The sequence below is a fragment of the Streptomyces sp. NPDC031554 genome (genome assembly GCF_055580685.1).
In genome coordinates this window covers 230,687-430,983 of the sequence record NZ_JBVIKX010000002.1, presented here as the reverse complement: position 1 = coordinate 430,983, position 200,297 = coordinate 230,687, and the positions used below count along the sequence as shown (strand labels likewise).

At 73.6% G+C, this 200,297-nt stretch carries 174 protein-coding genes, 7 pseudogenes and 1 riboswitch (1 of these 182 cut by a window edge); of the genes and pseudogenes, 86 read left to right on the top strand and 95 right to left on the bottom strand.

The annotated features are described in order from the left end of the window. Positions 1-385 precede the first annotated feature (385 nt). Positions 386-544, bottom strand: a complete 159-nt coding sequence (locus tag ACZ5FU_RS07355; protein WP_468645170.1) for a hypothetical protein — start codon at positions 542-544, stop codon at positions 386-388. A gap of 182 nt (positions 545-726) precedes the next feature. Beyond that, positions 727-1,374: a superoxide dismutase gene (locus tag ACZ5FU_RS07350; protein WP_189923363.1), complete on the bottom strand. Its 648-nt coding sequence runs from the start codon at positions 1,372-1,374 to the stop codon at positions 727-729. A gap of 175 nt (positions 1,375-1,549) precedes the next feature. On the opposite strand from ACZ5FU_RS07350, the gene ACZ5FU_RS07345 reads away from it, so the two are divergent. Then, entirely contained in the window at positions 1,550-1,996 is a 447-nt protein-coding gene (locus tag ACZ5FU_RS07345; protein ID WP_468645179.1) for a Fur family transcriptional regulator, read from the top strand. A 167-nt stretch (positions 1,997-2,163) separates the two neighbouring features. Here the strand turns inward: ACZ5FU_RS07345 and cobN are convergent, their stop codons facing one another. Further along, positions 2,164-5,793 carry a cobaltochelatase subunit CobN gene (gene cobN / locus ACZ5FU_RS07340; RefSeq protein ID WP_451529246.1) on the bottom strand — a complete coding sequence of 1,210 codons (3,630 nt, stop codon included), beginning with the start codon at positions 5,791-5,793 and terminating at the stop codon, positions 2,164-2,166. An 85-nt stretch (positions 5,794-5,878) separates the two neighbouring features. Then, a riboswitch (cobalamin riboswitch) is annotated at positions 5,879-5,954 on the bottom strand. 90 nt (positions 5,955-6,044) lie between these two features. Between cobN and cobG the strand changes: the two genes are divergently transcribed. From cobG to ACZ5FU_RS07325, 3 genes are read left to right on the top strand one after another with little or no spacing between them, the layout of a single operon-like run. Beyond that, positions 6,045-7,340 carry a precorrin-3B synthase gene (cobG, locus tag ACZ5FU_RS07335; protein ID WP_451529247.1) on the top strand — a complete coding sequence of 432 codons (1,296 nt, stop codon included), beginning with the start codon at positions 6,045-6,047 and terminating at the stop codon, positions 7,338-7,340. Beyond that, a complete protein-coding gene (locus ACZ5FU_RS07330; protein ID WP_451776830.1) occupies positions 7,337-8,008 on the top strand; it encodes a precorrin-8X methylmutase in 672 nt (223 codons plus the stop codon). Before cobG ends, ACZ5FU_RS07330 begins: the two co-directional genes overlap by 4 nt. Continuing rightward, positions 8,005-9,492, top strand: coding sequence for a precorrin-2 C(20)-methyltransferase (locus ACZ5FU_RS07325; RefSeq protein ID WP_451529249.1), 1,488 nt, complete (start codon positions 8,005-8,007; stop codon positions 9,490-9,492). The genes ACZ5FU_RS07330 and ACZ5FU_RS07325 overlap by 4 nt, the downstream gene beginning before the upstream one ends. A gap of 40 nt (positions 9,493-9,532) precedes the next feature. Here ACZ5FU_RS07325 and nicT read toward each other — a convergent pair whose 3' ends face one another. Together nicT and ACZ5FU_RS07315 are read right to left on the bottom strand one after the other, a co-directional pair. Further along, positions 9,533-10,702 (bottom strand): Nickel transporter NicT, encoded by a 1,170-nt coding sequence (gene nicT, locus ACZ5FU_RS07320; protein WP_469045060.1) that lies wholly within the window; start codon positions 10,700-10,702, stop codon positions 9,533-9,535. 112 nt (positions 10,703-10,814) lie between these two features. Then, positions 10,815-11,576 carry a cobalt-precorrin-6A reductase gene (locus tag ACZ5FU_RS07315; protein ID WP_451529251.1) on the bottom strand — a complete coding sequence of 254 codons (762 nt, stop codon included), beginning with the start codon at positions 11,574-11,576 and terminating at the stop codon, positions 10,815-10,817. Positions 11,577-11,594: 18 nt separating this feature from the next. Here ACZ5FU_RS07315 and ACZ5FU_RS07310 point away from each other — a divergent pair, with 18 nt between their 5' ends. Further along, the gene (locus ACZ5FU_RS07310) at positions 11,595-12,767 is read left to right on the top strand and encodes a cobalt-precorrin-5B (C(1))-methyltransferase (protein WP_469045059.1); all 1,173 of its coding nucleotides are present in this window, start codon (positions 11,595-11,597) and stop codon (positions 12,765-12,767) included. Positions 12,768-12,774: 7 nt separating this feature from the next. Here the strand turns inward: ACZ5FU_RS07310 and ACZ5FU_RS07305 are convergent, their stop codons facing one another. The 5 genes from ACZ5FU_RS07305 to cbiE all read right to left on the bottom strand — a co-directional run bounded on the left by ACZ5FU_RS07305 (position 12,775) and on the right by cbiE (position 17,878). Then, positions 12,775-13,779 (bottom strand): ABC transporter substrate-binding protein, encoded by a 1,005-nt coding sequence (locus ACZ5FU_RS07305; RefSeq protein WP_451529253.1) that lies wholly within the window; start codon positions 13,777-13,779, stop codon positions 12,775-12,777. A gap of 9 nt (positions 13,780-13,788) precedes the next feature. Beyond that, positions 13,789-14,556 carry an ABC transporter ATP-binding protein gene (locus tag ACZ5FU_RS07300; protein ID WP_469045058.1) on the bottom strand — a complete coding sequence of 256 codons (768 nt, stop codon included), beginning with the start codon at positions 14,554-14,556 and terminating at the stop codon, positions 13,789-13,791. 2 nt (positions 14,557-14,558) lie between these two features. Next, positions 14,559-15,614 carry a FecCD family ABC transporter permease gene (locus ACZ5FU_RS07295; protein ID WP_468645163.1) on the bottom strand — a complete coding sequence of 352 codons (1,056 nt, stop codon included), beginning with the start codon at positions 15,612-15,614 and terminating at the stop codon, positions 14,559-14,561. 255 nt (positions 15,615-15,869) lie between these two features. Then, entirely contained in the window at positions 15,870-16,619 is a 750-nt protein-coding gene (cobM, locus tag ACZ5FU_RS07290) for a precorrin-4 C(11)-methyltransferase (protein WP_451529256.1), read from the bottom strand. Beyond that, positions 16,616-17,878 (bottom strand): precorrin-6y C5,15-methyltransferase (decarboxylating) subunit CbiE, encoded by a 1,263-nt coding sequence (gene cbiE / locus ACZ5FU_RS07285; protein WP_469045056.1) that lies wholly within the window; start codon positions 17,876-17,878, stop codon positions 16,616-16,618. Before cbiE ends, cobM begins: the two co-directional genes overlap by 4 nt. Positions 17,879-18,020: 142 nt before the next feature. On the opposite strand from cbiE, the gene tsaD reads away from it, so the two are divergent. The 4 genes from tsaD to ACZ5FU_RS07265 all read left to right on the top strand — a co-directional run bounded on the left by tsaD (position 18,021) and on the right by ACZ5FU_RS07265 (position 22,718). Further along, entirely contained in the window at positions 18,021-19,070 is a 1,050-nt protein-coding gene (tsaD, locus tag ACZ5FU_RS07280; protein ID WP_451529258.1) for a tRNA (adenosine(37)-N6)-threonylcarbamoyltransferase complex transferase subunit TsaD, read from the top strand. Continuing rightward, positions 19,070-19,636, top strand: coding sequence for a GNAT family N-acetyltransferase (locus tag ACZ5FU_RS07275; protein WP_451529259.1), 567 nt, complete (start codon positions 19,070-19,072; stop codon positions 19,634-19,636). Before tsaD ends, ACZ5FU_RS07275 begins: the two co-directional genes overlap by 1 nt. A 16-nt stretch (positions 19,637-19,652) precedes the next feature. Further along, positions 19,653-22,304 carry an alanine--tRNA ligase gene (alaS, locus tag ACZ5FU_RS07270; RefSeq protein WP_468834472.1) on the top strand — a complete coding sequence of 884 codons (2,652 nt, stop codon included), beginning with the start codon at positions 19,653-19,655 and terminating at the stop codon, positions 22,302-22,304. An 81-nt stretch (positions 22,305-22,385) separates the two neighbouring features. Then, positions 22,386-22,718, top strand: coding sequence for an antibiotic biosynthesis monooxygenase family protein (locus ACZ5FU_RS07265; RefSeq protein WP_451776843.1), 333 nt, complete (start codon positions 22,386-22,388; stop codon positions 22,716-22,718). 47 nt (positions 22,719-22,765) lie between these two features. Here ACZ5FU_RS07265 and ACZ5FU_RS07260 read toward each other — a convergent pair whose 3' ends face one another. Both ACZ5FU_RS07260 and ACZ5FU_RS07255 read right to left on the bottom strand, forming a co-directional pair. After that, positions 22,766-23,782 (bottom strand): hypothetical protein, encoded by a 1,017-nt coding sequence (locus tag ACZ5FU_RS07260; RefSeq protein ID WP_451776846.1) that lies wholly within the window; start codon positions 23,780-23,782, stop codon positions 22,766-22,768. Positions 23,783-24,367: 585 nt separating this feature from the next. Next, positions 24,368-24,502: pseudogene (locus ACZ5FU_RS07255) on the bottom strand (bifunctional 3-oxoadipate enol-lactonase/4-carboxymuconolactone decarboxylase PcaDC); the annotation flags it as partial. A 377-nt stretch (positions 24,503-24,879) separates the two neighbouring features. Between ACZ5FU_RS07255 and ACZ5FU_RS07250 the strand changes: the two are divergent. Continuing rightward, a complete protein-coding gene (locus ACZ5FU_RS07250) occupies positions 24,880-26,565 on the top strand; it encodes a ribonuclease J (protein ID WP_451529263.1) in 1,686 nt (561 codons plus the stop codon). Positions 26,566-26,917: 352 nt separating this feature from the next. On the opposite strand, the gene ACZ5FU_RS07245 is transcribed toward ACZ5FU_RS07250, so the two are convergent. Both ACZ5FU_RS07245 and ACZ5FU_RS07240 read right to left on the bottom strand, forming a co-directional pair. Continuing rightward, positions 26,918-27,151: a hemolysin III family protein gene (locus ACZ5FU_RS07245; protein WP_468834577.1), complete on the bottom strand. Its 234-nt coding sequence runs from the start codon at positions 27,149-27,151 to the stop codon at positions 26,918-26,920. Between the two features lie 183 nt (positions 27,152-27,334). Further along, a complete protein-coding gene (locus tag ACZ5FU_RS07240; RefSeq protein ID WP_351906378.1) occupies positions 27,335-27,538 on the bottom strand; it encodes a cold-shock protein in 204 nt (67 codons plus the stop codon). On the opposite strand from ACZ5FU_RS07240, the gene ACZ5FU_RS07235 reads away from it, so the two are divergent. Then, positions 27,537-27,677, top strand: a complete 141-nt coding sequence (locus tag ACZ5FU_RS07235; protein WP_451529265.1) for a hypothetical protein — start codon at positions 27,537-27,539, stop codon at positions 27,675-27,677. The two genes, ACZ5FU_RS07240 and ACZ5FU_RS07235, sit on opposite strands and share 2 nt — an antisense overlap. A 105-nt stretch (positions 27,678-27,782) precedes the next feature. On the opposite strand, the gene ACZ5FU_RS07230 is transcribed toward ACZ5FU_RS07235, so the two are convergent. Continuing rightward, complete coding sequence (locus ACZ5FU_RS07230) at positions 27,783-28,121, bottom strand: MerR family transcriptional regulator (RefSeq protein ID WP_451529266.1); 339 nt, start codon at positions 28,119-28,121, stop codon at positions 27,783-27,785. A gap of 1,277 nt (positions 28,122-29,398) precedes the next feature. On the opposite strand from ACZ5FU_RS07230, the pseudogene ACZ5FU_RS07225 reads away from it, so the two are divergent. Then, positions 29,399-29,694 (top strand): annotated as a pseudogene (locus tag ACZ5FU_RS07225) (ATP-binding protein); the annotation flags it as partial. 407 nt (positions 29,695-30,101) lie between these two features. Here the strand turns inward: ACZ5FU_RS07225 and ACZ5FU_RS07220 are convergent. The 5 genes from ACZ5FU_RS07220 to ACZ5FU_RS07200 form a co-directional block, all read right to left on the bottom strand. Next, entirely contained in the window at positions 30,102-30,410 is a 309-nt protein-coding gene (locus ACZ5FU_RS07220; RefSeq protein WP_451529267.1) for an SCO5918 family protein, read from the bottom strand. A 50-nt stretch (positions 30,411-30,460) separates the two neighbouring features. Then, the gene (locus ACZ5FU_RS07215; protein WP_469045055.1) at positions 30,461-30,865 is read right to left on the bottom strand and encodes a CBS domain-containing protein; all 405 of its coding nucleotides are present in this window, start codon (positions 30,863-30,865) and stop codon (positions 30,461-30,463) included. 46 nt (positions 30,866-30,911) lie between these two features. Next, positions 30,912-32,405 carry a DEAD/DEAH box helicase gene (locus ACZ5FU_RS07210; RefSeq protein WP_469045053.1) on the bottom strand — a complete coding sequence of 498 codons (1,494 nt, stop codon included), beginning with the start codon at positions 32,403-32,405 and terminating at the stop codon, positions 30,912-30,914. Positions 32,406-32,749: 344 nt separating this feature from the next. Beyond that, positions 32,750-32,953: a cold-shock protein gene (locus ACZ5FU_RS07205; RefSeq protein ID WP_023586116.1), complete on the bottom strand. Its 204-nt coding sequence runs from the start codon at positions 32,951-32,953 to the stop codon at positions 32,750-32,752. A 280-nt stretch (positions 32,954-33,233) separates the two neighbouring features. Further along, positions 33,234-33,806 (bottom strand): DUF5994 family protein, encoded by a 573-nt coding sequence (locus ACZ5FU_RS07200; RefSeq protein WP_469045103.1) that lies wholly within the window; start codon positions 33,804-33,806, stop codon positions 33,234-33,236. Positions 33,807-34,028: 222 nt separating this feature from the next. On the opposite strand from ACZ5FU_RS07200, the gene ACZ5FU_RS07195 reads away from it, so the two are divergent. Next, the gene (locus tag ACZ5FU_RS07195; protein ID WP_451529318.1) at positions 34,029-34,280 is read left to right on the top strand and encodes a hypothetical protein; all 252 of its coding nucleotides are present in this window, start codon (positions 34,029-34,031) and stop codon (positions 34,278-34,280) included. Between the two features lie 979 nt (positions 34,281-35,259). Here the strand turns inward: ACZ5FU_RS07195 and ACZ5FU_RS07190 are convergent. From ACZ5FU_RS07190 to ACZ5FU_RS07150, 9 genes are all read right to left on the bottom strand, one after another. Beyond that, complete coding sequence (locus ACZ5FU_RS07190; protein WP_451529270.1) at positions 35,260-36,840, bottom strand: hypothetical protein; 1,581 nt, start codon at positions 36,838-36,840, stop codon at positions 35,260-35,262. 221 nt (positions 36,841-37,061) lie between these two features. Then, a complete protein-coding gene (locus ACZ5FU_RS07185) occupies positions 37,062-39,410 on the bottom strand; it encodes an SWIM zinc finger family protein (RefSeq protein WP_469045052.1) in 2,349 nt (782 codons plus the stop codon). Continuing rightward, positions 39,410-42,247: an SNF2-related protein gene (locus ACZ5FU_RS07180; protein ID WP_468645144.1), complete on the bottom strand. Its 2,838-nt coding sequence runs from the start codon at positions 42,245-42,247 to the stop codon at positions 39,410-39,412. The genes ACZ5FU_RS07185 and ACZ5FU_RS07180 overlap by 1 nt, the downstream gene beginning before the upstream one ends. Before the next feature lie 115 nt (positions 42,248-42,362). Further along, positions 42,363-42,956, bottom strand: a complete 594-nt coding sequence (locus ACZ5FU_RS07175; RefSeq protein ID WP_451529272.1) for a sugar kinase — start codon at positions 42,954-42,956, stop codon at positions 42,363-42,365. Continuing rightward, complete coding sequence (locus ACZ5FU_RS07170; RefSeq protein WP_451529273.1) at positions 42,953-44,104, bottom strand: ROK family glucokinase; 1,152 nt, start codon at positions 44,102-44,104, stop codon at positions 42,953-42,955. Before ACZ5FU_RS07170 ends, ACZ5FU_RS07175 begins: the two co-directional genes overlap by 4 nt. Before the next feature lie 132 nt (positions 44,105-44,236). Next, positions 44,237-45,046, bottom strand: a complete 810-nt coding sequence (locus ACZ5FU_RS07165) for an ATP-binding cassette domain-containing protein (protein ID WP_468645141.1) — start codon at positions 45,044-45,046, stop codon at positions 44,237-44,239. Next, positions 45,043-46,074, bottom strand: a complete 1,032-nt coding sequence (locus ACZ5FU_RS07160) for an ABC transporter permease (protein ID WP_451529275.1) — start codon at positions 46,072-46,074, stop codon at positions 45,043-45,045. Before ACZ5FU_RS07160 ends, ACZ5FU_RS07165 begins: the two co-directional genes overlap by 4 nt. Then, entirely contained in the window at positions 46,071-47,075 is a 1,005-nt protein-coding gene (locus ACZ5FU_RS07155; RefSeq protein ID WP_451529276.1) for a sugar ABC transporter substrate-binding protein, read from the bottom strand. The genes ACZ5FU_RS07160 and ACZ5FU_RS07155 overlap by 4 nt, the downstream gene beginning before the upstream one ends. Positions 47,076-47,294: 219 nt before the next feature. Continuing rightward, entirely contained in the window at positions 47,295-48,032 is a 738-nt protein-coding gene (locus tag ACZ5FU_RS07150; protein WP_451529320.1) for a GntR family transcriptional regulator, read from the bottom strand. A gap of 130 nt (positions 48,033-48,162) precedes the next feature. Here ACZ5FU_RS07150 and ACZ5FU_RS07145 point away from each other — a divergent pair, with 130 nt between their 5' ends. After that, complete coding sequence (locus ACZ5FU_RS07145; protein ID WP_451529277.1) at positions 48,163-49,185, top strand: Gfo/Idh/MocA family protein; 1,023 nt, start codon at positions 48,163-48,165, stop codon at positions 49,183-49,185. Between the two features lie 130 nt (positions 49,186-49,315). Here ACZ5FU_RS07145 and ACZ5FU_RS07140 read toward each other — a convergent pair. Then, positions 49,316-49,453: pseudogene (locus tag ACZ5FU_RS07140) on the bottom strand (DNA-binding response regulator); the annotation flags it as partial. Between the two features lie 162 nt (positions 49,454-49,615). Here ACZ5FU_RS07140 and ACZ5FU_RS07135 point away from each other — a divergent pair. After that, on the top strand, positions 49,616-50,362 hold the full coding sequence (locus ACZ5FU_RS07135; protein WP_451776858.1) for an SDR family oxidoreductase: 747 nt from the start codon (positions 49,616-49,618) through the stop codon (positions 50,360-50,362). 192 nt (positions 50,363-50,554) lie between these two features. Here ACZ5FU_RS07135 and alc read toward each other — a convergent pair whose 3' ends face one another. Beyond that, complete coding sequence (alc, locus tag ACZ5FU_RS07130; protein WP_469045050.1) at positions 50,555-51,670, bottom strand: allantoicase; 1,116 nt, start codon at positions 51,668-51,670, stop codon at positions 50,555-50,557. A 55-nt stretch (positions 51,671-51,725) separates the two neighbouring features. Beyond that, positions 51,726-53,063: an allantoinase AllB gene (gene allB / locus ACZ5FU_RS07125; protein WP_468645135.1), complete on the bottom strand. Its 1,338-nt coding sequence runs from the start codon at positions 53,061-53,063 to the stop codon at positions 51,726-51,728. 321 nt (positions 53,064-53,384) lie between these two features. Between allB and ACZ5FU_RS07120 the strand changes: the two genes are divergently transcribed. Continuing rightward, on the top strand, positions 53,385-54,185 hold the full coding sequence (locus ACZ5FU_RS07120) for an IclR family transcriptional regulator (protein WP_451529281.1): 801 nt from the start codon (positions 53,385-53,387) through the stop codon (positions 54,183-54,185). Between the two features lie 606 nt (positions 54,186-54,791). After that, the gene (locus ACZ5FU_RS07115; RefSeq protein ID WP_469045048.1) at positions 54,792-55,334 is read left to right on the top strand and encodes a hypothetical protein; all 543 of its coding nucleotides are present in this window, start codon (positions 54,792-54,794) and stop codon (positions 55,332-55,334) included. A gap of 190 nt (positions 55,335-55,524) precedes the next feature. On the opposite strand, the gene ACZ5FU_RS07110 is transcribed toward ACZ5FU_RS07115, so the two are convergent. Then, positions 55,525-55,815 (bottom strand): DUF5955 family protein, encoded by a 291-nt coding sequence (locus tag ACZ5FU_RS07110; protein ID WP_451529288.1) that lies wholly within the window; start codon positions 55,813-55,815, stop codon positions 55,525-55,527. A 202-nt stretch (positions 55,816-56,017) separates the two neighbouring features. On the opposite strand from ACZ5FU_RS07110, the gene ACZ5FU_RS07105 reads away from it, so the two are divergent. Together ACZ5FU_RS07105 and aceB are read left to right on the top strand one after the other, a co-directional pair. Beyond that, the gene (locus ACZ5FU_RS07105) at positions 56,018-56,617 is read left to right on the top strand and encodes a nucleotidyltransferase family protein (RefSeq protein ID WP_451529289.1); all 600 of its coding nucleotides are present in this window, start codon (positions 56,018-56,020) and stop codon (positions 56,615-56,617) included. A gap of 188 nt (positions 56,618-56,805) precedes the next feature. Continuing rightward, complete coding sequence (gene aceB, locus ACZ5FU_RS07100; protein WP_469045047.1) at positions 56,806-58,437, top strand: malate synthase A; 1,632 nt, start codon at positions 56,806-56,808, stop codon at positions 58,435-58,437. 36 nt (positions 58,438-58,473) lie between these two features. On the opposite strand, the pseudogene ACZ5FU_RS07095 reads toward aceB, so the two are convergent. The 4 genes and pseudogenes from ACZ5FU_RS07095 to ACZ5FU_RS07080 form a co-directional block, all read right to left on the bottom strand. Next, positions 58,474-58,693, bottom strand: a pseudogene (locus ACZ5FU_RS07095) (Rdx family protein); the annotation flags it as partial. A gap of 155 nt (positions 58,694-58,848) precedes the next feature. Continuing rightward, positions 58,849-59,763 (bottom strand): HipA family kinase, encoded by a 915-nt coding sequence (locus ACZ5FU_RS07090; protein WP_468645117.1) that lies wholly within the window; start codon positions 59,761-59,763, stop codon positions 58,849-58,851. Positions 59,764-59,959: 196 nt separating this feature from the next. Continuing rightward, a complete protein-coding gene (locus tag ACZ5FU_RS07085; protein WP_451776872.1) occupies positions 59,960-60,226 on the bottom strand; it encodes a hypothetical protein in 267 nt (88 codons plus the stop codon). Positions 60,227-60,305: 79 nt separating this feature from the next. Then, a complete protein-coding gene (locus ACZ5FU_RS07080; RefSeq protein ID WP_451529293.1) occupies positions 60,306-61,829 on the bottom strand; it encodes an IucA/IucC family protein in 1,524 nt (507 codons plus the stop codon). Positions 61,830-61,984: 155 nt separating this feature from the next. On the opposite strand from ACZ5FU_RS07080, the gene ACZ5FU_RS07075 reads away from it, so the two are divergent. Genes ACZ5FU_RS07075 through ACZ5FU_RS07065 form a run of 3 tightly spaced genes read left to right on the top strand, consistent with a single transcriptional unit; the run spans position 61,985 to position 65,778 of the window. Continuing rightward, positions 61,985-63,592 carry an IucA/IucC family protein gene (locus tag ACZ5FU_RS07075; protein ID WP_451776875.1) on the top strand — a complete coding sequence of 536 codons (1,608 nt, stop codon included), beginning with the start codon at positions 61,985-61,987 and terminating at the stop codon, positions 63,590-63,592. A gap of 57 nt (positions 63,593-63,649) precedes the next feature. Beyond that, complete coding sequence (locus ACZ5FU_RS07070; RefSeq protein ID WP_451529295.1) at positions 63,650-64,912, top strand: VWA domain-containing protein; 1,263 nt, start codon at positions 63,650-63,652, stop codon at positions 64,910-64,912. Then, positions 64,912-65,778, top strand: a complete 867-nt coding sequence (locus ACZ5FU_RS07065) for a hypothetical protein (protein ID WP_451529296.1) — start codon at positions 64,912-64,914, stop codon at positions 65,776-65,778. The genes ACZ5FU_RS07070 and ACZ5FU_RS07065 overlap by 1 nt, the downstream gene beginning before the upstream one ends. A 157-nt stretch (positions 65,779-65,935) precedes the next feature. Here the strand turns inward: ACZ5FU_RS07065 and ACZ5FU_RS07060 are convergent, their stop codons facing one another. Further along, on the bottom strand, positions 65,936-66,562 hold the full coding sequence (locus tag ACZ5FU_RS07060) for a winged helix-turn-helix transcriptional regulator (RefSeq protein WP_451529297.1): 627 nt from the start codon (positions 66,560-66,562) through the stop codon (positions 65,936-65,938). Positions 66,563-66,643: 81 nt separating this feature from the next. On the opposite strand from ACZ5FU_RS07060, the gene ACZ5FU_RS07055 reads away from it, so the two are divergent. The 5 genes from ACZ5FU_RS07055 (at position 66,644) to ACZ5FU_RS07035 (ending at position 70,692) form a co-directional block, all read left to right on the top strand. After that, entirely contained in the window at positions 66,644-67,852 is a 1,209-nt protein-coding gene (locus ACZ5FU_RS07055; protein ID WP_451529298.1) for a pyridoxal phosphate-dependent aminotransferase, read from the top strand. A 123-nt stretch (positions 67,853-67,975) separates the two neighbouring features. After that, positions 67,976-68,575 (top strand): histidine phosphatase family protein, encoded by a 600-nt coding sequence (locus ACZ5FU_RS07050; protein ID WP_451529299.1) that lies wholly within the window; start codon positions 67,976-67,978, stop codon positions 68,573-68,575. Positions 68,576-68,840: 265 nt separating this feature from the next. Next, positions 68,841-69,494, top strand: coding sequence for a hypothetical protein (locus tag ACZ5FU_RS07045; protein ID WP_469045044.1), 654 nt, complete (start codon positions 68,841-68,843; stop codon positions 69,492-69,494). 61 nt (positions 69,495-69,555) lie between these two features. Then, positions 69,556-69,978 (top strand): acyl-CoA thioesterase, encoded by a 423-nt coding sequence (locus ACZ5FU_RS07040; RefSeq protein WP_451529301.1) that lies wholly within the window; start codon positions 69,556-69,558, stop codon positions 69,976-69,978. Positions 69,979-70,089: 111 nt separating this feature from the next. Continuing rightward, positions 70,090-70,692 carry a 3'-5' exonuclease gene (locus ACZ5FU_RS07035; protein ID WP_451529302.1) on the top strand — a complete coding sequence of 201 codons (603 nt, stop codon included), beginning with the start codon at positions 70,090-70,092 and terminating at the stop codon, positions 70,690-70,692. Between the two features lie 187 nt (positions 70,693-70,879). Here the strand turns inward: ACZ5FU_RS07035 and ACZ5FU_RS07030 are convergent, their stop codons facing one another. From ACZ5FU_RS07030 to ACZ5FU_RS07005, 6 genes are all read right to left on the bottom strand, one after another. After that, complete coding sequence (locus ACZ5FU_RS07030; protein ID WP_451529303.1) at positions 70,880-72,259, bottom strand: 8-oxoguanine deaminase; 1,380 nt, start codon at positions 72,257-72,259, stop codon at positions 70,880-70,882. Between the two features lie 195 nt (positions 72,260-72,454). Further along, positions 72,455-73,357 (bottom strand): factor-independent urate hydroxylase, encoded by a 903-nt coding sequence (gene pucL, locus ACZ5FU_RS07025; RefSeq protein ID WP_451529304.1) that lies wholly within the window; start codon positions 73,355-73,357, stop codon positions 72,455-72,457. 4 nt (positions 73,358-73,361) lie between these two features. Continuing rightward, the gene (gene uraH / locus ACZ5FU_RS07020; RefSeq protein ID WP_468834507.1) at positions 73,362-73,790 is read right to left on the bottom strand and encodes a hydroxyisourate hydrolase; all 429 of its coding nucleotides are present in this window, start codon (positions 73,788-73,790) and stop codon (positions 73,362-73,364) included. Further along, positions 73,787-74,335: a 2-oxo-4-hydroxy-4-carboxy-5-ureidoimidazoline decarboxylase gene (gene uraD / locus ACZ5FU_RS07015; protein ID WP_468645106.1), complete on the bottom strand. Its 549-nt coding sequence runs from the start codon at positions 74,333-74,335 to the stop codon at positions 73,787-73,789. The genes uraH and uraD overlap by 4 nt, the downstream gene beginning before the upstream one ends. A 141-nt stretch (positions 74,336-74,476) precedes the next feature. Next, the gene (locus tag ACZ5FU_RS07010; protein ID WP_451529307.1) at positions 74,477-74,845 is read right to left on the bottom strand and encodes a helix-turn-helix domain-containing protein; all 369 of its coding nucleotides are present in this window, start codon (positions 74,843-74,845) and stop codon (positions 74,477-74,479) included. Further along, positions 74,842-75,090, bottom strand: coding sequence for a YkoF family thiamine-binding protein (locus ACZ5FU_RS07005; RefSeq protein WP_451529308.1), 249 nt, complete (start codon positions 75,088-75,090; stop codon positions 74,842-74,844). Before ACZ5FU_RS07005 ends, ACZ5FU_RS07010 begins: the two co-directional genes overlap by 4 nt. Before the next feature lie 274 nt (positions 75,091-75,364). On the opposite strand from ACZ5FU_RS07005, the gene ACZ5FU_RS07000 reads away from it, so the two are divergent. Beyond that, a complete protein-coding gene (locus tag ACZ5FU_RS07000; RefSeq protein WP_451529309.1) occupies positions 75,365-75,610 on the top strand; it encodes a hypothetical protein in 246 nt (81 codons plus the stop codon). Positions 75,611-76,027: 417 nt separating this feature from the next. On the opposite strand, the gene ACZ5FU_RS06995 is transcribed toward ACZ5FU_RS07000, so the two are convergent. Further along, entirely contained in the window at positions 76,028-77,638 is a 1,611-nt protein-coding gene (locus tag ACZ5FU_RS06995) for an AMP-binding protein (RefSeq protein ID WP_451529310.1), read from the bottom strand. Beyond that, positions 77,635-79,305, bottom strand: coding sequence for an AMP-binding protein (locus ACZ5FU_RS06990; RefSeq protein ID WP_468645101.1), 1,671 nt, complete (start codon positions 79,303-79,305; stop codon positions 77,635-77,637). Before ACZ5FU_RS06990 ends, ACZ5FU_RS06995 begins: the two co-directional genes overlap by 4 nt. A gap of 156 nt (positions 79,306-79,461) precedes the next feature. Between ACZ5FU_RS06990 and ACZ5FU_RS06985 the strand changes: the two genes are divergently transcribed. The 3 genes and pseudogenes from ACZ5FU_RS06985 to ACZ5FU_RS06975 form a co-directional block, all read left to right on the top strand. Next, positions 79,462-80,259, top strand: a complete 798-nt coding sequence (locus tag ACZ5FU_RS06985; RefSeq protein WP_468645174.1) for a helix-turn-helix transcriptional regulator — start codon at positions 79,462-79,464, stop codon at positions 80,257-80,259. Between the two features lie 209 nt (positions 80,260-80,468). Then, entirely contained in the window at positions 80,469-83,282 is a 2,814-nt protein-coding gene (locus ACZ5FU_RS06980; protein ID WP_469045042.1) for an ATP-binding protein, read from the top strand. 353 nt (positions 83,283-83,635) lie between these two features. Beyond that, positions 83,636-84,016, top strand: a pseudogene (locus tag ACZ5FU_RS06975) (trypsin-like serine protease); the annotation flags it as partial. Between the two features lie 157 nt (positions 84,017-84,173). Here the strand turns inward: ACZ5FU_RS06975 and ACZ5FU_RS06970 are convergent. After that, positions 84,174-85,286: a winged helix DNA-binding domain-containing protein gene (locus ACZ5FU_RS06970; RefSeq protein WP_469045041.1), complete on the bottom strand. Its 1,113-nt coding sequence runs from the start codon at positions 85,284-85,286 to the stop codon at positions 84,174-84,176. Positions 85,287-85,455: 169 nt separating this feature from the next. Between ACZ5FU_RS06970 and ACZ5FU_RS06965 the strand changes: the two genes are divergently transcribed. Next, positions 85,456-86,619 (top strand): magnesium and cobalt transport protein CorA, encoded by a 1,164-nt coding sequence (locus tag ACZ5FU_RS06965; RefSeq protein ID WP_451529314.1) that lies wholly within the window; start codon positions 85,456-85,458, stop codon positions 86,617-86,619. Positions 86,620-86,665: 46 nt separating this feature from the next. Here the strand turns inward: ACZ5FU_RS06965 and ACZ5FU_RS06960 are convergent, their stop codons facing one another. Beyond that, positions 86,666-86,872 carry a hypothetical protein gene (locus ACZ5FU_RS06960; protein ID WP_468645096.1) on the bottom strand — a complete coding sequence of 69 codons (207 nt, stop codon included), beginning with the start codon at positions 86,870-86,872 and terminating at the stop codon, positions 86,666-86,668. A gap of 333 nt (positions 86,873-87,205) precedes the next feature. Here ACZ5FU_RS06960 and ACZ5FU_RS06955 point away from each other — a divergent pair, with 333 nt between their 5' ends. Together ACZ5FU_RS06955 and ACZ5FU_RS06950 are read left to right on the top strand one after the other, a co-directional pair. Then, positions 87,206-88,669 carry a family 43 glycosylhydrolase gene (locus tag ACZ5FU_RS06955; protein WP_451529316.1) on the top strand — a complete coding sequence of 488 codons (1,464 nt, stop codon included), beginning with the start codon at positions 87,206-87,208 and terminating at the stop codon, positions 88,667-88,669. Between the two features lie 256 nt (positions 88,670-88,925). After that, positions 88,926-89,156, top strand: a complete 231-nt coding sequence (locus ACZ5FU_RS06950; protein ID WP_469045039.1) for a hypothetical protein — start codon at positions 88,926-88,928, stop codon at positions 89,154-89,156. Here ACZ5FU_RS06950 and ACZ5FU_RS06945 read toward each other — a convergent pair. The 5 genes from ACZ5FU_RS06945 to ACZ5FU_RS06925 form a co-directional block, all read right to left on the bottom strand. After that, on the bottom strand, positions 89,131-89,466 hold the full coding sequence (locus tag ACZ5FU_RS06945) for a YnfA family protein (protein WP_451529874.1): 336 nt from the start codon (positions 89,464-89,466) through the stop codon (positions 89,131-89,133). The two genes, ACZ5FU_RS06950 and ACZ5FU_RS06945, sit on opposite strands and share 26 nt — an antisense overlap. Before the next feature lie 11 nt (positions 89,467-89,477). Next, on the bottom strand, positions 89,478-89,792 hold the full coding sequence (locus tag ACZ5FU_RS06940) for a hypothetical protein (protein WP_469045037.1): 315 nt from the start codon (positions 89,790-89,792) through the stop codon (positions 89,478-89,480). Beyond that, positions 89,773-90,219, bottom strand: coding sequence for a MerR family transcriptional regulator (locus tag ACZ5FU_RS06935; RefSeq protein WP_451776898.1), 447 nt, complete (start codon positions 90,217-90,219; stop codon positions 89,773-89,775). Before ACZ5FU_RS06935 ends, ACZ5FU_RS06940 begins: the two co-directional genes overlap by 20 nt. Further along, complete coding sequence (locus ACZ5FU_RS06930) at positions 90,216-90,551, bottom strand: hypothetical protein (protein WP_451529871.1); 336 nt, start codon at positions 90,549-90,551, stop codon at positions 90,216-90,218. The genes ACZ5FU_RS06935 and ACZ5FU_RS06930 overlap by 4 nt, the downstream gene beginning before the upstream one ends. A 143-nt stretch (positions 90,552-90,694) precedes the next feature. After that, positions 90,695-91,213, bottom strand: coding sequence for an ArsI/CadI family heavy metal resistance metalloenzyme (locus tag ACZ5FU_RS06925; protein WP_451529870.1), 519 nt, complete (start codon positions 91,211-91,213; stop codon positions 90,695-90,697). Between the two features lie 86 nt (positions 91,214-91,299). Between ACZ5FU_RS06925 and ACZ5FU_RS06920 the strand changes: the two genes are divergently transcribed. The 7 genes from ACZ5FU_RS06920 (at position 91,300) to ACZ5FU_RS06890 (ending at position 96,618) form a co-directional block, all read left to right on the top strand. Next, complete coding sequence (locus ACZ5FU_RS06920) at positions 91,300-91,680, top strand: ArsR/SmtB family transcription factor (protein ID WP_451529869.1); 381 nt, start codon at positions 91,300-91,302, stop codon at positions 91,678-91,680. After that, a complete protein-coding gene (locus tag ACZ5FU_RS06915) occupies positions 91,677-92,450 on the top strand; it encodes an aquaporin (protein ID WP_451529868.1) in 774 nt (257 codons plus the stop codon). Before ACZ5FU_RS06920 ends, ACZ5FU_RS06915 begins: the two co-directional genes overlap by 4 nt. Further along, positions 92,447-92,866, top strand: coding sequence for an arsenate reductase ArsC (locus tag ACZ5FU_RS06910; protein WP_451529867.1), 420 nt, complete (start codon positions 92,447-92,449; stop codon positions 92,864-92,866). The genes ACZ5FU_RS06915 and ACZ5FU_RS06910 overlap by 4 nt, the downstream gene beginning before the upstream one ends. Further along, positions 92,863-93,363 (top strand): GNAT family N-acetyltransferase, encoded by a 501-nt coding sequence (locus ACZ5FU_RS06905; protein WP_451529866.1) that lies wholly within the window; start codon positions 92,863-92,865, stop codon positions 93,361-93,363. Before ACZ5FU_RS06910 ends, ACZ5FU_RS06905 begins: the two co-directional genes overlap by 4 nt. Positions 93,364-93,578: 215 nt before the next feature. Continuing rightward, positions 93,579-94,379: a polysaccharide deacetylase family protein gene (locus ACZ5FU_RS06900; protein ID WP_469044965.1), complete on the top strand. Its 801-nt coding sequence runs from the start codon at positions 93,579-93,581 to the stop codon at positions 94,377-94,379. A 176-nt stretch (positions 94,380-94,555) separates the two neighbouring features. Further along, entirely contained in the window at positions 94,556-94,996 is a 441-nt protein-coding gene (locus ACZ5FU_RS06895; RefSeq protein ID WP_468645087.1) for an SRPBCC family protein, read from the top strand. Between the two features lie 218 nt (positions 94,997-95,214). Further along, the gene (locus ACZ5FU_RS06890) at positions 95,215-96,618 is read left to right on the top strand and encodes a lanthionine synthetase LanC family protein (RefSeq protein WP_468645085.1); all 1,404 of its coding nucleotides are present in this window, start codon (positions 95,215-95,217) and stop codon (positions 96,616-96,618) included. Here the strand turns inward: ACZ5FU_RS06890 and ACZ5FU_RS06885 are convergent. The 4 genes from ACZ5FU_RS06885 to ACZ5FU_RS06870 all read right to left on the bottom strand — a co-directional run bounded on the left by ACZ5FU_RS06885 (position 96,570) and on the right by ACZ5FU_RS06870 (position 101,862). Beyond that, complete coding sequence (locus tag ACZ5FU_RS06885; protein ID WP_451529862.1) at positions 96,570-97,721, bottom strand: XdhC family protein; 1,152 nt, start codon at positions 97,719-97,721, stop codon at positions 96,570-96,572. The two genes, ACZ5FU_RS06890 and ACZ5FU_RS06885, sit on opposite strands and share 49 nt — an antisense overlap. 216 nt (positions 97,722-97,937) lie before the next feature. Then, complete coding sequence (locus ACZ5FU_RS06880) at positions 97,938-100,361, bottom strand: xanthine dehydrogenase family protein molybdopterin-binding subunit (protein WP_469044931.1); 2,424 nt, start codon at positions 100,359-100,361, stop codon at positions 97,938-97,940. A 2-nt stretch (positions 100,362-100,363) separates the two neighbouring features. Continuing rightward, positions 100,364-100,963: a (2Fe-2S)-binding protein gene (locus ACZ5FU_RS06875; RefSeq protein WP_469044929.1), complete on the bottom strand. Its 600-nt coding sequence runs from the start codon at positions 100,961-100,963 to the stop codon at positions 100,364-100,366. Further along, the gene (locus ACZ5FU_RS06870; protein ID WP_451529859.1) at positions 100,963-101,862 is read right to left on the bottom strand and encodes an FAD binding domain-containing protein; all 900 of its coding nucleotides are present in this window, start codon (positions 101,860-101,862) and stop codon (positions 100,963-100,965) included. Before ACZ5FU_RS06870 ends, ACZ5FU_RS06875 begins: the two co-directional genes overlap by 1 nt. A 396-nt stretch (positions 101,863-102,258) precedes the next feature. On the opposite strand from ACZ5FU_RS06870, the gene ACZ5FU_RS06865 reads away from it, so the two are divergent. Both ACZ5FU_RS06865 and ACZ5FU_RS06860 read left to right on the top strand, forming a co-directional pair. After that, positions 102,259-103,929, top strand: coding sequence for a PucR family transcriptional regulator (locus ACZ5FU_RS06865; protein WP_451529858.1), 1,671 nt, complete (start codon positions 102,259-102,261; stop codon positions 103,927-103,929). A gap of 257 nt (positions 103,930-104,186) precedes the next feature. After that, positions 104,187-104,945, top strand: a complete 759-nt coding sequence (locus tag ACZ5FU_RS06860) for a hypothetical protein (RefSeq protein WP_451776919.1) — start codon at positions 104,187-104,189, stop codon at positions 104,943-104,945. A gap of 596 nt (positions 104,946-105,541) precedes the next feature. Here the strand turns inward: ACZ5FU_RS06860 and ACZ5FU_RS06855 are convergent. Beyond that, complete coding sequence (locus ACZ5FU_RS06855; protein WP_468834534.1) at positions 105,542-106,384, bottom strand: GntR family transcriptional regulator; 843 nt, start codon at positions 106,382-106,384, stop codon at positions 105,542-105,544. Between the two features lie 158 nt (positions 106,385-106,542). On the opposite strand from ACZ5FU_RS06855, the gene ACZ5FU_RS06850 reads away from it, so the two are divergent. Together ACZ5FU_RS06850 and ACZ5FU_RS06845 are read left to right on the top strand one after the other, a co-directional pair. Then, positions 106,543-107,391: a (2Fe-2S)-binding protein gene (locus ACZ5FU_RS06850; RefSeq protein ID WP_469044927.1), complete on the top strand. Its 849-nt coding sequence runs from the start codon at positions 106,543-106,545 to the stop codon at positions 107,389-107,391. 302 nt (positions 107,392-107,693) lie between these two features. After that, entirely contained in the window at positions 107,694-108,740 is a 1,047-nt protein-coding gene (locus ACZ5FU_RS06845; protein WP_451529854.1) for a DUF2637 domain-containing protein, read from the top strand. 152 nt (positions 108,741-108,892) lie between these two features. On the opposite strand, the gene ACZ5FU_RS06840 is transcribed toward ACZ5FU_RS06845, so the two are convergent. From ACZ5FU_RS06840 to ACZ5FU_RS06830, 3 genes are all read right to left on the bottom strand, one after another. Continuing rightward, entirely contained in the window at positions 108,893-109,381 is a 489-nt protein-coding gene (locus ACZ5FU_RS06840) for an ATP-binding protein (protein WP_469044925.1), read from the bottom strand. A 280-nt stretch (positions 109,382-109,661) separates the two neighbouring features. Beyond that, positions 109,662-111,404 carry a pyruvate dehydrogenase gene (locus ACZ5FU_RS06835; protein ID WP_451776924.1) on the bottom strand — a complete coding sequence of 581 codons (1,743 nt, stop codon included), beginning with the start codon at positions 111,402-111,404 and terminating at the stop codon, positions 109,662-109,664. A 74-nt stretch (positions 111,405-111,478) separates the two neighbouring features. After that, complete coding sequence (locus ACZ5FU_RS06830) at positions 111,479-113,098, bottom strand: protein phosphatase 2C domain-containing protein (protein ID WP_469044923.1); 1,620 nt, start codon at positions 113,096-113,098, stop codon at positions 111,479-111,481. A 291-nt stretch (positions 113,099-113,389) separates the two neighbouring features. Between ACZ5FU_RS06830 and ACZ5FU_RS06825 the strand changes: the two genes are divergently transcribed. Beyond that, positions 113,390-113,872 carry a DUF456 domain-containing protein gene (locus ACZ5FU_RS06825; protein ID WP_451529850.1) on the top strand — a complete coding sequence of 161 codons (483 nt, stop codon included), beginning with the start codon at positions 113,390-113,392 and terminating at the stop codon, positions 113,870-113,872. Between the two features lie 75 nt (positions 113,873-113,947). On the opposite strand, the gene ACZ5FU_RS06820 is transcribed toward ACZ5FU_RS06825, so the two are convergent. The 3 genes from ACZ5FU_RS06820 to rsgA form a co-directional block, all read right to left on the bottom strand. Continuing rightward, the gene (locus ACZ5FU_RS06820) at positions 113,948-114,487 is read right to left on the bottom strand and encodes a methylated-DNA--[protein]-cysteine S-methyltransferase (RefSeq protein ID WP_451529849.1); all 540 of its coding nucleotides are present in this window, start codon (positions 114,485-114,487) and stop codon (positions 113,948-113,950) included. Continuing rightward, positions 114,474-115,859, bottom strand: a complete 1,386-nt coding sequence (locus ACZ5FU_RS06815; RefSeq protein ID WP_469045102.1) for a DNA-3-methyladenine glycosylase 2 family protein — start codon at positions 115,857-115,859, stop codon at positions 114,474-114,476. The genes ACZ5FU_RS06820 and ACZ5FU_RS06815 overlap by 14 nt, the downstream gene beginning before the upstream one ends. A gap of 298 nt (positions 115,860-116,157) precedes the next feature. Then, the gene (rsgA, locus tag ACZ5FU_RS06810; RefSeq protein WP_451776929.1) at positions 116,158-117,258 is read right to left on the bottom strand and encodes a ribosome small subunit-dependent GTPase A; all 1,101 of its coding nucleotides are present in this window, start codon (positions 117,256-117,258) and stop codon (positions 116,158-116,160) included. A gap of 480 nt (positions 117,259-117,738) precedes the next feature. Here rsgA and ACZ5FU_RS06805 point away from each other — a divergent pair, with 480 nt between their 5' ends. The 4 genes from ACZ5FU_RS06805 (at position 117,739) to ACZ5FU_RS06790 (ending at position 121,337) form a co-directional block, all read left to right on the top strand. Further along, positions 117,739-117,957 carry a DUF4287 domain-containing protein gene (locus ACZ5FU_RS06805; RefSeq protein WP_451529847.1) on the top strand — a complete coding sequence of 73 codons (219 nt, stop codon included), beginning with the start codon at positions 117,739-117,741 and terminating at the stop codon, positions 117,955-117,957. Between the two features lie 213 nt (positions 117,958-118,170). After that, complete coding sequence (locus tag ACZ5FU_RS06800) at positions 118,171-118,524, top strand: STAS domain-containing protein (protein WP_451529846.1); 354 nt, start codon at positions 118,171-118,173, stop codon at positions 118,522-118,524. Next, on the top strand, positions 118,521-119,447 hold the full coding sequence (locus ACZ5FU_RS06795; RefSeq protein ID WP_451529845.1) for an anti-sigma factor RsbA family regulatory protein: 927 nt from the start codon (positions 118,521-118,523) through the stop codon (positions 119,445-119,447). The genes ACZ5FU_RS06800 and ACZ5FU_RS06795 overlap by 4 nt, the downstream gene beginning before the upstream one ends. A gap of 210 nt (positions 119,448-119,657) precedes the next feature. After that, positions 119,658-121,337 (top strand): alkaline phosphatase D family protein, encoded by a 1,680-nt coding sequence (locus ACZ5FU_RS06790; RefSeq protein ID WP_468834542.1) that lies wholly within the window; start codon positions 119,658-119,660, stop codon positions 121,335-121,337. Positions 121,338-121,394: 57 nt separating this feature from the next. Here ACZ5FU_RS06790 and ACZ5FU_RS06785 read toward each other — a convergent pair whose 3' ends face one another. Beyond that, complete coding sequence (locus ACZ5FU_RS06785) at positions 121,395-122,873, bottom strand: cellulose binding domain-containing protein (RefSeq protein ID WP_451529843.1); 1,479 nt, start codon at positions 122,871-122,873, stop codon at positions 121,395-121,397. 267 nt (positions 122,874-123,140) lie between these two features. Further along, a complete protein-coding gene (locus ACZ5FU_RS06780) occupies positions 123,141-124,481 on the bottom strand; it encodes a radical SAM protein (protein WP_451529842.1) in 1,341 nt (446 codons plus the stop codon). Positions 124,482-124,626: 145 nt separating this feature from the next. Between ACZ5FU_RS06780 and ACZ5FU_RS06775 the strand changes: the two genes are divergently transcribed. From ACZ5FU_RS06775 to ACZ5FU_RS06765, 3 genes are all read left to right on the top strand, one after another. Next, positions 124,627-125,871 carry an FAD-binding protein gene (locus ACZ5FU_RS06775; RefSeq protein ID WP_451529841.1) on the top strand — a complete coding sequence of 415 codons (1,245 nt, stop codon included), beginning with the start codon at positions 124,627-124,629 and terminating at the stop codon, positions 125,869-125,871. A 195-nt stretch (positions 125,872-126,066) separates the two neighbouring features. Further along, on the top strand, positions 126,067-127,371 hold the full coding sequence (locus ACZ5FU_RS06770) for an ROK family protein (RefSeq protein WP_468834546.1): 1,305 nt from the start codon (positions 126,067-126,069) through the stop codon (positions 127,369-127,371). Between the two features lie 319 nt (positions 127,372-127,690). Continuing rightward, positions 127,691-128,182 (top strand): hypothetical protein, encoded by a 492-nt coding sequence (locus ACZ5FU_RS06765; protein WP_451529839.1) that lies wholly within the window; start codon positions 127,691-127,693, stop codon positions 128,180-128,182. 2 nt (positions 128,183-128,184) lie between these two features. Here ACZ5FU_RS06765 and ACZ5FU_RS06760 read toward each other — a convergent pair whose 3' ends face one another. Then, positions 128,185-128,727, bottom strand: coding sequence for a hypothetical protein (locus ACZ5FU_RS06760; protein ID WP_468834552.1), 543 nt, complete (start codon positions 128,725-128,727; stop codon positions 128,185-128,187). After that, entirely contained in the window at positions 128,724-130,448 is a 1,725-nt protein-coding gene (locus ACZ5FU_RS06755) for a PHP domain-containing protein (RefSeq protein ID WP_468834555.1), read from the bottom strand. The genes ACZ5FU_RS06760 and ACZ5FU_RS06755 overlap by 4 nt, the downstream gene beginning before the upstream one ends. Positions 130,449-130,698: 250 nt before the next feature. Here ACZ5FU_RS06755 and ACZ5FU_RS06750 point away from each other — a divergent pair, with 250 nt between their 5' ends. Next, positions 130,699-132,081, top strand: a complete 1,383-nt coding sequence (locus ACZ5FU_RS06750; RefSeq protein WP_468834557.1) for a jacalin-like lectin — start codon at positions 130,699-130,701, stop codon at positions 132,079-132,081. Between the two features lie 114 nt (positions 132,082-132,195). After that, on the top strand, positions 132,196-132,768 hold the full coding sequence (locus ACZ5FU_RS06745) for a TetR-like C-terminal domain-containing protein (protein WP_451529835.1): 573 nt from the start codon (positions 132,196-132,198) through the stop codon (positions 132,766-132,768). Between the two features lie 122 nt (positions 132,769-132,890). Here the strand turns inward: ACZ5FU_RS06745 and ACZ5FU_RS06740 are convergent, their stop codons facing one another. Together ACZ5FU_RS06740 and ACZ5FU_RS06735 are read right to left on the bottom strand one after the other, a co-directional pair. Continuing rightward, the gene (locus ACZ5FU_RS06740) at positions 132,891-133,259 is read right to left on the bottom strand and encodes a VOC family protein (protein WP_451529834.1); all 369 of its coding nucleotides are present in this window, start codon (positions 133,257-133,259) and stop codon (positions 132,891-132,893) included. A 367-nt stretch (positions 133,260-133,626) separates the two neighbouring features. Continuing rightward, positions 133,627-134,676 (bottom strand): rhamnogalacturonan acetylesterase, encoded by a 1,050-nt coding sequence (locus ACZ5FU_RS06735; protein ID WP_451529833.1) that lies wholly within the window; start codon positions 134,674-134,676, stop codon positions 133,627-133,629. Positions 134,677-134,867: 191 nt separating this feature from the next. Here ACZ5FU_RS06735 and ACZ5FU_RS06730 point away from each other — a divergent pair, with 191 nt between their 5' ends. Next, a complete protein-coding gene (locus ACZ5FU_RS06730) occupies positions 134,868-136,550 on the top strand; it encodes a rhamnogalacturonan lyase B N-terminal domain-containing protein (protein ID WP_451529832.1) in 1,683 nt (560 codons plus the stop codon). Positions 136,551-136,565: 15 nt separating this feature from the next. On the opposite strand, the gene ACZ5FU_RS06725 is transcribed toward ACZ5FU_RS06730, so the two are convergent. Continuing rightward, positions 136,566-137,978 carry an RICIN domain-containing protein gene (locus ACZ5FU_RS06725; RefSeq protein ID WP_468834560.1) on the bottom strand — a complete coding sequence of 471 codons (1,413 nt, stop codon included), beginning with the start codon at positions 137,976-137,978 and terminating at the stop codon, positions 136,566-136,568. Positions 137,979-138,640: 662 nt separating this feature from the next. Here ACZ5FU_RS06725 and mmuM point away from each other — a divergent pair. Next, positions 138,641-139,639 carry a homocysteine S-methyltransferase gene (mmuM, locus tag ACZ5FU_RS06720; protein ID WP_451529830.1) on the top strand — a complete coding sequence of 333 codons (999 nt, stop codon included), beginning with the start codon at positions 138,641-138,643 and terminating at the stop codon, positions 139,637-139,639. A 163-nt stretch (positions 139,640-139,802) separates the two neighbouring features. Here mmuM and ACZ5FU_RS06715 read toward each other — a convergent pair whose 3' ends face one another. Beyond that, positions 139,803-141,554: a carboxylesterase/lipase family protein gene (locus ACZ5FU_RS06715; RefSeq protein WP_468834561.1), complete on the bottom strand. Its 1,752-nt coding sequence runs from the start codon at positions 141,552-141,554 to the stop codon at positions 139,803-139,805. 539 nt (positions 141,555-142,093) lie between these two features. On the opposite strand from ACZ5FU_RS06715, the gene ACZ5FU_RS06710 reads away from it, so the two are divergent. Next, positions 142,094-143,140 (top strand): LacI family DNA-binding transcriptional regulator, encoded by a 1,047-nt coding sequence (locus ACZ5FU_RS06710; protein WP_451529828.1) that lies wholly within the window; start codon positions 142,094-142,096, stop codon positions 143,138-143,140. Positions 143,141-143,327: 187 nt separating this feature from the next. On the opposite strand, the gene ACZ5FU_RS06705 is transcribed toward ACZ5FU_RS06710, so the two are convergent. After that, a complete protein-coding gene (locus ACZ5FU_RS06705; RefSeq protein WP_468645048.1) occupies positions 143,328-144,008 on the bottom strand; it encodes a ThuA domain-containing protein in 681 nt (226 codons plus the stop codon). 158 nt (positions 144,009-144,166) lie between these two features. Beyond that, entirely contained in the window at positions 144,167-144,781 is a 615-nt protein-coding gene (locus ACZ5FU_RS06700; RefSeq protein WP_451529826.1) for a hypothetical protein, read from the bottom strand. 72 nt (positions 144,782-144,853) lie between these two features. Here ACZ5FU_RS06700 and ACZ5FU_RS06695 point away from each other — a divergent pair, with 72 nt between their 5' ends. Further along, entirely contained in the window at positions 144,854-145,486 is a 633-nt protein-coding gene (locus ACZ5FU_RS06695) for a VOC family protein (protein ID WP_451529825.1), read from the top strand. A 113-nt stretch (positions 145,487-145,599) separates the two neighbouring features. Then, positions 145,600-146,001, top strand: coding sequence for a VOC family protein (locus ACZ5FU_RS06690; protein WP_451529824.1), 402 nt, complete (start codon positions 145,600-145,602; stop codon positions 145,999-146,001). A 34-nt stretch (positions 146,002-146,035) separates the two neighbouring features. On the opposite strand, the gene ACZ5FU_RS06685 is transcribed toward ACZ5FU_RS06690, so the two are convergent. Continuing rightward, on the bottom strand, positions 146,036-146,710 hold the full coding sequence (locus ACZ5FU_RS06685) for a helix-turn-helix transcriptional regulator (protein WP_451529823.1): 675 nt from the start codon (positions 146,708-146,710) through the stop codon (positions 146,036-146,038). A 42-nt stretch (positions 146,711-146,752) separates the two neighbouring features. Further along, positions 146,753-147,919: a YihY/virulence factor BrkB family protein gene (locus tag ACZ5FU_RS06680; RefSeq protein WP_451529822.1), complete on the bottom strand. Its 1,167-nt coding sequence runs from the start codon at positions 147,917-147,919 to the stop codon at positions 146,753-146,755. 166 nt (positions 147,920-148,085) lie between these two features. On the opposite strand from ACZ5FU_RS06680, the gene ACZ5FU_RS06675 reads away from it, so the two are divergent. The 14 genes from ACZ5FU_RS06675 (at position 148,086) to ACZ5FU_RS06610 (ending at position 161,726) form a co-directional block, all read left to right on the top strand. Next, entirely contained in the window at positions 148,086-149,720 is a 1,635-nt protein-coding gene (locus ACZ5FU_RS06675) for an acyl-CoA dehydrogenase family protein (RefSeq protein ID WP_451529821.1), read from the top strand. 421 nt (positions 149,721-150,141) lie between these two features. Beyond that, positions 150,142-151,431, top strand: coding sequence for a hypothetical protein (locus ACZ5FU_RS06670; protein WP_451529820.1), 1,290 nt, complete (start codon positions 150,142-150,144; stop codon positions 151,429-151,431). Between the two features lie 17 nt (positions 151,432-151,448). Next, positions 151,449-152,021, top strand: coding sequence for a GNAT family N-acetyltransferase (locus ACZ5FU_RS06665; RefSeq protein WP_469044920.1), 573 nt, complete (start codon positions 151,449-151,451; stop codon positions 152,019-152,021). Positions 152,022-152,148: 127 nt separating this feature from the next. Then, complete coding sequence (locus ACZ5FU_RS06660; RefSeq protein WP_309486338.1) at positions 152,149-152,232, top strand: putative leader peptide; 84 nt, start codon at positions 152,149-152,151, stop codon at positions 152,230-152,232. A 184-nt stretch (positions 152,233-152,416) separates the two neighbouring features. Next, positions 152,417-154,114, top strand: coding sequence for a nitrite/sulfite reductase (locus ACZ5FU_RS06655; RefSeq protein ID WP_451529818.1), 1,698 nt, complete (start codon positions 152,417-152,419; stop codon positions 154,112-154,114). Beyond that, complete coding sequence (locus ACZ5FU_RS06650; RefSeq protein WP_451529817.1) at positions 154,111-154,290, top strand: hypothetical protein; 180 nt, start codon at positions 154,111-154,113, stop codon at positions 154,288-154,290. Before ACZ5FU_RS06655 ends, ACZ5FU_RS06650 begins: the two co-directional genes overlap by 4 nt. After that, positions 154,287-154,997: a phosphoadenylyl-sulfate reductase gene (locus ACZ5FU_RS06645; RefSeq protein ID WP_451529816.1), complete on the top strand. Its 711-nt coding sequence runs from the start codon at positions 154,287-154,289 to the stop codon at positions 154,995-154,997. The genes ACZ5FU_RS06650 and ACZ5FU_RS06645 overlap by 4 nt, the downstream gene beginning before the upstream one ends. Before the next feature lie 86 nt (positions 154,998-155,083). Further along, positions 155,084-155,620 (top strand): adenylyl-sulfate kinase, encoded by a 537-nt coding sequence (gene cysC / locus ACZ5FU_RS06640; protein ID WP_451529815.1) that lies wholly within the window; start codon positions 155,084-155,086, stop codon positions 155,618-155,620. Beyond that, positions 155,617-156,552 (top strand): sulfate adenylyltransferase subunit CysD, encoded by a 936-nt coding sequence (cysD, locus tag ACZ5FU_RS06635; RefSeq protein ID WP_468645035.1) that lies wholly within the window; start codon positions 155,617-155,619, stop codon positions 156,550-156,552. Before cysC ends, cysD begins: the two co-directional genes overlap by 4 nt. Before the next feature lie 2 nt (positions 156,553-156,554). Next, the gene (locus ACZ5FU_RS06630; protein ID WP_468645033.1) at positions 156,555-157,889 is read left to right on the top strand and encodes a sulfate adenylyltransferase subunit 1; all 1,335 of its coding nucleotides are present in this window, start codon (positions 156,555-156,557) and stop codon (positions 157,887-157,889) included. Positions 157,890-158,111: 222 nt separating this feature from the next. Beyond that, on the top strand, positions 158,112-159,260 hold the full coding sequence (locus tag ACZ5FU_RS06625) for an aliphatic sulfonate ABC transporter substrate-binding protein (RefSeq protein WP_469044918.1): 1,149 nt from the start codon (positions 158,112-158,114) through the stop codon (positions 159,258-159,260). A 36-nt stretch (positions 159,261-159,296) separates the two neighbouring features. Next, the gene (locus tag ACZ5FU_RS06620; protein WP_468647095.1) at positions 159,297-160,085 is read left to right on the top strand and encodes an ABC transporter ATP-binding protein; all 789 of its coding nucleotides are present in this window, start codon (positions 159,297-159,299) and stop codon (positions 160,083-160,085) included. Next, entirely contained in the window at positions 160,072-160,980 is a 909-nt protein-coding gene (locus ACZ5FU_RS06615; protein WP_469044916.1) for an ABC transporter permease, read from the top strand. Before ACZ5FU_RS06620 ends, ACZ5FU_RS06615 begins: the two co-directional genes overlap by 14 nt. Before the next feature lie 5 nt (positions 160,981-160,985). Then, positions 160,986-161,726: a sirohydrochlorin chelatase gene (locus ACZ5FU_RS06610; RefSeq protein ID WP_451781799.1), complete on the top strand. Its 741-nt coding sequence runs from the start codon at positions 160,986-160,988 to the stop codon at positions 161,724-161,726. Positions 161,727-161,864: 138 nt separating this feature from the next. Here ACZ5FU_RS06610 and ACZ5FU_RS06605 read toward each other — a convergent pair whose 3' ends face one another. From ACZ5FU_RS06605 to ACZ5FU_RS06595, 3 genes are read right to left on the bottom strand one after another with little or no spacing between them, the layout of a single operon-like run. Then, entirely contained in the window at positions 161,865-162,491 is a 627-nt protein-coding gene (locus ACZ5FU_RS06605) for a mycothiol-dependent nitroreductase Rv2466c family protein (protein ID WP_451526938.1), read from the bottom strand. A gap of 55 nt (positions 162,492-162,546) precedes the next feature. Further along, positions 162,547-163,143, bottom strand: coding sequence for a TIGR03086 family metal-binding protein (locus tag ACZ5FU_RS06600; protein WP_451526937.1), 597 nt, complete (start codon positions 163,141-163,143; stop codon positions 162,547-162,549). Positions 163,144-163,197: 54 nt separating this feature from the next. Next, entirely contained in the window at positions 163,198-163,746 is a 549-nt protein-coding gene (locus ACZ5FU_RS06595; RefSeq protein ID WP_451526936.1) for a DUF1697 domain-containing protein, read from the bottom strand. A 574-nt stretch (positions 163,747-164,320) separates the two neighbouring features. On the opposite strand from ACZ5FU_RS06595, the gene ACZ5FU_RS06590 reads away from it, so the two are divergent. Next, positions 164,321-166,582, top strand: coding sequence for an MMPL family transporter (locus ACZ5FU_RS06590; RefSeq protein ID WP_468646541.1), 2,262 nt, complete (start codon positions 164,321-164,323; stop codon positions 166,580-166,582). Positions 166,583-166,762: 180 nt separating this feature from the next. Here ACZ5FU_RS06590 and mgt read toward each other — a convergent pair. Continuing rightward, positions 166,763-168,002 (bottom strand): annotated as a pseudogene (mgt, locus tag ACZ5FU_RS06585) (macrolide-inactivating glycosyltransferase). A gap of 644 nt (positions 168,003-168,646) precedes the next feature. On the opposite strand from mgt, the gene ACZ5FU_RS06580 reads away from it, so the two are divergent. Then, positions 168,647-169,501, top strand: coding sequence for a phosphotransferase enzyme family protein (locus ACZ5FU_RS06580; protein WP_451526934.1), 855 nt, complete (start codon positions 168,647-168,649; stop codon positions 169,499-169,501). A 147-nt stretch (positions 169,502-169,648) separates the two neighbouring features. On the opposite strand, the gene ACZ5FU_RS06575 is transcribed toward ACZ5FU_RS06580, so the two are convergent. From ACZ5FU_RS06575 to ACZ5FU_RS06560, 4 genes are all read right to left on the bottom strand, one after another. Then, positions 169,649-170,374 (bottom strand): exonuclease domain-containing protein, encoded by a 726-nt coding sequence (locus ACZ5FU_RS06575; RefSeq protein ID WP_468646540.1) that lies wholly within the window; start codon positions 170,372-170,374, stop codon positions 169,649-169,651. Positions 170,375-170,538: 164 nt separating this feature from the next. Beyond that, complete coding sequence (locus ACZ5FU_RS06570) at positions 170,539-171,804, bottom strand: SAV2148 family HEPN domain-containing protein (protein ID WP_451526943.1); 1,266 nt, start codon at positions 171,802-171,804, stop codon at positions 170,539-170,541. Positions 171,805-171,876: 72 nt separating this feature from the next. Continuing rightward, the gene (locus ACZ5FU_RS06565) at positions 171,877-173,220 is read right to left on the bottom strand and encodes a copper amine oxidase (protein WP_451526932.1); all 1,344 of its coding nucleotides are present in this window, start codon (positions 173,218-173,220) and stop codon (positions 171,877-171,879) included. 90 nt (positions 173,221-173,310) lie between these two features. Further along, the gene (locus ACZ5FU_RS06560) at positions 173,311-174,165 is read right to left on the bottom strand and encodes a Tat pathway signal sequence domain protein (protein ID WP_451526931.1); all 855 of its coding nucleotides are present in this window, start codon (positions 174,163-174,165) and stop codon (positions 173,311-173,313) included. A 190-nt stretch (positions 174,166-174,355) separates the two neighbouring features. On the opposite strand from ACZ5FU_RS06560, the gene glgX reads away from it, so the two are divergent. The 3 genes from glgX to ACZ5FU_RS06545 all read left to right on the top strand — a co-directional run bounded on the left by glgX (position 174,356) and on the right by ACZ5FU_RS06545 (position 180,454). Continuing rightward, positions 174,356-176,473, top strand: a complete 2,118-nt coding sequence (glgX, locus tag ACZ5FU_RS06555) for a glycogen debranching protein GlgX (RefSeq protein ID WP_451526930.1) — start codon at positions 174,356-174,358, stop codon at positions 176,471-176,473. A gap of 105 nt (positions 176,474-176,578) precedes the next feature. Then, a complete protein-coding gene (gene treY / locus ACZ5FU_RS06550; protein ID WP_468646539.1) occupies positions 176,579-178,969 on the top strand; it encodes a malto-oligosyltrehalose synthase in 2,391 nt (796 codons plus the stop codon). 225 nt (positions 178,970-179,194) lie between these two features. Beyond that, the gene (locus tag ACZ5FU_RS06545; RefSeq protein ID WP_451526928.1) at positions 179,195-180,454 is read left to right on the top strand and encodes a M14 family zinc carboxypeptidase; all 1,260 of its coding nucleotides are present in this window, start codon (positions 179,195-179,197) and stop codon (positions 180,452-180,454) included. Positions 180,455-180,640: 186 nt separating this feature from the next. Here the strand turns inward: ACZ5FU_RS06545 and ACZ5FU_RS06540 are convergent, their stop codons facing one another. The 3 genes and pseudogenes from ACZ5FU_RS06540 to ACZ5FU_RS06530 all read right to left on the bottom strand — a co-directional run bounded on the left by ACZ5FU_RS06540 (position 180,641) and on the right by ACZ5FU_RS06530 (position 183,859). Continuing rightward, on the bottom strand, positions 180,641-181,222 hold the full coding sequence (locus ACZ5FU_RS06540) for an SSI family serine proteinase inhibitor (RefSeq protein WP_451781787.1): 582 nt from the start codon (positions 181,220-181,222) through the stop codon (positions 180,641-180,643). Then, positions 181,219-182,568, bottom strand: a pseudogene (locus ACZ5FU_RS06535) (M14 family zinc carboxypeptidase). The gene ACZ5FU_RS06540 and the pseudogene ACZ5FU_RS06535 overlap by 4 nt, the downstream one beginning before the upstream one ends. A gap of 412 nt (positions 182,569-182,980) precedes the next feature. Continuing rightward, a complete protein-coding gene (locus ACZ5FU_RS06530; protein WP_451526925.1) occupies positions 182,981-183,859 on the bottom strand; it encodes a helix-turn-helix transcriptional regulator in 879 nt (292 codons plus the stop codon). A gap of 102 nt (positions 183,860-183,961) precedes the next feature. Here ACZ5FU_RS06530 and ACZ5FU_RS06525 point away from each other — a divergent pair, with 102 nt between their 5' ends. Further along, positions 183,962-184,657 (top strand): SDR family NAD(P)-dependent oxidoreductase, encoded by a 696-nt coding sequence (locus ACZ5FU_RS06525; RefSeq protein WP_451526924.1) that lies wholly within the window; start codon positions 183,962-183,964, stop codon positions 184,655-184,657. A 383-nt stretch (positions 184,658-185,040) separates the two neighbouring features. On the opposite strand, the gene ACZ5FU_RS06520 is transcribed toward ACZ5FU_RS06525, so the two are convergent. After that, positions 185,041-185,592: an FHA domain-containing protein gene (locus tag ACZ5FU_RS06520; RefSeq protein WP_451526923.1), complete on the bottom strand. Its 552-nt coding sequence runs from the start codon at positions 185,590-185,592 to the stop codon at positions 185,041-185,043. 185 nt (positions 185,593-185,777) lie between these two features. On the opposite strand from ACZ5FU_RS06520, the gene treZ reads away from it, so the two are divergent. Further along, positions 185,778-187,523, top strand: a complete 1,746-nt coding sequence (treZ, locus tag ACZ5FU_RS06515; RefSeq protein WP_468833085.1) for a malto-oligosyltrehalose trehalohydrolase — start codon at positions 185,778-185,780, stop codon at positions 187,521-187,523. A gap of 100 nt (positions 187,524-187,623) precedes the next feature. On the opposite strand, the gene ACZ5FU_RS06510 is transcribed toward treZ, so the two are convergent. Both ACZ5FU_RS06510 and ACZ5FU_RS06505 read right to left on the bottom strand, forming a co-directional pair. Further along, positions 187,624-188,613 (bottom strand): aminoglycoside phosphotransferase family protein, encoded by a 990-nt coding sequence (locus tag ACZ5FU_RS06510; RefSeq protein ID WP_469044914.1) that lies wholly within the window; start codon positions 188,611-188,613, stop codon positions 187,624-187,626. A 48-nt stretch (positions 188,614-188,661) separates the two neighbouring features. After that, positions 188,662-189,789: an aminopeptidase P family protein gene (locus ACZ5FU_RS06505; RefSeq protein ID WP_451526920.1), complete on the bottom strand. Its 1,128-nt coding sequence runs from the start codon at positions 189,787-189,789 to the stop codon at positions 188,662-188,664. A gap of 191 nt (positions 189,790-189,980) precedes the next feature. Between ACZ5FU_RS06505 and ACZ5FU_RS06500 the strand changes: the two genes are divergently transcribed. Next, positions 189,981-190,736, top strand: a complete 756-nt coding sequence (locus tag ACZ5FU_RS06500; RefSeq protein ID WP_451526919.1) for a phosphodiesterase — start codon at positions 189,981-189,983, stop codon at positions 190,734-190,736. Positions 190,737-190,833: 97 nt separating this feature from the next. On the opposite strand, the gene cyc2 is transcribed toward ACZ5FU_RS06500, so the two are convergent. The 4 genes from cyc2 to ACZ5FU_RS06480 form a co-directional block, all read right to left on the bottom strand. Continuing rightward, a complete protein-coding gene (cyc2, locus tag ACZ5FU_RS06495) occupies positions 190,834-192,996 on the bottom strand; it encodes a germacradienol/geosmin synthase Cyc2 (protein ID WP_451526918.1) in 2,163 nt (720 codons plus the stop codon). Between the two features lie 134 nt (positions 192,997-193,130). After that, entirely contained in the window at positions 193,131-194,315 is a 1,185-nt protein-coding gene (locus ACZ5FU_RS06490; RefSeq protein ID WP_451781778.1) for a damage-control phosphatase ARMT1 family protein, read from the bottom strand. Between the two features lie 198 nt (positions 194,316-194,513). Continuing rightward, positions 194,514-195,167, bottom strand: a complete 654-nt coding sequence (locus tag ACZ5FU_RS06485; RefSeq protein ID WP_451526916.1) for a ScbR family autoregulator-binding transcription factor — start codon at positions 195,165-195,167, stop codon at positions 194,514-194,516. Positions 195,168-195,235: 68 nt separating this feature from the next. After that, a complete protein-coding gene (locus ACZ5FU_RS06480; protein ID WP_451526915.1) occupies positions 195,236-196,144 on the bottom strand; it encodes a ScbA/BarX family gamma-butyrolactone biosynthesis protein in 909 nt (302 codons plus the stop codon). Positions 196,145-196,325: 181 nt separating this feature from the next. On the opposite strand from ACZ5FU_RS06480, the gene ACZ5FU_RS06475 reads away from it, so the two are divergent. Both ACZ5FU_RS06475 and ACZ5FU_RS06470 read left to right on the top strand, forming a co-directional pair. After that, on the top strand, positions 196,326-196,976 hold the full coding sequence (locus ACZ5FU_RS06475) for a ScbR family autoregulator-binding transcription factor (protein ID WP_451526914.1): 651 nt from the start codon (positions 196,326-196,328) through the stop codon (positions 196,974-196,976). A gap of 249 nt (positions 196,977-197,225) precedes the next feature. Beyond that, complete coding sequence (locus ACZ5FU_RS06470) at positions 197,226-198,188, top strand: lytic polysaccharide monooxygenase auxiliary activity family 9 protein (RefSeq protein ID WP_451526913.1); 963 nt, start codon at positions 197,226-197,228, stop codon at positions 198,186-198,188. 99 nt (positions 198,189-198,287) lie between these two features. Here ACZ5FU_RS06470 and ACZ5FU_RS06465 read toward each other — a convergent pair whose 3' ends face one another. After that, positions 198,288-198,926, bottom strand: a complete 639-nt coding sequence (locus ACZ5FU_RS06465) for a Tat pathway signal sequence domain protein (RefSeq protein WP_451526912.1) — start codon at positions 198,924-198,926, stop codon at positions 198,288-198,290. Positions 198,927-199,598: 672 nt separating this feature from the next. Between ACZ5FU_RS06465 and ACZ5FU_RS06460 the strand changes: the two genes are divergently transcribed. Both ACZ5FU_RS06460 and ACZ5FU_RS06455 read left to right on the top strand, forming a co-directional pair. After that, positions 199,599-200,267 carry a DUF6230 family protein gene (locus ACZ5FU_RS06460; protein WP_451526911.1) on the top strand — a complete coding sequence of 223 codons (669 nt, stop codon included), beginning with the start codon at positions 199,599-199,601 and terminating at the stop codon, positions 200,265-200,267. Continuing rightward, on the top strand, positions 200,264-200,297 hold the beginning of the coding sequence (locus ACZ5FU_RS06455) for a DUF6114 domain-containing protein (protein ID WP_468646536.1). It continues 386 nt past the right edge of the window; the window shows 34 of its 420 coding nt (coding positions 1-34); it begins with the start codon at positions 200,264-200,266; its stop codon lies beyond the right edge, outside the window. Before ACZ5FU_RS06460 ends, ACZ5FU_RS06455 begins: the two co-directional genes overlap by 4 nt.

Genomic DNA, 200,297 nt, shown 5'->3' with positions numbered 1-200,297 from the left:
GCGGCACGCCAGAGGGGTTGGGGGGGGGACGCGGCCTTGCACCCCGCCGGCTGGGGGGGGGGGGGGGGGGGCGGCGGGGGGGGCGGGGGGGCGCGGGGGGGGGGGGCCCCCCCCCCCCCCCGACCGAGTACGTGAGCGCGGTACGCACACGCGTCGATGCCATGCCACCGGGCCAGGCCAGGCCAGGACCGAAGTCGAAGCATGGGTGAGCTGGGCAGCAGCCACCGTGAAGCGCCTCGACCCGTTGAGTACACCGCCCGGCTGCCCGACATGCCCAACCTGCGGGCCGACACCCTGAAACCCTTCCTCGGGCACTGGAGCGTTCACGGACCCACCTGCTGAACGCCCGCCCCACAAGGGCGTCCGGGCTGCCGGGGCCAGAGCGTCAGATGAGCGTCACGCCGTACAGCGCCGGCGCAGCGCGGTTGCGGATCACCTTTTGCCGCTCGTTCCCCCGGAGGATCGACGCCTGCACGACCCACCCGACCCGCGTGACGGTGTCACCGGCTGGATCGCCGACCCGGACCTGGACGACGTCGGCCACGTCGTCGTCAGCCTTGCGTCGTGCAAGCGATCTTTCCCCCGGCGGCCGACACGCAACTGTGCGCCGACGACAGGAAGGCTCCCGCGAGTCACGTCCTCGCGGGAGCCTTCCGTTGTGCCGCCTGCCGACGTGAAGGGTGAGAAGACGATCACGAGGCAGGACGTCTGGGGTGTGTCACGGCGTCACGGCTTGAGCAGCAGGCTGTCGCCGCGCTCCTTGGCGGCGGCGTAGCGCTTGGCCACGTCCTGCCAGTTGACGACGGCCCACATGGCGTCGATGAAGTCGACCTTCTGGTTCTTGTACTGGAGGTAGAAGGCGTGCTCCCAGGCGTCGAAGACGAGGATCGGGGTGGAGCCCTGGCCGACGTTGCCCTGGTGGTCGTAGACCTGCTCGACGATGAGGCGGCCGCTCAGCGGCTCGTAGGCGAGCACACCCCAGCCGGAGCCCTGGGTGGTGGCGGCGGCCTTGGTCAGCTGGGCCTTGAAGCCGGCGAAGGAGCCGAAGGACTCGGTGATCGCATCGGCCAGGTCACCGACGCCGTCCTGGGCGAGGGGCTCGCCGCCGCCGTCCTTCGGGCCGGTCATGTTCTGCCAGTAGATCGAGTGCAGGATGTGGCCGGAGAGGTGGAAGGCCAGGTTCTTCTCCAGGCCGTTGATCGAGCCCCACGACTCCTTGTCCCGCGCCTCGGCCAGCTGCTCCAGCGTGTCGTTCGCACCCTTCACGTACGCCGCGTGGTGCTTGTCGTGGTGCAGCTCGATGATCTCCGGGCTGATGACCGGGGCGAGCGCCGAGTAGTCGTACGGAAGTTCCGGGAGCGTGTAAAGCGCCATGTCCAACGTCCTCCGACGTTATTGCGAGTCGTATGCAGGTGCACGCTAGCAGTAAGAACGGTACATTGCGATCAGGCGTTGGACCTAGGACCCATCCCCCATGTCGCGCCGGTCTGGTGACGGCAGTTCGCGACCTGGACTCGCCCACGACGGCAGGAAAGGCAAGCACGTGACCATGACCCCGCCGTCGGCACACCCTGGCGAGGCGACGGTGCCAGACCACTCGGTGCTGCTACGACGCCACGGCCTCCGCTGCACCCCGGCCCGGCTGTGCGCCCTGAGGCTGCTGTCCGCTTCCGGGGAACATCTCTCTTGCACCGACGTCTGCACTGAACTGCGCCGACTCGGCCTGCCGTTCGATCAGGCGACCGTCTACCGGACTCTGGAGACCCTCACGGACGTGGGTCTCGCGCACGCCGTGCACGGCCCAGGCCCCAAGCGCTACGGCGTCAGCCCCGAACCGCACCACCACACCGTGTGTGAGGAGTGCGGTCGCGTACAGGATCTGGCGATCGCCGACATGAGGGAGGCCGTGGAACGGATCACCGAGCTGACGGGACTGCGCGCCGGCGCCGGTGGCTCGCTGCTGCTGTACGGCCGATGCGCGCGGTGCAGCGAGTAAGCAAGTTGCTGCCACAGGTGCGGGACGCCGCCTCGGAACGGACGCTGTCAAGGCATGGCGGCGCCCCGCACCCAGCCGACGGCGGGAGTACCGCTTCAGCACCCCCGACCGGCCGGCCTTCCTCGAATCTAGTCGTTATTGCGAGTCGTTCGCAATAAGTGGATCCGTCACCCGTCGTCCTCGAGGTTGCCCTCGGTCTCCAGGTACACCTGCCGCAGCTCTGCCAGCAGCGCCGGATCGGGCTTCGCCCACATCCCGCGCGACTCCGCCTCCAGCAGCCGCTCGGCGATGCCGTGCAGCGCCCATGGATTGGCCTGCTGGAGGAATTCACGGTTCGTCGGGTCTAGGACATATGTCTCGGTGAGCTTGTCGTACATCCAGTCGGCGACCACGCCGGTCGTGGCGTCGTAGCCGAACAGGTAGTCCACGGTGGCGGCGAGTTCGAAGGCGCCCTTGTAACCGTGGCGGCGCATCGCCTCGATCCACTTCGGGTTGACCACGCGCGCCCGGAAGACGCGTGAGGTCTCCTCGACGAGTGTGCGGGTGCGGACCGTTTCCGGGCGGGTGGAGTCGCCGATGTACGCCTCGGGTGCGGTCCCGCGCAGGGCGCGGACGGTGGCCACCATGCCGCCGTGGTACTGGAAGTAGTCGTCGGAGTCGGCGATGTCGTGCTCACGGGTGTCCGTGTTCTTCGCGGCCACGGCGATCCGCTTGTAGGCCGTCTCCATCTCCTCACGGGCGGGGCGGCCTTCGAGCTCGCGGCCGTAGGCGTAGCCGCCCCAGACGGTGTAGACCTCGGCGAGGTCGGCGTCGGTGCGCCAGTCGCGCGAGTCGATGAGCTGGAGCAGTCCGGCGCCGTACGTTCCGGGGCGGGAGCCGAAGATGCGCGTGGTGGCTCGGCGCTCGTCGCCGTGGGCCGCCAGGTCGGCCTGCACGTGGGTCCGGACGTGGTTGATCTCGGCCGGTTCCTCCAGGGAGGCCGCCAGGCGTACGGCGTCGTCCAGGAGGCCGATGGTGTGGGGGAAGGCGTCCCGGAAGAAGCCCGAGATGCGCAGGGTGACGTCGATGCGCGGGCGGCCCAACTCGTCGTAGGGGACGGGTTCGAGGCCGGTGACGCGGCGGGAGGCGTCGTCCCAGACGGGGCGGATGCCGAGCAGGGCGAGGGCCTCGGCGACGTCGTCGCCGGCGGTGCGCATGGCGCTGGTGCCCCACAGGGACAGTCCGACGGAGGTGGGCCAGTCGCCGTTGTCCGTGCGGTAGCGCTCCAGCAGGGAGTCGGCGAGGGCCTGGCCGGTCTCCCAGGCGAGGCGTGAGGGGACGGCCTTGGGGTCGACGGAGTAGAAGTTGCGGCCGGTCGGCAGGACGTTGACCAGGCCACGGAGCGGCGAGCCGGAGGGCCCTGCCGGGACGAACCCGCCGGCCAGGGCGTGGACCGTGTGGTCGAGTTCTGCGGTGGTCGCCGCCAGGCGCGGGACGACTTCGCGGGCGGCGAAGTCGAGGACGGCGCGGACCTGTTCGCCGTGTTCGGTGGGTACGGCGGCCGGGTCCCAGCCGGCGTCCTCCATGGCTTGGACCAGGGCGCGGGCCTTCTCCTCCGCCTCGTCGGCCGTCGTGCGGGTCGCGGACGACTCGTCCAGGCCGAGGGCTTCCCGCAGACCGGGGAGAGCCTTGACGCCGCCCCAGATCTGGCGGGCGCGGAGGATGGCGAGGACGAGGTTGACGCGGTCGGCGCCGGCGGGCGGGGTGCCGAGGACGTGGAGGCCGTCGCGGATCTGGGCGTCCTTGACCTCGCAGAGCCAGCCGTCGACGTGGAGGAGGAAGTCGTCGAAGCCGTCGTCGTCGGGCCGGTCCTCCAGGCCGAGGTCGTGGTCCAGCTTCGCCGCCTGGATGAGGGTCCAGATCTGGGCGCGGATGGCGGGCAGCTTGGCCGGGTCCATGGCGGAGATCTGCGCGTACTCGTCGAGGAGTTGCTCCAGGCGGGCGATGTCGCCGTAGGAGTCGGCGCGGGCCATGGGCGGGACGAGGTGGTCGACGAGGGTGGCGTGGACGCGGCGCTTGGCCTGGGTGCCCTCACCGGGGTCGTTGACGAGGAAGGGGTAGATCAGCGGGAGGTCGCCGAGGGCGGCGTCGGGGCCGCAGGCGGCGGACAGGCCGGCGTTCTTGCCCGGCAGCCACTCCAGGTTGCCGTGCTTGCCGAGGTGGATCATCGCGTCCGCCCCGAAGCCGCCCTCCGCCTGTGGGGCGGCGATCCAGCGGTAGGCGGCCAGGTAGTGGTGGGAGGGCGGGAGGTCCGGGTCGTGGTAGATGGCGATCGGGTTCTCGCCGAAGCCGCGCGGGGGCTGGATGAGGACGAGCAGGTTGCCGTAGCAGAGGGCCGCGAGGACGATGTCGCCCTCCTTGTTGCGGCTGTGGTCGACGAACATCTCGCCGGGCGCCGGGCCCCAGTGTTCCTCCACCGCCTCGCGCAGTTCCTTCGGGAGGGTGGCGAACCAGCGTCGGTAGTCGGCCGCCGGGACGCGTACCGGGTTGCGGGCGAGCTGTTCCTCGGTGAGCCAGTCCTGGTCGTGGCCGCCCGCCTCGATGAGCGCGCGGATCAGCTCGTCGCCGTCGCCGGAGGCCAGGCCGGGGATGTCCGTGCCGGAGCCGAAGTCGTAGCCCTCGTCGCGCAGACGCCTGAGCAGGGCGACGGCGCTGGCGGGAGTGTCCAGGCCGACCGCGTTGCCGATTCGGGAGTGCTTGGTGGGGTACGCCGACAGAACCAGAGCCAGCCGCTTCCGGGCCGGTGGGATGTGGCGGAGGCGGGCGTGGCGTACGGCGATTCCGGCGACCCTGGCCGCCCGCTCGGGGTCGGCGACGTAGGCCGGGAGGCCGTCGGCGTCGATCTCCTTGAAGGAGAACGGCACCGTGATCAGACGGCCGTCGAACTCGGGGACCGCGATCTGACTGGCCGCGTCCAGCGGGGAGACGCCCTCGTCGTTCTCCGCCCAGGCCGTGCGGGAGCCGGTCAGGCAGAGGGCCTGGAGGATGGGGACGTCGAGGGTGGTGAGCGCGCCCGCGTCCCAGGACTCGTCGTCGCCGCCGGCCGATGCCTCGGCGGGCTTGGTGCCTCCGGCCGCCAGGACCGTGGTGACGATGGCGTCGGCGGACCGGAGTTCGGCGATCAGCTCTGCCTCGGGCGCCCGCAGGGAGGCGACGTACAGGGGCAGCGGCCGGCCACCCGCTTCCTCGACGGCGTCGCACAGGGCATGGACGAAAGCCGTGTTGCCGCTCATGTGGTGGGCGCGGTAGTAGAGCACCGCGATGGTCGGCCCGCCGGCCGGCCGGTCCGGGCGCTCCAGTGGGCCCCAGGTCGGAGCCGACGTCGGCGCGTCGAAGCCGTGACCGGTGAGCAGCACGGTGTCCGACAGGAACCGGGCGAGCTGTTCGAGGTTGGCGGGGCCGCCGTGGGCGAGGTAGGCGTGGGCCTCGGCGGCGATGCCGACGGGGACGGTGGAGGCGGCCATCAGCTGGGCGTCGGGGGCCTGTTCACCGGTGAGGACGACGACCGGGCGCCCGTCCGCCAGCAGCAGGTCGATGCCGTCCTGCCAGGCGCGGATGCCGCCCAGCAGGCGTACGACCACCAGGGCGACGCCGTCGAGGAGGGCGGGGAGGTCGTCCACGGCGAGGCGGGCGGGGTTGGCGAAGCGGTAGCCGACCGGGCCGCCGGCCGCGCGGGCGCTGAGCAGGTCGGTGTCGGACGTCGACAGGAGCAGGATCTCGTGGGCGTGCGGGGCTCGCTCCCCGATCGAAGTGGGCATGCGTCGCCTGGCCTTCCTCGGGGTCCGCGCCCCGGGCAGTGTCGGAATGGTCTCCCCCTCGGACGAAGCCGAAGGCGAGGGGAGGGAGTTCCTGGCTCATCCGGCCCGGTGAGGCCGAATTCACAGTGGCGGGACCGCGCCGGATTCACACCGGCTTCCTCTCCTGTCGCCGTGGTGGCGGTTCGTGGACCGGGTGATCCACCGTGGAGCATAGTAAGGGTCACAGGATGAGCGCGGGGCATACATCGTTCATGATCGTGGGTATGCTCACCGCCATGCCCACGGCAGCCCTTCCTCCATGGCCCCAGGCCACCCCGGCCCCACGGGACGGCGGTGACGCCTGCCCCGGAGCGCTGCGCCTGCACACGGCGGACGACGGGGCCCTCGCCCGCGTCCGCCTCCCCGGCGGAGTTCTGACCACGCATCAGGCACGGGCGCTCGGTCGTGCCTCCCGACGGCTGGGCGACGGCGACCTGCACCTGACATCGCGTGGCAACGTGCAGCTGCGCGGCTTGGCAGCCGGGTGCGGCGCGGAGCTGGCGGAGGCGTTGGACGCGGCCGGCCTGCTCCCCTCGCCGGAGCACGAGCGGGTGCGCAACATCGTCGCCTCCCCCCTGTCCGGCCTCGACGGCGGCGGGTTGCAGGACGTACGGCCCTGGCTGACGGCCCTGGACGCCGCGTTGTGCGCGAGCGAAGCCGCCAGGGGCCTGTCGGGTCGGTTCCTGTTCGCCCTGGACGACGGACGCGGTGATGTGGTCGGCCTCGGCGCCGACGTCACGGTGTGTGCGACCGGGGACGGCGGAGCGTGGCTCGCCCCCGGGTCGGTTCGTGTGGCCGCCGGTGACGCGCCGCTCGCTGCGTTGGTGGCGGCCGAGACCTTCCTGGAGGCCGCACGGTCGCACGGGACACGAACCTGGAGAGTGTCCGAACTTGCCTTGTCGGAAGCCGAGTTGGGTTGGCTCGTGCGTGACCGGCTGACGGCCGAGGGCGTCGAGCACGAAGACCGTGCCGAGCCGGTCGGTACGGCCGGGGGACCGTCGCCGGGAGTCGTCGGCGACGCTCTGTCCGTGCACGTGCCCCTGGGGCGGCTCTCGCCCGTCCAGTGGGAGGCGTTGACGGGTGCCGCGGACTCGGAGCTGCGGTTGACCCCTTGGCGTGGCGTGGTCGTCCCCACCGTGGGCGCCACCGCTGCGCGCATCGCCGGGTCGCTCGAACGTCTCCGTGCGGTCGGCCTGGTCACCGACCCTGCGTCCCCGTGGCTGCACGTGGGCGCCTGCATCGGCCGCCCCGGATGCGCCAAGGCGCACGCCGACGTACGGGCGGACGCGGCGCGGGCACTCGAAGTGACGGGCCGCCCTGTCCTCCCCCTGTACTGGTCCGGGTGTGAACGGCGCTGCGGGCACCCCAGTGGCGACCACGTCGATGTGCTCGCGGCCCCGGACGGCGGGTACCGCCTCTCAGCCGCCACGACGGGCCGGAGCATGCGAACCGCAGCCGTAGCAGGTCCTTCCCAGATAGGCGCCGCCCTGGCGGCGATCACCTCATGATCCGCAAGACGACCGAGAGCAGCGAGAAGAGCACCGTGACCACCCACGTCTACGAGAAGGACGGGGCGTCGATCTACCGCCAGTCCTTCGCCACCATCCGCGCGGAAGCGGACCTCGCGGGACTGCCCGCCGACATCAGCCAGGTCGCGGTGCGCATGATCCACGCCTGCGGGATGGTCGACCTCGTCCAGGACCTGTCCTACACGCCAGCGGTGGTGGCTCACGCCCGAGAGGCCCTGCGTTCCGGTGCCCCGATCCTCTGCGACGTGCAGATGGTGGCCAGCGGCGTCACCCGCAAGCGGCTGCCGGCCGGCAACGACGTGCTCTGCACCCTGTCCGACCCGGCCGTCCCGGAGCTGGCCGCGAAGATGGGCACCACGCGCAGCGCCGCCGCGCTGGAGCTGTGGCGCGACCGGCTGGAAGGGGCGGTCGTCGCCGTCGGCAACGCGCCCACCGCCCTCTTCCGGCTCCTGGAGATGATCGAGGAGGGCTCTCCCCGGCCCGCCGCCGTCATCGGAGTCCCGGTCGGCTTCGTCGGCGCCGCCGAGTCCAAGGACGCCCTGGCCGCACATCCCTCCGGCCTGGAACACCTGGTGGTACGCGGCCGCCGCGGTGGCAGCGCCATCGCGGCCGCCGCGCTCAACGCGATCGCGAGCGAGGAAGAGTGAGCGGCAAGCTGTACGGGGTCGGCCTCGGCCCCGGTGACCCCTCCCTGATGACCGTACGGGCCGTCGAGGTCATCGCCGAAGCGGACGTGATCGCCTACCACAGCGCCCGGCACGGGCGGTCCATCGCCCGCTCGATCGCGGCGCGGCACATCCGTGAGGACCACATCGAGGAAGCGCTGGTCTATCCGGTCACGACGGAGACCACCGACCATCCCGGCGGCTACAAGGGCGCCATGGAGGAGTTCTACGCCGAGGCGTCGGCCAGGCTCGCCTCCCATCTCGACGCCGGCCGCACCGTGGCCGTGCTCGCCGAGGGCGATCCGCTCTTCTACGGCTCCTACATGCACATGCACAAGCGGCTCACCGACCGCTACGACACCGAGGTCGTCCCCGGTGTCACCTCCGTGTCGGCCGCCGCGGCGCGTCTGGGCGCACCGCTCGCCGAGGGCGAGGAGGTGCTGACGATCCTGCCGGGCACCCTGCCCGAAGAAGAGCTGACCGCCCGCCTCGCCACGACGGACGCCGCGGTGGTGATGAAGCTCGGCCGGACCTTCCCCAAGGTGCGCCGTGCGCTGGAGAGCGCGGGACGGCTGGAGGAGGCCCGGTACGTGGAGCGGGCCACCATGAGCAAGGAGCGCGTGGCCGAACTGGCGGACGTGGACGCGGAATCGGTGCCGTATTTCTCGGTGGCCGTGCTGCCGAGCCAGGTGGATGCCGAGCGGCCCGTGCGGGAGCGGGGCGAGGTGGTCGTGGTCGGTACGGGTCCGGCCGGTCCGCTGTGGCTGACGCCCGAGACGCGGGGCGCACTGTCCGCCGCCGACGACCTGGTCGGCTACGCCACCTACCTGGACCGGGTGCCCGAGCGGCCGGGCCAGGCCCGGCACGGGTCGGACAACCGGGTGGAGGCCGAGCGCGCCGAGTTCGCGCTGCAACTGGCCCGGAAGGGGCGCCGGGTGGCCGTGGTCTCCGGCGGCGACCCGGGTGTGTTCGCCATGGCGACCGCGGTCCTGGAAGTCGCGTCCCGGCCCGAGTACCTGGATGTGCCGGTGCGCGTGCTGCCGGGCGTGACCGCCGCCAACGCGGCCGCGGCACGGGCCGGCGCCCCGCTCGGACACGACTACGCCACCATCTCGCTGTCCGACCGGCTCAAACCGTGGGAGGTCATCGCCGAGCGACTGCGCGCAGCGGCTTCGGCGGACCTGGTGCTGGCCCTGTACAACCCCGGCTCGCGCAGCCGTACCTGGCAGGTGGGCAAGGCGCTGGAGCTGCTGCTGGAGCACCGGGCGCCGCAGACTCCGGTGGTGGTCGCCCGCGACGTCGGCGGCCCGGGCGAGCGGGTGCGGATCGTGCCGCTGGGCGAGCTGGATCCGGCCGAGGTCGACATGCGCACGATCCTGCTGGTCGGTTCCTCGCAGACCCGGGTGGTACGGCGGGCCGACGGCGAGGAGATCGTCTGGACGCCGCGCCGGTATCCGGAGGCGTGAGGTGGGCGGTGCCGCGTCGCGCGCGGCACCGTCTCCGGCTCTACTCGCCGTGCTCCTGAGCGGTGGCCGGCCGGGCGAGTCCCGCCGTCCACTTCTCCTCGATACGGCCGACCTTCCACACCAGCAGGGCGACGGCCCAGGTGGCGAAGAACAGACCGACGATGACGTAGCCGATGATGTTGAGGTCGAGTCCGGCGATCCAGTCCCAGAAGGCGCCGTGCAGGTCCGCCTTCTCGGCGACCAGGCCGAGGAGTTCGACGGTGCCGATGATGAGGGCGACGGCGACGGACAGGCCGGTGATGGTGAGGTTGTAGTAGACCTTGCGTACCGGCTTGGAGAGCGCCCAGCCGTAGGCGAAGTTCATGAACGAGCCGTCGATGGTGTCCAGCAGCGACATGCCGGCCGCGAACAGGACCGGCAGGCACAGGATCGCGTACCAGGGCAGTCCGGAGGCGGCGCCCGAGCCGGCGAGGACGAGGAGCGCGATCTCGGTGGCGGTGTCGAAGCCGAGGCCGAAGAGGACGCCCAGGGGGTACATCTGCCACGGCTTGGTGATCGACTTCATGAGGCGGCCGAGGAGGCGGTTCATGAAGCCGCGGTTGTTGAGCTGCTCCTCCAGCGCCGCCTCGTCGAAGTGGCCGGTGCGCATCTGCCGGAACACCTTCCAGATGCCCACCATGATCATCAGGTTGATGACCGCGATGACGCAGAGGAAGGTCCCGGAGACGGTCGTGCCGATCCACCCCGTGACGCTGTGCAGCTCGGAGTCGTCGTTCTCGACGGGTCCGGCCAGCGCCTTCACGCCCAGGGAGAGCAGGAGGGCGAGGGCGAAGACGATCGTGGAGTGGCCGAGGGAGAACCAGAAGCCGACGGACAGGGGACGCCGCCCCTCGTTCATCAGCTTGCGGGTGGTGTTGTCGATGGCGGCGATGTGGTCGGCGTCGAAGGCGTGACGCATGCCGAGGGTGTACGCGGTGACTCCGATGCCTATGCCGAAGGTCTTGGTGCCGAGGCTGTGGTGCTGGGGGGCGACGATCGCGACCAGCGTGAACCAGCCGATGACGTGCAGGGCCAGGATGAAGGCGGCCATGCCGCCGGCACTGGCCCATTCCTTCCGGGTCATCGAGGTGCGGATGCGGTGCCACGAGATGCCGCGGCCGGTGGCCGGAGCGGTCGGCCCGGCGGAAGCGGAATCAGGAGCGGTGGTCATGGGGCGTGACCCTTACGTTCGGCGAGCGGCTGTTCTCAGCCCCTCCTTCCAGATTTCTGCGAACGTGTTGCAACGACAACATGACCGCAGCAAAGCCCACGCCAGGTTTCGGTCAACGGACCGGAAAGGGGCCTTGTTCAAGGCTTTCGCGGACCCACTGTGCCGCGCTCCCGGCGTCGGCCACGAGGGACACGCCCTGCGGAACCGGTGGTCTGCGGACGACGACGACGGGCAGCCCGGCCTCTCTCGCGGCGGTCAGTTTCGGCGCGGTCGCCGCCCCACCGCTGTCCTTCGTGACAAGAACGTCGATGCGGTGGCGACGGAGCAGCTCGCGCTCCCCGTCGAGGGTGAAGGGGCCGCGATCGAGCAGCACCTCCAGGTGGGCGGGATGCGGCGACTCGGGTGCGTCCACGGACCGTACGAGGAACCACAGGTCGTCGAGGTCCGCGAAGGCGTCCAGCCCCATCCGCCCGGTGGTGAGGAACACCCGTCGGCCGAGTGCGGGCAGCGACCGGGCCGCTTCCCCGAGTGACCCCACCTCGTGCCACCGGTCGCCCGCTACGGGGACCCAGCCGGGCCGGCGCAGGGCGAGCAGGGGAACATGGCTGGTGGCAGCGGCCTGTGCCGCGTTGAAGCTGATCGTGCCGGCGAAGGGGTGGGTGGCGTCGACGACCGCGTCGACCGCGTGGTCACGCAGCCACGCGGCCAGTCCGTCAGCCCCTCCGAAGCCGCCGACGCGGGTTTCGCCGGGGGGCAGCCGGGGACTGGCGACGCGCCCCGCGAGGGAGCTGGTCAGCTTGAGGCCGGGGGTGTCGTGGAGCAGTTCGGCAAGGCGGCGGGCCTCCGTGGTGCCGCCGAGGATCAGTACGTGCATGGGAGTCCGGGTCCGTTCATGAGGAGTAGTGAGGGTCGAGACGTGGGTGACGACGGAGGGGGCGGGCCGCAGGGTTCCGGTCAGGTGAAGGGCGGGCGTCGCGCCCAGTTGGAGCACACGGGGCTGCGGCACGGCTGGACCACGGGGGCCTGCGCGACGGCGGCCACGACGGCCGCGTACACCGCCCTGCTGACCGGTGAGTTTCCCGACCCGGTGACGATCACGCTGCCCAAGGGGCAGACGCCGTCCTTCGCGCTGGCCGTCGAGCAGCTGACCGAAGGTTCCGCCATGGCGGGGATCGTGAAGGACGCCGGCGACGACCCCGACGTCACGCACGGCGCGCTGGTCCGGGCCACGGTCCGGCGGCTGCCCGCGGGCAGCGGCATCGTCTTCAAGGCCGGCCCCGGCGTGGGGACCATCACCCGGCCCGGCCTTCCGCTGCCCGTCGGTGAGGCGGCCGTCAATCCCGTGCCCCGGCGGATGATGAGCGAGCACGTCGCCGAGGTGGCCGCGCGACACGGCGGCAGCGGCGACGTGGAGATCACCGTCTCCGTCGACCACGGCGAGGAGATCGCCCGTTCCACCTGGAACCCACGGCTCGGCATCCTCGGCGGCCTGTCCATCCTCGGCACCACGGGCATCGTCGTGCCGTACTCCTGCTCGGCCTGGATCGACTCCATCCGCCGGGGCGTGGATGTGGCCCGGGCGGCCGGACGGACCCATGTCGCCGGATGCACCGGGTCGACGTCCGAGAAGACGGTCGTCGCCGAGTACAACCTGCCCGAGGACGCCCTGCTCGACATGGGTGACTTCGCGGGCGCCGTGCTGAAGTACATCCGCCGCCACCCGGTGGACCGCCTCACCATCTGCGGCGGCTTCGCCAAGCTCTCCAAGCTCGCGGCGGGCCATCTGGACCTGCACTCCGGCCGCTCCCAGGTCGACAAGGGCTTCCTGGCGGAACTGGCCCGCGGCGGCGGCGCGGACGAGCCGCTGGCCGCCGAGGTGGGTGCCGCGAACACCGGCCTCGCCGCGTTGCAGCTGTGCCAGGCAGCCGGCGTACCGCTCGGGGACCTGGTGGCGCAGGCCGCCCGGGACGAGGCGCTCGCCGTGCTGCGCGGAGCGCCGGTCGCGGTGGACGTCATCTGCATCGACCGGGCAGGCACGGTCGTGGGCCGCAGCACGATCCGCTGAGCCCCCGTCACCGGGCGGCCGGTACGGTCCGCAGATAGGCGCCGAGCCGGGTGATCGCCGACGGGTTGCGAGGGCTTTCGACCAGGTCGGCGTAGTCCAGGGAGATGACCCGCCGGTGCTTGACAGCCGAGACGTCGCGCAGCGGGGCGTGGGAGAGCAGGAACTTCTCCTTCTGCTCGGCGCTGACGTCGCCGTAGTCGCAGATGACGATGACGTCCGGGTCGCGCTGTACGACGCTCTCCCAGCCGACCGTGGTCCAGGAGTCCGCCACGTCGTGCATCACGTTGACGCCGCCCGCCTCGGTGATGATCTGCTCCGGAGCCGCGTAGCGGCCGGAGGTGAAGGGGGTGTCCTGGCCGCTGTCGTAGAGGAAGACGGAAGGACGGTCGGCACCCTTGGGCGCCTTGGCCCGTACGTCGGCGATCTGCTGCTTGAAGTTGGCGATCAGCGTGGCCGCACGCTTCTCGACGCCGAAGAGATGGCCGAGGTTGGTGAGGTCGGCGTACAGGGCGTCCAGGGGCGGCATGATGCCGCGGGAGGACTTGGTGCGGCCGTTGCGGCAGGACTCGGTGAGGACGTACGAGGGGATACCGAGCTTCTCCAGGGCGTCGGGGGTGAAGCCGCTGTCCTCACGGAAACCGTAGTTCCAGCCCGCGAAGACGAGGTCGGCACGGGCGTCGAGGACGTTCTCCTTGGTGAGCTGGTCCTTCGACAGCCACTTCACCTTGCCGTAGCCGTCCTTCCAGGGCACACCGCGCAGGTCGCCCTTGTCGTCGGGCATGGCGAAGCCGGCCATGCGGTCCTCCAGCCCGAGGGCGAACATCAGCTCCGTGATGCCGACGTCGTTGGTGACGACCCGCTCGGGGACCTTGTCGTACGTCACCTGGCGACCGCAGTTGGTCAGGGTGACCGAGGAGGAGGGTTTCGCGTCCTGGGCCGGCTCCACCGTGGCGCCGCACCCGGTGGCGGTCGCGGCCAGACAGAGGGCGGCGGCTAGAAGCTGCTTACGCATGGGCATCCTTCAGGCAGTGGGTGGAAGCAGGTCGAACAGGAGCTGGACGGCATCCGTCTCGGGGTGCCGGACGGTGTGGGCCCGGACGCCGAACACCTTCGCGAGCAGCGGGGGTTCGAGGACGTCCTGGGGCGGTCCGGAGGCGACGATCCGGCCGCCGTCGAGGACGTACAGCACGTCGCAGTGGGCCGCCGCCAGGTTGAGGTCGTGCAGCGCGGCCAGCACGGTCAGGCCGCTGTCGCGGACCAGGGACAGCACGTCCAGCTGGTGAGCGATGTCGAGGTGGTTGGTGGGTTCGTCGAGGACCAGGATCTTCGGTTGCTGGGCCAGCGCCCGGGCGATGAGGACCCGTTGCTTCTCGCCTCCGGACAGGCCCAGGAATCCGCGGTCGGCCAGGTGGGCGACGCCGGTGCGTGCCATCGCCCGTGCGCAGATCTCCCGGTCCGAGGCGGCCGTACGGCCCTGGTGCGGCAGCCGGCCCATGGCGACCACCTCGGCGACGGTGAAGTCGAACTCGGCCGAGGACTCCTGCGGCAGTGCGGCCAGGACCCGGGCGGCGGCCCGTGCGGCCATGGCGTGCAGGTCGTCCCCGTCCAGCCGCACCACTCCCCCGGCCGGCCGCAGCGCCCGGTAGAGGGAGCGCAGCAGGGTCGACTTGCCGCTGCCGTTGGGACCGACGAGTCCGACGAACGCCCCGCTGCCCACGGTGAGGTCGATGTGCTCGACCAGCCGGATTCCGGCCGCCTCGATCGTGACGTCATCGATGTCGAGTCGCATGCTCAGCGCCCTCCGAACGTGTAAGCGCCCCGCCGCATCAGCAGCAGGAACGCGGGAACACCGACCACCGCGGTGATCACTCCGACCGGCAGCTCGGCGGGCGCGAACAGCAGCCGGGACAGTACGTCCGCCCATACCAGCAGCACGGCCCCGGCGAGCGGGGCGACCGCCAGCACTCGCCGGTGGTCGGCGCCGACGAGCATCCGGACGACGTGCGGAACCATGAGGCCGACGAACCCGATGGCCCCGCTGACCGCCACCACCGTCCCGGTCACCGCCGCGGTGACGAGGAACAGCTCCCGGCGCAGCCGGGCCGGTCCGACGCCGAGCGCGGCCGCTGTCTCGTCGCCCATGGCGAGTGCGTTGAGCGGCTCGGCCCGCAACCTCAGCAAGGTCCATCCGGCCGCCACCGTGACGGCGGCGAGCGGCAGTCGGGCCCAGGTGGCGCCGCCCAGGCTGCCCAGCAGCCACATCATCGCGGACCGGGCCGCCTCGCCCCGTGCAGCACCGAACACCATGACCGTGGTGACGGCCTCGAAGCCGTACGCCAGTGCCGTGCCGGTCAGGATCAGCCGCAGGGGCGTCAGTCCGTGCGGTGAGCGGGCCACGGCGTACACGAGCGCCATCGCCGCGAGCGCGGAGACGAACGCCGACGCGGACAGCGCCCACACGCCGAGCCCGGCGAACGCGCCGAGGAGGATGACGGCGTTGGCGCCCACCGCCGCGCCGGAGGAGATACCGAGGACGAACGGGTCGGCCAGCGCGTTGCGCACCATGGCCTGCACCGCCACCCCGACGGCCGCGAGGCCCGCTCCGGCCACGGCACCGAGCAGCACCCGCGGCAGCCGGATCTCCCAGACGATGGTGTACGCGGCCGCGTCCCGCGCGTGCACGGTCCCACCGGTGAGTCCGGCCCACAGGAAGCGCAGTACGTCCGCCCAGCCGACGCCGGCGGCACCGAGCCCCACCCCGCCGACGAGGGACAACAGGAGCAGCAGCACCAGAGCCAGGCTGAGCGGCAACACGGGTATGCGACGGGGGGCCGTGCTTCGGCGCACCTGAGGGCCTTTCGAACGGGCCGCCTGCTGGACGTCGAGCAGGAGCAGCCCGTGTGGCCGTGGTCGGCCGTACGGTCCCCCTCTCGCAGTCCACGGCGAGCAGTCAACGGGTCGATATGCCCCCGCAGGCGATCGGGCTCGCACGACAACCGTCGGATCAGGTGCCGTGCACACCGTTGCGGGTCAGCGCCGGACTCTCACCGGACTTCCCCCGCGGGAGGCGAGGGGCCTGATGAACAGGCCCCGACGTCTGGTTCAGCAGAGATGGCGCTCCCGCTCCGGCGAGTACAGGTGGCTGTCGCGGAACTGCTCCGCCCCCAGCGTCCGCCCCACCATGATCACCGCTGTGCGCAGGACGCCCGCCTCCTTCACCTTCTGGGCGATCTCGTCGAGCGTGCCGCGGATGATCAGCTCGTCGGGGCGGGAGGCGTAGGCGACGACCGCGGCAGGGCAGTCGGCGCCGTAGTGCGGGAGGAGCTCCTCGACCACGCGGTCCGCGTACTTGGCGGCGAGGTGCAGCACGATCAGTGCACCGCTGCGGCCCAGAGTGACCAGGTCCTCGCCTTCCGGCATGGGGGTGGCACGGTTGGCGACGCGGGTGAGGATGACGGTCTGGCCGACGGTGGGCACGGTCAGCTCCCGCTTGAGGGAGGCGGCAGCGGCGGCGAAGGCGGGAACACCGGGGACGACCTCGTAGGGCACGCCGGCCGCGTCCAGTCGACGCATCTGTTCGGCGACCGCGCTGAACACGGAAGGGTCGCCCGAGTGCAGCCGGGCCACGTCGTGCCCCTCCTCGTGGGCACGGAGCAACTCGGCGGTGATCTCGTCCAGGGTGAGCTGGGCGGTGTCCACCAGGCGTGCGTCCGGCGGGCATTCCGCCAGTAGTTCGCGCGGGACGAGGCTGCCCGCGTACAGGCAGACCTGGCAGGTGGCGAGCGTCCGGGCGCCGCGCACCGTGATCAGGTCGGCGGCGCCGGGGCCGGCGCCGATGAAGTACACGGTCATCTGTCAGCTCCTGGTGAGGGGTGGTCGGTCTTCTGTACGGCCCACTGGGTGACCGGCATGGCCTGCCGCCATCCGGTGAAGCCGCCCACGGGCACGGCGTGCGCCACCGCGAGCCGCACCAGCTCGCCACCGTGCCGGCGGTGGGCGTCGGCGAGCAGTGCCTCGGATTCCAGCGTGACGGTGTTGGCGACCAGCCTCCCGCCGCGGGGCAGAGCCGCCCAGCAGGCGTCGAGCAGGCCGGGGGCGGTGAGCCCGCCGCCGACGAACACCGCGTCCGGCGTCGGCAGTTCGCCCAGTGCGGCGGGAGCGGCGCCGGTGACGACCCGCAGTCCGGGGACACCGAGGCGTTCCGCGTTGCGGAGGATGCGTTCGGCTCGAACGCGGTCGCGTTCGACGGTGACGGCCCGGCACGACGGGTGGGTGCGCATCCACTCGATGGCGATGGAGCCCGACCCTCCGCCGATGTCCCACAGGAGTTCGCCCGGAGCCGGGGCGAGCGCGCCGAGGGTGGCGGCGCGGACGTGTCTCTTGGTGAGCTGCCCGTCGTGTTCGTACGCCGCGTCCGGCAGCCCCGGCACGGCACCCAGTCGCAGGGCGTCCGGTGCCCGGCGGCATTCGACGGCCACGATGTTGAGCGGATCGCCGGGCCGCGCTGTCCGTGCCCAGTCGTCGGCGGTGGTCTCGGCGGTCGTACGCTCCCGGTCGCCGCCGAGCTGTTCCAGGACCCGCATCCGGCTTGGCCCGAAGCCACGGTCGCTCAGGAGCTCGGCGACCTCCCCGGGAGTGGTCGCGTCGGCGCTGAGGACGAGGAGCCGCCGGCCGTCGTGGAGGGCGGAGGCGAGGCGGGCGGTGGGGCGGCCCACCAGTGTGACGACCTCGACGTCCTCCAGCGGCCAGCCCAGCCGGGCGGCGGCGTGGGACACGGACGACGGGTGGGGAAGGACACGCACCGCGTCGGCCTCTTCGGCGAGCGCGCGTCCGATGCCGTAGAACATCGGGTCACCGCTGGCCAGTACGGCGATGCGGCGGCCGGCATGAGCGGCGAGCAGGCGCGGGACGGCGGGGCGCAGGGGTGAGGGCCAGGCGACGCGTTCGCCGGCGCACTCGGCGGGCAGCAGGTCCAGCTGGCGCGGACCTCCGACGAGGACCTCGGCGCGACGCAGTTCCGCGCGTGAGGGCTCGGCCAGGCCACTCCAGCCGTCGGCTCCGATCCCGACGACGGTGACGACGGAGGGCGGGCCTGGTCGGGCGGGGGTCACTGCTGGCTACCTCGGAGTTCAGGGGGTGACAGGGGCGCACTCTACTAAGCGATCACCCGTGCGACCGAGTCCGGGTTCACATCCCGAGCGATCTTATTGCACACTGTTCGCAATAACCATTGCGTCGCAGGAAGGGGAGGGCATGGGCTCTCCGATCGTGCTCGGGATCGAGTCGTCGTGTGACGAGACCGGTGCGGGGCTCGTGCGGGACGGACGACTGCTCGGGCACGCCGTGGCGTCGAGCATGGACGAGCACGCCCGCTTCGGTGGAGTGGTGCCCGAGATCGCGTCCCGCGCCCACCTGCACGCCCTGCGCCCGGTGGTGCGTCAGGCACTGGACCAGGCCGGGCTGCGGCTCTCCGACATCGGGGCGGTCGCCGTGACCACGGGCCCGGGCCTGTCCGGCGCGCTGCAGGTGGGCCTCGCGGGGGCGAAGGGCATCGCCTACGCGCTGGGCGTCCCGCTCCACGGCGTGCACCACCTGGCCGGTCATGTCGCCGCCGACACCCTGGAGCACGGCCCCCTGCCCGACCCGTGCATGGTGCTGATCGTCTCCGGCGGCCACACCTCGCTGCTCCTCGTGCGCGACCTGGCCCGCGATCCGATCGCCCACCTCGGCGACACCCTCGACGACGCCGCCGGCGAGTGCTTCGACAAGGTCGCGCGGGTCTTCGGCCTGCCGTATCCCGGCGGTCCGGCCATCGACCGGGCCGCCCGCGACGGCGATCCTCGCGCCGTCGACTTCCCCCGCCCCCTCCCCGGCTCCTACGACTTCTCCTTCTCCGGGTTGAAGACGGCGGCGGCCCGCTGGGCCGAATCCCACTCCGGGCGCGAGCTGCCCGTCCACGACGGCGCCGCGTCGCTGCAGGAGGCCGTCGCCGACGTCCTGACCCGCAAGGCGGTCGCCGCGTGCAGGGAGCACGGCGTCGGCACGCTGGTCGTCGTCGGCGGGGTCGCCGCGAACTCGCGGGTGCGGTCACTGGCCGAGGAGCGCTGCCGGGCGGCCGGAATCGCACTGCGGGTACCGCCGTTGAGGTTGTGCACGGACAACGGCGCGATGATCGCCGCCGTCGGCGACCTCCTCGTACGGGCCGGTGCCGAGCCGGCGCCGTGGGACGTGTCGATCGACCCGTCGGCACCGCTGGATTACGCGGCCCTGCATCCGGTGGCGGCCGGAGCGGTGGCCGCGTGATGGACGTCCGTGTCGTCGCGTACGAAGCTCTCCTGGAGCACAGCGCCGCCCTGCGTTCCGTCTACGCCGACGCGTTCTGCGCGCCGCCCTGGAACGAGGATGAGGAGAGGGCGGACGCCTTCGTCGCGCGGCTCGGCTCGGACGTACGGCGTCCGGGGTTCAGCGCCGCACTCGCCTTCGACGGACGAAACGTCGTGGGTTTCGCAACCGCCTGGGCCACGCCCGCCCCCTTCCCGGTCGGCCGTTGCTATCCACAGGCGGCCGCCGGTCTCGGCCCGAGCCGTACCGAGGAGTGGTTGTGCGGTGCCCGCGAGATCGACGAGCTCGCCGTCCGCTCCGCCGTCCGCGGCACCGGGATCGCGGCCGGCCTCCTGCGGGCGGTGACCGAGGACGCCCCCGACGGCCGCGCCTGGCTGCTCACTTCCCTCCGGTCGCCCCGGGCCATGGCCTTCTACCGCGACCAGGGCTGGACGCAGGCCACCCACCCCTCCCCCGGCGGCCACGGCATCGCGGTCTTCCTCGGCCCTCACCATCCCGCCCGAACCCTGGCCGCCCAGCCCCTGTAGCCACCCGGAGCCCACCGTGCGCACCGCCGAGATCCGCCGCCGTTTCCTCGACTTCTTCGCCGAGCGCGGCCACACCGTCGTCCCCAGCGCCCCGCTGCCCACACCGGACCCGACGCTGCTCTTCGTCAACGCCGGCATGGTCCCTTTCAAGCCGTACCTGACAGGCGAGGCGGCGGCGCCGTGGCCGCGGGCGACGAGCGTGCAGAAGTGCGTGCGCACCCTGGACATCGAGGAGGTCGGCCGCACCACCCGGCACGGCTCCTTCTTCCAGATGAACGGCAACTTCTCGCTCGGCGACTACTTCAAGGAGGAGGCCATCGCCTTCGCCTGGGAGCTGTCCACCTCGCCGGTGCCGGCCGGCGGCTACGGCCTGGACCCGGACAGGATCTGGGTGACCGTGCACCACAGCGACGACGAATCCCGCGCTCTGTGGCGGCGCATCGCCGACCTCCCCGACGAGCGGATCGTGGCCCGGGGCGACGAGGACAACTTCTGGTCGATGGGCGTGCCCGGTCCGTGCGGTCCCTGCTCGGAGCTGTACTACGACCGCGGTCCGGCGCTCGGCCGCGCGGGCGGCCCGGCGGTCGACGAGGACCGGTACATGGAGTTCTGGAACCTCGTCTTCATGCAGTACGAGCGCGGCGAAGGCCCCGGCAAGTCGGGCTACCCCATCCTCGGCGAACTCCCCCGCCGCAACATCGACACCGGCATGGGCCTGGAACGCATGGCCACCCTGCTCCAGGGTGTCGACAACCTCTACGAGACCGACGAGACCCGCCCGGTCCTCGACCGGGCCGCCGCGCTGGCCGGTGTCCGCTACGGCGCGGACGCCGAGGCCGACGTACGCCTGCGGGTGGTCGCCGACCACGTCCGCACCGCCCTGATGCTGCTCGCCGACGACACCTCTCCCGGCAACGAGGGCCGCGGCTACGTCCTGCGCCGCATCCTGCGCCGGGCCGTGCGCTCGATGCGTCAACTCGGCTACCGGGACCCCGCGCTGCCCGAGCTGCTGGCCGTGGCCCGCGACTGCATGGCGCCCGGCTACCCGGAGGTCGCAGACACCTACGACCGGATCGTCGACCGGGCGGCAGGTGAGGAGGACGCCTTCCGCGCGACCCTGCGCCAGGGAACGACGGTCCTGGACACGGCCGTGGCCGAGGTCAAGTCGAACGGCGGTCGCCGGCTTCCCGGCGCGCAGGCGTTCCTGCTGCACGACACGTACGGCTTCCCCATCGACCTCACCCTGGAGATGGCGGCCGAACAGGGCGTGGAGGTCGACCGGGAGGGCTTCACCGCGCTGATGCGCGAGCAACGCGAACGCGCACGAGCCGACGCGCGCGCCCGTAAGTCAGGCGGCACGGACACGGCCGCACTGCGTGGTGTCCTGGGCGAGCACGGTCCTACCGACTGGCGCGCGTGGGACGCCCTGACCACCCGGTCCCGCGTCCTCGCCTTGCTGACCGCTGCCGGCCCGGCCCCGGTGGCGAGCGAGGGAGAGATCGTGACCGCGGTCCTGGACCGCACCCCGTTCTACGCCGAGTCCGGTGGCCAGGACAGCGACGCCGGCCACCTCTCCGGCACGTCGGTGGAGGCCGAAGTCCTGGACGTGCAGCGCCCGCTGGCCGGGCTCGTGGTTCACCAGGTGCGCGTCACGGCAGGTGAACTCGCCGTCGGTGACGAGGTCACGGCGGCCGTGGATCCCGAATGGCGGCTCGGCGCCCGCCAGGCCCATTCCGGCACCCACGTGCTGCACGCGGCCCTGCGCCAGGTACTCGGCCCCACCGCCCTGCAGTCCGGCTCCTACAACCGTCCCGGCTACCTCCGCCTCGACTTCCCCTGGCGGGGCGCCCTGTCCCCGACTGTGCGGAGCGAGATCGAGGAGGCCGCCAGCCAGGCGCTACGTCGTGACCTACCGGTCGGCGTCCGCTGGATGACCCTGCCGGAGGCGAAGGAGCTGGGCGCTCTCGCTCTCTTCGACGAGACCTACGGCGAGAAGGTCCGCGTGGTCGAGATCGGCGGTGCCTGGTCACGGGAGCTGTGCGGCGGCACGCACGTCGAGCACGCCTCGCAGATCGGCGTCGTCGCGTTGACGTCGGAGTCCTCGGTCGGTGCGGGCATGCGCCGTCTGGAGGCCGCCGTCGGCGTCGAAGGCTTCGGCTACCTGGCCCGCGAACGCGACCTGGTCGCCCGCATCGCCGAGCAGGTCCAGGCACCGCGCGCCGAACTCCCCGACCGCATCGCAGGGCTGCTGGAGCGGCTGAAGTCGGCCGACCGGGAGAACCAGCGGCTGCGGCAGGCCGCCACGCGCACACGCGCCGCCGAACTGGCGGGCAAGGCACAGGACGCGCACGGAGTCCTGGTGGTCACCGCGACCACGGACGGCGACACGGACGACGCCAGGACCCTGGCCACCACCGTGCGCGACCTGCTCCCCGCTGAGCGCCCTGGAGTCGTGGTGATCGGAACAACCTCCGGCCACAAGTCGATCCTCGTGGCCGCCGTCAATGCGGCCGCCGAGGCGTCGGGACTGTACGCCGCGCGACTGATCAAGCGACTCCTGCACGGCAAGGGTGGCGGATCGGCGCAACTGGCCCAGGGCGGCGGCCTGTCCGCGGACCGTCTGTGGCACGTCCTGGAGTCGGTATCGACAGCTCTCCACCAACACTGAGGTCTCGCGGCTCGCCTCCGTTCGAGCGAACGCGCGGCCTAATGCGACAACGTCTCCTAAGGTAAGGGGAGATATGACTGCATGACTGTTACCGTTCAGGTCGACACGACCCGCCCGGTGGCCACCCTCATCAACGTGTTCACGGTCTCCCCCGACCGTCAGGACGAGCTGATCGAACTGCTCGCCCGTGCGACCGAGGAGACCATGAAGCACCAGCCCGGCTTCGTCTGCGCCAACTTCCACGCCTCACTCGACGGCGAACGGGTGATCAACTACGCCCAGTGGGAGACCGAGGAGCACTACAGGGCGATGCTCGACAACCCCGAGGCCCGCGTCCATATGGACCAGGCAGCCAAGATCGCGACGGACGTGCAGCCACGGCTCTTCTCGGTGAAGTCTGTCCATCCGCGCTAGTGGCAGGTCCCTGCTGCCCTCTCCGGCGCGACGCGTGCGCCAGCGCCTCAGAACGACGCTGCCGTGGTACCACCGGGCGGCACCGCATCTGGCACACCCCCGGGAAGCGGCAGGTTGGTCACCACGAACTGGTTCAGGATGTCGTCGCGATCCATAAACATGATCTGGCTCCGCTTCGCCGCGTCCAACGCGTTGCCCAGCCAGTTGCGTGCAGCCTTGGTGATCTCCCCGCCGGCCACGATGAACGCATGGTCGACGAGGACGCGCCGGTTGGTCTCGGGGTCGAAGATCTCGTGCGCCAACATCATCAGAGCTTGATTGTGGATCTCAGCGATGTTGGCATTGCCCGCCCTGGACCTACCGGTGGTATCCAGCTTTCCGCGCTTCACCTGGATGCCGAAGTACAGAAAGTGCCGAGTCGGCAGGGTGTACCGCATCCGGATGTCCTTGCCGTACTCCAGCGCCTTGTCCCGGTGCCCGGCCGCCGTGATCCGGTGAAAACCCAGCTGCCGGAACAACGGCAGCAGCACTTGTTCAATGAGCGCATCCTCACTGCACGTGTCCAGGAACGCGGCAAGTGCTGTACGCCGCTGCATCTCGGCGGCGCTCAGAGGACGATGCGGGTTCTTGGCCGGCATCGAGACAGTGCTCGTTCCGATGTGCCGCAGATAGCAATGCTTGTCCTCCTCGTAGAAGGCTTCGAACCCTTCCCGGGCGAGCGCATTGTTCAGCAAGCGCAGGGCATTGGGCCGGTCGAGCCCTTCATTGAGGGCATCCGCCGGATTCATCAGGTGGTCGATCACCCTGCAGAAGGACTCCGGCGGGTGTGAAGGCCCCTCGTGCGGCTCTGCCAACAGTTGTTCCAGCACCCCTGCGACCCAGCGGTGCCGCGTCGAACCGTCGTGCTCCCAATCCATGTCGAGTTCGGCGAAGAACTCGGTGATGTAGCTGCTTGATCGATACGGGAAATATGCAGGCTCGGCACCAGCCTGAGGATCAGCCACACCGAGGTTCCCGCAAATGAGGTCGCCAAGCATTTCCAGCGTTCGCTTTCTGAACTTCACGACGCCCTCCCCAGAGCCGCCCCCCCCCAGCCACCGCGTGCGGACCATTGTGCCCTGTCACCGCAGAACGTCCGCACACGCACGACCAGGTCCGGTTTCGTCACGGGTGCCGTGTCAATGGTGGCCACGACGTCACGCATCCACCGACAGTCGGCATACCGCTGAGCCCGTCCCGAGCAGGCACACCACATCAACCCACAACACGACAGAACCCGCCCGGTTTCCCGCAGGGCGCGTCTCCTCACGGATCCCCGTCTTGCTGGCTGCGATCGCAAATTCAGCGTCCCGAGGCGCATCGCAGGAACACGAACTGCATGCGGAGCCGAGGGCGTCATGCGCGCGAGCACGGTCGATCTCGTGACGAAGCCCCACCGGACGTGTTCCGGTGGGGCTTCGTCGAGTGGCTCCGGCCAGAGGCCCCGCCAGCGTGCCCCCCGGCGGGCTCGCGCTGTCACCGGGCTGTCGCGGGCGCTGTCACATCTCTGTCACCGACTACACCGACTCCCCCGGACTGCGAGGCCCTGACCTGCTCTTACGCTCCAACTCTGGACTGACGTGGACGCCTCTGGACGGTCTTTACAACCTGTGCCAGGTGGTGCCCAGAGAGGGCCCCAGGATCAGAACCGGAGCGTCTTCTGGCCCGTCGAAGCGGTATTGCAGGGTGTTCGGTGGTGTCTCGCTCACGCCCCAGACCTTCTCACGTCTCACGGACGCCCCTATAACGAGGGTTGCGGCCGCACAGGTCTGACCAGGTGGAAGACCTCCCGGGTGGTGTGGCGCTTGAGGCTTCGGCCATCTCGCGTCGGGTCTTGCCCTCCTTGCTGCGGCGTTCGTGCGGGCCAGGGCCGCCCCGATGGAGCCGGCTTCCGACCCGACGGCTCATCGCGTAGGTGGCACCAACCGCACGGATGGCCAGAACAGTGACGGCGCCTGGTCGGGCACGCCCCTGTCGAGACAGACCCCTCGGCATCAGCAGCGGACCATCACCGGCCGGCGGTCGGCGAGCGGCAGTACGTCGTCGGCGGCGGTTCGTATCGAGCGCTCAGGTCCCGCAGGCAGTGGATCATCCTGTCCCGCTCTCCGGGTACCGTCAGGGTATGAGTCATCCGCACCCCGAGCTGAAAGCCGCCCCGCCCCTTTCTGAAGGAGGGCTGCGGGTCATCGCCCTGGGCGGCCTGGGCGAGATCGGCCGCAACATGACCGTCTTCGAGCACGCGGGCAAGCTGCTCATCGTCGACTGCGGCGTGCTGTTCCCCGAGGAGACCCAGCCCGGCGTGGACGTGATCCTGCCGGACTTCACCTCCATCCGTGACCGGCTGGACGACATCGTGGGCATCGTCCTCACCCATGGCCACGAGGACCACATCGGCGGCGTGCCGTACCTCCTGCGCGAGCGGTCCGACATTCCCGTCGTCGGCTCCAAGCTGACGCTGGCGTTCCTGGAGGCCAAGCTCAAGGAACACGGCATCCGACCGCGCACGGTGCGGGTGCGCGAGGGCGACCGACGCCGCTTCGGACCCTTCGACTGCGAGTTCGTGGCGGTCAACCACTCCATCCCCGACAGCCTCGCGGTCGCGATCCGCACCCGGGCCGGGATGGTGCTGCACACCGGCGACTTCAAGATGGACCAGTTCCCCCTCGACGACCGCATCACCGATCTGCGCGCCTTCGCCCGCCTCGGCGAGGAGGGCGTGGACCTGTTCCTCACCGACTCCACCAACGCCGAGGTACCCGGCTTCACCACCTCCGAGCGGGAGCTGAACCCGGCGATCGAGCAGGTGATGCGCACCGCGCCGCGCCGCGTCATCGTCTCCAGCTTCGCCAGCCACGTGCACCGCATCCAGCAGGTCCTGGACGCCGCCCACCAGCACGGCCGCAAGGTCGCCTTCGTCGGCCGGTCGATGGTCCGCAACATGGGCATCGCCCGCGACCTGGGCTATCTGAAGGTCCCGTCCGGTCTGGTCGTGAGCACGAAGGAGCTGGAGAAGCTCCCCGACCACAAGATCACTCTGGTGTGCACCGGCTCCCAGGGCGAACCGATGGCCGCGCTGTCACGGATGGCCAACCGCGACCACATGATCCGCATCGGCGAGGGCGACACCGTCCTGCTCGCCAGCTCCCTCATCCCCGGCAACGAGAACGCCATCTACCGGGTGATCAACGGACTCACCCGGTGGGGCGCCCACGTGGTCCACAAGGGCAACGCCAAGGTGCACGTCTCCGGCCACGCCAGCGCCGGCGAACTCGTCTACTGCTACAACATCGTCAAACCCCGCAACGTCATGCCCGTGCACGGCGAATGGCGCCACCTGCGGGCCAACGGCGACCTCGCCATCCGTACCGGCGTCGACCCCGACCGGGTCGTCATCGCCGAGGACGGCGTCGTCGTCGACCTCGTCGACGGGCGCGCGTCCATCACCGGCAAGGTCCCCGCCGGCAACGTCTACGTGGACGGCATGGAAGTCGGCGGCGCCACCGAAGCGTCCCTCAAGGACCGCCTCACCCTCGCCGCCGAAGGCGTGGTCACGGTGGTGGCGATCGTCGACGCGGACACCGGCGCCCTCGCCGAGGCCCCCGACTTCCTGGCCCGCGGCTTCGTCCACGACGACGCCACCTTCGAGCCGGTCGTCCCCGTCATCGAGAAGACCCTCGCCACGGCGGCCGAGGAAGGCGTCGGGGACGCACGCCAACTCGAACAGCTCATCGCCCGCGCCGTGGCGAACTGGGCGTTCCGCACCCACCGCCGCAAGCCCCTCATCATCCCCGTCATCATCGACGCCTGAGACACAGCCCGGCAGCACGGTCCCCGGTTCCGGTCGCGGTCTCGCAGGCATCGCGGCCGGGCACGGGAGTCAGCAGCCACCCCAGGAAGCCGGGGCGGCAAGACCGTCCACATGATGAGTCACGGGCTGGTCCGCGGTCGTGTCGGCGTAGACCGCTTCCGGGACACCGACCGTGTGCCGCGGAAGGTCCGTGTCCTGGCCTCAGCGTTCCCGCACGCCTTCCACCTCGGACTTGAGGCTCCTCCGTCGCGGGTCAGCTACGGACCAATGCCTCGGCCACCGCCCGGCCCGTTCGCGGCGCAGCACGCGGCAACGCATGTGACCAGCGGCGCAGGCCCGGACGCTGTCGCGGTCAGTAGGTGGCCAGGGAGATGGCGATGTAGTGCGCGGTGAAGGCTGCCACGGTCAGGGCGTGGAAGACCTCGTGGTAGCCGAACCAGCGGGGTGAGGGGTCGGGCCGCTGCAGGGCGTAGACGACCGCGCCCGCGCTGTAGAGGAGACCGCCGACATTGCTCCGAACTGCGCGCGCAGAGGCACAGGGCGTGCGGCGCCCGCACCGGACGACGCTCGAAGCAACTGAGGTCAGGAAGTTCGGCCGAGGTCACACCCGTCTCAACAGATCAGGGGCCGCACAGCGATGGCTGCGCGGCCCCTGATCCTGTGCACGCCCTGCCCGAGAGCAGGCGCTTCGCCCGGTATGGCGGCAAAGCCCGCACGGGCGGCGCTCACCGGACGCGGTGTGCGTGATCCCTCGGGCGGGTCTGTGAGGTCAGGCCGGGGTGATGTTCTCGGCCTGCGGGCCCTTCTGGCCCTGGGTGACGTCGAACGTCACGGTCTGGCCCTCCTGGAGCTCGCGGAAGCCCGTGGAGTTGATCGCGGAGTAGTGCGCGAAGACATCCGGGCCGCCGCCGTCCTGGGCGATGAAACCGAAACCCTTCTCCGCGTTGAACCACTTCACAGTTCCCGTTGCCATGTCTGATGCCTTCCAGTCGATGAACGCCTCCCACTCCATGGGGAAGGCGGAGGTGATCGCCCTGGTTCCTGCGGCACAGCACAGCAAAAAGCCCACACCAAAGGCGCGGGCGGGGGAAATTCCGAACCACGACAGCTGACACAGAACGCTACACGCCCACACGCCACGTCACCATAGGAAACGATCACGCCGCATGCCGCGACCTTGCGCGCGGTGCCCGCCGACGCGGACGGGCACGCTCATCTCATGCTGCTGCGGTCGGTTTCGCTGATTCGATGGCGCGGCGGTATTCGGCGTTGATGCGCTGGGCTTCCTCGAGCTGGTCTTCGAGGATGATGATGCGGCACGCGGCCTCGATGGGGGTGCCGTGGTCGACGAGTTCCCGGGCGCGGGCGGCGATGCGCAGCTGGTAACGGGAGTAGCGGCGGTGGCCGCCTGCGGAGCGCAGCGGGGTGATGAGGCGGGCTTCGCCGATGGCACGGAGGAAGCCCTGTGTGGTGCCGAGCATCTCGGCGGCCCGGCCCATGGTGTAGGCGGGGTAGTCGTCGTCATCGAGACGGCCGAACGTGTCGTCTGCTGTCATTGCACCTCTCTGTGGAACGCGTGGAGGGGCCCTGGCGCCGTAGTGGCACCAGGGCCCCGAAGGAACTGCTACACCATCGACCGGCCCTGATACTGCACCGGCCCTCTGTTTCCGCAGACCCGACCGAGATGCTGTCGGGGGCGCGGGGATCGCGGTTGCTCGACCGGAGACCACCTCACTATCGATGTCCTGCGGTACCCGGGTCCAAGACTTCCGCCCGGGCGATCCTGATGGCGCTCGGCTCCTCCGTTCTTCCCTCTTGATCAACTACTCACTAACGGGAACTGCGTACTACTGGTACTGCGAACTGCTGGTGGCCTCGAACAGCGCCACTCTTCGGCAGCCAGCCCCGTCGCCCGTCCTGCGTCTGCCCTGGCTCAGAACCCCACTGCCGAACCTCCCGATGCGCGCGCCCGCAGCCGACGCCTTCACCGAGGTACTGCTCACTGACTTCACTGCTGGGTACTGCGAACCTTCACTTACTGGTACCGCCACTGCGGTACTGCTCATGGCGGCCCCTGATCACTGCGGGCCACCCGGTCCGGTCGTCAGTCCCGTCGCCGTCCTGCAACCGCTCTGGCTTCGGAACTCCACCACCGCACCGTCCTGCGAACTGCAACTGCGTACTGCTGCCCGGCAGTTCATCTCTGCCGGGCCTCTCTTGATCTCGGCTACGACAGAAACCTTAACCACACCGTCGGCCAATGTCTACTCCAGCGGGTATAGATTTCCGCGCGCTGGAAGATGAGGTACTCCGCCTCGACCAGGCTGCCTCGACCGGTCCCCATGGATGGTTCAAGCAGCCGCGAGGCTCTGGCCGGCGCTCACAGTGACCCACCACCGCGTGGCATGTCGGGTTGGGCGTGACGTCGCCGCCTGCGCCGCGGCTGCCGTCGGCGGCACCGGCCGACACTGCGTCCAGTGAGGACACCATCGACCGGCACGGACGTTTCCAGCCGTGACGCCCCCAGGTCGGCCCTTGACGAGCGTGGCAAAAGGCCCTGCGCCGCCTTCGACGATCCCGGGATGATCGAGCAGCTGGTGGCGAACCAGCACGGCCCCTGACTCGAACAGTCCGCGGGCTGCGGAGACACGGACTCACGGCAGCGGATGGCGTCATTTGCCGGCTGTGGTTTTCCGCCCCTTTCAGGCAAGCACTGGGGCTCTGCGGGGTTGGCAGGCGGAGGACGGGCACAGGGGTCGGGTACCCAGGGCGGGAGGCATGGACGATTCAGAGATCAGGGTGACCCTGGTGATCACGATGGTTGCCGGCGCCGCAGCCGACCGTGGCTCCTGACGCGGCGGACACTGTGGTCCTGGTCGTCTCCGAGCTCGTCACCGATGCCCTGCGCCACGGTGGGGGCCGCTGCACACTGGAACCGACTGCGCACCCCGACACCGTCGAGGTCGCCGTTCACGATCCCAGCCGGCATGTGCCGCGCGTGCGCACCCCTGACCTGAACGGCGGTACCGGGGCTTCGGCCGGCCCACGGTCACCGGCCTCGCCCACGCCACGGCGCCCACCCGTCGGGCCTCCGGCGGCAAGACCGTGAGCGCCCTCCTTGCCCAGTAGCGTCACCGCTCAAGCAGCCGGATGGCCGACGAAGATGGTCCGCCTCATACCGCAACCCGACGAGTTGCCGGGTGACGTTGCCGCCCTGTTGGAGCCCGGCCAGAGCCACCAGAGGTCCCTGGCCGCGGCCACCGGTGGCGCTGCCGCCACCGGTCGGCCGACTGCCGAAGCGCTGTGGGGCAGAGGGTGTCGGCTGTGCTGGGGGATTGCGCTCACTTGGGCGAGTGCCCGCCGTCTTCGACGCCCTTGTGAAGGAGGACGGGCCGCCCACGCGTCTGTAGTTCCCTGTCGCCCGGATCCCGCAGGGCAACGGTGACGGGAACCCGCCGCACGCGGTGTGGGCCCGACCGGCGTACCGGTCGGGCCCACAGTGCTGCTCAGGTGTCGGCCCGTGTCTGTTTACCCGATCAGGCCGTGACAGGGGTGCCGAGCATCGCGGAAGCGTGCTGCATCGGGCTGAGAATGCCCAGGGGCGCTTCCTTGGGAACGGCGCGGCAGGTGAAGCCGAGCTGAGCCATGGCCCGCAGGACTTCGGCGGCGCTGAAGTCACGGCGGTCCTGGCGCGTGATGACCTGGCCGACCTGCTTGACGGGGTAGTGGCGGCGGCCGATGATCACCGATTCGCCGGTGACCGGTTCGGGCTTGATGCCCTTCATCGATTCCAGCACGCCGGCCTTGGTGAGCTCGAAGGGGAAGCGGGCGATGACGCAGCGCATGTGGCCTCACAGAGAGAAGGGAACAACGGTCCGACCAGGGGCCAGGTGTTTCAGCGGGAAAGGGCGAGGATGCCCAGGGCGCTGCCTTGCTCGTCGACCACCGGCAGGACACCCAGCCGGCGGGCGCGCATCGCGTGCTCGGCTTCGGCCATCGTGGTCACGGGTGAGGCGAACGAACCGTGGTCGCCGAGGATGTCGCGCAGGCGGACACGGTCCGTGTAGTCGGAGCTGTCGCGGACGGCGGCGAGTTCGGCATGGGTGACCAGGCCGGTGCACTGGCTGTCCTGGTCGCAGACGACCAGCCGGACCGTGCGTGCGGCGGCCATGACGGCCAGCGCCACCTCGACGCTCATGTCGTCACAGACCTGCGGTCCGGCCGCGTCCATGACCTCCACCGCTGTCCTGTGCGCGGGGTCGGCGTCCGCCGGGCGGGACTCTGTCTGAACCAGCGTCAAAGCGTGCCTCCTGCAGAGATGGGTCGGCTTCCTGATCACTGAAGATCTAGGCCACCGCGCCGAAGCCGGACTGGCGTCCGGGGGTGCGCCTGGTCGCCGAGGCGGGGCGGCGGCGACCTCGGGAGGTGGCGCTGCGCTTGGGGCGTTCGACCACCGGTGCGGTGATGACGACCGGGATGCCGGACGGGGCCTGGGCGCCGGTGATCCGGCTCAGGGCCTCGTCGCCCGAGCGGACCTGGGTGGTCTGCGGCCGGATTCCGGCGTCCGACATCAGACGGACCATGCCACGGCGCTGGTTCGGCGTGACCAGGGTGACGACGCTGCCGGACTCGCCGGCGCGGGCGGTACGGCCGCCGCGGTGGAGGTAGTCCTTGTGGTCGGTCGGCGGATCGACGTTGACGACGAGGTCAAGGTTGTCGACGTGGATGCCGCGCGCCGCGACGTTGGTCGCCACCAGCACGGTGACGTGCCCCGTCTTGAACTGCGTCAGCGTGCGGGTGCGCTGGGGCTGCGACTTGCCGCCGTGCAGCGCGGCGGCCCGCACCCCGCTGTCGAGCAGGTCCTGGGTCAGCCGGTCGACGGCGTGCTTGGTGTCCAGGAACATGATCACGCGGCCGTCGCGGGCGGCGATCTCGATCGTGGCGGCGTGCTTGTCGGCGCCGTGGACGTGCAGGACGTGGTGCTCCATCGTCGTGACCGCGCCGGCCGAGGGGTCGACGGAGTGCACGACGGGGTCGGTCAGGTAGCGGCGTACCAACAGGTCGACGTTGCGGTCCAGGGTGGCGGAGAACAGCATGCGCTGCCCCTTCGGGCGCACTTGGTCGAGCAGCGCGGTGACCTGGGGCATGAAGCCCATGTCGGCCATCTGGTCGGCCTCGTCCAGCACGGTGACGTCCACGTGGTTCAGCCGACAGTCGCCGCGGTCGATGAGGTCCTTGAGCCGTCCCGGTGTCGCGACGACGATCTCGCTGCCGGTGCGCAGTGCGCCGGCCTGTCGGCCGATGGACATGCCGCCCACCACCGTGGCCAGCCGCAGCCGCACGGAGCGGGCGTACGGGGTCAGCGCGTCGGTCACCTGCTGTGCCAGCTCACGCGTGGGTACGAGGATCAGCCCCAGCGGCTGGCGGGGCTCGGCACGCTGTCCGGCGGTGCGGGCGAGCAGGGCGAGGCCGAAGGCGAGGGTCTTGCCGGAACCGGTGCGGCCGCGGCCCAGGACGTCACGGCCCGCCAGGGAGTTCGGCAGCGTCGCTCCCTGGATGGGGAACGGTGCGGTCACACCCTGCCGGCCGAGTTCGGCCAGGAGCTGCTCGGGCATGTCGAGATCGGCGAAGTCCTCGACGGCGGGCAGCGCGGGGGTGATCGTCCTGGGCAGCGCGAACTCACCTTGGACCGCGGCGGGCCGACGGCCGTAACCGCCGGAGCGGACGGGCCCGCCGGTACGGCGCGGTGCCTGCGAGCCGTAGCCGCTGCCGCCCCTTCCGCCATCGGCACGGCCGTCACGGGTGCGGGCGGGGCGGTCGTTCGTGTACGTGCGGTTCATGCGGAACCTTCCTCGATGTGGCGCATATCAAGGAATTCCCGCCGCAATGAATGGCACGGAGAATTACAAGTATGGACCGGTGGCAAAAGAAAGCAGATCTGGCCGACCGAAACCTCCGGGGGCGCAGGTGCTGAGATGGGTGACGCCCTGGGGACCTTGCGATCCGGGCGCCCACTGCGATGCAGCACTTCAGGACGCGCCTGCGCCCTGGGGGAGGAACCGCTTGTGGTGGTCTGCGGGTTCCTACGGGGCGTCCCGCGGGTGAAAACCGCTGCGGGATACGCGTGCAGCTGGGGCCCGCACCCCGGAGGATGCGGGCCCCAGCTGCAGATGGTGCGTGAGCGTCAGGCCGGAACGATGTTCTCGGCCGTCGGGCCCTTCTGGCCCTGGGCGATGTCGAAGGTCACCTTCTGGCCCTCGAGCAGCTCACGGAAGCCCTGCGCGGCGATGTTCGAGTAGTGGGCGAACACGTCGGCGCCGCCACCGTCCTGCTCGATGAAGCCGAAGCCCTTTTCCGCGTTGAACCACTTCACGGTACCGGCAGCCATGTCATATCTCCTTCGGGGCAGTGCATCGGCGTCCGCACTGCGCGGACGCCGTGTCGCCGCGATGATTACCCCGCCCGGAAATGACCGGAAATACAAAAGTGCTCCCGGCAAAAGCGCGGCGGGGGCACTTGAAGTTTTTGGGAACCACAACTGCAACTGGGATCGACAGTAGCACGCCGGAACGTTCCGTGTGCGTTGCACAATTCCGCTCTGCTCGTCGCGGCAAAAACTCGTACTGCGTGGTCCGTAAAACTCTGACCTCTCGGGCACAGATATTGATTCACTCGGAGTGCAACGTCTCATGAAGAGTCGCCGACGACACCAGGGCTCCCAGGGGCGCGACGACGTACGCGGCCATCCGTAAAACGGCGCTCGCCTCCCGTCCTCGCTTGCCTGCCATGGGGGGGTGATCGCTCGTCGGGACGGCGGTCATCGGATCCATCTCACCGTGGCCGTCCCGGCACCCGCATCGGACCGGACCAGCCCGAGGACCGCGGCGGCTGATCGCTCTCACATCTCCGGCGCTGCCCGGTCGGTGCCGGTGTCGATGAGGATCTGATCGGCCTGCGTCACGTTGCCGGCGCGGACGGCCTCGGCCACCGCGGCGCGCGCGGCGTCGGGCGTCGCGTGCGGCGTCGGGCGTCGCGTGCGGCGGGACCACGAGCAGGAAGAAGAGATCCCGCTCGCCACGGGTGATGAGGACGGTGTCGTCGCCGACCGGGAAGGAGTCGATGTGCACGACTCGGTCATCGATAACCAGCCTCGTCGGCAGTGCTTCCCAGGCACCGGCGTCCAGGCCGGCACGTGTGACCGGTTCGAGGTACTCGGCCAGGGCGGGGAGCTCCGCGGCGATGTCCCGGGACCGCGGCCACCATGCTCCGTCGGGAACACCCCGACGGTCGTGCGGTCTCCAGCCGTACGACAGCCGTCGCGGGTTTCAGGGCCTGGTGGACGGCGTCCGGCAGGAGCCTGGTCACCCCCGGGGAGCCGGAGTCGGACATCGCACTCGCCTGCCTGTAAGGAAAGTAGAGTGAGAGATCGGTCCGCTCTTCTGTGCCCGAACAACGAGGTCGCCATGCAGCCCACGGAAACACCCCCGGACGGGCACGCCGAGGTACGTATCGTCGCGGCCTCCCCCGAGGTCGCCCGTCGCGTCGCGGAGGTTCTCCGCCAGTGCTTCGCCGCCTCCGAGCAGCGCAGCTATCCCGCGGACAGCCAGGGAGGGACCCGCCTCCAGCTCACCGTGGACACCACCCGCCCGGCAGAACCGGCACGGTCCTGGCTGGAGACGAGCCGCTCCTCGGAGGACGACCGCCGACAAAAGTGAGCCTACGTCCAGGAGCGGTCCGTTCGGCCTCTTCGGGGAATAGCGTGAACTCATCACCGGGCGGCTGACCCCGCGCAGAGGTGCAGAGATCCGGAGACAGGTTTCGCGCGATGCCCGCTACCGCCCCTCATCCCCCGCTACGGGCCGTTCCCTTCAGGGTAGATGCGTAGGCGAGTGCCATCGCAAAGTAGGCGCACCCCGAAAACGTCACAGGGACACGGGCCGCATGAGGCGCCGACCGCATCGTGCCCGACAGCGCAGCCGGTCTCATGACGAAGCCGCGCCGGAGCTCTCCGGTGCGGCTTCGTCGTCTCACGGCTCCGCGCAGAGGTCCTGTCAGGATGGACGCCGGCGGGGCCGCACCGTGTCACCCGTCTGTCGCACAGCCATCACCAACTGGGCGGCCCCTCACGGACCAGGAGGCCCTGAACTGGGATTTCACGCCCGTACTGGACTGGCGTAGACGTCCCTGGACGGTCTCTGCAACCTGTGCCATGTGGTGCCCAGTGAGGGACCCAGGATCAGGACCGGAGCGTCTTCTGGCCCGTCGAAGCGGTATTGCAGGGTGTTCGGTGGTGTCTCGCCCACGCCCCAGACCTTCTCACGTATCGCAAAGGCCCCTGGCACGGGGGCTCGTGGGAGGGCGGACCGCACAAAGGCACGAAGGACGGGAAGCAGGGGTCACCTCACCGCTCGGGGACATGCCCACCGACGGGCGACGTGGAGCGCCGCGGTCGGCCGTCGGGCCGGCGAGGCGAGCCGGGCCGGGCTGCCGGGCGAGGCGGCGGCGAGTCCTGCTGACGCGCGCCGGCACGACGGCGGCGACGGGCCGGGCGTCGTCGTAGGCCGGGGCGTCGTCGTAGGCCGGGGCCGCGCGGGTGGTCGCGGCGCTCGCCGACGGGCTCGCACCGGGAGGCGGGCGCGGGCCGGAGTCGGCGGTCGCGCCGGCCGACGCACCGTCCCGCTCCCGGCCTCCCGGTCACCCCGAGGCCAGCTGTTCCGCTATCTCCTTGATCCAACCGGCGCTCTTCGCGGGATCGTCGAGGGTCTCCGCCCACGCCTCCGGCTCCAGCCTGTGGTCGGCGGGGCCTGACTTGAGGGCGATGAGGAGGGCCCTCGCGGACTGCCTCATCTCGGCCGTCGTGTTGCCGCTGCCGGGGATCCCGGGGCCTGCCGCCAGGGCGTAGATCTCGCGCGCCATGGCCTGGCGTTCGCCCGCCGACACCTTCTTCCAGAACTTCAGGGCGTGCTTCAGCGACTCACCGCGGGACGCGGCCTCCGCGGAGGTCTCGCCCTCCGGCGCCCAGCGCTCGGGGTGGCGGACCTCCTCGTAGCGCTTCGTGGCGGCGCGGAGCGCCTTGTACAGGGTGACGCCGAGGACGAGGCCGGCCCCGGCCCCGGCCAGGCCCCAGCCGACCGGGTTGGTCGCCAGCCCGGCCGTTCCCGCCGCGACCGCCGTCACGACGCCGGCCGCGGCCTTGGTGGATTCGCCCACCGCGCCGCCGACCGCCTCCTTGCCGATCTTGGTGAGCTGCTTCTTCTTCGCGTACCCCTGCGCCGTGTTCAGCTTCTCCACGTCGTTCTCCGCGCGCCGGAGGGTCTCGGCGGCGTCACGGGCCTCACCCATCGCCTCCCAGGCGGCGTCGACGGCCTCGGAGACGAGCTCCAGCCGTCCCTCGCCCTCGTGGTTCCAGTAGGCGTCCAGCGCGACGTACGCCTCCGCCGCGGCCCAGTTGGCCTGCTCCCGCGACTCGTTCAGCCGGGCCAGCGAACCCGCGTGGACGAGGTGGGGGTCCCCGAGCTCCTTGACCTTCTTGTACTTGCGGGCAGCTCCCCCGACGCGGAAGGCCGCCCGTACGCCCTTGATCGCGCCGACGGAGGCGCTGGCGATGCCGCTCGCCTCGGACGCCACCGCGGCGTCCGCCGCCTTCTGGACCTTGGTCACCTCCTTGGCGATGGCGGCGCTGTAGCTTCCCGAACTGGCGGCGCCGACGACCGTGTCGGTCCCCTTGGTCCTGGCCTTCTTCTTCGCCGTGTGGTGGGCGGCCCCGGTCTCGTGCTTGGTGGCGTCCTTCATGTTCTTGTACGCGTCCATGCCGCTGACCACGGTGCCGGCGGCCTCCGTGAGGAGGTTCCCCGAGGCGGCGGAGGCCCCCGAGGCGGCGGCGGAGTGCTTGAGGCCCTCGTTGGCCGCGGCGGCGGCCTGCTGGGTGAAGCCCGCGTTGGTGGGGGTCTGGACGCCCTTGACGAAGGTGTCGATGGGTTCGAGGTTCTTCTTGAACCTCTCCAGGAGCCCGGCGATCCGGTCGCGGTAGTTCTTCTTCCTCGCTCCGGCGGACGCGCCGCCGTTCTCCGGCGCCTTCCCCTTGTCCGCGGCCCTGGCCCGTTGCACCGCCGCGGTCGTGGCCCGGTTGCCGGCGCTGGACTGCATCCGGAGGAGGGCGTGCTCCACCGAGTTCCCGGACGGGCTCCCGGTCCGGCTCCCTTCCCGGCGCTGCCGGGCCGACGTCAGGACGGCCGCGGACTGTCGCGGGGAGGTGCGGTGGACCGGGGTGCTCATGGGCATGCCTCTCCTGCTGCCGGACCGGGCGAGGCGAAGGTAGCCGGGCACGGCCAACGGCAGGGGTGCGGTGGGGAAACTCTTCGGGACGCCTCGGAACACGTCGCGGGAGGACGGGTCCGGGGCTCGGGGCGGTGTCCGACGGGGCGGCGTCCGACGGGGCGCCCGCGGATGTCACGGCCAGTGGAGGCGTCCGCGCCGTCCCGGCCGCGCGCGGTGGCTCACAGGTCGTCGGCCCACGTGGCCAGGCCGGTCAGGGCGCCCACCGGGTCGATGTCGGGGGTGCCGCGCGGCCACCAGTCGTCCCGGCCCGGCTCCGATTCGTACGGGTACCACAGACCGTCGCGGCCGAGGCGGAGCTGGACGTGGCCGCCGGGGTGGGTGAGGTGGTTGCGCCAGGGGCGGAAGGCGGGGAGGTCTGCGGCGCGCAGGAGGGGCCGGGCCCGGTCGAAGCGGCCGGCGGGCGGGTCCCAGTGCTCCTCCAGGACGGCGAGTCCGTCCGGGCCGCCCTGCCTCCAGGCGGCGACCGCGCGGGCCAGCTCGCCCGGGGTGCGGCCGGCGGCGGAGGCGAGGGAGGCGTAGAGCGTGCGGCCGGCGGCGGTCAGCCCGGAGCCGGGACGCGCCGCGGCGAGGCGTACGGCGTCCTGCCAGAGGGTCAGCCCGCCGATCTCGTCGTGACCGGTGGTCAGCAGCGCGTGGGCGCGCAGGGCCGCGTCGGTGGCGAGCTGGTCGAGGGCGAAGGAGTCGGGGCCGTCCGGCACGGCGGGGTAGGCGGGCGGCTGTCCGGGGTGCGGCGGCGGGGGCGGGGGCGCCGGCAGCGGCGGGAGCAGGCGGGCGGCGAGGGCTTCGGTCGCACGCACGCCCGGCACGGGTTCCCGCTCCTGCTCCTGGGCGGCGCGGGCCGCCCGCGCGGCGTTGCGGCGGGACAGCGTGTCGAGCAGCTCGCGCTCGCCCCGGCCGCGCAGCAGGAGCAGGACGAACGGGTCGGCGTCGAGCAGCCGCGCGGTCTGGTAGCAGAGGGCGGCCGCGTGCTTGCAGGGGTGTCCGCGGTCGGGGCAGCTGCACTGGGGGGCGAGGTCACCGGGGCCGGGGAGCAGGGGCACGCCGCAGTCGGCGAGGGACTCGGGCATCTCCCTGTCGAGCAGCGCGGCGATGTGCCCCGGCCGTTCGACCGCGGCGTCCAGGAACCGCTCCCAGTCGTCGTCGCCGAGGGTGCGCAGCCGCACCTGGACGCGGTAGGGGCGGGCCCGGCTGCCCCGCACGTACGCCAGGACCAGGCCGGGTGTGACGGTGATGGCGTCCACGTGCCCCTGCTCGGCGTAACCCCGCCCGCGCGCCAGGCGCTCGGCGTCGAGGGCGCCCTCCTCCAGCGCGGCGGTCCAGGCACCGCCCCACCAGGTCTCGGCGAACCCGCCGCCCGCCTCGCCCGCCCCGGCCGGCCGGGGCGGGAAGGCGGGGAAGGTGCGGCGGTGATCGCCGTCGCGGCCGGGGGCGGCCATGGAGCGGGGCGTGAGAGGGCCGGGGGTGGCCGTGGAGGGGGCGGCGGGGGCCGGGGCGGGCAGGGGACGGACGGCGGGATCGGGGTCCGTCACCGGATGAGGGATCGGATCGTGGTCCGTCACCGGGCGGAGGACCGCATCGGGGTCAGCCACCGGATGGAGGACCGCGTCGGGTGTCGTCGCCGAGCCAAGGGCCGCATCGGGGTCACCCGCCGGGCGGAGGGCCGCATCGGATGCCGTCGCCGAGCCAAGGGCCGCATCGAGGTCACCCGCCGGGCGGAGGACCACATCGGGTGCCATCGCCGAGCCAAGGGCCGCATCGGGGTCACCCACCGGGCGGAGGACCGGATCGGGGTCAGCCACCGGGTGGAGGGGCGCGTCGGACGTCGGGGAGGGCGGAGCGGCTTCCCGGGACGCGGGTCCGCTCGGCCCGGGGGTTTCGGCCGCTGCACCGGGGACGGTCTCCGACGGCATCCGGAAGGCGTCCTCGGCGAAGGCCCGTACGTCCCGCGCGCGGGACGCGGCGGCACGGTCGCCGGGGCGGCGGGCGCTCGCGGACACGCCGGGGCGGGCGGCACGGCGTGCGCCCGCCCCGTCTCCCGGTTCCCCGGTTCCGGGCGGCGTCCGCCGGGCCTGTGTGCGGGCGGCGCGCAGGGCCTCCCGGGCCGCGTCGCCGGGCCGCGGACCGGACCCGCCCCGCGGCCCGTGGGGGGCCGGGGGCACGTCCGCCGTCGGGGGGACGTCGGTCCGCGGGGCCTCCTCGCGGGCCCGGGGCGCGTCGGCCGCGCGCCGCAGGGCCGCGCGTGCGGCGTCCCCGGGGCGGGACGGGGTCCCTGCGGGCCGCCGAGCGCCGGAGTCCGCGGGCGCGGTCTCCGGCCGGGGCCGGCCCCCGGGCACCTCGGCGGGTTCCGCGGACGCCGGTGCCGGCTCCGGTGCCGGTGCCGGCTCCGACGCCGCGTCGTCCGCGCGCTCCCGTGCCGCCCGCAGGGCCCGGCGGACCGCCTCGGCCGGGCCGCTCCCCCCGACCGGGCCGCCGGCCCCGGCCGGGCCGCTCGCGCCCGTCCCCGCCATCACGCCTCCCTCCGCAGCCTGACCAGGTCGGACAGTTCACGGTCCGTCAGCTCGGTGAGGGCGGACTCGCCGGAGCCGAGGATCGCGTCGGCGAGGGCGCGCTTGGCCTGGAGCATCTCCGCTATGCGGTCCTCGACGGTGCCCTCGGTGATGAGGCGGTGGACCTGGACCGGCTGGGTCTGGCCGATGCGGTAGGCGCGGTCGGTGGCCTGCTCCTCCACGGCCGGGTTCCACCAGCGGTCGAAGTGGACGACGTGGCCCGCGCGGGTGAGGTTCAGGCCGGTGCCGGCCGCCTTCAGCGACAGGACCAGGACGGGGGTCGCGCCGTCCTGGAAACGGTCCACCATGCGCTCGCGCTCGGGCACCGGCGTACCGCCGTGCAGAAGGTCCACCGGGACGGCGCGGCCGGCCAGGTGGGCGGTGATCAGCCGGGCCATGCCGACGTACTGGGTGAAGACCAGGGCCGAGCCGTCCTCGGCCAGCAGGGTGTCCAGCAACTCGTCCAGCAGGGCGAGCTTGCCGGAACGGGCGGCGAGGGCGTCGCCGGTGGCGGGGGCCTGCTCCTTGAGGTAGAGCGCCGGATGGTCGCAGATCTGCTTGAGCGCGCCGAGCAGCTTGAGGACCAGGCCCCGGCGGGCGATGCCGTTCGCCGTCTCGATGGCGTGCAGCGACTCGCGCACCACCGCCTCGTACAGCGCGGCCTGTTCGCGGGTGAGCGGGACGGGGTGGTCGGTCTCGGTCTTGGGCGGCAGCTCGGGGACGATGCCGGGGTCGGACTTCCTGCGCCGCAGCAGGAACGGGCGGACCAGGCGGGCGAGGCGCTCGACGGCCTCCTCGTCCTCGCCGTTCTCCACCGCGCGCGCGTGGCGGGCCCGGAAGGCCTTCAGGGGGCCGAGCAGGCCCGGTGTCGTCCAGTCCAGGAGGGCCCACAGTTCGGAGAGGTTGTTCTCGACGGGGGTGCCGGTGAGGGCCACGCGGGCGGGGGCGGGGAGGGTGCGCAGGGCCTTCGCGGTGGCCGAGAAGGGGTTCTTCACGTGCTGTGCCTCGTCGGCGACGACCAGGCCCCACGGCTGCCCGGCCAGGGTCTCGGCGGCCGAGCGCATGGTGCCGTAGGTGGTGAGGACGAAGCCGCCGGTGAGGTCGTCCAGGGTGCGGTCGGAGCCGTGGAAGCGGCGGACGGGGACGCCGGGGGCGAACCGGGTGATCTCCCGCTGCCAGTTGCCGAGGAGGGAGGCGGGGCAGACCACGAGCGTGGGTTCGGGGCGGGCCCGGCGCAGGTGGAGGGCGATGAGGGTGATCGTCTTGCCGAGGCCCATGTCGTCGGCGAGGCAGCCGCCGAGGCCGAGGGAGGTCATGAGGTCGAGCCAGGCCAGGCCGCGCAGCTGGTAGTCGCGGAGGGTGGCGTCGAGGCCGGGGGGCGGCTCGGCGGGCCGGACGCCGGCGGTGAGGCGGTCGCGCAGGGCGGCGAGCGCGCCGACGGGGACCGCCTCCACGGTCTCGCCGTCGACCTCGGCGGTGCCGGTGAGGGCGACGGAGAGGGCGTCCACCGGGTCCAGCAGGCCCAGCTCGCGCCTGCGGGCCTTGCGGACGAGGACGGGGTCGACGAGGACCCACTGGTCGCGCAGCCGCACGACGGGGCGGTGGGCCTCGGCGAGGACGTCCATCTCGGCCTCGCTGAGGGGGTCGCCGCCGAGGGCGAGCTGCCAGCGGAACCGGAGCAGCTCCTCGCTCTCGAAGAAGCCGGTGCCGTCCGTCGCGGAGCCCGGCGCGGGCCGGACCACCGCCGTCGCGGTGAGGTCCTGGGCGAGGTCGCGCGGCCAGTGCACGGCGACCCCGGCGGCCGCGAGGCGGGTCGCGGCCACGCCGAGGAGGTCGCCGAGCTCGTCCTCGGACAGGGCCAGGACGTCCGACGTCTGCGCGTCCTGGTCGGCGAGGCGGGCCAGGGGCGCCCAGACGCGGGCGGCGCGCCGCAGGGCCAGGGCGGCGTCCACGTGGGCGCGCGGCCCGAAGTCGGCGTCGGCCCGGCCCGACCACAGGGCCGCCGCGTCGGTCACCAGGGTCGGGTCGGCGAGGCTGTGCACCTGGACGACGGCGGCCCCGGCGCGCCGGGCCCCCTCGCCGTCGTCGAACAGGTCGTACGCCGACAGGTCGAGGCGCAGGGAGATCCGCACGCCCGCGTCCATGCCGGCGGCGACCTCGGCGGCCCAGTCCCGGGCGCCGGGCAGCCGCTGCGGCCGGCGGTCGGCGAAGGGCCTCCCGCAGGCGTGGGGCGCTGCGGGGGTGCGGGGCAGGGTGTCGGCGACGGCGTCCAGGAAGGAGCGCATCAGGGCCTCCGGCTGCGGCAGCCGGAGAGGGCCGGGGCCGGGCAGCGGGACGGCGTGGCCCTCGTACGGCAGGGCGGCGGCGACGGCGCGCAGGTGGGCGACGTCCTCCGGTTCGAGCGGGCCGGCCCGCCAGGCGTCGTGGCCGTCCGGGGTGAGGCCCGGCAGCAGCCGGCCGCGGGCGGTGAGCCGCAGCGCGTGCAGGGCCGCGGCGCCCCAGCAGGCGGTCGCGGGGTGGGCGGCGGGGTCGTGCCGGGCGCGCACCAGGAGCGGGAGGGCGGCCTCGACGGGCAGGGCGAGGGCGGGGGCCTGCCGGCGGCGGACCGAGGTCCCGCGGCGGTGGACGACGGTCAGCTCGGTGCGCTCGGCGTGCGCCGGGCCGGGCAGCGGGCCGTCGTCCGGGTCCCAGAAGGCGACCCGGCCCTCGCGCGGGAGGGCCGCGGGCAGGAAGACGGCGGCGAGGCGCGCGCCGACGGGTTCCGCCGGGTGTCCGGCGGCCACGGTCGTGTCGCTCATACGCGGTGTCCACCTCCCGTCCGCGTGTCGGATCATTCGTCCACGACTCTACGGGCGGGGTCTGACAACCGGTCCGGAGGAGGGGCCCCGGGGGGTCCCTCCGGCCCCGGGGTCCCTAGGGGACGGTGCGCGAGACGACGTACACCATGGGGAATATCGGGTTGCCGGTGTTCACCACCACGTCCTGGGTGGGCTGGGGGTCCTTCTGCCTGCGGACGAAGCCGTAGTAGTCGCCGGGCCGGGAGCCGGATCCGGAGAACTTCCAGCCGGTGACGTCCCGGTCGCGCTCGCCGATCGTGATGTCGTCCTTCTCCAGGTCGGACCGGCTGTAGCCGAGTTCGGCGAGGAAGGCGTCCAGGCCCGCGTGCGTGGTCTGGAACTGGACGTAGAGACGGCTGGTCCGCCAGTTGTTCGTCTCGTAGTAGGCGACCTTGTTCGACGGGTGCGGGACCGGCACCTGGTAGAGACGCTGCTGGACCTTGGACGGCCAGGCCTCGGTGAGTCCGGTCGCCGAGTACTTGGCCTCCTTGTCCTTGCCGCTGTCGCGGCTCTGGTTGGCGGAGATCACCAGGTAGCCGGCCGGGACGCCGATGAGCAGCCCGATGATGAGCAGGGTGAGCGCGCGGCGGCGGATCACGTGGCCGCGGGTCTCGGGCGGGCGGGACGGCTCGTCCGGGGAGGCGGGACGGTGGGACAGGGCGGCCGTCACGCGGTGTCCCCGGTGGTGCGGCGGGCGGCCTCCGCGAACCGCTCGTAGCGTTCGTGGCGCTCGACGCGGCGGCGCTTGGCGCGCCGGAAGCGGCGGGCGACGAGGCGGGCCAGGTCGGCGGCGCCGACCATGCCGGCCTCGGGGCCGAGCTGGGCGCGGACGATCCGGGCCTCCGGACGGTAGCCGCGTCCGGTGAGCTGCCGTTTGAAGGCGTCGCGCGCGGGGCCGATGAGGAGGTCGTCGGCGGCGGAGACGCCGCCGCCGATCACGAAGCAGGACGGGTCGAGGGCGGCGGCGAGGTTGGCGATGCCGACGCCGAGCCACTGGCCGATGTCCTGGAGCAGCTCGATGCACATCGCGTCGCCCTCGCGGGCCAGCTCGGTGATCATCGGGCCGGTGATGTCACCGATCTGCCCCTTGACGTGCTCGATGATCCCGTACGCCACCGGGGAGTCGGCGGCGGCCAGTTCCTTGGCCTCCCTGACCAGCGCGTTGCCGCTGCTGTACTGCTCCCAGCAGCCGCGGTTGCCGCACGGGCAGCGGTGGCCGCCGGGCACCACCTGCATGTGGCCGAACTCACCCGCGACGCCGTACTTGCCGCGCTTGACCTGGCCGTCCTCCAGGATGGCGCCGCCGATGCCGGTCCCGAGAGTGATCATGACGAGGTGGTCCTCGCCGCGGCCCGCGCCGAAGCGCCATTCCGCCCAGGCGGCGGTGTTGGCGTCGTTGTCGACGAGGACGGGCACGGCGAGGCGGTCGGCGATGCGGTCGCGCAGCGGCTCGTTGCGCCAGGACAGGTGGGGGGCGAACAGGACGCGGTTGCGGTCGGCGTCGACCCAGCCGGCGGCGCCGATGCCGACCGCGTGCACGTCGTGCCGGTCGGACAGGTCCAGGACCAGTTCCACGATCGTGTCCTCGACGACCTTGGGGCTCTTGGACTTGTCCGGGGTCTCCGTGCGGACCTTCTCCAGGATGTTGCCGTCCGCGTCGACGACGCCCGCCATCACCTTGGTGCCGCCGATGTCGATCCCGACCGTGGGCACCCGGGGTGCGGTCAGGTGGGAGCGGCGCTCGCGGGTGCCGACCGTGCGCAGCGCGGCGGCCCGGCGGGAACCGATGGGGGCGGTGAGGTCGCGGTAGGTGCTCATCGTGGCCGATTCTGCCTCACGCTCACGTCTCGCGGGGGCGGGGAGGGGGGAAGCGGCACGTGACGTGCGGCGCCTTCGCGGCGTGGCGCGGCCCGTGCGGCGGGGCCGCGCGCCGGCACCGTCACGCGCCCCTCAGGGACGCTGCAGCTCGTGGCGGAGGGCGTCCAGGTCGCTGCCGCCCGCCATCTGCTCGGTCAGCTCCTCCAGGGTGATCTCGTCCCGCGTGTGGCTTCCCGCCATGGTCCCCCGCCGCAGCAGCACGAACCGGTCGCCCACCAGGTAGGCGTGGTGGGGGTTGTGGGTGATCAGTACGACCCCCAGGCCCTGGTCGCGGGCGGCGGCCACGTACTTCAGGACCACGCCGGACTGCTTGACGCCCAGGGCGGCGGTCGGCTCGTCGAGGATCAGGACCTTCGCGCCGAAGTACACCGCGCGGGCGATGGCGACGCACTGGCGTTCGCCGCCGGAGAGGGTGCCGATGGGCTGGTCCACGTCGCGCAGGTCGATGCCCATGCGCAGGAGTTCGGCGTGGGTGGTGCGGCGCATGAGGTCGACGTCCATGCGCTTGAAGGGGCCGACGCCCTTGCGGGGTTCCGAGCCGAGGAAGAAGTTGCGCCAGACCGGCATCAGCGGGACGACGGCCAGGTCCTGGTGGACGGTGGCGATGCCGCGGTCCAGGGCCTCGCGCGGGGAGGACAGCCGCGTCTCCTCGCCGTCGAGGCTCAGGGTGCCGCCGTCGTGGCCGTGCAGACCGGCGATGATCTTGATGAGGGTGGACTTGCCCGCGCCGTTGTCGCCGAGGACACAGGTGATGCGGCCGGCGTGGACCTGCAGGGAGACGCCCTCGAGGGCGCGGACGTTGCCGTAGTGCTTGCCGACGTCGGACAGCTCGACGAGCGGTGTGCGGTCGTCGGTCGGCGTCGGTGTCGGTGTCGGTGTCACTTGGCGGCCTCCGCGCGCTTGCGGACCCAGGCGTTGAGCAGGGTCGCGAGGAGCAGCATCGCTCCGAGGAAGAACTTGAACCAGTCGGGGTTCCACTCGGCGAAGACGATGCCCTTGCTGGTCATGCCGAAGATGAGCGCGCCGACCGCCGACCCGGCCGCGCTGCCGTAGCCGCCGGTGATCAGGCAGCCGCCGATGACGGCGGCGATGATGTAGATCAGCTCGTTGCCGACGCCCTCGCCGGACTGGACCACGTCGTACGAGAACAGCAGGTGCTGGCCGGAGATCCAGGCGCCGAGGGCGACGCCCATGTACAGGCCGATCTTGGTCTTCCCGACGGGCACGCCGACCGCGCGGGCGGCGTCCTGGTTGCCGCCGACGGCGAGGATCCAGTTGCCGGCGCGGGTGCGCAGCATGATCCAGGTGGCCACCGCGACCAGGGCGAACCACCACAGGATCGTGATCTTGAAGTTGACGCCGCCGACGGTCAGGGTGGACGCGAAGACGTCGTGGGCGCTGGGGAAGCCCTCCATGTCGGCGATGGTCTTCGTCGAGACGGTGTCGTCGATCAGCTTGGTGAAGCCGAGGTTCATGCCGGTCAGCATCAGGAAGGTGCCGAGCGTGATGATGAAGCTGGGCAGCCGGGTGCGGGTGAGCATGAAGCCGTTGAAGGCGCCGACGGCCAGGGTGACCAGCAGGGAGACGCCGACGCCGACCCAGACGTTGGCCGTCATCTGGTAACTGAACATCGACGACACCAGCGCCGAGGACGTGACCATCACGCCGGCCGAGAGGTCGAACTCGCCGCCGATCATCAGCAGGGCGACCGGGACGGCCATGATGCCGATGGTCGAGGACGCGTACAGGACCGTGCTGAGGCTGCTCGCGCGCAGGAAGCTGTCGGCGGCGAGGGCGAAGAAGACGAACACCGCGAGCGCGCCGACCACCGAGCCCAGTTCCGGGCGGCCGAGGAGCCTGCGCAGCGGGGAGACCCGCAGCAGCCGTTCGTCCGGCGCGACCGCGCTCATCGGGTGCCCCGCTCGGTGTACGCGGCCAGCTCGTCCGCCTGGTCCTTCGTGATGATCTGCGGCCCGGTCAGGACGGGCCTGCCGCCGCCGAGGACGTCGCCGTTGTACCTGTACAGCCACAGCAGGTCGACGGCCTGGTAGCCCTGGAGGTACGGCTGCTGGTCGACGGCGAAGCCGAGGGTGTCGTCCGCCAGGCCGGCGGCCACCTTGGCGTTGAGGTCGAAGGTGTCGATCTCGGCCTTGCTGCCGGCGCCCTGCCGGGCCTTGACCGCGGTGTCGGCGAACGGCGCGCCGAGGGTGACGACGGCGTCGACCGACGGGTCGGCCTGGAGCTTGGCCTCGATGGCCGACTGCACGTCGGGCATGTTGGTGCCGGTGACGTAGAGGTCGGTCACCGTGCCGGTGAAGGTCTTGGCGACGCCGTCGCAGCGCTGCTCGTGGCCGACGTTGCCCTGCTCGTGCAGGACGCAGACCGCCTTCTTCTTCCCGCGCCGGTTCAGCTCCTCGCCGACGGCCTCGCCGGCGATCGTCTCGTCCTGGCCGATGTGGGTGAGCGCGCCGAACGCCTTCGACTCCGCCGAGCCGGAGTTCACCGTGATCACGGGGATGCCGGCCGCGCGGGCGCGGGCGAGGGCCGCCTTCATCGCGTCGGGCTTGGCGAGGGTGACGATGATGCCGTCGACCTTCTTGTCGACCGCCGCGTCGACGAGCTGCGCCTGCTGCTGGGCCTCGTCGTCGTGGGAGTACAGGAAGTTGATGTTGTCCTTGAGCGCGGCCTGCTTCGCGCCGCTCTGGACGATGTCCCAGAAGGTGTCGCCGTCGCCCGAGTGCGTGATCATCGCGAAGGTCCAGCGGGGGGTGTCGACCGCCGCCCGGCCCTGCGCGGCCGCGGCCTTGCGGGCATCCTCGGCACGCTTCCCCCCGGTGCTGCTGCACCCCGCGAGGGAGACGCAGAGCACCCCCGCCAACGCGATCCCTGTCCAGGTCCCAAACCGTGCCACGAGGCCGTGCCCTTCTTGCCGTGTGCCGCCGTACGCGCGCCTTTGGCGTTCTCTCCCACCGGACGCAAACGCCCCAGTATCGAACACGGGGACCACACGTCTCATGACCGGGGACCGCGAGTCCGCCGCATTGTCCGGACAATGCGACGAGGACGGCTCCTGGAGAGGGCGCCACGGCCGCACGGACGAGGGGCGCCACGGCCGTACGGATGAGGGGCGCTACGGCCGTACGAGCAGCTGGAACTCGAAGGAGTAACGGGCGGGACGGTAGATGTGGTCACCGAACTCGACGGCGCGGCCCGTGTCGTCGAAGGTGGTGCGCCGCATGGTGAGCAGCGGGGCGCCCTCCGGCTCGGTGAGGCGCTCGGCCTCGGCGGCGGTGGCGGCGCGGGCGCCGATGGACTGGCGGGCGCTGTGCAGGGTGATCCCGGCCGCCCGCATCATCCGGTACAGGCCCGTGGTCTCCAGCTGGGCGGTGTCCAGGTCCAGCAGGCCGGGCGGGAGGTGGTTGGACAGGTACGCCATCGGCTCCCCGTGCGCGAGCCGCAGCCGTTCCACGCGGTGCACCTCGCTGCCCTCGGTCACCGCGAGCGCGGCGGCGACCTCGGGGGAGGCGGGGACGACGGTGTTGACCAGGACCGTCGTCGTGGGGCGCTGGCCGGCCGCCTCCAGGTCGTCGTAGAGGCTGCTGAGCTCCAGGGGGCGCTTGACCTGGCTGTGCACGACCTGGGTGCCGACGCCCCGGCGGCGGACCAGCAGGCCCTTGTCGACGAGGGACTGGATGGCCTGGCGGACGGTCGGGCGGGACAGGCCGAGCCGGGCGGCCAGCTCGATCTCGTTGCCCAGCAGGCTGCCCGGGGTGAGCTCTCCGTGCTCGATCGCCGCCTCCAGCTGCTGGGACAGCTGGAAGTACAACGGCACCGGAGAGCTTCGGTCCACACGGAGTTCGAGCTGCACGGTAGGGTCCACCTCTGGTCTGGGCACGGACTCGAGCGTAACTCCGTGGCCGGTTGACGGGAAGTCGTGTAGTCCGGTTGTCCGGACAAATGCATTGACAGGTACGGGGCTCCGACGTCACCTTGATTCCATGCGCATCGGGGTCATCGGGACGGGCCGCATCGGCACCATTCATGCGAACACACTCAGCCGTCACCGCGAGGTGGGATCCCTCATCCTGACGGACACGGAACCCGCGCGGGCGGCGGAGCTCGCGCTGCGGCTGGGCGAGACGGCCGCGCCCGGGGTCGAGGAGATCTTCCGGTGGGGCGTGGACGCGGTGGTGATCACCACCGCGACCTCCGCCCACGCCGAACTGATCGGCCGGGCGGCACGCTCCGGGCTGCCGGTGTTCTGCGAGAAGCCGATCGCCCTGGACCTGGCCGGCACCCTGGCGGCGATCGCCGAGGTGGAGGCCGCCGGAACGATCCTCCAGATGGGGTTCCAGCGCCGCTTCGACGCCGGGTACACGGGCGCCCGCGAGGCGGTCCGCTCGGGCCGGCTCGGGCGGCTGCACACCGTGCGCGCGGTGACCTCCGACCAGGCACCGCCGCCCGCCGCGTGGCTGCCGGTGTCCGGCGGTCTGTTCCGGGACGCGCTGATCCACGACTTCGACGTCCTGCGCTGGGTGACCGGGCGGGAGGTGACCGACGTGTACGCCGCCGGATCGGACGCCGGGCCCGCGATGTTCCGCGCCGCGGGAGACGTCGACACCGCGGCCGCGGTCCTCACCCTCGACGACGGCACCCTCGCCACGGCCACGGCGACACGGCTGAACGGCGCGGGGTACGACGTCCGCATGGAGCTGGCCGGGGAACTCGACCAGGTCGTGGTGGGACTCGACGACCGCACGCCGATCGCCTCCACCGAGCCGACCGGGCCGCCGGCGGCCGACAAGCCGTGGACCGGGTTCCTGGAGCGCTTCGGGCCCGCGTACGAGGCGGAGCTGATCGCCTTCGTCGATGTCGTGCGGGGCGGGCGGGTCAACCCCTGCGACGGCCGCGAGGCCCTGCAGGCCCTGCGGATCGCCGAGGCCTGCGAGGTGTCCCGCCGCGAGCGCAGGGCGGTGTCGCTGACGGAGATCCCGGGCGCACCGGAAACGACGGGGGCGTAGCGGGCGGCGCTCGCGTCGTGCGCCGACGGCGCGTGCGGGTGCGGGTGCGCGAAGTCGTGCGCCGGCGGCACGTGCGCGGGGTGCGAACGGGACGGCCCCCGGGTGCCCTCCCCCGCCGACGGGTTCGTCGTCATTCGTCGTCCTCCAGCAGTCCCGCGTCGTACGCCGGCAGGGCGATCTGCACCCGGTTGTCGAGGTCGAGCCCGGCCAGGACGCGGGAGACGTGGGTCTTGACGGTGGCGACGCTCATGAACAGCGCGGGGGCGAGGCCGACGGGCAGGCGGCGGCGCAGCCACACCGCGCAACAGTGCCACCCCGCCCCGGCCGGGCCGGCGTCCGTCCGCCGGCCGAGGTCGACGTCCGTCCGGGGCCGAGGTCGACGTCCGTCCGCCGCCAGCGGGGGCGGGGCGTCCGGCGCTGGAATGGACCCATGACCACTTCGGACAAGACACTGAACGGCAAGGTGGCCCTGGTGACCGGGGGCGGCCGCGGCATCGGCGCGGCGACGGCGGTACGGCTGGCGCGCGAGGGCGCGGACGTGGCGCTGACGTACGTGAACGGCAAGGAGGCCGCCGACGGCGTCGTACGGGCCGTCGAGGCGCTGGGGCGCCGGGCGGTGGCCCTGCGGGCGGACGCGGCGGACGCCGCGGAGTCCGCGGGCGCGGTCGGGGCGGCGGCCGAGGCGCTGGGCGGGCTCGACGTGCTGGTGAACAACGCGGGGATCGGGGTGCTCGGTCCGCTGGAGGACCTGTCGCTCGCCGACGTGGACCGGGTGCTCGCGGTGAACGTGCGGGGCGTCTTCCTGACCTCGCGGGAGGCCGCGGGGCGGATGACGGCGGGAGGGCGGATCATCACGATCGGGAGCTGCATGGTCCAGCGGGTGCCGGGGCCCGGGGCGACGCTGTACGCCCTGAGCAAGTCGGCGCTGGTCGGGCTGACGAAGGGCCTCGCCAGGGAGCTGGGGCCGCGGGGGATCACCGCGAACCTCGTCCATCCCGGGCCCGTCGACACGGACATGAATCCGGCGGACGGGCCGTACGCCGCGGGCCAGGCGGCGTTGACGGCGCTGGGGCGGTTCGGGACGGGGGCGGAGGTGGCGTCGACGGTGGCCCACCTGGCGGGCGCCGCCTATGTGACGGGGGCGGAGTTCGCGGTGGACGGCGGCCACGCGGCGTGAGCCGCCCGCGGCGGGGACTCGCCACGGGCGGACCGGCGGGATCCCGCCGCGGGCGGACGGACGGGATCCCGCCGGGTGACCGGTGAGATCCCGCCGGCGGGGACCGGCGGGGTGTCGCCCCGCCGCCCCTTCCTCCCTCCGGGGCCGGAGGCCGCCGCCCCCCTTCCCCGGACGGGCCGGACGCCCGTCCGCTCAGCCGCCCAGTTCCCGGTGCCTGGTCCGAAGGGCCGCCGCGCCGTCCTCGGTCAGGGAGCCGATGAGGCGCAGGCGCGAGATGCCTCCGTCCGGGTAGATGTCCACGCGCGCGTGCGTGCCCGCCACCGGGGCGGGGAGCACGAAGCGGTGGTTGGTGTCCGGCTGGAGGCGGGTGCGCGCCAGCACCTCCCGCCACTCCCCGCACTCGCCGTCGCGCACGGACACCGCCGCCCAGCCGGCGCTGTTGCCCTTGAGGTACGCCGTGTCGATCTCCAGCGCCCGGATCTCCGCCCGCGCCGCCAGCCGGTACCGGATCCAGTCGTTGCCCCGGTCCCGGCGCCGCCGCGTCTCCCAGCCGTCGTCCATCCTGCGGGAGCGTCCCGGCCGGATGCTGTTGGCGGCCGGTGAGTAGAAGCGGTCGGAGGCGTCCTCGGCCTGCCCGCCGTTCTCGAGGGCGACGACGTCGAAGGTGCCGAGGACGGCGAGCCACTCGGGGTCCGGGACGACCTCGCCGTACACCCGGAGGCGGGCGATGCCCCCGTCGGGGTGCTGGTTGACCCGCAGGTGCGTGAAGCGCCGTTCGACCGACACGGCGAAGCCGTTCGCCGCGTGGCCGCCGACGGGGGTGCGCGGGACCAGCGTCGTCCACTTCACGTCGTCCCCGAGGAGTTCCTCGGGCGACGGCGAGCCCGGTACCGAGGCGCCCTCGACCGACACCGCCTGCGGGTGGTTGCCGCGGAAGTGGGCGGTGTCGACGACGATCCCGTGGATCACGCCGGGCGCGCCGAGCCGGACCAGCGCCCAGTCGTGGTCGTCGTCCGCCGGCCACGGGTGCTCGGCGCCGGCACCGCGGCGCCGGCGGGTCTCCCAGCCGTCCATGACCTTGCCCTTGTGCCCGAAGTGCCCGGGGTCGAACTCGGCGGGACCGGGCAGCAGCAGGTTCTCCCGCTGGGCGAAGAACTCGTCGCCGGCGGCGACGACGGCGGCGCCGAGCCGCCGGTCGGCGAGGTCGGCGTACCGGGTGAAGGGGAAGTCGGCGGTGCGGTAGTCCGCGTAGGGGTCGCCGCCGCCGTAGGGGTTCGCGTCGCCGGTGAAGCGGGGGATCGCCGTCACGGTGATCAGGGGTTCCTTTCGGGGGTCGGCCGCGCGCGGGCGGGTGCGGGGGGCGTCAGTGGCCGCGGGTGAGGAGGCGGCCCCTCGGGGCGGTGAACTCTCCGTCGGAGAGGATGCGTTCGCCGCGCAGCCAGGTGGACCTCACGACGCCGTACAGGGTCTTGCCGGCGTAGGCGGTGACGCGGTTGCGGTGCTGGAGGGTCGCCGGGTCGACGGTGAACGTCTCGTCGGGCGCGAGGACCGCGAAGTCGGCGTCCCGGCCGGCCTCGACGGCGCCCTTGCGGTCGAGGCCGGCGAGGGCCGCCGTGCGCGTCGACATCCAGCGGACCACGTCCTCCAGACCGTGGCCGCGCCGCCTCGCCTCCGTCCAGACGGCGGCGAGGCTGAGCTGCAGGCCGGAGATGCCGCCCCAGGCGGTGGCGAAGTCGCCGGTCTTGAGGTCGGCGGTGCACGGGGAGTGGTCGGTGACCACGCAGTCGATGGTGCCGTCGGCCAGGGCCTGCCACAGGAGGTCCTGGTTGGCGGCCTCGCGGATGGGCGGGCAGCACTTGAACTCGCTGGCGCCGTCGGGCACTTCCTCGGCGGTGAGGGTGAGGTAGTGCGGGCAGGTCTCGACCGTGACGCGCACGCCCCCGGCCTTCGCGGCGGCGATCAGCGGCAGCGCGTCGCCGGAGGACAGGTGCAGGACATGCACGCGCGCGTGGAGGCGTTCCGCCTGTGCGACGAGGTGCGCGACGGCGCTGTCCTCGGCGTCGCGCGGACGGCCGGCGAGGAAGTCGGCGTACCTGGGCCCGCCCCGCCGGGGGGCGGCGTCGAGGTGCTGCGGGTCCTCGGCGTGCACGACGAGCAGGCCGTCGAACCCGGCGATCTCGGCCAGCGAGCGGGCCAGCCGGTCCTGGTCGAGGTGGGGGAACTCCTCCACGCCGGACGGGGAGAGGAAGGCCTTGAAGCCGAAGACACCGGCGTCGTGCAGGGGGCGCAGGTCCTCGACGTTGTCGGGCAGGGCGCCGCCCCAGAAGCCGACGTCGACGTGCGCCCTGTCGGCGGCCGCCCGCTGTTTGGCGCGCAGGTGGCCGACCGTCGTGGTCGGCGGGAGGGAGTTGAGGGGCATGTCGACGAGGGTGGTGACGCCGCCGGCCGCCGCCGCGCGCGTGGCGGTCCAGAAGCCCTCCCATTCGGTGCGGCCCGGGTCGTTGACGTGGACGTGCGTGTCGACGAGGCCGGGCAGCAGGACGTCGTCGCCGAGGTCCTCCAGCCGGGCGCCGGACGGCGTGGCGGCGTCGTACGGGAGTACGGCCGTGATCGTGCCGGCGGACACCGCGACCGAGGCGGCGCGGGTGCCCTCCGGGGTGATGACGCGTGTCGAGCGCAGTACCAGTTCGGCGTCGGGCACCCGGGCCCCTCTCTGCCGGCGTTCCCTTCTGCCGGCGTTCGCTTCCGGGAAACGGAAGGAGGCCGGGGACGCGCTCGGGGGCGGGCCCCGCGCAACCTCCCCGAAACAAAATTCAACGTTCTGTTGAAGGAGTCTTCACTCCCGGCCGTCGCGCCGTCAAGAGTCCCTTCCCCACCACGCTTCCACCGCCGCCGTCCTGGACTTTTCCGCGGAGCGAAATCAACGTTCCGGCCTCCGGGGGGATCGTCCCGCGCCAGCGAGGGGTCGGCCGGCCGCCGGGTAGGCTTCAGCCCCTCCCGCCGGTTTCGAAAGGAACGCGCCGTGCCGACGTCCAGGGCCAGCACCACCGACTCCGCCAAGTCCAGCAGCGGCGGGGTCCAGTCCCTCGAGCGCGCCTTCGACCTGCTGGAGCGGATGGCGGACGCGGGCGGGGAGGTCGGCCTCAGCGAGCTGTCCGCGAGCAGCGGGCTCCCGCTGCCGACGATCCACCGGCTGATGCGCACCCTGGTCGCCTGCGGATACGTCCGCCAGCAGTCGAACCGCCGCTACGCGCTCGGTCCGCGGCTGATCCGTCTCGGCGAGTCCTCCGCCCGGCTGCTCGGCACCTGGGCCCGCCCCCACCTGGCCCGCCTGGTCGAGGAGACCGGCGAGACGGCCAACATGGCGCTGCTGGACGGCGACGAGGTCGTGTACGTCGCGCAGGTGCCCTCGAAGCACTCGATGCGGATGTTCACCGAGGTCGGCCGTCGTGTCCTGCCGCACTCCACGGGTGTGGGGAAGGTCCTGCTCGCGGGCCTGCCGGACGCCGAGGTGCGCGCGCTGCTCGCCCGCACCGGCATGCCGGCCGCGACGGACCGGACGATCACCACCCCGGAGGGCTTCCTGGCGGCCCTGGAGGAGGTCCGCCGCACCGGTTACGCGGTGGACGACAACGAGCAGGAGATCGGCGTGCGCTGCCTGGCGGTGCCGGTGCCCGGCTCCCCCACCGCGGCGGCCGTCTCGGTCTCCGGCCCGGCGGGCCGCGTCACCGAGGCCGCCACCGGCACGATCGTGCCGGTGCTCCAGCAGGCGGCCCGGGAACTGTCCGAGGCGCTGTCGAAACCGGGCGGCGCGGCGACCTGAGGCCCGGCCACGACGCCGGGCCGGCCACCGCACCGGCACAGGCACCGGCACCGACACCGGCCGTCGCTTCGGCCCGGTCACCGCACCGAGCCCGTCGCCCCACCGGCGTCGGCCGTCACCTCGGTCCGGTCGCCGCAAACGCCCTCTCGAGACGGCAGGCCGCTACGTGTGACGTGCTGTCAGTCACGGGCGCGATCAGCCGGGAGGAGAACCGTGCGCCGGGAGAAGTCCCCTGCGGCAGGAACGTCGTGGTGGCGGACGAGCCGGATGCACGTCGGCTCCAGGGGGCCGTGTCCGCCGTGGAGATGCCCACCACGGTCTCCCCCTGGCCATCGCTGGGCGCCGCCTTTCCCATCGACGCCGGGGCAACCCTCACGAAGTCCCCGGCGACCGCTCTGCCGACTCCGCGAAGGCGCTGGGAGCGATCACGGGACTGAACCGTCCGGCCCCGCCCGCACCACTGCTCCCCGTCCCGGTTCCACAGGGACGCCGTCGTCGCCCGAGATGCCGCTCGGGCACCTCGGTGCGGCCGCCATCGACACGTCGTCGAGCAGGCGGTGGGTGAAAACGACCCGCCGACGCGCTTTGCTGGCCACCCTGGTCGCGGTGGCCCTGCCTACGGCGGCGGGGTCGGCGCACGTCCTTGGGCGGGACGAGAGCGACGGCCCGCAGGCGGCGTCGGTCGAACTCGCGCGGGAACTCTTCGCCGCCGCCGAGGCATTCGACCAGGAGGGGAGGGCACGTGACGCGCGGGCGACCGTCGTGGACGCGGTGCGGCTGTGGGGCGAGCTCGTCGGGCTGGACCCGGACCGCAACGGGCCGCCTCTCGCTCCCGCCGTCCTGCGGGCGTTGGGCAGGGCCGGTGTGGACTTCAGTGTCCTGCGGCCCGCGCTCCTCGGCTGGCTGGGCGATCCGGTCCACACGCCCTATCCGGCGATCTCCCAGGTGATCCTGCTGCGGGGATGGCGGTTCACGGCACCGGTCCTCCTTGACGCCGTCGTCTGGAACTACGAGCACACGCCCGAGGTCACCTCTCCCCGCGACGTCGCCGACGTGCACACCGATGTCCTTAAGGCGGCCGTCCTGGAGAACACGAGAACGCGCCACGGCACGCAGGTGACGGAGTTCGATCGACTCCTCAGGCCCTGAGTGCGTGGGCGCCCGCGTCCGAGGCCCTCTCGGCACCCGACTCCGATCGGCCGGGCGGCCGGACCGGATTTCGGTTTCACTCGCCGTCGCGCCGGCGCCGCTGGGCCCCGTGCGTCAAAGGAGCGTCACCTTCGCAGGCGTACGGCGGACGCCCTCCCCCACCCCGAAGGAGACCTGGCCCGGCGGCTCCTCACCCGCGCTCCGGCGGCTCCCCGAACAGCTCCACCGCGTCCCGTACGTCCGACAGCCCCCGCGCCAGCGCGCTCACCGAGCCGATCGCGCCCGCGACCAGCAGCAGGGAGCGGCGCAGCCGGGGCGCCTCCGGGATGCCGTGGGCCGCCATCGCGGCGAGCGCGGCGAGTTCGTCCTCGGCGACGATCCGGTCCGGGAACTCGACCGGATGCGCGGCGAGTTCGCGGCGCAGCCGGGACACCGCGGTCCGCAGTTCCGCCACCCTCGGATCCTCGTCGCCGCCGGTCACCGGCCTCTGTCCCGATCTCCGCACCGCGGTTCCCCCCACGCGCGTTCCCGCGCGTCCGTACATGGCGTCCTCGTGACGGCGGTCAGGCTCACCGAAGACGCCGGCCAGTAAACGCCACACGGCGCCCGCTCCGCCACACCGGGGGCCTGAATCCAGCCCCGCGACAGCACGCGGTCGGCGCTCCGTCGGGTATCCAGGACTCATGACGCACACGGAAGACCGGGTCGCCGGGGTCCTCCTCGCCGCGGGCGGGGGGCGGCGCCTCGGCGGACGCCCGAAGGCCCTGCTGACGCACCGGGGGCGCCCGCTCGTCGAACACGCGGCGGAGGCGCTGCGCGCGGCCGGCTGCACGCGCGTGCACGTGGTCCTGGGGGCCGCCGCCGACGCCGTACGCGAGCGGGCGCGGCTCGACGGGTGCGCGGTGGTGGTGAATCCGGACTGGGAGCGGGGCATGGGCGGTTCGCTGCGGGCGGGTCTGGACTCGCTGGCCGGGACGGGGGCGCGGGCCGCGCTGGTCTGCCTGGTGGACCAGCCGGGCATCGGGGAGCGGGCGCTGGCGCGGGTGCTCGCCTCCTACGAGGACGAGACGTCGCTGGTCTCCGCCGCCTACGACGGGAGGCGGGGGCATCCCGTCCTGCTCGGCGCCGCCCACTGGGCCGGCGTCGCGGCCGGCGCGACCGGCGACCGCGGGGCACGCGGCTACCTGGCGGCCCACGAGGAGGAGATCCGGCTGGTGGAGTGCGGGGACGTGGCACGGCCGTACGACGTCGACACCGTCGAGGACCTGGTCCACCTCGAATGAGCGGGGCGGCGCGGAGAGCCGCCCCTGCCCCGGTCCGAGGAGTCCCGGCATCAACAAATCATTGAAGTTCCACGATGGGGAAACTAGTATCCGTCAGCCAAAAGCGTTCGTCCGCTCTCCGAGCGCTCCCCGCCCCACCAGGGTCTCCTGGCGCCCGGTGCCAGGCTCGCCGAAGGAAGTGACCGCTCATGTCCGCACCCGTGCCGTCCCCGGCGGCCGTCGTCGACGCCGGACCCCTGCCCCGACAGGAGGAGGTCCTCACCGACGCGGCCCTGGCCTTCGTGGCCGAACTGCACCGCCGGTTCACGCCGCGCCGTGACGAGCTCCTCGCCCGCCGTGCGGAGCGCCGCGCCGAGATCGCCCGCACCTGCACGCTCGACTTCCTCCCGGAGACCGCCGCGATCCGCGCCGACGACTCCTGGAGGGTGGCCCCCGCACCCGCCGCGCTGGAGGACCGCCGCGTCGAGATCACCGGCCCCGTCGACCGCCGGATGACCGTCAACGCCCTCAACTCGGGCGCGCGGGTCTGGCTCGCGGACTTCGAGGACGCCTCCGCGCCCACCTGGGAGAACGTCGTCGGCGGCCAGCTCAACCTGATCGACGCGTACCGCGGGAACATCGACTTCACCGACCCGCGGTCCGGCAGGTCGTACGCCCTGCGGCCCGAGGAGGAGCTGGCGACCGTCGTCGTGCGCCCGCGCGGCTGGCACCTCGACGAGCGGCACCTGCGGGTCGACGGCCGGGCGGTCCCCGGCGCCCTCGTCGACTTCGGCCTGTACTTCTTCCACAACGCCCGGCGGCTGCTCGACCTCGGCAAGGGACCGTACTTCTACCTCCCGAAGACCGAGTCGCATCTCGAAGCCCGGCTGTGGAACGACGTGTTCGTGTTCGCGCAGGACCACGTCGGCGTCCCGCGGGGCACCGTGCGCGCCACCGTCCTCATCGAGACGATCACCGCCGCCTACGAGATGGAGGAGATCCTCTACGAACTCCGCGAGCACGCCTCCGGGTTGAACGCGGGCCGCTGGGACTACCTGTTCTCCCTCGTGAAGAACTTCCGGGACGGCGGCGCGAGGTTCGTGCTGCCGGACCGCAACGCCGTCACGATGACCGCCCCGTTCATGCGGGCCTACACCGAACTCCTGGTCCGCACCTGCCACCGGCGCGGTGCGCACGCGATCGGCGGGATGGCCGCCTTCATCCCCTCGCGCCGGGACCCCGAGGTCAACAAGGTCGCCTTCGAGAAGGTCCGGGCCGACAAGGACCGGGAGGCCGACGACGGTTTCGACGGTTCCTGGGTCGCCCACCCCGACCTGGTGCCGATCGCCATGGAGTCCTTCGACCGGGTGCTCGGGGACCGGCCCCACCAGAAGGACCGGCTGCGCGAGGACGTCCACGTCGAGGCGGCCGACCTGATCGCCGTCGACTCCCTGGAGGCCCGCCCGACGTACGCCGGTCTCGTCAACGCCGTGCAGGTCGGCATCCGTTACATCGAGGCGTGGCTGCGCGGGCTGGGCGCGGTCGCCATCTTCGGCCTGATGGAGGACGCGGCCACGGCCGAGATCTCCCGCTCGCAGATCTGGCAGTGGATCAACGCGGGTGTCGAGGTCGAGCGCGACGGCGCGACGGTGCGGGTGACGCCGGAGCTGACGCGCGAGGTCGCCGCCGCCGAACTGGCCGCGATCCGCGCGGAGACCGGCGAGGAGGCCTTCGCGGCCGGCCACTGGCGGCAGGCCCACGACCTGCTGCTGTCGGTCGCCCTCGACGAGGACTACGCCGACTTCCTCACCCTGCCGGCCTACGAGCAGCTGGAGGGCTGACGCCCCCGGCGCGCCCCCGGCGACTCGTTCCGGCCCGTCCGGGTGGCCCAGGGACCGTCCCCGGGGCCGCCCGGTCGCGGACGAGCCGCTTGACCGCGGTCGGCTCCGGGAAACCCTGCTCGCGGCGGTCCCGGACGACCTCGCCGCCGACCCGGACCACCAGGACCCCGCCCGTGCCGGGCCTGAGGGCCGGCTCGGCCGGCTCCGCCTCGAACGGGGTGAGCGGCTCCTGCGCCGGCCAGGCCGCGCGGGGCAGCCGGCGGCACCGGGTGCCGTACTCGTTCCCGCCCCGCCGCGCGTCCGGCCCGCCGGGCCGGGTCCCCGTCCCGTCGGACCGGGCTTACGGCCTGGTGGACGGTGCGTCCGCCGTCGGGGGTTCCGTCCTCACGGGGTCCTCCGTCGGGGGTCGCGTCATCCGAGGTGCACCGACCAGTCCTGTTCCGCGGCCGGCTTGCCGTGCAGGTCGGGGACCCGCTTGAGCCAGTCCGGCCGTCCCTGTCGTGTCCTCGCCGCCCGCCGGGCCTCCTCGGCGGCGAGTTCGTCCCCGGTGGGGAAGTCGGTGGGCAGCCAGGCCGCGGAGGCCCGCACGCGCGCGTGGAGGTGGTCCACGTACGCCGCCCTGGCCTCGTCGGCACCGGCGAAGGCGGGCTCGTCCAGGAGCCAGGCGTCCGGGACCTCGGCCATGATCCGCCGCAGGAGTTCCCCGGTGACCCTGGGCGCCAGTTCGGCGTCGGCGGCGCGGACGTCGGGGGCGTAGCGGCCGAGTGCGTGGTGGCGGAAGTCGTACCTCTTCGCCGGGTCGGAGCCGTCCCAGCGGTGGTGGAAGACGAGGGCGGCCCCGTGGTCGATCAGCCACAGGCGCGGCGGCACGGTGCCGAGCGTGGGCCACACCATCAGGTTGGAGCTGTGGACGGTGCGGTCGACGTTGACCGTGAGGGCGTCGAGCCAGACGATCCGGCCGGCCTCCAGGGGGTCCACGGGGAACACCTCGGCGACCTCCGGGGTGAAGTCCCGCGCGCCCGGCAGGTGGTCCATGCCGAGGTTGACGCCGTGGCTCGCGGCGTGCAGGTCGCGCACCTCCTGGTGCGGCTCGGCGTCGGCGATCGCCGGGTCGAAGCGGACCAGGACCAGTTCCGGGAAGCGCAGCCCGAGCGCCCGCGCCAGCTCGCCCACGACCACCTCGGCGACCAGCGCCTTGCGGCCCTGCGCGGAGCCGGTGAACTTCACGACGTACGTCCCCAGGTCGTCGGCCTCGACGACGGCCGGGACGGAGCCGCCGGAGCGAAGGGGCTCGACGTAGCGGGTCGCGGTGACCTCTCTCAGCATGTTCGCAGGCCCCAAAGTTCGTGTGCCTCGTCCTCCAGGGTGTGCTCCCTCGTGCCGGAACCCGGAGAACCCGTGACGACCAAGCGTGGCACAGACTCCTCCCCGCCGAGCCCCGCACCCGTGCCCGGGCACGACCGGCGCCCGGTGCCGCGGGCCGATCGCGTCGGGACGGTCGACGGCCACCACCTGAGCGTCCTCATCGGTCGTGGGCACGACCCGCACGAAAGGCGCGACTCGTCCTGCCGGGACGCCCAGGGCTTCCTGCGCGTCCGCTCCCGCCCTGCCGGGCGATGAGCGCGTCCACCTCGGCGAACTGTTCCTCCATGGCGTCGCTCTCCGCCGTCTGGCGCGTCGCGGCATGCACCAGATGGGCCGAGACGTCCATGCCCGCCCGTTCCGCGTGCCGTCTGATGCGTTCGGCCCGGCCCTGCTCCAAGCTGATGGTGATGCGCGTCTTCGTCACGAAGGCACCGCAATACGCGTATGACGGCAGTGTGGGCGCGGTCGCCGCGGACGGCGGGGCACGCTCCTCGTGGTGCGGGTCAGTCACCCGCCAGCGGGTTGGGCAGGGGCAGGTAGCGGGCGTCGGCGCCGTCCGCGTCCGTCCAGCGCAGCAGGAGGTTGGTCTTGCCGGGGAGGGTGGGCGCCGTGAGGAGGGCGTGGGCCTCGGGGAGGTCGTGGCGGGCCAGTTCGCGGCGGGCGGCGGGCCAGGGGTCGAGGCCGGGGTGGTGTTCGGCCAGGGCGGCGGCGATCTCGGTGAGGTGGTTGACGACCAGGCAGTACACGAGCCGCTCCCAGCCGGCGGCCCGCCCGACGTCGGTCAGCAGCTTGACGCCCTCGGCGTCCCGGAACAGGGCCTGGACGGGCAGTCCGGCGGCGTCGACGGCGACGAGGGTGTTCTGGAGGTGGGCCTCCAGCACCACGCCGTGGTCGGCGAAGGCGGCGAGCACAGGGGGGACGACCGCGCGCAGGTAGGCCTCCCACCAGGACGCCGGGTCGGCCGCGCCGACGAGCGGGCTGCCCTCGAAGCCCTCCACGAGGCCGGCGGCGAGCAGCGGGGTCGCGCCGGGCGTCACGTGCGCGCGCAGCCCGTCGCGGACCACCACGGCGAGCTCCTCGAAGGCGAAGCCGGCGGTGCGGTACCCGCGGTCGCCGAGCCAGGCCGCGGGGACCGCACCGCCGGCCGCCCCGAAGGCCCCGAAGGTCTCGAAGGCCCCGGTGACGGCCGCGTCGGTCCGGCGGAGCCCGAGCAGGTCGTGCCGCCAGAGCCGGCGGATGTCGTTGGTGATGCGCACGTCCAGGCTGACCTTCAGGAACAGGTCCCGTCCGGGTGCGTACAGGGTGCGTACGGCGGCCGTCGGCCAGACGTCGAAGGCGGTGGTGCCGAGCCGGACCAGGCGGCCGTCGGCGAAGGCGGGGGCGAGCGCGGTGCGGGCCAGGTCGAGCTGCCAGGGGTGGGCGGGCAGCAGCCGGTAGCCGGGCGGGGCCTCGCCGAGGGCGTCCAGCGCGGCGGTGTCGCCGTCCTCCGCCACCGTGTCCTCGCGCAGCCCCAGCAGCACCAGCGGGAAGTGCGCGTGCGCCTCGGGCGCGTACGGCAGCCAGTCGCCGGGCGGGCCGCCGCCGCGCGTCTTGGGGGCGGGGTGGTGGGGATGGCCGGTGAGGAGGGACTGCTCGGAGCGCAGGTAGGGGTCCTCGGGCGGGACGGCACGCGCGCGTGCGGCGAGGAGCGCGGCGACGGCGTCCCTGCTGTCCAGCATCTCGGCGGACAGCCCGGGACGGGTCAGGCCGGTGTGACGCTGCAGCTCCGTGCCGACCAGGCCGACGAGGCCGTGGTGGTCGAGCCGGTGCCAGGCGCCGTCCGCGCGCACCTCGGGTTCGGCGGGCCGCCGGGTGCCGCGCACCCGCAGCAGGCGGCCGGAGGGCAGCCGGTACACCCGCCGCGGGCCGTCCCCGGAGTGCGGTTCGGCGACCTCCCGCAGCAGGCAGTTCAGCAGCGGAGCGGCCGCGAGGGCGTCGGCGCGCGCGGCGAGGCCGTCGACCGGGGGGATGAGGTCCACGCGTTCCACTGGTTCCTTACGGTTCTTCCGGACGGAGAAGATCAGTATCGCCGGGGTCGCGGCCCGTCCGTGCCGTCCCGCCCGCGCCCGGCCGGTACTCGACCGCACGACGCCGTGCCCGACCCGCATCCGCCCCGCCCGACCCGTACCCGAGGAGCCCGCCCGTGCACCGTCCCTCCACCGCCGAGGCCGAGCTGGCCGCCGGTCTCGCCGCCGTGCGTCCCGCGCTCGGCGCGCGGTTCGCGGCCGAGCTGCCCGGCGCCCGTGCGGCCGTGCTGACCCGCCTGTGGCGGGCGCTCGCGCACGAGCCGCTGCCGTGGATCGTGCGCCGGGAGCCGTCCCGGGACGGCCTGACGCTGCGCCTCGCCGACGGCCGCCGCCTGCACGGCCCGCGCTGCGACCCGTACGCGACCGCCGACCGGGTGCGGGCCGTCGACCTGGACGGGACGGCGTACGACGATCCCGCGCGGCTGACGGCGGCCCTCGCCGTGCCGCACGGTGAGGGCCTCGCCGCCGAACTGGCGGACAGCACGGCGTCGTTGGCGCTGTCGCGGGCCGACCAGGAGCCCGCCGTCCCGGAATCCCCCGTCCCGGAATCCGTCGGCCAAGGATCCGTCGGCCAAGGATCCGTCGGCCGGGAAAGCGCCGGTCAGGACGTCGGGGAGCGTCGTCCGCGGGAACGGCCCGTGCACGACTGGGAATGGGAGCAGCGGGTGGTCGACGGGCATCCGTACCACCCCAACTGCCGTTCGCGACCCGGCTTCTCGGTGGCCGAGCAGCTGGCGTACGGGCCGGAGCACCGGCCGCCGCCGGTGCGGCTGGGCCTGCTGCCGGTCCCGGCCGGCGACTGTCTCGTGTCGGGCGGGTGGCCCGCCGGACTGCGCGACGGCGGACGGCTGATGATCCCCGTGCATCCCTGGCAGGCGGCGCACGTGCTGAAGCGGTCGGGCGCGGAACACCTCGCCGCGCATCCGCTGATGTCGCTGCGCACGCTCGCGGTGCCGGGCGGGCCGCACGTGAAGACGGCGTTGAGCACCCGGCTCACGTCGTCGGTGCGGGACATCTCGGTGGGTTCGGTCGCCGCCTCGGCGGCCCTGTCGGCGTTCGCGCAGAGCCTGGCGGAACGCACGGACGGCCTGCTGCACACGACCCGCTCGCTCGGGGCGGTCACCGCGAACTCCCCGGACCTGGCGGCCGTGCTGCGGGAGTCGCCCGCCGTGTACGCGGGGCCGGGCGAGCAGGTCGTCCCGGTGGCCGCCCTCGCCGCCACCGGGCTGCCGTCCTCGCCCGCCTGGTCGGCGCGGTTCGCCCGGCTCGCCCTGACCGTGGGGCTGCGGCTGCTGGAGCAGGGCGTGGCGCTGGAGGCGCACGGGCAGAACCTGCTGGTCGTGCTGTCGGCGTCGGGGGCGCCGGTGCGGCTGGTCTACCGCGACCTGGCCGACATCCGGGTCAGCCCGGCACGGCTGGCCCGGCACGGCGTGGCGGTACCGGAGCTGCCGGCCAGGATCCTGACGGACGACGTGCCGGCCCTGCGCCGCAAGCTGTTCGGCTCGCTGGTCGCGGGCTCGCTGGCGGCCGCCGTGGGCGGCGGGGAGGCGCTGGGCGCGGCGCTGGCGGCGGCCGTGGCGGAGGTGCCGGACACGCCGGACCTGCGGGCGCTGCGCGAGGAGCCGGTGCCGGTGAAGGCGCTGACGCTGATGCGGCTGTCGCCGGAGGTGTCCGGGGACCGGTGGGCGCGGCTGCCCAACCCGCTCGCGGGCCACGCGTTCTGAGTCCGCCGGTCCCGGTCCGTTTTGAAGCGGGACACCTCTGATCAATAGGATCCGCCGATGATCAGAACACAACGGCTGGCGGCGGGCGTCTGCGCCCTGCTCGCCGCGCTCGCGGCCGGGCTCGCGTTCCCGGCCGGGGCGGTCGCCGACGAGACCACAGCCAATGCGCCCAAGGTCGACCTGGTCCTCGACGTCAGCGGTTCGATGCGGACCAAGGACATGGACGGCGGGACGCGGATGGCCGCGGCCAAGCAGGCGTTCAACGAGGTACTGGACGCGACCCCGGAGAACGTCCTTCTCGGCATCCGCACCCTGGGCGCCAACTACCCCGGCGACGACCAGAAGACGGGCTGCAAGGACACCGCGCAGCTCTACCCGGTGGGACCGCTGGACCGCACCGAGGCCAAGACCGCGGTGGCCACCCTGTCCCCCACCGGCTGGACGCCGATCGGCCCCGCGCTGCTGAAGGCGGCCGGCGACCTCGACGGGGGCACCGGCTCCAAGCGGATCGTGCTGATCAGCGACGGCGAGGACACCTGCGCCCCGCTCGACCCGTGCGAGGTGGCCCGCGAGATAGCGGCCAAGGGCATCGGCCTGACCATCGACACCCTCGGCCTGGTGCCGAACGTGAAGATGCGGCAGCAGCTCAGCTGCATCGCCGAGGCCACCGGAGGCAGCTACACCTCGGTCGAGCACACCGACGAACTCACCGACCGGGTGAGCCAGTTGGTGGACCGGGCGGCCGACCCGGTGGTGACGCCGGTCGCCGTGCAGGGCGCGGAGTCCTGCGCGAAGGCGCCGACGCTGAAGTCGGGCCTGTACACGGACCGCGAGGAGTTCGGCCAGGAGCGCTGGTACCGCGTGGACCTGGAGCCGGGCAAGGAGCTGCGGGCCTCGGTGAGCGTCTCCGCGGACCGGGCGATGAACCCCGACTACGGGGTGCTGCTGCGGGCGGTCACGGTGCACGGCCGGGAGATCGTGCGCGGTGAGGCGGCGGGCAACGGCCGTACCGACGTCATCTCGACCGGTCTGCGCCATCCGAAGGCGGAGAGCGACGACGACGGGGCGCCGGCCGAGACGGTGTGCGTGCAGGTGACCAACTCCTACTCGGCGGCCGCCGGTGTGAAGACCACGCCGGGCATGCCGCTGGAGCTGACCGTGGACGTGGTCGACGGGCCGTCGCAGGCGAGCGACGTGGCCTCGTTCGGTCTCGGCCGCGGCTGGTGGCTGCTCGGCGCCCTGATCCTGACCGGCTTCCTGGCGGGTCTGCTGTGGGGCTGGCTGTCACGCTGGCGTGTCGCGGTCTGGAGGACCAACTGATGCGGATCGAGAAGGCATTGAGCAGCGGGGTGCGGGACGGCCGGGCGGGGACCGGCCGGACGCGGTTCACCCGCGCGCTGGGCACGGCCCTGCTGGCGCTCGGTCTCGCGGCCGCTCCGGCCGCCGCCGACTCCACCCCGTCCGCGAGCCCTTCGGAGGACGGCTCGGCACCCACGACCGCCGGTACGTCGTTCCGTACGGCGACAGAGGTCGACCAGGGGGAGACGGCGACCGCGAGCGGTTCCGCGGGCGACTACCTGTACTGGTCGTTCCCGGCCGACGCGGAGCAACGGCCCACGGTGAAGGCGAAGGTGAAGCTCCCCGCGGAGCACGCCGGCCAGACCTGGCAGGTCGACGTCTACGACGGTCTGCGACGCCGCCAGGCCTGCCAGTACGGCGCGCAGACCCGCACCGCCGCCCCCGGCGCCACGTCGGTGGAGCTGGCCTGCGTGCTGCGCACGGTCCGCGCCTGGTCGGAGCCGTGGGCCGACGACCCGCTGCCCGGCACGTACTACGTCCGGCTGACCGTCGTCGGCCTGAAGACGGCCGACCTCGGTCTGCCGGTGAACGCCGAACTGCGGGTCGAGTCGAAGGACATCGGCGGCGCGGCGGCGGTGGACGGCTCCCTGGCCGAGCCCCTGGTGCCGGGCATCGCCGTGACGTCGGCGGCGGAGGACGACGAGGAATCGTCGGCCTCCGCCGTGCTGTCGAGCATCGAACCGGACGACGGCTGGTCGTCCGGCTGGTGGTCGGACCGCTGGGTGTGGACCGCGATCGGCGGTGTGCTGGCCGCCCTCGCCGGGATCGGCGGGTACGTCCTGACCCGCGGTCCGGGACGGCCGAGGCAGGTACCGCCGGGCGTCTGACGCCCGCTACTCCCCCGGAAGGCCCGCCGCGCGCGGGCCTTCCGGCTTTCCCGGGCCCGTCGCGGCTCCTTCCCGGGCCCGCCGCGGCTCCTTCCCGGGCCCGCCGCGGTCCCGTCCGGGCCCGCCGCCGTTCCTCTCAGGCCTCCCGCGGTTCCCCTCAGGCCTCCCGCAGCTCCTTGGCGAGGGTGCCGTCGCCGCCCACCTCGACGCGGCCGGCGCGCACGGCCTCGGCCAGGCTCAACTCGCCCCGGGCCACGGCCGTGCAGGTGCCGGTGTCCATGACGAGCAGGGCGTCGGGTTCGCCGGGGGCCGCCCCGTGGCCGTAGACGGGACCCCGCGTCGCGCCGGCGAAGAGGTGGAAGCTGCCCTCCTCCAGCCGGACTTCCACGAGTCCCTCGCCCTCCAGCGCGCGCAGCAGCGGCAGCGCGAACCAGTGCGCGCGGATCGCGTCGGTGGGCCCGCGTCCACCGAGCTCCGCCTGCCCCCACGCACCGAGGGCCTGGAGCACGGGCAGCAACGCGCTCCCCCGGTAGGTGAGTTCGTAGACGTACGCCGCGCCGGGCGGCGGCAGCCGGCGCCGGGTCGCCAGCCCGTCGCGCTCCATGTCCCGCAGCCGCGACGCGAGGACGTCCGTGCTCACACCGGGCAGGTCGGCGTGCAGGTCGGTGTAGCGGCGCGGGCCGGCGAGCAACTCCCGGACGATCAGCAGGGTCCAGCGGTCGCCGACGGCGTCGAGGGCGCGGGCGGCGGAACAGTACTGGTCGTAGCTTCGGCGAGGTGGCATGCGACGCAGTCTAGACATGTCGTTGGACTTTCCAAGCTCGAACTTGGTAAAACCAAGCAACACCAGATACCGGAGGGGCGCATGGAGTTCCGGCAGTCGAACAAGCTCAGCGAGGTCTGTTACGAGATCCGCGGCCCGGTCATCGAGCACGCCGACGCACTGGAGGCGGCGGGGCACAGCGTGCTGCGCCTCAACACCGGCAATCCGGCGGTCTTCGGGTTCGAGGCGCCGGAGGAGATCCTCCAGGACATGATCCGGATGCTCCCGCAGGCCCACGGCTACACCGACTCGCGCGGCATCCTCCCGGCCCGCCGGGCGGTCGCCCAGCGTTACCAGGACCGGGGCCTGGACGTCGACGTCGACGACGTGTGGCTCGGCAACGGCGTCTCGGAGCTGGTCTCCATGGCCGTGCAGGCGCTGGTCGAGGACGGCGACGAGGTCCTGATCCCGGCCCCCGACTTCCCGCTGTGGACGGCCGTCACCACGCTCGCGGGCGGCAAGGCCGTCCACTACCTGTGCGACGAACAGGCCGACTGGTACCCGGACCTGGACGACATGGCGTCGAAGATCACGGACCGCACCAAGGCCGTGGTCGTCATCAACCCGAACAACCCCACCGGCGCGGTCTACCCGAAGGAGATCATCGAGGGCATCCTCGACCTGGCCCGCCGGCACGGCCTGATGGTCTTCGCCGACGAGATCTACGACCAGATCCTCTACGACGACGCCGTGCACCACTCGGCCGCGGCCCTCGCCCCCGACCTGGTCGTCCTCACCTTCTGCGGGCTGTCGAAGACGTACCGGGTGGCGGGATTCCGCTCCGGCTGGCTGGTCGTGACCGGCCCGAAGCAGCACGCGAAGGACTACCTGGAGGGCCTCACCATGCTGGCCTCCATGCGCCTGTGCGCCAACGCGCCCGCCCAGTACGCCATCCAGGCCGCGCTCGGCGGCCGGCAGTCCATCCGCGAGCTGACCGCGCCGGGCGGCAGACTGCGCGAACAGCGCGACATCGCCTGGGAGAAGCTCAACGAGATCCCCGGCGTCTCCTGCGTGAAGCCCCAGGGCGCGCTGTACGCGTTCCCGCGCATCGACCCCAAGGTGCACCCGATCCACGACGACGAGAAGTTCGTCCTGGACCTGCTGCTGCGCGAGAAGATCCAGGTCGTCCAGGGAACCGGTTTCAACTGGCCGGCCCCGGACCACTTCCGCATCCTCACCCTCCCGCACGCGGAGGACCTGGAGGCGGCCGTCGGGCGGATCGGGCGCTTCCTGAGCGGGTACCGGCAGTAGGGGCCGCGGGCGGCGCGGGACGGCGTCCGCGGGGCATCGGCCCTCGACGGCCGGCGGCGGCCCCGACAGTCCGTCGCCCCGCGGTGCGGGGCGTCGGCGCACGCCTGTGCGACTCTGTGCGGCATGGGTGATCTTTTCCTGGTCCGGCACGGCGAGACCGCGTGGTCGCGCTCCGGCCGGCACACCGGACTGACGGACGTCCCGCTCACCGAGCACGGCCGGGAGGAGGCGCGGCGGCTGGTGCCGCTCATCCGGTCGCACCGGATCGGCGCCGCGTTCTCCAGTCCGCTCCAGCGGGCGCGGGAGACCGCGGAGCTGATCGGGCTGCACGAGGTGCAGGTCGACGCGGACCTGAAGGAGTGGGACTACGGCGGGTACGAGGGCGTCACGACCGTCGAGATCCAGCGGGAGCGGCCGGGCTGGTTCCTGTTCACGGACGGTGTCGCGCCCGGCCCGGCGGCGCATCCCGGTGAGACGGCCGAGCAGGTCGGGGAGCGCGCCGACCGGGTGCTGGCGATGGCGGACGCGGCGCTCGCCAACACGGAGGGGTGCGTGGTGCTGGTGGCGCACGGGCACTTCCTGCGGGTGCTCACGGCCCGCCGGCTCGGCCTCCCGCCGTCGGCGGGAGCCCTGTTCCAGCTGGCGACCGGGGCGCTGTGCCGACTGGGCACGGAACACCGTCGGCATGTGATCTCGGGGTGGAACATCCGGCCGGGGGTCTGAGGGCCGGGGTCCGAGGATCAGGGGACCCGGGCCGGGAGCCGAGGGCCGGGCCGGGGGCCGAGGAGCAGAGGGCCGGGGGCCGAGGGCTGGGCTGGGGTCCGAGGGCCGAGGAACGGGGCCCGGGGCCCGAGGGCCGAGGCCCGGACCGCCGACGACCGGGCGGAGTGCCCGTGGCCGGCCGTGACGTCCGCAGCGGATTGTCAGTGCCCGGCCGTAACCTTCGCGGTGGGGGACAGCCGTACCGAAGCCCGGGAGGGGACACGCCGTGACACGACCGCCGACCGCCGCCCAGCGGCGCGTCGTCGACGCCGCCGATCCCGTCACCGGACGCCTGCGGGGCACGGCGGCCCAGCTCGCCGCGCTGGTCGGACGGGGACTCGCCTTCCGGCACCCGCGCCCGCCGCACGACCACTTCCTCACCCCGGCCGGGCACCGGCTGCGGGAGACGGGGTCCGGGTCCGGGCCGGAGTCCGTCTCCGGGCCCGCCCCGGCGGCCGCCGACCCGCGCGCGGAGTCCGGCGTGTTCGCCGCGCGGGTCGGCGGGGAGGAACGGCCGCCGGACGCCGGCCCGGCCAGGCTGCGGGAGGTGCGCAGCGCCTGGCAGGGACTGCTGGAGCTGCGCCGGATGACCCGTCCGGACGGGGCGGTGGACCGGCCATGCGGATGGGAGCGCACGCATCTGGTGCAGGCCGCCGCGCTCGTCCTGGAGGCGGCCGGGCACCGGCCCGCCGGGCCGGACGCCGACGGCTACCGGGTGCGCGCCACCCCGCAGCCGGACGCCGTCGCCGTGCGCGGGCCGGCCGACGGGACGCTGCGGGACTGCGCGGCGACCCTGGAGAAGGCCGGCTGGCAGACGAGCGAGCACACCGACCCCCGGAGCAGGAAGCGCTATCTGCTGGCTTCCCCGCGCCGGGTGTGAGGGACGTGCCAAGATCGGCGGGCAGGGCATCGACCGTGCTCGTCGACGAGAAGGGGAAGCCGTGAGCGAGCCGTTTTCCGTGCGGGTCACCGTCCGCGGATACGAGACCGACGTGCAGGGCCATCTCAACCAGAGCGTGTACATCAACTACGCGGAGCACGCCCGCTGGTCGCTGCTCCAGGCCGCCGGCATCACCCAGGCCGGCCTGATCGGCCGGGGCGTCGGTCCCGTCGCCCTGGAGACGACCGTCCGCTACCGGCGCGAACTGCTGGCGGGCGACGAGGTCGACGTGACCTGCGCCTTCGAGTGGAGCGGCGGCAGGACGTTCCGCGTCGAGCAGACCATCAGCAAGGCGGACGGCACGGTCGCGGCCGAACTCTCCGGCGTCGGCGGCCTGCTGGACCTGAAGACCCGCCGGATGGTCGCCGACCCCCGGGCCCACTTCAGGGAACTGGCCTCCGACCCGGGCCTGTTCGGACTCTGACCGGCGGACGGCGGACGGGCGCACGGCCGCCCGCGCGCGGCGGGACCCGGGTGCCCGGCCCGCCGCAAAGCAGGTGCGCGGACCACCGCCGGCCTGCGAAACTCCGGTCCCATGGCCGTTCGACGCAGCAGACCCAGCCTCTACGTCTCCGTGGACATCGAGGCCGACGGCCCGATCCCCGGCCCCTACTCGATGCTGAGCCTCGGCGCCGCCGTCGCCGGGGTGCAGGACGCCGACGGGTTCACCGCGGCCGACCCCGAGGCACGGACCTTCTACCGTGAACTGCGTCCCATCAGCGACGACTTCGTCCCCGAGGCGCTCGCCGTCAGCGGCCTCGACCGTGGGCGCCTGCGCGTGGAGGGACACGACCCGGCCCTGGCGCTGGGCCAGTTCACCCGCTGGGTGCGCGAGGTGAGCGAGGGCGCGCAGCCGGTGATGTGCGGCTACCCGGCGTCGTACGACTGGACCTTCCTGTACTGGTACCTGATCCGCTTCACCGGGGGGAGTCCCTTCGGGCACTCCGGATGCCTGGACATGAAGACGCTGTACGCCGCGAAGGCCGGGGTGCCGTTGCGGGCGGTGGCCAAGCGGTCCATGCCGGCGGAACTGCTGCCGAGGCGCCGTCACACGCATCACGCCCTCGACGACGCCGTGGAGCAGGCCGAGTTGTTCGCTCACCTCATGGCGTGGCAGGGCCCCGGGCCGTCCCGCTGATCTCCTCGTCCGCCCCCCTGCGGCCGCCCCCCTTCGGCCGTCTCCCCGCACGCGTCACGTCCCGGGCGTCGGAGGCGCCGCCGGGGCGGCCGCAGGCGAGGGCGAGCAGGACGGCCGCCACGGGCCCTCGCGGGTACGGGGTCGCCGGCCGGGAGCCGTGCCCCTCCCGGCCGGCGTCCCCGACGGGTCAGTCCCGGGCGGCGATCCGGGCCAGCCGCCGGGCCTCCTCGCGGGTGGCGCGGGCGATCGCGTCCTCGTCGGCGGTGAGCAGCCGGCCGTCCTCGACGATCTGGCGGCCGTTCACGAAGGAGGCGGTGACCGGGGCCGCCGCACCGAGGACCAGCGCGGCCACCGGGTCGGCGATGGAGGCGTGGGCGAGGGTGTCCATCCTCCACAGCACCAGGTCGGCGAGCTTGCCCGGCTCCAGCGAGCCGATCTGGCTCGCCCGGCCGAGGACCCGGGCGCCGCCGAAGGTGCCGAGGCGCAGTGCCTGACGGGCGTTCAGGGCGGCCTCGCGGTGGGCGCCGAGGCGGTTGACCAGGAGGGCGTTGCGCAGCTCGGTGTGGAGTTCGCCGGACTCGTTGGACGCCGTGCCGTCGACGCCGAGACCGACCGGGACACCGGCGGCGAGCATGTCCGGCACCCGTGCGATCCCGGCCGCCAGGCGGGCGTTGGAGGACGGACAGTGCGCGACACCGGTCCCCGTCCGGGCGAAGGCGTCGATGTCGGAGTCGTTCATGTGGACGCAGTGCGCCATCCACACGTCCTCGCCGAGCCAGCCCGTGGACTCGAAGTAGTCGGTGGGGCCCATGCCGAACAGTTCGTGGCAGAACTTCTCCTCCTCGACCGTCTCGGAACCGTGGGTGTGCAGCCGCACGCCGAGCCGGCGCGCCAGTTCGGCGCCGTCCCGCATGAGTTCGGTGGAGACGGAGAAGGGCGAGCAGGGCGCGACGGCGACCTGGGTCATCGCGTCGAAGGAGGGGTCGTGGTGCCGCCGTACGGTCTCCTCGGTGGCGACGAGCGCGCCGTCCAGGGTCTCGACGGCGAAGTCCGGGGGCAGGCCGCCGTCCTGCTCGCCGCGGTCCATGGAGCCGCGGGCGAGGGTGAAGCGCACCCCCATGTCGCGGGCGGCGCCGATGATCGCGCCGGACAGGTCGCCGGAGCCGTGCGGGAAGACGTAGTGGTGGTCCATGGCGGTGGTGACGCCGCCGCGGGCCATCATCGCGAGGGAGCCCTGCGCGGCGGCGCGGACCATCGGCTCGTCGATGCGGGCCCAGGTGGGGTAGAGCGCGACCAGCCAGTCGAACAGGTTGTGGTCCGTGGCCAGGCCGCGGGTGATCCACTGGTAGAAGTGGTGGTGGGTGTTGACCAGGCCGGGGGTGACCAGGTGCCCGGTGGCGTCGATGCGGCGGGCGACGTCCTCCAGGCCTTCCGGGGCCGGGCCCGCGCCGACGCTCTCGATGCGGTTGCCGGCGATGACGACGTGCCCGTCCGCGTGCTCGGTGTCGTGGGCGTCGACGGTCGCGATCGCGCAGTTCTCGATGACGATGCGCCGGTCTGCTGCCATGGTTCGTCCTTCGGGCTGAGAGGGAGCGGGCACGGCGGGACCCCGGGGGGAGACGAGTGCCGTGGTCGGGGCGGGACGGGACGGGACGGGACGGGACGGGACGGGGTGAGCCTTCCCCGCCGGTGCCCGTTCACCGCCTCGGGTGCCGCGGTGAAAACGTCGGAGGTGCCGGAGGTGCCGGAGGTGCCGGAGCTGTCAGAGGTTGGTGAGGTCCACCGGGATGCGGGCCTCGCAGCCGTCCCGCAGGACGGTCGCCTCGATGAGGCCGTAGGGCCGGTCGGCGGCGAGGTAGACGGCACCGTCCGCGGTGTCGTTCTTCAGCCCGAACGGCTCCAGGTCCACGAGGAAGTGGTGCTTGTTCGGGAGGGAGAAGCGCACCTCGTCGATCTCGTCGCGGTGTTCGATGATCCGCGAACCCATCCGGTACAGGGTCTGCTGGAGCGAGCGGGAGTAGGTCTCGGCGAACGCCTGGAGCAGGTGCTCCCTCGTCCGCCCGTACGACTCCTCCCAGTCCGGCATCCGCTGTCCGTCGTCGGTCCAGCCGAACCGCCAGCGGGCGGACACCTCGGTGGCGAGGACGCGGTCGGCGGTCTCGGGGAGCGTCGTGTACTTGTCCTTGACGTAGCCCCGGAACTCGGAGTCGGTGGAGTTCATGACCACCAGGTCCTTCAGGCCGGAGACGACCTCCCAGGACGAACCGTCGAACGTCGTCTGGGCGAGGCGGGTCTCCTGGCCCCGGCGGACGAAGGAGTGCTTGCCGCCGGGCGTCCCGATCCGCGTCCAGGCGTACTCCTCGATACGTATGCGGGCCCGGTGGACGGCCTCCTGCGAGGTGACGAAGTGGCGGGCGAGGTGGATGCCGAACTGCTCGGCGGACTCGACGCCGTGCTCCTTGGCGAACGCGTACACCGTGTTCTTCATGGTGTCGGTCGGCAGCACGTGGGCGTTGGAGCCGGAACGGTGGACCTCGTCCATGTCACCGCTCAGCGACACCGACACGCCGAGGTCCTTGACGTGGTGGGTGTCGCCGTCCCGCGTGATCTTGACGACCCGGTTCTCGGCCTTGCCGTACTGGTTCTGTCCCAGGATGGTGGGCATGTAGCTAGCTCCCTCGGTAAACGGAGTAGCCGAACGGGTTGAGCAGCAGCGGTACGTGGTAGTGCTCGCCCGGCACGACGGCGAACGTGATCGCCACCTCCGGGAAGAACACGCCCGGTCCGCCGTCCCCGTTCGCGGGGGCTTCCTGCTGCGCATCGGCTCGTGTCTTCGCGGTCGTCTCCAGGTACGGCTCCACGGCGAAGTCGAGCCGTACGTGGGTGGTTCCCTCCGGCAGGGGCGGGAGGTCCTTGCACCGGCCGTCCGCGTCGGTCGCCGAACCGCCGAGCGCCCGCCAGTCGGCGTGCCGGCCCGGGCGGGCCGAGAGGTGGACGGCGACGCCCCGCGCGGGGCGGCCGGCGCTGGTGTCCAGGACGTGCGTGGACACGGAGGCGGTGGTGCCGGTGTCGGTGTCGGCGTCGGCGTCGGTGCTCATGATGTCGGGCCTCCTCCTGAATCGTCCCGGTCGCCCCGGTCGTCCCCGACGAGCCGGGCCAGGCGGATGCGGTTGATCCTGCCCAGCTCGACGCGGACGATCTCCCGTTCGCGTTCCGGCGTGTTGCCGAGCCGGTCCCGCACCGCGTCCCTCATCTGCTCGCCGGTGCGGCCGGTCGCGCAGATCAGGAAGACGTGACCGAACCTCTCCTGGTAGGCCAGGTTCAGTTCCAGCATCTGCGCCCTCAGCGCCTCGGAGGCGCCGGCCATGCCGCGCTGCTCGCGGGCGGAGACCGGGTCGCCGGGCCGGGGCCGGCCGATGGGCGGGTGGCCGGCCACCGCCTCGTCCAGGTCCGCGGCGCTCAGGCGCTCCATGGCGGCGTCGCCGGCCGCGTACAGGTCCTCCGCCGTGGCGTAGGGGCGGGCCGCCACCAGGTGCTCGGCCCAGGTGGTGGAGGCGCAGGCCTCGTGGAGCGCGGCAAGGGCCGCGGACTCCTCCAGGGTGTTGAACCGGGCCAGCCCCGGAAGCGGGCGGGTCGACGTCACGGGAGCCTCCGTGGCCGTGAACGGCCGTCGTGCTGAACGGACTGCCGTCAGCTAACGCCCACCCGCCATCAGCCGTCAACACTTTGTTGAAAATTCCGGGTTAACGAAACCCGGGGTCCCGCGGGGGTCGCCGGCCTCCGCTCAGCTCCCCTTCTCGCGGTTGAGGTAGTTGTAGACGGTGAAGCGGCTCACGCCGAGCGCGCCGGCCACGGTCTCCACGCCGTGCCGCACGGAGAAGGCGCCGCGCGCCTCCAGTGTCCGGACGACCTCCTGCTTGGCCTTGCGGTCCAGATCGGCGAGGGGCCTGCCCTTCTTGCGCTCCATCGCGGCCAGGATGTGGTCGAGGGAGTCGGCGAGCTGCGGCAGCCGTACGGCGACGGCGTCCACGCCCTCCCAGGACAGCACGACGTCGTCGCGTCCGGCCTCGTCCGGCGGGACCAGCTCCCCGCCCATGGCGTCGACCAGCGGTTTCACGGCGGCGATGAAGGACTCCTGCCCGGTCCCGGTCACTCGCCCTCCCCGAGCACGTTGACCTGGAAGGAGATCCGGGTGGCGCCGGCGTCCAGGGTCCTGCGCAGCAGGGCGTCGACCGCGCCCAGCACGGAGTCCGCGCGGCCCTCCACCGTGTTGCCGAAGGGGCCGACGTCCACGGCGTCCAGGTCGGCGGCCTCGACGACCTCGCGGGCGACCAGCGCGTGCGCGGGCGCCTCGTCGAGATCGAAGGGCTCGGTGGTGAACTCAACTCTCAGCCGCACGCGCCCCACACCTCTCCGACCTGCCCGATCTGCGCTCTTCCCGACGTCCGGCGCCCTGGAAGGCGGTCCGGGCGCGGCCTGCCGGCACCCGGACGCATCACCCGCACGGCCCCCGACCTTAACCGACCGGCGCGTCGGCCGTGCCGACGCGCGGGAAGGACCGCTTCCCGCACCGTTTCCCGCATCGTTTCCCGCGCCACGGCACGAGGGCCGGCCGGCAGCGGGCGGCCGGCCCCGGCGTGCGGGCGGGCCGTGCCCGCAGGAGCCTGAGGGCATGGGCAATCCGACGCAGCATCCGCACATCGTGGTCCATCCGCCGGCCCTGGACGGCTCCCGCCGGGTCACCGAGGGCGACGCCACCCTCGGGATCGCCACGCACCTCGACGACGTCGTCGAGATCCTCCGCCTCGCCGACCTCGACCGCGTCGAGGTGGAGGAGACCGACCTGGTCGAATGGCAGGGCGGCGGTCCCGACGACTGGCCCGGGCTGTCGGAGCACCACGGACAGCAGCAGGCGTAGGCCGGGTACGACGGCCTCACGTCGGCCTCCGCACCCGGCCCGACGGGCTTCGACGACCGGGCAGGGGCACGGGCACCGGCCCGGGTACGGGCGCGTCGTGGCCACGCGGGGCCGCCGGGACGGTGCGGCGGACCGCCGCACCGCGCGTCCCACGACACGGGAAGTCCCTTCCGCCTCCCGGAAGTGGTCCGGGAGGCGGGGAACATCGTCCAGACCGTCAAAACCGTCGAGACCGTCAAGCCACGGACAAGCGGGGGCGACCCGGAGGACGATGGGTGCCATGTCCGAGAGCGTGCCGGTGCGCTGCCCGGCCTGCCGGTGCGAGCACCTCTACGCCGCGGCCTCCTACCCCTGCGCGTGCGGCACCCCCGTGGCGCCCCGCCTCGATCCCCGCACGGCCCCGTCCGCCCGACGGCGTCACCGACCGCCGTGCTCCCGCCGCAGTTCCACCTTGCGCACCTTCCCCGAGACCGTCATCGGGAAGGCGTCCAGCACCTGGAGCCGGCTGGGCACCTTGTAGTGCGCCAGCCTCCCCTCGCAGTGGGCGCGCACCTCCTCCAGGGTGGGCGGCGCGGCGGCGTCGTGCGGGATCACGCAGGCCAGCACCTCCTCGCCGTACTTCTCGTGCGGTACGCCGACGACCTGGACGTCCCTGATCTTCGGGTGTCCGTGGAGGAACTCCTCGACCTCGCGCGGGTAGACGTTCTCGCCGCCGCGGATGATCATGTCCTTGATGCGTCCGACGATCTCGACGTACCCGTCCTCCCGCATGCGCGCCAGGTCGCCGGTGTGCATCCAGCGGCCGGGATCGACGGCCTCCGCGGTCCTCTCGGGCTCGTTCCAGTACCCGAGCATCACGCTGTACCCGCGGGTGCACAGCTCACCGGTGGTGCCGCGCGGCCGGGTCACGCCGGTGACCGGGTCGACGACCTTGACCTCGATGTGCGGGAGCACGCGGCCGACGGTGCCGGTGCGGTGCTCCAGGTCGTCGTCGCGGCGGGTCTGGAGGGAGACGGGGGAGGTCTCGGTCATGCCGTAGCAGATGGAGACCTCCGCCATGTGCATCTCGGCGACCACCCGTTTCATCACCTCGACCGGACAGGGCGAGCCCGCCATGATGCCGGTGCGCAGGGAGGAGAGGTCGTAGGAGGCGAAGTCGGGCAGGTTCAGTTCCGCGATGAACATCGTCGGGACGCCGTACAGCGAGGTGCACCTCTCCCGCTGGACGGCGTCCAGGGTCGCCTTCGGGTCGAAGGACGGCGCCGGGATCACCACGCAGGCGCCGTGCGAGGTGGCCGCAAGGTTTCCCAGGACCATGCCGAAGCAGTGGTAGAACGGCACCGGGACACAGACCCGGTCCTGCTCGCCGTACGCGAGCAACTCTCCTACGAAATAACCGTTGTTGAGGATGTTGTGGTGGGAGAGGGTCGCCCCTTTGGGGAAACCCGTGGTGCCCGAGGTGTACTGAATGTTGATCGGGTCGTCGCACGACAACTCGTCCGCTCTGGCGCGCAGTTCCTCGGGCCGGACCGCGGAGGCGCGGCCGAGCAGGGCGTCCCAGCCCGGCTCCCCGAAGAACACCGCCTCCCGCAACCGCGGGCACGTGCCGCGCACTTCGTCGACCATGGCCCGGTAGTCGCTCGCCTTGTGGCGGGCGGAGGCGAACAGCAGGCGGACGCCGGCCTGGCCGAGGACGTACTCGGCCTCGTGCGTGCGGTAGGCCGGGTTGATGTTCACCATGATCGCGCCGACGCGGGCGGTGGCGTACTGGACGAGCACCCACTCGGGGCAGTTGACCGCCCAGACGCCCACCCGGTCCCCCTTGGCGATCCCGCTCGCCAGCAGCGCGCACGCCAGCCGGTCGACGTCCGCCGAGAACGCGGCGTAGGTCCAGCGCCGGCCGGACTCCACGTCGACCAGCGCCTCGCGCTCCGGCCAGGCGGCGACGGTCCGCGCCAGGTTGCCGCCGATCGTGTCGCCGAGCAGCGCCGTGGCGCTCGTGCCGTGGCCGTACGACGCCGCGGTCACCGGAAGTCCTCCTCGCGGTACTCGTCCGCCGACCCCCCGGCCGTCGCCTCGCGCAGCTCGATGCGGCGGATCTTGCCGGAGACGGTCTTGGGCAGCGGCGCGAACTCCAGGCGGCGGACGCGCTTGTAGGGCGCGAGGGTCTCGCGGGAGTGCTCGAAGAGGGCCTTCGCGGTGTCGGGGCCGGGCTCCCAGCCCTCGGCCAGGACGACGTACGCCTTGGGCACGGCCAGCCGCAGCTCGTCCGGGGCGGGGACCACGGCCGCCTCGGCGACGGCCTCGTGCTCCAGCAGCGCGCTCTCCAGCTCGAAGGGGCTGATCTTGTAGTCGGACGCCTTGAAGACGTCGTCCCCGCGTCCGACGTAGACGAGGTGGCCGTCCTCGTCGCGTCGTCCGATGTCGCCGGTGCGGTAGTAGCCGCCGGCCATCGCCTCCGCGGTGCGGTCGGGGTCGCCGTGGTAACCGGCCATCAGGCCGACCGGCCGGGCCGACAGGTCGAGCGCGATCTCGCCCTCGGTGACGCCGGGTGCGCCGGACACCGGGTCGAGCAGTTCGACGCGGTAGCCGGGGCTCGGGCGGCCCATCGAGCCGGCCTTCAGCGCCTGGCCGGGGCTGTTGGCGATCTGCACGGCCGTCTCCGTCTGGCCGAAGCCGTCCCGGACGGTCACGCCCCAGGCCCGCCGGACCTGCTCGACGACCTCGGGGTTCAGCGGCTCGCCCGCCGCCACGGCCTCGCGCGGCGGGGTGCGCAGCTGGGTGAGGTCGGCCTGGATGAGCATGCGCCACACGGTGGGCGGGGCGCAGAAGGTCGTCACCCCGGCGCGGTCCATCTCCGCCATCAGCCGGGCCGGGTCGAAGCGCGTGTAGTTGTGGACGAAGACGGTGGCCTCGGCGTTCCACGGCGCGAAGAGGTTCGACCAGGCGTGCTTGGCCCAGCCGGGTGAGGAGATGTTGAGGTGCACGTCGCCGGGCCGCAGGCCGATCCAGTACATGGTCGCCAGGTGCCCGACCGGGTACGACACGTGGGTGTGCTCGACCAGCTTGGGGCGGGCCGTCGTGCCGGAGGTGAAGTAGAGCATCAGCGGGTCGCCGGCGAGGGTCGGCCCGTCGGGCAGGAACTCGGCGGAGGCGCTGTGGGCGTCCTCGTACCGCTGCCAGCCCTCGGGCACGCCGCCGACGGCGATGCGGGTGTAGCCGCCGGGCACGTCGTCGAACTTGCCGGCGTCCTCGGCGCGCACCACGACGTGGCGGATCCGGCCGCGTTCGACGCGGTCGCGCAGGTCGGCGGGGCCGAGCAGCGGGGTGGCCGGGACGACCACCGCGCGCAGCTTGATCGCGGCGAGCGCCGTCTCCCACAGTTCGGCCTGGTTGCCGAGCATGACGAGGACGCGGTCCTCGGCGCCGACGCCGCGCTCGCGCAGCAGGTTGGCGACGCGGTCGGAGCGCTCGGACAGCTCGGCGAAGGAGAGGCGGACCTCGGAGCCGTCCTCCTCGACGATGTGCAGGGCGGTGCGGTCGTTGCCGTCCGCGACGACGTCGAACCAGTCCAGGGCCCAGTTGAAGTGCTCGGGCCGGGGCCAGTCGAAGCCCTCGTACGCGGTCTCGTAGTCCTGTCGGTGTTCCAGCAGGAAGTCCCGTGCCCTGCGGAACTGCTCCGTCGCCGTCGTCATCTGTCCTCCTGGTTGCCGGACCATTGCCGGGCGGCTCTCTGCCATCGTGTAATCCGTGATACAGGTCTCACCACCCCCGAACGGGGGGTACCGCGGCTCACCGCCGCGGAGAAGGGCGGGCGGGTGACGGCGTCGGACACGGCCGGAGCGGTGGAGATGCGCGGCGCGCTGGCGCGGCTGCGGCGGGCGACGGGGCTGCCGGTCGCCTTCGGCGGGCTCGTCGAGCCGGGGCGCCGGCGGATGCGCATCAGCGAGCTGAGCGGTGCGGCCACCCCGGCGCTGGGCGGGCTCGCGGTGACCTCGGGCAGCGGCCTCGGCGGAAAGGCGGTCGCCCTGGGCCGTCCGTGTGCCGTGACCGACTACTCCCTCTCCCGGCAGATCAGCCACGAGTACGACACGGCGGTCGCCGAGGAGGGACTGCGCTCGGTCCTCGCGGTCCCGGTGGTCGTGCGCCGCCGGGTGCGCGGTGTCCTGTACGGCGCGCTGCGCACGGCCCAGCCGCTGGGCGACCGCACGCTGAACGCGGCCGTCGACGTGGCGCGGGACGTCGAGCAGACCCTGGTGGCCGGGGACGAGGTCCGGGACCTGCTGGCGGCGGCCCGTCCGGAGCCCGGGGGCGGGTCGGCGGCGGTCCGGGAGCAGGTGCGGGAGGCCCACGCCTGTCTGCGCGCGCTCGCCCCGCGCATCGCCGACGCGGCGCTGCGCGCGGAGCTCCTGCGGGCCTGCGGTCTGCTCACGCGGGGCGCGCCGCCGCCGGCCGTCGCCCTGGCGCCCCGCGAGCTGGACGTGCTGGCGTGCGTGGCGGCGGGCGCGACCAACCGGGCGGCCGCCGAACGGCTGGGGCTGCGTCCGGAGACGGTCAAGGGCTACCTCGGGTCCGCGATGCGGAAGCTGGGCGCCCACACCCGCGGGGAGGCGGTGGTCGCGGCGCGCAGGGCCGGGGTGCTGCCGTAGCGGTGCGGAGGTGCTGCCGTAGCGGCGCGGGGCCGGGCGGGAGCGTAAGGATCAAGCCAGGGAGGGGTCGGGACGATGAGTGTTCATTCAAGTGTCACCTCCATGAATTTCTGTATGCTCCCGGTGTTGTCTCCCTCACGACGCCGTCCTTCCGGATTTCAAAGAGACGTTGCCTAGAATTCGGTCGGACACGACACTCGGAGGGAGCGGTGACCGTGCGACGGGACTTCAAGGAGCCTGCCAGATGCCGCCCCGACCTGGTCATCGGCAGGGACGAGCTGTTCACCTCCGCCCGTGAGCAGCTGACCCGCGGCGGCAGTGTGCTGCTGCACGGCCCGGCCGGAATAGGAAAGTCGACCGTGCTGCGGGCATTGGCCGCGGATTACGGCGACGCGGCCCGCACCGTCCTGCGCTGCTCGGCCACCGAGTCCGAAAGCCACCTCCCCTTCCTGGCCCTGGCCGATCTGTTCGGCCTGGTGCTGGACGAGGTGGCCGACAAGCTGCCCTCCGCGCAGCGCACCGCCCTGGAGTCGGCGCTGACCGGCCGGGGCGAGTCGACGCTGCAGCGCGACGGGCTCGCCCTGCGGCTGGCCGTGCTCTCGGCGCTGCGCGTCCTGTCCGCCGCCGGGCCCGTGCTGCTCGTCGCCGACGACATGCAGTGGCTGGACTCGGCGAGTGCCGAACTCCTCGGCTTCGCCGCCCGGCGCCTCGGCGACACCCCCGTCCAGCTGCTCTGCGCCGTCCGGACCGAGGGACAGGAGTACGACCGCCATCTGCGCGCGTCCCCGCCCGACACCCTCGCCGTCCGGCTGAACGCCCTCTCGCGCGCCCAGGTCTCCGCGCTGCTCGACCACCGCGGCTACACCGACCTGCCCCGCTCGACGGTCCGCGAGATCCACCGCACCAGCGGCGGCAACCCCCTGTTCGCCCTGGAGCTGGGCCGCGCCCTCGGCGAGAACCCGACCCCGCCGCGCCCCGGCGAGCCGCTGCCCGTGCCGACCTCGCTGCGCGCCCTGGTGCTCAGCCGGCTCGACATGCTCTCCGACGAGGCGCGCCGCACCCTGCTGGTGGCCAGCGCGGGTGCCCGTCCCACGCTGGCGCTGCTGCACGCGGCCGGCCGCGAGAACGCCGAGGCGGAGACCGCGCAGGCCGCCGCGCTCGGCCTGCTCGCCACGGAGCCGGAGGGGCCGGCCGTGCGCTTCGCGCATCCGCTGATCTCGGCGGCGCTGTACGCGGAGGCGCCCGCGCAGGAGCGGCGGGCCGCGCACACCGCGCTGTCCACGGCCGCCTCCGACCCGATCGAGCGGGCCCGGCACCTGGCGCTGTCGACCACCGGTACGGACCCGGAGGTGGCCGCCCGGCTCTCGGAGGCGGCCGCGCTGGCCCGGGACCGGGGGGCGCCCTCGGTGGCGGCCTCGCTCGGGCTGCTCGCGGCCCGACACACCCCCGCGGACGGCGGGCCGGCCCCGGACGAGCGGCGGCTGGAGGCCGCCGAGGACGCGATCATGGCCGGCGAGGTGGACCTCGCCCGGGACATCGCCCACGAGGTGCTGACGCGGGCGACGGCGCCCGCCGAGCGGGTGCGGGCCTGGATGGTGGTGATCGAGGCGGCCGGGCAGGCGCTCGGCGACGTCGACGCCGTCTATCCGCAGGTGCTCGCCGACGCGGGCGACGACCCCGTGCTGCTCGCGCAGGTCCACTACCAGCTGGCCTGGCGCGGACTGGTGGTGCAGGGGGACTTCGCGGAGGCCCGTGAGCAGGCGGCGCACGCCGCGGAGCTGGCGGCGCGCGGCGCGGACCGGCGCAGCGAGCTGATGGCGCTGTCGCTCCAGGCGTCGACGGAGACGCTCATGGGGCATCCGGACGCGCCCGTGACGATCAAGCGGGCGCTGAAGGAGCCCCAGGACCCGTACGTGGCGTGCCATCACAACGGGCCGGGCACGGCCAGGTTCCGCTGGCTGCTGATGAGCGACCAGCTGTCCGAGGCCCGCTCGACGATCACGGCGCTGCTGCGCGAGGCGCGCCGGCGCGGCATGGTCGAGAGCGAGGTGCACTTCCAGCGTTTCCTCGCGGAGACCGAACTGCGGTCCGGGCACTGCGGGCGCGCCCTGGACCTGGCCCGCGAGAGCCTGCGGCTGGCCCGCGACTCGGGGATCGGCCTGGGCGCCTCCGCGATGCTCGCCTCCCTCGCCGAGGCGTCCGGCGGCGAGGTCGGCCGCGCGCTGGAGCTGGCCCGGGAGGCCGCGGGACGCGCCGAGGAGGACGGCGACCAGATGTACCTGTCGCGGGCCCTGGCCGCCCTGGGCCACGCCCAGTCGGTCGCCGGGGACTCCGCGGGCGCGGTGGCCTCGCTGCGCCGGGTGCGGGAGCTGGAGGTGGGCCTCGGCATCACCGACCCGGCCCGCGGCCGCTGGCAGGGCGACCTCGCCGAGGCGCTGGTGCGGGTCGGCGAGCCGGGTGAGGCGCAGGAACTCATCGACGTCACGCGCGAGCACGCGCTGCGGCTGGGCCGCGAGAGCATCCTGGCGCTGCTGGACCGGGCGGAGGCGCTGGTGCGGGCCGCGCGCGGCGACCAGGAGGGCGCGCTGGCCCGTCTGACGTCGGTTCAGGACCGGTTCGCCAAGCTCGGGTACGGGCTGGAGGAGGCGCGGGCGGCGTTCGCCGTGGCCCGGCTGCGCACCCGGCGGCCGGGGCCGACGTCGTACGACGAGGCGGCGCGGCTGTTCCGGCGGTGCCGGGCGCTGCCGTGGCTGCGGCAGGTGGAGGCGGCGGCCGAGGAGCCGGCCGGGCCGGGCGTCGCGCCGGCGCCGGCGCCCGCGGTCGACGCGCTGGAGGGGCTGGCGTCGATGGAGCGTCAGGTGGCCGCGCTGGTGATGGAGGGCGCCACCAACCGGGAGATAGCCGGGCGGCTGTTCATCAGCGTGAAGACGGTGGAGGCGACCCTGACCCGGGTCTACCGCAAGCTGGGGATCCGCTCGCGGGTGGACATCGTGCGGCTGGCGGCGGGGCACCAGGCGAAGTGAGGGCCGGGCGGGCGCACCGCCCCCGCGGGGCCGGGGTGCCCGCCCCCCGGAGCGCGCGCCCCGGTGCGACCGAGGGTTTTCCCTCCCCGACTCCCTTAGGGGGTTCCCTCATTGGGGTCAGGACGCACCCGGTCCTAGCGTAAGGGACGTGCCGCTCGCCGGGCACACGGGGGTCGGTCCCACGACTCCCGTGCCATCCCCCCACACACCCGCGCGACCCCCCACCGGCAGCTCCAAGGAGATCGATGTTCGGGCCCACTGGTGCCAAGAAGGCCGCGGCGGCTTCGGCCGCCGCGGCCGCACTGCCCGGCGCCCCCACCGCCGTCGCGGCACACCGGCCGATCGTCGGCGGCACCACGGCGTCGTACGTCACCTCCTCCCGGACCGGTGTGTACGCGGCCGGCACCACGACCCGCGTCCTCGACCGGGGCACGACCTCGGCGAACGGCGGCTCCTCCCACCCGCCGCGCACCGCGACCGTGCCGATCGCGTCCGACTCCGGCTGCGCGAGCAGCCACGGCTCCGACCTCGTCGCGAGCGACATGGCGTACGCCGGACACACCTCCGGCGGCATAGACACCTGCCAGGGCGACAGCGGCGGTCCCCTGCTCATCGGGGGCGTCCTGGCAGGCATCACTTCATGGGGCGAGGGCTGCGCGGAAGCGGGTCACCCGGGTGTCCACACCCGGCTGACCGCCTTCTCCGGCCTCGTGACCGCGCAGGTGGACCCGTAAGTCACCGCGCGACCCGGAAGAACCCCTGAGCATCCCTCAGGTGAATGACCGGGGGGCGCTGCGAGCCTCCACGAGCGGCCCGCAGCGCCCCCTCTCCACGTCCGCGCCCCCCGGGGTCCCGGGCCTTGGGCGCCCCGGTCCTCCCGGCATCCCGGTACTACCGGAGCACCTTGCCGAACCGGACCCCGCGGGACGACGACTCCCCGTACATCACCCGCAGCAGCCGCTCCCCCTCCGCCGTCACCTCCCGCCGTCGCCCCGCGTCGAGCCGGCCGAACGGCTCGACGACGAGGGCGTCCGCCGTCGGCTTCCACACCCCGGCGAGGAAACCGTCGACGAGGAGGGTGGCGTGCGCCTGGTTGCCCTGCCAGGAACGGCCCCGGTACTCGGGCGGGACGACCCGGCTGCGGTCGGCGTGGGACAGCAGCAGGTTGTCGAACTCGGGCAGGAAACGCGGCGGGGCCGGGGTGTCCGGGTCGGGGCGCGGGGCGTCGGGAAGGTCGAAGAGCTCGACGCCCTCACGGTCGCGGAAGGTGAGGAGCCGCGGGCGGAGCCGTTCGAAGACCTCGCGCAGCCGGGTCAGTCCGGCCCAGGTCTGCGTGTCCTTGACCGAGGCCGGGCCGAACGCGGCGAGGTGGCGCAGGACGACGGCCTCCGGTGCCGGGGCCGGCCCGGCGGGGCGGCCCAGCCAGTGCTCGGCGGTGGTGAGCGCGACCCGCCCGCTCCTCCCCCACAGCCCGCGCGGGGTGACCTGGACCAGGGGGAGCTTGCAGCGGGCGGCGATCGCGAGGGCCTGCGGATCGGCGTCCGGCCACGTCGCGGAGAGCTCCTCCCGCAGTTGTCCCATGGTGCGCGGCTCGGCCTCGACGAGGTCACGGGCGAGGGCCGCCAGCCGGTCGAGGTCGACTCCCGGCAGCTTCGCGCGGAAGGCCGTCAGCTCGCGGTCGCGGGCGGGCTGCACCAGCGGCCGCAGGGTGAGGCAGTCGTCCGCGGTGTGCGTGTGGAGGGTGGAGCGCAGGGTCACGATGCGGACGACCTCGCGATCGGCCATGAGCGCCGACAGCTGCTCCGGTGCGAACCCGTCGAGGCGGGCGGCGAGGGCGAAGTAGGGCGGCTTCACGTTCTGGGCCTGGAGGCCGACGAGGTGTCCGATCGCGGCCTTCGCCGACAACCGGGAGCGGCGCAGGAGGAGTTGGCGGTCGAGGGTGGCCCGGTTGAGGGCACGCGGACCGAGCAGGGGCGCCGGGGCGGTGGACGTCGTCTTCCTCATGCGGGGACGGTAGCGGGAGACGCGGACCGGCGGGACCTCCCGGGTCCTCCGCGCCCCCTGTGTCCCCTTCCGTTATCCTGACCCGTGATCCTCGGCCGGTGACCCGGCCGACCACCGGCCGGCCACCGGCAGGTCACGCAGACGTCGCCTCGACCCGAGAGGCCCCGCGATGCCCCAGCGACGCGTCCGACCCTCCGCGAAGAACCTCCGGAAGTCCGTCTGGCGCCGCGGCGTGGCGATGCCGCCGGTGCCGCCGGCCGACAGCCCGCGGGTCCCGGCCGGTCCGGACTCCGGGGAGGCCGCCGAGATCGACAAGGTGGTGCGGGCGGTGCTCTACCGGGACGGTGTGCGCGTCCTGGCGCCCGCCACCCTCGCCGACACCTTCCTGGAGCTGCGCAAGGCCCATCCGAAGAGCATGGCGTGGATCGGCCTGACCCGTCCCACGGAAGCCGAACTGCACGCCCTGGCAGCCGAGTTCGCCTTGCATCCGCTCGCCGTGGAGGATGCGAAGGAGGCCCATCAGCGGCCCAAGCTGGAGCGTTACGGCGACACCCTGTTCGTGGTCCTGCGGGCCGCCCGCTACCTCGACGCCCCCGAGGAGATCGACTTCGGCGAACTGCACGTCTTCGTCGGCCGCGACTTCGTCATCACCGTCCGGCACGGCGCCGCCCCCGACCTCTCCGCGGTCCGCCGCCGCCTGGAGGAGACGCCCGAACTGCTGAGACTCGGACCGGAGGCGGTCCTCTACGCCATCGTCGACGCGGTGGTCGACGGATACCTGCCGGTGGTGTCGGGCGTGCAGAACGACATCGACGAGATCGAGACCGAGGTCTTCCGCGGCGATCCCGAGGCCTCCCGCCGCATCTACGAACTCTCCCGCGAGATGGTCGAGTTCCAGCGCGCCACCCGTCCCCTGGTCGGCATGCTGCACGGTCTGATGGCCGGCTTCTCCAAGTACGGCACCGACGAGGAACTCCAGCGCTACCTGCGCGACGTGGCCGACCACGTCACCCACACCAGCGAACGCGTCGACAGCTTCCGCCAGGCCCTCACCGAGATCCTCACCGTCAACGCGACGCTGGTGACGCAGCAGCAGAACGCCGAGATGCGGGCGCTGGCGGAAGCGGGGTTCCAGCAGAACGAGGAGATCAAGAAGATCTCGTCGTGGGCGGCGATCCTGTTCGCCCCGACGCTGGTCGGAACGGTCTACGGCATGAACTTCACGCACCTGCCGGAGTTGCGCTGGGTGTTCGGCTACCCGTTCGCGCTCGTCCTGATGGCGGTCGTGTGCACCGGCCTGTACGTCGTCTTCAAGCGCAAGGACTGGCTCTGAGCGGACGCCGTGCCGGTCCGGCACGGCCGTGCCGTGGGCCGGCGGTTCAGAGGGCGCCCATGCGGACGAGCCATTCGTCGTCGTTGTAGTTGTTGCGCGCCGGGTCGACGACGCTCGCCGGCTTCTCCTCGACCATCTCGGCCGGGGTGATCCGCTGCGGCAGCGCGCCGAACCGGGCGCGACGGGCCGCCTCCGCGGTGTCCGCGGTGTCCGGGGCGCTCGGGATGTTCGGGGTGTTCTCCTGGTGCGCCATCTGTTCCTCCGAAGGTCAGGCCGTGCACGGCGGATCGGTCACCCACTCGGGTACCGAGGATACTCGACACGGGGCCACCCATCACCCCTCAGAGGGGTGACGGTTCGCAGGGGGCACCCTTCGGGCCCCGCACTCCCACGGCGTCCGGCGGCGTGGCCACCGTCGGCAGGACCGGTCCGGCGAGACCGCCGGAGAACCGTTCGACTTCCCGCGCCGAAGACACCCCATCCCCACGGGTGTCCGCCGACGCCATTGACGAGGGCATGCTCAAGCCCTATCTTCTGGCCGAAGTTACGAACTGCGTTCGATATAACGGACAAGGGACGGTCCTGTATGCCTCGCATGTTCCGCCGGCGCACCCGCGCACTGCTCACGGCCGGGACGGTGGCCCTGGCGGCCGCCTGCTTCGCCGGCCCCGCCGGCACGGCCCGGGCCGCCGCGCCCGCCTCCCCCGGCGTGACCTACACGAACCCGCTCGCGGAGAGGCGCGCGGACCCGCACATCTTCAAGCACACGGACGGCTACTACTACCTCACCGCCACGGTCCCCGAGTACGACCGCATCGTGCTGCGCCGGGCGACGACCCTCCAGGGCCTGTCGACCGCCCCCGAGACCACCGTCTGGACCCGGCACACCAGCGGCGTCATGGGCGCCCACATCTGGGCCCCGGAGATCCACTTCATCGACGGCAAGTGGTACGTCTACTTCGCGGCCGGCGCCACGAACGACGTGTGGGCGATCCGCATGTACGTCCTGGAGGGCACCGGCGCCGACCCCCTCACCGCCACCTGGTCGGAGAAGGGCCGGATCAGGACCACCTGGGAGAGCTTCTCCCTGGACGCCACCACGTTCGTCGTGAACGGCGTGCGCTACCTCGCCTGGGCGCAGCGCAACCCGGCCGAGGAGAACAACACCAGCCTCTTCGTCGCGAGGATGGCGAACCCCTGGACGATCACCGGGACTCCGGCGGAGATCTCGCAGCCCACCCTGGCCTGGGAGACCGTCGGCTACAAGGTCAACGAGGGGCCGGCCGTGATCCAGCGCGGCGGCAAGGTCTTCATGAGCTACTCGGCGAGCGCGACCGACGCCAACTACTGCCTCGGCCTGCTGACCGCCTCCGCGACCGCCGACCTCACCAACCCCTCGTCCTGGACGAAGAGTTCGCAACCGGTGTTCAAGAGCAACGCCGCGACCTCGCAGTACGGGCCCGGCCACAACTCCTTCACCGTCTCCGAGGACGGGAAGTCCGACATCCTCGTCTACCACGACCGCAGCTACAAGGACATCACCGGCGACCCGCTGAACGACCCCAACCGCCGCACCCGCGTGCAGAAGCTGTACTGGAAGTCCGACGGCACCCCCGACTTCGGCATCCCGGTCGCCGACGGGGTCACCCCGCAGCGCTTCTCCTCGGCCGGCCTCCCGGACCGCTTCGTCCGGCACTGGGAGTACCGCGTCCGCGTCGACGCGGACGTGAGCCCCCTGGCGGACTCGCAGTTCCGGATCGTGCCCGGCCTCGCCGGCAGCGGCACGGTCTCGCTGGAGTCGGCCAACTTCCCCGGCCACTACCTGCGGCACAAGAACTTCGAGGTGTGGGTGGAGAAGAACGACGGCACCGCGCGGTTCGCGGCCGACGCCACGTTCCACCGGCGTGCGGGCCTGTCCGACACGGCGGGGGTCTCGTACGAGTCGTACAACTACGCGGGCCGGTACCTGCGCCACTACGACCACCTGCTGTACGTGCAGGCGCCGAGCACGGCGACGGACCGCGCGGACGCGACGTTCCACGCCCAGTGAGACACCCTCCCGGCCCCTCCCCGGGGCCCGGCGTCCGCCGCGAGGGCTTCTCGGCGGACGCCTCGGGGCAGGGGCGCGCGACCGGCGGGCCGGCGTGCCCGCCACTCCCCCGCCCCGAGGATCCGGCCGGACCAGGCGGCTTCCGGCAGCGGCACCGAGGCGGCGCGGAGGATCGGGTCGACACCCTGGACTCGCCCTCGACGTCCTGGGTCCTCGACATTCCGGGTCCTCGACATTCCAGGTCCTCGGCGTCCTGGTGCCGGTCGACACCCGCCGTACGGACGCCGCCGTCACGCGGCCGCGCGCCGACGGCTTCGACGTGCGGGACGAGGGCGTGGCCCGCCTCCCGCCCTTCGTGCGGCATCGCATCGACCTGCTCGACCGCCGCTCCCTCTCGCCGCCGGACCCGCCCCGCGGCCCGCGGCCCCCGCGTGACGCGGACGCGGGGGACGAGGGGCAGGTCAGTGGCTGCGGGGCGCGTACATGATCACGGCCATCCCGGCGAGGCAGACCAGGGCGCCGACGACGTCGAAGCGGTCGGGGCGGTAGCCGTCGACGACCATGCCCCAGACGATCGACCCGGCCACGAAGATACCGCCGTACGCGGCGAGGATGCGCCCGAAGTCGTCATCGTGCTGCCAGGTCGCCACCACACCGTAGAGGCCGAGGGCGATGACGCCGGCGCCGACCCAGGCCCAGCCCTTGTGCTCGCGGATGCCCTGCCACACCAGCCAGGCGCCGCCGATCTCGAAGAGGGCGGCGACGACGAACAGGGCGACGGAACGAGCGACGGTCATACCGGCCGACCCTACCGGCGGCCCGTGCCGCCGATCTCCAGCGGGTCGGCGGACGTCCTGCAGCCGCACCCGCCCCCACCGGCGGTCTTCGGCCCGCAGGCACAGGAGCGGCCGCGCCGGCCGAGCCACCGGGTTCCGACGGCGAGCACGGCCAGGACGGCGGCGAGGGCGGGCAGCCGGCCCACCACCGCCCCGGCCCCGGCGCCGACGACCCCTGCGGCGATCAGGACGGGCAGCGCACAGCACGCCACGCAGGCCAGCGCGGCCAGCCCCCCGAGCACCTTCGCGGCACGCCCGGGGCGGGGGTCAGCAACAGGGTCCGGCATGGCGGTTCTCCTCGGCGAGGTCGGTGAAGGGGATCGGACAGCAGGTGCTGGACGCGCAGAGGGTCAGGTCGTCGCAGCCCGCCTCCACGGCGGCGGCCAGGGCGGTGCGGATGGTCGTGAGATCGGCGATCTTCGCGTCGACCTCGGCGAGCTTGGCCGCGGCGCGGCCCTGAAGCCCGGCCACGGGGCGGCCGTGCCGGTGGCGGCCGGCCTCCAGGAGCTCGGCGACCTCCTCCAGCGTGAACCCGAGCCGCTGGGCCGCCTTGATCACCCGCAGCGCGACGACGGCGTCCTCGCCGTAGAGGCGGTGGCCGCCGGAGCTGCGTTCCGGCTCGGCCAGCAGACCGCGCCGCTCGTAGTAGCGCAGTGTCTGGACGTTCACCCCGGCCGCCTCGGCGACCTGCCCGCTGCGCAGGCCCGCGTTCACCGCTGCTCCCCGGCTGCAGCGGTCCGCGCGGCGAGGGCGTCCAGGACCGCCTCGTGCGCCCGGTCCACCGAGACGTCCAGCCGGATCAGGTCCTGGCCGGGGGTGATGGTGAAGGTGAGGAACGAGCAGCAGCCGCTCTCGCGCTCCACCAGGTCACGGACCCGGTCCTCCACTCCCTCTCCGCCCGCCAGGTCGAGGCGCAGGTGGAGCGGCTGCGGCCGTGACCGCGAGGTCAGCCGCTCCGAGAACAGCGCGTCCCACTCGGCGACCCGCAGGGGCCGCTCCTCGGTGGGCAGGGCGCAGGACCGCGGCACCCACGCAAGATCATTCATCGGGCTCACTCCCGTCGTCGTCTCTCCCTCGGCGGGGACACCTCCGACGGTAAGCCTGTACCTGGGTACCGAATGCAAGGCAGGTCGCCGACGGGCCACGGCCCGAGCGCCGGCGGAGCGGCGCCGAGTGCCGAGCGCCGAGGTCAGCTTCCGCAGCCGCACCCCGCGGCCTCGGCCTCCCCCTCGGCCTCCGCCGGGGTCTGCGCCGGGGCGGCGGCCCGCTCGTCGGGCGTGCGGCGGGCGGTGGTTCCGCAGCACGCGTCCGGAGCGCCGTCGGCGCTCTTGCCGAGGGTGTCGGCGTCGGCCTTGACGACATAGACCTCCCACGGCTCCTTGCCGGGGCCGGTGACCCACACCTTGTCCTGGAGGGCGTAGCAGCAGGAGGTGTCGTTCTCCTCGAAGGTGGCCAGGCCCGCGGCCTCGAGGCGGGTGGCCGCGGCGTCGACCTGCCCGGTGGAGGCGACCTCGACGCCGAGGTGGTCCAGGCGGGTGTCCTCACCGGCCTCGCCCTCGATGAGGACGAGCTTGAGCGGGGGCTCGGTGACGGCGAAGTTGGCGTAGCCCTCGCGACGCTTGGCCGGCTCGACGCCGAACAGCCTGGAGTAGAAGGCGACGGAGGCTTCGAGGTCGGCGACGCGCAGGGCGAGCTGGACACGGGACATGACGGTCTCCCATCGAACGGCTTGTTTCGACATCTGTCGATACAGTCGACCTTGCCACCGGGATCGACAGCTGTCAATATTGAGGAATGTCGAAACAAGCTGGTCTGCCGGTGCTCGGGCAGGACGACGTCGCGTGCTGCGCGCCGATGGTCCGCGAGCCGCTCGGCGAGGAGGCCGCGGCCGAGCTGTCGCGGACGTTCAAGGCCCTGTCGGACCCGATCCGGCTGCGCCTGCTGTCGCTGATCGCCTCCCACGAGGGCGGCGAGGCGTGCGTGTGCGACCTCGTCGGCCCCTTCGACGTGTCCCAGCCGACGATCTCCCACCACCTGAAGGTGCTGCGCGAGGCCGGGCTGGTCGGCTCCGAGCGCCGCGGGACCTGGGTGTACTACTGGGTGCTGCCCGAAGCCCTGGCGAAGCTGTCCGCCCTGCTGGAGATCCCCGCCGTGACCGCGAAGGCGCCCGCGTGAGCGCCTCCGCGCCGCTGCCGCGGCGGGCGGCGGTCGAGGGGCTGGGGACGGCCGCGCTGGTCGCGGTGGTGGTCGGCTCCGGGATCCAGGCCACCGAACTGACCCGCGACGTCGGGACGCAACTGCTGGCCGACTCCCTGGCCACCGCCTTCGGGCTCGGCGTGCTCATCGCGCTCCTGGGCCCGGTGTCGGGGGCACACTTCAACCCCGCGGTCACCCTGGCCGCCTGGTTCACCGGCCGGCGCACCGGCGACGGCCCCGGCCTGCGTGACGTCGCCGCGTACGTGCCCGCCCAGGTCGCCGGGGCGATCGGCGGCGCGGTGCTGGCCGACGCGATGTTCGGCAAGCCGCTGGTGGCCTTCTCCACGCACGAGCGGTGGGCGGGGCACCTGTGGCTGGCGGAGGTCGTGGCCACCGCCGGACTGGTCTGGCTCGTCTTCGGCCTGGCCCGCGCCGGCCGCGCGCACCTGGCGCCGCCGCTGGTCGCCTCCTACATCGGCGCCGCCTACTGGTTCACCTCCTCCACGTCCTTCGCCAACCCGGCCGTCACGATCGGCCGGGCGTTCACCGACACCTTCGCCGGCATCGCCCCCGCCTCCGTACCGCCCTTCGTCGCCGCGCAGCTGCTCGGCGCCGCCGCGGGCCTCGGCCTGGTCGCCGTCTGCTTCGGCCGCCCCGCGGGGACCGGGGCCGAGGTCGTCGCCCCGCCCGGCGGGCAGAGGTCCGCCGCCGCCGCCCGTCCCGCCGAAGAAAGCGCCCTGACCCGATGAGCACCTCCACCACCCCGTCCGTGCTGTTCGTCTGCGTGCACAACGCCGGGCGCTCCCAGATGGCCGCCGCCTTCCTCACCCACCTCGGTGGTACCCGCGTCCAGGTCCGCTCCGCCGGCTCCGCCCCCGCGAGCGCGGTGAACCCGGCCGTGGTGGCGGCCATGCGGGAGGCCGGCATCGACATCTCGGCCGAGACCCCGAAGGTCCTCACCACCGAGGCGGTGCGGTCCTCGGACGTCGTGATCACCATGGGCTGCGGCGACGCCTGCCCCTGCTTCCCCGGGAAGCGGTACCTGGACTGGCAGCTGGAGGACCCGGCCGGGCAGGGCGTCGCGGCCGTACGGCCGATCCGCGACGAGATCGAGCGCCGCGTCCGCGTCCTGCTCACCGAACTCGGCATCGAGCCCGCGGCGTGAAGGGCGGCGTACGCATCGCGCCCTTGCGGGCCGAGCACGCGGAGCAGGTTCTGGCGATCTACCGGCTGGGCATCGACGAGGGCAACGCCACCTTCGAGACCGCCGCCCCGACCTGGAAGGCGTTCGACTCCGCCAGACTGCCCGCCCACCGGCTGGTCGCCCTCGACGAGGACGGCCGGGTGCTGGGCTGGGCCGCCGTGGTGCCGGTCTCCGACCGGTGCGCGTACGCCGGCGTCGTGGAGCACTCCGTCTACGTCCACCCCGACGCCCGCGGCTGCGGCGTCGGCCTCGCGCTGCTGACCGCCCTGCTCGCCTCCACGGACGCCGCGGGCGTCTGGACGGTGCAGTCCGGCATCTTCCCGGAGAACACCGCCAGCCTCACGCTGCACCGGCGCGCCGGCTTCCGCGTCATCGGCACCCGCGAACGCATCGGCCGCCACCACGGCACGTGGCGCGACGTCGTCCTCGTCGAACGCCGCAGCCCCGTCATCGACTGACCCGCCGTCCCGCGACCGGAGGACCCGCCCGGACGGCGGCGGCCGACCAGGTCCCCTGAGGGCTTCGCGCAGGTTCTCGCCCCGAAGCCCCCGAAGCCCCGGGCAGGCGGGCAGGCGGGCAGGCGGGCAGGCGGGCAGGCGGGCAGGCGGGCAGGACGAGTGAACCGGGAAATAATCCCAGGTCAACCGCTATACGCCATGTGTATAGTCCCGGCATGCCTTCTCCGACCAAGAAGACGAGGAAAACGGGGATCCCGTTCCGTACGGCCGGGAGCGGTGTCGTCGCCGCCTGTCTGGCCCTGACCCTGGCCCTCGCCCTGACGGGCTGCGCCGGACTGGACACCACCGCGCCCAGCGCCGTGCGCGCCGAGCCCGCGCCCACCGCGCAGGCGGCCCGCTTCGGGACCGTCGACTGCCGCGAGGCCAAGTGCGTCGCGCTCACCTTCGACGCGGGCCCGAGCGAGAACTCCGCCCGCCTGCTCGACATCCTGAAGGAGAGACAGGTCCCGGCGACCTTCTTCCTCCTCGGCAGGCGGCACATCGAGAAGTACCCGCACCTCGTCACGCGCATGGCCGACGAGGGCCACGAGGTGGCCAGCCACACCTGGGACCACAGGATCCTCACGGAGCTGACACCGCGGGAGATACGCGAGGAACTGGAGCGCCCCAACGAGGAGATAGAGCGCCTCACCGGCCACCGGCCCACCCTGATGCGCCCGCCCCAGGGCCGTACCGACGACACCGTGCACGAGATCTGCCGGGAACTCGGCCTCGCGGAGGTGCTGTGGAGCGTGACCGCCAAGGACTACACGACGGAGGACCCCGAGCTGATACGGCGCCGGGTCCTCGACCGGACCGAGCGGGACGGCATCATCCTGCTGCACGACATCTACGCCGGGACCGTGCCCGCGGTGCCCGGGATCATCGACGCGCTGAAGGAGCGCGGTTACGTCTTCGTCACCGTGCCCCAACTCCTCGCGCCGGGGCGGGCGGAGGCCGGAAAGGTCTACCGCTGACCGCGCCGTTCGGGACGCGGCCGCGCACCCGTCCCGGGGCGAGGCCGATCGAGGCCGGCCGGGGTGGGTGGGCCGGACCGGGCCGGGGTGACCGGGCTGAGCCGGACCGAAGCGGGCCGGACGTGTGAGCCGTCGGCGGGCGTGCCGCCGCACCGGGGACTCCTTACGATCGCCGTGTGGCGACCTTCCAGTTCGAACGCACGGCACCGCTCCCCCTCGACGAGGCCTGGCGGCGGCTGACCGAGTGGACCCGGCACGGTGACGTGGTCCCGCTGACCCGCGTCACCGTGCTCACCCCCGGGCCGACCCGGGAGGGCACCGTGTTCGTGGCCCGCTCCGGTGTCGGACCGCTGGCCTTCGACGACCGCATGGAGGTCACCGCCTGGCGCCCGCCGGACGACGGCGGACCGGGTCGGTGCCGGCTGGAGAAACGCGGCCGTACGGTCCGGGGCTGGGCGGAGATCGAGGTCCGCCCCGGCCCCGGCGGCCGTACCCGGGTCGTCTGGCGCGAGGAGATCCGCTCGCCCCTCGCGCCGCCCTTCCTCGACCCGCTCGTGGGCCCCGTCGCCCGCGCCGTGTTCGGCCGGGCGGCCGGCCGCCTGCTGGGGCGGGCCTGACACGCCGTCACTGCGGCGGGTCTGACACGCCGTCGCCATGGCGGGCCTGACGCGCCGTCACCATAACGAGTCTGACACGCCGTCACCGCGACCGCGGCGCCCCGCCCGTCCCGTACGCCCCGCCGGGGAGCGCGCGCGGTGCGGACGGCCGCCCGCCGTGCCGCCGCGCGCCGCGAGGCCCCCTGGGCAGCCCCGGGGGGCCGTGACAGGGTGACGCCATGAGGGACGTGGACGTGCGGACGGACGAGGTCGAGGCGCTGGCGGCGGACGGGCTGCGGTGGCTGCTCGGGACCGCCCGGGAGGCCGGGGACGGGGGCCTGGCCTGGCCGGCCGTCCCGTCCGGCGCGGCGGTCGAGGCGGACCTGTACAGCGGGACGGCCGGGATCGTGCCGACGCTGCTGGAGGCACGGCGGCACTTCGGGGACGACGCCTACGGCGACGCCGCCCTGCGCGCGGCGCGCTTCCTGGTGACCGCCGCCGGGACGGGCGAGGACGACTCGCTGTACTTCGGCCGTACCGGCGTCGCCCTGGTCCTGCGCGCCGTGCACCGCGAGCTCGGCGACGGCGCGGCCGGGGCCGCCGCCGACCGGGCCCTGGCACGGGTGGGGTCGCGGTTCGACGGGACGCGCTGGGGCGAACTGTTCGAGCTGATGGGCGGCAACGCGGGCATCGGCCTCGGCGCGCTGGCGGCGGGCGACGCCGAACTGGCCGTCCGGGCGCTGGAACCGTACCTGCGGACGGCCGAGGAGACCGCGGCGGGCGTGCGGTGGGCGCACCGGCCCGGTGTGGAGGCGCGGCTGCACCACATCTCGCACGGCACGCTCGGGATCGTGTACGCGCTGGCCGCCGTCGGCCGGGCGACCGGCCGCGCGGACCTGGTGGAGCTGGCGCGGGCCGGAGCCGCGGACGTCGTGGCCCGCGACGGGACGGGCGGTACCGGTTTCCTGGTCCCGCACTCCGACCCGCAGTACCGGCCCGATCTCGTCGAGCGGTACAGCTACGGCTGGTGCCACGGCCCGGCCGGGGACGCCCAGGTCTTCCGGCTGCTGCGGGACTCCTCGGCCGAGCCCGTCTGGCGGGAGCTCGCCGACCGCTGCTGGCACACCGTCACGCGCTCCGGGCTGCCGAGCCGGCTGCGCCCCGGCTTCTGGGACAACAACGCCCGCTGCTGCGGCACGGCGGGGGTGCTGGCGCTGGCCTGCGACCGGATCGCGGAGCAGGACGACCCGCCCGGGTTCGCGCGGGTCCTGGTCGCCGACCTCGTGACCCGGGCGACCCGCGACGCCGACGGCGCCCGCTGGTCCAACGTCGAGCACCGGGCCGACCCGAGCGTCCTCGAACCGCGCACCGGCTGGGGCGCGGGCGGCGCGGGCATCGTGCGCGAGCTGCTGCGCTTCGTCCGGCTGAGCGAGTCGGGCGACCCGCACTACGCGTTCGCCTGGCCGGACCAGCCGGTGGTCCGCCGCACGGCGGCCCCGGCGGACCCTGCCCCGGCGACCACGGCCCCGGCGACCGCGGTCCCGGCGAGGACGACGGCGACGGCCCCGGCCCCGGCAGGGGCGGTGCGTCGGGCTCAGGCGACCGAGCCGATCCTCCCGGCCGGCGGCGACGGGGTGTCGTGATGGATCGGGGTGTGCGCCCCGGTCAGCGGGACGCCGCTGCCGCCGCGCCGTTCGGCGACGATCTCCGCGACGATCGACAGCGCGGTCTCCTCGGGCGTACGGGCGCCCAGGTCGAGCCCGACGGGTGAGCGCAGCCGGGCCAGCTCCAGCTCGGTGACGCCGGCCTCGCGCAGCCGCTCGTTGCGGTCGAGGTGGGTGCGGCGGGAGCCCATGGCGCCGACGTAGGCGACCGGCAGGCGCAGGGCGAGCCGCAGCAGCGGCACGTCGAACTTGGCGTCGTGGGTGAGGACGCACAGGACCGTCCGCGCGTCGACCTCCGTGCGCTCCAGGTACCGGTGCGGCCAGTCGACGACGATCTCGTCGGCCTCGGGGAAGCGGTCGCGGGTGGCGAACACCGGGCGGGCGTCGCACACCGTGACGCGGTAGCCGAGGAACCCGCCGATCCGCACCAGCGCCGAGGCGAAGTCGATCGCGCCGAAGACGATCATCCGCGGCGGCGGCACCGAGGCCTCGACGAGCACGGTGAGCGGGGCCCCGCAGCGGGAGCCCCGTTCGCCGACCTCCAGCGTGCCGGTGCGGCCCGCGTCGAGCAGGGCGCCGGCCTCGGCGGCCACCGTGCGGTCCAGTTCGGGGTGGGCGCCGAGGCCGCCGTCGTGGGAGCCGTCGGGGCGCACGAGCAGGGCGCGGCCGAGGAGTGCGGCCGGTCCGCGCACGACGCGGGCCAGCGCCACCGCCGTGCCGGACGCGGCGGCCCGCAGCCCGGCCGCGACGACCGGGCGGGCCGGGTCCTGGGCCCGCACCGGGGTGACGAGGACGTCGATGACGCCGCCGCAGGTCAGGCCGACGGCGAAGGCGTCGTCGTCGCTGTAGCCGAAGCGTTCGAGGACGGACTCGCCGTCGGCGAGGGCCTGCCGGCACAGCGCGTACACCGCGCCCTCCACACAGCCGCCGGAGACCGAGCCGATCGCCGTGCCGTCGGCGTCCACGGCGAGGGCGGCGCCCGGTCCGCGGGGTGCGCTGCCGCCGACGGCCACCACGGTGGCGACGGCGAAGTCACGGCCCTGCTCGACCCACCGGTCCAGCTCCTCGGCGATGTCCAGCATGTCTGGGTCTCCTTGACTGCGGTGGTGCGGAGGGACTGCGGTGGTGCGGGGGTCGGACCGGGTGCGGGCCGTGGCCGCCGGGCCGGCTCTCGACGTACTGAACCGGTGAGTACCCCGGGAGGGCCGCCCTCAGGCCCGGGGAGGACGGCCCGGGGAGGACGGCCCGGGACGGACGGGGCCCTGGGAGCGGACCGGGCTCCCCGGGGCCCCGCCGGTTCAGTCCGTGACGGGAGCCGCCGCGGTGAGGTGCTCGGGGCGGACCGGGGTCCGGTTCAGCTCCAGTCCGGTGGCGGCGCGGATCGCCGCGAGCACCGCCGGGGTCGAGGACAGGGTCGGGGCCTCGCCGATGCCGCGCAGCCCGTACGGGGCGTGGTCGTCGGCGAGTTCGAGGACGTCGACCGGGATGGTCGGGGTGTCGAGGATGGTCGGGATCAGGTAGTCGGTGAAGGAGGGGTTGCGCACCTTCGCGGTCCTCGGGTCGACGACGATCTCCTCCATCACCGCGATCCCCAGGCCCTGGACGGTGCCGCCCTGGATCTGGCCGAGGACGGAGAGCGGGTTGAGGGCCTTGCCGACGTCCTGGGCGCAGGCCAGTTCGACGACCTTCACCAGGCCCAGCTCGGTGTCGACCTCGACGACCGCGCGGTGGGCGGCGAAGGAGTACTGCACGTGGCCGAAGCCCTGGCCGGTGCGCGGGTCGAAGGGCTCGGTGGGCCGGTGCCGCCACTCCTCCTCGACCTCCACCGCCTCCTCGCCGAGGACGTCCACGAGGTCGGCGAGCACCTCGCCGCCGTCGGTGACGACCTTGCCGCCCTCCAGCAGGAGTCCGTCGCCGGCCCAGGCCGGGTGGTGGGAGCCGAACCTGCGGCGCCCGATCTCCAGCACCTTCTCGCGGACCCGCTCGCAGGAGTTCTTCACGGCGCCGCCGGTGACGTACGTCTGCCGTGAGGCGGAGGTCGAACCGGCGCTGCCCACCTGCGTGTCGGCGGGGTGGATGGTGACCTGCGCGACGCCCAGCTCGGTGCGGGCGATCTGCGCGTGCACGGTGACGCCGCCCTGGCCGACCTCCGCCATGGCGGTGTGCACGGTGGCCACCGGCTCCCCGCCGACGACCTCCATCCGCACCCGGGCGGTCGAGTAGTCGTCGAAGCCCTCGGAGAAACCGACGTTCTTGATGCCGACCGCGTAGCCGATGCCGCGGACGACGCCCTCGCCGTGCGTGGTGTTGGACAGTCCGCCGGGCAGCTGCCGTACGTCCGCGCCCTCGCTGGACTCCCACTGGCGTTCCGGCGGCAGCGGCATCGCCTTGACGCGGCGCAGGAGTTCGGCGACCGGGGCCGGGGAGTCGACGCGCTGGCCCGTGGGCATGACCGTGCCCTGTTCCATGGCGTTGAGCTGACGGAACTCCACCGGGTCCAGGCCCAGTTCCTCGGCCACCTTGTCCATCTGGGCCTCGTAGGCGAAGCAGGCCTGTACCGCGCCGAAGCCGCGCATCGCGCCGCACGGCGGGTTGTTGGTGTAGAGGGCGACGGCCTCGACGTCCACGTCGTCGACGGCGTAGGGGCCGACGCCGAGCGAGGCCGCGTTGCCGACGACGGCCGGGGAGGCGGAGGCGTACGCGCCGCCGTCGAGGACGATGCGGCACTTCACGTGGGTGAGCCTGCCGTCCCGGGTCGCGCCGTGCTCGTAGGACAGGCGGGCCGGGTGGCGGTGGACGTGGCCGAAGAAGGACTCGAAGCGGTTGTAGACGATCTTGACGGGTCTGCCGGTGCGCAGGGCCAGCAGGCAGGCGTGGATCTGCATGGACAGGTCCTCGCGGCCGCCGAACGCGCCGCCGACGCCGGCCAGGGTCATGCGGACCTTGTCCTCGGGCAGGCCGAGCACGGGCGCCATCTGGCGCAGGTCGGAGTGGAGCCACTGGGTGGCGATGTAGAGGTGGACGCCGCCGTCCTCCTCGGGGACGGCGAGGCCGGACTCGGGGCCGAGGAAGGCCTGGTCCTGCATGCCGAAGGTGTACTCGCCGCGGACGATCACGTCGGCCCGCGCGGCGGCCGCGGCCGCGTCGCCGCGGACGACGGGCTGGCGGTGGAGGACGTTGGGGTGGGGCACGTGGCCGAAGTGGTGGTCGGTGCGGTTCTCGTGGACGAGGACGGCGTCCGGGGCGGTCGCGGAGGCCTCGTCGGTGACGACGGGCAGCTCGCGGTACTCGACCCGGATCCTCGCGGCGGCGCGGCGGGCGGTCTCCGGGTGGTCGGCGGCGACGATCGCGACCGGTTCGCCGTGGTGGCGGACCTTGCCGTGGGCGAGGACGGGGGTGTCCTGGATCTCCAGACCGTAGTGGCGCACCCCGGTGGGCAGGTCGTCGTACGTCATGACGGCGTGGACGCCCGGTACGGCGAGGGCCTCGGCGGTGTCGATGGAGACGATCTCGGCGTGCGCGACGGTGGAGCGCAGGATCTGGCCCCAGAGCATGTCCTCGTGCCACAGGTCGGACGAGTAGGCGAACTCGCCGGTGACCTTGAGGACGCCGTCCGGGCGGAGCGTGGACTCGCCGACGCCGCCCCTGGTCCGCGCGCCCTGGGTGATCCTGGTGGGGGTGCCGCTGGGCGAGGACGTCGCGCGGTGGGAGGTGGTGGACATGGTCAGACCGCCTCCGACTGCCGGGCGGCCGCCAGGCGGACCGCGTCCATGATCTTCTCGTAGCCGGTGCAGCGGCACAGGTTGCCCGAGAGCGCCTCGCGGATGTCCGCGTCGGTCGGGTTCGGGTGGTGCTCCAGCAGCTCGTCGGCGGCGACCAGCAGTCCCGGCGTGCAGAAGCCGCACTGGACGGCGCCCGCGTCGATGAACGCCTGCTGGACCGGGGCGAGTTCACCGCTCTCGGCGGTGTGCGGGCCGGCGCCGCGGGCCTGCCGTGTCCCGGCCTCGTCGGGCTGCCGTGCGGCGGCCTCGTCGGGCGGGGTGCCGCCGCGTGCGCCGGCGGCGCGGGAGCGCTGCCCGGCGTACTCCGCGAGCCCTTCCACGGTGACGACCTCGCGGCCCTCGGCCTGGCCGGCGGCGACCAGGCAGGCACAGACCAGGAGGCCGTCCAGGCGGACGGTGCACGAGCCGCACTCGCCCTGTTCGCAGGCGTTCTTGGAGCCGGGCAGGCCGAGCCGCTCGCGCAGGACGTACAGGAGGGACTCGCCCTCCCACACGTCGTCGGCCTCCTGCAGACGTCCGTTGACGGTGAAGTTGACGCGCATCAGGCAGCGCCTCCCTTTCGGCGGGTGGTGCGGGCGGCGTCGCGGTACGACTCCCAGGTCCAGGTCAGGGTCCGGCGGGCCATGACGCCGACCGCGTGGCGGCGGTAGCCCGCGGTGCCGCGGACGTCGTCGATCGGGTTGCAGGCGGCGGCGCACAGGTCCGCGAACCGCTTGGCGAGCGACGGGGTGATGATCTTCCCGTTGTCCCAGAACCCGCCCTCCTCGAGCGCGGCGTTGAGGAACTCCTCCGCGGTCCGCGCCCGGACGGGGGTCGGGGCGGCCGAGCCGATCCCGGTGCGGACCGTACGGGTCTCGGGGTGCAGGGCCAGTCCGAAGGCGCACACGGCGATGACCATGGCGTTGCGGGTGCCGACCTTGGAGTACTGCTGGGGCCCGCCGGCCTTCTTGACGTGCACGGCGCGGATCAGCTCGTCGGGGGCGAGCGCGTTGCGCTTGACGCCGGTGTAGAAGTCGTCGACGGGGATGCGGCGGGAGCCGCGCACCGACTCGACCTCGACCTCGGCCCCGGCCGCGAGGAGGGCGGGGTGGGCGTCGCCGGCCGGGGAGGCGGTGCCGAGGTTGCCGCCGACGCCGCCGCGGTTGCGGATCTGCGGGGAGGCCACGGTGTGCGCGGCGAGGGCGAGGCCGGGCAGCTCGGACCGCAGGTTCTCCATGATCTTCGTGTAGGGGACGGAGGCTCCCAGCCGTACGGAGTCCCCGCCGGTCTCCCACTCGTACAGGTCGCCGATCCGGCCCAGGTCGAGGAGGTGGTCGGGCCGCCGGTGATCGAAGTTGATCTCGACCATCACGTCGGTGCCACCCGCGATCGGCACGGCGGCGGGATGCTCGGCCTTCGCGGCGAGCGCCTCCTGCCAGCTGGCGGGGCGAAGGAAGTCCATGACCGGCTCTCTTCGTGGTCTCGTGAATCGTGGTCTCGTGAGTTGTTCGATTCGAGCCGGATCGGATGCGGCGGTCGCGGCCCTTTCTTGTGCTGTTCACACGGATCGGGGCCAGTACACAGCGCCGTACTCCGCCCGGGTCAGTCACGGAAACCATGAAGGAGTTGGCTGGTCGGGGCGGTCATCTTGTAGATTCGTATGAACGGAGGCCATCGGTAACCTCCCGGTTTTCCCGGGGAAACGTGCGAAACGACCCGGCAATCCGAGAATGCCGCTCGTGCGGGTGCTCGGCGGGTGCTCGTGGAAGCCGGGAGCCCGTCGCCGGGACCCGCCCGGTCCCGTGCGGCCCCTCACCCTTCATCGTAGATTTCCGGACAAAGAACGGCGGCGACGAGAATGCGGCTGCGCGCACTGCTGGACACCGACGCGCTGGGCCTGCGGCTGCTCGGCGGCCAGGACGAACTGGACCGCACGGTACGCGGGGTCATGACCACCGACCTGCGCGACCCCAGCCGCTACCTCTCCGGCGGCGAGCTGGTGCTCACCGGGCTGGCCTGGCGCCGGGACGCCTCGGACTCCGAGCCGTTCGTACGGCTCCTGGTGCAGGCCCAGGTGGCCGCGCTCGCCGCCGGTGAGGCCGAGCTGGGCGACGTGCCCGAGGACCTGGTCCTGGCCTGCGCCCGGTACCGGCTGCCGCTGTTCGCGGTGCACGAGTCGGTGGCGTTCGCCACGATCACCGAGCACGTCGTGCGCCAGGTGTCCGGGGAGCGCGCCGGGGACCTCGCGGCGGTCGTCGACCGGCACCGCCGGATGATGACCTCGGGACCGGCGGGCGGCGGCCCGGACGTGGTCCTGGACCTGCTCGGCTCCGACCTGGACCTGCGCGCCTGGGTGCTGTCGCCCACGGGGCGGCTCGTCGCGGGCCCGAAGGCGGGACCGGGCCTGCCGGCCGAGGTGTGCGCGAAGCTGGCGGCGGAACACCTGGCGGCGGGCCGCACCGGCCGGCGGGGCCCGCACCGGGTGATCCTCGCCGGGACGACGTACTCGCTGTTCCCGGTGCGCGGCGGCGGACGGGCCGCGCGGGACACGCGCGGGACGGTGCTGTCGGACTGGCTGCTGGCCGTCGAGGCGGACGCCGGGGACTGGGCGGAGGAGCGGCTCGACCTGCTCCAGGGCGTCACCCAGCTCATCTCGGTCGAGCGGGACCGGCGGGAGGCGGCGCGCACGGTGCGCAGGCGGCTCGCCCAGGAGGTCCTCGAACTGGTCCGGACGGGCGCGGCACCCGCCGAGATAGCGGCCCGGCTGCGGGTGGCGGCGCCGGTGCTGCTGCCCGGCCTGGGGGCCGCGCCGCACTGGCAGGTCGTCGTGGCGCGCGTCGAGTGGGACGGCGGGGACGAGGCCGGCCCCGAGGGCGGTCCGGTCGCCCGGTCCCTCCTGGAGGAGATCCTCGTCGACCCGCACGCCACCGGCCCCGAGCCCTCCGACCGCATCGCCGTCGCCCACAGCGAGGACGAGGCCGTCGCCCTCGTCCCCCTCCCGGCGGTCGCCGGGGAGCACGACGGGCCGGAGTCCGGGGTCCTCGCCGACACCCTGCTGGCGTCCGTGCGGGAGCCGCTGGCCGCGGGCCTCGACGGGGACGGCCGGATCACGCTCGGCGTCAGCGCGGCGGTGCACTCGGCGGAGGGGCTGCGGGGCGCCCTGGAGGAAGCCCGGCACGCCCGCCGGGTGGCGGCGGCCCGCCCGGGCCGGGTGTGCGCGGCGGGCCACCAGGAGCTGGCCTCGCACGTCCTGCTGCTGCCCTTCGTCCCCGACGACGTGCGGCGGGCCTTCACCGCCCGCCTCCTGGACCCCCTGCGCGACTACGACCGGCGCCACCGCGCCGAGCTGATCCCGACGCTGGAGGCGTTCCTGGACTGCGACGGCTCCTGGACCCGCTGCGCGTCCCGGCTCCACCTGCACGTCAACACACTGCGCTACCGCGTCGGCCGTATCGAGCAGTTGACGGGCCGGGACCTCTCGCGCCTCGAGGACAAGCTGGACTTCTTCCTGGCCCTGCGGATGAGCTGAAACCCGTGGGGCGCCTGAGCCCCACGACTTTGTGAAAAGCTTCACCCGCCCCCTTGGCCCGGCCCGTCATTCGTGCTGAGATGCGCCCACCACTCGAAGCTCGACGGTGTGCTGGGCCTGCCCTTCGGATCAGGTCGTCGTGGGGGCGGCGCCTTGCCATGCCGGTGAGCGGGACCCGGTGCGCGTGCCGGGCCCCGTGGCCCCGAGCCGATCCGCAGGACAGGACCCCAGGGGAGGGCAACGTGGCGCATCCCGCCATGTCTGGCAATGGAACGACCGCTGGTGACGATCCCCTCCAGACCGCGGTGTGGCGGCTGCGCTCGCGGGCCTGCTGGGCCGACGCCGCGGCGTTACTGCCACCGGACAGCGCGGCGGGGGCGGTCCAGCGGGCCGCCCTCCTCGTGGAACGGTGCCTCTACACCGAGCAGGGCTGGCAGGACGCGGAGGACGCGCTGCGGACGGCCGAGGCCCTCGCCCACACCGACGAGGAACGGGGCGCCGCCGCTTGTGAACGAGGGCACTTGGCGTACACGGCCACGGTGCACGGGGTGCGTGACCGGGCCGACGAGGCGCGGGCCGCGCTCGGCCGGGCGGCCGCGCTGATCCCTCCGGACGCGGCGGGACGGCCCCTGCTGGACTTCCGGCGCGGGCTGCTCGCGGAGAACCTGGCCCGCTCCCCGCAGTCCGCGCGCGCCGCCTACCGGCGCGCGCACGCGGCCGCCGCGGCCCGCTCCGACGCCCTGCTGCTGTCCTTCACCTGGCGTCACCTGGCGGGCCTCGCCCTGCGCGACGGCGACACCGCCGAGGCCCGCCACGGGTTCGCCGAATCCCTGCGCATCCGCGAGGAGTTGGGCTACCTGGTGGGTACCGCCCCGGCCCTGGTCTCCCTGGCGGAGACGGAGACCGAACCGGAGGCGTCCCGGCTGCGCGAGGAGGCGCGGCGGCTGTTCCGGCTCCTGGGCGGCGTCCCGACGTGGCTGGCCCGCCACCTGACGCCCCCGGCGGCCACGGCGTAGGCGGGCCGCCTTTCCTCGGACCGGGGCCGGGAGAGGGCCGGGCCGGGCAAGGGCGTCCCGGACCGGCCGGCGAGAGGATCGGCTCCCCCGCGGCCACGGCCGGCCCGGAGCACCCCGGGCGGAGAACCACAGAGGCGTACCGCCCTGCGGAGCAGGGGAATCGGCGACGCCCCGACCTCCCGCGCGGGACCGCGACACCCCGGACACGGGGCCGCGGAGGCGAGCTGGCCGGGCCCGGCGGGAGGAGTGGCCCCCCGGCGGCCACGGGACGGTGCGGAGCACCCCGGCCCCGGAGCCACAGGGGCGTACCGCCCTGCGGAGGAAGGAGATCGGCGACGCCCCGACCTCCCGCGCGGGACCGCCACACCCCGGACACGGGGCCGCGGAGGCGGTCGGACACGGGGCCGCGGAGGCGAGCCGGGCATGGCGGGAGGAGTGGCTCCCGCCGGCCACGGGGCCGGGACAGAGGGGCCGGATCAGGTGTCAGGTGGCCCGGACCCGAGGGTCCGGACCGAGGCGTGCGCGCGACGCCGTCGCCCTCGGTCCGGACCCGGCGGGAGGCCGCGGCCGACGGGGAGGGGCGGGGCGGGTGGCCCTCAGCGCGATCCCGTGAAGTGCTCCCGCACCAGTGCCTGCACCACGTCCACGTCCCTCGCCCCCAGCGCCTCCAGCAGCGTCAGGTGCTCCGCCGCGTCGGCCACCAGGTCGGCCCGGCCGCGCGAGACGGGTCCGCCCACCAGCGGCCACTGCGAGCGGCGGTGCAGGTCGTCGGCGACGGAGACCAGCTGTTCGTTGCCGCTCAGACCGAGGACCGCCCGGTGGAAGGCGCGGTCGGACTCGGCGTACGTGGCGCGGCAGCCGGAGGCGGCGGCCCGCACGGTCGCCTCCGCGAGGGGGCGCAGCTCCGCCCAGCGCGCGGCGGGGACCGTGCGGGCGAGCCGCAGCATCACGGGGACCTCGATCAGGGCCCGCACCTCGGCCAGCTCGGCCAGTTCCCGCGTGCCGCGCACGACCACCCGGAACCCCCGGTTGGGCACGACCTCGACGGCGCCCTCCAGGGCGAGCTGCTGCATGGCCTCGCGGACCGGCGTCGCGGAGACCCCGAAGCGCTCGCCGAGGGCGGGTGCCGAGTACACCTCGCCGGGTGTCAGCTCCCCGGCGACGAGCGCGGTGCGCAGGGCGTCGAGGACCTGCCCGCGGACGGAGGACCGCTGGACGAGGGTGCGGGGACGCCCGAGGGGGGCCTCGCCGTGCGTGTGCTCACCGCGGACGGCCCCGGCGTCGCCGCCCGGTCCGGGGCCGGCGGGGCCGGACACCGGGCCGTCGCCGAAGGGGGCCGTCGCCCCCCGGTCCCGGTCCGCGGCGCGCGGCTGCGCGGGAATCCGCGGCCCCCCGTCGGGAATCCCCGTGCCGGCAAAGCCCTGCGCGCTCCGCTCCACCGGTTCTCCTCCGGGTCTGTAGGTACTTGGGGTCATTACGGCCGGTTGTTACTCGTCCGTCAAGCACCTTAGGGGGTACGGGCCGCCGGTTCACATCCCGGCCGAGTTGGGTAAGGTAAGGCTTACCTCGCCCTCGTCGCTGGATCGGTGGTACCGGTATGCCCTCACACCCGTCGGTCGTGACGGACGCGTACGCGCGTCTCACCGAGGCCTGCCCCAGCCTCGTCATCGGGGAGCTGGCGTCCGACGAGCCCGCCCCGCGCGGCGGCGGCTGGGTGTCGGCGGCCGCGCTGGCGGAGGGCGGCGCGGAGCTGGACGCCTTCCTGGCCTGGGACGACGCCCAGGTGGCGCGCGACTACGGGCAGCAGGCCCGCCCCGACGTCGTGGCGAGCTTCGGACTGCACCGGTACGCCTGGCCGGCCTGCCTGCTGATCACCGTCCCCTGGTTCCTGCACCGCCGGGTCCCCCGCCTCCCGGTGACCCACGTCTCGTACGACCGCACCGGCGCCGGGATGCGGATGGCGGTCCGCGAGCCCGTCTCGTTCGCCTGCCTGCCGGACGACCCGGCGGCGGTCCTGCCCGGCGCCCGGGTGGTCCGGGACGAGGAGGCCCTGCGCGCGGAGGTGCGGGCCGCCGTCGCCGAGCACCACGAGCCCGTGCTGGCCGGTTTCGGTCCGCGCACCCGGCGGCGCGGGCGCGCCCTGTGGGGCATGGTCACGGACGAGATCGTCGAGGGCCTCTGGTACGTCGCCGGCCTGTTCGGCGAGGCCGAGGGCGAACGGGCCCGCCACGAACTGGAGCTGCTGCTGCCGGGCGCGACCCGGCCGTACGTCGGTTCGGCGGCCTTCCGGGAACTGACCGGACCGGACGGGAAGCCGCTGCCCACCCGGGACCGGGCGAGCTGCTGCATGTTCTACACGGTGCGCCCCGAGGACACCTGCGCCACCTGCCCGCGCACCTGCGACGCGGACCGGGTCGGCAAACTCACCGCACTGGCCGCGAGTTGACCCTCCCTCAGGTCGGTCCGGCACCGCGCGTCCCTTAGGATCACTCGAACAAGACCCCCCGCCCTGCCACGGGTGCTTCACCATTCCCTCACCCGACACGGGAACTTTCCGTGGAACCACCCGTACGGGTAGTCTTATTCGAACTCAACTCCCGCCCCTCAAGCGGCAGTTCGAGCAGAACGTCGCCCTGGGCATCCCCTTGCACCTCCTTGGCGGCCTCTTGCCCCGAAACCCCCTGAGGGACGGCGGGGTTGCGCCACTATGGCGGGCGTTACGCCCTATCCCAATGCAAGGGACCCCAGATGAGACTGACCGACATATCGCTGAACTGGCTGCTTCCGGGCGCCGTGCTGCTCCTGGGCATGCTGGCGGCGGTTGCGGTGCTCGCGCGCGGAAAGCGCTCCTCGGGGGAGAACACGAGCGACGACTCGTGGGAGCGCAGCGAAGAGCGACGCAGGCGCAAGGAGGCCATCTACGGCACCGCCTCCTACGTCCTGCTGTTCTGCTGCGCGGCGGTGGCCGCCGCGCTCTCCTTCCACGGACTGGTCGGCTTCGGCCGGCAGAACCTGAACCTGACCGGCGGCTGGGAGTACCTCGTGCCGTTCGGCCTGGACGGGGCGGCGATGTTCTGCTCCGTGCTCGCCGTGCGCGAGGCCAGCCACGGTGACGCGGCCCTCGGTTCGCGGATACTCGTGTGGACGTTCGCGGGTGCCGCGGCCTGGTTCAACTGGGTGCACGCTCCCCGTGGTTTCGGCCACGACGGCGCACCGCAGTTCTTCTCCGGCATGTCCCTGTCCGCGGCCGTCCTGTTCGACCGGGCGCTGAAGCAGACCCGCCGGGCCGCACTGCGCGAGCAGGGTCTGGTGCCGCGTCCGCTGCCGCAGATCCGTGTCGTGCGCTGGCTGCGGGCCCCCCGTGAGACGTACAGGGCGTGGTCGCTGATGCTCCTCGAGAACGTGCGCAGTCTGGACGAGGCCGTCGACGAGGTGCGTGAGGACAAGCGGCAGAAGGAGACGGCGCGCCTGCGCCGCCGCGAGCAGGACCGCGTGGAGCGCGCCCAGCTCAAGGCGATCAGCCGCGGACACCGCGGCTTCCCCGGCCGTGGTGGCCGCCGGCTGGAGGCCCAGGCCTCCTTGGAGCGGGCCGGTGAGCGTGCGCCCGCGGAGCCTGCCATAGCGGCGAGCTCGCCGGAACAGCTGCCCGTGCGTACGCGTCCCTCCCTCCAGCCCGTCCGCCAGAGCACTGACCCGATCACCGTCGACCTCACCGCGGAGGACGACACGATGGCCCTGCCGCGTCTGGACTCCCTGGAGCGCAAGCTCAAGGACCTGGAGAAGCAGTTCGGCTGACACATCGTCATGGGAAGGGGGCGCGACCGTCGAGGTCGCGCCCCCTTCCCGTGTTCCCGGCCGCGTGGGCCCGGCCCGGTGTGTTCGGCCCGGCATGTCCAGCCGCGTGCGCTCGGCCCCGCGGACCCGGTCCCGGCGGTCCGTCGTCCGGTTCAGGCCGCTCCGGCGCCCAGTTCGAACCAGACCACCTTGCCGATGCCGTACGTCCGCACGCCCCACGCGTCCGCGAGGGACTGCACCAGGACCAGGCCCCGGCCGTGCGTGGCCTCGTCGGGGTCCCGCGGCCGCGGCCGCGGCCGGCCGGCCGTGAAATCGCGTACCTCCACCCGCAGGCCACCCGGTCCGACGGTCGCCGTGAACACCGCGTCCCGGTCGGTGTGGACGAGCGCGTTGGTGACGAGTTCGCTGGTGAGCAGTTCCGCGGTCTCCGACTGTCCGGGCCTCCCCCAGTGCCGCAGCAGTTCGCGCAGTGCCCGGCGCGTCTCGGGCACGGCCCGTAAGTCCGCCCGTCCGAGCCTGCGCCGGAGCTGGGACGTGCGCCCCCGCCCCGCGCTATCGGGCGCCGTGGCCTTCCCTGTCCGCTTCCTCTCCGAGGTGTCCGCGATCACGGTCGAACCGCTGCCTCGTGCCTGCCTCTTCATGACCCCCGCCCGCGTGCCGATGTCGGTTCCCCTCCTGCTCGAACACGTTCACGGGATGCTTGCCCCTGTGGACGGCGGGCCAGTCATGCCGGATCGGCGACGACCGGGTGTTCGGCCACGTCCCGGCGGGCCCGGCGCCTCCCCCGGCGGGTGGCAGGGGGACCCGCCCCGCCACCCGCGCGTGAAGTTGGCCGAAATCGCCTCTACTCGACGTGCCCGATCCGTGGCCCCGGGGGCCGTGCCGCGCGCGGTTCCCCGCCGCCGGCGCCGGGCGGCGGCCTCAGGGCCGCGGGACGTTGCGCAGGTTGGAGCGGGCCATCTGGAGCATGCGTCCGACGCCGCCGTCCAGCACCATCTTCGAGGCGGACAGGGCGAACCCGGTCACCATCTCGGCCTTGATCTTCGGCGGGATGGACAGCGCGTTGGGGTCGGTGACGATGTCGACGAGGGCCGGACCCTTGTGCCGGAAGGCGGTCTTGAGGGCGCCCGCGACGTCCTTGGGCTTCTCCACCCGCACGCCGTGGGCGCCGCAGGCGCGGGCGACGGCGGCGAAGTCCGGGTTCTTGTTGGTGGTGCCGTACGAGGGCAGCCCGGCTACCAGCATCTCCAGATCGACCATGCCGAGGGAGGAGTTGTTGAAGAGGACGACCTTCACCGGCAGGTCGTGCTGGACGAGGGTGAGGAAGTCGCCCATCAGCATGGCGAACCCGCCGTCGCCCGACATCGACACGACCTGCCGCCGCCGGTCGGTGAGCTGGGCGCCGATGGCCATGGGGAGCGCGTTGGCCATCGAGCCGTGCGAGAAGGAACCGATCACGCGACGGCGGCCGTTGGGCGTGATGTAACGGGCCGCCCAGACGTTGCACATACCGGTGTCGACGGTGAAGACGGCGTCGTCGTCGGCGAGTTCGTCGAGGACGGCCGCCACGTACTCGGGGTGGACGGGGACGTGCTTCTCCACCTTGCGGGTGTACGCCTTCACCACCCCTTCGAGCGCGTCGGCGTGCTTCTTCAGCATCTTGTCGAGGAAGCGCCGGTTCTTCTTCTCCCGCACCCGCGGGATCAGACAGCGCAGGGTCTCCCGCACGTCGCCCCACACGGCCAGGTCCAGCTTGGAGCGCCGGCCGAGGTGCTCGGGCCGCACGTCCACCTGAACGATCTTGACGTCGTCGGGCAGGAAGGCGTTGTACGGGAAGTCGGTCCCGAGCAGGATCAGCAGGTCGCACTCGTGGGTGGCTTCGTAGGCGGCGCCGTACCCGAGGAGCCCGCTCATCCCGACGTCGAACTTGTTGTCGTACTGGATCCACTCCTTTCCCCGCAGCGCGTGGCCGATCGGCGACTTGACCTTCTCCGCCAGCTCCATCACCTCGGCGTGGGCGCCCGCCGTGCCGCTGCCGCAGAACAGGGTGACCTTGTCGGCCGCGTCGATCAGCCGGACGAGCTCGTCGATCTCGGCGTCGCCCGGGCGGACCGTGGGCCGGGAGGTCACGAGCGCGGTCTCCGCCGCCTTCTCGGGCGCCGGTTCGGCGGCGATGTCACCGGGGAGGGAGACGACGCTGACGCCGCGGCGCCCGACGGCGTGCTGGATGGCCGTGTGGAGCAGCCGGGGCATCTGCTTCGGGCTGGAGATCAGCTCGCTGTAGTGGCTGCACTCCTGGAAGAGGCGGTCGGGGTGGGTCTCCTGGAAGTAGCCCAGGCCGATCTCACTGGAGGGGATCTGGGAGGCGAGCGCGAGGACCGGCGCCATGGAGCGGTGGGCGTCGTACAAGCCGTTGATCAGATGCAGGTTGCCGGGCCCGCAGGACCCGGCGCACGCGGTCAGCTTGCCCGTGATCTGCGCCTCCGCGCCGGCGGCGAACGCGGCGGTCTCCTCGTGGCGCACGTGCACCCAGTCGATGGCGGGGTTGCGGCGCACGGCGTCGACCACGGGGTTGAGGCTGTCGCCGACGACGCCGTAGAGGCGTTCCACTCCGGCGCGGACGAGGATGTCGACGAACTGTTCGGCGACGTTCTGTTTGGCCATGATGCTCATCTGCCCCTTCGGTCTCCGTCGATCCTTCGGATTCCTCCGGTTCCATCAATCCACAGCCGACCGTGTCACGCCTCCCACACGGCGGCTGCCGTGCGGTCGTCCGCGTACCCCTTGACCCTGGTCCGGACGTCGGTGAGGAACGCGGCGAGGCCCGGCGGGGTCGGCGCGGACCACCGCCGGGAGAGGTGGGCGGGGAACCGGGGCTCGCCGCGCAGCGGTTCGGCGAGGCCGTCGGAGCACATCAGGAGGGTGTCGCCCGGACGGGCGAGGGAGGCCCGGAACCGGAAGGGTTCGCGCGGCGGTCCGGGGGCCGGCTCGTACGGGCTCGGCGGGGCCGGGATGCCGAGGTCCATGGTGAGCCGGTCGCCCCCGGGGGCCTCGGCGGGCGGTGCCCCGAAGCCGACGACCGGTGCGCCGGCGACCTCGCCGACCGGCGGCTCGATGTCCTGCCACGCACCGTCCCTGAGGCGGAACAGCCCGCCGGGGCCGACGCCGAAGAAGACCCGGACCCGGCAGGCGGGGTCGGCGGGCAGCAGCAGACAGCGCAGGCTCGCCGCGTACTCGTCGGGTGCCAGCCCCCGTTCGGCGGCGCCGGCCCGCAGCCGTCCCAGGCTGCGGTCGGTGAGCCGGTGCAGTCCCGACTTCAGGTCGCCCCTGCGGGCGGCCCGCATGTCCTCGGCGAGCCGGACGTGACTGCGGCCCACGGCCTGCCCGATCCAGTGGCACGCCTCGGCGGCCGCCCGGTGCGCGCCCGGCACGGCACGGGTGCCGGTGGCCGTCGCGACCAGGATCAGCGCCTGGTCGCCGCTGCCGAAACGGGCGGTGAGCAGCGCGTCCCGGCGCGGCTCGCCCCGGAAGCGCGCGGAGTCCCCGCGCACGGAGGCGGCCCGCAGCGTGCAGGACCCGTACCGGGCCCCGTCCAGGACGGTGTCCGCGACCAGGCCGTCCAGCCCGTCCGGGTCGGCGGCCGGCAGCGCGGTCGGCTCGGCGTCGTAGGTGGGCGGCCCGGACCCGAGGTGGGACTCGGCCGGCGGAGGCGGCTCGGCGGGGGCCGGGGCGTGCGCGGAACGTGCCCGCGCGGCGGGGTGCGGGAGCGGCGGGACCCCGGGGGGCGGGGGTGTGCCGTCGGCGATCGGGTACGGCGGCGGCCCGGGCGGGACCGGCGGGGTGGGTCCGGCCGGCGGGGCCGGGGCGCGGTCGGCGGCCGTCGTCGGTGCGGGGGGCCCGGACTGCGGGGCCCCGCCGGGGTGCGCCGCCCGCGGGGACGGACGGCCGCCCGGGGCGGGCGCCCGGGACTCGCGTTCGTCGAAGCCCGCGGGCAGGGGGCCGGGCAGGAACGTCGTCGGCCCGGCGGGGCGGTCGGCCGCCCCGGCCCGCGGGGGCGGTTCGTCCGTCGGCTCCCCCGCCCACCGGCCGGCCGGTCCGCCCGGCTCCCGGCGCGGACCCGGGACCCGCGGCTCCGCGTCGGCCGGAGCGGCGTCGCCGGGGGCCGGGCCACCGAGGTCCGGGCCACCGAGGGCCGGGTCGGCGGGATCCCCCGCGCGGACGGTCCCCGCCGCCGAGGCGAACCGGTCGTCGAGCGAGTCCGGGCCGGTCGTGGGGCCGGTGTCGTCGGTGGTGTCGTCGTACAACTCTCCCCACCAGTCGTCCTCGTGACCGGTGGGCCTTCCCCCCTGTTGGCTCATGCCCCTGATTGTCCACCGCGGGGGCCGCGGGGAGACCGGGCATCGGAAAAAATGCGTCAGGGCCGCCACGGGGAACAGCCGTGCGAGCGGCGGGCGGCACGGGTCGGGCGACCCCGGGTGGAGCGGCTGACGGAGCCGGCCGGGCGCCGGTCCGCGCGCCCGGTCGGCGGGCCCGGTCGGCGGGCGGGCGTACGGGCGGGGGCGGGTGCCCCGCCCGCCCTGATCGCGGCCGCCCCGCGCCCCGCGCCCTCCCGAACTGCCCGTTCCGTCCGCTTCCGGCAGGCTGGGCAGATGGGAGCGTGGGAACTCCTGCTGGTGGGCCTGGTGATCCTGTTCGGGCTGGGCGGAGTCCTGGTGCCCGGGCTGCCGGGGTCGTGGCTGGTGTGGGCCGCGGTCCTGTGGTGGGCGCTGAAGGACCCCCGGCCGGTCTCCTGGCTGGTGCTGGTGGGCGCCACGGTCGCGCTGTTCCTGTCCCAGGTGGTGCGCTGGGCGCTGCCGCCGCGCCGCCTGAGGACGAGCGACGCCACCCGCCGGATGGCCGTGTACGCCGGAGCGGGGGGCCTCCTCGGTTTCTTCCTGGTGCCGGTGCTCGGCGCGGTCCCGGGTTTCCTGGGCGGCGTCTACCTCTCCGAACGGCTGCGCCTGGGCAGCCCGGACGCGGCCCGCGCCTCGCTGCGCACGGTGATGCGGGCGGGCGGCTCCGGCATCCTCACCGAGTTCTTCACCTGCCTGCTGATCATGGGCGCCTGGCTGGGGGCGGTGCTGTGGGGATAGGCGCGTCGATCACGAGCGGTGTCGACGCGACCGGCCGGTGGCCGGCCGCCCAGGGCGGTGCGGCGGCGGCGGTCCTCAGCGGTCCGGGAGGGCGGCCGCCGGGGTCCCGGCCGTGCGGAGCGCGCGCGGCGGGGCGGCGGCCTCGGCTCCCTCCAGCGTCAGGAGCCGGACCTTGCGCTCCAGGCCGCCCGCGTAGCCGGTCAGCGAGCCGTCGGCGCCGATGACGCGGTGGCAGGGCCGGACGATCAGCAGCGGGTTGGCGCCGATGGCCCCGCCGACGGCCCGTACGGCGGCCCGCGGGGCGCCGGCCCGGGCGGCGATCTCGCCGTACGTCGCGGTGGCACCGTAGGGCACGGAGTCCAGGGCGGCCCACACGCGCGTCCGGAACGGCGTGCCCTCGGCGCGCAGCTCCAGCCGGAACTCCCGCAGCTCGGCGGCGAAGTAGGCGGCGAGCTGCTCCTCGGCGGCCCGGAAGGGGCCCCGGTCGCGCCGCAGGTCGTCCCGCACGGTGCGGCCGCCCCGCTGACCGGGGACGGACAGGGAGGTCAGCGCGCCGTCCGGCCCGGCGGTCAGGAGCAGGGGGCCCAGCGGGCTGTCGACACTAGTGAAGTACACGGGGTTCCTCCGCTGCACGCAGGTGGTGAAGGGCGTACGTCCGCCAGGGACGCCAGCTGTCGGGGACGTCGGCGCCGGGCGGCGCGACGTCGGGGTCGCCGAGGGCGCGGGCCCGGATCGCCGCCACGACGGGCCCGTCCAGGCCGGGCAGGGCGAGCAGCGCCTCCTGGGCGTCGTCCCGGTCGACGCCGGCGTCGAGCCGCACGGTGCCGTCGGCGAGGGCGGTGGCGAGCGTGCCCAGGGGGCCGCCGGTGTCGGCGAGGGCGGCCGGTTCGGGGAAGAGGTGGGTGAGCCCGTCGCGGGGCGCGTCCAGGGTCTTGCCGTGGGCGCGGACCAGGCGCCCCGCCCCGGCGGGGCCGACCAGCGCCCGCATCGCCTGCTCCTCCGGGTCGGCGGCGCCCGGCGCGCGCAGTCCGGGCCGGGCGGCGACGAGCGGGGCGAGCCGCGGGTGCGCCGCGAGCCGCTCGTCGACGGCGTACGGGTCGGCGTCGAGGTCGAACAGCCGGCGCAGTCGCTGGACGGCGGTGGTGAGGTCGCGCAGGTCGGTGAGGTGCAGGCGCGCGTCGAGCCAGCCGCCGGGGTGGACGGCGGCGCCGGACACGCGGCCCGGCCGTTCCTCGACGGCGACGACGGCCGTGCCGTACGGCAGCCGGAGGGCCCGCCGGTAGGTCCGGGCGCCCGGCGCACCGCTCACCTCCTCGACTCCGGGCACGGCCTCCGCCTCGAGCAGGTCGAACACCGGACCCGCGCGGTACGGGCCCCGGTGGGCGAGCCGCAGCGGGATCCCCGCGCCGGGTGCGGCCGTGCGCTCCTGCCGCGGGGCGGCGGCCCGCAGCTGGGTCGGGGTGGCGGCGTACACGGCCCGGATCGTGTCGTTGAACTGGCGCACGCTGGCGAAGCCGGACGCGAACGCGATCTCGGTGACCGGCAGACCGGTCGTGCGGAGCAGGATCCGGGCGGTGTGGGCGCGCTGCGCGCGGGCGAGGGCGACGGGCCCCGCGCCGAGTTCGGCGGTGAGCTGGCGCTGCACCTGGCGGGCGCTGTAGCCGAGGCGTGCGGCGAGCCCGGCGACACCCTCCCGGTCGACGACCCCGTCGCCGATCAGCCGCATGGCGCGGCCCACCACGTCGGCGCGCACGTTCCACTCGGCGGAGCCCGGGCCGGCGTCCGGGCGGCACCGCCGGCAGGCCCGGAAGCCCGAGCCCTGCGCGGCGGCGGCCGTCGGGAAGAACCGCACGTTGCTCCGTTTCGGCGTCACGGCCGGGCAGCTGGGCCGGCAGTAGATGCCGGTCGTCCGGACGGCGAAGCAGAACGCGCCGTCGAACCGGGCGTCCCGGCTGCGGACCGCCTCGTACCTGCTCTCCTCGTCCATCACGGACCCCAGTCTTCGCCCGTCCGGAGAGCGTTGCCAGCGGGATTCGGACATGGCGGTGACGGCGGTCCGCCCCGGCCCCGCCCTCCGCCACCGGCCCCGGCCGGCCGCGGGCAGGTCAGGGCGGACGCGGGCAGGTCCGGGCGGACGGCGGGCCGGACGGGACCGGCGGGAGGCGTCCCTGCCTGGTCCCGCCGCCCGCCGCCCGCCGCCCCAGGTTCCCGTCACCGCCCGGCGGCGAGGGTTCCGGCCGTCGTTCCCGCGCGGCGGCCGGACGGCCCGGCGACCGCGCGCCGGCTCACCGGTTCCCCGCCCGCTTGGCCCGCCCGGCGGCACGTCCGGCGGCCTGCTTGTGCTTCCAGCTCTGCCGGACGTCGGCGCGGAGCCGGGCGTCGGACTTGGCGACGATCCACTGGTTCTCCCGGACGAGCTTGCGGTAGCTGTCCAGCCGCCGGACCGGCAGGTCGCCGTCCTCGACGGCCGCGAGCACCGCGCAGCCCGGCTCGCGCTCGTGGGCGCAGTCCTGGAAGCGGCAGTCGCGGGCGAACTCCTCGACCTCGGCGAACACCTGGCCGACGCCGTGCCCGGCGTCCCACAGCCCGACGCCGCGCAGTCCGGGTGTGTCGACGAGGACGCCCCCGCCGGGCAGCGGCAGCAGGTTGCGGGTGGTCGTGGTGTGCCGCCCCTTGCCGTCCATGTCGCGGGTGGCCCGCACGTCCATGACGTCCTCGCCGACGAGGGCGTTGGCGAGGGTCGACTTGCCCGCGCCGGACGCCCCGAGCAGCACGGAGGTGCCCCGGCCGAGGAGCGCCGCCAGTTCCCAGACGCCGTGCCCGGTCATGGCGCTGACGGTGAGCACGGGGACGCCGGGCGCGCTCTTGACGACGTCCTCGACGAGGTGGGCGAGCGTGTCCGGGTGGGTGACGAGGTCGGCCTTGGTGAGGACGACGACGGGCTGGGCGCCCGATTCCCAGGCCAGTGCCAGGAACCGTTCGACGCGCCCGAGGTCGAGTTCCACGGCGAGCGACAGGGCGACGACGGCGTGGTCGAGGTTGGCCGCGAGGATCTGCCCCTCGGACCGTTTGGACGAGGTGGAGCGCACGAAGGCGGTACGGCGCGGCAGGCAGGCCCGTGCGTAGCGCGGGTCGCCGTCGGCGTCGACGGCGACCCAGTCACCGGTGCACACCACGCGCAGGGGGTCGTGCGGGGTGACGAAGGCGGTGTCCGCGCGGACGACGCCGTCGCCGGTGACGACGTCGCACTGCCCGCGGTCGACGCGGACGACCCGTCCGGGCAGCAGACCGCGCTCGGCGTGGACGGCGAACTCGGCCGCCCAGCCCTCGTCCCAGCCGTAGCGGGCGAGCGGGTGGGAGGCGGCCGGGGAGGTGGAGAGGTTCAAGACGGACCCTTCACAGGGGCGGTCCCGGCGGCGCGCTCATGGGCGCGCGAAGGCTCGTGTGGTCAGCCGGAGACCGCGGGGGCGGTGTGGACGAACGTCTGGTGGCTGCGGACAGCACCCGTGTCGGCGACAGTCATCGGTCACACCTCCTGATCCGTGTCACGCGCGTCCCGCGCGTCGTCTGCGTCCGTGTCGTGCGCGTCGTCCGTGCGCCGGCGGTGGCCGCCGGACGAGGCCCCGTAAGGATAGGGGCCCGCACGCCGGGGACGCCATCCGTTTCCGGGCCCGGCGCACGGCCTACGGCGGGGCCGCACACTCGCATGGTGACGCACGTCACACCCCCCGGCCGATCATTTCGGCGTGCTCCCTTCGTCATGAGGAGTGACGGTCCCACCGCGGGACCGCGCCGGCCCGCAGGACCACACCGGACCATCAGGGCCCTCAGGACCCTCAGGACCCTCAGGAAAGGACGCGACCGCCGTGAGCGCTCCCGTGAAAGGCCCCGCCGCCTATTTCCCCTCGATCGAGAAGAAGTACGGCCGTCCGGTCGCCGAGTGGCAGGAGCTGATCCGCGCCTCGCCACTGACCCGGCACATGGAGCTGGTGGCCTGGCTCAAGTCCGAGCACGGTCTCGGGCACGGACACGCCAACGCCCTCGTGGCGCACACCCTCGCGAACGCGGAGACCTCGAAGGGCTGAGCCGCCCCGGCGCCCTCGGGTGAGGCGGGGCCGGGGCGGGGCCGGGAAGGCATGGCCGCCCGGCTCCCGGGGAATCCGCAGGGTACGGGTGGGGCGTCTCCGCCCGTGCCACCGCACGGGCGGTAGGCTGCGTGGCCGGAAAGGCGCCGTCCTTGCCGTCCGTGCCACGCCGGAACGGAAACAGACAGTCGGCGAGCGCGGAGGAGACCGAGTGTGGATGGCACGCGCGACCGGCGGGACGACGCTCCCCCGCACGGCGGTTCCGTGTTGGAGGTGAGCCCGTTGTCCGGTCGTGCCGGAATCCGTGTCAGTGGCGAGATCGGCGCGGCCACCCGCGGCTCCTGGGAGGGAGCGCTCGCCGAGCTGGCCCGGCGGCACGCGGACGTGTCCTACGTGGAACTCTCCCGCGTGGTCTTCGTCGACGTGGCCGGCGTGTCCGCGCTCGCCGTCACCGCGATGAACCTGCCGGCCGGCCGGGTCGTCGTGGAGTGCCCGCCCCCGCAGCTGTCGCGCGTGCTGGCCCTGTTCTGGCCGGCCCTGCACGGGATCGAGGTGGCGCCGCGATGACGACCGCAGCAGACGGGAAGTTCCTCCACCCGGCACTGTTCTACCGCACGGATCAGGACTACACCGACCACCTGGTGCCCTTCGTCCGGGAGGGCCTGGCCCTCGGCGAACCCGTGGCGGTGGCCGTGCCCGGCCGCCGCCTGGAGCTCATCAGGGCCGGTCTGGGCCCGGACGCCGGGGACGTCCTGCTCCTGGACATGACCGAGGCCGGCCGCAACCCCGGACGGATCATCCCGGGCGTGCTGCGGGCGTTCGCCGACGCCCGCCCGGACGCGCGGGTGCGGATCGTCGGGGAGCCGGTCTGGCCCGGCCGCGGTCCGGTCGAGTACCCGGCGTGCGCGCAGCACGAGGCGCTGATCAACGCGTCCTTCGAGGGCCGGGCGGCGACCGTCCTGTGCCCGTACGACGCGGGCGCCCTGGACGAGGACGTCCTCGCCGACGCGCGGATCACGCACCCCACCCTGATCGCCGACGGCCGTGAGCGGGCCAGCGAGGTCTACGACTGGCGGTCCGTGGTGGACCGGTACAACGAGGTGCTGGTGCCCGCACCGGACGCCGCCGCCTTCTCCTTCGGCTCCGCCGCACTGCCCGACGCGCGCCGCTTCGCCGTCGGCCGGGCCGCGGAGCTGGGGCTGGGCGGGCAGCGGCTCCAGGACACGGAACTGGCGGTCGCCGAGCTGACCACCAACAGCGTCGTCCACGGCGGTGGACAGGGCACGCTGCGGATCTGGGCCGAGGCGGGTCAGGTCGTGTGCGAGGTCAGCGACCGTGGACGGCTGATCGACCCGCTCGCCGGCCGCAGGCCGCCGGCCCGCGGCCAGATCGGCGGCCGGGGCCTGATGCTGGTGCACTACGTGGCGGACCTGGTGCGCCTGCACACGGCACCGGACGGCACGACCGTGCGGTTCTACGTCGGCCTGTAGCGGCCCCTCCCGCGCCGGCGTCCGGCCAGGACGCTCCGGGGACCGGCCCGTGGGCGTGACGGCCCGACGACGACCCGTGGGCGTGACGGCCCGAAGGGACGTCACGCCTTGCCCGGATCGTGAGGATCGTCCGCTTAGCATCTAGGGGCCCGCGCCGCGGGCTCCGGCCGCCGAGGCCGCAGACGCCCCCTGTCACGGGAGCCGAGCCCCATGCGTCCGACCGGCCGTCACCGCGTCCTGCTCCCCGGCACCGCCCGTCCGTGCCCCGCGGCCCTCCACGGGCCCGAACCGCACGCCGCCGCACGGCACTTCGGCCGCCGCCGGTTCCTGACGCTGACCGCCGCGGCGGCGGCCCTCGCCTTCGCCACCCACACCCCCGCGCGGGGCGCCGCCGCCGCCCGCCGGCTCGACCCGGCGAGGATCTCCGAGGACCCCTTCACCCTGGGTGTCGCCTCCGGTGACCCGCTGCCCGACTCCGTGGTCCTGTGGACCCGGATCGCCCCGGCGCCGTACGAGCCGGGCGGAGGGCTGGCCGGGCGGAGCGTCGCCGTGGAGTGGGAGGTGGCGCGGGACGAGCGCTTCACCGCGGTGGTGCGCGGCGGCACCGCCCTCGCGCTGCCCGAGCACAACCACACCGTGCACGTCGACGTCACCGGCCTGGAGGCGGGACGGCCGTACCACTACCGGTTCAGGACGGGGGCCTGGACCAGCGGGACGGGCCGCACCCGCACCGCGCCGGCCGCCGGCGCCGCACCCGGCGCGCTCACCTTCGCGGCCGTGTCCTGCCAGGCGTACCACGACGGGTACTTCACCGCGCACCGCCATCTCGCCCAGGAGGACCTCGACGTGGTCCTCCACCTCGGGGACTACCTGTACGAGTACCCGGTGGACTCCGTCGGCGGCGCGCGCGCCTACCGGGACCGGGTGCTGCCCGCGGTGTTCGACCGGGAGACCGTCACCCTGGAGGACTACCGGCTGCGGTACGCCCTCTACAAGAGCGATCCCAACCTGCGCGCCGCCCACGCGGCCCACCCCTTCGTCGTCGCCTGGGACGACCACGAGACCGAGAACAACTACGCCGGCGCCGTCGACGAGCACGGCGGCCCGCCGGCGGAGTTCCTGCTGCGGCGGGCCGCCGCCTACCGGGCCTACTGGGAGCACCAGCCGCTGCGCGCGAACCGGGCTCCGGTGGGTCCCGACATGCCCCTGTACCGGCGTCTGCACTGGGGCTCACTCGCGCAGTTCGACGTCCTCGACACCCGCCAGTACCGCTCCGACCAGGCCTACGGCGACGGCCGGCACGTGCCCGGTCCCGAGTCGGACGACCCGGCGCGCACCATGACCGGCGCGGCGCAGGAGAAGTGGCTGCTGAACGGCTGGCGGGCGTCCGACGCGGTGTGGAACGTGATGCCGCAGCAGGTCTGCTTCTCCCAGCGCAGGTTCTCCGCCGACGCGCGGGCGAAGATGTCGATGGACGCCTGGGACGGCTACCGCGCCTCCCGCGGCCGCGTCCTCGCCGGGGCGCGGACGGCCGGGGTGGACAACCTGCTCGTGCTGACCGGCGACGTCCACGTGGGCTACGCCTTCGACATCAAGGCCGACTTCGACGACCCCGCGTCGAGGACCGTCGGCACCGAGATCGTCGCCACGTCCGTCGCCAGCGGCGGGGACGGCACCGAGCGGCCCGCCGACTGGCAGACGTACCTGACGGCCAACCCGCACCTGCGCTTCTACGACGGCCGGCGCGGCTACGTCCAGGTGCGGCTGACCCCGGAGACGGCCCGTGCCGACTTCAGGACGCTGGCGGCCGTGACGACGCCCGGCTCCCCCGTCTCCACGGCGGCGTCCTTCGTCACGGAGGCGGGGAACCCGGGCCTGGTCCCGGTCTGACGGCCGGGCGCGGCGCCGCGGGTCCGTTCCCGGGCCGCGGGGCCGTCGCGCGGCGGGTCAGGACGGCGTGCAGGCGGCGCCGTTGAGGCTGAAGCCGTACGGGGCGGTGTTCTTGCCCTGCCAGGAGGCGAGGAAGCCGAAGGAGAGGGTGCCGTCCGCGGCGACGGCCTTGTTGTAGTCGGCGGCGGTGGCGGTGACCCGCGGGCCGTCCTGCGCGACGCTCGCGTCCCACATCTGGTCGACCCGCTGGCCGTCCCGGAAGGACCAGGCGACCTGCCAGGCGTCGAGCGGCTCGGCGGTGGTCACGGTGACGGTGGCCTGGAAGCCGTCGGGCCACTGGTTGACGAGGTCGTACGCCACCTCGCAGGCCGCCGTGTGCGCGGTGGGCGACGAGGTGCCCTGGGGCTCCGGATCGGTCCGGCCCGTCGCCGACGGCGTACCGCCCGCGGACGGCTGCGACGCACCGGAGGGGGTGCCGGAGCCGGTGCCGGGCGACCCCGGGGGCGTGCCGGGCACGGCGGAGGGCCCGGACGGGTTGCCGGGGCCGGCCACCGGCGTGCTGTCGGTGGGCAGGCCGCCGTGCGCGGAGTCGTCGCTCTCGCCGAACGGCATCAGCGAGACGGCGAGGGCCAGCGCGGAGACGAGGACGGCGGCGACGAGCAGGCCGTTGCGCAGGGTGCGGGCCTTGTCGGCGGCCGGGTCGCGCCACTCGCCGTCCGGGTCGGGCGCGGGCGGGCCGCCGCCGCTCATCCGCACCTCGGCGGCGCGGCGGCGGCGCTCCAGGTAGGCGAGTCCGCCCCAGCCGATCACGCCCTGGGCCAGCGCCGCCGGCAGTCCGCCGCCGTGCAGGCGCAGACAGGCCGCGGCCTCCGCGCAGTCCACGCAGGTGGCCAGGTGCCGGGAGAGGTCCTCCGGCGTCTCGGCGACGGGCGAGCGGGTCACGGCGTCGAGGAGGCGGACGTAGCTGCGGCACTCGGCGTCCATCGGGGTGTCCAGATGGTTGCGGTGGCAGCGGTCCCGGAACAGGCCGCGGACCTGGTTCAGCTCCTCCATCGCGGCGGCCGGGTCCAGCCCCTGCCGGCGGGCGACGGCGCGCGGCGGCAGCGCCTCCACCTCCGCCAGCCACAGCAGCGCGGCGTCCGGCTCCTGCATGTCGCGCAGTCCGCGCAGCGCGACGGGCCGGCGCAGGGGCGGTCCGGTGTACCGGGCGGCTTTGTCGGAGTTCAGCCACAGCCGCAGGTCGGGGTCGAGCCGGTGGCCCTGTCCCCGGGCCTCCCAGGCGGCCGCCGTGGTGCGTACGGCGGTCAGCAGCAGGGGTATCCGGGGCAGCCGGGACGCGCGGCGGCCGGCCGCCTGCCGGCCGCCGTCCTCGGCCGCGCGGGCCTCGCGTATGCCGAGCGCGAACGCCTCGCGGGCCAGTTGGTTGGCCGCGGTCGACCCGGAGGTGCACAGGTCGGCGTACGACAGGACGGCGTCCCAGCACTCCGTGAAGAGGGCTGCCTCGGCGGCGTCCTTGGGGGTCGGCAGGTCGGGCATGAGTCTCCTGCATCCACAAGCGAGGTCAACTCGACATGTCGGCAATGGAGTTGGGGGGAACCTCGCGGCAGTGGCAGAGCTTTTCACGAGTTGCGCACAACTGACAAGCGCCCTGTTCAGATGTCCGTACAGGGCGCTCGCGCCCTCCGGCCGGGGCCCTCGGGGCCCCGCGGACCGCCCCTCGGCCCGGTGCGGCGGCGCCCCTTCTCCCCCGCACCCGGCCACGGTACCGGCTCCGGTCGTGGCGGGGTGCGGAGCGGGGCGCGCTCAGACCGCCGAGGGTTCGTCCTCCGCGGCCGGGGACTCGTCCGCCTGCAGGCTGTCCATGAAGGAGCTGACGGAGAAGACGGCGCGACCGGGTCCGGGCGGACCGTAGCCGGGGGGCGAGGACAGGCCGAAGTCGTCCATCGTCTGCCGGTAGGCCTGGAGCAGCCGGATGTGGTACTCCAGCGGCGCGCCCTGCGGGTTGGCCTTGCCGAGCGGGGTGGTCGGCTCCGGGCACCAGGTCGTGAAGCGGGGCGTGATGCCGTGCGACATGAAGAAGCGCAGGCCCTCGGTGGTGGAGGCGATCGCCTCGTCGACCGTCTTGAAGCCGAAGGGCTCGGCCATCTCCACCCCCGCCACGAAGTTGGGGATGACGTTGCGCGCGCCGAAGATCTCGGCGGAGTCGAGGATGCGCTTGTGCCACTCGTCGCGGCCGACGTAGCGCTCCTTGCCGGGGCAGTACATCTTGAACAGGTACTCGTCCCACACCTCGTAGTTGGGGTGGTAGATCTGCACGCCGTGGTCCTTGAAGCGCTGCACGTCGTCGCGCGGGAGGGCCTGGGCGACGACCTTGCCGATCCAGCGGCCCGGGAAGCGCTCCTCGATGGCCTTGGCGTAGTGGCCGTAGAAGTCGGCCTCGTCGCGTCCGGAGACGGTCCTGGTGATCGCGCCGCCGGTGAGCGTGTAGGCGGTGGAGGCCTTCGCGGTGTCGTAGCGGTCGATGATCTCCAGGGCCTCGAGGACCTCCTCGACGTCCTTGACCCCGGTGTACGGGCGGCCCGCGGCCTTGTGCTGGCGCCAGTTGTGGTTGATGTCGCAGTACTGGCACTCCTCCTTGGCGCCGAAGTACTGGCAGACCCGGAAGACGGTCAGGTAGATCAGGTAGCCCCACTGGATGGTGGGGGCGACCTCCATGACGGACTTCCCGTTGGAGAGCTTGTGCCGGTAGTACTCGGGCATGGGCGGCACGCCGACGTCCGAGATCCGCTTCCCGTCGAGGTAGAGGCCGAGCATCCCGTGCTCGTCGGCCGCCACCCGGTACGGCGAGGCGGGGTTCACCCGGACCGAGACGACGGTGCGCCGCAGGTCGTAGGGGCCCCCGGTGAGGATGATCTCCTCCGGCGGGCGGCGCAGCGCGGCCTCGCCGAGCTCGGGGAGGGTGCCGTGGTCGAAGGAGAAGATGAAGTACGACTTCGGCTTCACCTCGCCGCCCTCGTTGTCGCTGAGCGCGGAGGGGTCGAAGGCCACGCCTCCGCGGAGCAGGTCCTCCTTGAGGACGGCCTCCCGCGGCACGTGCGGAAACCGCTCCATCAGATCCTCGACCAGCGCGGTACGGCTGTCCATCGTCTCTCCTCCCGGCTCAGGCGTACGACTCCTCACGGTATGCCCCCGCCCTCGCGGGGATGGGGGCGGGGGGCCTCGTGTTGCGGGCAGGGTAGGTTCCACCTGGGAATTCCTGGTTCTCGATCTCCTCGGGAGGGCGATCCGCATGGCCGATACCGTGACCAACTGGGCGGGCAACATCACGTACGCCGCCGGGGAGCTGCACCGCCCCGCCTCGCTCGACGCGCTGTGCTCGCTCGTCGCGGCGAGCGGACGGGTGCGGGTGCTGGGCAGCGGGCACTCCTTCAACGCGATCGCCGAGCCGGGCCCGGAGGGGGTGCTGCTGTCGCTGGACGCGCTGCCCGCCGAGGTCGAGGTGGACCCGTCGGCGCGGACGGTGCGGGTCGGCGGCGGGGTGCGGTACGCCGAGCTGGCCCGGCGGGTGCACGCGCACGGACTGGCGCTGCCGAACATGGCCTCGCTGCCGCACATCTCGGTGGCCGGCTCGGTGGCGACCGGCACCCACGGCTCGGGGGTGGGCAACGGCCCCCTCGCGGCGCCGGTGCGGGAGGTGGAGATCGTCACGGCGGACGGGTCGACGGTCGTGATCGGGCGGGGCGACGAGCGGTTCGGCGGGGCCGTGACCTCGCTGGGCGCCCTCGGTGTCGTCACCGCCCTCACCCTGGACCTGGAGCCCGCCTTCGAGGTCGAGCAGCACCTGTTCACCGAGCTTCCCCTGGAGGGGCTGGACTTCGAGACCGTCGCGGCGGCCGCGTACAGCGTCAGCCTCTTCACCGACTGGCGGGCGCCCGGGTTCCGGCAGGTGTGGCTCAAGCGGCGCACCGACCAGCCCCTGGCCGGCTTCCCGTGGGCGGCGCCGGCCGCAGAGGCGCTGCACCCGGTGCCGGGGATGCCCGCGGTCAACTGCACCGAGCAGTTCGGGGTGCCGGGGCCGTGGCACGAGCGGCTGCCGCACTTCCGCGCGGAATTCACGCCGAGCAGCGGTAACGAACTGCAGAGCGAGTACCTGCTGCCGCGTGCCCACGCCGCCGCCGCCCTGGACGCGATCGACGGTGTCCGGGAGACGGTCGCCTCCGTGCTGCAGACCTGCGAGGTGCGTACCGTCGCCGCCGACGAGCAGTGGCTGAGCCCGGCCCACGGGCGGGACTCGGTCGCCGTGCACTTCACCTGGACCGACGACACGGCCGCCGTGCTGCCGGTGGTGCGGGAGCTGGAGGCCGTGCTGGAGCCGTTCGAGCCCCGGCCGCACTGGGGCAAGGTGTACGAGATGCCCGCCGCCGCGGTGCGCGGACGGTATCCGCGGATCGACGACTTCCGGGCGCTGGTCCGGGAACTGGACCCGGCCGGGACGTTCACCAACGCCTTCGTGCGGGACGTCCTCGGCCCGTGAGCCGCCGCCTCGACCGCGACTTCGTCGACCCCCTTTCCCAACCCCTTGTCGAACCGCGGCGCACGCCATAGCCTGACGCCCCGCCGGTGCCGCCCCGCCCCGGCACCCGGCGTGCCGGCACGTCGGCACACGGGCAGGCGGGCACGCCGGCATCCCGGAGGCCGGATGCCGGCACGGAAGACAGGTGACCCTCCGGTGAAGCGCACCTCACGCGACATCCGCACCGCGAACCGCTACGAGGTGCTGCGCCAGATCATCGCCCGCTCCCCCACCTCACGGCAGGAGCTGGCCGCGGCCACCGGCCTCAGCCTGGCCACCGTCGCCACCCTGGTCGGCGAGCTGCTCGACCTGCGCATGATCACGGAGGTCGGCTTCGAGGACTCGGCGGGCGGCCGGCCCCGCGGCCTGGTGGCCGTCCACGCCGCCGGGGGTGCGCTGATCGGCGTGGACATCGCCGAGACGTACGTCCACGTCGAGCTGTTCGACCTCGCGCTGAACGTGCTGGCCCGCGCCGAGGAGGACATCCGCCCCGGGGAGAGCCGCCCGGAGCAGGTCGTCACCCACGTCGTCGCGGCCGTGGACCGGGTCGTGGCGCGGGCGGGCGTCGAGACGGCCCGGGTGCTCGGGGTCGGGGTGAGCGTGCCCGGGCAGGTGGACCGCGCCACCGGGACCGCCGAGTACGCGCCCAACTGGGACTGGCACGACGTGCCGTTGCGCGACCTGCTCTCCGCGCACATCGACCGTCCCCTGCACCTGGACAACCCGCTGCGCGCCTGCGCGGTGGCCGAGCTGTGGTTCGGCGCCGCGCGCGGTCACGGGGACGCCGTCGTCGTCAACCTCGGCACCGGGGTCGGTGCCGGGCTCGTGCTGGGCGGCGCACTGCACCGGGGGGTCAGCAACAGCGCCGGCGAGTGGGGGCACACCACGCTCGTGCTCGACGGCCGGCTGTGCCACTGCGGCAACCACGGCTGCGTGGAGACGTACGTCGGCGCGCCCGGGATCATGCAGAACCTGCGCGAGCACAGCCCGCGCAGCCCGCTGCTGCACCCGGAGGACCAGACCGCCACCGTCGACGCGCTGGCCCGCGGTGTCGCCGCGGGCGACCCGGTCGCCGTCGAGGTGGTCCGGGACACCGCCCGTTATCTGGCCGCCGGCATCGCCGACCTGGTGAACCTCCTCAACCCGGAGGTCGTCGTGCTGAGCAGCTGGGTCGCCGCCCGGCTCGGCGAACCCCTCCTCGACGAGGTCCGCGAGGCCGTCGCCCGGCACGCGCTGGGGCGTCCGCTGGCCTCGACCGGGATCGTCCTCTCGCCGATCCCCACCGACCCGGTCTGCCTGGGCGCGGCGACGTTCGCGCTCGAAGGGGCGCTGCAGGCGGTGGGACGACGGGGCGCGCACCGCGCGGCCGCCGCCCCGGCCGCGGCCGCGGTCCCGGGCTCCGCTCCGGCTGCGGCTCCGGCTCCGGCTCCGGTCGAGGGGCGTACGGCGCCCTCGGCCTGACGGGCAGGAGGGCGCGGGTCGGGCGTCGGGTCCGGCCCGCGGGCCCTCCTCCTCACGTCCGGTGTCCCGAACGTCGCGCAACGCTTCGAACAGGCTTCGTCCAACCCCTTGCCGAAGGACCGGCCGAAAGGTGACGTCCCGCACCGCAACGCCTCCTCGAGCCCTCCTTCCTGGAGACCGGGCCCGCCGAGTTCTCCCTCGTGTGCACGGCGACCGGCTGAACCCGCGCGCCGGGCGTTTCCCCGTCCGGGGTGCCGTCCGGGGTGCCGGCCGGGGAAACGACTACCGCCCGGGGCCGCCGTGATCCACGATGACCTGCATGAACGACGCTCACGACAGTCCCCGTCCCGTCCGGCCCGGCGAGTACCCGCCGTGGGAGGAGGCGCTGGCGCTCGTCGGCCGGGACCTGGACGCGCTGCTCCCCGGCCGGGGTCCCCTGCGGCTGCTGGCCCTGCCGTCCTGGGACGAGGAGGAGGCCGGGGACGGGCCGGGGCGCGAGCACGTGTACGTCGCCCTGCCCGACGGCCGCCGGCACGGCGACCACCTCTGGCACGGCTCCGTGTCCGATCCCGGCACCGCGCTCGCCGAGGTCGCCGAGGCCGCGCAGGAGACCGTGCTGGAGTGCCTGTGGCAGGTCTGGCCGGTCTGCGACGAGCACGGCCTCGGGATGCACGCGGGCCGGGAGGACGGCCGCGCGGTGTGGTGGTGTGCGGGCGGCCGCTCTCCCGGGGACCCCGCGCACGTGCGGGCGGCGGTCGGTGGGCTGGACGCACCGCACCGACCGCGCCGGGGCCGCCGTGAGCGGCACTGACCTCAGTGGTCGGCGCAGCAGGGGGTCGGGTCGGGTACCTCGAAGGGGACCAGGGTGCCGCCCGCGGCGGGCATCGCGGTGAGCACCAGCTCACCGTCCCGCCACTGCGGACGGACGTGGCCGTTCGTCACCAGCCGGGTGGCCGAGGGCGGTTCGGCCGCCGTGCCCAGGACCGTGACGCGGTCGATCGCGGATCCGGCCAGCAGCTCGCCGACCGTCAGCGTGCCGCGCAGCCGGTCCGCCCCGGGGTACAGCACCGCGCGGCCCACGGCGTCCGGGGCGCCCTCGCTCGCCTCGTACCCCCGTTCCGTCAACCGGGCCCGGACGGCGTCCCGTTCCGCCGCCGTCCCGGAAGCGAGGGAGACGGCGACGCGCGGCCGCCCGTCCCGCAGGAGGTGGGTGCAGCCGAACACCCCCTCCTTCAGGCCGATCTCCGCCGCGAGGGTGCGGAGCAGGTGATCGGCGGCGCGCAGGTCGCGCGAACCGGCGTCCACCGCGAGGACGTACGGCGTGCGGGGCGACGGTGTGCGGTGGCGGGGTGTCACGAGGGCAGGACCCAGACGGGGTTGGTGTAGAACCAGAGGTCGGCCCACGGGTCGGCGTCACCGACGACGTCGATGGCCGGGCCCGCCGGGTCGACGGCCGCGCCCATCGCGCCGACGGCGCTGCGGTTGCCGTCCGAGCCGCGCAGCCGGACGTACACCGGCCGGTCCACCCGTCCCAGGTCGTAGGTGAGCCGCACCGTGCCGGCCGTCCTGTCGATCTCGTAGGTGCGGACGACCCTGGCGGTCGGCGCGGTGAAGGTGTCCTGGTCGGCGACCGGTCCCGTGACGTCGCCCTGGACGACGTCCACACGGGCCAGTCCGGGCACGAAGCCCGCCCAGTTGGGGCCGGCGGCGAGCGCCACGTCGACCGTCAGCTTCACGCTCGTGCCCTTCTTCACGTGCAGGGCGCCGCCGAGGGTGGCCCAGCGGCCACCGCCGGCCACCCGTACGTCGAGCCCGTCGACGAGCTGCCCGTGGTCGACCCAGACGCGTCCGGCGCGGATGCCGTCCATGACGGCGGCGTAGGAGAAGCCGTCGGAGCCGACATGGGTGCGGCTGTACTGGCCGGGCCAGTAGTCGCCCTGGGAGATGTCGATCGCGCCGCCGTGGACCGGGTCCCGGTAGCGGCCGTCGGTGGCGAAGTCGCCGCCGGGGCCGCGCACGGCGGTGTCGGCGTAGACCTGGTGGGAGTCGGAGTTGGCCGTGATCCACCAGGGCTTGCCCTCGGCCAGGAGGCTGTCCCACAGTCCGCCGACGGTGGCCGTCATCCAGTCGAAGCCGCCCCAGGTGCGGTAGCTCTCCGGCGGGTAGCCGGCGAAGGAGTTGGCGCCGGGGCTGTTGTCGTAGATGCCGCGGGCGCGGCCCGGGCCGAGCGGGGCGGGCAGGCCCGCGGCCTGGTGGCCGGGGGCGCCCTCGAAGCCGACGGCGATCCGGTGGCCGTCGGGCGTCGCGTCGCGCCAGGCGCGGATCTCGTGCGGGGAGTCGACGCCGCGCCGCGCCGGATGGTTGGCGAGCATCAGCGCGTCCTTGACCTTGCGGCGGCGGACCTGCTCGCCGAGGAAGGCGAGTCCGGCGACGGCGAGGGCCTCGTTGGCGGGCGTCGAGTCGGAGGCGCCCCTGACGCTGCCGTCGTAGTCGGTCTCGAACTGCTTGAGGACGGAGACCTCGTTCTTGCCGGGGTGGACGAAGACGGTGCCGTGCTCGGCGCCCGGGATGTTCCATTCCAGGCCCTGGAAGACGAGGGTGTCCTCGTGCGCGGCCCGGGCCTCCTTGATGTCCGGGTTGACCTTCTCGACGCCGATCCTGGCGTGCGTGGTGCTGCCGTGGTCGGTGATGACCAGCCAGTCCATGCCGTGCCGGGCGCCCTGGCGGACCTGGTCGACGACGCGGTACTTGCCGTCGCTGCTGTACTGGGTGTGGATGTGGTGGTCGCCGGCCAGCCAGAGGAAGCCCGTGGAGCGGCGGCCGTCGCGGGCCGGGGCCTGCGGGGCGGCGGCGGCCGGGGTCGCGCCGGCCGTCTGGCCGAGGACGCCTCCGGCGGCGAGGCCGGCGCCGAGCAGACCGGCGCGGCGCAGCAGCGACCGGCGGGACCGCTGCTCGGGGCTGAGGGCCTCGTCGGGCACGGAGGCGTCGAAGGCGGCGGGCAGCGCGGGGGCCACCTCGTGGTCGTGGTGGTGGTGGCCGTGTGCGTGCCCGTGCCCGTGCCCGTGCCCGTGTCCCATGGTGCCCTCCCGGTTGCCGCGGTCCTCAGCGGCTGCCTTCCGCGGCACGTGCGCGCCGCGGAAGGAGGATCGGGGCGAAACGTGAACGTGGGACGACCTGGGGGCGGCCGGCGGCCGACCCGGACACGGCGGCTCGCCACCGTCTCCCGGCGTTTCCCCAACTCCCCTTTTGCATCAGACTGGTTGCCGGAGAATCCGAGCAGCGACCACCTTCTCGGCAACCCGCCCCCCACCGGGAGACATCCACATCATGAGACGACGACTCCTCGGCGCCCTCACGGCCGCCACGCTCGCCCTCACCGGCCTCGCGGCCACGGGCGCGACACCCTCCGCGGCCGCCGGTTCCGTCACGTCCGCGAGCCCGGCCGCCGGTTCCGCCGCGTCCGCCTCCGCGGCGGCCGTCACCGGTTCGTTCAACGTGCTCACCTACAACGTGGCGGGCCTGCCCGAGGGCCTGAGTTCGGGCCGGCCGGCCACCAACACCCCGCTGATCTCGCCGCGGCTGGGGGCGTACGACATCGTCAACGTCCAGGAGGACTTCAACTACCACGCGGCGCTGTACGCGGGCGACGACCATCCCCACCGCACCGCGACGAGCGGCGGCGTCCCCTTCGGCGACGGCCTCAACACCCTCTCCGACTACGCCCTCGAGGACTTCGAGCGGGTGCGCTGGAACGCCTGCACCGGCACCAACTGCCTTACTCCGAAGGGCTTTTCGCTGGCCCGGGTGCGGCTCGCCGAAGGCGTCTTCCTGGACCTGTACAACGTGCACACCAACGCCGACTCGACGGACGACGCGATGGCCGCACGGCGCGCCAACATCGCGCAGCTGTCGGACTTCGTCCGGGCGAACTCGTCCGGCAACGCGGTGATCGTGATGGGTGACACCAACACCCGCTACACCCGGACCGGGGACAACATCCGCACCCTCGTCGCCGAGAACGGGCTCACCGACCCGTGGGTGGAACTGGTCAGGGGCGGTACGCCGCCGGCCTCGGGCGCGGACGCGCTGCTGTGCCCGACGACGGCCCCGACGGACGACTGCGAGGTGGTCGACAAGGTCCTCTACCGCGGCAGCAGGCTCCTGTCGCTCGAAGCCACCCGGTACCGGAACGCGTGGGCGTCCTTCCTCGACTCCGCCGGCGGCAACCTCTCCGACCACTTCCCCCACACGGTGGACTTCTCCTACACCCTCGCGGCGGGCCTGCGGGCGGGCGACTTCTTCGGCGGCCCCCACGGCACGGCGTTCACCGACGCGGACGACCTGCCGGCCGTCCCGGCCCCCCGCACCCTCACGCTGCGCGGCGGCTCCCGCCTGGACGCCGTCTCCCTGACCCACGACGGCGGTACGGTCCTCGCCCACGGCGGCACCGGCGGCACGGCCGCCTCGCTGACCCTGGCGGCGGGTGAGCACCTCACGTCGGTCAAGCTGACGCAGGGTCAGAAGGACGGCCGCACCCGCCTGTTCTCGGCGTCCTTCACGACCGACAGGGGCCGCACCCTGTCGGCCGGCACCGCGACCGCCGACGCAAAAACCTTCACCGCCCCGCCCGGCTGGCGGATCGTCGGCTTCACGGGCCGCGCCGGGACCGAGGTCGACAAGCTGGGGATGGTGTACGCGCCGGCCGGCTGAGGGCCGCCGGCCCGGGGAGGCCGGCGACGTGCCCGACCGCGACGGCACCCCGTCGGGACAGCCCTTAGGATCCTCCCCGACCCCCTCAGGCCCCCGACGGACAAGGCGTCCCCCATGCCCCGAGCCGGCCTCACCGCGGACCTCCTGGTCGCGGCCGCCGCCGACCTCGCCGACGAGGCCGGGTTCGACAACGTCACCCTCTCCGCGCTGGCCCGCCGCTTCGGCGTCAAGGACGCGAGCCTGTACTCGCACGTCCGGAACATCCAGGACCTGCGGACCCGCCTCGCGCTGTACGCGGGCGCCGAGCTGATCGACCGGATCGCCCCGGCCGTCGCGGGCCGCTCCGGCAAGGAGGCCCTCGCGGCCTTCGCCGGCGCCTACCGCGAGTACGCGCTGCGGCATCCGGGACGGTACGCCGCCACCCAGATCCCCATGGACCAGACCCTGGTCGCCGAAGCCCCGGCGTTCCGGCGCACCGCCGACATCACCTACGGCATGCTCCGCGCGTACGGCCTCGGGGAACCCGACCTCACCGACGCCGTACGCCTGCTGCGGAGCACCTTCCACGGCTACTGCACCCTGGAGGCGGGCGGCGGCTTCGGCGCGCCCCGCGACGTCCAGCGCTCGTGGGACAAGGCGGTCGAAGCCCTGCACACGGCCCTGACGCACTGGCCCACCGACGGGTGACGGGCGCCCCCGGACGGCGGGGAGGGCCCGACGCCCCTAAACCGGGGGCGCCGGCGCGCCGGGGACCGGCAAGGAGCGCGGCAGGGGGGTCCGGGGAACCGCGCGGCGGCGGCCGGCGGACCTCAGCCCGCCCGCTCCGCCGCGCTGCGCTCCACGCAGAACTCGTTGCCCTCCGGGTCCGCGAGGAGCGCCCACCCGGTGCCGTCCGGCCGGCGGTGGTCGGCTACCAGGGTGGCGCCGAGGGCGAGCAGGCGGTCGACCTCCTCGTCGCGGGTGCGGTCCTGGGGCTGGAGGTCGAGGTGCACGCGGTTCTTCACGGTCTTCCGCTCGGGGACCGTGACGAAGAGCAGGCCGGCGCCCTCGAGGAGCGCCTCCTCGTCGCCGGGCCGGTCGTCCTCGTGGAGCGGCTCGCCGAGGGCCTCGGACCAGAACTTCGCCAGGCCGTAGGCGTCCGCGCTGTCGATCGTCACGTGACGGATGGTGGAAGTCATGCCGGGAGTCTCGTGCAGACGCCCGCGCGAGGCAACGGACCCACCCGTCGCTTCCGGCGCTCCGCGGCCCGTCCGTCCCCGCCGCGCCGGTGACCCGTACGGCGTCCGGCGAGACGGTCACACGGATTTCGGGCCCCCGCCGAAGCGGCCGTGGACGACCGCGTCCGCCCCGTCCCCGGTCCGCACCGACACCAGTTCCTCCAGCGGGACCGGGTCCGGCTCGCCGGTGAGGCGGGCGAGGGCGACGAACAGCGGGCCGGCGTCCCCGGTGACACCGGCGGGCGAGTCGTCCGGGCCGCGGCGGGCCGTCGGCCGCGGGGGCGGAGCCTGGGGGCGTCCCGGTTCCGGTCGGAACGCCCCCAGGGGCCTATCCCACCCGGACGAGGCCCTCCGGCACCAGACGCAGGGCGAGGAGTTCGTCACGGACCAGGCCGGCGTAGACGGTGGCGCCGTGCACCGAGGTGTGCGTGTTGTCCCGTTTCTCGTCGTAGAGGTACAGGGCCTTGGAGCCTTCCACGCCCAGGGACTCCACCAGGGCCTTGGTCTTCGCCGTGAGGTCGATCAGCGGGACGCCGTGCGCCGCGGCGACCGAGCGGACGACGGCGGGGTGGTCGACGCCGAGGCCGTTGACCAGCAGGGCCGTTCCGTTGTCCAGGGTGCCGTCGGCGTTGAACCAGCGGCGCACGATCGGGGTGACGAGGACCGGCTCGCCGCCCTTCGCGCGGACGCCGGCGACCAGCGTCTCCAGGTTCGCCCGGTAGGTCGCCTCGTCGGTCGTCTTGTCGTTGTGGGCGAGCTGGATCAGCACCAGGTCGCCGCGGTGGATGCGCGGCTGGACGGCGGCCCACAGCCGGGGGTCCGCCAGGTAGCTGACCGTGCTCTCGCCGGAATCCGCGTGGTTGGCGACGGAGACGCCCTTGCGCAGGTACTGCGGGAGCCGCTGGCCCCAGCCGGTGTACGGGTCGCCCGGCTGGTCGCAGACGGTGGAGTCGCCGACGAGGAGGATCTGGCGGGAGTGCCGGGCGGGGGTGACGCGGATGCCGGCCAGCGCGGGGGCCGAGCCGCCGAGGACGAGGTCCAGGCCGGGGGTTCCCTCGGCGCCGGCCGGTTCGCCCTCGGGGGTGCGGACGTCGACGGTGAAGCCGCGTGCGACGCGCCCGCCCGCCGCGACGGCGGTCTCCGGGAGCAGGGCGCGCCGGGTCTCGCCGCCGACGGCGGTGCTCGACGCCGCCTCGCCGCCGAGCAGGACCTGCACGTCGTAGGTGCCGGGCGGTACGTCGAAGTGGCAGGCGGTGGCGGTGCAGCCGGCGACGGCGGGCGGCGGACCCGCGCCGTCGTCGGCCCGGGCGGCGGGCACGGCCGTCAGGGCGGCGGCCAGGGCCAGCGCGGCCGGCACGGCGGTGGTGAAACGTCTCACTTGCGGCTCCTCGGTCGCGGCAACAGGACCTGGCGGAGGACCGTACCGCCTCCGGCAAGCGCTTTCTAGACCTCGGACCCATTTCACGGGATCGCCAACTCCCTTGAGGTGAAAGCCCTTTCGCGAAATCGATTCAACTGCCACGCTGACCAGTCACCCGCACCCCCACACCTCCCGGAGGAGGCACCCCCATGTCCGGATCCGACAGCCATCGGCCGGTCCGCCGCCGCACCTTCGTCCTCGGCACCGCGGCCGCCGCCGGCACCGCCGCGCTCGCCGGTCCCCTCGCCGCCCCCGCGTCCGCCGCCGCCTTCGGCTGGACCGACGACGGCTCGCACTACGTCGTCGACACCGGCGCGCACCTCGTCTTCAAGGTCGCCAAGTCCAACGGCGACCTGACCTCGCTCGCCTACCGCGGCGTGGAGTACCAGGGCTACGGCGGCATGAACTCGCACATCGAGTCCGGCCTCGGCGCCTCCACCGTGTCCGTGAAGCAGTCCGGTTCGACGATCCTGATCTCCGTCGCGTACGGCACGCTCAAGCACTACTACGCGGCCCGCAGCGGCGAGAACAACGTCTACCTGTGGACGAACAAGGCCGACGCGTCCGTCTCGGCCACCCGTTACATCCTGCGCGTGAAGAAGGGCCTGTTCCTCAACGACGAGCCGGACTCCTACACGTACACCGACGGCACCGTCGAGGCCTCGGACGTCTTCGTGAAGTCCGACGGCCAGACCCGCTCCAAGCACTACTCGAGGCTGCGGGTGACGGACTACACCCACATCGGCTGGACGACCGGGAGCGTCGGCCTGTGGATCGTGCGCAGCAACCACGAGAAGGCCTCCGGCGGCCCCTTCTACCGCTCCCTGCTGCGCCACCAGAGCGCGGACGGCGGCGGCCTCTACGAGATCCTGTACTACGGCCAGAACCAGACCGAGGACCAGCGCTTCGGCCTCCAGGGCCCGTACGTCATCTCCTTCACGGACGGCGGCGCCCCCTCGTCGTCGCTGTTCCCGGGCACGCTGACCACTCCCTGGGCGGACTCGCTGGGCATCGCCGGGTACGTCGGGGCGAGCGGCCGGGGCCGGGTCGCGGGCGTGGGCATCACCGGGCGGAACACGGCGCACCCGTACACGGTGGGGCTGGCCAACGCGGCCGCCCAGTACTGGGGTCCGGCGCGGGCGTCGGACGGCTACCACTCGATCGGCGGGGTGCTGCCGGGGACGTACACGCTGACCGTGTACAAGAGCGAGCTGGCGGTGTACAGCACCCTGGTGACCGTGTCCGCCGGGGCGACGACCACCCTCAACACGATCGCGATCCCAGCCACGAACGACCCTGGCAACGCGAGCGCCGTCTGGCGCATCAACGAGTGGACCGGCACACCCGCCGGCTTCAAGAACGCCGACCTGATGACGTACGCGCACCCCTCCGACGTGCGGGCCGCCTCCTGGACGGGCAACGTGGTCGTCGGCAGCGGCAGCGAGACCTCCGCCTTCCCCTGCTACGTCTGGAAGGGCGTCAACAGCGGTCTGCTGGTGTACTTCCGGCTCACCGCGGCCCAGGCCGCCGCCGCGCACACCCTGCGGATCGGTGTGACGACGGCCTACGCCAACGGCCGCCCGCAGGTCACCGTCAACGACACCTGGACCTCGGCCGTCCCCTCGCCGCCCGCCCAGCCGAACACGCGGTCCCTGACCAACGGTTCCTACCGGGGCAACAACCACGTCTTCACCTACAGCGTCCCGGCGAGCGCCTGGCGGACGGACACCGGCCAGTACAACGTGCTGAGGATCGACGTGGTGAGCGGTTCGGGGACGACCGGCTTCCTCAGTGCGGGGACCGCCTTCGACGCGATCGACCTCCTGGCCTGACCGGCCGCAGTGGCGTCAGGTGCCGCGCCTCCACTGCTGGTTGGCGCCTCCGTTGCAGGTGTACGTGATGACGGCGGCGGAGTTGGCGGTGGACGCGCCGTTCACGTCCAGGCACTCCCCGCTCGCGCGGGACCTGACGGTCACGTAGCCGCCCGACGCGGTGAGCGACCACTGCTGGGCGGTGGCGGTGGCGTCGCAGTCCTCCTGGGTGACGGTGTTCGCGTTCTCCCGCACGCACAGGGAACTGTTCCTGACGACCAACTGGTGGTAGCCGCCTGCGACCGGCTTGAACCAGTACCTCTGGTTGCCGCCGCCGTTGCAGTCGTACTGCTTGATCTGCGCGCCCTGCCAGAGGGACTGGCCGGTGACGTCGGCGCACCTGCCGGAGTGCCGGGCGATCAGCGTCTCGTACGCGGCGGCCGTGCCGGTGACCGTGCCCGCGGCGGTGTCGACCGTGACCTCCGGGGACCAGGTCAGCGACATCGAGGTCGGGGTCGGGAAGGTCACCGGCAGCCACACGTAGCGGGAGTCGTCGACGGTGCCGCCGAAGGAGTTGCCCCAGCGGTCGCCCAGGTAGAGGTAGGAGGTGCCCGAACTCCCCTGCACCGGAAGGACGTACGCCGTCTGCGAGCCGAACGCCGTCGAGTCACCGACGTTCGTCATCGCGGACCACGGGCCGGCCGGCGAGGTGGCGGTGGCGTACTGCTGCTGGTTGGGACTCCAGCCGGTCGCGCCCGAGGTCAGCATGAAGTAGACGTTCCCGCGCTTGAACAGCGCCGGGGCCTCGCGGTGCCCGCCGTGCCAGGGGTCGGCGACCAGACTCGCGACACCGGTGTAGTCGGCGGTGAGCCGGTAGATGTGGAGGTCGTAGTTCTCCCGGGCGGCGGAGACCATGTACCCGGCCCCGTCGGTGTCGACGAAGACGGTGATGTCGCGCGACATGTGCTGTCCGAGCGGGCGGAAGCTGCCCCGCCAGGCGTAGTCGCCGTCCACGGTGGCGGAGACGGCGACGGCGGCGCGGGCCTCGCCGTAGTCGGTGCCGTTCTCCTTGTGCATCCACATGACGAACATGCCGGTGGAGGCGTTGTACACGACCTTGGGCCGCTCGATGTTGGCGGTGGCCAGCTCCGGGTCGCTCGCCTCGGTCAGGACGTGGTTGCGGAACTCCCAGTTCTTCAGGTCGGTGGACCGGTAGGCGTCCACGTACCGGAACGTGTTGTCGGCGTTGCGGTTCTCGCCGAACCAGTAGTAGTAGGCGCCGACTTTGAGCACCCCGCCGCCGTGGGCGTGCACGGCGTTGCCCGAAGTGTCCGTGAACTGGACGCCGTTGGCGACGGCCTGGGGAGCGGCCTGCGCCGGACCCGCGGTGGCGAGGGTGCCGGTCAGCGCCAGGCAGAGGGCGAGCAGGACCGCGTACGCACGTCTCAAGTCACGCACTTCCCTTCGAGGACGAGGGACGGACCGCACGCGGCCACCCCTCGCCCGGGGGCCGTTCCCGCCACGGGCCCTCTTCGGACGTCCGAGACCGCGAACAGCATGTGGAATGACGAACGCCGAAAAGGTAAGGGCGCGTCACAGGGAGGTCAACGGGTTCGACGGAACAAGAGGGAAAGCCCTTTCAGGTCCGTTCCGGAACCCCTTCCCGACAGCCGCCACGACGGCTCGGCCGGGCGTGTCGACAGCAGGGCCGGCCCCGGGCCCGATGCCGGAGCCGATGCCAGGGCGGTGTCAGCGCCGGCATCAGGGCTGATCCGCTCGCACTCCACCGCCGACGCGCGTACTCCCGACGGAGCGCGCGCACTCCCGACGGAGAACGGCGGACGTGCCGGGTTCGCCTGGGCCGTCGGGTCCGTCGGGTCTGTCGGGTCCGTCGGGCACACCCCTCCGTCCGGTCCGGGCGGGCGTTCGCGGGCCGCGGCGAGGGAGCCGGGGCATCAGCACCGCCCCGTGTCCGATGTACCGCTCGGCGTCCGGCGCACCGCCCGGCGCCCGACGCACCGCCCTACGCCCGACATACCGCATGGTGGGCGTTGCGTTCACCATGCGGACACCGCCGGGTCGGTCGGCGCCGCTTCGACTAGCGTCGGGACATGACCAGCGCCGCCCCCTCCCCGTCCGGTCCCTCCGCGCACGGCGGCCCGGCCCACGCCCCTGCGGCGCGGGCCTCCGGTCCGCGCCGGGCCGGGCTCGCCGCGGCGCTCGCCGCCGGGACGGTCGTCCTCGACGGTGGCATGTCCAACCAGCTGGAGTCCGCCGGACACGATCTGAGCGACGAGCTGTGGTCGGCGCGGCTGCTCGCGGAGCGGCCCGGGGCGATCACCGAGGCGCACCTCGCCTACTTCGCGGCGGGCGCGGACGTGGCCATCACCTCCAGCTACCAGGCGACCTTCGAGGGCTTCGCGAGGCGCGGGACCGGCCGCGAGGAGGCGGCCCGGCTGCTCGTGCTGAGCGTGGAGCTGGCGCGGGAGGCGGCCCGGCAGGCCCGGGACGGGGGCGTTCGCCGACCGTTGTGGGTGGCGGCGTCGGTGGGGCCGTACGGGGCGATGCTCGCGGACGGTGCCGAGTACCGGGGCCGTTACGGGCTGACGGTGGACGAGCTGGAGCGGTTCCACCGGCCCCGGCTGGAGGTGCTGGCGGCCGCCGGGCCGGACGTGCTGGCGCTGGAGACCGTGCCGGACGCGGAGGAGGCCGAGGCGCTGCTGCGGGCGGTGCGCGGACTGGGCGTGCCGGCTTGGCTGTCGTACAGCGTCGCGGGCGGCCGCACCCGCGCCGGGCAGCCGCTGGCGGAGGCGTTCGCCCTGGCCGCGGAGGCGGACGAGGTGATCGCGGTCGGGGTGAACTGCTGTGCCCCCGAGGACGTCGAGAGCGCCGTGACGACCGCGGCGCGGGTGACCGGCAAGCCGGTCGTCGTCTACCCCAACAGCGGCGAGGCCTGGGACGCCGGGGCCCGCGCCTGGAACGGCCGCCCGACGTTCGCCCCCGAGCAGGTCCTGGCCTGGCGGGACGCGGGCGCCCGGCTGATCGGCGGCTGCTGCCGGGTCGGTCCGGACGCGGTCGCGTCCATCGCGCGGACGCTGACCGCGGCCTGACCGGCACAGGGCGGCCGGCGGGACGGTGGGCCGGTGGGCGGCCCCGGCCGCCGGCACGGAACCGACGGTGGGCCGGTGGGCGGCCCCGGCCGGCACGGAACGGACGGTGAGCCGGCGAGCGCCGGACGGCGGTGGCCGGTGCGGCGCCGCGGCGGCCGGGGAGTCAGTCCCGGCCGACGCCTCCGGCGCGGCGCAGACGGCGGACCACCGCGCGCATCTCCGCACCGCGCGGCGTCCGGCCGGGCCGGACGCCCGGGGAGGCGGACGGCGGGGGTGTCCGGGTCCCGCGCACACCCTGCGGCGCCTCCCCCGGCTCTTCCCACCCTTCTCGCTCTTCCGGCGCTTCCGGTCCTTCCGGCGTTTCCCCTTGTTCCGGCGCTTCCCCTTCTTCCGGCGCTTCCGGGCCTTCCGCGGCCCGGCGGGCGTCGGTCGACCACAGCGCGAGCGCACGGTCCCGCAGACCGAGTTCCGTGTACGGGGTCCTGTCGCCCTCGCCGAAGACCCGTACCGGATGCGCCGGGTCCCAGGGCTCCCAGCCGGGATCGCCCGTCGCGACGAACCGCACCCACGCGCCGTGCATCGCGTCGGCCAGGTCCTGCGGAGCACCGTCCCCGGCCAGCCTCGCGGAATCGGGCAGGTCCCCGGTGTCGAAGACGAAGCCCAGCTCCAGGGCGTGGCAGGCGCCGAGGCCCGGCCGCAGCGACGGCCAGGCGAACTCGTACACGTACGACGAACCCGGGCGGGCGTCGGCCAGCCGCTGGAGCGGCAGCCGCAGCAGGTGGTCGGTGACCATCTGCCCGACCGTCTCGGCGGTCCCCGCCCCGGGGTACAGGGTCCGGTAGCCGCGCGGCACCTCGTGGCCGCAGCGGCAGCGGGCCATGGCGCCCGCCACGGCGACGGCGCCGAGGCGGTCCACCCGTTCCAGCAGGCCGCCCGGGACGAGCCACAGCCGGTACTCGTCGCGGGTCCAGCCGAGCAGCAGGTCGGTGCCGCGCGCCGCGTCGCCGTCGACGAGGGCGTCGAGCGGGTGGCGCGGCACGAGGTCCCCGTCGACGACGATCCCGAAGGCGGGTCCGCCGAGCAACGGGCTGCCGAGCCGGCCGATCTCGGCCTGGGTACGCAGCAGCAGGTCCCGGTCGACGGCGGCGAAGGCCTCGGCGGTGGCCGGGACCTTCAGCCGGTTCGCCATCCGGCGGACCATGCGCCGCACCTTGTCCCGTTCGAGGGCCTCCGGCGCCCCGCTCTGCAGCACCGCCCTGCGGAACAGGCCCTGTGCCTGCGGGGCGGCGATCAGGGCGCCGGCGCTGATCGCGCCGGCGGACTGCCCGGCGAGGGTGACCAGCGACGGGTCGCCGCCGAAGGCCTCGATCGACTCGTTCACCCAGCGCAGCGCCGCGAGCTGGTCACGCAGGCCCGGGTTGGCGGGAGCGTCCGGGAACAGCCCGTAGCCCTCCACGCCCAGCCGGTGGTTGACCGAGACGAACACGACGCCGTCGCGCGCGAAGTGCCGCCCGTCGTACACGGGCACCGCCGAGGAGCCCCGGGTCAGTGCGCCCCCGTGGAACCACACCAGGACCGGCAGCCGCGCGCCCCGGCCGGGCCCGGGCGTCCAGACGTTCAGGTTGAGACAGTCGTCCCCCGGCACGAACGGGTCGGACAGGTACGCGGCGAAGGCCTCGGAGTACGGCGGTTTCGGCGCCGTGGGCCCGAAGGCGCCGGCGTCGCGCACGCCGTCCCAGGGCTCGGGCGGCTCCGGAGGCGCGAAGCGGCGGGGCCCGAACGGGGGCGCCGCGTACGGGATCCCCCGGAAGACCGCGACCCCGTCCTCGTGCCGGCCGCGCACCGCCCCGTACGGGGTCGCGACCACGGGATCGCGCCGAGCCCCGGTACCGGGTTCCGCCTGGTCCGCCGTCATCCGCCCACCAGCCCTTCGCCACAGTCGTGCGCCGGTGACCTCAGAGCACCACAGTGACGCGCGGAATTCCGGCGCACAAGTCTCCCGCGGGGCTGTTCGGCGCATCCGAGCCCAGCCCCACCCCGGCGGGCACCGTCCCGCCGGGGACTCACCGACACCGCCCGGCCCGACACCGTCCGGCCCGACGTCGCCCGGCCCGACGTCGCCTCGTGCCGGCGCCACCTCGTGCCGGGCCGGCCCGCACGGCGGCGAACCGCACTGCGGCGGCCGTGCCCCTGGCCCACGAGGTGCGCCGTGCGGACCTGGCCCGGGTGGGCCTGAGCCGCCCGGCCGCCCGGTCAGCCGTCCGCCCGTCCGCGACGGTTCCGCCGGGGTGGGGACCGTCCGCGCCCGCACGGCCGTTCCCCACGTCTTCACGCCGGGCCGAGTCGGATCTAGGATAGCAAGCGCTTTCTGCGAGCCACCGGTCAGGATCGGCTCCGAAAGGGCGGTGGTCGAACTTTCGCTGGCCCTCGGGCGGGCCGGAGAGGTGGTTCCCGATGGTCCGCACGGGCAGTGCGAGCGTGGCAGCGGCCGGGCCGACCCTGGCGGTCGTGGCCCGCGAGGCGGGGGTCTCCGTGCCCACCGCCTCGAAAGTGGTCAACGGCCGCGAGGACGTGGCCCCCGAGACCCGCCGCCGTGTCACCGAGGCGCTGGACCGGCTCGGTTACGTGCGCAGACCCCGTTTCGACCCGACGAAACCGCCCCGGCTCGTCGATCTCGTGGTGCGCTCCCTGGCCAGCTCCTGGTCGGGCGCGGTCCTGCACGGTGTGGAGGAGGCGGCGCACGACGCGGGCCTGGACGTGGTCGTCTCGGCCGCCCTGTCCCGCACCCGGGCGGGCCGTCCGCAGCGGGGCTGGCTGGACAAGCTCACCGCGCGCGGCTCGGCCGGCGTGCTGTTCGACCTGGCCGAGCTGACGGAGTCCCAGTACCTGTGGCTGGAGCAGCACCGGATCCCGTTCGTGATGATCGACCCGGTGGTGGAGCCGCCGCCGGGCGTGGTGTCGGTGGGCGCGGCGAACTGGCAGGGGGGCGTGACGGCCACCGAGCACCTGCTGGGCCTCGGTCACGAGCGGATCGCGGTGATCGCCGGAGCGCGCCGCAGGATGTGCAGCACCGCCCGCGTGGCCGGTTACCGTTCCGCGCTGGCCTCGGCGGGCCTCGGTCACCTGCCGGAGTACGTCCGCCACGCCGGCTTCGACGAGTCGGTGGCCCGTCACCGCATGCGCGAGCTGCTCGACCTGCCCGAGCCGCCGACGGCCGTCTTCGTGTGCTCCGACCGGATGGCGCTCGGTGTGTACGAGGCCCTGGCGGAACGCGGATTACGGGTCCCGGACGACATCAGCGTGGTCGGCTTCGACGATCTGCCCGAGGCCCGCTGGGCCACACCGGCCCTGACGACCGTCCGCCAGCCGCTGACCGAGATGGCGGCGACGGCCCTGCGGCTGCTGGTGCGGATGATGGACGGCGAGCACCCGGAGGGGACGCGCACGGAGCTGTCCACGCGGCTGGTGGAGCGGTCGAGCACCGCGCCACCGGGCCGGTAGCCGGCACAGCACCACCGGCACCGGGCCGGTGACGCGTCCGGCGGCACCGGCCCGCGGTCCGTCCGGGCCGCCCGCACCCCGCCCCGGCGGCCCGGCACCCCGGCGGCCCGGACGGCCCGGAACGCTCCAGGTGGTCGAGGCGGACCGGGGCGCGGACGTCACGCGAGCCGCGCGTCCGCACACCGCCTCATTCCGCCACCCCGGCCGCCCATCCGATCCCGCCGCGCAGATGGGCCACGAAGCCGGGGTCCCGGTAGGCCTCGGACGTGTGGCCGAGAGCGGTGTAGAAGACGCGGCCCGCGCCCTGTTCGCGGCACCAGGCCAGCGGGTGGTCGGGGCCCATCCCGCCGCCGTCGTAGGAGGACTCGTCGGCGGTGACCAGCACGCGGACGCGGCCTCGCCCCCCGTCCCGCCCCCGCCCCCGCCCCCGGGGGTTGGTGCGGAAGTCGTACCACTCGTCGGTGAGGTCCCAGACGGCCGGCAGGTGGCGGGTGGCGGGATGCCCGTGGTCCTCGACGAGCGCCCTGCCGGGCTGGAGGGCGGGATGGCGGGCGAAGCGGGCGCCGAGGAGTTCGCCGTAGTACGGCCAGTCGTACTCGGTGCAGGCCGCCGCGTGCACGCCGGCGAAACCGCCGCCCGAGTCGACGTACCGGGCGAGGCGCTCCCGCCCGGCCGGGGTCAGCACCTCGCCGCTGGTGGAGAGGAAGACCACGGCCGCGTACCCGTCCAGCGGCGCTTCCAGGGCCGCCGGGTCCTCGGTGTGGTCGACGGCGAACTCCCCCGGCGCGCGCAGGGCGGCCACGGCGTCCGGGATGCAGTCGTGGCGGTAGTCGGCGGTACGGGTGTACACGAGCAGGCGGGCGGTCATGCCACCCGACTCTATGCGGGGCGGCGTGGGCTCTCCGGGGCGGCGTCCCGGGTTCCGGGCGAGGGTCTCGGTGGAGGCGGCGGGCACCCGGAACGGACCGCGGACCCGTCACCCGGCACCCGGCCGGTCCCGCCGCCCGGCGCCGGCCGCGCGGTGTCTCAGCCGCCCGCGTCGACGTCGTTGTCGGGAGCCCCGTCGCCGAACGACGGCAGGTCGCCGCGCTCCACCGGTTCGCCGCCGGCCGGTGCGGACGGCAGGAGGGTGTCGAGTTCGTCGGCGGAGGGGCGGCGCAGGTGATCGACGGCCTCGCGCAGGACGTCGCGGGGGACGTCCGTGCCGCCGACGCGGATGACGAAGTCCTCCTTCGGGACGGCGTACTCCGCCCACTGCCCGGCGCTGCGGTACCAGGCGTCGCCGTCGCGGACGCAGGTGACGGGTGTCGTGGCCTCCTCGGTGCCGGTTCGCCGTTCGCAGGTGGCGTCGGTCATCGTGCCCCGGTCGACGCCGAGCCGCACCTGCGTCCCCTTCCGCGAGGAGACGTAGACGGCGGAGAAGCCGTCGTCGCCGAGCACGCCGACGGACTGCTGCGCGAGCGTGTGACCGGGGGCGTCGGTGGTGTACACCGCCTCCGGCGCGATGCCCAGGGCCTGGGCGCGGGAGGCCAGTTCGGCGGGGTCGGCGGGGTCGGCGGCGCCGGCGTGCTCGCTGCCGCAGGCGGTGAGCAGCACGGACCCCAGCAGCAGCGCCGGAAACAGACGCGCGGTACGGATCATCCGGCCATCCTGCCGCACGGGTGTTCCACGGTCGCGGTGTTTCCGGTGACCGGGCGCGTAGTCTCGGGCGGGATGAACACCGTTCCGGCACGACTCGATCACCTCGTGCTCGCGACCCGTGATCTGGCGGGCACGGTCGCCGAGTTCGCCCGGCGCACGGGCGTGACCCCCGCTCCGGGTGGCGTGCACCTCGGTCTCGGTACCCGCAACCACCTGGTGGGGCTGGGCGGTCGCGCGTACCTGGAGATCATCGGCCCGGATCCGGCGCAGCCCGCGCCGAGGGGTCCGCGGCCCTTCGGCGTGGACGGGCTCGACTCCCCGAGGCTCCTCACCTGGGCGATCAGCCCGCCCGACCTGGACGCGGCCGTGGAGTCCGTCCGCCGCCGGGGCTACGACCCCGGCGAGATCCGCGGCATGAGCAGGCGGCGCCCCGACGGCACCCTGCTGGAGTGGCGGCTGACCGACGGCGGCACCCCGCACCCGTCCGGCCTGGTCCCCTTCCTGATCGACTGGGGCGGTACGGCCCACCCGTCCGCGTCCGGTCTGCCGGTCACCCCCCTGCTGGAGCTGACGGCCACGGCCCCGGACCCCGGCGAGGTCCGCGCCCTGCTGACCGCGCTCGGCACCGGCCTCGTCCTCCGTGAGGGGCCGCCGGGCTTCTCCTGCACGGTGGCCACGCCGAACGGCCCGGTCGTCTTCACCTGACGAGCGGGACGGCACGAGCGCGGTGGACGGGCCCCGCGCGCGGACGGCCCGCGCGCCCCGGCGTGTCCGTTTCCTTCAAGACCCGTCGGGCGGCGCCGCCTACGGTGGGCCGCATGAGTCCACGATTCGATGCCGTCGGCCTGGTCGTCTCCGACATGGCCGCCTCCGTCACCTTCTACCGTCGGCTCGGCTTCGCCTTTCCCGAGGGCGCCGAGCGCGAGCCGCACGCCGAGGCCCCGCTGCCGGGCGGGACGAGACTGCTGCTGGACACCGAGGACACCGTCCGCTCCTTCCACCCCGGCCGGCGGACCCCGGCCCGGGGCGGCCGGCACTCCCTCGCGCTGCGCTGCGAGGACCCGGCCGAGGTCGACGCGGTGTACGAGGAACTGGTGGGGGCCGGGTACGCGGGCGAGCTGAAGCCGTGGGACGCCTTCTGGGGTCAGCGGTACGCCGTCGTACAGGACCCGGACGGTCACGAGGTCGACCTGTTCGCCCCCCTGACCGCGCGGCCCTGACCTCACACCCCCGACGACCCCCTCCTCCCCGGCCTCACCGGCCCAGCAGCACCGTCGGCGTCATGCCGCTCAGCTCCCTCACGTCCCGGGTGAAGTGCGCCTGGTCGGCGTAACCGGCGCGGATCGCGGTGTCGGCGTAGGGGACGCCCCGCCGGGCCAGGGCCAGGGCGCGCTGGAGCCGCAGGACGCGGGCCAGTGTCTTGGGGCCGTAGCCGAAGGCGTGCAGGGAACGCCGGTGCAACTGCCGCGGACCGAGCCGGACCTCGTCCGCGACGGTGGCGACCGGGCGGCCCTCCGCGAGCGCGGTCACCAGCCGGCGCAGCTCGGGATCGGGCGGGGCGGCCCGCTCGAGGACCAGTTCCTCCAGCGCGGTCGCCGGGTCCCCCGCGGCTCCGATGCCGGCGCACAGCCGCCGTACCCTCGCCGCGGGCCACAGGTCGGCCAGCTCCACCCGCCGGTCGCGCAGTTCGTGGGCGGGCACCCCGAGGAGGGCGGGCGCGGTGCCGGGGTAGAGGCGCACGCCCGCCCAGGCCGTGGCCGAGCCCTCGGGGAGGTGCGCGCGGGTGTCGGGGCCGGCGACGAGCAGCCTGCCCTCGTTCCACAACAGGTCCATGCAGCCGTCGGGCAGCACGGGACGCGGGACACCCCCCGTCGGGGTGCTGGTCCACACCACCGCGCCGGCGAGCCGGGAGGGCCGTTCCGCGTACACGCCGCCCAGGCTACGCGCCGCCCGCGGGAAGGGCGGCGTCGCCTACTTCTCGGGGGGCCGGCACTCCTCGCCGCCCCCGTTCCCCTTCGGCGAGGTCTTCACGTGGGTGCGCAGCCGGCCCGTGACGTCCTCCGGGGGCAGGAACCGCGACCACCGTTCGGGGAACTCGGAGGGCATGTCGGGGTCGTCGGGGTCCTCGTGGACGCGGGCGGCGGCCACCCGGGCGACGTACTCGGCGGCCTCCTCCTGCCGCAGCCGCTCGTTGGCGTCACGGGCGGCGGCCGTCGCGGCGGCCGGCCAGACGCGGTCGATGGCGGCGTTCATGGCGGCGCCGACGAGCACGGCGAACGCGGACACGCCGATCCACAGCAGGACGGCGACGGCGGCGGCGAGGGAGCCGTAGATGGTGGCCCCCTCGATGGTGTTCTCCAGGTAGATGCGGAGCAGGAAGCTGCCGAGCACCCACATGGCCAGGGCGACCAGCGCGCCGGGCACGTCCTCGATCCACGGGGAGCGCACCGGCACGGACACGTGGTAGAGCGTGGTCAGGAAGGCGATCGACAGGACGATCACGACGGGCCAGTAGAGGACCTGGACGACCGTCGCCGACCAGGGGACGATCCGTACGACGGCGTCGGGTCCGGCGACCATCAGGGGCAGCGCGATCGAGCCGATCAGCAGCGCGGCGACGAACAGCAGGAACGCCACCAGCCGGGTCTTGACGATGCCGCGCACGCCGTCGAGGCCGTACATGACGGTGATCGTGTCTATGAAGACGTTCACCGCGCGCGAGCCGGACCACAGGGCGAACAGGAAGCCGATGGAGATGACGTCGGGCCGGCCGCCCTTCATCACGTCGTCGAGGATCGGCTGGGCGATCTGCGCGACGCCCTTCTCGGACAGGACGGTGCGCGAGGCGTCGAGGAGGTTGGACTCCAGGCTGCTGATGGTGTCGGTGCCGGTCCAGTCGTCGACGTAGCCGAGCAGCCCGATGAGGCTGAGCAGCAGCGGCGGCACGGACAGCAGCGTGAAGAAGGCGGCCTCGGCGGCGAGGCCGAGGATGCGGTACTCGATGCAGGAGTCGACGGTGTCCTTGACCAGCAGCCAGGCGGTCCTGCGCTTGGAGACGTTCCGGTAGAGGGCACGGGCCCGATGGAGACGCCCGCCGGGTGCCTCGGGGTGCTCGGGTGACTGACTTGCTGGCTGCACGCCTTAAAGGTATCCGCCGTACGGAGCCGCACTCACCTCCGGTGGGGCCTGTCACCACGGGCGGGCCCCGCTGGCGCGTGCCCGGAACGTCCCGGGCACGTCCCGGCCCGGCCCCGTGCCAGCCTCCCGCGGCCATGACCGGTGGGCGCGCGGGTAGGTTCGCGGTATGGCAGGCAGTACGCACACCGTGACCAACCAGCCCCCTCCCCTCCTCGGGCACGACGTCTACGGCACCGACCGGGCCCTGGTGGCCGCGGTGGAACGGCACCTCGATCCGGAGCTGCTCGACGAGGCGCACGGCGAGCTGTCGGCGCTGGGCCGGGCCGCCGGGTCGGCCCAGCTGCAGGAGTGGGCGGTGCAGGCGAACGAGAATCCGCCCGAGCTGCGCACGCACGACCGCTACGGGCACCGCGTCGACGAGGTCGTCTTCCACCCCGCGTGGCACCGGCTGCTGGGCAAGGGGGTCGGCGCGGGGCTGACCTCGGCCTGGACGCGTCCGGGCGGACACGTGCGGCGGGCGGCGGGCTTCCTGGTGTGGACGCAGGTGGAGGCCGGGAACGGCTGTCCGCTGTCCATGACCCACGCGGCGGTGCCCGCGCTGCGCACCGACCCGGAGCTGGCGGCCGAGTGGGTGCCGCGGCTGACGTCCACGGTCTACGAACGGGAACTGCGGCCCGCCCGGCACAAGGCGGGCGCGCTGTTCGGGATGGGGATGACCGAGAAGCAGGGCGGCAGCGACGTCCGGGCGAACACGACGTCCGCGCGACCGCTGGCGGAGGCCGGCACCTACGTGCTGACGGGACACAAATGGTTCTGCTCGGCGCCGATGTCGGACGGTTTCCTGGTGCTGGCGCAGGCCCCGGGAGGACTGACGTGCTTCCTGGTGCCGCGGGTGCTGGAGGACGGCACGCGCAACCCGTTCCTGATCCAGCGCCTCAAGGACAAACCGGGCAACCGTTCGAACGCCTCCGCCGAGGTGGAGTTCGACGGGACGTGGGCCCGCCGGGTCGGTGAGGAGGGGCGCGGGGTGCGCACCGTCATCGACATGGTGGCGGCGACCCGGCTCGACTGCGTGCTGGGGTCGGCGGGGCTGATGCGGGCGGCCGTCGCCCAGGCGGTGCACCACTGCGCGCACCGGGAGGCGTTCGGCGGGAAACTCCTCGACAAGCCGTTGATGCGCAACGTGCTGGCCGACCTGGCGCTGGAGTCGGAGGCGGCGACGGTGCTGGGCCTGCGGCTCGCGGCGGCCTGCGACGACGGCGGCGAGCAGGAGCGGGCGCTGCTGCGGATCGCGGTGCCCGCCGCCAAGTACTGGGTGACCAAGCGCTGTACGCCGGTGACGGTGGAGGCCGCGGAGTGCCTGGGCGGCAACGGGTACGTGGAGGACTCGGGGATGCCCCGGCTGGTGCGCGAGTCGCCGCTGAACTCGGTCTGGGAGGGCGCGGGGAACGTCCAGGCGCTGGACGTGCTGCGGGCGCTGCGGCGCGAGCCGCAGGCGCTGAACGCCTTCCTCCAAGAGGTGGGGCGGGCGCGCGGGGCGGATCACCGGCTGGACGCGGCGATCAAGGACCTGCTGACCGAACTGGCCGATCTGGACGGCGCGGAGGCGCGGGCGCGGCGGATCGCGGAGCGTTTCGCGCTGGTGCTGCAGGGGTCGCTGCTCGTCCGGTTCGCGCCGCCGGAGGTGGCCGACGCGTTCTGCGCCGCACGGCTGGGCGGCGACGGCGGCGGCGCCTTCGGGACGCTGCCCCACACGCTGGACCTGCGGGCGGTCGTGGAACGGGCGCGGCCGGCGCCCTGACCGGCGCGGGCGCGGCCGTCGCCGTGACCGGAGGGGGGAGCGGGAGCGGGGGTGGTGCCGCGCCGACACGGCACCACCCCCGCGGCACGGCCCTGCGAGGCCGGGAACGCCGCCCGGGACGGCGTGCCCCAAGTTTCGGCCACCCGGCGGGAATTGACCAGGGGCGCGGCGGTGGCGACGCGGGAGGACCCCCGGCGCGGTCCGCGCCCGCCCGCAGGTCCGGCGTGTGGGGCGGCGTCCCGGGAACCGGCCCGCGGCACGGGGCCTTCCCCCGCGGACGACACAGCGGCTTCCGTACAGATACGGCGTCTTCGCCCCCCACGGCCACCGACTGCCGTAGCATCCCTCTACGGGTCACCCCACCTGCTCCTCGGGCAACGCAAGGATCGTCAGGCGCAGTTGGCCCGTCTCGGGAGGACGAATGAAGCAGCGTGGCCGACATCGCCGGCGCAGGCGGGGCAGGGTGCTGCGCGGTTTCCTGACGGGGACCGCCCTCGCGCTCACCGCCGCCGCCACCATGATCAGTGCCTCCCAGGCCACGGTCTCCGACGGTCCCGGCGCCCTCGAACCGCTCACGTCGTCCGCCGGCACGGCCGCGCTGCGGCTGACGGAGGAGGCGGTCCCGCCCGCCTCCCTGGACCGGCTCGCCGCGGGGATGGGCCCGTCCATCGGAGTCGACGAGGCGCTGAGCGGCGCCGCCCGTCCGCTGCGCGGCGCGGCCGGCTGCACCGAGGACGAGCGCGACGCCCTGCCCCTCTCCCCCGCGGCGACCCACGCGTACTGCTGGAACACCGACGACACCGCCGGCTGGGAGCCGGGCGCCGTCACCACCTCCGGCGACGCGGACGAGGACGGCCGCTGGGGCGCGCACCGGGTGATCGTCTCCGGCTGGTCGCGCGACTCCGGCCCGGTCGCCGACCGCGGCCTGGCCCGGGTGGCACTGGTGGACGCGGACGACATGGGCCGACTCTCCTACACCTGGGCGCTGCTGGCCGTCCCCGTGGACGGGGGGCGCGACTACCGGGGCCTGGTCTCCCGGGTCTCCGGCATGGTCTGGTACCAGGACAAGCTGCTGGTGACCGCCGGCGACGGGGACCGGGCCGCGCTGTACGTGTACGACGTCAACCGCATCCACCGGGCCACGGTCGCCGGCACGGCGGTCGGCCGGGTGCCCGGCGGCTGGTCGGCGCACGGTGCCCCGTACGTCCTGCCGGCCGTGGCCTCCTACCGTCCGGCCGGCGGTTCCGACGCCCCGCGCCCCACCACCGTCTCCCTGGACCGCAGCACCGCGCCGGACACCCTCGTCGCCGGGGAGTGGACCCTCGACGACGGTGACCGGGGCGCCCGGCTGTGGCGGTACGCCTTCGACACCGCGCCCGGCCGGGCCGGCCTCCTCGCCGGTGACCCGGCGGGCCGGGTCGGCGCGACGCAGGCGTACCGCACCGAGGTGAACGGGGTGCGCGGCGTGCTGTCGTACGACGACGGCTGGTACGTGAGCCGGGGCGCCGCCGAGGACGGGCGCGGGACGCTGTGGCGGCAGGACGCGGAGGGCGCGCGGGCCGCGCACTGCGGCGCCGACGACAGCCGGGACTGCTGGAGCCCGCGGACCGAGTCCCTGTCGTACTGGGCCCAGACCGGCGACGTGTGGACGCAGTCCGGCCGGGTGCTGTTCGCGCTGCCGCTGGCCTCGATCGACAGATCCGCGGAGTAGATGATTCCCTGGCGGGCATGACCGACATCCCCGTGACCACCTGGTCCCTGGAGCAGACCGCGCCGGGCGACCTCAGGCCGGCCGCCGCGCCCGAGGGCGACGTGCGGATCGTGCGCTCCGAAGTGGCCTCGCCCGAGTTCAGCCGTTTCCTGTACGCCTCCGTCGGCGGGGACATCCGCTGGATCGACCGGCTGGGCTGGACGTACGCGCGGTGGCGGGAGCACCTGGACCGGCCGGGCGTGGAGACCTGGGTGGCGTACGACCGGGGGACGCCCGCGGGGTACGTGGAGCTGGAAGCGCAGGACGAGGGGGCCGTCGAGATCGTCTACTTCGGGCTGGTCCCGGCCTTCCGCGGGCGGCGCATCGGCGGCCACCTGCTGTCGTACGGCGTCGCGCGCGCCTGGGACCTCGCGGACCGCTGGCCGGCGCTGCCGCCGACGAAGCGGGTGTGGCTGCACACGTGCAGCCTGGACGGCGAGCACGCGATGGACAACTACCGGCGCCGCGGGTTCAGGCTGTTCGACACCACGGTCGAGGAGCAGCCCGAAGTGGCCGCTCCGGGCCCCTGGCCGGGTGCATACCCCGTCTGACCTGGGTCGACAAGACACCCCGCACAGCATGTGACCGACACCACCCCGGTCTCACATAGCGGGACCATGGTGTCCACATGACGGACGAAGCTGGACTGTGTCCAGATCGCCGTGACACGCTTCCGTCATGTCTGGAACTGGAATTGCCTTGGTGAGTCGGCGGCACGTCGATCTCGGCCGCATGTCCAGCGCCATCTGTCCGGCGAGCTGACGAGCCGAAAGCCCCGCCGACAGCCCTCTCCAGCCTCCTCCTCGCGCAACGACGCGCACGCGTGCCCCCGTGCGCCCCGCCGCGCAGGTCAGGGCCGCCCGCACGGCACACGAGACCACCGTTCCTCATGGACGGCGCCCCGCGCCGCCCCCTTCCCGTCACTGTCCCGAAGGACGTATTCACGATGGCCGCCACCCCCGAGAACCCCGCCGCCTCAGCGCCCCGCCGCAAGGTGAGCCGTCACCGCGGCGAGGGTCAGTGGGCCGCGGGGCACTTCACCCCGCTCAACGGCAACGAGCAGTTCAAGAAGGACGACGACGGTCTCAATGTGCGGACACGCATTGAGACGATCTACTCCAAGCGCGGCTTCGACTCGATCGACCCCAGCGACCTGCGCGGGCGGATGCGCTGGTGGGGGCTCTACACCCAGCGCAAGCCCGGGATCGACGGCGGCAAGACCGCGATCCTGGAGCCGGAGGAGCTGGACGACGAGTTCTTCATGCTGCGGGTCCGCATCGACGGCGGCCGGCTCACCACCGAGCAGCTGCGGGTGATCGGCGAGATCTCGCAGGAGTTCGCGCGCGGCACCGCGGACATCACCGACCGGCAGAACGTGCAGTACCACTGGATCCGCATCGAGGACGTGCCGGAGATCTGGAACCGCCTGGAGGCGGTCGGCCTGTCCACCACCGAGGCCTGCGGTGACACGCCCCGCACCATCCTCGGCTCGCCCGTCGCCGGCATCGCCGAGGACGAGATCATCGACGGCACCCCGGCCGTCGAGGAGATGCACCGCCGCATCGTCGGCAACCCGGCCTTCTCGAACCTGCCCCGCAAGTTCAAGACCGCGGTCTCCGGTTCGCCGCTGCTGGACGTGGCGCACGAGATCAACGACGTCGCCTTCGTCGGCGTCGAACACCCCGAGCACGGCCCCGGCTTCGACGTGTGGGTCGGCGGCGGCCTGTCCACCAACCCCAAGCTGGGGGTGCGGCTCGGCGCCTGGGTGCCGCTGGACGAGGTCGCGGACGTGCACGAGGGCGTCGTCTCCATCTTCCGCGACTACGGCTACCGGCGGCTGCGCAACCGCGCCCGGCTGAAGTTCCTGGTCGCCGACTGGGGTCCGGAGAAGTTCCGCCAGGTCCTGGAGGACGAGTACCTCGAGCGCAGGCTCGTCGACGGACCCGCCCCCGCCGAGCCCGTCGGCCGCTGGCGCGACCACGTCGGCGTGCACCGCCAGAAGGACGGCCGTTTCTACGTCGGTTTCGCACCGCGCGTGGGCCGCGTGGACGGCGCCACCCTGACGAAGATCGCGGAGCTGGCCGAGGCGCACGGCTCGGGCCGGGTCCGGACCACCGTCGAACAGAAGATGATCATCCTCGACGTCACGGAGGACCGGGTCGAGTCGCTGGTCGAGGCCCTCGGGGCGCTGGACCTGACCGCCAAGCCCTCCCCGTTCCGGCGCGGCACGATGGCCTGCACCGGCATCGAGTACTGCAAGCTCGCCATCGTCGAGACCAAGCAGCGCGGCTCCAGCCTGATCGACGAACTCGAGCGCCGCCTGCCGGAGTTCGACGAACCGATCACCATCAACCTCAACGGCTGCCCGAACGCCTGCGCCCGCATCCAGGTCGCGGACATCGGTCTCAAGGGCCAGCTGGTCCTCGACGAGGCGGGCGAGCAGGTCGAGGGCTTCCAGGTGCACCTGGGCGGAGCGCTCGGTCTCGAAGCCGGTTTCGGCCGCAAGGTCCGCGGCCTGAAGGTCACCTCGGCCGAACTGCCCGACTACGTCGAGCGGGTGCTCAAGCGGTTCCAGGCGGAGCGCGAGGACGGCGAGCGGTTCGCCGCGTGGGCCGCGCGGGCCGGCGAGGAGGCCCTGTCGTGAGCGAGCGTGCCGCCCCCTTCCACTGCCCCTACTGCGGCGACGAGGACCTGCGTCCCAACGAGCAGGGCCACGGCGCCTGGGAATGCGCCGCGTGCAACCGCGCATTCCAGCTGAAGTTCCTCGGGCTGCTCGCCCGGGGGGTTCGGCGTACCGACGACGGAGGGGAGGCGATATGACGGCGACTCGGCAAGCGCGTACCGCACGGGAGTTGAGGTCGCTCGCCGAGCAGGCGGGCCGCGACCTGGAGGACGCCTCCGCGCTGGAGATCCTCCAGTGGGCCGTGGACACCTTCGGCAAGGAGTTCTGCGTGACCTCGTCCATGGAGGACGCGGTGGTGGCCCATCTGGCCTCCCGCGTGCTCAAGGGCGTGGACGTGGTCTTCCTCGACACCGGCTACCACTTCCCCGAGACCATCGGCACCCGGGACGCGGTCGAGGCCGTGATGGACGTCGACGTCATCACCCTCACCCCGCGGCAGACGGTCGCCGAGCAGGACGCCGAGTACGGGCCGAGGCTGCACGACCGCGACCCCGACCTGTGCTGCGCGCTCCGCAAGGTGCGGCCCCTGGAAGAGGGTCTGAAGGGCTACCGGGCCTGGGCGACCGGGCTGCGCCGCGACGAGTCCGCGACCCGGGCGGACACGCCGGTCGTCGGCTGGGACGAGAAGCGGCAGAAGGTCAAGGTCTCCCCGATCGCCCGCTGGACCCAGGACGACGTGGACTCCTACGTCGCCGAGCACGGCGTGCTGACCAACCCCCTGCTGATGGACGGCTACACCTCCGTCGGCTGCGCCCCCTGCACCCGCCGGGTCCTGGCGGGCGAGGACGCGCGGGCCGGCCGCTGGGCGGGCCGCGCGAAGACCGAGTGCGGGCTGCACGGATGACGGGCGCAGAGGCGATCCACACGACTCCCACGGCTCCTGTCGCCCCTGTGGTGACGGGAGCGACCACCGCGACCCAGGAGAATCACGTGACGACCGGAGCCACCGTCTGGCTCACGGGTCTGCCGAGTGCCGGCAAGACCACCATCGCGTACGAGCTGGCCGCCCGGCTGCGCGAGGAGGGCCACCGCGTCGAGGTGCTCGACGGCGACGAGATCCGCGAGTTCATCTCCGCGGGCCTCGGCTTCAGCCGCGAGGACCGGCACACCAACGTGCAGCGCATCGGGTTCCTCGCCGAACTCCTCGCCCGCAACGGTGTGAAGGCCCTGGTGCCGGTGATCGCGCCGTACACGGACAGCCGTGAGGCGGTGCGTAAGCGTCACGAGGAGGGCGCGACGGCGTACCTGGAGGTGCACGTGGCGACCCCGGTCGAGGTGTGCAGCGAGCGGGACGTGAAGGGCCTGTACGCCAAGCAGGCGGCGGGCGAGCTGAAGGGCCTCACCGGGGTGGACGACCCCTACGAGATCCCCGAGCGGCCCGATCTGCGGATCGAGTCCCAGAACCAGACCGTCAAGGAGTCCGCGGCGTCGGTGTACGCCCTGCTCAGCGAGAGGGGACTGGTGTGACGACCGTCGCACGGACCGAGGAGGGCACGGACGCTCCGTACGCCCTCAGCCACCTGGACTCCCTGGAGTCGGAGGCGGTGCACATCTTCCGCGAGGTGGCGGGCGAGTTCGAGAACCCGGTGATCCTCTTCTCCGGCGGCAAGGACTCCATCGTCATGCTGCACCTGGCGCTCAAGGCGTTCACGCCGGCGCCTGTGCCCTTCACGCTGCTGCACGTGGACACCGGGCACAACTTCCCCGAGGTCCTCGACTACCGCGACCGCACCGTCGCCCGCCACGGGCTGCGCCTGCACGTCGCCTCCGTGCAGGACTACATCGACCGCGGCATCCTCAAGGAACGGCCCGACGGCACCCGCAACCCGCTGCAGACACTGCCCCTGACCGAGAAGATCCAGGCCGAGCGGTTCGACGCCGTCTTCGGCGGCGGGCGCCGCGACGAGGAGAAGGCCCGCGCCAAGGAGCGGGTGTTCTCCCTGCGCGACGAGTTCTCCCAGTGGGACCCGCGCCGCCAGCGCCCCGAGCTGTGGAACCTGTACAACGGCCGGCACGCCCCCGGCGAGCACGTCCGCGTCTTCCCGCTGTCCAACTGGACCGAGCTGGACGTGTGGCAGTACATCGCCCGCGAGGGCATCGAACTGCCCGGGATCTACTTCGCCCACGAACGCGAGGTGTTCCGGCGGGCCGGCATGTGGCTGACGGCCGGCGAGTGGGGCGGCCCGAAGGAGAGCGAGACCGTCGAGAAGCGCCTCGTGCGCTACCGCACCGTCGGTGACATGTCCTGCACCGGCGCCGTCGACTCCGACGCGCTGACGCTGGAGCAGGTCATCACGGAGATCGCCGCGTCCCGGCTCACCGAGCGCGGTGCCACCCGTGCCGACGACAAGATGTCCGAGGCCGCGATGGAAGACCGCAAGCGCGAGGGGTACTTCTAAAGATGACCACGATCACGACCGAGGAACTCGCGGCCACCACCCTGCTGCGGTTCGCCACCGCCGGCTCCGTCGACGACGGCAAGTCCACCCTCGTCGGACGGCTGCTGCACGACTCCAAGTCGGTCCTGACCGACCAGCTGGAGGCCGTGGAGCGTGCCTCGGCGAGCCGCGGCCAGGAGGCTCCCGACCTGGCGCTGCTCACCGACGGCCTGCGCGCCGAACGCGAGCAGGGCATCACCATCGACGTCGCCTACCGCTACTTCGCCACCCCCCGGCGCCGGTTCATCCTCGCCGACACCCCCGGCCACGTGCAGTACACCCGCAACATGGTGACGGGTGCCTCCACCGCCGAACTGACGGTCGTCCTCGTCGACGCCCGCAACGGCGTCGTCGAGCAGACCCGCCGCCACGCCGCGATCGCCGCCCTGCTGCGCGTCCCGCACGTCGTCCTCGCCGTCAACAAGATGGACCTCGTCGGGTACGAGGAGTCCGTCTTCGCGGCGATCGCCGAGGAGTTCACGGCGTACGCGAGCGAGCTGGGTGTCCCCGAGGTCACCGCGATCCCGATCTCCGCGCTCGCCGGGGACAACGTCGTGGAGCCGTCGGCGACCATGGACTGGTACGGCGGCCCGACCTTCCTGGAGCACCTGGAGACGGTCCCGGTCAGCCACGACCTGGCGCACTGTCACGCGCGGCTGCCCGTGCAGTACGTGATCCGCCCGCAGACCCCCGAGCACCGCGACTACCGGGGGTACGCCGGTCAGATCGCCGCCGGCACGTTCCGGGTGGGCGAGCAGGTCACGGTGCTGCCGTCCGGCCGTTCCACGCGGATCGCGGGCATCGACCTGCTCGGCACCCCGGTCGACGTGGCCTGGACGACGCAGTCGGTGACCGTCCTGCTGGAGGACGACCTCGACGTCTCGCGCGGCGACCTGATCGTGCCGAGCAAGGACGCCCCGCCCACCACGCAGGACGTCGAGGCGACCGTCTGCCACGTCGCCGACCAGCCGCTGACCGTCGGCCACCGGGTGCTCCTCAAGCACGGCACCCGCACCGTCAAGGCGATCGTCAAGGACATCCCGTCCCGTCTCACGCTCGACGACCTGTCCCTGCACCCGCACCCGGGGCAGCTCGTCGCCAACGACATCGGACGGGTGAAGATCCGCACCGCCGAGCCGCTGCCGGTGGACTCCTACGCCGACTCCCGGCGCACCGGCTCCTTCATCCTCATCGACCCCAGCGACGGCACCACGCTCACCGCCGGCATGGTCGGCGAGTCGTTCGCCTCCCCCGAGCCCGTCAAGGACCCGGCCGAGGACGACGGATGGGACTTCTGACGTGAACTCCACCGACTACTACTCCACGTTCGCGAAGGAGGGCGGCCGCATCGGCAGCGGCGCCCTCGGCAGCGGACAGGGCGGGGTGGCGCGATGTGTGCGCTGACGTACGCGCACTGCCTGCGCGCCCACACCCCCCACCGCCGTAGACGAAGACCTGCCGACCTCCCGGCCACGACCTGAGAGACCGTGACCGCCGGGCCAACGAGAGGAAGACCTCCCGTGCCTGCCAACCTCCCCCTTTCCCGGCTGCGTTCGAACGGGGGCGCCTCCGGCCGCCTCCTGCGCCGCGGCCTCGCCACCGTCGCGGCCCTGCCCCTCCTCACCCTCGCCGCCTGCGGTTACGGCTCCGAGGCCAAGGACGAACCGGCCGAGCAGAAGGTCGCCGCCGGATCGGAGAAGATCGACGGTCTGGACACCGTCAAGATCGGTTACTTCGGCAACCTCACCCACGCCACCGCCCTCGTCGGCGTGAACAAGGGGTACTTCCAGAAGGCGCTCGGCGCCACGAAGGCGTCGTACCAGATCTTCAACGCCGGCCCGTCCGAGATCGAGGCGCTCAACTCCGGCTCGATCGACATCGGCTGGATCGGCCCCTCCCCGGCGATCAACGGCTACACCAAGTCCGCGGGCAAGAACCTGCGCATCGTGGGCGGTTCGGCCTCCGGCGGGGTGAAGCTGGTGGTCGACCCCGACAAGATCACGTCGGTCGCGGACGTCAAGGGCAAGAAGATCGCCACCCCCCAGCTCGGCAACACCCAGGACGTGGCGCTGCTGAACTGGATCGCCGAGCAGGGCTGGAAGGTCGACGCGCAGAGCGGCAAGGGCGACGTGTCGGTGATCCGCACCGACAACAAGGTCACCCCCGACGCCTACAAGTCAGGCTCCATCGACGGCGCCTGGGTCCCCGAGCCGACCGCCTCCAAGCTGGTCGCCGAGGGCGCCAAGGTACTCCTGGACGAATCCGACCTGTGGCCCGACAAGAAGTTCGTCATCACGAACATCATCGTGTCGCAGAAGTTCCTCACCGCACACCCCCAGGCCGTCGAAGCGGTCCTGAAGGCATCGGTCGACATCAACAAGTACATCAACGCCCACCCGGACGAGGCGAAGGCGGCGGCGAACGCGCAGCTGAAGGTGGACTCCGGCAAGGAACTGCCCGCGAAGGTGCTGGACCCGGCGTGGGAGTCCATCCAGTTCACCGACGACCCGCTGGCGGCCACGCTCAACAGCGAGGCCCAGCACGCGGTCAAGGCCGGTCTGCTGGAGGACCCGCTGCTCAAGGGCATCTACGACCTCGCGCCCCTGAACAAGGTCCTTCAGGCCGCGGGTGAGCCCACCGTCGACGACGCCGGTCTCGGCGCCGAGTAACCCCGCAACCACGAGAGTTCCCAGGAGGTGACGACCATGGCAACCACCCTCGCCAGGGCCGCCGACGGCACCCAGTCGCCGGCCCTCGCCGCCCGCATCGAGCACGTCTCGAAGTCCTTCACCGGGCCCGCCGGGCCGCAGCTCGTCCTGGACGACATCACCCTCGATGTCGCACCCGGCGAGTTCGTCACCCTCCTGGGGGCCTCCGGCTGCGGCAAGTCGACGCTGCTGAACCTGGTGGCGGGGCTCGACGCCCCGACCACCGGAGACATCAGCACCGACGGCCGGCCCGCCCTGATGTTCCAGGAACACGCCCTCTTCCCGTGGCTCACCGCGGGCAGGAACATCGAACTCGCCCTGAAACTGGGGGGCGTTCCCAAGAACGACCGCCGCGACCGGGCCGAGGAACTGCTCGAGCTGGTCCGGCTGAAGGGCTCGTACGGCAAGCGGGTGCACGAGCTGTCCGGCGGTATGCGCCAGCGGGTGGCGCTGGCGCGGGCGCTGGCCCAGGACGCGCGGCTGCTGCTGATGGACGAGCCGTTCGCGGCGCTCGACGCGATCACGCGGGACGTGCTGCACGACGAACTCACGCGGATCTGGGCGGAGACGGGCCTTTCGATCCTCTTCGTCACGCACAACGTGCGCGAAGCGGTACGCCTCGCGCAGCGCGTCGTGCTGCTGTCCTCCCGGCCGGGCCGGGTGGCGCGCGAGTGGACGGTCGGCATTCCGCAGCCGCGCCGCATCGAGGACGCTCCCGTCGCCGAGCTGTCCCTGGAGATCACCGAAGTCCTGCGTGGGGAGATCCGCCGACATGGCCAGCACTGAGACCAGCGACCCGACGGCGAAGGCCCCGGTCCGCGACAACGGCATCGCGGGAGTGGAGGCGGGCCTCGACGCCCTCGAGACCCCGGCGACCGCCGGTACGTCCTTCCGGCAGACCCTCGTCAACAAGATCCTGCCGCCGGTCATCGCGATCGCGGTGGTGCTGGTGGTCTGGCAGGCGCTGATCACCTTCCACATCGTCGACGACCCCGCGAAACTGCCGTCCCCCTCCGCCGTCGGCACCGAGTTCCGCAACGCCTGGCTGGAGGGCAAGCTCCTGGAGTACATCTGGACCAGCGTCTCGCGCGGCCTGCTCGGCTTCCTCCTCGCCCTCGCCATCGGCACCCCCCTCGGCCTGCTGGTGGCGCGGGTGAAGTTCGTGCGCGCCGCGATCGGCCCGGTCCTGTCCGGCCTGCAGTCCCTGCCCTCGGTGGCCTGGGTACCCCCGGCGGTGATCTGGCTCGGCCTGGACAACTCCATGATGTACGCCGTGATCCTCCTCGGCGCCGTCCCCTCCATCGCCAACGGCCTGGTCTCCGGCATCGACCAGGTACCCCCCCTGTTCCTGCGCGCCGGCCGCACCATGGGCGCCACCGGCCTGAAGGGCGCCTGGCACATCGTGCTCCCCGCCTCCCTGCCCGGCTACCTCAGCGGCCTCAAACAGGGCTGGGCCTTCTCCTGGCGCTCCCTGATGGCCGCCGAGATCATCGCCTCCTCACCCGACCTCGGCATCGGCCTGGGCGCCCTGCTGGAGAACGGCCGCAACGCCAGCTCCATGGCCATGGTCTTCGAAGCGATCATCCTCATCCTCTTCGTCGGCATCGCCATCGACCTCCTCATCTTCAGCCCCCTGGAACGACGCGTCCTGCGCGGACGCGGACTGCTGATGAAGGGCTGACCCTCGTGCACAGGCAACCGGTCCTCCTCGTCATCGCCCACGGCAGCCGCGATCCGCGGCATGCGGCGACCGTCCACGCCCTGGTGCGGCGGGTGCGGTCGCTGCGGCCCGGGCTGCGGGTGGAGACCGGTTTCCTGGACTTCAACGTCCCTTCCGTGCAAGGGGTGCTGGAGTCGCTGGCGGCGGAGGGCGTGCGCGACGTGGTGGCGCTCCCGCTGCTGCTGACGCGCGCGTTCCACGCCAAGGCGGACATCCCGGCCGTCCTGCGGGACGCTCCGCGCCGGCTGCGGATCCACCAGGCGGAGGTGCTCGGCCCTTCCCCGCTGCTGGTCTCCGCCCTGGAACGGCGGCTCCACGAGGCGGGGCTGACGCCCGCCGACAGGTCCTCGACCGGGGTCGTGCTGGCCTCGGCGGGGTCCACGGACCCGGAGGCGATCGCGGTGATCGCCGACATCGCGCGGGAGTGGTGGCACACCGGTTGGTGCGCCGTGCGACCCGCGTTCGCCTCCGCTTCACTGCCGCGCACCGAGGACGCGGTGCGCGAACTGCGCGAACTGGGCTGCTCCACGGTGGCCGTCGCCCCGTACGTCCTGGCCCCCGGCTTCCTCCCCGACCGCATCGCCCGGGGCGCGGCGGGGGCCGACGTCCTCGCCGCGGTGCTGGGCCCGGCCCCCGAGGTGGCCCGCCTCCTGCTGGAGCGGTACGACGCGGCCCGCGCGCCGATGCCGGCGGCGCTCGGGGCCTGAAGGGCCTGAGGCGCCTGCCGACGCGCGGAGACGCGGGCGGGCACGGACCGTCAGCCGGTCGGCCGGTGGCCGGGGTGGCCGGTGGTCAGTGGCCGGTGGCCGGTGGCCGGTGGTCAGTGGTCAGTGGTCAGTGGTCGGTCACGCGAAGGACAGGCCTCCCGTCCTGGTCCGCTTGAGCTCGAAGAAGTCGGGTTCGGCCGCCAGCACGCGGAAGGCGTCGAAGAGCCCGGCCGCCCGCTCCCCGCGCGGGACGGCGCGCAGCACGGGCCCGAACCACACCGTCCCCTCCACGTGGACCGTCGGTGTGCCGACGTAACCGCCGGACTCCGGTTCGGCCCCCGCCGCGTGGGCGCGGCGGACGGCGTCGTCGTACGACGGGTCGTGGGCGGCCCCGGCCAGGTCCGCGGGCAGGCCCAGTTCGGCGAGGGCGCCGGCGATCACGGCGTCGAAGTCCTCGGTCCCCTGGCCGTGGATGCGGGTGCCGAGCGCGGTGTAGAGGTCCCGCAGGACCGCGTCGCCGTGCCGCTCGGCCGCCGCGACGGCGACCCGGACCGGGCCGATCGACCTGTCGACGAGCGCGCGGTACCCGTCGGGCAGTGTGTTGCCCTCGTTGTGCAGGTACAGGCTCATGACCCGGAACCGGAGGTCGAGCGGGCGGTGCCGCTCGACCTCCAGCAGCCAGCGGGAGGTGATCCAGGCGAACGGGCAGGCGGGGTCGAACCAGAGGTCGACGCGGATGCGGGCGGGAGCGGGCGTGTGGGTCATGCCGGTGACGGTAGTGCGGCATCGGACCCTTGCCACGGCCCAATCGGGGGCTTGTTCAGTGGTCCACCCGGGTGCCCTGCCGCGGGTCCCGTCCGCTCGCCGCCAGCGCCCGTTCGAAGGGCGGCGCGTCGTCCGGCACCGGCACCGGGTCGGCGAAGCCGTCGTACCGGCGGTAGAGGTCGCCGTGGCGTTCGACGACGTCGAGGACCAGGCGGGCGGCGCCCTGCGAGACGTGGAACTCCTGACCGGTGGAGACGGCCACGTCCCAGCCGTGCACCGCCGTCTCCTTGACGATCATGGCGGCCAGCTCGCCGGCGGGCAGGGCGGCGCCGCCCAGGTCGACCTCGCCCTCCCAGACCGCCGGGTCCGCCCAGGCTTCGACCGCGCGGTCGAGCTGATCGGCGTAGGCGTCGGGCCAGCCGGGGTCGGCGGTGAAGTCGCGGGCGACCAGTTCCGCGGGGAGCTCCCGGCGCAGGGCGCGGTGCTCCAGGCCGTGGGAGGTGTAGAGGACCCAGTGGTTGACCAGGGCGCGCAGGTCCCAGTCGGGGCAGTGGGTGGGTGCGGTGAGGCGGGCCGCGGGGACACCGCGCGCGACGCGCGCCGCCTCGGTGGCACACTCGGACAGGTACCGGTGCGTCTCGTCGTACGTCATGCCCCTCACGCTAGGGACGGGGCGCGGGGTTCTCTTGAACAAACGCGACAGGCTTCAGGGCCGGGTCATCTCGACCAGCTTGGCCACGGTGTTCCAGTTGCGGGTGGTCGCGATCAGCCCCTTGGTGATGCGGGGCCGGGAGAGCTGCTCGGCGAGCCGGGAGCGGCCGAGGCCCTCGGGGGCGTACAGGTACAGGGCGCGGTCGCCGAGGCGGAACTCCTCCGGGAGGAAGGCGGCCCGGTCGATCCCCGCGAAGCGGTCGGCGCCGGCGGCGGCGGAGAAGTACGTGACGTGGAGCTGTCTGGCCTGAAGGTCGGCGGCCGGGAAGGGACAGCCGTCGACGACCGCCTTCAGGTAGGCGTGGTCGCGCACGATCACGTCGACGGCGAAGCCGAACCGCTCCTCGACCGCCCGCGCCAGCTCCCGCGCGAGGCCGTCCTCGTCGCCGTGGCCGGCGGAGAAGACGGCCTGGCCGCTCTGCAGGTACGTACGGACGTCGCCGTGGCCGAGTTCCTCGACCAGCGTCCGCAGGTCCGCCATCGGGACCTTCCTGCCGCCGCCCACGTTGATGCCGCGCAGCAGGGCGGCGTACGTCGTCGTCATCCGGACAGGTTAGGGCCTCTCCTTCGGATCGGGCCGGATCGGGCCGGATCAGGGAGCGGGGTCCGGTGCCCTGCCTCGCGAGGCGGAGGAGGAAGTCGGGGCGGAGCCCCGGCGACCGACGACGACGCGGCGGGGTGCGGTGCCGGGGCCCGCGAGCCCGGTCTGATCCGAAGGAGAGGCCCCAGGCGGCCTTCGTGCCCCGTGGGGGTGGGCACGAAGGCCGGCCGGCCCGGTCCGCGGAACGGGGCCGGGCAGAACTTTCGCCGATCGACCGGGGGCGGGGCAACCGCTTCACGCACCTGTGACCTGTTCGACAAGGTCGCGCAATCCGGTACGGGGACGGGCCCGCGCGCCGGAGGGCACGGCGGACCCTGATCATCGTCCCCGAGACCCGGCGATAGATGTAGGGGGCCGCTGTCCTCCCCAGCGGTGAGACGGCGGGGTCCGAGGGGAGGAGCCGGGCGGCCGGCACCTCGTCGAACAGCACGACGAGATGGCTTTATGCGTCCCCTACCTTCGAAGGGAGAGGTGGCGGCAGGGGGCTGCCACCGCACCTCGAGGGGGAAAGCCCGTCATGGGGAACGGAGATTCACGGGTGCGGGGCATCGCCGCGCGGGCCGGCGGCTGGAGCGCCCGGCACCGCTGGACGGCCGTCGGGATCTGGGTGCTGTTCGTGTTCCTGGCCATGGCGCTGGGCTCGGTGGCCGGCCGGGTCGACGTCAAGGACAGCGACCAGCTCAAGGGGGAGACGCACACCGCCGCCAAGATCATCGAGGACGCCGGGATCGAGGAGCCCGCGAGCGAGACGGTCCTCGTCCAGGCCCGGGACGCCGGGCTGAAGTCCACCGACGCCGAGTTCCGCGCGGCCGTCGAGGCGGTCGTCACGGCCGTCGAGGGCACCGGCGAGGTCACCGAGGTCACCTCGCCGTACGACTCGCGGACGATCTCGAAGGACGGCCGCAGCGCGCTGGTGCAGTTCGACGTGCGCGGCGACTCCGACACCGCCGGCGAGCGGATCGAGCCGGTCCTGAAGGCCGTCGAGGGCGTGCAGAAGGACCACGGGGCGCTGCGGATCGAGGAGATCGGCGGCGCCAGCATGATGAAGACGTTCGACGACGCGTTCGGCGACGACTTCCAGAAGGCCGAGTACTCCGCGGTGCCGGTGGCCCTCGGCATCCTGCTCATCGCGTTCGGCGCCCTGGTGGCCGCCCTGCTCCCGGTGCTGCTCGCGGTCACCGCGATCATGGCGACGATGGGCCTGATGGGCGTCGTCAGCCACGTCATGCCGATGAGCGACACCGCCAACTCCGTGATGCTGCTGGTCGGTCTGGCCGTCGGCGTCGACTACTGCCTGTTCTACCTGCGCCGTGAGCGCGAGGAGCGCGAGGCGGGCCGGGACGCGCAGACCGCGCTGCGGATCGCCGCCGCGACCAGTGGCCGGGCGATCATCGTCTCCGGCGTCACCGTGTGCGTGGCGATGGCGGGCATGCTGTTCACCGGACTCGCCGAGTTCGAGGCGATGGGTCTGGCCTCGCTGATGGTGGTGGCCGTGGCGATGGTCGGCTCCGTGACCGTGCTGCCCGCGCTCCTGTCGCTGCTGGGCGAGCGGGTCGAGAAGGGCCGCATCCCCTTCCTGCGGCGCCGCGCCCGCAACCGCAAGGGCGGTGGCGAGAGCCGGTTCTGGTCGGCCGTCCTCAAGGGCGTCCTCGCCCGGCCCCTGGTCTCCGTGGTCGTCGCGGCCGGCGCGCTGCTGGCCGTCGCGGCCCCCGCGCTCGGCATGAAGACCCAGAACCTCACCCTGGACCAGGAGTTCGGCGACTCGCTGCCCGTCGTGGGCACCTACAACCGGGTCAACGAGGCCTTCCCCGGCGGCTCCGACCCGGCCGAGGTGGTCGTCCACGCGAAGGACATCAACGCACCCGAGGTGAAGTCGGCGCTCGCCGACTTCCGCGAGCGGGCGATCAGTTCGGGCGCCTCCCGCGGCCCCGTCGAGATCAAGCTGCACGACGCGCAGAACATCGCCTTCGTATACGTCCCGCTGGTCGGCGGATCCGACCTGGACAAGGCGGGCGTGAGCCTGGACAAGCTGCGCGACGACGTACGGCCCGCGACGCTCGGGAAGGTGGAGGGCCTCCAGGCGCCGATCACCGGTCAGGTGGCCGGGTCCAAGGACTTCAACGACCAGCTGGCCGGAGCCGTCATCCCGGTGTTCGCGTTCGTCGTCGTCTTCGCCTTCGCCCTGATGCTGCTCTCGTTCCGTTCGCTGACGATCGCGATCACCTCGATCGTGCTCAACCTGCTCTCCGTGGGCGCCGCCTACGGCATCCTCGTGGGGGTCTTCCAGCACGGCTGGGGCGCGTCCCTGGTGGGCGCGGAGGGTGTCGGCGCCATCGTCACCTGGCTGCCGCTGTTCCTCTTCGTGATCCTGTTCGGCCTGTCGATGGACTACCACGTGTTCGTGGTCTCGCGGATCCGCGAAGCGCGGCTGCGGGGCCGGACCACGCGGGAGGCCATCACCCACGGTGTCGTCACCACGGCCGGGGTCGTCACCAGCGCCGCCGTCATCATGGTCGCCGTCTTCGCGATCTTCGGCACGCTGTCCATGCAGTCCATGAAGCAGATGGGCGTGGGCCTGGCCGCCGCGGTCCTGATCGACGCGACGGTGATCCGGGGCGTGCTGCTCCCGGCGGTGATGGCGCTGCTCGGCGAGCGCAACTGGTACCTGCCGACCTGGCTGCACCGGCTGCCCGACCTGACGCACGACGAGTCGGCCGAGGCCGTCGGAGGTGTCGGGCCGACGACCAGGGACGACGAGGGCGAGCCGGTACGGGTGTGACCCGCTGACCCACCGACCCGCACGCCTCCGGACGCCCGGAGCCCTGGACGCCCGGAGCCCTGGATCTCCGGAACCAGGGCTCCGGGGCTCTTCCGGACCGAGGGCCCGCCGACCACCGGGGAGTCGGCGGGCCCTCACCCGTGTCCGCCGGGGCGCGAAGGCGCGGAGGCGCGGAGGCGGCTACCGGGCGCGCAGCGCGGCCTCGACGAGGTCGGCCGCCCGCCGGGTGCCGCCCTCCTCGGCCATGCCGGCCCGGATCCCCTCCAGGCGCCGGGCCACCTCGGGGTCGTCGACCAGGGCCAGGGCGGCGGCACGCAGCGTTTCGGCGGTGGCCTCCTCGGCGGGGACGTGACGGGCCACCCCGAGCGCCTGGAGCACGTCCGCGTTGCCGAACTGGTCCGCGGCCTGCGGTACGGCGATCATCGGCGTCGCCGTAGCCATCCCCTCCTGGCTGCCCCCGGCGCCGGCGTGGGTGACGAACAGGTCGGCCTGTCGCAGCACGGCCAACTGCGGCACCCAGGAACGCACGTCGACGTTCGCGGGGACCTCGCCCAGCTCGGCGGGGTCGACGTGCCTGCCGATCTGGAGCACGACGTGCCAGCCGGGCAGGCCGACGAAGGCCTCGACGCAGGCGCGGTAGAAGTCCGGCCGCTTGGTGAAGGCGGAGCCCAGGGAGACGAGCACGACCTTCTCCGCGCCGGACGGCCGGGCCCAGTCGCCCTCCGCACCGCGGTCGCCCTGGCAGGCGCCGACGAAGGTGTACACGCTCTCGTCGACCCGGTCGGCGTTCGGCTGGAGCGCCTTCGGGATGAGCACCAGGGAGCGGGCGGGCCGGCCGGTGAAGTCGTCGGGGTGGGCGGTGATCCCGTTCTCCTCCAGCCAGGCGTGGAAGCGGGCGTAGTAGGCCTGTCCGCGTGCGGTCCTCCTGGGCTCGGCCCACATCGGCTCGGCGACCTCCTGCTCGTAGCCCTCCCAGGCGACGAGGGTCGGCGACAGGGAGATCGCGGGCACGCCCCAGCGGTGGGCGAGGACGCGGGCCGGGTAGGAGGCGATGTCGTGCAGGACGAGGTCGGGCTCGTCGCCCTCGTACGCCCCGGCCAGCTGGGGCAGTGCCTGGACGGCGTCGGCGAGGAAGGGCTCCACGTGGTCGAGGAGGGTGGAACCCCAGGCCGACGGGTCGGCGTCGGGCGAGGGCAGGGTGGAGTGCCAGGGCTTCACCTCGGCGCCGGTCGCGGCGACCTTGTCGGCGAGGGCGGGCGGGACGGCGTAGGTGACCCGGTGCCCGCGTGCGACGAGTTCGCGGATCACCTCCAGGCTGGGGTTCACATGGCCGTGGGCGGCGATGGAGAACATGGCGATGTGCGCGGGTGCGGTCATGTGATCGACGGTAGACGAGACGAGACGTCTCGTGCAACGCAATAAGACGCGACGCCGGTTCCGGCAGATCCGGCAGATCCGGCAGATCCGGCAGCGGGTCACCCTTCCCCGCGTCACGGGGAACAGGTGGGCGGGGGCCTCGCGGGCGGCACGGTCGCGTCCGGCGGCGGCACGGCATCCGGCCCGCGAGCGCCGTCCGCCGTCGTACCGGTACCCCCGTCGTACCGGTAGCCCCGTCGCGCCCGGTAGTCCCGTCGTACCGGCAGCCCCGTCGCGCCCGGTGGCGCGGCACCCGGTCGGCGAGGGCGGTGCCGGCGGTCCGGTCGCGCCCCGTGGCCCAGCGCCCGCTCCGCGAGTGCCGTCGCGCCGGCGACCCCCGTCACACCCGGTGGCGCGGCACCCGGTCCGCGACGGCCTCGCCGGTGGACGGCGTCCGGTCGGTGAGCACCGGCGGCCCGGTCACGCCCCGTGGACGGCGTCCGATCCGCGGACGCCCTCGTGCCGGCGGGCGGCGTCCGGTGGCGTGGGGCTGTGCGGGGCGGGCCCCGCTGCGGCCGGGCGGCAGGGGTGCCCCGTCGGGGTACTGCGCACAGGGTCCGACCTGTGCGAATGCGAGACTGTGCGCCGGACGGCCGGTTCCCGGCGCCGTCCCGGCAGGAGCAGACGGTCACGGCAGGGAGGCGGACGATGGACGAGGCGCGCGCGAGGGACGTACTGGCCGCGGCGGGGCTGCCGGCCGGAGAGGCGCGGCTGCTCGCCCTGGGCGAGAACGCGGTGTTCGTCACCGGTGACCTGGTGGTGAAGGTCGGCCGGGACACCGAGCTGCTGGCGCGGGCCCGGCGCGAGCTGGAGGTCGCGGCCTGGCTGGCGGACGCGGGCGTCCCCGCGGTGCGGGCGGCCGGGGCGGAGCCCCTGCTGGTCGAGGGACACCCGGTGACGGTGTGGCACCGGCTGCCGGACCCCCTGCGGCCCGCCGAGCCCCGGGACCTGGCCGGACTCCTGCGCCTCGTGCACGCGCTGCCCTCCCCCTCCTTCGCGCTGCCGCCGCGCGACCTGCTGGCCGGTGTGGAGCGCTGGCTGCGGCTGGCCGGCGACGCGGTCGACCCGGCGGACGCGGCCTACCTGCGCGAGCGGCGGGACGGCTTCGCGACGGCCGCCGCCGCGCTCGCACCGCAGCTGCCGCCCGGCCCGATCCACGGCGACGCGCTCCCCCGCAACGTGCACGTCGGCCCGGACGGGCCGGTCCTGGTCGATCTGGAGACCTTCTCCACCGACCTGCGCGAGCACGATCTGGTCGTCCTGGCCCTCTCCCGCGACCGCTACGGCCTGCCCGCCGAGGCCTACGACTCCTTCACCGCCGCCTACGGCTGGGACGTGCGGGAGTGGGAGGGCTGTGCGGTGCTGCGGGGCGCCCGGGAGACGGCGAGCTGCGCCTGGGTGGCCCAGCACGCGCCGGCCAACCCCAAGGCGCTGGCCGAGTTCCGGCGCCGGGTGGCGTCGCTGCGGGACGGGGACGAGTCGGTGCGCTGGTACCCCTTCTGAGCCGCGCCCGGACGTCCCGGGTGCGCCTCCTCGCCCGGGCAGGATCCGGTACGCCTCCTCGCCCGGCAGACCCCGGTACACCGGACACGGCCGTCCCCGGTGCCGTCCGGCGCCCGCCCGGTGCCGTCCGGCGGCCGTGGGCCGGGATCAGGCGGTGCGGCTGTCCACCGGCTCCCGCACCGGCCAGACCCCGTCGATGACGGCGTCCGCGTCGCCCTTGCGGCGCAGGAAGTCCTGGAAGTCCGCCGCCCAGGCCGCGTACCACTCGATCTGGCGGCGGTGCAGCTCCGCCGGGCCGAGGGCGGCGACCTCGGGGTGGCGCTCGGCTATCGCGCGGGCCAGGCGGGCGGCGGCGAGGGCGTCGGCGCGGGCGTCGTGCGCCGCGTCGAGGGTGACGTCGTACTCGGCGCAGACCGCTTCGAGGTTGCGCTTGCCGCGGCGGTAGCGGTCGACCCGGCGGTCGACGGTGTAGGGGTCGACGACCGGGGCGGGGTCGAGGCCGCCCAGGCGGTCGCGCAGGGAGGGCAGGCCGTGTCTGCGCAGTTCGGCGGAGAGCAGGGTCAGGTCGAAGGCCGCGTTGTAGGCGACGACGGGGACGCCGGCGCGCCAGTGGGAGGTGAGGACGCCGGCGATGGCGTCCGCGACCTCGGCGGCCGGGCGGCCCTCGGAGTTCGCCCGTTCATTGCTGATGCCGTGGACCGCCACCGCCTCCGCCGGGATCTCCACGCCCGGGTCGGCCAGCCATTCCCGGGCCTCGACGACCTGCCCGTCCCTGACCTCGATCACGGCGCCCGTGACGATGCGCGCCTCGCGCGGGTCGGTCCCCGTCGTCTCCAGGTCGAAGCCGATGAGCAGCTCGCGGTGCCAGGCCATGACGGCCCCCCTTCTCGGTGGTGCTTTCCCCCAGTGGTCTCCACCTTCGCACGCGCCACTGACAACCAGAGGAGCGCGTTCCGCTTATCGGCGGAACATCACGGACAAGTGCCGCGGAATTCCGGCCGGCGGCCGGAACAATTGCCGCAGACCTCCGCGAACGGTCAGGACACCGGCCGCGAGTCCGCCCAGGCCAGCTCGAACTCCTCCCGGTAGGCGGAGAAGAGTCCGCCCTCGTCGGCCTCGCCCGACCTGACCACCCGGCTGCCGTTGCGCAGCACCAGCACCGGCGCCTCCATGCCGCGCATGCGCCGCAGGTAGGACTGGACGACCGCGACCCCGTCGGTGCCGTCGCCGTCGACCAGGTAGGCGGTGAAGCGGGGCGTCTCGTCGTAGACCTGGATCTGGAAGGCCCCGGGGTCGCGCAGCCGGGAGCGGACCCGGCGCATGTGCAGGATGTTCATCTCCACGGACCGGCTCAGTTCGCCCCGTTTCATGCCGAGTTCGCGCTCACGGCGCTTCACCGCGCTGGAGGCCGGGTTGAGGAACAGCAGCCGCGCCCGGGCGCCCGCCTCGGCCAGCCGGACGAGGCGCCGGCCGGAGAAGTTCTGCACGAGCAGGTTGAGGCCGATGCCGATCGCGTCGAGCCGGCGGGCCCCGTCGAAGATGTCCTCGGCGGGGAACCGGCGCAGCAGCCGCACCCGGTCGGAGTGGACGGCGACCACGTCCGCGTACCGGTCGCCGACGAGGTCCTCGACGGCGTCCACGGGCAGCCGGCGTGCGGAGGGGACGTCGCCGCCGGTGCCGAGCATCTCCAGCAGGCGCGCGGAGGCGCGTTCGGCCTGGCCCAGCACGGCCTCGGACAGCGCCCGGTTGCGGGAGACGACGTTGCGGGTCACCTCCAGCTCGTCCAGGGCGAGTTCGACGTCCCGGCGGTCGTCGAAGTACGGCTCGAAGCAGGGCCAGTGCTGCACCATCAGTTCGCGCAGCTGCGGCAGGGTGAGGAAGGAGATGACGTTGTCGTCGGCCGGGTCGAGCAAGTAGCCCTTGCGGCGGCTGACTTCACGGACGGCGACGGCGCGCTGCACCCACTCCTGGCCCGCGGGGCCGGCCGCGGCGACCACCCATTCGTCGCCGTGGACGGGTTCGTAGACGGGCCGCAGCACGGCGGCCACCACGGCGCGCAGCCGCTGTTCGACGAGGTTCAGCCAGATGTAGGCCCGGCCGGCCCGTCGGGCGCGGGTGCGCACCTCGCGCCAGGCATCGGTGTCCCAGTCCAGCTCCGGTCCGATGGCGCCCTCCATCGGCCGGGCCAGGGACACCGTGCCGGTCGGGACCTCTGTGGAGCCCCCCTCGTGACCATCGTCACCAGGGGGCAGCTCCAGCCCTCCCGAGCCCACCCGCGCACCGCCTTCCGCTCCCCCGAGCATCCCCGTCCCAACGATCAAGGAAGGGTACTCCGGTAGCGGTCGGCGGTGCAGCCGGATGGGCAGGGTCGTTTCTCAACTTCCGGCGCGCGGGCGGCCGTTCTCACCGGTGAGGGCGGGCGGAGTGAGCGGGCTCATAGCGGTGACGTCCCTGGGGGCGATGGAGAATCCCTGCCAGTGCACCGGCATGGGCTGCTGGTCCTCATCCCGCGCGACGTGGTGGAAGCCGACGTTCACCCAGGCCACGGGGTGGGTGAGGGCCTGCCCGTTGACCCACTTGTCGACGGTCGTGGGATGTCCGGAAGGACACAGTCGGACGTTGTTGTTGGCGTACCGCTCACACTTGTCGTACTGCGTGAAGTAGACGTCGTGCCGGGTGAAGGCGCGGCCCGGGTACTTGCTGCTGACGCCGGGGACGATCTCGTACGACCGCGGGTGGCCGTCCTTGTTCTTGCCGGTGGTGCTGACCACGCGCCACCAGCGCATGTTCTTGGCGTCGCCCGCGAGTTCCTTGGTGACGGCGGTGCGGGTGGTCTTGTTGGTGGGGGCCTGGGCGCCGCCGGCGGGCGGCTTGACCACCGAGTCGTACTGCTCGACCTTGTTCTTCGATCCGTCGAGGCCGAAGTCGAGCCGCCAGAACACGTTGTGGTTGTGGCTGGTGGCGTAGGACCTGGCGCCCTTGCCTATCGGCCAGCCGCGGCCGTCGCCCGCGTCGTAGTCGAAGGGCGAGAGGCTGCCGGTGGCGCCGACGTTCATGGAGACGGTGCCGTCGTCGGAGAAGCGCCACTCGGTGATGTACTCGTACCAGCTCACCTTGTTGACGGTGTAGACGAGCAGGTCCTTGCCCTGCGCCTGGTAGACCTTCCCGGAGTCGGTCTGCATCCGGTAGGCGTGGCCGCGGGCCCGCGTGGTGGTGCACAGGCCCTTCACGTTGGGGTTCTGGGAGTTGTAGGCGTCGGGGACCTTCACCGTCTTGATGGTGCCGCCGGGGCACTCGGCGGGGCTCATGTTGACCAGGCCCGAGCCGAAGTTGTAGTCGGTGATGTCGTTGTACTCGTTGGAGCCGTCGTCGTACGGCACGTGGATCTGGGCGAGTTTGGCGCTGTTGAGGACCCGGATCGGGCGGGTCTCGCCGCGCGGCTGGTAGGAGATCTTCTCCAGGACGAGCCCGGACTTGGACTCGAAGCGCCAGCACATGCTCCAGGTCGTGCCGCCCGAGAGCTTCTGCTGGATGCGGTAGGCGGCGCTGCAGTCGGCGGCGGCCGCGGGGGCGGCCTTCGGCCGGGCGGCGGCCGGGGCGGTGCCGGTCGCGGACACTCCGGCGGCCAGTGCGGCCACGGACAGACCGAGGGCCGCGGTCCTGCGGGCGCGGCCGGCCAGGGGCGGCCGGTGACCGCCGTTCGGGTGATTCAGGCGCATGCGGACATGACTCCCTGTACGTCACCCTCCCGGGGGCGTGAAGCGGGCCCGCGCGGGAGGTGTGGTCGGAAAACGGACGGAAGGGGGCGCTCAGCGGGTGAGCGCGGCCACCTTGCGGGTGCTGAGGTCGATCACCAGGGACCGGGTGTCGATCCAGGGGCCGTTCTTCACCTTCAGCAGCAGCCGGGCGCAGCGATGGATCCCGCACCGGTCGAAGGCGGCGGGCTGGGCGCCCGGCACCGCGCGGTACACCATGCTGGAGAGCTGCAGCTGCTCCGGTGAGGTGAGCTTCCTGCCGGTGGCGTCCCGGTAGTCGGCGCGCAGGCCCGCGCCGAGCGGGTCGGCGATCAGCAGCGCGGCCGCCTCGGTGTTCTCGGCGCGGCTGAGCGGCGGCTGGACGCCCCGCCCGCTGTCGGTGGCCTCGACCTTGCCGGTGTCCAGGTTGACGGTCCTGGTGACGAGCGTGTCGTCCTCGTAGTCGTAGAACGTCACCTCGGCGCGGCGGGGCGCCGAGGGGTCGTCGATCTCGTCCGCCTCGGGTTCGGCGAGGTCCACGCCGAGGTGCTGCGGGCCGCGGCCGCCGTCGACGTCCCGGCTCGCGTCGAGCAGCTGCCGGTTGAGCGCGATGCGCTCGACGCGGGCGATCTCGTCGTCGGTCAGCGGGTCGCGCCCGGTGCCGCGCTCGCCCTCGGCGGGCGCCTGCTCGACGACCCCGGGCGCCACCGCCGCGGATCCGCCCTGCTGTCCGGCGCCGCCCTGCTGTCCGGCACCGTCCTGCACGGTGCCCTGTCCGCCGGCCGCCGCCCGGCCGGCCGATCCCCCTCCGGTTCCTTCCGCCCCCGCCGTGCCCGGCAGGGTGATCGCGATCATCGCTGCTGTCGCGGCCACCGCGACGGCCGCGCCTGCCACCACCTTGCCCAGGTGGCGGCGCACTGTCGTGCGCACATCTTCCCCCTACTCCCCCTGTGCCCCGGGAGTACGTTGTAGGCCCCACTGGTTCGGCGTACGCCGAATGGGGCGTATGCACTGGTCGCCCGGTAAGAGGGACGTAAGTCACAGGTGGTTCCCCGACTTTCCTGGAGACTCGGTACGAAGGCGGTCCCGGCGGAGCAGCACACCTGGAAGAGTCGTGTCCATGCAGGTCTGGCCTGGAGAGGCATATCCCCTCGGCGCCACGTACGACGGCGCCGGTACGAACTTCGCGGTCTTCACGGAGGCCGCGGACCGAGTAGAGCTGTGTCTGCTGCACGACGACGGCTCGGAGACGGCGGTGGAACTTCGCGAGAGCGACGCCTTCGTCCGGCACGCGTACGTGCCGGGCATCATGCCGGGGCAGCGCTACGGCTTCCGGATGCACGGGCCGTACGCGCCCGAGCGCGGGGCGCGCTGCAACTCGGCGAAACTGCTGCTCGACCCGTACGCGAAGGCGATCAGCGGTTCGGTGCGGTGGGGCGAGGAGGTGTACGGCTACCACTTCGGGGCCCCCGACCGGCGCAACGACCTCGACTCGGCGCCCCACACGATGACGTCGGTGGTGGTCAACCCCTACTTCGACTGGGGCGACGACCGGCGCCCCCGCACGGAGTATCACCACACGGTGATCTACGAGGCGCACGTCAAGGGCCTCACGATGCTCCATCCGGGGCTGCCGGAGGAGCTGCGCGGCACCTACGCCGCCCTGGCGCACCCGGCGATCATCGAGCACCTCACCGAGCTGGGCGTCACGGCGCTGGAACTGATGCCCGTGCACCAGTTCGTCAACGACCACCGCCTGGTCGACATGGGCCTCAACAACTACTGGGGCTACAACACGATCGGCTTCTTCGCCCCGCACAACGCGTACGCCTCCTGGGGCGACCGGGGGCAGCAGGTCCTGGAGTTCAAGTCGGCGGTGCGGGCGCTGCACGAGGCGGGCATCGAGGTGATCCTCGACGTGGTCTACAACCACACCGCCGAGGGCAACCACCTGGGCCCGACGCTGTCCTTCCGGGGCATCGACAACGCGCAGTACTACCGGCTGGCGGACGACCCGCGGTACTACATGGACACCACGGGGACCGGGAACTCCCTGCTCATGCGGTCCCCGCACGTGCTCCAGCTGATCATGGACTCGCTGCGGTACTGGGTCCTGGAGATGCACGTGGACGGGTTCCGCTTCGACCTCGCGGCGACCCTGGCGCGCCAGTTCCACGAGGTGGACCGGCTGTCGTCGTTCTTCGACCTGGTGCAGCAGGACCCGGTCGTCTCCCAGGTGAAGCTGATCGCCGAGCCGTGGGACGTGGGCGAGGGCGGCTACCAGGTGGGGAACTTCCCGCCGCTGTGGACCGAGTGGAACGGCAAGTACCGCGACACCGTGCGGGACGTGTGGCGGGGCGAGCAGCGCACGCTCGCCGAGTTCGCCTCCCGGCTGACCGGCTCCTCCGACCTGTACCAGGACGACGGGCGCCGGCCGCTGGCCTCGATCAACTTCGTGACCTGCCACGACGGGTTCACGCTGCACGACCTGGTGTCGTACAACGACAAGCACAACGAGGCCAACGGCGAGGACAACCGGGACGGCGAGAGCCACAACCGGTCCTGGAACTGCGGCGTCGAGGGCGACACCGACGATCCGGACGTGCTGGAGCTGCGGTCCCGGCAGATGCGGAACTTCATGGCGACGCTGATGCTGTCGCAGGGCGTGCCCATGATCAGTCACGGCGACGAGGTGACGCGCACCCAGCGCGGCAACAACAACGCCTACTGCCAGGACAGCGAGCTGTCGTGGGTGGAGTGGCCCGACCCCGAGGGGGAGGGCGACGAGATGCTCGACTTCACGCGGGCGATCGTGCGGCTGCGCAAGGAGCACCCCGTGTTCCGCCGCCGCCGCTTCTTCCACGGGCGGCCCGTGGAGGGGACGCACGACGACCTGTCGGACATCGCGTGGTTCACCCCGCAGGGCAAGGAGATGGCCCAGCGGGACTGGAACTCCGCGCAGGCCTCGACGCTGACGGTGTTCCTCAACGGCAACGCGATCTCCGAGCCGGGCTCGCGCGGGGAACGGATCACCGACGACTCCTTCCTGCTGATGTTCAACGCCTCCCCGAAGACCCTGGAGTTCGTGGTGCCGGTCGACCACGGCCGGCAGTGGCAGGTGGTCGTGGACACGGCGAACCCGGAGTCCGTGCGGGGAGAGGCACCCGTGAAGGTCTCGGCGGGTGACCGGCTCACCCTGGTCGACCGGAGCATGACCGTCCTGCAGCGGCCCGCGTAGGCCGGGGTCGGGAGCCGGGGCCCGGCCGCGGCCGGGGCCGGGGCCGGGATGACACCCGGTGATCGGTATGACACGAAAGGGGGCGGGGCGGGTACGTAGGTCTGCATGACCTCTGAGCGCCCTGCCCCCGTCATGCCCACGGCCACCTACCGGCTCCAGCTCCAGCCCGGGTTCCCGTTCGAGGCCGCGGCCGCGGCCGTGCCGTACCTGGCCTCGCTCGGCGTGTCGCACCTGCACCTGTCGCCCGTGCTGGAGGCCGTCCCCGGCTCCCCGCACGGCTACGACGTGGTCGACCCCACGCGCGTGCGGGCGGAGCTGGGCGGCGAGGAGGGGCTGCGGGCCCTGTCCCGCACGGCGCGCGGGCACGGGCTCGGACTGGTCGTGGACATCGTGCCCAACCACATGGCCATGGCCCCGCGGCACAACCGCGCCCTGTGGGAGGTGCTGCGGGAGGGCCCGCGATCGCCGTACGCGCGCTGGTTCGACATCGACTGGGAGGCCCAGGGCGGCCGGGTGCTGCTGCCCGTCCTCGGCGCCCCGGTGGGCGAGGTGCTCGACGAGCTGCGCGTGGACGGGGACGTCCTGCGTTACCACGACCACGCGTTCCCGCTGCGCGAGGGCACCGCGGACCTGCCGATGCCCGAGCTGCTCGACGCCCAGTGGTACCGGCCGGCGTGGTGGCGGCTGGCCCGTACGGAACTGAACTACCGGCGGTTCTTCAGCATCTCGGAGCTGATCGGGGTGCGGACGGAGGACCCGGAGGTGTTCGACGCCACGCACGGCAAGATCCTCCGGTTGTTGCACGAGGGCGTGGTGGACGGGCTGCGCGTCGACCACCCGGACGGGCTCGCCGACCCCGACGCCTACCTGGCGCGGCTGCACACGGCGAGCGGGGGCCGCTGGACGGTGGTGGAGAAGATCCTCGCCGCCGGCGAGCGGCTGCCGGACGCCTGGCCGGTCGCGGGCACCACCGGCTACGACGCCCTGCGCCACGTCGACGGCCTGTTCACGGACCCCGCGGGCGCCGGGGAGCTGCTGGAGCTGTACCGGCGCCTCGCGGTCCCCCGGCCGGACCAGGGCGGGGACTGGGCGGCGACGGTGCGGCGGGCGGCGTACGCGGTGCTCCGGCACGAGCTGGCCACCGAGCTGGACCGGCTGACGCGGGCGGCCACGCGCGCGTGCGCGCAGTCGCCGGACCCGGCGCTGCGCGACCGGGCGCCCTGGGCGCTGCGCACCGCGCTGGAGGAGCTGCTGGTGCGCATGGAGGTCTATCGGCCGTACGCCTCGGGCGACGCGGCCGCCGTCGTCACCGAGGAGGCCGCCGGGGAGGCCCGGCTCGCCTTCGTCGTGCCCGAGGAGGCGGGCGCGGTGGACGTGGTGCGCGGCCTGGTGCTGGGCGGCGGGGACGGTCCGGCGGCGGTGGAGTTCCGCACCCGGTTCGCCCAGACGGCGTCCGCGCTGCGGGCCAAGTCGGTCGAGGACACGGCGTTCTACCGGTACGTGCCGCTGCTCTCGGCGAACGAGGTCGGCGGCGATCCCGGCCGGCAGGGCGTCTCCCCCGCCGCCTTCCACGCGTACTGCGCGCGCGTGCAGCGCGACTGGCCGCTCACCGGGACGGTGCTGTCCACGCACGACACCAAGCGCAGCGCCGACGTCCGGGCGGCGCTGGCCGTGCTCACCGAGTGCCCGGGGCGCTGGGCGGAGGTCCTGGGGAAGGTCGCGCCCGCCGAGGAGGGCGTGCCGGACGGGCAGCTGGCGTGGGCGGCCTGGCAGACCGTGTTCGGGCTCGGGCCGGCCGCCCCGGAGCGGGTCCGGGAGGCGTTGCTCAAGCACGTGCGCGAGGCGGGTGTGCACACCAGCTGGACGGAGCAGGAGCCGTCGTACGAGGAGGCCGTGGCGGCGTTCGTCACGGCGGGGCCGTGCGGGGAACCGGGTGAGCGGGTGGCCGCGCTGCGGGAGGCGCTCGCGCCGCACGTCCGGGCGAACGTGCTGGGCGGGGCGCTGGTGCAGCTGACGATGCCGGGGGTGCCGGACGTCTACCAGGGCACGGAGGGCGAGTACCTGGCCCTGGTCGACCCCGACAACCGGCGCCCCGTCCGTTTCCCGCCGGCGGGCGCCGTCGACGAGCCGGCCGGCACCGGGGGCGGCGGTGTCGAAGGCGCCGGCGCCAAGGAGGCCGTGACGGCGGCGGCGCTGCGGCTGCGCCGCCGCCACCCGGACGCCTTCGGCCCGGCGGCGACGTACGAGCCGCTGCCCGCCGAGGGTCCGGCCGCGGACCACTGCCTGGCCTTCGCCCGCTCCGGCCGGGTCGTCACGGCCGTCACCCGGCTGTCCCTGCGCCTGGCGGAGGCGGGCGGCTGGGGGGACACCCGGCTGGCGCTCCCTCCGGGCAGGTGGGCGCACGCCCTGGAGCCCGGCCGGGAGTTCACGGGCCACGCGCGCGTGGCGGAACTGTTCGGACGGCTGCCGGTGGCGCTGCTGGAACGGGTGGGGTGAGACGCGGCGCGGGGCCGGCCGGGGCGGCGCTTGGGGGGTGGGACGGCCGTCGAAGGCCGAGGTGACCGACGGACGTCGGGACGGGCGCCGAGGGCCGGGGCCGTCACCGGGGGCCGCTCGCGGAGTGCCGCCGGGCGCCCTCCGGAAGCACCCGTGGCGCGTTCTTGACAGGTCACCGAGTCCGTGGGGTACTGCGGATGCGAAGGCCGGGCGGACGTGACGGGGGTGAGTCTCCTGCCGGAGCCGCGCTACCCCACGGTGTCGGAACTGACCTCGTCCGCGAGGGCGTTGGCCACGCTCCGACCTGGGCTGTGCAGGCTGCGGAAGGTGGGGCTCTCCCGCGCGGGGCGACCGCTGCACCTGCTGTCGGTGGGACACGCGCGGCGGGCCGTACTGGTCGTCGCGGGGGCCCACGCGAACGAGCCCGCCGGCGGTCCCGCCCTGCTCGCCCTGGCCGAAAGAGTCCTGTCCGAGAGGGAGTTGCGGCACGGCACCTCCTGGCACCTCCTGTTGTGCGCGGATCCGGACGGGGCGAGCCTGCACGTGACGCCCGCGCCGCACAGCCTGTTCGACTACCACCGGGGCTTCTTCCGGCCGGCGGGCCCGGAGCAGCCCGAATGGTCCCCGGCGCTGCTGCCGGCGGACCGGCTGCCGCCCGAGACCCGCGTGCTGACCGGCGTCATCGACGAGCTGCGGCCCTACCTCCAGGTGACGCTGCACGGCACGGAACTGGGCGGCAGCTGGGTGCAGTTGACGAGGGACGTACCGGGCCTGGCCGAGTCGTTCGCCAAGTCCGCGGCGCAGTCGCACATCCCCGTGGAGACGGGCGCCTGCGACGCGGCGGGCTGGCCGGCCTCCGGACCCGGGGTGCACGTGATGCCGGGGCCCGGGGTGGGGACGGCGTACCCGAGCATGCCGGACGACGCACGGCACAGCACCTGGTACCACGCCCACCGTCACGGCGGTCTGACCGCGGTCGTGGAGGTGCCGATGTGGGCGAGCGACATGGTCGACGACCCGGCGCCGCACCCGGATCCCGCGGCGGAGATCCGGCGTCTGGCGGGACGGCTGCTGGGGGACGCGCGGGAGGTGGAGCGGGTGCTGGCGGAGGCCTCGCCACGGCTGGAGGGCGTCGGCGGACCGCTGCTGCGGGCGGCCCGCTGGGCGCTGGAGCTGGCGCCGGGGCTGGCCGCCGACTGGAAGCGCATGCCCCCGGCCGACACCACGACGGCGTACGTCGGGAGCGTGGACGCCTTCGCGCGCCGGCTGCCGCTGCGGGCGGCGGCGATGCTGTGGCGGGTGCTGCGGGAGCGCGACGACCGGGCGGCGCCCCGTCTGGAGCGTCTCGTCGAGGAGTGGAGCGACGTGTTCGCCGAGCGGTTCCGGGCCCGCTGGGTGCCGTTGGAGCACCAGGTCGAGCACCAGTCCCGCACGGTCGTCGCGGCGGCCCTGCACGCGCGCGAGGGGGCACCCCGGCAGCCGTAGGGACGCCGTGGCGGCCAGGGGGCGGGAGCCGCGCGGGCGGGAGCCGCGCGGGCGGGAGCCGCGCGGGCGGGAGCCGCGCGGGCGGGAGCCGCGCGGGCGGGAGCCGCGCGGGCGGGGCCGGGCGGGCGGGGCCGGGCCGGCTCCGGGCACGCCCACGCGCGTGTGCCCGGAGCCGCCCGGCCGGCCTCACACCCCGGGCGGCACGGACGGCCCGGGGAGTCCGGCGGGTCGGAGGAGGCCGGCGGGCTCGGCGGTTCCGGGGAGCCCGGCGGTTCCGGGGAATCCGGTGGGTTCGGGGGCTCCGGCGGGTTCGGGGAGCCGCTCGTCGTCCAGGGCGAACACCGCCCCCGTCCTCGCGAGCATCACGCAGGTGTTGGAGAAGGTCTTCGCGTACTCGACGGGGCGGCCGCGCCACCTGCCGCTCGCGCGGGCGGTCACGGGCGCGTACAGGAGGGTGCAGACGGCCTTCCGCGGCGCCACGGCGTCGATGTCGCCGTTCGCCGCCGTGAGGTCGGCGCAGGCCTCCACGGCGTGGGAGTGGCCCCGGGGCGGGTCGCACAGCAGGAGCGTGCCGCGGGTGTCGCCGGAACCGGTGCCGGAGCCGGGGACACCGGAGCGGGGGTCGCCCGTGGTCACGCTGAGCCGGAACCCGTCGCCGGGGAGGTCATGGGCGGGCGCCGACGCCCGGACCGGGGCGACGGCGGCGAGGAGGAGGGCGGCCGTGACGGGCAGGGCGCCCAGGAGGCGGTGTGCGGGGAAGTGCTTCATTCCCGGTGCATCGGCACGGCGGCCCCGGTTCCCCAGTCCGGCTCACCCGATCGTACGGGTGCGCGGGCCGGCCGCGCGGCCAGCTCGAACGCGGCGAGGACGACCCTGGTCTGGTACTCCGCCTGGCGGGCGACGGGGACCCAGCGGGCCCCGAGACCGTCGTGGTAGTCGGCGCACTAGGCGTCGATGAGCGCGTCCAGCTCCGGCAGCGCCCCGGCCGGATCGTGCCCGGATCCCGCGACGAGCTGGTGCAGCAGGCCCGCGGTGCGCGCGGCGATGCGGCGGCCGGCGATGCGCAGGGCGGCCAGGTGGGCGGTGTTCAGGGGCGGGAGCGGACGGGCGGGGTCGCCGGCGTCGGGGTCCCAGGCGTCGGCGAGGCCGGGGCAGACGAGGAGGTAGTCGTCGACCGGGGCGAGCAGGCGGGCGGTCCCGGGGGTGCCGGGGAGGTGGGGCCGCACGCGCGCGAGGACGCGTTCCAGGAGGCGGATCTCGTGGCGCAGGGTCCGGCTCACCTCGCGGAGCGCGGTGTCGCGGTCGGCGGGCGGGGCGTCGTCCTCGACGGCGGTGACGCCCCACATGGGCGCCTCGACGACCGCGGTGACGGTGCCGTGCCGGTGCGGGTGGTACCAGGTCGACTCGACGGCGGCCTCGGTGATGGCGGCGACCAGGTCGCGCGGGCGCGGCGGCGGGATCCGGTAGACGGCGGGTCCCAGTTCCGGCCAGTACAGGGTGTCGTAGGGGCCGAGTTCGCGGGGGATGCCGAGACGGGCGGCGGCGTGGGCCACGCGCCGGGGCAGTCCGGGCAGGTCACGGGTGAGTTCGACGAAGCCGCCGCCGACGTCGACGCCGTGCAGCGAACTCTGGAAGAAAGGTTTCAGCTCGTCCTGGAGGCCGAGCAGCGCCCGGGTCTCGGGCAGCGCCGCGGCCCGTGCCCCCTCGGGCAGCCACTCGGGCTGTTCCAGGAAGGCGGGCCGGAAGAAGTGCCGGAAGTAGCGGCCGAGGGTGTACGGGCCGGACAGCCAGCCCTCGTTGCGGCGCAGGCCGTCGGGGTCGAGGCAGAGGAGCAGGTTCCAGGTGGCGTCGGCGCCCTCGGTGAGCCGGGGGTCGACCAGGACGCGTTCGGCGAGCCGCAGGACGGTGGCACCGCCCACGGGTTCGTTGGCGTGCGGCCCGGCGACGACCAGGGCCTGCCGGCTGCCGTGGCCCACGGAGAGCAGCCACAGGGGCGTGCCCGCGCGTGAGACACCGACGCGGCGCAGCCGGGTGTCACGGGGCCGGCGGGCGACGAGCGCGGCCGCGCGGGCCGCGAGTTCGTCCGCGGTCGGATAGCGCCGGAGTGGCGGCAGGACACACCTCCGCGTCGGAAGCGCCTTCGGTTCACCGGGGGTGCCGGGCGTACGCACAGTCAGTCACGGCACGGGAGGTACGTCAACACCGCCCCGGACGCCCGGATCCGCCGCGTCCGTCCGCGACCGGCCGGGGCGGAACGCCCGGTCCGCCCGGTCCGGCCGGGAGCCGCCCGGCCGGTCTCGTCGCCGCGACGGCGACTGCGGCGGAGGGACCTGACGGGCGCGGCGGAGGTGCCCGCACCCGGCGGAGTGCGAGACCACCGCAGGCACCCCGCCGGTGTCGGGCCGGCCACCGCCGGGCAACCGCGTCGGCCGCGCGGGCGCCCGTCCGTGAGGAGAGCCGTGAGCGGTCGTCCTCACCGACGGGCCCGGCCCCTGCTCGCCGGACGGGATCCGGCCGGCCCGATCGTCACGGCGTGGAGAACAGTCCGGGGCCCGGAGGCGAGGAGCCCTCGGCGCGGATGCCGTCGGCGACCCGCAGGAACTCCAGCTTTTCCGCGTCGGCGGAACCCGCGGCCACCGTGTAGACGACGAGCCGGATGTCGCAGCCCGGGACGGTGAGCACGTCGCAGTCACAGATCACCTCACCCACCTGGGGGTGCACCACGGTCTTGCGGGCCGAGACGTGCGGGCCGACCGTGCCCTCGTTCCACAGACGGGCGAACTCCGCGCTGGTCGAACGCAGTTCCTCGACGAGGGCGGTCAGGCCCCGGTCGTGGGGGTAGTCGATGAGGGCGGTGCGCAGGTCGGCGACGAGGGCGGGGCGCAGGGCGTCGTCGTCCTGGAGCACGGGCCAGCACGCGAGCCGGCCGGGCCCCGTGGCGAAGACCGCTCGTGCCAGGTTGCGCTCGTCGGGTGTCCGTGTGCCGGGGTCGCCCATCAGCACCGACCACGCGGGGGACCAGGACAGCAGGGTCCAGTCGGCGCTGAACACGCCCACGGGGAACTCCCCGAGGCGGGCCAGCATCCGTTGGATCCCGGCCGGGACGTGCGTGGAGATCGTTCCCTCCTGGGGAGGCAGGAGGCCGGCCAGCCGGTAGGCGTGATCGCGCTCCATGGGCTGCAGTTGCAGTGCCCTGGTCAGGCTCGCGACGACCTGCGCCGACGGGCTTCTGGCGCGGCCCTGTTCCAGGCGGACCACGTAGTCGACCGACAGCCCGGCGAGTTCCGCCAGTTCCTCGCGTCGCAGCCCCACCGCGCGTCGTCCGGGCCGTGCGGTCAGTCCGACGTCGGCCGGGGAAAGGCGGTCGCGCCAGCGGTGCAGTGCCGTGCCCAGGGTCTCGTCCACCCGGCCATTGTGTCGGCCGGTTCCGCTTCGTGCCTGGTACTGGCTGTCCTACCGTCACGAAGAGCACTGGCTGCCCTCTCGTCACGGGCCGAGAGTGGACGCATGACCACGACCTTCATCACCGGAGCCAACAAGTCCCTCGGACATGAGACCGCCCGCCGCTTGATCGAGGCCGGCCACACCGTCCTCATCGGTGCGCGTGATCCGGAGCGCGGCCGGGCGGCCGCCGACGCGCTCGGTGCCCGTTTCGTCCGGATCGATGTGACGGACGACGCGTCGGTGGCCGCGGCCGCCGCCGATGTCGGTGCCCGCGAGGGCGGCATCGACGTCCTGATCAACAACGCGGGCGTCTTCGGGACGCACAGCCCCGCCGACCGGATCACGGCCGCTGACGCCAGAGAGGTGTTCGAGGTCAACGTCGTCGGGATCGTCCGGGTGACGCACGCGTTCCTGCCTCTGCTGCGCACGTCCGCGAACCCGGTCATCGTCAATGTGTCCAGCGGGATGGGATCGTTCGCGGCCACCCACGACGCGGAGCGCGTCGAGTCGAGGAACCTCGCGCCGCTCTACACGGCGTCGAAGGCTGCCGTGACCATGCTGACCACGCAGTACGCGAAGGCCTGGCCGGACGTGAAGGTGAACGCGGCCGACCCGGGCTACACCGCGACCGACTTCAACGGGCACCGGGGCCCGCAGACCGTGACCGAGGGGACCGACGCGATCGTCGGACTCGCCGTCATCGGAGCGGACGGACCGACGGGAACCTTCCGCGACCGTCACGGCGAGATGGCCTGGTGATCCACCCCTGGATCCGGGGCGTGCCCGGCTGAACCGCTCCGGGATCGGTGGAGCCTCCCCGCGTCGGCTCCGGCCGCCGGTCGGGGCCGGAGGCGAGCGTCGTGGCGGGTTTCGTCCGAATCATCCGCCGGTGATCACGCCACCGCCCGCACCGACCGTCGCCCACCGGCGGGACCGGCCGCGGCCGGTCCCGCTCCGCGTCCGACGGATCACCGCGTTCTCCCCGCCCCCAGGGCGTGTCCGACAACTCCCGTCGGGCGCGCCCTGGCGAGCACGACGATCCGACCGGGCGACCGTCACATGACCGGCCGGACGGCCATTAGGGCGTGTTGCGAAAGTCCCGTCTGCCCTTCGGGCAGACGACGCCACTTTCGCAACACGCCCTAGTTCGCCGAGAGGCGGAACGCCATCCGCCCGAAGGCGATCTGGTCGCCCTCGCGGACCACGGCGGCGCCGATGACGCGCCGCCCGTTGACGGTCGTGCCGTTGGTCGAACCGAGGTCGCGCAGGATCCACATGCCGCCCTGGCGGCTGAGTTCGGCGTGCACGCGCGAGACGCTGTCATGGGTCAGCCGGAGGCCGCTGGCGGGGTCGCGGCCGATGCGCAGCGCCCGCTCGGTGCCGGGGTGCGGCAGCAGCAGCTTGGGCAGCCGCTCGGCCTGCCAGGCCCTGCGCAGCCGTACGGTGAAGCCGGAGACGGCCTCGACGGTGCCGAAGACGGCGCGCGAGAGGCGGTTCTCCCTGGGCAGGTCGGCGGTGAGGACCGCCAGTTCGTCGGGGCGGCGGGCGGTGAGCGCCAGTTCCATGCGCCGGACGAACGTGTCGTGGGAGAGACGGCCCATGGCGACACCGTCACGGAGCACCTTCAGCGCCCTGTCGCGCTCCACGTCGGACAGGCGCGCGGGGTACGTGTTGAACTCGAATGACGACGTCACCCTCGTGATTGTCGGCCAGTGGACGTCAGGTGTCCAGAAAAAGGGAGAACGGCGGCCCGGCGCGCGTGCCCGGGACGGGCCGTCACGACACCTGCCGCGAAGGGAGTGTTCGTGCGGCGGATCGGTCCCGTTTGGAGCACGATGGTCGGGCTACATCACGGTGAGCAGACGAAGGGGAACCGTCCGTGCAGTTCGAGGTGTGGGCACCGCAGGCCGAACGTGTGACGCTCCAGTGCGAGGGCGTCACGCGCGCGTTGGAGCGCGACGTCGCGCGGCCGGGGTGGTGGAGCGGTGAGGCGGAGGCGCGGGACGGCACCCGGTACGGCTTCGCGGTGGACGGCGGCCCCGTGCGGCCGGATCCGCGGTCGCGCCGTCAGCCGGACGGGCCCGACGGGTTGAGCGCGGTCGTCGACCACGGCCGGTACGCGTGGCGGGCGCGGTGGCCGGGTCGGCCGCTGCCGGGTGCGGTGCTGTACGAGCTGCACGTGGGCACGTACACCCCCGAGGGCACCCTGGACGCGGCAGCCGGCCGGCTCGACCACCTCGTCGAACTGGGTGTGACACACGTGGAGTTGATGCCGCTGTGCCCCTTCCCCGGCCGGCACGGCTGGGGTTACGAGGGGGTGTCGCTGTGGGCGGTGCACGAGCCGTACGGCGGTCCCGAGGCGCTGAAGCGGTTCGTCGACCGGGCGCACGAGCTGGGCCTGGGGGTGGTCCTGGACGTGGTGCACAACCACCTGGGCCCGTCGGGCAATCACCTGCCCGCCTTCGGACCGTACTTCACCGACACGCACCACACCCCGTGGGGCTCGGCCGTCAATCTGGACGCGCCCGGCTCGGACGAGGTGCGGGCGTTCCTGCTGGGCAGCGCGCTGGCGTGGCTGCGCGACTACCGGATCGACGGGCTGCGGCTGGACGCGGTGCACGCGCTGGCCGACACGCGCGCGTACCCGTTCCTGGAGGAGCTGTCGGAGTCGGTGGACGCGCTCGCCGGGGAGACGGGCCGGCCGCTGTTCCTGATCGCCGAGTCCGATCTGAACGACCCGCGGCTGATCACACCCCGCCGGGAGGGCGGCCTGGGGCTGCACGCGCAGTGGAACGACGACTTCCACCACGCCCTGCACACCGCCCTGACCGGCGAGTCCCAGGGCTACTACGCCGACTTCGGGCGCGATCCGTTCGCGGCGCTCACCAAGACCCTCACCGGCGGGTTCTTCCACGACGGCACCTGGTCCAGTTTCCGCGGCCGGTCCCACGGCCGGCCGCTGGACCGCACCCGGCTGCCCGCGCACCGGCTGCTCGGCTACTCCCAGACCCACGACCAGGTGGGCAACCGCGCGCAGGGCGACCGGCTCGCGGCCTCCCTCTCCCCCGGCCTGCTGGCCTGCGCGGCGACGCTGACGCTGACCTCCCCGTACACGCCGATGCTGTTCATGGGCGAGGAGTGGGCGGCGGGCACGCCCTGGCAGTTCTTCACCGACCACACCGACCCCGAGCTCGCGGAGGCCGTACGGCGGGGCAGGCGGCGGGAGTTCGCGGAGCACGGCTGGGCGGAGGAGGACGTGCCGGACCCGCAGGACCCGGCGACCCGGGACCGCTCCTGCCTGGACTGGTCGGAACCGGAGCGCGAGCCCCACGCGCGCGTGCTGGCCTGGTACCGCCGGCTGATCGCCCTGCGGCACGCCCATGCCGACCTCACCGACCCCGACCTGGCCGACCTCAAGGTCGCCCACGACGCGCAGGCCCGCTGGCTGGCCTTCCGCCGCGGGGACGTCCGGGTGGCCGTGAACCTCGGCAAGGCGCCGGCGGCGATCCCGCTGGGCACCCGCCCCGCGCGCGTGCTGGCCGCCTGGGAGCCGGTGGAGACGGCGGGCCCGGACGGGCTGCTGCACCTGCCCGGGGAGTCCTGCGTGGTCCTGGAACAGGACTGAGCGCCACGACGCGGGAGCGCGGGCCGGCGGGTCCCGCCAGGACGTGTCCCCAGAGCGGCTCCGTCCGCCCGGAGGGCGGGCGGGGCTTTTGGAACACGCCTTAGTCGTCCGCCCCGTCCGCCCCGTCCTCCCTGAGTTCCGTCACGCGTTCCAGCAGGATCGCCTCCCAGGCGCGGCGCAGCCGGGTGCGCAGCAGGGCCGGAGGCTCGGTGCCGTGGCCGTCCAGACGTGCGGCGAGGCGGACGACGGTGTCGCAGCGGGCCAGCCACAGGCCGCGCAGGCAGGCGCGGGCGCCGTACCCGGTGAGGGTGGCGGCGCGGACGGCGGCGCCGGAGCCGACGGCGAGGGCGAGCCCGGCGATGTCCTCGGCGGGGTCGCCGACGACCGCGCCGGTCCAGCCGAGGACGCCGCGCACCCGGCCGTCGGCGCCGACCACGAGGTGCCCGCCCCGCAGGGCGTGGTGCACGAGGACGGCGGTGGCGGGCTGTGCGGCGAGCTGGGCCGCGCCGGGCGGGGTGAGCTGGTGGAGCCGGGCGGGGTCGAACTCGTCGGCGGCGGCCAGGCGTTCGCCGGCGGCGACGGCCATGCGGCGCAGTGCCTCGAGGGAGCGCGGGGCGACGCGCGGCACGCCGATCGCCTCGGCCTGCCGGGCCGGCACCTCGCGCAGTCCGCCGAGCAGTGCGGCCAGGTCGGCCTCGCCGACGGCGGACACGTCGTGGTCCTCGGCGGTGCCGCCGGGCACCCTGGTGTCGAGGGTGCAGGCGAGGCCGGGCGACCACTCGCCGTGCGCGACGGAGGCCGGCACGGTGACCGGGACGTGCGGTCGGACGAGGTCGCGCAGCCGCAGTTCACGGCGCATGCGGACGGTCGTCCCACGATCGGGGGCGAGCCGCAGGACGTGGCGGGTGCCGACCCACCAGGTGTCGTGCCCGCGTTCCCCGGTGACGGGGACGCCCTCTTCCGTGCCGTGTCCGCGCTCTTCGGTGACGGGCCGCACCTCGGGGCCCGGGCCGCCGTCGCCGGCGTCCCCGAGCAGGGTCCGGACCAGTCGGCGGACGGTGTCCGCGGTGGGTGTGGGTGCTGAGGTCATGGTCGCGCCGTAGCCGTTCGGGTGGGTGCCGGGACTCTCCTGCGGGGGTCAGTCGACCATGACCATCTCGCGGGTCGTGTCGTTGAGGCGGCGGCCGCCGTCCGCGGTGACGGTGACGATGTCCTCGATGCGCACCCCGAACCGGCCGGGGAGGTAGACGCCCGGCTCGACGGAGAAGCACATGCCGGGGACGAGGGGCTGCTCCTCGCCCTCGATCATGTACGGCGGCTCGTGGGTGGTGACGCCGATGCCGTGGCCGGTGCGGTGGATGAAGTACTCGCCGTACCCGGCGTCGGCGATGACGGCGCGGGCGGCCCGGTCGACCTCCTGGCAGGCCACGCCGGGCCGTACGGCGCAGAAGCCCGCCTCCTGGGCCTCGCGGACGAGGTCGTGGACCCGGCGCTCCTCGTCGGTGGGCTCGCCGACGTGGACGGTGCGGGAGGTGTCGGAGCCGTAGCCGTCCTTCAGGCCGCCGAAGTCGAGGACCACCATGTCGCCGTGCTCGATGACGCGGTCGCCGACCTCGTGGTGCGGGTTGGCGCCGTTCGGTCCCGAGGCGACGATGGTGAAGTCGACCTGGGAGTGGCCGAAGCGGCGGAGCAGGCCGGCGAGGTCGGCGCCGACCTCGGACTCCCTGCGCCCGGCGAAGGGGACTCCGCGGATCTCCTCGAACGCCGCGTCGGCGGCGGCCCCCGCGGCGGCCATCAGTTCCAGTTCGGCCGCGTCCTTGACGGCGCGCAGCATCGGCAGGGCCTCGGTGAGGGAGGCGTAGGAACTGTCCGGGAGGGCCTTCTGCAGGTTGAGCAGGTGCATCGCCCAGGCGTTGTCGCTGACGCCGAACCGTCCGCCGGCGCCGAGGAGCGCGGTGGTGACGGCGTAGGGGTCCTTGCCGTCGGTCCAGTCCCGCAGGGTGAGCGCGGGGGCCCCGGTCGCCTCGGCCGCGTCGGGGGCCTCCAGGGCCGGGACGACGAGGACGGGGTCGCGGTCGGGCGTGAGGACGAGCAGGGTGAGCCGTTCGGTGACCGCGGGGGGCGCGTAGCCGGTGAGCCAGACCAGGTCCGGGCCCGGTGCCACGAGCAGCCCGGCCAGCCCCGCCTCGCCGGCCGCGTGCACGGCCCGCTCCATGCGGGCCCGGTAGTCGTCGGCGGTGAAGCGCGCGGGCGTGCGGCCGGTCATCCGGGTCTCCCTGTCAGGACGTGGTGACTACGGGCAGCATCCTGCCCGGTCAGCAGGGGCGGCGCGACCCGATCGGCGGGATGTCGCGGGGAATGCCGCCCCGCCGTTCCCCGGGCGAATGGATTGCCCGGCCCCACGGCCTAATGATTGGATGCCCCATAAGCATTAATCCACCCCGGGAGGCCGGCACCGTGCTCGTACTCGCTCACCTCAGTGATCTGCACCTGGACGGCAGCACCCGTGCCACCGAGCGCGCCGAGCGGGCGTGCGACCGGCTCCGCGACCTGCCGGGGCGGGTGGACGCGCTGCTGGTCACCGGGGACATCGCGGACCACGGGACGGAGGCCGAGTACGAGGAGGCCGCCCGCATCCTCGGGACCCGGGGCTCCGACGCCCCCCGGCCGGTGCTCACCTGCCCCGGCAACCACGACCGCCGCGCCCCCTACCGCAAGGCCCTCCTCGGCCTGCCGGCCTCCGACGGGCCGGTCAACAGCGTCCAGGTGTTCGACGGCGGCGCGGTCCTGATGTGCGACTCCAGCATCCCGGGCGAGGACGAGGGGGCCCTGGCGGACGAGACGTACGCCTGGATCGAGGAGACCCTCGACGAGCTGGACGGGGACGTGCCGGCGCTGCTCGCCTTCCACCACCCGCCGGTGGCGGTGCACCACCCGCTGCCCGACTCCTACCGGTTGGACGACCCGGACCGGCTGGCGGCGCTGCTCGGACGGCGGCCGGAGATCGCCGGGATCATCACGGGCCACGCCCACACCCCGGCCGCCACCGTCTTCGCCGGACGGCCGCTGGTGGTGGGCCCCGGCGTGACGTGGACGCTCCGGCTGCCCTGGGAGGGCGAGCAGATCGCCGACCGGGAGGCGCCGGTCGGGCTCGCTTTCCACGTCCTGGACGACGAGCGGCGGCTCACGAGCCACTTCCGCGCGGTGGTCTGACGCGGGCGGGCACTCGCGCGGCGCGAGCCGCCGGCCGACCGGCGACGGGGTGCGGTCGACGGAGCCGACCGGTGACGAGGCGCGGTCGGCCCGGCCGTCAGCCGATCGGCAGCGCGGGGACGGCCGGCGGCCGGTCGGGCAGGAAACCGTGGGACCGGCGGGCCAGGTAGGCGGAGGTGTAACGGTCCACCGAACGGTGCCAGTTGAGGATGCCGGCCAGCCAGTTCCGGAGGTCCTCCACGTATCCGTCCATGGCGTCGCGGGCCTGCGCCGACAGGTCGAAGTCGTCGTACAGGACCGGCAGTTCGTGAGCGATCACATGCTCGAACTGCCGCATGCGCTGGGTCATCAGGTCATGGACGACGCCGAGCCCGGCCGGGTAGTCGCAGCCGAAGAAGTTCTGCACGACGAGGATCGCGTTGTGGATCTCGCCCTCGTACTCGATCTCCTTCTGGTACGAGAAGACGTCGTTGAGCAGGCAGGCGTAGTCGACGGCCGCGTTCTCCAGTGAGCGGACCGGGCCGCTGGCGTACACCTCCGGCGGGACGGCCGGGCCCCGGCCCATGCGGCACAGGCTCAGGGTGAGGTCGGAGCCGAAGGTGGCGCGCCGCATCTCCAGGTAGTCGACGGGGTCGGGGACGCGGTTCTGGAGCTGGTTGGACAGCTCCCACACCCAGCTCTCCGTCATGCTGTCGACCGCCGCGCGCAGGGTGCGCCGCTGGTCGGGGGTCATGCCGGCGGTCGTGCGCGCCCACAGGTCGGTCAGCGACCGCTCCATGGCGTTCAGGGGGACGGGGGCCTCCTCGCCGTCGACGGGCATGCAGGCCGAGAGGCGGGCGGTGGTGGCCCTGGCCGCCGCCAGGTCGCGGCGGTGGCCGTACACCAGCGGGTAGTAGTCGTCGCCGTAGGTGCCGAACGCCAGCCACCCGGCGCTGAGGTCGAGGGCCTCGGGGGTCGCGTCGGGGTCCAGGCCCGCCGAGCACAGCGCCAGGTCGCACGAGGCGAGCCTGTCCTCGTCCCACACGCCTTCGGACAGCATGCCCGTGCGGCGCGCCCACTCGACCAGGTCGCGCCGGGTCCGCTCCAGGTGCGGGCTCAGCCGCACCGGGAAGGGCATGCGGAAATCAGGCAGCCGGGACGGGCCGACCTTGCGGTACGGCACGTGCGTGTACGCGCGCAGCCTCTGCCGGGCGGCCGAGGCGAGCAGGGCGCCGACGTCGGCGGCGGAGGTGCCGGGACGGGTCAGTCTCTCCCAGGGCGAGGCGGAGGCCGCCTCGGCGTTCATGTAGCGGCTGGAGCGCAGGTGCCACTCGTGGCCGCCGGACTGCCAGTCCTGGAGCCCCTTGGCGTAGGCGGCGACGGCGGCCGTCTCGTCCGGGCGCAGGCCCTTCTCCAGGGCCAGCGCCGGCACTTCGGTCAGGGCGGTGTGCTCGAACTGGTGGAGCCGGGAGGTGAGGATGTCGTTGACGGTGTCCGCGGCCTGCTGGGTGGTGCAGCCGAAGAACGTCTCCAGGACGAGCACCCCGTTGCTCAGCTCGCCCTCGTCCTCGACCTCGCGCTGGTAGGAGAACAGGTCGTTGCGCAGGTGCACGGCGTCGGAGAAGGTCTCCATCAGCACCCTGAGCGGCCTCGTCCCGGCCACGGCGGCCGGCACCTCGGCGGTCGCGTACTCCACGAGCCCCGCCGACCAGGGGGCGCCGCCCACCTTGCGGCGCATCTCGATGTACTCGACGGGGTTGGAGACCCGGCCCTCGTCGATGTTGGACAGCTCCCACATCGACTCGTTGAGGAGGTGTTCGGTGGCGACGGCGAAACGGCGCCGCCAGTCGGCGGACATCGCCGGCACGGTGCGCGCCCACAGGTCGGCCAGGCCCGCCTCGACCGGGTTGCGCGGCTCCGGTACCGGAGTCGACGGGTCGAGCGGCATGAACAGCGGGAGCCGGTCCAGGTGGGCCTTGCCGGCCGCCCGGTCGGGGGTGCGCTTGAACATGTCGAGGAAGTGGTCGTCGAAGAAGAACACCCACACGTACCAGTCGGTGATCAACGACAGGGCGGGGCCGTCGCAGTCGGGGTGGGTGTAGGCGCAGAGCAGACCGTAGTCGTGCGCGTCGAGGTCGGCCTGCTCCCAGATCCCGGAGCCCTCCAGCATGCCCATGTCGCGCGCCCACCGCGTCGAGTGGGCGCGGGCCTCGTCGACGTGCGGGTTGAGCCGCGCGGGATGCGGCAGGTAGAAGTGCGGGAGTTCGAACGGCTGCGTCATGGCCGGGCCCTACCCGGGGGCATCAACCCTCATCCGTGGCGCGGGACATGATCACACCATCGCGTGAACCCGGGGCGAACACCGGCGAATCGGGCGCCCCGGGCGGCGGGCCGGCGCGACGGTCCGCGCCGTGCTCACCTCCCGGTCTGGATCAGCGCGTGGGTGCCGCCGGTGCGCCAGCCCTGTCCCTCGGCGGCGGTCAGCGCGGCCTCGGTGTCGGCGGAGAGTCCGGTGATCACGTCCGACTTGAGGGTGCGCAGGGCCACGACCGGGCCGGGGAAGTACGCGGTCACGTCCTCGAAGGGGGTCGTCGGCGGCCACCGCCGGTCGCCCACCAGACGGCGGTAGTTGAGGTCGCCCTTCACCACGGTCAGCGTCGCGGCCGCGAACTCGGCGCGCAGGTCGTCCGGCATCCGCTCGTACGGCAGCGGGGCGGCGGCGAAGGGGTGGGCGCGGACCGTCAGGGTGCCGTCCGTCATCGCCGCCCACAGCCGTCGCCCGTACCCGGCGGCCGCCCCCGGAGCGGCCGTCAGGCGGCGCAGCGCGTCGACGACGTCGGCGGTCGTGGCGTCCGAGACGTAGTAGGGGTACGGCTTGACGTGCAGGACGACGCGGCCGATCCGCCGGTGGGCGAGGAGGTGGGCGGCGAGCAGCAGATCGGGGATCAGCTCGCGGCCCGCGTTGTCCGCGACCAGGCACAGGGTGCCGTCGGCGGCCCGCGGGGACGCCAGCAGCGTCCACAGCCGCTCGCTGTCGTCGGCGACCAGGGCGGGGACGGCGGCCCGGTCCTCGGCGTCCGCGTCGGAGAGGCGGAAGCCGAGGTCGGCGCGGTTGCCCCACAGGGAGCCGTGCAGCAGGGCCCGCTCCCGGTCCGGCGCCGGGCGGTCCTCGAGGGCGTCGAGCGCGGCGAGTTCCTCGTCGGTCGCGGGGGCGTCCAGCTCGGCGAGCTTGAACGGGCGGAACGGGTCGAGTCCCTGCCAGGGGCCGGGCCGGAAGTGGCCGACGGTCTCCAGGAGCAGCCGGTAGAAGTAGCTCTCCGACCACAGCCAGGGCACCTCGTACCAGGAGCGGCCCGCGTACGCGTCCAGGCCCCAGGCGCGCCAGCGGTCGAGGTCGTGCGCGTCGGCGGGGAGCGGCTCGATCACGCCCCCGGCGCAGTTCGCCAGCAGGGCGTCCAGGGCGCGGCGGACGTCGGGGCCGTAGGGGAAGGCGTCCCGTACCCGCCGGACGATCGCCGGGTGCCGTTCGGCGAGGACGCCGTGCGGGAAGGAGCCGGGCTCGTCGCCGTGGATCACGGGCGGGAGGGGGGTGTCGGGCATGCGGATCACGGTATCGCGGGGCGGGTGGGGCGAAGGGCGTGCGGACGGCGGGGCCGGCCGCGCCGCGGACCGGGCACGCCGCGCCGCGGGCCGGGCACGCCGCGCCGCGGGCCGGGCACGCCGCGGGCCGAATGCGCCACGGGCCGGCCGCGCCGCGGACCGGGCGCGGCCGGGGAGGACGGGGAAGGAGGCGGTGGCTCACACCGCCGCCGCCATGACCTCCCGTTCCAGTCGGGCCGCCAGGCTCAGGTAGCGGGGGCGGCGGGGGACGGGGACCAGGCCGCGGATGAGGACGTACCACATCTCGGCCATGCGGCGCGGCAGCCGGGCGCCGGGTTCGCGGGAGCGGCCGACCACCCGGGTGCCGACGAAGAAACAGACCAGCGAGTGGGCCACGGCGTCCACGTCGACGTCCTGGTGGATGTCGGACTCCCGCACCGCGCCGACGAGCCGGCGCGAGATCAGCTCCAGCCACTCGGTGAACGGGTGGGGCACGGGCGGCCGTACGGCGACGCCGCCGGTGGCCAGGCGCAGGCCGGCGCGGGTGATGGGGCCCTCGACCGACAGCCGCGCCATGCCGAAGGTGAGGCGCATGAGAGCCTCCAGGGCCGGGTAGCCGCGGTCGTCGATCTCCCCGGCGACCCGGCGCGCGGCCTGGGACTGCAACTCCAGGATGGCCTGGGCGAGGTCCTCCTTGGCCGCGAAGTGGAAGTAGAGCGCGCCCTTGGTGACACGGGCGTGCTCGACGATGTCACTGAGGCTGGTCGATTCGTAGCCGTTCCGGTCGAACAGATCGGCTGCGGCCCTGATGATCGTCGTGCGGGTCTGCTCCGCGCGTAATTGCCTCGCCATCGACTGGACACTCCTGGGCGTAAAGAACGGGTCATGCCGTTTGTTTCTGACCCCCAGTAAACAGCAGTTCACGCGCCGGCGGTACCTACCAGACATTCAAAGACCGTCGACTCCCCTTGGACACCGAGCACTTGTACGTCGGTCCCGTGGCCGCCCTTCGTCTCGATCCAGATGGGTTCGTCCAGTTCCGCGTACCGGTGGAAGACGGCGTGGTAGGCCGTCGGCACCCGTTCCCCCGGCGTTTCGAGCAGGGCGGCCTGGCGGGCGGCCTCCAGCAGGAGCATGCCGGGGACGTGGTCGAGTGGATGATCGAAGAAAACGGGGTGTGCGGTATTTACCCGCAGCTGCCGCCGGCCCGGCCGGTCGGCGTCGGCCGGCGCGAGGACGACGTCCGCGGGCAGGGCCCGGCGGACCGCCTCGGCGGACACCCCGGGCGGGACGGGGACGGCGGTCACGGTCTCCGGCGTGCGGCCGCCGCGCAGTCGCCGGTAGACGGGCCCGCTGACGCAGGTGAAGGCGACGTCCGCGGTGGCGACGCGGGCGCCGTCGCGCAGGACGTGCGCGGTGTAGCGGGCGGCGGCGGGCCGCCCGCCCCGGTACTGGACGTCGGTGAAGACGAGGTCGACCTCGGGTTCGGCCGGCAGCGCGCCGAGCGCCAACCCCTTCGGTTCCACGTCGACCTGAAACTCGGTCAGCACGAACTTCCGGTCCAGCGGCACCTCGTACTCGGTGTGGGTGACCAGGGTGCCGCTCTGCCGAATCGTTTCGACGACGAGCAGCGGGTCGTACGCGGACCAGTCGGGCGCCACGTGCAGGACGTGCGCGCGCGGCCACTGGGCGGAGACCGTGAACCGGTCGGTGCCGGTGCGCCGCCAGTCGGTGAGGAAGGTCTCGGCGACGGCGGCGCGGTGGACGAACTGGCGCGGAACGGTTGCGGTCAGGGACGGCGTGTCGGCAAGCTGCCGCGGTCGCGTCATCTCTCTCCCCCTGCGGTGCCCCGAAGGCCCAAGACGGACGGGCGAACCACCCGCTCGGTGAGCGTTAGAGTACGAGGCGACCGGTTTGTTTTCAATGAGATCAGTCGACGGCATCCTATGATCGGACCGAACCCGCATCCGAGCGCGGGACGCCCGGCTCGGTGCCGTGAAGGGGATCGCAATGGCGAAGCAGGAGCGCGCGATCAGGACGCGCAGGGCGATCGTGGAAGCGGCGGGCGCGGTGTTCGACGAGCACGGCTACACCTCCACCACCATCGCCATGGTCCTGGAGCGCGCCCAGGTCACCAAGGGTGCCCTGTACTTCCACTTCGCGTCGAAGGAGGCCCTCGCCCAGGCGGTCCTGAACGAGCAGGTGCCCTTCGGAACGGTCCCGCCGCAGCCGTGCAAGCTGCAGGAGATCGTCGACATGACCTTCGTGGTGGCGAGCCGGCTGCGGGACAACGCCCTGCTGCGGGGCAGCGTGCGGCTGGCGGTGGACCAGGAGACGCCGTCCGGGGTGGATCACGGCGAGCCGTTCCGGCAGTGGGCCCAGGCCCTGACCGAACTGCTGGAAGCGGCCCGCCAGCGGGGCGAGTTGCTGCCGACGGTGAAGCCGGCGGAGACGGTCGAGCTGTTGGTGGGCACCTTCACGGGCATCCAGTTGATGTCCCGGGCGCTGACCGACCGCGCCGATCTCGGGGACCGACTGGCGGTGATGTGGGCGCACATCCTGCCGAGCATCGCGGTGCCCGGTCTGCTCCCCGGTCTCGACGCCCGCGCCGACCGGGGCGAGCGGGCGCTGGCCTCCCCGGAGCAGCGGGTGGCTTCCTGATCCGCACGCGCGGCGGGCCGGGGGTCGCCCGCGGGTCAGCCGTGCCGGAACCACGGGCGGGGCGGAGGACGTTCGGACCCGGGGACACCCTCGATCCGGCCGGAACCCGGCCCCCGGCAGGGGCGAGTGAGGTGCGGACGAGCGGATCCGCTCGGGGAGCGCGCGGGGCGCCGACGCCGTGAACGCGCGGGGCCGCCGCCGCGTACTGCACGGCGAAGCCCTTCCCGCGCCGGCCGAGGAGACGTCCCGATGCGCCGCACGACCGCACACCGCGCCGCCGCCCTGGCGGCCGCCGTCCTGAGCCCGACCCTGCCGGTGCTGCTGGGGGCGGCCGGACCCGCGCAGGCGCACGGCGCGCCGACGAACCCGGTCAGCCGGGTCCACGCCTGCTCCCCCGACGGCGGTCCGGCCGCCGGGTCCGCCGCCTGCCGGGCGGCCGTGGCCGCCAACGGGGCGCCCTTCACGGCCTGGGACAACCTGCGGGTGGCGGACGTCGGCGGACGCGACCGGAGCACGATCCCCGACGGGCGGTTGTGCAGCGGCGGTCTGCCCGCCTACCGGGGGCTCGACCTCGCGCGCTCCGACTGGCCGTCGACCCGTCTGGCGCCGGGCGGGACGCTGCGCATGACGTACGTCTCGACGATCCCGCACACGGGCACGTTCAGGTTCTACCTGACGAAACCTGGATACGACCCCTCACAGCCCCTGACCTGGGACGATCTCCCCGAGCGGCCGTTCGCCGAGGTCAGGGACCCGGCGCTGCGGGACGGCGCCTACCGGCTCACGGCGAAACTGCCCGCCGACCGCACGGGACGCCAGGTGCTGTACACGGTCTGGCAGAACAGCAGTACGCCCGACACCTACTACTCGTGCTCGGACGTGGTGTTCCCGGGGACCCCCGAGAGCCCGGAGAACCCGGAGAACCCGGAGAAGGGGACGGCCTCTCCCCCGCCGTCCGCGAGGGCCACGGCCGCCGGTGCGCCGCGGTCCCCGGCCGGCGCGGCGACCGGTACGACGGCGTCCGCCGCCCCCGCCCGGGGGACGACGGCGGCCTCCGGCGCGCCGACGGCCGTCGCACCGGCGAGCACCCCGGTGGCGTCCGCCTCCGGGACCGGCTCCGGGCCGTCCGCGCCCCTGCTGGCGGGGGGTGCCGCCGCCGCGCTGGTGCTCACCGGCGGCGCCGCCCTGCTCCTGCGCCTGCGACGGCGCTGAACCGGTTCCCGGTCTCCGGGCCTCGGTTGCGTTCCGCTTCCGCGGCGGTCACCGTCGTGGTGGCCGCCGCGGTCGCGCGGATCTCCCGTGGGAGGCGGATCAGTTGACGGTGACGACGGCGCCCGCGTCGGTCACCGGGGCGTACTTGGCGGTGAAGTAGCCGTTCGCGAAACAGAGCGACGAGCCGGACGCCTTGGCGAAGGGCTGGGCGGTGAAGGTGATGCTGTTGCCGGTGTTGCTCGCGACACCGGTGAGGCTGGGTGCCCTGTAGACGCAGTTGATGCTGCCGAGGAGCGTGCGCAGCACGACCGTCGTCTGGATGGTGGAGCCGGCCGCCGGGGTCACGGTGAGGGTGCCGGCGGAGGAGACGGACGCTTTGTACGGCAGGTTGTTGACCGTGATGCTGGTGACGCCGAGCACGCCGACGACGTTCGCGGAGCAGTTGCCGAAGGTGTGCGCGGTGAGCGACTCGGTGGCCGTGCCGGGCGCGGTGGGGTTGGCGGTGACGGTGGCGCTGAAGCCCGACGAGGCGCAGGAGACGCCGCTGGTGCCGGTGGCGGAGGAGTAGAGGGTGGCGTTGGTGCCGCTCGCGAGGGAGGCGTTGAGGACGTCACCGATCGCGACGTCGCCGCCGGCCGTGGTGAGGACGGCCGGGCCGGCGGCGGAGGCCGGGGCGACCGCCGTCAGCGAGAGGGCCGCGACGGTGCCGGCGAGGGCGAGGAGAGGGCGAGTGCGCATGCGGGTGCCTCGTTTCTCGGGTGGGGGTGCTCTCGGAGGGTGTTCCGAGAGGTGTGCTCGGGGGAGGTGCGGGGCGCGGGTCGACACCCGCCCGCTGCCGGGCCGGAACGTCTTCTCCGTACGTGACGGACCGGCAGCGCGGACGGCGGCGGACACGGCCGGCAGGGGGGAGACGGCCGTGGCGGCGCCGGACGGGGATCGGACTCGGGGCGCGAGGGGGCCCGTGCTGGATGCCCGGGCGGTCGTACCCGTTCTGACGGGAGGTCCGGCCGCCGGCTTTCGGGGACGGCCGGACCGGGTCCGGGAGCGCGGAGAGCTGCTCGCCGCGCTGCGGATCCGGCGCCACGGATCCGGGCTGAGTCACCGAGAGTTGTAGACCTGATGCTCCGTCAACGTCAAGGCATCACGCAGAAGTTGACGGGTTCACAGATATATGCGGAAGCGCCTGGGGGCACCGGCCCGCGAGCGGCACGTTTCGCTCACCCTTTTTCCACATCTCCCTTGACCCTGTGGTGTAACCATCGGTAACTTCCTCGAAGGCTACTGACGCGTAACGAGAAAGCCCTTGCGGCTTCCGGGAGTCGCGAGGAGACGTACGCGGCAGGCGCTGTCCGCGCCAGGACAACGCGCCGCTGAAGCCCGACCCGCATGCCTATGCCCATGGGAGCAGACATGGCCTCGTCCTCGGACGTCACGTCGTCCGCCGAGAACACCCCCGGGAACCCGGAAAGCGGTTCCGCAGAAAGGCGCGGCCGGGTCCGGCTGCGTCGGGCCGCCGTGATGGCCGTGCCCGCGACCCTCGTCACCGCCGGTCTCGCCGTGCTCACCGCCCAGGGAGCCCTGGGTGTGCAGTTCGCGATCTCCGGCATGCCGTTCGTGGTGACCGCCGACAGGCTCGAGGGAGACGGTTTCGCTCAGTTCGGCTCGCTGGACCACATGATCGAGAACAGCCCCAACGAGGGCGACACCGGCGGCCAGGTCCTGGTCGTCACCTCGGTGGTGAAGTCGGGCAAGCTGACCAACATGTGCCAGAGCGTCGACCTCGGCGGCATCCAGCTCGTGCTCACCGCCGGCGACAAGGGCGACAAGGTGAGCGTGGAGAACCTGGCCATCGACTCGGACGACATCACCGGCAACGCCGCGTTCAACAACATCGAGATCGGCCGCGACGCCAGCACCTTCGACAAGGTCGGCACCCGCGGTCTGCCGGGCGTCTACGGCCAGCAGGCGGACAAGGTCGTCATCACCGACCTGTACCAGCACAACTACGCCGCCACCGCCGCCGTGTTCAAGCTGCCCGGCCTGCACATGCGGTTCGGGGGCGAAGGCTGCCCGCAGTGAACGGCTTCCGCCGGTGGACCGCGCGCCGGC

Bases quoted from the DNA above. Each gene is read 5' to 3' on its own strand.
- ACZ5FU_RS07350 (WP_189923363.1), bottom strand. From the start codon at position 1,374: ATGGCGCTTTACACGCTCCCGGAACTTCCGTACGACTACTCGGCGCTC.
- ACZ5FU_RS07345 (WP_468645179.1), top strand. From the start codon at position 1,550: ATGACCCCGCCGTCGGCACACCCTGGCGAGGCGACGGTGCCAGACCAC.
- cobN (WP_451529246.1), bottom strand. From the start codon at position 5,793: ATGCCCACTTCGATCGGGGAGCGAGCCCCGCACGCCCACGAGATCCTG.
- cobG (WP_451529247.1), top strand. From the start codon at position 6,045: ATGATCGTGGGTATGCTCACCGCCATGCCCACGGCAGCCCTTCCTCCA.
- ACZ5FU_RS07330 (WP_451776830.1), top strand. From the start codon at position 7,337: ATGATCCGCAAGACGACCGAGAGCAGCGAGAAGAGCACCGTGACCACC.
- nicT (WP_469045060.1), bottom strand. From the start codon at position 10,702: ATGACCACCGCTCCTGATTCCGCTTCCGCCGGGCCGACCGCTCCGGCC.
- ACZ5FU_RS07315 (WP_451529251.1), bottom strand. From the start codon at position 11,576: ATGCACGTACTGATCCTCGGCGGCACCACGGAGGCCCGCCGCCTTGCC.
- ACZ5FU_RS07310 (WP_469045059.1), top strand. From the start codon at position 11,595: ATGAGGAGTAGTGAGGGTCGAGACGTGGGTGACGACGGAGGGGGCGGG.
- ACZ5FU_RS07305 (WP_451529253.1), bottom strand. From the start codon at position 13,779: ATGCGTAAGCAGCTTCTAGCCGCCGCCCTCTGTCTGGCCGCGACCGCC.
- ACZ5FU_RS07300 (WP_469045058.1), bottom strand. From the start codon at position 14,556: ATGCGACTCGACATCGATGACGTCACGATCGAGGCGGCCGGAATCCGG.
- cobM (WP_451529256.1), bottom strand. From the start codon at position 16,619: ATGACCGTGTACTTCATCGGCGCCGGCCCCGGCGCCGCCGACCTGATC.
- tsaD (WP_451529258.1), top strand. From the start codon at position 18,021: ATGGGCTCTCCGATCGTGCTCGGGATCGAGTCGTCGTGTGACGAGACC.
- ACZ5FU_RS07275 (WP_451529259.1), top strand. From the start codon at position 19,070: ATGGACGTCCGTGTCGTCGCGTACGAAGCTCTCCTGGAGCACAGCGCC.
- ACZ5FU_RS07265 (WP_451776843.1), top strand. From the start codon at position 22,386: ATGACTGTTACCGTTCAGGTCGACACGACCCGCCCGGTGGCCACCCTC.
- ACZ5FU_RS07250 (WP_451529263.1), top strand. From the start codon at position 24,880: ATGAGTCATCCGCACCCCGAGCTGAAAGCCGCCCCGCCCCTTTCTGAA.
- ACZ5FU_RS07235 (WP_451529265.1), top strand. From the start codon at position 27,537: ATGTCTGATGCCTTCCAGTCGATGAACGCCTCCCACTCCATGGGGAAG.
- ACZ5FU_RS07240 (WP_351906378.1), bottom strand. From the start codon at position 27,538: ATGGCAACGGGAACTGTGAAGTGGTTCAACGCGGAGAAGGGTTTCGGT.
- ACZ5FU_RS07230 (WP_451529266.1), bottom strand. From the start codon at position 28,121: ATGACAGCAGACGACACGTTCGGCCGTCTCGATGACGACGACTACCCC.
- ACZ5FU_RS07220 (WP_451529267.1), bottom strand. From the start codon at position 30,410: ATGCGCTGCGTCATCGCCCGCTTCCCCTTCGAGCTCACCAAGGCCGGC.
- ACZ5FU_RS07210 (WP_469045053.1), bottom strand. From the start codon at position 32,405: ATGAACCGCACGTACACGAACGACCGCCCCGCCCGCACCCGTGACGGC.
- ACZ5FU_RS07205 (WP_023586116.1), bottom strand. From the start codon at position 32,953: ATGGCTGCCGGTACCGTGAAGTGGTTCAACGCGGAAAAGGGCTTCGGC.
- ACZ5FU_RS07195 (WP_451529318.1), top strand. From the start codon at position 34,029: ATGCAGCCCACGGAAACACCCCCGGACGGGCACGCCGAGGTACGTATC.
- ACZ5FU_RS07190 (WP_451529270.1), bottom strand. From the start codon at position 36,840: ATGAGCACCCCGGTCCACCGCACCTCCCCGCGACAGTCCGCGGCCGTC.
- ACZ5FU_RS07185 (WP_469045052.1), bottom strand. From the start codon at position 39,410: ATGGCGGGGACGGGCGCGAGCGGCCCGGCCGGGGCCGGCGGCCCGGTC.
- ACZ5FU_RS07180 (WP_468645144.1), bottom strand. From the start codon at position 42,247: ATGAGCGACACGACCGTGGCCGCCGGACACCCGGCGGAACCCGTCGGC.
- ACZ5FU_RS07170 (WP_451529273.1), bottom strand. From the start codon at position 44,104: ATGAGCACCTACCGCGACCTCACCGCCCCCATCGGTTCCCGCCGGGCC.
- ACZ5FU_RS07160 (WP_451529275.1), bottom strand. From the start codon at position 46,074: ATGAGCGCGGTCGCGCCGGACGAACGGCTGCTGCGGGTCTCCCCGCTG.
- ACZ5FU_RS07145 (WP_451529277.1), top strand. From the start codon at position 48,163: ATGCGCATCGGGGTCATCGGGACGGGCCGCATCGGCACCATTCATGCG.
- ACZ5FU_RS07135 (WP_451776858.1), top strand. From the start codon at position 49,616: ATGACCACTTCGGACAAGACACTGAACGGCAAGGTGGCCCTGGTGACC.
- ACZ5FU_RS07105 (WP_451529289.1), top strand. From the start codon at position 56,018: ATGACGCACACGGAAGACCGGGTCGCCGGGGTCCTCCTCGCCGCGGGC.
- aceB (WP_469045047.1), top strand. From the start codon at position 56,806: ATGTCCGCACCCGTGCCGTCCCCGGCGGCCGTCGTCGACGCCGGACCC.
- ACZ5FU_RS07090 (WP_468645117.1), bottom strand. From the start codon at position 59,763: ATGCTGAGAGAGGTCACCGCGACCCGCTACGTCGAGCCCCTTCGCTCC.
- ACZ5FU_RS07070 (WP_451529295.1), top strand. From the start codon at position 63,650: ATGATCAGAACACAACGGCTGGCGGCGGGCGTCTGCGCCCTGCTCGCC.
- ACZ5FU_RS07065 (WP_451529296.1), top strand. From the start codon at position 64,912: ATGCGGATCGAGAAGGCATTGAGCAGCGGGGTGCGGGACGGCCGGGCG.
- ACZ5FU_RS07060 (WP_451529297.1), bottom strand. From the start codon at position 66,562: ATGCCACCTCGCCGAAGCTACGACCAGTACTGTTCCGCCGCCCGCGCC.
- ACZ5FU_RS07055 (WP_451529298.1), top strand. From the start codon at position 66,644: ATGGAGTTCCGGCAGTCGAACAAGCTCAGCGAGGTCTGTTACGAGATC.
- ACZ5FU_RS07050 (WP_451529299.1), top strand. From the start codon at position 67,976: ATGGGTGATCTTTTCCTGGTCCGGCACGGCGAGACCGCGTGGTCGCGC.
- ACZ5FU_RS07035 (WP_451529302.1), top strand. From the start codon at position 70,090: ATGGCCGTTCGACGCAGCAGACCCAGCCTCTACGTCTCCGTGGACATC.
- ACZ5FU_RS07030 (WP_451529303.1), bottom strand. From the start codon at position 72,259: ATGGCAGCAGACCGGCGCATCGTCATCGAGAACTGCGCGATCGCGACC.
- pucL (WP_451529304.1), bottom strand. From the start codon at position 73,357: ATGCCCACCATCCTGGGACAGAACCAGTACGGCAAGGCCGAGAACCGG.
- uraH (WP_468834507.1), bottom strand. From the start codon at position 73,790: ATGAGCACCGACGCCGACGCCGACACCGACACCGGCACCACCGCCTCC.
- ACZ5FU_RS07000 (WP_451529309.1), top strand. From the start codon at position 75,365: ATGGGCAATCCGACGCAGCATCCGCACATCGTGGTCCATCCGCCGGCC.
- ACZ5FU_RS06990 (WP_468645101.1), bottom strand. From the start codon at position 79,305: ATGACGACGGCGACGGAGCAGTTCCGCAGGGCACGGGACTTCCTGCTG.
- ACZ5FU_RS06985 (WP_468645174.1), top strand. From the start codon at position 79,462: ATGCGCGGCGCGCTGGCGCGGCTGCGGCGGGCGACGGGGCTGCCGGTC.
- ACZ5FU_RS06970 (WP_469045041.1), bottom strand. From the start codon at position 85,286: ATGAGGAAGACGACGTCCACCGCCCCGGCGCCCCTGCTCGGTCCGCGT.
- ACZ5FU_RS06965 (WP_451529314.1), top strand. From the start codon at position 85,456: ATGCCCCAGCGACGCGTCCGACCCTCCGCGAAGAACCTCCGGAAGTCC.
- ACZ5FU_RS06960 (WP_468645096.1), bottom strand. From the start codon at position 86,872: ATGGCGCACCAGGAGAACACCCCGAACATCCCGAGCGCCCCGGACACC.
- ACZ5FU_RS06955 (WP_451529316.1), top strand. From the start codon at position 87,206: ATGCCTCGCATGTTCCGCCGGCGCACCCGCGCACTGCTCACGGCCGGG.
- ACZ5FU_RS06945 (WP_451529874.1), bottom strand. From the start codon at position 89,466: ATGACCGTCGCTCGTTCCGTCGCCCTGTTCGTCGTCGCCGCCCTCTTC.
- ACZ5FU_RS06940 (WP_469045037.1), bottom strand. From the start codon at position 89,792: ATGCCGGACCCTGTTGCTGACCCCCGCCCCGGGCGTGCCGCGAAGGTG.
- ACZ5FU_RS06930 (WP_451529871.1), bottom strand. From the start codon at position 90,551: ATGAATGATCTTGCGTGGGTGCCGCGGTCCTGCGCCCTGCCCACCGAG.
- ACZ5FU_RS06925 (WP_451529870.1), bottom strand. From the start codon at position 91,213: ATGTCCCGTGTCCAGCTCGCCCTGCGCGTCGCCGACCTCGAAGCCTCC.
- ACZ5FU_RS06920 (WP_451529869.1), top strand. From the start codon at position 91,300: ATGTCGAAACAAGCTGGTCTGCCGGTGCTCGGGCAGGACGACGTCGCG.
- ACZ5FU_RS06910 (WP_451529867.1), top strand. From the start codon at position 92,447: ATGAGCACCTCCACCACCCCGTCCGTGCTGTTCGTCTGCGTGCACAAC.
- ACZ5FU_RS06900 (WP_469044965.1), top strand. From the start codon at position 93,579: ATGCCTTCTCCGACCAAGAAGACGAGGAAAACGGGGATCCCGTTCCGT.
- ACZ5FU_RS06890 (WP_468645085.1), top strand. From the start codon at position 95,215: ATGAGGGACGTGGACGTGCGGACGGACGAGGTCGAGGCGCTGGCGGCG.
- ACZ5FU_RS06885 (WP_451529862.1), bottom strand. From the start codon at position 97,721: ATGCTGGACATCGCCGAGGAGCTGGACCGGTGGGTCGAGCAGGGCCGT.
- ACZ5FU_RS06880 (WP_469044931.1), bottom strand. From the start codon at position 100,361: ATGTCCACCACCTCCCACCGCGCGACGTCCTCGCCCAGCGGCACCCCC.
- ACZ5FU_RS06875 (WP_469044929.1), bottom strand. From the start codon at position 100,963: ATGCGCGTCAACTTCACCGTCAACGGACGTCTGCAGGAGGCCGACGAC.
- ACZ5FU_RS06870 (WP_451529859.1), bottom strand. From the start codon at position 101,862: ATGGACTTCCTTCGCCCCGCCAGCTGGCAGGAGGCGCTCGCCGCGAAG.
- ACZ5FU_RS06865 (WP_451529858.1), top strand. From the start codon at position 102,259: ATGCGGCTGCGCGCACTGCTGGACACCGACGCGCTGGGCCTGCGGCTG.
- ACZ5FU_RS06860 (WP_451776919.1), top strand. From the start codon at position 104,187: ATGTCTGGCAATGGAACGACCGCTGGTGACGATCCCCTCCAGACCGCG.
- ACZ5FU_RS06850 (WP_469044927.1), top strand. From the start codon at position 106,543: ATGCCCTCACACCCGTCGGTCGTGACGGACGCGTACGCGCGTCTCACC.
- ACZ5FU_RS06845 (WP_451529854.1), top strand. From the start codon at position 107,694: ATGAGACTGACCGACATATCGCTGAACTGGCTGCTTCCGGGCGCCGTG.
- ACZ5FU_RS06840 (WP_469044925.1), bottom strand. From the start codon at position 109,381: ATGAAGAGGCAGGCACGAGGCAGCGGTTCGACCGTGATCGCGGACACC.
- ACZ5FU_RS06835 (WP_451776924.1), bottom strand. From the start codon at position 111,404: ATGGCCAAACAGAACGTCGCCGAACAGTTCGTCGACATCCTCGTCCGC.
- ACZ5FU_RS06830 (WP_469044923.1), bottom strand. From the start codon at position 113,098: ATGAGCCAACAGGGGGGAAGGCCCACCGGTCACGAGGACGACTGGTGG.
- ACZ5FU_RS06825 (WP_451529850.1), top strand. From the start codon at position 113,390: ATGGGAGCGTGGGAACTCCTGCTGGTGGGCCTGGTGATCCTGTTCGGG.
- ACZ5FU_RS06815 (WP_469045102.1), bottom strand. From the start codon at position 115,859: ATGGACGAGGAGAGCAGGTACGAGGCGGTCCGCAGCCGGGACGCCCGG.
- ACZ5FU_RS06795 (WP_451529845.1), top strand. From the start codon at position 118,521: ATGACGACCGCAGCAGACGGGAAGTTCCTCCACCCGGCACTGTTCTAC.
- ACZ5FU_RS06790 (WP_468834542.1), top strand. From the start codon at position 119,658: ATGCGTCCGACCGGCCGTCACCGCGTCCTGCTCCCCGGCACCGCCCGT.
- ACZ5FU_RS06785 (WP_451529843.1), bottom strand. From the start codon at position 122,873: ATGCCCGACCTGCCGACCCCCAAGGACGCCGCCGAGGCAGCCCTCTTC.
- ACZ5FU_RS06780 (WP_451529842.1), bottom strand. From the start codon at position 124,481: ATGGACAGCCGTACCGCGCTGGTCGAGGATCTGATGGAGCGGTTTCCG.
- ACZ5FU_RS06775 (WP_451529841.1), top strand. From the start codon at position 124,627: ATGGCCGATACCGTGACCAACTGGGCGGGCAACATCACGTACGCCGCC.
- ACZ5FU_RS06765 (WP_451529839.1), top strand. From the start codon at position 127,691: ATGAACGACGCTCACGACAGTCCCCGTCCCGTCCGGCCCGGCGAGTAC.
- ACZ5FU_RS06755 (WP_468834555.1), bottom strand. From the start codon at position 130,448: ATGGGACACGGGCACGGGCACGGGCACGGGCACGCACACGGCCACCAC.
- ACZ5FU_RS06750 (WP_468834557.1), top strand. From the start codon at position 130,699: ATGAGACGACGACTCCTCGGCGCCCTCACGGCCGCCACGCTCGCCCTC.
- ACZ5FU_RS06745 (WP_451529835.1), top strand. From the start codon at position 132,196: ATGCCCCGAGCCGGCCTCACCGCGGACCTCCTGGTCGCGGCCGCCGCC.
- ACZ5FU_RS06740 (WP_451529834.1), bottom strand. From the start codon at position 133,259: ATGACTTCCACCATCCGTCACGTGACGATCGACAGCGCGGACGCCTAC.
- ACZ5FU_RS06730 (WP_451529832.1), top strand. From the start codon at position 134,868: ATGTCCGGATCCGACAGCCATCGGCCGGTCCGCCGCCGCACCTTCGTC.
- mmuM (WP_451529830.1), top strand. From the start codon at position 138,641: ATGACCAGCGCCGCCCCCTCCCCGTCCGGTCCCTCCGCGCACGGCGGC.
- ACZ5FU_RS06715 (WP_468834561.1), bottom strand. From the start codon at position 141,554: ATGACGGCGGACCAGGCGGAACCCGGTACCGGGGCTCGGCGCGATCCC.
- ACZ5FU_RS06710 (WP_451529828.1), top strand. From the start codon at position 142,094: ATGGTCCGCACGGGCAGTGCGAGCGTGGCAGCGGCCGGGCCGACCCTG.
- ACZ5FU_RS06705 (WP_468645048.1), bottom strand. From the start codon at position 144,008: ATGACCGCCCGCCTGCTCGTGTACACCCGTACCGCCGACTACCGCCAC.
- ACZ5FU_RS06700 (WP_451529826.1), bottom strand. From the start codon at position 144,781: ATGATCCGTACCGCGCGTCTGTTTCCGGCGCTGCTGCTGGGGTCCGTG.
- ACZ5FU_RS06695 (WP_451529825.1), top strand. From the start codon at position 144,854: ATGAACACCGTTCCGGCACGACTCGATCACCTCGTGCTCGCGACCCGT.
- ACZ5FU_RS06690 (WP_451529824.1), top strand. From the start codon at position 145,600: ATGAGTCCACGATTCGATGCCGTCGGCCTGGTCGTCTCCGACATGGCC.
- ACZ5FU_RS06675 (WP_451529821.1), top strand. From the start codon at position 148,086: ATGGCAGGCAGTACGCACACCGTGACCAACCAGCCCCCTCCCCTCCTC.
- ACZ5FU_RS06670 (WP_451529820.1), top strand. From the start codon at position 150,142: ATGAAGCAGCGTGGCCGACATCGCCGGCGCAGGCGGGGCAGGGTGCTG.
- ACZ5FU_RS06665 (WP_469044920.1), top strand. From the start codon at position 151,449: ATGACCGACATCCCCGTGACCACCTGGTCCCTGGAGCAGACCGCGCCG.
- ACZ5FU_RS06660 (WP_309486338.1), top strand. From the start codon at position 152,149: ATGTCTGGAACTGGAATTGCCTTGGTGAGTCGGCGGCACGTCGATCTC.
- ACZ5FU_RS06655 (WP_451529818.1), top strand. From the start codon at position 152,417: ATGGCCGCCACCCCCGAGAACCCCGCCGCCTCAGCGCCCCGCCGCAAG.
- ACZ5FU_RS06645 (WP_451529816.1), top strand. From the start codon at position 154,287: ATGACGGCGACTCGGCAAGCGCGTACCGCACGGGAGTTGAGGTCGCTC.
- ACZ5FU_RS06630 (WP_468645033.1), top strand. From the start codon at position 156,555: ATGACCACGATCACGACCGAGGAACTCGCGGCCACCACCCTGCTGCGG.
- ACZ5FU_RS06620 (WP_468647095.1), top strand. From the start codon at position 159,297: ATGGCAACCACCCTCGCCAGGGCCGCCGACGGCACCCAGTCGCCGGCC.
- ACZ5FU_RS06615 (WP_469044916.1), top strand. From the start codon at position 160,072: ATGGCCAGCACTGAGACCAGCGACCCGACGGCGAAGGCCCCGGTCCGC.
- ACZ5FU_RS06605 (WP_451526938.1), bottom strand. From the start codon at position 162,491: ATGACCCACACGCCCGCTCCCGCCCGCATCCGCGTCGACCTCTGGTTC.
- ACZ5FU_RS06600 (WP_451526937.1), bottom strand. From the start codon at position 163,143: ATGACGTACGACGAGACGCACCGGTACCTGTCCGAGTGTGCCACCGAG.
- ACZ5FU_RS06595 (WP_451526936.1), bottom strand. From the start codon at position 163,746: ATGACGACGACGTACGCCGCCCTGCTGCGCGGCATCAACGTGGGCGGC.
- ACZ5FU_RS06590 (WP_468646541.1), top strand. From the start codon at position 164,321: ATGGGGAACGGAGATTCACGGGTGCGGGGCATCGCCGCGCGGGCCGGC.
- ACZ5FU_RS06580 (WP_451526934.1), top strand. From the start codon at position 168,647: ATGGACGAGGCGCGCGCGAGGGACGTACTGGCCGCGGCGGGGCTGCCG.
- ACZ5FU_RS06575 (WP_468646540.1), bottom strand. From the start codon at position 170,374: ATGGCCTGGCACCGCGAGCTGCTCATCGGCTTCGACCTGGAGACGACG.
- ACZ5FU_RS06570 (WP_451526943.1), bottom strand. From the start codon at position 171,804: ATGCTCGGGGGAGCGGAAGGCGGTGCGCGGGTGGGCTCGGGAGGGCTG.
- ACZ5FU_RS06565 (WP_451526932.1), bottom strand. From the start codon at position 173,220: ATGCGCCTGAATCACCCGAACGGCGGTCACCGGCCGCCCCTGGCCGGC.
- glgX (WP_451526930.1), top strand. From the start codon at position 174,356: ATGCAGGTCTGGCCTGGAGAGGCATATCCCCTCGGCGCCACGTACGAC.
- treY (WP_468646539.1), top strand. From the start codon at position 176,579: ATGACCTCTGAGCGCCCTGCCCCCGTCATGCCCACGGCCACCTACCGG.
- ACZ5FU_RS06540 (WP_451781787.1), bottom strand. From the start codon at position 181,222: ATGAAGCACTTCCCCGCACACCGCCTCCTGGGCGCCCTGCCCGTCACG.
- ACZ5FU_RS06525 (WP_451526924.1), top strand. From the start codon at position 183,962: ATGACCACGACCTTCATCACCGGAGCCAACAAGTCCCTCGGACATGAG.
- ACZ5FU_RS06510 (WP_469044914.1), bottom strand. From the start codon at position 188,613: ATGACCTCAGCACCCACACCCACCGCGGACACCGTCCGCCGACTGGTC.
- ACZ5FU_RS06505 (WP_451526920.1), bottom strand. From the start codon at position 189,789: ATGACCGGCCGCACGCCCGCGCGCTTCACCGCCGACGACTACCGGGCC.
- cyc2 (WP_451526918.1), bottom strand. From the start codon at position 192,996: ATGACGCAGCCGTTCGAACTCCCGCACTTCTACCTGCCGCATCCCGCG.
- ACZ5FU_RS06490 (WP_451781778.1), bottom strand. From the start codon at position 194,315: ATGCCCGACACCCCCCTCCCGCCCGTGATCCACGGCGACGAGCCCGGC.
- ACZ5FU_RS06485 (WP_451526916.1), bottom strand. From the start codon at position 195,167: ATGGCGAGGCAATTACGCGCGGAGCAGACCCGCACGACGATCATCAGG.
- ACZ5FU_RS06480 (WP_451526915.1), bottom strand. From the start codon at position 196,144: ATGACGCGACCGCGGCAGCTTGCCGACACGCCGTCCCTGACCGCAACC.
- ACZ5FU_RS06475 (WP_451526914.1), top strand. From the start codon at position 196,326: ATGGCGAAGCAGGAGCGCGCGATCAGGACGCGCAGGGCGATCGTGGAA.
- ACZ5FU_RS06470 (WP_451526913.1), top strand. From the start codon at position 197,226: ATGCGCCGCACGACCGCACACCGCGCCGCCGCCCTGGCGGCCGCCGTC.
- ACZ5FU_RS06465 (WP_451526912.1), bottom strand. From the start codon at position 198,926: ATGCGCACTCGCCCTCTCCTCGCCCTCGCCGGCACCGTCGCGGCCCTC.
- ACZ5FU_RS06460 (WP_451526911.1), top strand. From the start codon at position 199,599: ATGGCCTCGTCCTCGGACGTCACGTCGTCCGCCGAGAACACCCCCGGG.